Here is a 228387-nt window from a genome sequence, read left to right as displayed (position 1 = left end):
CGGGTGCGACCTCGAACAGAACGCGGGGATCGAGTGGTTTCGGGATGATGTACTCGGGGCCGAACTGGAGCGGCTGGTCGCCGTACGCTTTGAGGACCGCGTCGGGAACGTCTCGTCTCGCCAGATCGGCGAGCGCCTCGGCGGCGGCGACTTTCATCGCTTCGTTCACCTGCTTTGCACGCACGTCGAGCGCGCCGCGGAAAATGAATGGAAACCCGAGAACGTTGTTGACCTGGTTTGGGTAATCCGAGCGGCCGGTCGCCATGATGACCGTATCGTCGCGTGCGGATTTGGCTTCCTCGTAGCCGATCTCCGGATTGGGGTTCGCCATGGCGAAGAGAATCGGGTTCTCAGCCATCGACCGGACCATCTCCGGGGAGACAATTCCGCCCGCGGAGAGTCCGACGAAGACGTCCGCATCGGCCATCGCATCGGCCAGTTCAGTTCCCGGAACGTCGGATGCAAACTCTCGGTTATACGCATTCAGATCGCCAGCCTCGGCGCGTTCGGTCGTGAGGATACCGTCGATATCGCACATCGTGATGTTTGCTCTTTTGATGCCGAGCGAAACGAAGAACCGCGCAGTCGCGACCGCCGCCGCGCCCGCACCTGCGAAGGTTACCTTGAGTGACTCGAGGTCCTTTTCGATCAGTTCGACGGCGTTCAACAGCGCGGCGCCGCTGATGATCGCGGTGCCGTGCTGGTCGTCGTGAAACACCGGAATATCCATTCGCTCGCGGAGGCGCTCCTCGATGCGAAAGCAATCGGGTGCGGCGATATCCTCGATATTGACGCCGCCGAAGGTCGGCTCCATCGCGGCGACCGACTCGACGAACGCGTCTGGCTCCTCGAGGTCGAGTTCGACGTCGAAGACGTCGATGTCCGCGAACCGCTTGAAGAGAACGCCTTTCCCCTCCATGACGGGCTTGGACGCCTGCGCGCCGATGTCGCCCAATCCGAGGACCGCGGAGCCGTTCGACACCACGCCGACGAGATTCTCTTTTGCAGTGTACTGGTAGGCGTCATCAGCGTCCGACGCGATTTCACGACACGGTCCCGCAACGCCGGGCGAGTACGCAAGCGAGAGATCGCGCTGGGTGTTCGTCGATTTGGTCGTCCGAATCTCGATTTTGCCGGGCGGTTCCTCGCGATGATAGTCGAGTGCGTCCTCTTCGAGTCCCATAGAAACCTGTTCGAACTCACGAATTAAAAGTGCCTACCTACAATGTATGTGGAATGTGTATATCTGACATAGCATCCAGTACGGCACTCTCAATAATTATGTATCGGATGGGCGTTCGTCAGATTTTGCCGACACTCAGCCGGCGATTCCATTCGGAACGTTTAGCAACCGCAAACTCGGATGTGGGTACATGGGGCTGTTCGACGCGTTGTTCCGCTCGAGTGAGATACTCGGTATCGCCGAGGAAACGCTCGAGTTCGTACTCGAGTCCTCCGAGGAGACACACCCGAACGAGTACATGGGGTTTCTCCGCGGAACCGAGGCGAACACGCTCGGGCTCGAACGAGACGGTCTCGTTATCACCGATATTCTCGTCGTTCCGGGAACGGAGAGCAACAGCGTCAGCGCGACCGTTCGGACGAGTATGATTCCGAACGATGTCAAGGCGCTTGGGAGCATCCACTCTCACCCTAACGGCGTCGTTCGACCGAGTAGTGCGGATCTGGAAACGTTCGGCCGCGGCAGCGTCCACGTTATTATCGGTGCGCCGTATCGGCGCTCGGACTGGCAAGCGTTCGATTCGCAGGGAGAACCGACGCAGTTGAACGTCCTCGACGTTGAACTGCCCGAATCCGAGGAGTTCTTTGATTTCACGCAGGCGGACATCGACGAGGATATGCAATGGGAGTGATTCGAACTGACGAGTCGACGACGGCTGTATCGAGCCCGAAGGTTCCCGCAGAACGACCGCTCTGTTTCTCCGTTTCGGAGGTGAATCAGCCGTGAATCGGGACGATGACACCGACGAATTGTCGACGGAATTACGAACCGTCGTCGCCCAGGGGACCTTCGACATTCTGCACCCGGGTCACGTCCACTACCTGGAGCAAGCGGCGTCGATGGGCGACGAACTCGTCGTTATTGTCGCCAGAAAGACCAACGTCGACCACAAGGAATCACCGGTCTGTAGCGGTCGCCAGCGCCGAGATGTCATCGATTCGCTCGAGGTCGTCGACGAGGCAGTTCTCGGTCACGAGGAGGATATCTTCGTTCCGATCGAGGAAATCGATCCCGACGTGATCGCGCTTGGCCACGACCAACACCACGATGACGAGGCGATCGAAGCCGAACTCGAACGGCGGGGAATCGACTGTACGGTCGAGCGAGCGGATCCGCGGGAGCCGAAATACGACGACGAACTGTTATCGACGCGACTGATCATCGATCGAATTCTCGAGCGACGGGAGTGAGCGGGATACCGGTTCATCGCTGGGAATCTCGATAGAAATCGGTAGTAATCGTTGAGAATCCTGATAGAAGTCCGTACTATAGCGTGCGCTGTTTCGACAGCGGGTGTCGTTTCGATTGTCGACACAGATATGGGCAATAATTGCCAACCTTTTCGACCAGTCTGGACGGAATTATCGTAACCGTGGTTCAGTGCCACCCTCAGAAGACAGGGTAAATACGGTAGCACCAATATTTGCCCCTTCCTATCCCGAACGCCAGAATTTGCCACGGAGAAGGGCTGAAACAAGCAAACTTTTGGGGGTGGAGTTCGGACTTTGGGTGATGACGGTTGATCCAATGAAAAGTCGACGAGCATTTCTCGCAGGAAGCGCGACCGCAGGTGCAATCGCGCTGGCAGGATGTTCGGACGAAACGGATGAGGAAAACGGTGGGAACGGTGACGACAACGGAGACGGTTCATACGAGATTTGGGGACTCGATCAGGGCCGAGACGACATTTACGTCTACCAGCCAGATGCTGACGAAGACGACGAGTTCGAACTCGTCGAAGAGATAGACGTCAACGATCTCGAGGACGTGCCCGACGAAGGCGTCGTTCCGCACATGATCGACTTCAGTTCGGATTACGAGTACGCGGCAGTCGCTTGTACTGCTGGTGCACGCACGCTCGTCTTCCGAACCGAAGACTACGAACTCGTCGGTAACATCGAGACCGGTCCCGGCTCGCACATGGCCGTCTTCTCGCCCGACGACGAGTACATCCACGTGGACGTAATCAACGAGGAGACGATCTCACGAATCGACGCGAATCTCGAGGACGAGGAGTTCGAAATCGAAGCCGAACTCGAACTGCTCGAGGACGAGACGGTCCAGGACGCTGGAATCGAGTCGGCGAGCCCGATCTGCCACCAGTTCGACAGCAACGGGCGGTCGATCCACACGCTCGGACCGAGTTACCACGATTCCGGCCTCGTGATCGTCGACCACGACGAGTTCGAAGTCGAGATCGCCTACTCGCAGGACGAACTGCCGACAAACTGTGGGACGATGCCACATCCGGAGGAGGACAAGTTCTACCTCACCGCCGGACTCCCGTCCGATCCGGACGAGGGCGAAGACGGCGTCGGCGAGTTCTACGTCTACGACACCGCCGAAGACGAGATTATCGAGGAGGAACGAAGCACCGAAGGCGTCGACGCGCACGGTTTCTGGTTTACGCCCGACGGCGAGGAACTGTGGGTCCTCAACCGCGAGACCAACGACGGTATCGTCCTCGATCCCGAGGATGACTCGGTCATCGAAGAAATCGACGCGTACGGTCCGGCCCAGAGTGAGAACCCCGACGAACGGGACTCGCCCGACATCATGTGGTCCTCCCCGGACGGCGAGTACATGTTCGTGACCCTTCGCGGTCCCGCACCACTGTCCGGCGATCCCCACGCCGCAACCGGCGTGACGCCTGGCTTCTCCGTGATCGACGTCGAAGACCGGGACATCGTCGATGTCGTCGAACCAGAACCCATCGGCGAGTTCGACGACGACGAGATCGAGGCCGCACAGGAAGACGAGGACGACGCGGAACCGCTTCCGGACTTCCACGGTCTCGGTGTCCGACCGATCGACGAGTTCGACAGCGAAATTCCGAACTCGCCGCCGTTCAATTAGAGAGACGGATCGCTTTCGGTATTTTCAATTTTTTAGGACGACTGGTGGTGGAATCTGGATCGAGTCGATCGCATGACCGGTTTCGACAAAATGCTCTATCGCGAGCTTCGAGGCCTCGGATTCGGAATGCTCGCTGGAGTTTCCCACCCGCCAATCACACTGTAGACAGTATTTACACATGAGACTCAAGTGTGTCTCTCTCCTACGCGGTCGAAAGTGCAGTGCAGGAATTCGAAAGTCTCGTTGAAGCGATGACGAACGACGACGATTTTGTCGACTCGCGAGGGTCCTAATCGGGCTACTCTTCTTTAACGCTCGGATTCGTCACGGCACCGTTCGACGCCGAGCCGAAATCACGCGTATACTTCGCGAGGACGCCGTTATCGTAGGGTTGATCCGGCTGTTCCCACTGCTCGCGTCGAGTCTCGAGTTCCTCCTCGGCGACATCGATCTCGAGATTTCGTTCGGGAATGTCGACCGTCACCGTGTCGCCATCCGCTAACAGTGCGATGGGTCCGCCGACGTACGCTTCGGGGGCGACGTGGCCGATCATCGGACCGCGAGTACCACCCGAGAACCGCCCGTCCGTGATGAGTGCGACATCGTCTTCGTGGCCGGCACCGACGACCGCGGCCGTCACGCCGAGCATTTCGCGCATCCCCGGACCGGCTTTCGGTCCCTCGTTGCGGATGACGATCACGTCGCCGCTCTCGATGTGGCCCTCCTGTACGTAAGCCATCGCGTCCTCTTCGTTTTCGAAGATGCGAGCCGGGCCCTCGTGGTAAAACTCGTCGTCGCCAGTCACTTTCAGAACCGCTCCCTCCGGCGCGAGATTGCCCGAGAGGATCTTGATCGCACCCTCGTTTTCCTTCGGTTCCTCGATGGAATAGAGGAAGTCGGCGTCGATATCGTCGTCGGCCGGCAGATCGAGCGTTTCGAGTTCTTCTTCGATCGTCCGACCGGTGACCGTCTTCGCGTCGCCGTGGATCAGGCCAGCCTCGAGCAGTCGTCGGATGATGACCGGGACGCCGCCGATTTCGTGAAGGTCGCTCATCATGCGGTCGCCGCCGGGCTGAAGATCGGCGATCTTCGGCGTCTTCCGTGAAATCTCGTCGAAGTCCTCGATCTCGAGGTCGACGCCGGCCTCGCGTGCGAGCGCGAGCAGGTGCAACACGCCGTTAGTCGAGCCCCCGATGGCCGTCTGGACGGCGATGGCGTTCTCGAAGGACTTCCGGGAGATTATGTCGGACGGACGGCGATCTTCTTCGACGACTTCGACGCCGAGTTCGCCGGCCCGTCGGGCGACTTCGTACCGCTGTTCGTCCTCGGCCGGTGCCGACGCGCTTCCCAGCGGTGCGAGCCCGATCGCTTCCGAAATCGACGCCATCGTGTTCGCGGTGTACATCCCGCCACAGGAACCCGCGCCGGGACAGGCCTGACGCTCGAGTTCGTCGAGTTCGTCCGCGTCCATATCGCCGGTGCCGTACGCACCGACGCCCTCGAAGACCTGAACGATGCTGACGTCTCGGCCCTCGTGTTCGCCGGGCATAATCGAGCCACCGTAGAGGAAGACGGTCGGAAGATCGGTCCGAATCGCGGCCATCATCATTCCGGGGAGGTTCTTGTCACAGCCCGCGACCGTGACGAGCCCGTCGATGCGCTCGCCGAAGGCGACGAGTTCGACACTATCGGCGATGACCTCTCGAGAGATGAGCGACGCCTTCATTCCCTCGGTCCCCATCGAGATCGCGTCGGAGATGGTGATCGTGCCGAACTCGATCGGCATTCCGCCACTCTCGTCGACGCTCTCGATCGCCGAGGCCGCGACGTCGTCGAGGTGGACGTTACACGGCGTCACGTCCGCGGCGGGATTCGGAACGCCGATCATCGGCGAGCCGAGATCTTCGTCGTCGAAACCCATCGCTCGAAACATCGCTCGGTGGGGTGCCTTCTCGGCACCCTCGGTGACTTCACGGCTCTGTAACCGTTCATCTTTCCCGTGGTCGAACTTATCGCTGCTCATACTCGAATCTGCACTCGAGGGGTCATAAGTTACCCTTTCTCGTTCGCGCGACCGACGAGACTCGAGGGGAGCCGTCTACAAATTCAGCGTCGTTCTTCCGCTTCTCTGAGTGCCTCCTGTGTATCGATGCTCTCGAACGTCTCGGATGAGATGTCCTCGAGTTCCGCCTCTGGAACGGTAGCCCAGTCGATCTTCTCGAGTGCCGCCACGACGCGGTTGTCTTCGGAATCGATCGTCTCTGCGCAGGCTCGAGCCATCGCATCCGTTCGATATACTGCCTGCGTCGTCTGAAGCCAACCCGCCTCGAGCTCGACGACCGCCCCGTCTCGTCCTCGAGCCCGCTCGAAGAGCGCCTCGAAAAGCGCCGGGTCAACCAAGGGCATGTCGCAGGCGACAACGGCGGTGTACTCGAAGTCGGAGTGCTCGAGCCCGGTGTGGATTCCCCCGACTGGTCCGCGGTCCGGAACCGGATCGATCGCGAACTGAATCGACGCCTCGGCTCCTGACAACGCCTCGCGGATCGCCGCCTCTTGCTCCGATCGACAGTTGATGACCACGTCGTCGGTTATCCGAGCAAGTCGATCGACGACGCGGCGAATCATGGGCGTTCCGTCGAGTTCTGCGACCGCTTTGTCCGTCTCACCGAAACGGGTGGAGTAGCCGCCTGCGAGGACGACGCCACCGAGGGAACTGTCGACTGACACGGCTATCGCTTGGGAAACGAGATACATAACCTCTCGGTTCAGCGAGTTCGTTCGACGAATCTACGCTTATGAGCAAGCTCGAAACGACCTGAGTGAGCGAGAGCGGACGACTCAAATGAACAAAAGAGGGGTCGATATGTGGGACGCGCTTCCAACGGTGTTCGAACCGGTCAAAACTTAAAGTATCGAGTCAAGCCACTATCCCCATCACGATTCTGAAGCCGACGACAGACCGGCTGGGCCTTCGACCCGATGGGGTCCGGGAACTGGGCGAGGACCTGAAAGATTTCCTTGAGGTCGAGAGCCCCGAACAGGACGGCGACAACCAGAAACAACATTAGTCCAACGGGCGGGACTACGAACGTCGAGATCGGGACGAGCCCAATGAGCGGAACTGTAATCGGCGTCGCAAGCATGGACGCCAGCCCGAAGATCGGCACTGCCGCGACGACACCGGTCGCGATCACGCGAACGTATCGAGCGTCGGACACCGGATCGAAGCCGACCTGCCACGCGCTCCAGACGTGGAAGATAGCCATCGACCCGTAGCCGATGGAGGTTGCGACCGCCGCACCGTACATCCCGTACAGTGGAATAAGTGCGGTGTTCAGGATCACGTTGATACCGGCGGCCGATCCCGTCGCGAGGATCGGATACTTGAGTTCTCCTTTCCCCTGGCCGATAGCCAGAATCGGACGCGCTAACGCGAACCCGAGCGCACCGGGGAGCAACAGCAACAGCGGTTCGACTGCGGGTTCGGATTCGGGCCCCCAGTATACCGGAACAACATCGTGTGCGAGTGCGGCCATCCCGATCGCCATGATCGCCGTGAGCAAGAACGTGTATCGGGTCGTTTTTGCTGCCAACGTAGAGACTCGTTCGTTTTTCCCCTGCGACCACAGTTCGGATGTCGAGTGGACGAAGACCGTCTGTAACGTGATCGGAGCGAACCAGAGGAACTCGGCGAAGACGAGCGCCGCTTTGTAGTGGCCGACCTCGTCCTGGGTTGCCAGGGCTTGGAGCATCATCACGTCGACGTGGTACAACGACATCAGCAGAAAGACGAGAACGATCGAAAGCGTGTTAAACGACATCATCTCCCGCTTGGGGAGCGTTCCGCCGTCAAACTCGAAGACGCTTCTGAGCGATTTATAAAAGTGTAAGACGATGAGTCCGATCACGGCGGCCAGCCCAGCCGCGAGCGCTTGGCCGATGAGGGCACCGACGACGCCGTACCCGTAGTAGACCATCGGCAAGGCAACGACGACGAACGCAACGTTGTACAGAACCTTCAACGGCTCGGAATATTTCTCGAGGCCGAACCCCATCAACGACTTTCGCGCGAACATCATGTACTGGGACGCGATTACCATCGCGATCATCGCGTAGGAGTAAAGCGTGAACTCGGGCCCCCAAACGAATTCGAAGACGCCCGCGTAGGTGACCAGACCGAGTATCGTCGACCCGATAACGACGAGTAGTGTCGCCAATCGGAGGTAAAATCCGATGACAGATCGTTCCCAATTAGCGATCGAACGCTCCTCGGCGACGTACTTTCGGACGCCGTCGGCGACAGCGGTACTCACGAAGATCATGATAATCGAGTGAGCGGATAGCACCGTCGCGTAGGCACCGTAATCGGCCGGCCCCATCCAGCGGTAGAGCAACGGCGACGAGATAATCCCCAAGAATAGCGTGATGAATTTTCCGCTGGCAACGGTGAGGATACCACTCGTAATCGTTCGATTCACGGCACCACCACGTGATGTGCTAGATCCATATCATGTATTTGCGGGCAACGCACCGGATGGTCGAGACTGTCGTCGCGGACAGAGGAATCAATCCAATCCTTTGCTGTGTCAGCCTCCCTTCATAGATATCCCGCCCGCCAATTCGCCCGATGCTATTGTCCGTTCGTATTCGATCCGAGTGAGATTGAAACGATGAGCGGCGCGATACACAGCATCCTACCGCGAGAGCCTAGTTTATTATGTCTCGGTTAGTTCGGAACCATTGCGTTAACTCACTGTTAAACGCCGCAGTGGCGGCACGGAACGAGATAAATTCCCAGCATGAACGAACTTCAGCGATCGTATTGGACACATCTCAACTAGCAACTGGCACCCGACGATGAAACACACCAAACCCTTTCTCGAGAAAGATACCCCGTTCGTTTTATTAGTCAACCGATTTCGGCGACATCGCTTCGAGTCGACGGCGTAGGTTCCGATCGACGACACCCTTTGCCAACGTCGTAACCCCCTTCCCCGACGGGTTCGTAGCCGCCGCTATGGCGACCGTTAGCGCTGGCGCACGGCTCCACGTCGGCTTTCAAAACCTCTCGCTCGCACGCGACCGACTCTACGGCGGGATCGGGATCGGCCTTGAGGAGCCACGAGTCACGGTCACTGCCGAACAAGGAGAGACCGTCACGGCGAACGAGTCGCTTCTGTACGAGTACGCGACTCGAGCGGTCGAAATCCTGAACGTCCCCGGCGTTTCGATCTCGCTCGAGCGACGCCTGCCCCGACACGTCGGGTTGGGGAGCGGAACCCAACTCGCGCTTTCGGTGCTCGCGGCGACGGCGACCGCGTACGGACTCGAGCCGAAGATCCGACCACGAGCGCCGGCGATGGGCCGGGGCGGCAGAAGCGGGATCGGAGTTGCGACGTTCGAAGACGGCGGCTTCGTCGTGGATGCGGGCCACCCCACCGGTCGGTTCACCACGGAACCGCCCTCGGAGGGCGACTGGACGGTTCCACCGGTCGTGGCCAGACACGAACTGCCGAGCGACTGGCGATTTCTCGTCGTCGTTCCCGACGCGTCGCCGGGCCGGAGCGGAAACGGTGAGGACGAAAGCATGCGTGCGGTCGTCGAACGCGCGGATCCCGCCGTCGCCGACGAACTCGCAAGCGTGGTTACCGGGAAGCTCCTCCCCGCCGCCGCCGAGGGGAGACTCGAGGCCTTCGGGGAAGCGATCGCCGAGATCGGGCGGAAGAACGGTGCCTGGTATGCCGACGCCCAGGGCGGCGTGTTTCGCCCCCCGGCGGGCGAACTCGTAGAGTCACTCGACGGCTGTCCCGTCGTCTCCGGAGTCGGCCAATCCTCGTGGGGCCCGGTCGTGTACGGCGTTACCGACGAGAGCCACGGCGAGGAAGCCGCGGCCGCGGCGCGTCGAGCGCTCGAAGAGCGCACGCTCGAGGGTGAAGTGATACTCGCCTCGCCGTCTCGAACGGGAGCGTCACTCGAGAGATAACGCGGGTCAGAAGAAGGCGATTCAGCTGCGTTGGGCGTGTGGATTCAGCGCTTTGCTGTCTCCTTTTCCTGATCTCCTCGCGCACTCTCTCGAGCAGTACATGCTCTCGTTCTCTATCCCTGGACCGCTGAGGCGAACGATTTCGTCGTACGAAACGTCACCCCCACACTCCTCGCAACTCCCCCGTACACCGTCTCCCCACCAGTTCGCTACGTACCCCACTATCACCATCATTAGAATCCCGACAATGACGGCCACCACGAGCGCTTGTATCATGTGAATTCATCTAGTGATACTCTCCCGGATATTTCAACGTTCGTGTATATGGGTGAGTTTGTCGTACGTAGTTTCCACCGGTTGCGAGTCCCAGACTTGGTTGAACGAATCGGTGCGCCTCTCGATCATCCACAGGAGGCTATCGAAGGCGAGAACGCTCGAGAGGGAGAGTTGTACAACGTTGAGACGTGTTCAAGAATTTGTTCGCGGAAGAACGCCGAGAGGGAGATTTGAACCACGCGAAGACATGCTCACTTCGTTGCGCGTGCCTTCTCTCGTTCAAATTCCCGTAGTCGTTCACGGCGACCGGTTGACTCGCGCCGCTACGCGCCGCTCGTCGGAGTTGGTCGCCGTAGAACGCCGAGAGGGAGATTTGAACTCCCGTGTCCGTGGGGACAGCAGATTTCGAATCTGCCGCCTTGGCCGGGCTAGGCTATCTCGGCTCATCACTTACTACCCGGGTAACGTTTTTACGGGTTTCGATTTTTCTCTCGAGCTGTATCCGGACAAACGTGACAATCAAACAGAAAGGTTTTGAGCGACGGATCACTGGATACCGCCATGGACCTCACACAGGCGAGCACTGAGTGCGAGTCGGTTCTCGAGGAGATCAGCGGCGCGGTGATCTGCGAGCGCGAATTCCTCGAGACGATCCTCGTCGGCGTCGTCGGCCGCGGCCACGTTTTGCTCGAGGATGTCCCTGGAACGGGAAAGACGCTCACCGCACGCAGCGTTGCGACCGCGCTCGGACTCTCGTTTTCTCGCATCCAGTTTACGCCGGACCTCCTCCCCGCGGACGTCACCGGTACGCACGTGTTCAACGAGCGCGAGCGCGAATTCGAGTTTAACGAAGGACCGATCTTCGCGAACATCGTGCTGGCCGACGAGATCAACCGCGCGCCGCCGAAAACCCAGGCCGCGCTTCTCGAGGCGATGGAAGAGGGCCAGGTCACCACCGACGGCGAAACGCGTCAGTTACCACAGCCGTTTTTCGTCATCGCGACTCAGAACCCCGTCGAACAGGAGGGGACCTTTCAGCTTCCGGAGGCCCAGATCGATCGGTTCCTCGTCAAAACGTCGATGGGGTATCCGGACGAATCGGGCGAAACCGAACTCCTTCGACGGCGGGCGGGTCGAGACGACATGAGCCCGAGCGTCGATCCCGTTCTGGAGCCGGAGACCGTCTCCGAACTCCGTTCCGTCCCGGAATCCGTTCGCGTCGACGAGGATCTCCTCGAGTACATCACCCAACTCGTCCGAGAAACGCGAGCGGACGGCCGGGTCGAAGTCGGCGTCTCCCCGCGGGGAACCCAGCGGTTGTTCGAAGCGTCGCGGGCTCACGCTACGCTGGCCGGACGCGAGTACGTTACCCCCGACGACATCAAACGTGTCGCCGAGCCGGTGCTGGCCCACCGACTTGTTTTGACTCCCGACGCGACCATCAACGGCGTCAACAAATCGGCCATCGTCGAGAACGTTCTCGGGTCCGTTCCCGTTCCCACGCTCGAGTAAGCGCCTGACATATCGCTCCGACTAGTGCCTGCGGTCGAGGACACGAACCCGCCGATGCGTTCTCACCGAAACGCTAGTGAACAGTTTGTAACGATTTTCTATCGGCTGATTTCGCTCACTGAAACCGAATTATTTCGGGTATAGAAATGAGCGTTAGATTCGTAGTATGCGTATGGCTGGATGGAAGAGACGATCGGTGCTGGCCACTGGGGGAGCAATCGCTACCAGTGGATTGCTCGCTCCGGTCGGACTGAGTCGTGCAGAGGAACACTCCTCCGAACTATCGCTGGACGACTCGACTGGCTGGTCCTCGTATCACGGTAACCCCGGAAACACCGCCGCTGTTCCGACGGACGAACCGATTTCTGCGCCGGATACGGTCGCCTGGCGGTACGACGAGGAAGGAGATATTGCGGTACTCGATGGTGCAGTTTTCCTCCGAACGGGCGGCGAAGTCCACGCACTCGAGGACGAAACCGGTGAGCGACGGTGGATTGCTGAGGGAATAGACGCGGCTGGAACGCCGGCGGCGCTCGAAGAAGCCGTCTTCGTCGGTGGCGACCAACTAACGGCGCTCGAGGCCTCAAGCGGCGACGTTCGCTGGGAGGAATCGTTCGACGACGACGAGGGAGTTCCAAGTCCGACGGTCGCGTTCGGCACGGTTTACGTCGTCGTTGGCGAGACGCTGTACGCGTTCGACGCGGAAACCGGCTCGCTCAGTTGGGAGCGATCCTCGGTCGAAGTGGAAACGACTGACGGCGACGAAACCGTCTCGTTTCGGTCGACGACTGTGGCCGTCGCGAACGACCTCATCTACGCCGAGATTGGTAGTTCGGGGTTCGTCGCGCTCGATGCGGCGAATGGAACGACGGAGTGGACCTACTGGTGGGGCTACTCCAACGATCCGCACGGGTATCTCGTGGCGACCTCAGAGCGGCTCTATACCGGGCAGAGATCCGACGGGGAGGAGTACCCCGTGCTCGACGCACAAACCGGAGAACGAATCGCCTACTCCTCCTATCGGTTCCCCCTCGCAGCGACCGACGACGTTCGGGTACGAACGAATAGACACAGTGTTCGGTTATCGGAGTACGAATCAGGCGACAGCTGGTCCGTCGGCGGCACGACTGACGAATGGGGGCGGCCAGTGATCGTAGGCGAAACCGTCATCGTGCCCTCCCACTCGATGGCCGACGAGCCGGCGATTTTCGGCTTCGATATCGCGGACGGGAGCCAACAGTGGGCGCTCCGACTGACCGGCATCGATATTAATACGCTCGAGGGCAACACCTGGCCGAGCGACTCGTTAGTCGCCACCGGAGACACGATATACATCACGAGTCCCAGCCAGCTCGCCGCTATCCGTTCCTCATCCGAGGGCGAGGAAGAAGGCGATGAAGAACCCAGCGAAGAGTCCGAAGACGTAGAGTCCGAATTCGAGAGCAATGAAAGCGCCGACGACGGCGATGGTGTCTCCGAAATCGCCGAGTCGACGAACGAATCCGAAACCGGCTCTTCTATGGAGTCGACCAACGAGTCCACGGATGATTCGGAGAACATCTCCGTCGACGACGGGGAAAACGGGGCCGACAACGAATCGGGGAGTGGGTCCGCCAACGAAAGTCAGAACGAGTCCACCGACGGAACCGAAAACGAGACCGACGGCGATGCCACACCTGGATTCACCACCGGAGCCGGGATCGTCAGCGGGGCGCTCGGACTCGAGTGGCTCCGCCGACGGAGTAAGAAGGGCGAGCCGACGGCTCTCGATACCGAATCCGACGAATTATACGAATAAGTATCAGCGTCTTTCGACCGGTCGATGGTGCCACGTTGGCTGACGGCGGATAGACGTTTGACGTGATAACTGTTCAACGCCAGAGACGTTCGACACCGAAACCGCTAGAACCGCTATCCGGTGTTTTTCATCCCGGCCGCGATTCCCTTGACGGTCAATCGGAGCGTTCGCTCCTCGACGTCGGTTCTGTGGGACCGATCCAGTAGATACGTCTGGAGAACGTTCAACGGATCGACGTAGGGGTTTCGTCGCTCTAAGTTCTCGCCCAACCAGTCGCGGGTGTGTAACTGGTCGCGCTGACCGATCGTCGTCACGTACTCGGCGGCCTGTTCGTACTCCTCGGAGACGCGCGGGAAGAACTCGTTCCGGAGATCTTCGTCCGCCAGATCGGCGTACTCCGCGGCGATCTCGAGTTCGGTTCTCGAGAGCGACAGGGCGGCGTTGTCGAGCGTCGATCGGAAGAACGGCCACTCGTCGTACATCTCCTGGAGCGTCTCCATCGAGCCACCGTCTTCGAGATAGGCACCGATCCCGTCGGCGAGAGCGTACCAGCCCGGCAGGATACAGCGCGATTGGGTCCACGAAAAGACCCACGGAATCGCGCGCAGGTCCTCGACGGTGCGCTCACCGCTTCGGGAAGCGGGTCGCGAGCCGAGATCCAGATTTTCGATGACCGTGATCGGCGTCGCCTGTTCGAAGTACTGGACGAACCCGTCGCTCTCGAGGAGGTCTCGATACTCCTTGCGGGCGGACTCGGCCATCGTCTCCATGGCTTCGATCCACTCTTCGCGGATCTCCTCCTCGGGCTGGTTGATCGCGTTTCGTCGCGCACGCAGTTGCGCGTTGAGCATCTGTTCGATGTTTCGCTCGGCGATGCGAGGATTGCCGTACTTCTCGGCGATCGCTTCGCCCTGTTCGGTGAACTTGACCTGGCCCGTCACCGTGCTGTTAGGCAGTGCGAGCAGGGCTTCGTTCATCGGCCCGCCGCCGCGGGAGATCGAGCCGCCCCGGCCGTGGAACAGCCGCATCGTCACGTCGTGGTCCTCACATATCTCGCCCAGTCGACGCTGGTTCTTGTACAGCGACCAGTTTGCGGCGAGAAAGCCGTTCTCCTTGTTCGAGTCCGAGTAGCCCAGCATGATCTCCTGGGTGCGTCCGCGGGCCTCGAGCGCCTGCGCGTAGGCTTCGTTTTCGAACAGCGTCCCCATAATCCGGCGTGCACCCGAGAGCGCGTACTCGGTCTCGAGCAGTGGGACAATATCCAGTCCGCAGTGTTCGGGCAGGGAAACGATCCCCGACTGGTCGGCAAGGAACAGGACTTCGAGGACGTGACTCGGTTCGTCGGTCATCGAAATGCAGTAGGTGTCGATCGCCTCGACGCCGTACTCGGTCTGCCAGTCGGCGAGTTCGTCGAAGAGGGTGAGGACGCGCGTGGAGTCCTCGGAGAGATCGTCGACACCTTCGAGGTTGATGACCGTCTCCTCTTGTAGTATCGCGTCGGTCAGGAACTCGACGCGGTCGTCTTCCGAGAGTCCGTGGTAGTCGACCCCTTCGCGCTCGAGGGCCTCGGCGATCGCGTCGGTGTGTTTGGCCTGGTGTTCTCGAAGGTCGAGGCTGGCGAGCGAGAAGCCGAACGTCGCGACCTGTCGGCGAATCGGATCAACGTGTGCGTCGACGACCGTCCCCGCGCCGTTTTCGCGGAGGCTCGACGCGATGATCTCGAGGTCGGTCAACAGTTCCTCAACGTCGGCGTACCCGCCGGGACGAACGTCTCCGACTCGGTCGAGTCGTTCGCGCATGAGCTTGAGCTTCTGTCGGTACGGTTCGCCGGGATACCGGGTCTGGGCCGTCTGCGCGCTTCCGGGCAGTCGCTCGCGGTCCTCCTCGAGGGTCGCCTGGAATCGTCCGTCGACGTCGAGCCGGCTGCCGTCCTGGCTCAACACGCCGGACAGTCGTTTGAGCTGTTCCCGGTAGCGCTCGAGGACGACCTCTCGCTGACGTTCGAGCGTGTTCGCCGTGACCTCCGGCGTGACGTAGGGGTTTCCGTCGCGGTCGCTCCCCGCCCACGAGCGGAACTCGAACAGCTTCGGAACGTCGACCCGACCGTCGAGTTCCTCCTCGAGTGCGACGCCGAACTCGTCGTACACTTCCCCGACGACGTCGAAGAGGGTGTTTTCGAGGTACCACTGTACGTTTCGGGCCTCGTCTTCGGGTTCGGGCTGGCGCTTTCGAACCTGGGGCGTCTGCCAGAGGCTCGTCACCTCGGCGTCGATGTCCCGCCAGACCTGACCGCGTTCCTTGTCAGTCAATAGCCGTTCGTCGAGCGTCTCGAGGTGGTTCGAGACCTCCCGAAGCTTCGATTTGACCGTTTTCCGTCGCGCTTCGGTCGGGTGTGCGGTGAACGTCGGCTCGATGAGCACGTCGTCGAGGATCTCCTGTGCGGTCTCGAGGTCTTCCTCGGCGAGGTCCTCGGCGACCGTCTCGAGGCTATCTTCGAGCGTTCCTTCCTGCGATCCTTCGCGAATCGATCGCACTCGCTCGCGTTCTTCGGCGAGATTGATGAGTTCGAAGTAGCTCGTAAATGCGCGAGCGACGATCCGCTGTTGGTGTGGCGAGAGTCCCTCGAGTTCGGTGACCAACGGGTCGCGACTATCGAGGTCGCCGGAGCGATAGTCGATCGCGGTTCGACGACACGACTCGACCGTGTTGAACGCCCGCCGAGATGTCTGTTCCTCGAGGACATCACCGAGCAACGCACCCAGTTCTCGAACGTCCTGACGTACGTCCCTGTTGTGCAGGTCCATAACATGGTTGTGACCGTCCCGCTTGAAAAACCCGGTGGAATTGAAATCTTTACTACGATTATTGTTTGTATAGGGGTTCGACGATAGTCGAATATATAGGGGTGTCAGTTTTGAGCTGTTAGAGGTTTGTATAGTGGATATAAACAGTTCTTACGACCTTGTTGAAGATATCTGTAAGAAAACATTGGTTGGGTATATTACTGATTGTATTACTAAATAGGAGACAAACGAAAATTGGGTTCATTCTCACACCCGAAACGCTCACTCTGCCCGAACCCGCGGGTGACCTCGGGAGAAGATTGCCAACGTATCTCAGGCTTCTTCGGAACCACTCCCGTCAGTCCATCTCGTCCGATTGGTAGGCTCGTTCTCATTATCGTGCGTATAAGGAAACTGGCGCTGTGTCCACCGACCGACCATGCAAACTATTGTTCTTGCTGCGGGGCAGGGGACCCGAATGCGACCGCTCTCTGAATCACTGCCGAAACCGATGCTTCCGGTCGGCGCCGGTTCGCTGGTATCGCACAACATGTCTGCGGCGGTGGAGGCCGGAACCGACGAACTCGTTCTCGTCGTCGGTTACGAAGGGGATGCGGTCCGCGATACGTTCGGTGACACGTTCGAGGGAGTCCCCGTTAAGTACGCGACACAGACCACCCAGGAGGGGACGGCTGACGCGTTACGGGCGGCGAGTACGCACGTCGACGGTCCGTTTGCGGTCCTGAACGGGGATATCGTCTACGAGAAAGACGCGCTCGCGGATCTGTTCGAGAAGGGGCCGAGTGTCGGTTCGACTCGAGTCGACAATCCGTCGAACTACGGCATCCTCGACGTGGTCGACGACACCGTAACGGGAATCATCGAAAAACCCGAGGATCCGCCGGGAAACGTCGCGAACGCCGGTGCGTACGTGTTCCCCGAATGGGCGCTCGAGTGCCTGGACGTTCCCAAAAGCGACCGCGGCGAGTTCGAAATCACCGATATCCTTTCGCGAGTTATCGAGGACGCCGACGTGGGACACGTCGAACTGGACGACTGGCTGGACGTGGGACGACCGTGGGAACTGCTCGAGGCGAACGAATGGCGGCTGGGTGACCTCGAAACGGAACTGAACGGAACCGTCAATGCGGACGCCGAGCTTTCGGGTCCGGTCGTCGTCGAGGAGGGGGCGACCGTTCGTTCCGGCGTCGTCATCGAGGGACCGGCGCTGATCCGATCGGGGGCGACGATCGGACCTAACGCCTATGTTCGCGGCGCAACCCTCGTCGGTGAAGACGCGTCGGTCGGACACGGCGTCGAGATCAAAAACAGCGTGGTGATGGCCGGAGCGAGCGTCAGCCACCTCTCGTACGTGGGCGATAGCGTTATTGGCCGAAACGCGAACCTCGGCGCGGGAACGACCGTCGCGAACCTCCGCCACGACGACGAACCGGTGACGCTGTCGATCCGCGGCGAGCGAGTCTCTACCGGCCGTCGAAAGTTCGGCGTCGTTCTCGGAGACGACGTCAAAACGGGGATCAACACGAGCCTGAACGCCGGCGTGAAGCTCTCGACAGGAGCGACGACGAAACCCGGCGAACGCGTGACTCGAAATCGATAACAACGAGACGAGTCCGAATACAAACCTCGAATCGGTGACTACGGGCCGGCACCGATAACGACGAACCGAGCCAATACCGCCGAGTTACTCCTCGAGTCGTTTCGTTTGATTGCTTAGAAATACGCGACACACGCCTCATAGACTCGGTTGTCAGTCATTTCCGGCCATTCGCCACCCCGCTCTGGTAACAAACCGGTACACAGGTACAACCGACCTATCAGCCCTTGTCTCCTGATTAGCAACTCCATAGTAAACCTCCGGACGACGAAGGAAGCTTCCATGTTCGGAACGAGTGGCATACGAGGAGCCGTCGGAGACGATGTTACTGCGGATCTCGCACTAGCTATCGGCCGTGCCGTCGCGACGGAAGGATACGAACGGGTCGTCGTCGGCCGCGACGTTCGAGAGAGCGGAAACGTGCTCGTCGACGCGCTTACGGCCGGGCTCAGAGAGTGCGGCTCGGACGTTCTCGAGGCAGGGGTCGCGCCGACGCCGACGATCGCCAGGGCGGTCGACTGGTTCGATGCCGATGCGGGCGTCATCGTTACCGCCTCGCACAATCCGAAAACGGACAACGGAATCAAACTCTGGTCCGCGGGCGGGACGGCATTCGATCCGGATCAGTGTGACGAGATTTCGACGAGGATCGAACTCGAGGAGTACGACGTACAAGCGTGGGATGGCCACGGATCCATCGAGCGTGCCCAGGGGGTTCTCGAGCGCCACGCCTCGGAGCTGATCCGGAGCGTATCGATCGACGAGCCGCCGAGCGTGGTCGTCGACGTTGGAAACGGAACCGGCTCGATCACCGCTCGAGTGCTTTCAGAGCTGGGCTGTGCCGTCGAGACGCTCAACGGCCAGCAGGACGGACGATTTCCCGGTCGGCCGAGCGAGCCTACCCGGGAAACACTGTCAACCCTTTCGACCGTCGTCGCCGAAACCGATGCACAGCTCGGAATTGCCCACGACGGGGACGCGGACCGAACGGTTGCGGTCGACGAAACGGGATCGTTCGTTCCGAAGGATGTTTTGTTGGCGCTGTTCGCTCGCGACGCAGCCACGGCAACGAAGGGCGATCTCGTCGCCGCTCCCGTCGATACGAGTTTGGCCGTCGACGACGCGCTCGAATCGGTCGGCGCGTCGGTAACCAGAACACGAGTCGGCGACGTTTTCGTCGCCAACCGGACGACTCGGCCGGACGTCGTCTTCGGCGGCGAACCGAGCGGTGCGTGGATCTGGCCGGACGAGGCGTTGTGTCCGGACGGTCCCCTCGCGGCTTGCAAGCTCGTCGAACTCGTCGCTGACCGTTCCGGGGAAGGGCTCTCCGCTCTCGTCGGCGAAATCGACACCTATCCGATCCGTCGAACGTCGATCGATGTCGAACAAAAGAACGCCGTGATGGAGCGTGTGCGCGATCGAGTCGTCGATCAGTACGACGACGTAGATACGCTCGACGGCGTATACGTTGACAACGACGACGGATGGATCCTCATCCGCGCGAGCGGGACGGAACCGGTGATACGGGTTACAGCCGAAGCTCGAAGCGGGTCCCGAACAGACCAGTTGTTCGACGACGCAGTCGACCTTGTCGATAAATCCGTCTCCTCGCCCGACGCGATCGAACAGTCTCTACGTTGATACGCTCGCTTTCATCGGCACCGCAGAAGGCTATTTTCCGTTTAACAGTGAGATAATGAAGTAATCTGCCTGTTTCCCTCAAGGTGAGACGATACTCCGAATCGAGTCCCTGCGTCCCGCACCGACAATGGGAGAATTGACAACACAAACGACATTATAAATACATGACTAATGAGTTACACGAAGGCGATGACCCATCGGGCGAGAACCCCGCGTCGAGGGGCATGGACACGCTCCTCATCGGTATCGACGCCGGATGCATACCGGTCTTCGAACGACTGTCGGAAAAGGATCTCATCCCGACCATCGACCGGCTTTGTTCGGACGGAATCCGTGCGCCGCTCGAGTCCCAGATCCCGCCGTGGACGCCGAGCGCCTGGCCGTCGATCTACACCGGTGTCAACCCGGGCCAACACGGCGTCGTCGGGTTCGTCGGATACGACGGCTACGATTATCACGTCTCGAGCAACGAAGACGTTCACGAACATTCAATCTGGGATCTCCTCGACCGGCACGGGCGCTCGAGCGTCGTCGTCAACGCGCCGGTAACCCATCCGCCGGACGAGTTCGACGGCGCTGTTATTCCGGGGTTTTTGGGTCCGGAAGATCCGCCGTGTCATCCCGACGGGCTCCTCGACGAGGTTCGGGACGAGATCGGCGACTATCGAGTCTATCCGAGCTATACTCGCGACGACGAGACGATTTCGGAGGACGAAAAGATCAGCGAGTACCTGAACCTCGTCGAAATGCGCGGGAAGGCGTTTCGATACCTCGCGGACGAGTTCGATCCGGACTTCGGCTTCTTACAGTTTCAGAAAACGGACACAGTCTTTCACGAATTCGCAGGAGACGAACCGAAAGTCGACGCCGTTTACGAGGCAACCGACGACCAGATCGCGAAGACGCTCGAAGCCTGCGACCCGGATCGGGTCTTCCTCGTAAGCGATCACGGCATGGGGCCGTACGACGGCTACGAGTTCAGGATCAACGAGTTCCTCCGCGACGAGGGGTACATCGAGACGACGACGGGCGGAAAGGGGATGCCATCGTGGACGCCGATGCGGCGGCGCCTCCGCGAGGGTGAGGAGGTCGAGACCTGGGAACCGGGAGCGACCGCACGCGCGGCGTCGGTCGCCGCCCAATTTGGTGTCACCGCGAGCCGGGTCAGAGAAGCGCTCGAACGCGTCGGCCTCGCAGAGATCGCGATCAAGTACGCGCCCGGCGGCGTCTCTCGAACCGCCAACGAGCAGGTCGACTTCGCTGAGTCGAAAGCGTACGTTCGAGCTCGCACCGAACTCGGCATTCGGATCAATCTCGAGGGAAGAGAGCCCGAGGGTGTCGTTTCGCCCGAAGCGTACGAAGACGTCCGTGAGGATCTCATTCGAACGCTCGAGGGGATCGAGACGCCGGACGGCGATCCGGTTTTCGAGACGGTCGAGCCTCGGGAGGAGTACTTCCACGGTGATTTCGTCGAACACACGGTCGACATCGTGACGATCCCGGCGGATTTCGAGCACGCGCTATCGGAGCAACTGGGTGGCGAGGGCTACTTCGGGCCAGCCGAGCCCTGGAACCACAAGATCGACGGCATCTTCGCTGCAGCCGGAAAGGGAATCGACGAGGAGGCGTCCGTCGATCGAGCACACCTTTATGACGTTGCACCGACAGTGCTGGCCGCGATGAGCGTGCCCTACAGCGACCGAATGGACGGTGACATCGTTCCCGTCGTTGATTCGATCGACCCCGTTTCCTATCCGGCCTACGCGAAAACGGGTACTGAGAGCCAACCGAGCGCAGACGACGACGTGACCGAACGACTTGCCGATCTCGGGTACATGAACTAGTTCAGCCCCTTAGACCACCCATTTCATTCAGTGAAACAGTGTTACTCTGTCTATAGATATGCCCAATCGATGGAGTGGCCGAATCAGGCAGGGATCTCAATGGGATTCATTTCAGAAGTCCATGTCGTTCACGACGACCTTCTGTTAGTGCCGACGATAAAACGTCATCCCGAGGTCACGATTAAATACAAGTATAATACTGTAGTCGATGGAGCGGAGATGTACTTCGTTTCCATCTTTGCTGAGGACTATTCGACGGTGGAGGAAACGATGGAAGGAGACGGAACGATTTCGGACCCAACCCGTGTTGCAACCTTCGAAAACCGCGCAATCTATCGTGTCACGTCCAGTTTAGAGCGGAAAATCGTTCCTGATCAATGCATCAAACGCGGCATATACGTCTTTTCGATCATCAGTGGAGACCCGGGTTGGACCGTCCGAGTGCACCTGCCGGATCGCGATGCCTTGGCAGATTTCCAACAATATTGTCGAGACAATAACGTTTCGTTTCGGATAACGCAGTTGTATGAGTCGACGGCGTCGGCCGACGAATCGTATCTGCTAACCGAACAACAACGAGAGATCCTTTCGATGGCGTACTACGCGGGATACTACAACATTCCGCGATCGGTTTCACAGGACTACCTTGCCGACCGATTAGGGATCTCGAACTCGGCAGTTTCACAACGTCTTCGGCGAGCCGTTGCCGAACTCCTCAGCGCGATACTTGAGGACGGCCAGACGCCGCTCCAGTCCGATTGAGCGTTTCCGTGCTCGGTGGCCAAGGAATCGCTTTAGAGTAGCCATGCCGGCATGGAGCGACAGTAATACCATCTTCCTTGGTCCGTCCGCACGATTGATACTACGGGGCTCGCCCCTCGCAAATTGACTGCGATCAGCTCCCAAACGAATCAACTGCAATCTTCGCTACTGAAGGAACTTGTAGCGCTCTCCGATATGGTTGTACTGCTTATCGATGAACCGTCCCGTTCGCCGAGGAAACGAAGCTGGTGTGAGCGTCGCAAGCAGAAATGGCGAGACGAGTTAGCAGGCAGGTAATGCCCCATTCGTCGATAGCGTCGAGGAAGAAACCCGCTATTAATTATTGGTTTTCAACGAGACAAACTGTTTCATCCAGCGTGACTGTTGAGCCGATTTGTTCAGCGAATGAGGATTTCTCACTTAAAGGCTGGATATCCGAATCCATAGATACTGGACCCCTTCATCACTCTTGTAAAAGTGAATATCAATGTCGAAACGAAGCGGTACGCAAAATACGAATCACGAGACACCCATTGATCCCACCTCATTACCACACACTGACACACAGGAGTCTGCTGGGCGGGGAACCGAATCCAATCAATCAGCCAAACAGAACTCGAGCAAATCCAGACGGTCGTTTCTTCGCGGGAGTGCCATCGCCGGCGTCTCCGCGCTCGGACTACTTACGGCGACGAGCGGATCCGCGACCGCGTTCCACGAGGGCTATAACAACGTTATAAATGTCGTCGACGCAGGGGCGGATCCCACCGGGGAGGAGTCGATTACGCCGGTCCTCAATAACGTCCGAGCGGACAACACCGCGTTCAAGTTCCCAGAAGGCGAGTACTACATAGACGAGCAGTTCCGGCACACGAGATACGAAAACATCGGCTTTTTCGGACATAACGCGACCCTCGTTCCGGCGAATTATCACGATTTCAACGGACCGCAGTTTCGCATGTTTCGACTCGGGACCTGGCTCAACCCTGGGGAGCGGCTTCGGTTCGAAGGATTTGATATCGATCAGACCGCCCCCGAAACCGGCATTCGAGTTATCGGAGCAAACGTTACCGATCGCCTCGAGGTTCGCGATATCACCGTCAACGGCACGCACGACAGCGGAACGTGGGGGCCGGCGCTGTTCGGAATCGTCGATTCGGACGGCGAGGGCATCGTCGAACGCTTCCGTGCACCGGACGGGGGAGTCCACTCCGATCGCACGCCCCATGCAGAAAACGCGTGGCGCGGCCCGATCGGGATCGAAGCGAACCGAAACGATGGTTACCTCGAGTTCAAAGACTGCGAACTCGACGGGTTCCCGAGCAACGGATTGTACGCCTCCGGGGGGTCCGGAACAACTGTCGTCAACGGCGGAACCTATCGAAATAGCTGTACTGCGAGCATCCGACTCGGCGGAACCAACAGCGAGATCAACGATGTGACGGTCGTCATCGACGAGACGCCGTCCTACAGCGCTAGTCAACGCGCTATTCGTCTCGAGAATGCCAACGGCATGACCGTCGACGGTGCGGACATAACGATCACGTCACCGAGTCCAACCAGTCACGCGCTATCGGTGATGGACTCGTGTGACGGCCTGCGATTCGAGAACTCGTCGATCGAGATGCGAGGGGATCGAGTCAATCACGGTATCGTCGTCTCCGGACAGGCCGGATACACCCACATCTTCGACGTCGATATCGTTCACGAAACGTCCGGCGGATATCCGATCTGGATCCGAGAAACTAACAATGACGATCGAGTGCTCACCGAACTGGTCCACATCTCGGGTCGGGCGGGAGCCGAAGGCGGGTTCCGCGACGGTATCCGATGCGGTCGGGACAACTGCCGGTTCAGTACCTTCACCGTCGAACAACCCGGTCGCGACGGCGTCGATCGAAACGCGTTCGTCGTGACGGGAGACGATACGGAGGTCTACCGCGGAGAGTTTTACGCGAGTCAGTATCCCTACATCGACCAGGCGGACAACAACAACGTTCGAAACTCCATCATGGACTCGGAGGATGGGTCACTCGAGGGAGTTCGCCTCTATTCGAGCGCCTCGAACCCGACGGTTCAGTACAACGAGATTGGGAACGGAATCGACGATCTCGGCGCTTACAACGTTCGGCAGTGGCACAACACGGATATCGGTTCGTCGCCATACCTTACCGGAGCATAGTAACTCACACTAACGCAGTCCGCGCGGAAAACACGGTTCGGAACCGGTACCAGAACTCACCGGCAACCGGCTCGTTACTCGTCAGCGTTCGCAGCGGCTCGAATGGCGTCACGGAGCGTGACAACCGTGAGATCGCGCTCCTCGACCCACTCGAGCGTTTCGCGGATCCCCTCTTCCGTGACTTCCTCCTTGAACGTGTGCGCGCCGATAATCCCGATCCCTTCTTGTCCGGCGACCTGGTCGAGTTGGTTCTGGACGGTCGTGGGTGTGGTGAACTCGATGAAGTAATCTCGATTCGTGTCGAACGGGTCGAAATCGTCTACGTCATTGATCATCGATCCGGGGTTTACGTTCGCGATTCCATCGTAGTACTCCTCGGCGAACTCTACGGCTCGGTCGTCGACGATATCGTACGGCGCAAGGAGCGTATCGACTTCGAACCCCATCGACTCGAGGTTCTGTTTGCAGTCGCCGAGGAACTCGTGCATGAGATCCTCGGGATACCGTTCGACCGTCTCGCCGGCCGCGAACGATTCGCCGATCGGTTCGTCGAACTCGATGTACGCTCCCGTCTCGTCCTCGGCGGACCCGGTAATGGTTCGTCGAACCTGATTATCGCCATCTGTGATCTCGAGATCGAAGACCTGGTGGAACCCGTGATTTCGCGCTTCGGGATATATTCGCGTGTCATCGGGTTCGACGTCTTCGACGAGTTCGAACTCCCCGAGGGCGGTATGGGCGGTCGTGTGGGCCATGATCTCCCACCCGGCGTCGGCGAGCTCCTTGAGTTGTTCCTCGGTCATCCAGTCGTTGTCGTTGTAATCCTCTCGACCGACCCATTCGGTGACGATGCCTGCGCTGGCAGGTGCGTCGAACTCCTGGTGGACCGGAAACGCCTGCTCGTAATCCTCTACCGGTCCGTCGTCATAGACGAAGACCACGGCTCCGCCGTCTATGTCCGGTACGTCGTGGTCGTCCTCGGACCCGTTTTCGCCGGTGCCCTCCTCGGATCCGTCGTCTTCCGTCTCTCCGTCCGAGCCGTCTCCGCTCGAATCGTCTCCATCTAATATATCAGTACAGCCGGCGGTCATCGCGACTGTCCCCAACCCAACTGCACCGAGAAAGCGACGGCGATTCGATTCTGAATCCATTTGCTTGTCCGAACCGTCGGTACTCGTACACCTACTTATATAGCTGTTAACGAATGAGCACGCGCTCGAGATGTCGTGTTGTTTCCCGGCGATACCGATTCCCTCGGTCACATTCTGAAACAAGACGATCGAACGGATAACAGATTCAGACGAGACTTGGCGATCATCGATTCCGAACGGACGGACCGTTATACCGATCGTTTTGGAATTAGGATGTACTGATCATCGAGACACGAGTTAGCACGTTTTCCAGGTATTTTACGCCAATTCAGGCCGTTATGACGGGTATAATAAGGGACGGCGGATTCCTGCGTCGACGTATATTGTGTCTGCACCGGAAAACGACCATGGGTGGGTGATGGAGACGACCAATCGGAACCGTCTCCGGTGGGATGACCTGTGAACAGAAGTCTCGCAAGCGGAGTGTTCTCGGTTATTAGCGCGAAGGTCGTCGTCCTCGTTATTACAGCGGTTTCGACACCACTTCTGTACAGGCTCCTCGGGGTCTCGGGATTCGGTGAGTACTCGTTCCTCATGTCGATCTTTGCGATCTATATGATCTTCGTGAGTGCAGGGGTTACCGACGGCGTTCGAAAATTCTTGGCCGAGGACCGCACTGAGCGAAACTGGAGCGAACACGTCGTCGGCTTTTACTTCCGGTTAGCCGTTTTTCTCGCCGCTCTGGGAGCGATACTGCTATTTCTGGCGGCTCGAGTGGGGTTCGTTAGCGTTGCGTTCGGCGACGAGCTATCGATTTACTTCTACGCGCTTGCCTTGCTCGTGATCACCGCCCAGTTTCGAGACTTCGCCAGAAAGACGCTCATGGGATTCGGTCTCGAGCGATACTCCGAGCCGTTGAAAATACTCGATACGGTCGGGTTCGTCGTCATCGCGATCCCGTTCGTCTATTTCGGCTTTGGTGTCTTCGGAGCGCTTGCGGGCCACCTGTTCGCGAGTATGCTGGTCGCCACTACCGGACTATTCCTCGTTCACCGTCGCGTATCGCTTTCCTGCTTTTTCTCTCGCCCGGATTCGGGGTTTCCGGTAAAGAAGATGCTGACGTTCAACTCGATGACGATCGCGCTCATCTTCCTCCTGATGTCGCTCTATCACATCGATATCGTGATGCTCCAGCGGTACACCGACAGCGCGATCGTCGGAAACTATCGGGCGGCGCTCACGCTCGCTGAGTTCCTCTGGTTCGTTCCGCTGGCACTCCAGACGGTGTTCGTCCACTCGACCTCCGAGCTCTGGTCCCAGAATAGGCGCCGGGAGATATCGAACCTCGCCTCCAAGACGACGCGATTTACCTTCCTGTTGACCGCCGTGATGGCGGTCGGACTCGGAGCGCTGGCGGACACCGTCGTCCCGATTTACTTCGGGTCCGATGCGATTCCGGCGATCACACCACTTCTGTTGTTACTCCCCGGTGCGCTCGGATTCGCACTGGCGCGTCCGGTGCTCGCGGTCTCGCAGGGGAACGGACAACTTCGATATCCCGTCGGCGCAACCGCCGTTGCCGCCCTGATCAACATCGTCTTGAACTTCCTCTTGATCCCACGCTACGGGATGCACGGTGCGGCCATCGCGACGAGCGTGGGATACGGATCGATGTTCGCGTTCCATTGTGCGAGCGCTCGAGTCATCGGCTTCGATCCGCTCGCCGATGCGCGACTCGGCCGATCGGCGTTGACGACAGTTCTCGCCGCGTTTCCCATCGTCGGACTCTCTTCGGTGATCACGAACCCATGGCTCGCACTCGTGATCGTGCCACCGGTCGGACTCGCGATATTTCTCACCTTCGGCCTTCTCGTGGGCGCGATGGACCCCGAAGAGCCCTTCGAAGTGTTACGTGCGTTCCCCGATCCCGTCGGTTCGATGGCTGAAACGGCCCACAACCGACTCGAGGGGCTGGGAATTACTGGTTTGCCGACGAACTGGTTACAGAGCCTGCTCTTTCTGGTCGGGTTATCCCTACTCGTTACCGGCCTGTTCCTCGGATTGTTTGGATCCGGCGTCGGAAGTCTGAGTTTCTGGTGAGGCGAGACCGGTCGTCAACAAGAGTGTTTCAAAGACGCTCACTGTCGGCCGGTCGCGTTTCCAGCCGGTTTTCCTTCGCGATTCTCCCGCGGAAAATCGACGGGCGATTGATACTGTCGGCTCTACGTCGTTCGAGATTCTCGTCACCCGGGGGATACGAAAATCTTCACAGCGGCACAGCCGACAGTAAGAATCGTTGCCGGCGTTAAATCCAGTCGGTGGAACTGTTCGCCGGTTGAACGGTTACGGGGCGAGACGACTCGAGCGGAGCCCGATTAGCTCGGCGGTTTCCGTTCGCGGACGTGGCCGGTCGCCTCGATGAGCATGAAGGCGACAAACAGCGTCGGAATGCCGACGAAGATCAGTTCGGGAACGCCGACCGCGACTGACTCTTCGGCCGTGATCGAGAGTCCGGCGGGAATCGGGACGGTAATCGTCTGCTCACTTCCAATCCACGCCCCTGGAAGCAAAAACCCGATCGCAAGAACAGAACCGAGGGCGGCCCGATTCATCGCTGGTTCACCTCCGAAAGGACCTCTTCCTTATCCTCGCCGGGCGTCGCCTCATTGCCGGGAGCCGTGGCACCGTCCGGACGAGAAGCGTGTTCGACGGGATCCTCGTCATCGGAACCGTCAGAGATCGCATTTGCATCTCGCTTCCAGACAGGGGAATCCCACTGTTTCGACAGTTCAATACCACTTTCATCCCAGTCGGATCTATCCCACCGCCTGGCAAGATCGATCTTCTCTTCGGGCGGCTTGAGGTCGAACCAGTCCGGCAACGTTTCGATGAACGACGTCCGTTCTAAGAGTCCGTCGAACGTCGAGTTCTGGATCCCGAGACCGGGTCGCGCGTTGATCTCGAGGACCATCGGACCGTGCTCCTCGTCGATGACGATATCGACGCCCGTATAGCCGAGACGGGATACTTCGGCGGCTTTGACCGCGGTCGAGAGCACGTCACCCCAGTTCGGGATGGTAAACCCGTCGAGTTCGACCTTCGTATCCGGGTGTTCGTCGAACCACTTGTTCGTGCTCTGGTAGCCGCCCTGTGCGTCGCCGTTCGAAACGCCGAGACCGACCCCGACCGCGCCCATATGGAGGTTTGCCGCGCCGTCTGATTCTTCGGTCGGAAGGCGAGTCATCGCCATAATCGGGAATCCTTTGAAGATGATAACTCGAATATCGGGGACGCCTTGACCGGCAATCGAGAGCAAGTGATCGTCGGGATGGATCAGCCCCTCGATTACCGCGACACCTTCGAGGCCCATCGGATCGTACTGCCCTTCGATGATAGAACGGGTGTGAGAGCGCAACTGCTCCGGCGTTTTGATGCCCTTCGACGTTTCGAAGTAGCCGTTTTTGGTTCGTCCGGTGACGACGATAATCCCCTCGCCACCGTAACCGCTATCGGGTTTGATAACGAACTCGTCTTTCGACTCGAAGATTTCTTCTGCCCGTTCGAGTTCGTCGGGCGTTTCGACGAGAGCGTAGGTATCGGGCGTCGGAACCCCAGTGCCGTGGAACGCCCGTTTCATCGATGCCTTGTCGAGTTCCGGATTGAGATGTGACGGGTTGTACTCTTTGATCAACCGGTTTCGGCGATTCATCGCCATTACCGTCGACGTCTCGATCCGGGACGTGTCAGCGCCGAAGAATCCACGAATACGCGCTTTGGCGTTGTGCAACCGCGCCCACATCGAACCGCGTGCCACGCTAAACCGCGAACCGCTGTAGACGTTCGAGAATCGGAGATACTCTTTGATTCGCATATTCGACTGTGCGCCGAGGTACACGTTCGCCGCGAGGACAGCGGCCCACGTTTCGGGCGTATGCATCAGCCAGGTGATAACGCCCTCCTGGGCGATTATAAGGTACGCGATCACGATGACGACGAGCGTCCAGGTAAACCGGACGGCCGGCGCTCGCCACCCTCGTTCGGAAAGTTCTCGAGCGAACCGGTCCGCGTACCACGCCGTGACAATTGCAGGGAAGAATACCTGTAGCGCGTCCACCTGGTCCGGGAGAACGCCGGTATCACCCATGACGTGAAACGTCGTGATGGCGATCGTTACCACCATGACGAGGCCACCGATTCGGTGGGCAGTTCCGAGACGGAACGGCTCGAGAATCAGGTACGTACAGAGGGCAACGAGAAAGATATTGACGAACAGTACCGTCCCCCAAAAAAGGCCACTCTCGACGAGGATGAACGCGAGAATAATTGGACCAAACATTCCGTACGTAACGAGTCCGACCTTGCTCCGCAGGACTGCAACGACGAGCCCGGCGACGAGTAATTCGAAGAAGATTCGGTACGGCTCGAGCGGCTGTTGTCCGAGATCGAGTCGGTAATTGAATTCGACACCGAGAATGCCGAGAATTAGTAACAGACCAGCTAATGGTGCATACTTGGCGATAGACGACCTCAACGAGTGGGAAAGACCCATTCGGTTAGTCGTGAGTTTGTCGCCAGTTTGATTTTGTGTAGCCATCACTCTGAAAATTATAGACTGGGGTGAGGAATTATTATAGTGCGCGTATAGAATATACGCTCACAAAAACTAATATAACAGAACGTTTCCGCTGGCTATCACCGTTTCAAATATCTAACTGACAGATATTAATTTATATGAAACAATATAATGATTATGGGTGGAGAAGAGGCCACACTATCATTGAGGGAATACCGTCGAAGACGACCCGCGATCTCTAGCAAAATCGAATTTTCGACCGGGACGGTTCCCCTTCACGGACGCTGAATCCGTCGGGACAGCCCCGTTTTTGCATCGTCCCTACTGATACTGACTTTCGAGGTGCTCGCTTTCGGCCATATCGAACACCATCGCGAACAACAATAGCGTGACTCCGAGTCCAAAGATCAGGAAACTCACGGTCCCGGTCAGGAGAATCGACCCGCTTTGCAGTATTGTATCGAACAGCGCCCACCCGATCCCGAGGGCTCCGACGGCGGCCGTTCCCGCCCCGAACAGGTAAAACAACGCGAGCGGGTGAAAGTCCGTCCCAAGATGCTTCGTTTTCAACCGCCAGAGAAAGTTCCCTAACAACATCAACGAAACCTTCGGAATGTACGTCGAGTATTCGATGCTCGACTCCTCGTCGCCGTAAACCGCCGGCATCGAAACGTCGGCGACGCGCATGTCGCTCGCGTTGAGTTTGACCAGCAAGTCGTTACAGTAGCCGTAGTACTCGTACAGGTTCTCGAGATCGATCGCCTCGAGCGCGTCGTGGGAGATCGCGGTATACCCGTTCTGTGGGTCCATCGTCTTCCAGTACCCCGAGGCGACCTTTGTCAGAAACGTCAACATCGCGTTGCCGACGAACCGAAACCGTGGCATCGCCGATCGATACTCGCGGTTGAGCAATCGATTCCCTTTCGTGTAATCGGCGGTCCCCTCTACGATGGGGTCGAGTAGCCGTTGCATCTGCGAGAGGTCCATCTGGCCGTCCGCGTCGACGGTGACCGTCGCGGTTACACCGTCCTCGAGCGCGGCGAGGTAGCCCGTCTTGATCGCCCCGCCGGCACCCATGTTTTCTCGGTGTTGGATCGGGACGACACGACCGATCGGCTCGTGAACGGTTGCTCGCTCCGTCAACGCTCCAGCACCGCCATCAGCCCGGAGGTGATCACTCCCAGGCGGTTCGCGAGCACCGTCGACACTGCGATTCGCACGCTTCGCCCGATCGGCACGAGCGGCCTCGAGAATCTCGTCCCAGGTTCCGTCGGTCGAACGGTCGTCGATAACGTACATTCGGTCGACGTACGCTGGCATCTCGCGAATAACGTCGCCGACGAACCCCTCCTCGTTGTACGCGGGCATCACGATACCAACGGACGTTTCTCGGTACATCAGTGTCCACCGAGGGGGTCGACGTCGGTTTTCGCTCTGTGCTCACCGGGCCCAACGCGGCTGCCGGAACTCGCGGCGACCTCGATATCTGGGGCATTATCCTCGCGTCCAGCGCCGTGATAGTTCACGTGCGAATCGATACTTCCCCCATCGAGTTCGTCGGGGTAACGGCTGTCGTGTCGTTTGCCGGCATGGCCGCCGAGCGGCCCAGGGGAAGATCGGTTCATCGGTCTTCTCGCAGTTCGGTCGCCGTGACGACATCGATGTCCTGGTCGTCGATGTGCTCGAGGAGATCCTCGAACGCCTCGAGTTCCATTCCGTCGTCGCCTAACTCTTCGAAGCGAAGCACCGCGAGCTGGCTGTGTTCGGCGGCGTAATCGACGTACTGTTTCGTCACGTCGCCTTCGGTGCCGGGGAATACGCTGATATTGTGCGGATCCGTAAGCGGCAGTGCGTTCGGGCTCCCGCCGTAGCGAAACGCCTGTTCATGGTGCTCTCGAATAGCATCGATCGTATTCGTTCCGAGTATGTTGCCAGGAACGACGAAGTGCTCCGCTCCGTCGTCGAATCCGCGGCTCTCGAGGTAGGATTTCGTCTGTTCGATCGCTCGTTCCTGTTCGTCCGCTTCGAAGTCGGGTAGTCGCTGTGACCCCGTTTGCGGCCGGGCGATCATCTCCCATCCGGCGTCGTTTAAATCCTGTAACAATCCGTACGTGAGTCGGTCCGTTTCCCCGACGGCGTCAGGAATAACGGCTTCAACCCCCACGAAGTCGTGTTCCTGCATCGGCTCGAGGGCCTCCGTATGGTGGCTCTCGAGCGTGCCATCGAACAGCAACAACACCTTTCCTCGATCGGGACGCGAAACGGATCGAAGATCGTCGATTTCGCACTCGATGGATCCGTCTTCCCCGCCGCGACGGCGGGCCGCGATGCGGATCTCCTGGACCGAACTGAGGTCCGTGTGCGAATCAAGTCCGGTGGTGCCGAGGTCGACCCGTACCCATCGGTCAGCCGGCCCGACCAACGTCCGAGTGAACGAGTGAACGCTGTTCGAATCCGGGGCGAACAACTCGACTGTGAGGTGGAGTTGTTGACGGTCGGTGAACTTCACCGCGAGCGAGAGGTTTTGCTCGTCTAAATCAAGTCCCCCGGAAACCGTGGAGTATATACCCGCATAATCGCCTTCTTCGCCTGCGGTGAGACGGGCGGATTGTGACCCCGCGTACGGGTCGTCCGTTGCCGCCTCGAGCTCCCCGCCGTCGAGCAGTGATACCCAATCATCGAGATCGTCGAAATCCTCGACGGTCTCGCCGGGCAAGTGGTCGAGTTCGTCCGCTTCAGTCTCCCCCTCTTCGGTATCGCTGTCGTCATCGTCGTTTCCACCGTCGCTAGAGTCGTCCGATTGGAACGGAAGCGACTCACGCACCTCCGTAGCACACCCTGCAAGCCCCGCCGTCGCGGCGACGGCAGCCGTCGTTATGAACGATCGTCGGTTTCTGTTCGTCATCGACAGGAAAAACGCGTCAGCTCCCCTTTCTTATCCGTATGCTAAGCGCTTCAACAGAGAGAGCAGTTCGGCGCACGGAACGGGCTTCAGACGCGATTAGCACCGTCATAAGTGGCAAAATACTCCGAAAGAGCTCTCGTAATGAAAGATTGTTTGTTCTCGATGAAACAGTTGTTCTCTATCCATTCACGTCGTCAATAATTTCATTTTCAGTTACCGTTTATATATGTAAATCCCCCCTCTGGTAACGCCTCCATGCGATGCAAGGAGATTCACAATCACGTTCGCTTGGTAGAAGATCATACCTGAAAGGTTGTCTCGTCGGCGTTGGCTCGACGTTGGGAATCGCAGGTATTGGTTCGGCACAGCAAACTGAAGATCAGTACGAAACCATTGTCGATGTCGTCGACGCTGGTGCGGATCCGACCGGAGAAACGTCGATCACTCCCGTCCTCCGCGAGCACGTAGGCGATGATACTCTGCTCCGGTTCCCCGAAGGGCGGTACGCTATGGATTCACAGCTTCGTCTCACCGGGTTCGATAACGTCGGGTTCGTCGGTGACGATGCGACCATCGTCCCCGCGAATTATCACGAGTTCGACGGTCCACAATACCGTCTGTTCCGAATGGGAACGAGCTCGAACCCCGGACGAAACCTTCGATTCGAAGGGTTCGAGGTCGACCAGACTGCGGAAGAAACGGGCATTCGCGTCCTCAACGCCGAAGTCGAGGACGGACTCTACGTTCGAAACGTTATCGTCCGCGGCTCTCACGACGCCGGAACATGGGGTCCTGGATTGTTCAATATTACCGATCCGGACGGGGAGGGATACGTCGACTGTTTCAAAGCACCTGACGGCGGCGTCCACGTCGAAGATACGCCGAACGCAGGGAACATGTGGAAAGGACCGACCGGCATTCACATCAACAACAACCATCAGGGAACACTGATTTTCGCAAATTGCGTCCTCGGCGGCTTCCCGGGTAACGGCCTGTACGCCTCCAGCGAGAACGGACAGGTCGGCGTCGACGGTGGTTGGTTCGCAAACAGCAGCACCGCCTCGATCCGCCTCAGTGGCTCACACGGAGCGATTAGGAACGCGACGGTCATCGTCGACGAAAACCCGAACCACGCGCCCGGCCAGCATGCGATCCGACTCGACCGAGGGGATACGTTCGACATCGATAACGTCACCATCCACGCAGCTGAGCCGAACGGTGAGGCGATTCGGGTGATGGACGACGTCGATGATGTGTCGATCGAAAACACGGACGTCTATGTCGGACAAGGAGATAGTTCGGGTATTCGGATCGACCGGGGAATGGGAACGGCTAGCTTTACGGACGTCAACGTCGAAATCGACGGCAGCGCCTACGCGTTTCGACTTCTCGGCGAAGACGCAGGGGAAGTCTCCTTCCAAGACGTCTCCGTCACCGGTGACGCGAGCGGAACCCCGATCCAACACGCCGTCTACTGTGAACGAAACGACTGCGAGTTCGATTCGTTCTCCCTCGAGCAAACCGGTAGCAGCGAACGGGGTGGACTGTACCTCAGCGGCTCGAAATATCTCGTCACAAACAGCGAGTTCGAGACGTCGAACACGTCGATCGCTATCAGCGGTGCGGACGACGTCACGATAGAAAACACGGAAGCGCAGTCCGAAAACGGCAACTCCGTCTTCATCAGCAGTGATTCTGGCTCCGTGGAACTCGAGAACAACGAGTTCCCCGACGACGTTCGGGACGACCGGTGATTTAACGGGGGAGAGCGGTTCGAATTCGAACGAGGCTTAGCGGTGGCATAATAATCCGTTGGGGGACGGAATAACCGACGAAATGACTCGCGTTAGCGTAATTATTCCGACGTACAACAGAGCGGAAACCCTCCCTCGTGCGATCGACAGCGCGCTCGAGCAGACGGTCGACGACCTCGAAGTGGTGGTGGTCGACGACGGATCGACAGACGAAACGAGTTCGGTGCTCGCGGCGTACGACGATCCGCGGGTTCGGCCGGTCGTTCACGCGACGAACCGAGGCGCGAACGCGGCTCGAAACACCGGTATCGATCACGCACAAGGTACGTACACCGCTTTTCTCGACTCGGACGACACGTGGATTCCCGAGAAACTCGAGCGACAGTTCGAGGCGCTCGAGGGGCGCTCGAGCGACTGGGTCGGCACCTACTGCGATTCGGCGTTCGAGTTATCCGGCGCTGATGGTCTGGTTCGGAGTACGGCTGCGAGCGCGCTGGCCGCTGGCGACGAAACGCCGACGACGGAAGGAAACGACGAGTTGATCGGCGAGATTTTCGCGGACAACGTCCAGCCGGGTGCGGGTTCGACGCTGCTCGTTCGAACGGACGTCGCGGACGATATCGGCGGGTTCACCGAGGATTTGGATCGATTTCAAGATCCGGAGTTCTGTATCCGGGTTCTCAAGGAAGGAAAACTCGCGTACGTCGACGAACCGCTGGTCGTTCGCGAAGAGACCGGTCACCCACCAGCAGCCGTCGTCAAAGAGGCGAGCCGTCAGTACCTCTCGATGCACGAAGAAACCGTCGAACATTTCGAAGAGCGAGGGTTCGATATCCGATCGAGTCACGAACTCGTCATCGCAAAACGGTACTTTGCCGATGGAAAGCCTCTCCGCGGACTCTGGCACCTTCGAGCGGCCGCCGCCTCACCCCGGAAATACCCCGGTCTCTGCTGGGCGGCCGGCTCCGGTATCCGGCGTCGTCCGATTCCGATCGCAACGGCGGTTGGGTTCGTCTTGCTCGCGGCCGTGATCGTTCGAACGCTGATTGCTCGTCGAGTGCTCCGGTAGTCGACACCATGTGACCAACTCTTGTCCGGGTTGGTCTGAACGAGTTGACGCCGCGTTCTCGTAGACCATCCGTTGGGAATCAACCGAACCAACGTCCGTTCGACGCAAGCTCTGGCTGTAACGTTACGGAATTTTGACTTGAGTCGGCTGTTCCCCGACCTCGAGAAGCCGGTAGACAACTACGGGAACGATTTCCAGCGCATCGTTCGAATCAAATAGATCAGCGGGAAGCGGGCCGTTGGGCCGTCCGATCCCCGCCTCTTTCACCGGCTACAAAAGCAGTTCGAATCCAACCGGGTGACGGTCCGCGGTTCGACGGTTCGACGAACGGTACGGCGTCTGTTATATACTTGTCATCCCTCCGGAGGACAACAGTTACATAATCAAAATCAGAGGATAAAATCCACTACAACACTATTTACATTTCATATTTAAACGAATTAAAATATTGTCCCTCACAGACTATACTCACGATAACAAACAGGAACCTGTCGAAAGCATCGGATGGAATGCTCCGAGATACGCTTTCGCGAAGATCTACGCTAGCGCTTGTGGCCGGGAGTGCGATTACAGGTGCTGGTATTGCGACGACATCTGCAGACGACGAAGTGGATGGCGACGAATCCGTCTCTCGTGATTCACACGTCATTCTCGAAGGAACTGACCACGAAACTACGGTCTATACGACGGAAGCGCAGGCGGATGGACCGACCGTTCTCGTCGTCGGCGGCGTTCACGGGAACGAGGTCGCCGGATACGCAACTGCAAACGAGATCGCCAAGTGGGCGATCGACGCCGGAACGCTCGTCACGATTCCCGAAGCGAACGCGACAGCGGTCGATCAGCAAGGTCGTGCCGGCGCTGACGGTGTCGACCTCAATCGGCAGTTCCCCGAGAGTAGCGAGCCACAGACTGAACTCGCACGGGGACTCTGGGACGTCGTCCTCGAGAACGAGCCGGATATCGTTATTGATCTCCACGAGTCGACGGGTATCTACGCGGGCGATCCCGTCGATGGTGTTGGCCAGGCGATTTTCCGGTCGAACTCGCCCGATGCCACGACAACTGCACAGGACGCAGTCGACCACGTCAACGGCGAATACGTCGACGAGTCAGATCCATTATTCGAGATCGGCAACTTCACCCGTTCGGGGGTCGAGCCGAGCGGACTGCTCGTTCACAAAGCGACTCGCGATCTCGACGCCGACGCGTTCCTGGTCGAAACGCTCTCGACCGATCACGACCTCGAGACGCGCGTCGAGTGGCAATCAGTGATCGTCGAACGCCTGGTCGAAGACGCCCTCTTCCCGGAGGAGGAGCCGGACAATGGACACGGATCCGGTGATGATATCGACGAAGACGAAGAATCTGCCGACGAAGACGATGAGTTCACCGAGGACGAGCAAACCGACGATGACGCCTCGGACTCGCCGACCGCTGAAATCGAGACCGATCCGGCGGGAGCCAAAGACCACTCGCTCGAGCCCGGACAGACCGTCACGCTCGATGGGACCTGCGCCGAAACGCCGAACGAGGCAATCGAGGCATACGAGTGGAGCGTTTACAGCGCCGATCAGTACAATAAAACTGGCGAAACGATAGACGTGACGATCGCCAAAGACGGCGAGTACTCGGTCGGCCTTCGCGTCGTCGACGAGACCGGCGCAACCGGAAAAACGAAGATAACCCTCTCGACGGAGTGAACCGCACCCCGGCGTAATTTTTTTGCCGAGTTCTGTGAGGAACAGGGACACAGCCTCGCCTTTCAGGGCAGGGTGGATGTCACAACGGATTAGTTGTCGAAGTGGACTGACGTTCGCATCTCCCAGAGTTCGTCGAACGTGATGACCTCAACGTCGGAATCGTCAATGTACTCGAGTAGCTCCTCGTAGTCGTCTTCATCCATCGTATTATCCGCCTCGAACGTGTGGAAGTTCAGGATCGAACACTGGTTGTGCTTCTCGACGAGGTCGATACAGCGCGTCGCGATATCGAGGTCGTGACCGATCGTTCGGGGCAACGCAAGCGGATCGAAGCCGTAGACCCCCGTCGTGTTGACGTTCCCGGCCTGGTTGAAGCCGCCACAGTAGTGGTAGTCGGTAATGTACTCGAGGCTCGTTTGATCGTAGCTGTTGTGCGGGTAGACGATGTAATTTGCACCCTCGAAGCCGTGCTCGATGAACCAGTTCTTGTCTCCGCCGAGTCGGGCCTCGAGGTCGTCTTCGTCTTCGATCTCGTGAAGCGGGCTGTGTGTCCCGTGGACGACGATTTGATCGCCCTCATCCTGTCGTTCCTGGAGCTGTGATACCGACATGATTCCGTCTCGCCCTTCCTCGGTCCAACGGGGGACCGGTGCCTGGACGGTCGAAAATTCGTACTCGTCGTGGAGTGGCGATGCGGTCTCGTAGTAGTCGGTGGACCCATCGTCCCAGCACAGGATGACATATCCCTGATCAGGGGTATCGTGCGTGCGCATATCGTCGATCCACACTTCGGCTTCGTCCATCGAGTGCAAGACGTGAAGTTCGATTCGATCTAACTGCCCGAGATCCGGTTCGATCTCTGTTTCCTCGAACACGCCGGGGCTCGATCGGAACCAGCCGACGTCCGGTTCGCGGTAGGTAATCTCACGAAGCGAGTAGATCTTTTCGTCGCCGAGCCGATCGACGAGATGGACGTTGATGGTTATATTATCGGGTGTAGTCGTCCGAACGGCGAACGAAATATCTTGGTCCGTAAAGTCCTCGTCGTCGACGTCACGTTCGACGAGGATGTTGTCCTCACCGTCCGAGTTCAGCTTCAGACTCTGGTCGCCGGCGAAGACGTGATCCTCGTCGGCCTCGCCTTCCCCTTCGATAACCTCCCACGGCTCGACGTCTTCGAAATCGTCGAAGGACTCTCCCGGGTCCGCGTACTCTTCTCGACTGTTGTATTCCGTTTCGAGTGATGGAACGCCTTCCGAGAGGGCGGAGGCAGTCTGTTCGTCCGAGGACTCTCCATTCGAGTCGTCAGATCCGTTCGTAACGTCGTCTATCCGCTCGCTACAACCCGCAAGACCCGCGGCAGCTGCTGTTCCTGAGAGGGCAAGGATTCGTCGTCGCGTTGCTCGTCTACGTGTCATTGCTGAGTCGATTGTACCGCCACAGGCCCCATTATTATAGATCCAATAGTCGAACGCTGGGCAGAGCGCGTCGACAGTTCGAGGGCGTCGCTGTTGGGAATCTGCGGAATAATGAGGCTCACATTCGAGAACGAATCGATTTCCGGCCGTTTGAGCCCTTAACTAAGTCATAATTAATGGTCGCTTCACCGAAGTTTAGACAACGAGGTGCACGCTCTCGGGTGCTCACTGGACGGGGGTACCAGCCACAGTGACTGTCGAACGCCGCTCGCTCGTCCACTGAGGTGGTTATAGACGATGAACAAGGAACTCTTCGGCGTATTTGGCGGTATCGAGACGTTCAAGCGATTCAGATCGGACGACGAATTCGACGAAATCCTCGAAGGAAAAACGATAACTGCGGGGATCAGAGACTCCGGTCTCGGAGCACCCGGCTGGAGCGCGACGTACAGCGATGAAAACGGTATCTGTCTCATCTGGGGAGAAGCGTACGTCCCGGGCGAGGAGTCAAACGCCGCGCGCTGGCTACTTGAGCAGTATTCGACCGAGGGGGAAGACGCACTTCGAAACCTCAACGGGTCGTATCTCGCGGTTCTCGATGCTGATTCCACTGATCAGGCGTTCGTCGCCACCGATATGGTTCGGTCGCGGTCCTGTTTTTATACGGATGGACCCAGTGTGCGAGTCTTCGGAACCGATGCCAGCGAAGTCGGCCGAACGCTCGCCTCGCCCAAACTTCACCGGGACGGCGTACTTGATTTTCTTCACCTCGGCGTGACACTCGGGGAGAAAACGTGGGTCGAAGAGCTCTTCCGACTGCCGCTGGATAGCCAGCTCACCTCGGATTCGGTCACCCAGTTAGACCGATTCGTCTACAAACCTCGGAACTTCGACTACGTTCAGGAACTTGCGGATCGGCTCGAGCGGGCGATCGACAGGCGGTCGAAACTGCCGGGAACGAGCGGACTCCTTCTTTCAGCCGGATACGATTCGCGTATCCTTCTGTCGCAACTCCCGGACATCGAACAGTGTTATACCGTGGGGTATCCCGAGGGACAGGAAGTCACCGGTGCAAAACGCCTCGCGGAGCAGTACGACGTAACTCATACCTCGTTTCCACCCGACGAGCGGTACTTGCGCGCACACGAATCGAAAGTTCGCTACTCGCAGGGGATCAAAGAATCACTGCATATCCACCACGCCGGATACACCGACCAGATAAGCGTCGATACGATACATCACGGGCTCCTCTGCGATACGTTTTTTCGTGGCCACTTTACCGAACAGGCCGGAATCGACGTACTCGGAAAACGGATCTGCTTCGATCGGCTGAATTCGAACCCCGACCCGGTCGAAGTCCTGCTCGAGCGGTTCGGGTATATCCCCGAAGCGAGTCTCGACCTCGCCGATCGGATGTCCTTCGATCACGATGTCGAAACCTACGTCAGAGAAACGGTCGGTGAGGCGGTCGACTCGATTGCAGACCGAGCCGATCAACCGCAGAACGAGCTTACCGGTTGTGGAATAGCGAACCAGCCGTCGATACCGTTTCACAACCACCTTTCGGATCATTTCTTTACGGGATTTCTGGCTACAGACGCCGAGCTAGTCGAGTGGCATCTACAGACTCCACCGGAGTATCGGACGACGGAAACGTTCCTTCGCGCGTTCAAACGAATCGACGAAAACGTGCTCCGACACCGTCCACCAGACAGGCCCCACGATACGGAACTCCTCAACGAAGCGGAGAGCTTCGTCCGGCGAAAGACCCCGTTTCTCTCCTCGTTCGATCCCCCTTGGCCGAACCGTGACGTTCTGTTTGACCAGTACGAGTTCGATCAACGCCTCCTCCCCGAACTCGAGTGCACTCATCCGCTTCCGGCGAGGCATAAACTCCGAATCAACGATATCCAACGCTGGCTGGGCATCTGGTCGAACAGAAAAGAAATGCTCTCGCCCTGGTTGGCCCCGTCGAATACACCTTCTCTGTAGCATTTTGAAGCGAAGTATCCGTTCTGGCGGAATGAACGAAGCGTCGGATGAGTAAGATGGAGTAGGTTACCGGGTTTGATCGCTTCGGCAACGGTTGAGGATTCGCAAGTCGACGATGTTGTATAATCCACTTGGACTAAAATGATTAACCATGATAGATGGTGTGAAACGGTCTATCTTGCTACCATTTCTCAAGAAACACCGGTGAAGCGTGGGAATACTTATACACCACGAAGATTTAACGTGAAACATGCGTCTGACGAGTGAAAAGGAACTGAAATATTCCGAACAAGGGGACCAGGATTCCGCAACGACAGCAACTGATTTCATCCCCGCGTCAGATCTTATTCTACTTTCGACACTTGAGGAACTGACGACCCCAGTTACTGTCGACGAAGTTGTCGATTATCTCGTACATCCAGCAGACCCCTCAGTCGACACCTGGGCAGATGTCCACGAACGGCTCCACCAGGAACGACTCCCCGCGCTCGACGACGCTGGAGACATCGACTTCGATCCGGAACGTGGGACCATCACAGTTCTCGGGCCTGACCGACCGAACGATCAACTCGTTTCTCGAGCGTTCGTCGGGGCCGTTTCGATTACGCTGTTGGTTGTTCTGTTCGTTATTATCTAATCGTCGCTCTCAGTAGCGAGACCGCTACGTGGTTAGTTGAAAAAGCGGCGAGCAGTCATCAGGGTGAAAAGCAACAGCATAAGTGCGCTGAGGCCGATTCCCGAGAAGACCGAGATGATCGGCATTTCGAACACCGCCCCCAGAAGTATTACATAACAGAGGACAGTTGCGCCGATGTACCCGTCATCCCAGCCTCGCTGCTCGGCTTCGTTGTCAGCTGTCGGTTCGGTAACTGGGTCCACCTGAAGGTACCGGTCGACCTCGTCTGCGAGCGGTTTCCGTTCGACGATTCCGCGGTTCTGTTGGTAGTCGATTATTCCCGCCTTATCGAGTTTCGAGAGGTGGGATTGGTACAGCGGGATGTACACGCGTTGGCGCTGGGTGGAAGTCAGTTCTTCAACGGTTGTTTCGTGTTCCCATGCCGCAACCTGTTCTGCAACGTCTCGCATACGGACTGGGCCTTCAGTTTGACGTAGATACTCCAGTACCAGCCGTCTGCGTTCATTTTGCAGTAGGTGGAATATTTCGTCTTTAGGGAAGGTATCGTTCTCCGAACTGCTTTCACCCTCGTTATCCATATCCGGTTCCCCCTGTTCTTCCGAACTGATATATGTCGATTCCATCGTGGTGATTCTCACTAATCAGAAGGAGATAATAAAGGATTGGAACCGTACATCTTTTGAGAATCTATTTTCATTCAGTTCATCAATGCGAATTTGTTTTTTGCCCATTTTATACTCTCGATTACGGACCTGTAACGTCCAAATAACCGGACCATACGACACTCGAGCTAAAAATTATTCCATGGTATCTCCATATGATCCGTACCGACATTACTACTGAATTTATGGACGTTCTTAATTTTGAAACGGTACAGAACCGGCGAAACACTTATAGCTCATATTATTGCCAGATGCGTTATATAATTCCGAAAAGAGACCTCCAAGCACCCCCTGATTTACCGGGCTTACAGGGGTGATAATAAACCGTGAGCCGACCGTAGATAGCCATATGAGTGACACCGACTGGTGGTTTCTCGACCTCGCACTTCTCGTTGCAGCTACTGGAGCCGTCGCCCTCGGCCTGTTTAGCGGTATTTCGGGCGCTATTCGGGTCCTGTTAGCGATACCACTCGTTCTCTTATTCCCCGGATACGCCCTCGTAGCGGCTCTCTTTCCCGGTGATGCGAGTGGAGAACAACACTCGTTCGACGAAGAACAAACGGGGTTCGATAAATCTGCACTGCTCAGCGGCGGTATTAAGCCCACAGAACGCTTCATTTTGTCGATTGCTTTCAGTGTCGCTCTCGTTCCCGGAATTGCCCTCATTACGACCGTAACCCCATGGGGTGTGACCGCCGAACCAGTACTTTTCGGGATTTCATTGTTGACGATCTGTCTCGCGCTTATCGGAGTCCTTTCCCGGTATCAGCTTTCGCCAGCCCACCGGTTCGAACCAACTCGCGTAATCGTCCCACCCATTATTAGACAGGATCAATCGACCCCGTACAACCGAACAAATACGCGACCGTACAATATCGCGATTGCGTTTGGTCTCATCCTATTGATTGCCAGTGCCGGATTCGCCGTTGCTAATCCGGTACAACCGGACGGGTTTACCGAATTTTCAGTCGAAACATCAGACCTCGACGGTGAGACGGAAACGATGTACGAGTCGACGTTCACTGCAGGCGAGCCACAGGAAGTGCCGATTTCGATTACGAACCAGGAGAACGGCGATCGGACGTATACCGTCGTTGCACTCATTCAACAGGTCGAGTACGGCGACGGTGACGAGGTGACGGTCGAATCGGAAGCAGAACTCACCAACGAAACAGTGAGCGTTTCCGAGGGTGAAACGCACGAACAACCACTGGAGATCACGCCATCGGCGGACGGTGAACAACACCGACTGGTATTATTGCTTTACGAAGGTGATTCCCCGTCCGACCCAGCAGTTGATACCGCCGATCAATCGCTCCCACTTCCGATTGAACTCGAGTAAGTAGCAGACGTCTTATTCTCGCGTCTCGTCCCGTATTTGGTTGCACCGGAGGTTCTAACGACGTTCATACCTCTGTCTCATTATCACCGTGTTATCGAAGCTGGCGAGATCTAATACATGGATAAGTGGGACATAAAGCGGTTCTACGGCTCCGTTCTCTCACGGATGTCAAACGATAGATCAGCGCTTCCGGTACGATCAGTTCATCCGTGAGATGTGTTGTAATACTGTCGGCTGTACGTTGTCACGATTCTCATCGCCTCGGGGGAGAGAATCTTTCCATAGGTACAGCCGACAGTCTACACTACCAGCTGTCAGACGTGCTCGGTACCCGCGATAGTGATAACCCAGATCATTTTCACCAGTATTTGACAGTGATTGAAACCACTATAACGCCGGAAGCAGATACGAGCGGCGCAATTCCCAGCGGGATGGAATTCGCGAATACAATCCGTACCCAGTTTCCGTGTGATGGACTTTCACTCCGAAGTGACCAACTCCTCACTCGAGGCAACGAATCCGATCTGTCACGGACTGACCGGCTCACTGCGGAAGTGGAGTTCCTAAACGCGCTCGAGACGAAAGAAAACCGATCTGCAGAAATGCCAGTATCCATTTTGGATTCTCTCACAGCTCGTCGACAGCCGCTCGTGGGACCGCTCACTCTCGCTCGCGGATCGGTACGAGAGTTGGAGTCGTCCGTTGGAAAACCCGACGAATGCGTTATAATGAGAAAGATTCCGACGGCGAGGCGAAGACGGGACCGCCACTCAAACCTGGTTGCGATGTCCCGCTCGAGGACATCACGCCGAGTTCAGTTAGTCGCCGGCGAAGCCGTACAGAACGTTACTTCACCGTTCGTGTATACGGCCCCCTGATCCGGTCGACAGAGTTGCTCTTGTGAGATGGATTTGGTCCGCTGTTCGCCATCGAGGTCTTCGAAGTAGGTGGCATCGGTCGACTGCGCCGATCGATAGACGGTATAGTCGTGATCCGCCGCCCCATCGTCGGGGATCGTCGCATCCCTCGAAGATGGATAGGCGCCGGTTCGACTGATCACTGTGTGATACGGATGATCGGTGTGGAGCTGTTGTTCCGGAAGAATCTCGTTTCCGGACGGCGATCCGGTGTGCTCACCGATCGCCTCAACTGCGGCCAGTTCCGCCTCGTCGTACGCGAGACGTTCGTGTTGATCGGAGAAGACCGGATTTTCGGCGTTACTCTGGACGGCGACTATCATCGCGCCCGGATAGACGAGCGTAAACACCAGTAAGACACAAACCACGATCTCGGGCGAGAGGTTTTGTCTGAACGAACGAAGGCCGATAGCACCGAGAATCGCCATGGGGGCAAACAGGAACGCGAACCACCGAGTTGGAATGAAGTTTCGGATGCCGAACATCGGCAGGACGAGGACGAACACCAGCATGATCGCCGCAGCGAGCAGTAGCGTAAAGACGGATTGCTCGGCGCGACGCCTGTGCACGACGTACAGACAGCCTGCAAACGTTACGCCGAGCAAGAGTAAAAATCCGAGCGCGTCCAGGTACGGAACGGCCTGCTCGAGCAACGTCGAGGTCTGCTCGGCACCGTCAGCACCGCCGTCGGAGGACCCACTCGCGATGTTGAGCAGGCCGGCACTTTCCTCGAGCGTCTCGGTGAAGAAAAGCAACACCGTCGCGAGGAACGAGTTCTCTCCGTACGGAGTAAGCGACCAGATGAAGATGGTCAACCCGAAATTGAAGACGACGAGTCCGAACAGGTTGACCGGTTTCTTCGCGCGAAAGACACTCGTGTCGAGCCGAGTCAGTCCCAGCGGTCCGATTACGAAGATAACCTGCGCGACGAACGCGGCCAACAACAGGACGAGCATGATGAACGTCGAAACTTGATGGGTGAGAATTATCGCGATCCCAAAGAGGATCAGGAGCGAGAAGTCGCGAATCGTATACTCGACTCGCATCACCCTGATCAGTGCGTACAACATCCCAAGGAAGAACACCAGACCGAGACTCGTCGGGATGAGGTGTAGCCCCCACATTGTGACGTGACTGGCGAACGCGAACAACGCGGCCGCCAACGTCGCCCATCGGTCCGACACGAGGAGATTCGCCGTCGCGTAGATGAGGAGTACCGAGAACGGCATGAGGATCCCCATCGAGAGATATAACGCGGTTCGAAGGGAGACGTCGTAGACGAGCGAACTCGCTACGACCAGCAGGTGATAGAGCGGCGATCCGTAGTGCTTGTCGTGGGAAATCGCACCTAACATCTCGGCGTCGTAAATCGCTTCAACGAACTCCATGTGGGTCCAGATATCGATGCCGATGTATCCCGGCGTCGCGTACAATGCGGTAAAGCGAAAGACTAGCGCGAACAGAACGATCTGGGTTAACACGATCCCGCGATGGAAATCCCGACTATCGGTAAAGACGATCTGACAGAGAATCAGCGTCCCGATCAGACTCGAGAGCGCGAAGAACAGGACTGTCCGTTCCCCCTGAAAAACGGTCAGAAAGACCAGAGACGAGAGTCCGACGAGAACGATCGACGGCAGTGCCATTGCGACGCTCGACGGGAGCGCCAGCAATTCGTTTACGTCGTCCTGTTGGTATAACGAGACGAGATACAGGACGCAGGCGAGACCGAGGATGATCGGCACCGTTTCGAGATAGATCTGGGAAACGAACAACTGGAGCGGCAACAACGCTAACGCGATCAACAGCCCGATGATCGCGGCGACCGTATCGAGTCGAAGAGGCCTGAGTTCCGAGAGGGATTTATATTCCATGGACAACACCCCTTCGAGACGGTGCAGATTCGTTCGTTTCGAGTAACTGTCCGTAAAGGGAGACGAGCGTCTCACCCATCGACTCGAGGCTGAGCCCGTCAATCACCTCACGCCCATCGGAGCGACCTCGGTTTCGGGCGATGGTTCTGAGACCGTTAACCAGGTCGTCGTCGTCATCACTGACGAAACAGTTCGAAACGCCGTCGACGGTCTCGCGAACGAATCCGACATCGGTCGAAACGACCGGAAGGTTACACGCGGATGCCTCTTTGACGACCATCGGGCCGCTTTCGCGCTTTGATGTGACCAGAAGGGCGTCGCTCGCGTTCATGTAGTAGGGCATCTCGTCGTGGTCGACGCCGTTTATTGCCCGCAGTTGAAGGTCGGTTTCCGTTTGCCTGGCGAGCGTTCGAGCGCGCTCGAAGTCTTTGACTGACCGCTCCGTGTCGTAGGGAAACAGCGCAATCGGTTTGTCGGTATCCCAGCCAACGTGCTTTCTCGCTTTTATCTGCGAAATCGGTCGAAAGATATCCGTATCCACGCCGAACGGGATCAGTTCGTGCGGCGTCTCGAGTCGTTTTGCCATCGCTTGACTCGGAGCGACCACGGCGTCCGATCGCCTGGCTCCGTGTTGACTGATCGATCGAAGCCACTCCTGGTCGCTCATCAGATCGGTTCCCCACAGCGTCAGCACGACGGGGCGGGTCGGCTGTGCGAGCGCGAACGGAACGGTAAGTCCGTAGTTCGCGTGGACCAGGTCGAAGTCAGTCGATCGAACGGCTGAAAGAATCTTTGGGTAGTATCGAACGTAGTCGAGCGGTGTTCGACCCGAATCCCCGTCGTATTCGCCCGGGACGCCGAGGACCGTACACTCGATACCGCGGTCCTCGAGAACCGATACCTGTTGTTCGAAAAACGGTCGCGGAGACGTGACCAACTGTAGTACCTTCATTGTGCTAGCTCGGGTTAGTCGCGAGTGCGGACCGATCCGGGTCGACCGCGCCTGCTTTCGTTTCGATGATATCGACGATCAGTTCCGTCACGTCGATGCGTTCCCCCAGGAGACGCTCCCGTCGCCGCTCCCACGTTTCGACGTCGTCGTCCGCCGATTCGACGATCGAAACGGCCTTTTCGAGCGATTTCGCGTGCCGATCCGCATCGTTGAACCCGAACAACAGCTCGTACTCCTCCTCGAGTTCGGTCGTGTATCCGAGCGGTTGGGAATTGACGTAGACGGACGGCGTTCCGAGCACCGCTGCCTCCGCTGCCGTCGTCGCCCCCTCACCGACGACGACGTCGGCGAACGCGAGGAGATCATGCATCCGTTCGGGAGCCGCCGTGAATTCGTAGGATTTCAGATCGGCCGGCGGATCGCCTTCCGCGGTGAGCAATACCTTTGCACCGGCCTCCTCGAGTCGGTCGACGACCTCGTGCGGGTCGTCGAACCCCCCCTGTCCGACGTCGTGTGAGGCCTCCCAACTACTCAGTCTGACGACGGCGAAGGTGTCGTCTCGATCCACTCCAACGGTCTCGAGGACGGTCGGATCGGGATCGAACCGGTTGGGATGGAGGTACGCCAGCTCGTGATATCCGGGGTAGGTTACCTGTTTCGGACCGATTTCGCCGTCGTAACACGCCGGAGTACAGATCACGTCGGCGAAGGGATACCCGAGCTTCTGAATGAGCGCCGCGTGCTCGGTGTCGTAGAAAACGATGCTCTTCGACCGGAGGATCGTCCCAATGTGAGCCGCGGCGACCCCGCCGATCGCGGTGATGACATCGGGCTGGATTCGTTGGGCTCGGCACAACAATCGTGCCTCGTAGGTCGCCTGGACGGTCGCGAGCGATAGCATCGAGTCGGAGTCCGTGGCCAGAAGCTCGTACTCGATCCCGTAGGCCTCGAGCAGGGCGACTGCAACCCCGCTCTCTCGAGCGAAGACGTGAACGTCGTGTCCCCCGGAATCCAGTTCCGCAATGGCGTTGCGAAAGAAGTGGACGTGGCCCGGATGCTGTATCGTAACGATGATGTCCATTAGTGTTCCCCCTCGTTGTCGAATCGTCTCGCTTGTTTCGTGCTCCCCATCCCGCATCCGTCAGCCGAGTCGATCAACGGCGTTGCGTTGTTCATCATAACTTCCGATAGACGAATCCTGCATCCGCCGCGTCGGCCTCCTCGAGCGCACCCATTACGTCCACTAGCGCAGGGTTCTCCGCGACATCAGTCGCGACCGCAGAGAGGTCGATGTGTTCGAACTCGGCGTGTGGCGTCGCGAGCAAAATCGCGTCGAATCCGTCGAAGGATAGGGTTTCCTGGACGTCGATGCCGAACGATTCTCGGACGACATCGTTGTCGGCGAACGGATCGTAGCCCTCGATATCGATGTCGTACTCTTGGAGGACTTCAATGACATCGGCGACTTTCGAACTTCGGATGTCACCGACGCCCGGCTTGTATGCCAGGCCGAGCACCAGAACCCGGCTCGTACTGAGCGCCTTTTTGCAGTCGTTGAGCGCTTTGATCGTCAGGTCGGCAACGTGGTTCGGAACAGATTCGTTGACTTTTCGGCTCGTTTCCATTAGCTCCGGAACGAACCCTTCCTGAGTCGATCGATACGTGAAGAAGTACGGGTCGACTGGAATACAGTGCCCCCCCACTAACCCCGGTCGGTATCCGTGGAAGTTCCACTTCGTACTCGCGGCATCGAGGACCTCCTGCGTATCGACGTTCATGTGATCGAACGCGATCGAGAGTTCGTTGACGAAGGCGATATTGAGATCCCGCTGGGTGTTTTCGACGACCTTGGAGGCCTCGGCGACTTCGATCGAGGGGGCGCGGTGAACGCCCGCGTCCACGATGGACTCATATAGCGTCGCGACGTCCTCGAGGACTTTCTCGGTTTGACCGCTGACAACCTTGACGACATCCGCGAGGCCGTGTTCCGCGTCGCCGGGAGTTGCACGTTCCGGTGAGTACCCGACGAAAAAGTCTTCACCAGCGGTCATTCCGGATGCGTTTTCCAGTGCCGGGATGAGCACCTCTCGAGTCGAGCCGGGGTAGACTGTCGATTCCAGAATAACCGTCGTCCCGGCGTCCATCTTCGATCCAACCGTCGTCCCCGCGCTCTCGACGTAGCTCAGATCCGGGCGGTCGTCGTCTCGAACCGGCGTCGGCACGGCGATGATAACGTATTCTGCCTGGGTTAGCGCCGCCGAATCGGTCGTGTACGTGAGTTCGTCCTGCTGGACCGCTTCGTCCGTCAGATCTCCGGTCGTATCCGTCCCCCCCTGCAGCGTCTCGACGGTCGAGTCGTTGACGTCGTACCCGATAACGGGATACGAAGACGATGCGAAACCGACCGCGAGCGGAAGCCCCACGTAGCCGAGGCCGACCACGCAGACAGTCGGTTTGCCGGCGGCCTGTCCGTGTTCGAGTGAAACACCGTTCTGTTCGGAATTGAACGTCTGATGGCCGCTTTCTTGCTCGTCATTTCGATCCTCGGTATCGCTAATTGTTGGGGTCATAGGTAATATATCGTTTTGGTCCATCGCACGCGGCTGTGCGACGGAACCGCGTAGACGGCGGTTCCGTATTCGTGGAACCGGCTTCACACTCGACAAGCAGGTTTGATCGGTTTACTATACCGCAGATAAACAGTTGTGGCACCCTCACGTGTGCTCGAACCTATCGATAGCGGCTACAATAGCGGAAATACCGCACAAACAGCGATTTGTATCGGCTCGAGAGTTAGCAGCCTGTTAAACGCGACTGTGTAAACCCATAATGAAGGTGCTATAGAGCGGCTACATAATACGATCAGCGTGCTGTCGAGGCGAGTTCGGCCACGCCCCGATCACCCAAATGGCGAAACTATGGTGCCCAGTTCACAGTCCGATAACGGCGTTTTCCAAGCCGCGGTGACTAGTATTGACTCCGCCGAAACCGTTCCGGGTTCGATTTCGCAATTCGGCGACGTTCCGGACGTCTCGACGGTTCACGTCCCAGAAATAATCGAAATTTCGGCAGGGCCTCCCCTCTTGATTCAGATGATTCGGACGGTTTCAGATCTGGAGGCTGCCCTGATCGTGATCCTCTTTCTCATGATCACGGCGCTCGTTGGTATACGGGTTACGGAAGCGATGTCGGATCGCGAACTTTCGGTGCCGACACAGGCGTTGGCCTCCGACGAGCAACGCGAATCCGTCCCACAGAACGAGACGACTCCGCGGGAGCAACCACCCGCCTACGAAAGCGTCGTCTCAGCCGAGACCCCGCCCGAACTGTTAAGCGATGAAGGGCAAGTCGTGCGATTGCTCGTCGAAAACCACGGTCGAATCCGCCAACACCAGATCGCGGAAGAAACCGGATGGTCGAAGTCGAAAGTCAGCCGAACACTCTCGAAGATGCACGATAGCGGAACGATCGAGAAGACATCGCTCGGGCGCGAGAACGTTATCACGCTCGCGAGAGACGAAATCAACGAAAACAATCAGTCGGACTCGGACAACGTCGGTAACCCGGTCGCCTGACCCCACCGAATCGGTCTTCGTGGGTGGTCGATAGTCTCCCCTCGTGTCGAATCGCGTTTCCTCATTTCGCTTCGATCGAAAAGTAACGCTGTCAGTATCGGCCGTCATCTACTCATCTCGTATCGTTCTTTATCTCCCCGTATTCCGTCCCGACAAACAGCGTCAAGAGGGAACTCCTGTCCGAGATTTCCTCCCGTTTAAAACACCTTCTCCGCTCTCGGAGCTCCCGGTATCGCCACGTTCACCGAAGGTACTAATCGTTTTTTCGCGTCCGTATATCCACTCTCAGGAGTCAGCTGATCGTGTCTATCTAACAACAATCCTCGGCACTCGTCTAGAGACCTCGATTAGCAGTTTGATAACGCCAACGAGAAGGGCTGTACACCCCATATCGACGTAGTGCAACTATTTTCCGAGCGCGGGTCGATTGTCTGACGACCGATCCAACTAGAATCGAACATGCACACATATATACCTAAATAATTCACTCCCATTTGCTTTTTCCCGGAATATATCGACACAAACCACTCATTATACACTCGATAGGTGGCGGCTTACCTGTACTATAGTAATGGCCCCAAAAGGATATGCGCTAGTAGATACCTGAGTCGTCCCTCAACGGACGCCATATACGGGTATGAGATAACGATGATACGAGACACCACCATATCTGAGGCTACTCTTTCGAGTCGGACTTTCAGTACCGTCGTAGCCAACGGGCCCGTTTCCAACGACTGTACAGTGACGAACAGAACACTGAAATTTGGCCTACGAGCACGGATGCGACAAGTATCGGCGACTGAGGTGTGTCACTAATGTGTGGTATTATTGCACGGATCGGTCACGGAGATGCCGCAGAAACGCTACTGTCTGGCCTCGAGAACCTCGAGTATCGTGGCTACGATTCCGCAGGTATCGCGGTCCAGAACGGATCGGGCGTCAAAGTCCACAAATGTTCGGGTGAAGTGTCCGAGCTCAAGTCACAGCTCGAAGTCCGTCCGAACGGAAACATGGGAATTGGCCACACGCGATGGAGTACCCACGGACCGCCAACCGACGAGAACGCCCACCCACACACCGATACTGTCGGCGACGTGGCCGTCGTCCATAATGGCGTTATCGACAATTACGACGAACTCAAAGCAGACCTTCGATCGAAGGGGCACGAATTCGAGAGTGATACGGACACGGAAGTGATCCCGCACCTGATCGACGAGTACCGGGACGAGACGGGTGACACCGAAGCGGCCGTCCGAAAGGCCGTCTCGACCCTCGAAGGAAGCTACGCAATCGCCGCTATCGTCGACGGAGAGGAAGCGGTGTACGCCGCTCGAAAGGGATCGCCGCTCGTCCTCGGTTTGGACGACGACGAGTGGTTCCTCGCGAGCGACGTTCCAGCCTTCCTCGATTTCACCGACGAAGTCATCTACCTCGAAGAGGGGGATATCGTCGTGCTCGAACCCGACTCGTATCAGATTACGGATCTCGAGGGAGAGCCGGTTAGCCGCTCGACCGATATCGTCGACTGGGATCCCGAGGACGCGGGCAAGGGCGAGTTCGACCACTACATGCTCAAGGAGATCTACAATCAACCGACCTCGCTCTCGAACACGATCGAGGGTCGTGCCGAGGACGGCGAGGTCGTTTTCGAGGACCTGCCCGCGGGCTCGTTCGGCGATATCGACGCCGTCCAGTTCGTCGCCTGTGGCACGTCCTATCACGCCGCGATGTACGGCGGCCAGTTGCTCCGCTCGGCGGGAGTCCGTACCGAAGTCCTGCGAGCGAGCGAGTACGAATCGACGACCGGCCCGGTCGACGAGAACACGCTCGTCGTCGCAGTCACGCAGAGCGGCGAAACGGCCGACACCTTGGAAGCTGTCCGCGAAGCGACTAGTCGCGGTGCTCGATCGCTCGCGGTCACCAACGTCGTCGGCTCGACCGCCGCCCGGACCGCCGACGATGCCGTCTACATTCGGGCCGGACCGGAAGTCGGCGTCGCCGCAACGAAAACGTACTCGTCTCAGGCGGTCACGCTCGCGTTACTCACTCAACGTATCGCCACTGACCTGCCCGATGCGGAGCCGGCGGAAGACAAAGAGGGGATGCTCGAGACGCTCCAGGACTTGCCCGGTCACGTCGAGCAGGTGCTCGAATCGAGCCGGGCGGAGACCGTCGCGAAAGAACGCCTGGACAGCAAGTCGTACTTCTTTATCGGCCACGGACTGAGCCACTCGGTTGCGCTTGAGGGGGCGTTGAAGTTCAAAGAGATCACCTACGAGCATGCCGAAGGGTTCGCTTCTGGACAGCTCAAACACGGTCCCCTTGCGCTCGTAACCGATGAGACGCCGATCTTTGCCGTCTATTCAGGTGGTGGAGACGAGAAGACGAAGACGAACGCGATCGAAGCTCAATCTCGGGGTGCGCCGATCGTCGCGGTCGGTCCCGACGACCATTCGCTCGTCGATGTGGCCGACACGCATCTTTCGGTTCCCGACACCCACCCCGTCTGGGCCGGCTTGCTCGCGAACGTTCAGCTCCAGCTCGTTTCCTACCACGCGGCGAAACTGCTCGATCGACCGATCGACAAACCCCGAAACCTCGCAAAGAGCGTCACGGTCGAATGACACGTTTTCGTTCCTGCTAACCGATCAACTTCGTAGTGGCCTGTTCTCGAACTGAATCAGCACTTCTTAGCGACGTCCACTCGGGTACGACGTACGGTGCGTTCACGAAGAGGGGGGATCGGCGGACAAACGTCACAACCACTGAGGATGGGGTTCTTCCGTCTCGAAGAGATCGGTTCGAATCAACGAGTTGGACGAAGTGTCACGACGACCTAATCGCGTTACTGTCGCCGAGCACACCCGCTGGATTCCCGGCGTGATCGGCCTGCTCTAATTACCGAATTCACAAAACCTAACCGCAGGTTCGGTTGGTACGTCTGTCCGGGTCGGGGCGCGTAAGCCGCCCAACTGTATCCCGCTTGCTTACCGAGCAGAGAGTGCTATCGCACGGCTGAGGAACTACAAAAACCTCGGGCCACCACGCTCGAGGCTGTTTACTCTGGTATCCGTCCGAACCAACGCCACTCGAAGGAACTGTTTCGGGCACCAGAGATACCGACGAACTCGCTTTCAGAAGGGCAACAACGGACAGACCGGTTCGCATACCGGATCCGGATGAGGTGTGGGATAGATCGACACGCCGTTACTCGAGCGTGACCCGGCGTGATCTGTGCTTTTCGAGGGCCGACGACTGATTCTACCACTTCATCCAAAATCGAGTTGGCCTAACGCGTGGATAGGACCGACAGCGACTGGCCTTTCTCCGATCAAATAGCAATTACGACGGCTTCGGAGGAAACTGTGGCCGTGCAAGCGAACAGCGGCGGGCGAACGGAATACCGGTTAGACGAACGCAGACGCGCCGCCAAACCGGCTACTCCGCTTCGAGTTCGAGCGTGATCTCTTCGTCGTCACCGTCGATATCGACCGAATCTTCCGCTTCTTCGTAACCGTCCGCGTCGGCTGTAACTATGTATTCCCCGTTCTCGCGTTCGAATTCGGCCTCGCCGTCGTCGTCAACTTCCTGGTCTTCGCCACTGAAGGCACCGAAGAAGTCGTCATCGGCGACTTCGACCGTCGCATTGTCGAGCGAATTCCCATCGTCATCCTCGACCACGGTCGTCAGTGTGTGTAGCCCCGCATCGTCGGATTCGTCATCATCGTCTTCCGCCTCGAGTTCGAGCGTGATCTCTTCGTCGTCACCGTCGATATCGACCGAATCTTCCGCCGCTTCGTAACCGCTGGCGGAGGCAGTGACGGTGTACTCCCCATCCTCGATGCTAAACGCCGCCTCACCATCGTCGTCGGTTGTCGTCTCCGCGTTGACACCGGGCCCGCCCTCGACCTCGACGGTGGCGTCTTCGACTTCATCGCCGTCATCGTTCTCGACCGTGGTCGTTAGCGTGTGTTCTTCGTCTTGCTCGTCATCCGCTTCGTCTTCATCGTCGGCTTCATCGTCGGCTTCGTCCTCGTCATCCGCTTCGTCTTCATCGTCGGATTCGTCAGCATCAGTATCGTCCGCCGCTGATTCCTCATCACTGTCGTCCTCATCACCCCCGTCGTCCGCTTCTTCGACTTCTCCATCGTCGCTATCCCCGTCGTCGCCATCACCCTCGTCTTCATCGTCATCGCCGGCCGAAGAGTCACCGAACCGGTCACTTACCGAATCGATTGCACTGTTGATCGACACGCCGCTTGCCGCAAAGACGAGCCCTGTCAGTAACAGGAGGACACCGACGACGGTCAACAGAATTTGAATACTGCTTTGAATCGAACGGGTATCTGAACCCTGTTGTCGAGCGTTAGGAGACATAACTGTCGTGTCGATTACCGACTCGGACGGGTTCCCGTCCGCGCAATCCCGACTCGACTCATCTCGAGCGCAAGAGAATCCGATAGCGCCGATGGTATCGCCCATCGCCGTCCGTATTCCAGCCACTGGCCTGAAAGTGAGCATCGGGACTTCGATCGAACCCCCGGTCCGATCGGCGATGGCATAGATGGATGCATTACGAGTATGGTTTCTCCTCTGGGCGGTTCACTATAGTGATTATAAGACCGTTTCAAACGGACAACGCTATTCAGCACCAGTGGAAATTGCTAATAGAAATAACAACAATCCGGATTTCCGAGGCTCTATTTCCGTTATTTCCTGTCTTTGTAAGACACAGTTGTGAAGAGAATTAACGGCTGGCCAAACGAGCATGTTGGTTCTATTAGTTGCATCTGTCCAGTAGGGAAGCATCGTCTTCCTCGTTCTGAAACCTCGTTTGGCGTTTAACAGGTTCATATTATCGGTGATAGATAGACTCCGTTCAGCTATGAGTGACTATACGCTTGCTTTCAAACCCGCAATTGGTCTGTACGGGCAACACGACCCCAGTGCTGTCCTCTTCGAAGACGGGACACCCGTGTTCGGTGTCGAAGAGGAACGGCTCACTCGCCAAAAACACGCCCCCGACACCTTCCCAACGAACGCTATCAATGCCTGTCTGGAGTACCGACAACTCGCTCTCAGCGATCTCGACACGATCTTCCTCCCCTACGATCCAAGTCTTCGGTCTAACATTCGATCTCACTACTTCGGCGATGCGATCCGCGCGCCAGGAATAACGAGAAAAATCTCCGCGATCGAAGAAGCCATCGTCACCGAGTTTCAGAGCCAACTGCTTCCGACGCGAAAGATCGAATCCCGTCTCGAAGAAATCGACACGCCCGTTCCACCGATCGAGCGACTCTCACACCACCGATGTCACGCAGCAAGCGCGTTCCACCCGTCCGGGTTCGACGAGTCACTCGTCGTGACGATCGATGCGAAAGGTGAGTACGACTCGACCGTCGTATGGCGGGGTGACCAGGGAGGGCTAGAGCGGGTCAAGACCTACGAACATCCGAACAGCCTCGGGCTATTCTTTGCGATCGTTACCGAGTATCTCGGTTACCGGATGTTCAACGGGGAAGGGAAGGTGATGGGATTGGCTCCCTACGGGAACGAGAATCCACAGATCGAGCGTGCGTTACGGTCGCTGATCGACGTCGAAGAATCGTACGACGTAACCGAACTCACGAAGCGATGGGGAACCGGCCACGGCGTGGAACTCTTGGAGGAAGTCTTCGACCGGCCTCGAAAGGACGAGCCCGAATCGTTTGATCAGTGGGAGAAAGACCTCGCGTACACCGCTCAGAAACTGCTCGAGGAGATCGTTCTCGAAATCGTGCAGACGCACACCAGAACCGTCGGTTCGAATAATATCGCTCTCGCCGGCGGCGTCGCTCTCAACTGCAAACTCAACAAGCGTATTCGGGAATCAGAACACGTCGACAACGTGTTCGTCCAACCCGTTGCAAACGACGCGGGACTCGCACTCGGGGCTGGGTGGGTCGGTCAATCACCGGCCACTGTCGACCGACTATCGACGGTATACCTCGGTCCAGAGTACGACTCGAACGAGATCGAATCACAGCTCCGGACCACCAAGATCGACTACAACAAACCGGATAATCTCGAGCGGTACGTCGCCGAACGGATCGCCGACGGCGCGCTGGTCGGATGGTTCCAGGGTCGAATGGAGATGGGGCCTCGAGCACTCGGCTCGCGGAGCATCCTCGCCGATCCCCGGACGATCGACTCGCGTGACCAGGTTAACCGGTTCGTCAAGCACCGTGAAGAATGGCGTCCGTTCGCCCCCTCTTTGCTCGAAGAAGCGGCTGAAGAGTATCTCATCGACGGTCAGACATCTCCGTTCATGATCGAGGCGTTCGATATCGAACCCGAGAAAGAAGACGAATTGAGCGCCGTCGTTCATCCCGCGGATAGTTCGACGCGCCCCCAGACCGTTCGAGAGGACCAACACGGGCGATACTACAGATTGATCGAAGCGTTCGGTGATATCACGGGCGTCCCGGTCCTCCTGAACACCTCGTTCAATGACAACGGCGAACCGATAGTGAACACGCCGATCGAAGCAGTCAAAGATTTCTACGGAATGGGGCTCGATCTCCTCGTACTCGAGGATTACGTCCTCGAAAAGAATGCGGTGGGTTCGTTCCCGGATCAAGCCACCAACGAACCGGTTACCACTCGGCCTGCACGGCACGAGGACAGGTACGAACAAAAACGACCGATTCGAAACGGATAGCGGACAGCTCTGCACCTGTTTTGACACATCTGCGTTCTTTCTGTGGACGCTCGTTGGCCCGCTCGAGGCCGTCGGTAGTTACACAGCACAGCCATTGGATCAGCCCACGGCGGATGCGCTCGATTTCGGAGCGGGTCTCGTCTCCGATCTTGAGAACGATGGTTGCCGTGTGAGCGTTCTCATCCGAATTCAACGTCGCACTTGCGACTCACGACGTTGTTTGCAAAGAAGTGCTCCGACAGGGATTCGAACCCTGGTCATTGCCGTGAGAGGGCAATATGATTGGCCGGACTACACCATCGGAGCGCGTACATATTCCTACTGCCGACTGTTGTTTAAGGATTCCGTTTCGATACAGGAGTGGCGTCAAGTAGCATGCACGGAGTTCGCTCACTCGTCGAACGGCGACTTCGTCGCCTCCGGCTCGTGGCCCTCGAGACTGATGATGTTCTCTCGGCCGACGCGGAGTTTGCTGATGGTTCCACTGTCTTCCATCTCCGAAAGGAGCATGCTGACTTTCGATTTCGACCAGCCAGTTTCGTCGACGATCTGAACCTGTTTCATACGGCCACCATTTTCCTCGATAAGGTTCACGACACGGTCCTCGTCGGTGAGCAGTTCCGTTTCCTGGAGTTCCTCTGTTGGCTCAGTGGTGGTCGCACCCGCTTCCGTCGGCCGTGGTTCTTCCCCGGCGGTCGATTTTACCGCTTCGTCGTCCGTATCACGGAATCGGACGAACGTCCCGATGCCGACCAGCACAGCGATAATCATAATGATCGCCAAGAGCGGGCTGAAAGTACCGTCTTCGAACGTGTCGAACGAACTCAAGAATCCGCCTTCGTTGGACTCCTCCGGATTGTCGAGAACGATGCGTGGCTCGCCAGGGATGAACTCCATTTCACCGGACCAGGTGACCTTGTTCGCATCTGCGAGTAGCTCCCGGTTGTACCGGCCGTCTTCGTGCACCGATTGGAACTCGAGGGAATCGTCGGTACTGACGGTAAGTCGCTGATCCTCGAGGAGGACCCACTCATCGAACACGTCGCCGGCTCGGACGGTTCCGTCGTCGTCGACTGCCGCAAACCCTTCCCAGACGAACGACATTTCGACGACGCCCGTGTTGTTTCCGGTCTGGCTAATTCCTTCCTGATCGACGTAGGCTTCGCGCTCGAAGTTCGTCGCCATCCCCTCCCGGTCGGAGCTTTCGACACCGGATTCGGTCAGGTTTTCTGCCTGATACTGAAATCCTCTGTAGAGACTGGTGTTTTCAGACTCGAACTCGTCTGCCCAGTCTTCGAACGCCTGAACCTCGTCTCCTTCGTCGTCGTCCTCGTCCAATGCGCGTTCGTACTTGAACGTCCAGGTCGCACTGCCGTTCTCGTGAATCGTCACCTCGAAAGCCGTGTCATCGAACTCTTGGCTGGTCCCCATCGAACCAGTGTTCGGTTCGACGCTTTGTTCGGTCGCCGTATGTTCGCTCTCTCCGGCCGTTGCTGCCGTCGTACCGCTCAGCAGCAGCGTCCCACCACCACTTAGCGTTCCTACCACGACGAAGAGGACGAGAAGTCCAATCAAAGGCGACCGAGTCATTCGTCTATTACTACGTGCCAGTGCTAAAAATCCTTGTGAATAGCAGTCTGTGTACACTCATCGTATCCTATTCATGCTCGTCGTATCCGACTCGACCCATTCGGAACCGGCTCAGAAACATCACTGACCGCCGAGACAGTGATTAAGTCGAGAACGGCCGCCCGTCTGCCCGGGACCGTAATCGGTGACCCAATCGAACAGCCGATGTCGACATACACAACATGGATCAACCCATATTCCCGGTATGGTCGATAATCTCGCCGAAGGCGTACACGCATTTACGAGCAACGTGTTTCTGGTGACGGGCGAACGAACGGTCGTGGTCGATACAGGTGCAAACTTCGACGCCGTCTCCGAGATCGAATCTCGCGTCGACGATCTCGACGCCGTCATCCTCACCCACACCCACAAAGATCACGTCGGAAATCTCGAGGCGATCAAAGACGCGTTCGAGGTCGATGCGTGGGGATTCGATTCGTCGGTCGACGGTGTCGATCACGAAATCGAGGACGAAGGGATCGTTACGCTCGGTGACCACGAGTACGTCGCGATGCACACACCGGGCCACAAAAACGACCACCTCTGTTTCTACGCAGAAGAGCCGGGGATTCTCTTCGCGGGGGACCTCATCTTTCAGAAAGGGAGCTACGGACGGACCGACCTGCCGGAAGGAGATCACGGAAAGCTCGTGTTGAGCATCCACGACGTCTTCGACCGCATTGACGAGGATCTTCAGGCGATGCACGCGGGCCACGGACCGAGCGTCACCGACCGGCCGTACAAACACGTCGAACTCACGGCGGGGATCGTCCTCGACGAAGCCGAGTGAGTCCGGCCCGCTTACGAACGATCTTCGGCCGCCTCGAGAAGCGCGTTGTAAGCCGGCTCGTACGCCATCGCAATCGCCGTTGGGTCCTGGCGCTGTTTCTTCGGTAGTGGAGACAAGGGCACACGAGCGACGGGATCGATCGATCCGATGACGTCGGGGACGCGTTTCTCGAGCGTTCCTTCGCCCGGACTCGAACTGGCCACCGTACAGGCCCGACAGAACCGAGAGCCGCGATAGATCCGTGCCTGACCGGGTTCGACGACGGCTACCGCCGAAACGAGGTCCTCGCCGAGCGCCTCGAGCGGCCGGGCGATGTCTCCGTAGGATTCGACCACGGCCAGTTCGGCGGACGCGATTTCGCTCGCCAGCGTTTCGAACGCCGAAGTATAGGTTCCCTGCATCAGTTCGTTGAGTTCCTCGACCGACTCGACGGTCGGCGAATCGGACAACGGGAGCGCCTCCGCAACGGTATCGGGGATGTCGGCAGTCCCATTGCGAACGAACAGCGGTTCGTCGTCATCGGGCCGGTTGACTCGATCGACGACGAACTCTCTATCGGTTCGTCCGAGTATCCCTGTCGAGCCGTCAGGATCTGGTTGCCACAGTCTGTGAACGGGGTTAAGGGCTTCAGGAGGTCTGTCGGCGTCTTCCGCTCTGGACAGTTTCGCCGCATCCTTCCCGTACAGTCGGCCGTCGACGAGCGCGTCGAGACAATCGTCGTGGTCGAACCAGTAGTCATTGCCTGCTCGAGGTTTGAAGGCAATGCCACCGGTTCGTTGGACGAGGCCGGTCGAGAACGTGGTTTTTCCTGCGTCCACGTGATCCGCGCCAACGACGAGAAAAATCATCGATGCTGACTACACCCCGTTGCCATCTCCTGATCGCCTATTCGACACGAGAAGGTACAGCGAGAGGATGACTCGAGTTGTCGTAACTGGGTCATACTGTAGCGTACGTACCTCGGATTCTGTCGGCCGACGTGATCAGTCTTTCAGTCCGTAATAGCCCGGTTCGTCTTCGTCGCGCGGCTCCGCGACGACGAGTTCGGCGGCGTTCGTCATAACCCACGGAATCGCCCAATCGAGCAGGATATCTTCGGTGTCTCGGTCGATATCCGCGTCCGCGTCGAGCCCCTGCAGGAGACGCGCGATTTCGTAAATCGTATACATCTGATCCTCCTCGAGGAGCTCCGTTGGCGTGTAAAAGTCACAAGGTGGTAAGCTGTCGAACTCCGATTTTGGGACAGGCATACGTCGGCGTAGGTCAGTCTCGCGGGTAAACTGTATGGTTTGTTGCCGAGAAGTACGGGTTGGTTCCGAGAACGAAACGTGCGGTTTCGACACGACGAACCACTTGCTACGGGTAAACGGACTACGTCACAAAAATGGACGGTGTTACTGGAGACTTATTCGAAGTGGTCGAGACAGGTTTCGTACTCTTGGGCTGCTTTGTCCCAGTTGACGACATCGAAGAACGCGTCGATGAAGCTCCCGCGGTCCGGTCCGTAATCGTAGTAGTAGGAGTGTTCCCAGACGTCCAGCGCGAGAATCGGGTGCGAGCCCCAGAGTGCGCCCTGGTCGTGCTTGTCGACAGCGACGTTGCGAAGCTGTTTTGCGACGGGATCGTATACCAGTAGCGCCCAGCCGCCTGCTGCGCCGGCAGCAGCTTCGAACTCGCCTTTCCAGCCCTCGTAGGAGCCGAAGTCTTCTTCGATGCGGTCGGCGAGGTCGCCGGTTGGCTCACCGCCACCGTCGGGGGACATGTTCTCCCAGAACAGCGTGTGGAGATAGTGGCCACAGCCGTTGTGAGTCACGTTGCCGAGTGCACCCGGAGTCGAGTCGAAGTCACCGCTCTCGCGGTTCTCCGAGAGTGTTTCTTCTGCGCTATTGAGGCCGTTGACATACCCCTGATGGTGGGTATCGTGATGCCAGGTCACGACCTGTTCGGAGATCGATGGTTCGAGTGCGTCGTAATCGTATGGAAGTGGTGGAAGTTCGTGATCAGTCATAATTGTACACCTCTAACTGGTCTGTCGGCCGCTCACCTGTTAAGTTTTAAGGAGTGAAATGATACCACATCACACGATAAACTCGGTAGCGGTATCACAGATGGTCACTCCTGACGAAATCAACGACGGTCGCTCTGTTAAAGCTTTCAGGGAACGTGTCGGCCACAGTGTACGATAGGCTCGTGGATAACAGAGCTGGCAACGTCAACGTGCTGGCAACGTTATAGGCTGGACATCAACGTCTGCCGCAGAGTCGGCGTCACGCACACACGCCCTAGTCGAGGAACTCCTTGTGACGGGCATGCTCGAGCCACTCCTCGAGCGTCGGCTGTTCCCAGTAGCGAATGGTATCGCTTCGAGTATCGTACTCCAAAATTCCCGCATCCTCGAGGCGCGGCAAATGAACGTGTTGTAACGATGTTTGTATCTGTAACCGATGATCTTCTCCGTGATCGTCTTCTCGTGTGTAAATATTGTCAACCAACTCGTCGAACGTCGCAATTCCATCGTCCTGATCGGCGAGATGATACAGTCCATATCGCCGTCGCTGGACCGAAAGTAGGTCGAATACCAGATCTAGCGATGGCGCTGCTGTCGTTTCAACGGCCGTTGATTCACGTTCTGTCTTACCCATCCAGTAACCACCTACCGTACGTTACCATTCGAAACCACCACTAGCCCCTAGTGCAGCCGACACATTAGATGTTACGCTATTCGACAATATTATATATTTAAATTTGGATAGTTCCTGTTGAGAGCGGTTTTGGAAGAATCGACCACGTGAGTTGTCGAATAGCGCGTCCGTCAACTGCTTTCGGTTTCGACGACAGGTACTGTATCCAATGTGACTTGTCAATACATCCCTCTATTTGGATGTGGTCCGAAAAATAAAACTCGGAAAACGAACGACCGGCGCTACCGAGCGGCTCGGTTATTCGTACAACCAACTTGCGTCGTGTTGCTCGTAGTCGATCAGTTCGTCGTCGTCGAAGTGAATCGCAATCTCTCTCTCGTTTGCGCCCTCGTCCTCGTGGTCAGCCGCGTGAACGACGTTGCGACCGAGATCGAGTGCGAAGTCTCCGCGAATCGTTCCCGGGGCAGCCTCGAGCGGATCGGTCTCGCCAATCATTTGGCGGACCTGTCGAGTTGCATCTTGGCCTTCCCAGACCATCGGAACGACCGGACCGGCCGTGATGAACTCGATGAGATCATCAAAGAACGGCTTGTCCGTATGTTCGGAGTAATGCTCTTTTGCGCGTTCCTCGGGCATGTTGATGACCTTGATCCCAACGAGCTTGAGGCCGCGGTCCTCGAGACGGGAAACGACGTTTCCGACGAGACCGCGAGCGAACGCATCCGGTTTGATCATCACGAACGTGCGTTCGTGGTCGCTCATTGGTCGTCCTCGTCTTCCGCGCCGTCGTCTTCGGCGGACGATTCGTCCGAGTCGGCTTCTTCGGCCTCACCTTCGCCAGCCTCGGCTTCATCGTCTTTGCCCTCTTCCGGCTCGGAGTCATCCTCGTCTGCCTCGAGTTCGGACTCCTCGCTCGTCTCATCCTCGTCGGTTTCGGTCGTTTCGTCGGCAGCTGTCTCGGCCTGTGCCGGACTCTTGCCGCGACGACCTTCCTCGGTCCACTCGAGGTCACGCGGTTCGCGACCGAGCTTGTAGTTCTTTTCCGCTTTCGAGTCGACGAAGTGGAGCACGCTGCCGTCCTTGCGGACGTACATGATGCCCGTTCCGGGCTCGATCTCTTCGCCGGTGTAATCGCAGGTTCGTTTCTCGACCATTGTTACTGTCCTCCAATCGAGTCGGCCTCGCGGGCGGTCTCGCGGAGCTGGAGTACGTCCCCTTCGCGGACCGGTCCGAGGCAATTTCGGGTAATTATGCGACCTTGGTTCTCGCCCTCCTTGATTCGGCACTTGACCTGCATGGCCTCACCATGCATTCCGGTCTTGCCGACGACTTCGATAACTTCGGCGGGCGTCGAGCCGCTTTCTCCCTCTTCAGCACTCATCTTGAGTCACCTCAGTCGAGATCCTCGATCTTCCCAGCGATGTCCTCGACGTCGTCTCCGGCCTCGCCGGCGTCGACGATTGCCGCGGCGGCTGAGCCGACCTCAAGCCCGGCGGCGTGTCCGACGTCGTCCTGCGTTTCGACGAAGACGACGGGGATGCCCTTCTCGTCTGCAAGTTCGGGGAGGTGCATCACGATTTCCTCGGGGGTGACATCCTCCGCGACGAAGACGAGATCGGCGTTGCCGCGTTCGATCGCTTTGGTGGTTTCGTTCGTTCCTTTCTTTACACGTCCTGTGTCTCGTGCGACCTCGAGCGCCTCAAGGGCGTCGTCGGCGAGGTCGGCTGGGATTTCTGTAGTTACGTAAACTGCCATTGGTTGTTCACCTCTCCTACGCGCGGGCTCTCGCTCCCCTGCCATCCGGGCGCTGGGTCGCTGTCGGTGTGTCGGTTCGTATCCGATCCCCTGACATCCCGGGCCGGTCGATCCGGCAAAAGTCCTGTGGGGCTAGGAGCATCATCAACCCCGCGTAGGGTGTACACTCGAGTAGCGTAGCCCCCCTTAAAAGCGTGTTCAAACGAACGGGACTGTGCCAGCTACTCGCAAGCACTGTGCCGGTCGAGACAGCGACCCGGGGTCGGGAGGTTTTACCCCCGCGAGCGTCACACTCGATACATGAACGGCGTCTCCCTCGCGAGTGCGCTTCACCGCGAGGCCAGCGCGACCGACGAACGACGGGCGATCGTTCTCTCCGGTGAGCGCGAACGCGGCTACGAGGTGCTCGAGTCGATCCTCGCCGCTCTCGAAGTCGGGATCAGCGAGACCACCCTCGTCGGTCCCGACGACCGGCTTCGATGCGAACACCGTCCACAGGTCGGCGCGGACGAACTGCTCGGGACGACCCACGAAGTGATCGTTCTCGACGCCCACGCTGATCTTCAGCCGAACGCCCTCGGGAGGATCGTCGGGGCCGTCAACGGCGGTGGGTTGTTGATACTGCTCACCCCCACGCTCGAGGAGTGGCCGAACCGCCGCGGTCGCTTCGCCCGTTCGCTCGCAGTTCCGCCGTACTCACTCGAGGACGTGACGGGCCACTTTATCAAACGACTCGCGGAGACGATACGTGCGCATCCAGGAATCGCCGTTCTCAACCTCGACAGCGAGACGGTCGAAGACGACGGCCTGCTCGAGCCTGCTCCGAAACGGTCTACGAAATCGGGACCGATCGAGCACCCACCAGATCAACGGTTTCCGACGGCCGCTTACGAGGCCTGTCTCACCGGTGATCAGGTCGATGCGGTCGCCGCGCTCGAGTCGCTCTTCGAGACCGAGCGGGCCGTCGTCCTCGAGGCGAATCGAGGCCGCGGCAAATCCAGCGCGGCGGGGATCGCGGCGGGCTGTTTTGCGCTCGATGGAACGGACGTGCTCGTCACCGCACCCGACGCCCGAAACACGACCGAACTGTTCGACCGGGCGCGGGAACTCGTCGCATTAGTCGACGGACCACAGGACGATTGGCAAGGGAGGAGCAACGATGGTTGCGTCGATGGTTCCCGCAAAGAACGCCACCATCCCGAGATCCGAACGAACGCCGGCGGTTGCATTCGTTTTCTCGAGCCGGACGCCGCCATCGAAACGATTTCGGGACGGAACAAAGGGGTCGACCGCCGGACGGACTTCCACCCCGAAATCACGATTGTCGACGAAGCCGCCGCCCTCCCCGTCTCGGTGCTCGAGCGATTTCTCGAAGCCGACCGCGTCGCGTTTACGACCACGATACACGGCTACGAAGGCGCGGGCCGCGGGTTCTCCGTTCGGTTTCGCGATCGACTCGAGGAAAGCAGACACGAGGTAACCGACCGCTCGATGGCCGACCCGATCCGTTACGCCGCTGGCGATCCGATCGAAGTCTGGTCGTTTCGCGCCCTCGGACTCGACGCCCGTCCGCCCGTCGATCAGCTCGTAACGAACGCCGCTCCGGAGACGGTCGAGTACCGGCGACTCGAGCCAGCAGACCTGCTGGCGGACGAATCCTTGCTCCGCGAAGCGTTCGGCCTGCTCGTCCTCGCACACTATCGGACGGAGCCCAACGATCTTGCCCGCCTGCTCGACGCGCCGAACCTCGAGGCGCGTGCGCTGGTCTACGAGGGCCACATCGTCAGCATCGCACTGCTCGCGCGAGAGGGGAACCTCTCGAGTGAGACTCGTTCGAAAATGTACGAAGGGAGCCGCGTTCGCGGGAACATGCTCCCCGATATCCTCACCAGCCAGCTTCGTGACGAGAGCGCCGGCGAGCCAGCTGGAGTTCGCGTCGTCCGAATCGCAACCCACCACGCCGTGCGTTCCCGGGGATTGGGATCGAAACTTCTCGAATGCATCCGCGACGAATTCGAGCCCGATATCGATTGGATCGGTACCGCGTTCGGTGCGACGCCGGGGCTTCTCGAGTTCTGGGCGAAAAACGGGTTCAACGCGGTTCACGTCTCGACGACGAGAAACGACGCGAGCGGCGAGCATTCGGTCCTCATGACTTCGCCCGCGAGTGATAGTGGACAGGCGCTCGCCGAACGTCATGCCGGCTGGTTCGCCCGACGATTCCCGGCGCTGTGCTCGGACTCGCTCACCGCCGTCGATTCCGACGTCATCCGCGGCGTCCTCAGAACGGTCGACGCGTCGCCCGAACTCCAACTGTCCGACCACGAGTGGCGGGTGGTCGCGGGGGCCGCGTACGGTCCAGGGCGATTCGACGTCGATCCCGGACCGTTTCGAGAACTCGTCCTTCGTTCTCTCCTCTCAGATTCGCGGACAGACGACCTGTCTGCGAGCGACGAACGGCTGCTCGTCGCTCGAGTCCTGCAGGGACTGGCGTGGGAGTCGGTCGCCGATCGACTCGGGTACCACTCGGCGAGCCAGTGCCGACGTGCCCTCGGGAACGCCCTTGTTTCGCTCGTCGAGGCGTACGGAACCGACGCGGCGTTCGACGTTCGCGACCGGTTCGCCTAACAGAGGCGGCCGCTCACGCAAACAATCGACGAAGCACGAACTCCGGTAGTAGCTTGACGACCCACGCGACGAGTCGCCAGCGCCGGGTGATGTAGGCGTGGCGCTCGCGCCGTCGGATCGCTCGAGCGATCTGCGTCGCCGCCTTCTCGGGAGAGGCTTTCCAGAACTCGCCCATCGTGAGCTTCGTATCGACGTACCCCGGTTCGATCGTCGTGATCGTGACGGCCGCGTCCCGTCCCGCCTGTCGGTACCGGAGCCCTTCGAGGTACCTCGAGACGAACGCCTTCGACGCGTTGTAGGCCGGAATTGCTCCGTTTCCGAGGTGTGCCGCAACCGACGAGACTCCGACCAGGTGACCGTCCGGTTCGCCCTCCGGCGTTGGATTCGCCTCAAAGTACTCGAGCGCTTCGGTCACGACGGCGACGAACCCGCTAACGTTTGTCTCGATAGTATCGTGTTCGGGTCCCCACTCGAGGTCTCGGTTGACGACTCCGATCCCCGCGTTGGCTACGACCAGGTCAACCGACTCCATCGCCTCCGCCAGTTCGAAAAAGCCCGCTCGAGCATCCTCGGTATCCGTAACGTCCATCGTCGCGACGTACGATTTCGTCGGAAGCTCCGCACCGATCGCTTTCAGTTTCTCCGTCCGCCGCGCGGTCAAACCGAGTTCGTACCCCTCTTCGGACAGCTCTCGAGCGAGCGCCTCACCGATACCCGACGACGCGCCGACGACGATCGCACCCCGTGTCATACCGATGACTTCTCAGTCGATCCGGTAGTACTTTGCTAACTCTCCCCTCGAGACGAGTATGGTCGATGCGCTCGCGCTCCTCGCCGTCGCGTTGCTGATCGGCGGCGTCGTCGGAACGGTCGTGCCGCTCGTCCCCGGCGGCGTGCTCTCGCTCGTCGGCGTCTCTCTCTACTGGTGGCAATCCGGGTTCACAGAGCCCGGAACGCTCGCCCTCGTCGTTCTTACCGTTCTGGGTCTTCTGGCCGTCCTCGCGGAGTTCTTCGGCGGGGCGATTGCCGCTCGAGCGGGCGGTGCGTCCTGGCGGACGACCGCGCTCGCGGCGCTCGTCGGCATCCTGCTGATGATCGTTACCGGCCCGCTCGGGCTGCTGGTCGGACTGTTCGGAACCGTCTTCGCGCTCGAGTTCGCCCGGAACGGCGCGCTCGATCGGAGCGCTCGCTCCGCAACGTACGCGACCGTGGGGATTCTTGCCTCGACGGCGGTACAGGTGTTACTCACGACATCGATTCTGTTCGGGTTCGTTGTCGCGGTCGTGCTATTCTGATTTTGTCGTTTCACTCGAGCGAACCGCCGACCCGTGTCCAAGAACGCTCCACACGACTCGATTCGGGGGAAACACTGAAAGTGTGTCCGTTAGTCTCTCACATATGATCTGTTCCGAAGACGACTGCGACCAAATCGCCGCGGTCGTGTTGCACATTCCCTGGGACGAAAACCGGGTCGTCTGCGCCCCTCACGCTCGGGTTCTCGGCCGAAAAGACGGTATCGTTACGGATCCGTTGCCGGACAGCGCCGAGGATCTGCTCGAGTGAGCGAGAGAACACGAGATAGAAAGCAGGAACGAAGCGACAGTCGACGCGAACCGACAGCTACGGATGCGCGTAGTAGGTCACGGTCTCGTCGTCGTCATGGTGATCGATCCGCGCGAAGCCGACGCGTTCGAACTGCACTATCTCATCGGGCTCGAGCTCCGCGACGGCCGGCTCCGCCCGACCGGTGACGTCGCCGTCTATCGTCCGCATGCGGACTGGAACGCTCTCTGTGGCGGGTACCCAGTGGATGACGTCGACATCGCCTTCTCTTACCACGTCGATATCCTCGCCTGTGTACTGGAGCGTGTCTCGAGTGTACTGGAAACAACCCAATCCTTTCAGCCAGATGCGTTCCTCCCGGGCCGGGAGGTCGTCGGGCTCTAGGAGAACGGAGCCGCCGACCGGAATTTCGCGGACGCCCCGATCCTCGTGGTTCGGGTGAAGCGGCGGGTTCGCTTCGTCGGGCGGACTGCCGCCGAGGGGGATCTGATTACCGTCACGAACCAGAAAGCGCCGATCGGTCTCCTCGTCGATCCGATCCCGGTTGGCCGCGTATACCGAACTCATCGCAAGGTCGACATCGCTCGTGGACGTTCCTAACTGCACCATCGCGTCGGTGATCGCCTCGCCGCGAATTCCGCGCCGGCGAAGGCTCTTGAGCGTGGGCGCTCGGGGGTCGTCCCAGCCGTTGAGTTCGCCGTCTTCGATCAATCGTTTGATCGTCGACGTGCTCATCTGCAGATCGTACTCGTCGACGTTGACGTGGCCCCAGTGGAGGACTTCGGGATACTCCCAGCCGAAGTATTCGTAGACGAACCGCTGGCGTTTGGCCGAATCCTGCAGGTCGATCCCGCGAATGATGTGAGTGATGTCGACGATGTGGTCGTCGATCCCGGACTGGAAGTCAAGCATCGGCCAGCACCGGAACTCTGCGGCCTTCTCGCGCGGGTGCGGGGTGTCGATCATCCGGAACGCGACCCAGTCCCGAAGTGCCGGGTTCTTGTGTTCGATGTCCGTCTTGATCCGGAGAACCATCTCGCCGCTATCGTAGACCCCCGCGATCATGTCTTCGAACTCGTCGAGCACCGTTTCGGTATCCTTGTCCCGGTGTGGACACGCCTCGCCGTTGTTCTTCAGTTCGCTGAACGCCTCGGCGGAGCACGAGCAAGTGTAGGCACCACCCATCTCGATCAACTTCCGGGCGTGGTCGTAGTAAATCTCGAGGCGGTCACTCGCTTTGAACGTCGCGTCCGGTTCGAATCCGAGATACTCGGTGTCCTCGAGGATCGCGTCGTAGGCGTCGAGATCCGGTCGTTTCGTCTCGGGGTCGGTGTCATCGAAACGAACGCAGAACCAGCCGTCGTATCGCTCCTTGTAGGTCCCGATGACCGCAGGCATGCGCGCGTGGCCCATGTGCCACGGGCCGTTCGGGTTTGGCGCACACCGCATCCGGATCTCGTCGTACTCCTCGACGTTCGGAAGGTCGGGAAGCGGATGGTCTTCGCCCTCATCCTCCGCTTCGATCTCCGCCAGTTCCTCGGGTGCGAGCGTCTCGAGTCGGTCCCGGCGCTCGTCGTGCTCGAGTCCGTTCACCTCGTTTACGACGCCGCCGATGACGCCGGGGATCGAATCGGCGTGTTCTCTGAAAGCCGGGTTCTCGCCCATCAGCGGCCCCATTACCGCTCCGACGTTCGCGTCGCTTTCGTGTTTGACCGCGTTCAATAGCGCGTGTTTCTCGGCTTCGCGCTCGACCCGTCCGCGTAGATCGTCGTCCATTGAGTGGACGTATTCGCGGCCGACCCAAAACTGTCGCGGTGTCGGTTCGTTGGCGGTTGCTCTCCTGCACTCGGCGAACTGCGCCGCTCGTCGACGACTGTCAGGAAAGATGAATAGCTCGCAAAAAGGGCGACGCGTTAGTAGCCGCGCTCGATCAGGTAATCAGCGAGGTCACACAACTGCTCGCGCGCCTCGTTGTCCGGCAGTAGTTCCAACCGGTTCTTTCCCTGTTCGACGAGGTCTCTGGCCGTCTCGTTCGCGTAGGAGATCGAGCCGACGTCTTCGAGCTCGGCGACTGCATCGTCGATCTCTGTTTCGGTCACGTTCTCGACTGTCACCGTATCGACCAGCCCTTCGATGTTGACACCCTGTTCGCGGGCGTGGACGGTGATGAGCGTCTGTTTGTTCTCGACGAGGTCGCTGCCTCGCTGCTTGCCGAGTTTGTCGCTCGGAACGGTAAGATCAAGCACGTCGTCTTGAATCTGAAACGCGCGACCGATGTCGAGTCCGTAGCCATAAAGCGCATCGACGGTTTCCTCGTCAGCACCCATCAACACGGCGGGCAGACAGGCCGAAGCAGCATAGAGCACCGCAGTCTTGTGCTCGACCATCTCGAGATACTCTTCGGGCGTGACGTCTTCGCGTTGCTCGAAGGTCACGTCGAGTGACTGACCCTCGCAGATCTTCGTACAGGTCGTTGCGAGAATATCGAGTGCTTCGACGGTTCGGTCCGGCTCGGCACCAGCCTCGAGCATGATCTCGAACGCTTTCGAGTACAGCGTATCGCCGGCAAGGATCGCCGTCTCGACGTCGTACTCCTTATGGACCGCCGGGACCCCGCGTCGGAGGTCGTCGTCATCCATGATATCGTCGTGGATCAGTGTGAACGACTGGATCACTTCGACGCTCACGGCGGCTGCCATCATATCGACGATTCCGTTCGTCAGCGTCGGGAACTCCCGGTACGGTGTCGAGAGGGGATCGACATCTGCGAGCGCCTCCGCAGTGATCAGCAAGACCGCGGGACGGAGTCGCTTGCCACCTGCGTCGATCAGATATCGAGATGCTTCGTAGAGTCGTTCGGGGCGTTGAACCGGTAGCTCATCGGGAACTGCCTCGTTAACCTGTTCGCGTCGCTTGCGAATCCCCTCGAGCACGGCTTGTTCTCTCGCCTCTGAAGTGGTCATATCAATCGACTAGCTGGATGAGGTTTCCGTTACTCGAGACGTGGAGATCTCGACCGAGTTTGTAGCCCTCGCTCTGGCAAAGGTCGACGTATCCCGAAAGCCCTTTGAGATTCTGGTGGGCGGGGATGATGTTCTGTGGCTGGAGCGCGTCGAGCATCGTGTAGTGGCCCTCCTGGTTCAGGTGACCGGAAACGTGGATGTCGTCGTAGATCCGAGCGCCCTGCATGCCGAGCAGGCGTTCGGCCTGGTAGCGCTGTCCTTCGTTGGTCGGCTCCGGAATAACGCGAGCGGAGAACACGACCTTGTCGCCGCCGTCTAGTTCGTACGGCGTCTCGCCGCGGGCCATTCGGGTGAGCATCGCGCGTGGCTCGCCCTGGTGGCCGGTCACGACGGGCAGGAAGTTCTCCTTGCCCTCGTTCATTATCCGTTTGAAGGTACGATCGACAGACTTGCGGTGTCCGAACATTCCGAGGTCGTCCGGGAAGTCGACGAAGTCGAGGCGTTCTGCGGTCCCCGAGTACTTCTCCATCGAGCGGCCGAGCAGGACCGGCTGACGGCCGATATCCTTGGCGAACTCGACGAGGCTCGTGACACGTGAGATGTGACTCGAGAACGTCGTTGCGACGATACCGCCGTCGTAGTCCTCCATACTGTAGAGGACGTCACGAAGGTGTTCGCGTGCGACGTTTTCCGACGGCGTCCGTCCCTTCTTGTTCGCGTTCGTACAGTCCTCGATATAACAGAGAACACCTTCGTCCTCGCGACCGATCTCTCGGAACCGCTTCATGTCGATTGGGTCGCCGACGACCGGCGTGTGGTCCATGCGTTTGTCCAGCCCGTAGACGATTGCGCCTTCGGGCGTGTGGAGGACCGGGTTGATCGCGTCGATGATCGAGTGGGTGACGTTGACGAACTCGAGTTCGACGCCTTCGTCGCCGATGGTCATCGACTCGCCGGCACTCATCTTGACAAGATCGTTCTCGACGCCGAACTTCTGCTCGCCTTCGATCTGCTGTTTGACGAGTTCGATCGTATACGGCGACGCGACGACCGGTGCGTTGTATCGGTGAGCTAGCTTCGAGATCGCACCGATGTGGTCGAGGTGCCCGTGTGTCGGGACGATCGCCTGAACGTCGCCCTCGAGTTCGGACATGATCCGGTCGTCGGGAATCGCACCCATGTCGATCAGGTCGAGGCTGTGCATCCGTTCGGTCTCGACGTTGTCGTGGATGAGAACCTTCGAGAGGTTTAGCCCCATGTCGAAGATGACGACGTCGTTACCCGCGCGAACGGCAGTCATCTGCCGTCCGACTTCTTCGTAACCGCCAATAGTTGCAATTTCGATTTCCATGATTGTAGCACTGAAAGCCGTATGGACTCTCATCGAAACGGTCCGCGGACTCCTGTTTTCTCGGCCCCGGCGTCTTACAGCTCGTCGGCCATCCCGCTATGCGCTCGCGGAGGTTATTTCCTCCGTCCGACCCACAGCACCGCTGTGAGACGCGAACGCACTTGCCCGCGGGTTTCGCTGTTTGAGTGTACACGCTGGGGTGTTAAAAACGCAGTGGGTTGGAAACATCCGCGCTCGAGCCGTCGCGACTCGATCGGGTTAGCTCTCGAAACAATCTCGCTGTGAGAAAATTAAACGAATGTTGTCCAATTGCCGAGATTGTTTTCTGGATCATCATTCCGTTTGAGTTCTCCCAACACACGGTTCTGAAATCCGAAGTTTTCTAACCCACCGTCCGAAACATCCCCCTATCTAATGACGAAAGACCTCGAGCGCGACCTCGGACTTTTCGCCGTCATCGCGATCAGCATGGGCGCGATGATCGGCAGTGGTATCTTTATTCTTCCCGGCATCGCGATGGCCGAGGCGGGGCCCGCCGTCATCCTGGCGTTCATCATCGCGGCGATACTCGTCATCCCGGCGGCGCTCAGCATCGCCGAACTCGGAACGGCCATGCCGGAAGCGGGTGGCGATTACGTCTTCATCGAACGGGGCATGGGGCCAGCCGTCGGGACCATCGCGGGCCTGGGGACCTGGCTCATGCTCATGTTGAAAGGATCATTGGCGCTCTACGGCGGCATGTTCTACATTAACTTCGCCTACCAGTTGCCCACGTGGGACTTGGTAATCCCAGGACTCGAGATGGCCCTAACGATTCCGGGCGTTCGAGCGCTCGGAATCACCTTCGCAATACTGCTCATCGCCGTCAATCTCGTCGGTGTCAAACAGACCGGCGGACTCCAGTTGATCATGGTGATCGTCATGCTCGTGATCCTCTCAGGATTCGTCATCAGCGCGATCACGAGCGTCGAAGCCGCGAACTACGATCCGTTCTGGCCCGGTGATGACCAGGCAGGCGTCCTCAGCGCGACCGCGCTCGTGTTGGTCTCATACGCCGGTGTGACGAAGGTCGCCGCCGTAGCTGAAGAGATCGAAAACCCTGGTCGGAACCTTCCGTTGGGTCTGCTGATCTCGCTCATTGCAACGAGTTTCCTATACGCACTACTCGTATTCGTCCTGGTCGGTGTCGTTGAGGGCGAAGCGTTACAGGGGACCGAAGAGCCCATGGCCGAAGCGACGGAGATCCTCTTCGGCGGTCTCACAGCCACTATTCCGGCGATCGGTGGGTCGTTCCCCATCGGCTGGGCCGCGGTCATCGCCATCATTTTCGCCGCCCTCCTGGCGCTCGTCAGTACCGCCAACGCCGGCATTCTAACCGCCTCGAGATATCCGCTCGCGCTCAGTCGTGACAACCTCTTCCTCAAGAAATTCGAGTACATCCACCCCCGATTCAACACGCCCTTTATCGCCATCCTCTCGACGGGTGCGTTCATCATCTTCATCGTCGCGACTCAGGAAGTCGACGAGATCGCCAAGATGGCCGGTGCGTTCCAGATACTCGTCTACATACTCGTCTGCGGAGCGCTGATCGCGTTCCGTGAACGCGATCTCGAGTGGTACGATCCGGACTTCTTCACGCCCGGCTATCCCTGGGTGCAGTTGTTCGGAATCGTCTCGGGCGTCTTCATCATCACGCAGATGGATCCCCAGGAGATCCTCGGAACGATCGGGATCGTCATCTTCGGCTTCGTCTGGTTCAAGGTGTACGCCGAGAACCGCGTCGAACGCGAGGGTGTCGCGAAGGGACTCGCTCGGCGCGAAGCCGGGAAACAGTTCGTCCGGGACACCGAGGAACAACTCGAGGCCGACGACCGATACGAGGTACTCATCCCGATCCGACAGGACGTCACGCGCGAGCAGGAGGACGCGCTGATCAACGCCGCCGCACCGATCGTCAATCGCCGCGGCGGACGCATTCGCGTGGTTCGATTCGACGAGGTTCCGGATCAGGTCCCGCTCGATACGGCCGCCTCGGAGCTCACCGAAGGGGATGTCGAGTTCGAAGAACGAACCGACGAACTCGTCCGGTACCTCGAGGCACCGGTCGAGGTCGGCGAAGTCGTGAGCCACGACACGCGCCACGCGGTCGTAAACTTCGCAGAGCGGACCGACGCCGATCTGGTTCTCGCTCGAGAAGAACCCACCAGCCGGCTCGGAACCCTGTTCGGCCGCGACACCGACTGGATCATGGAACACGCGCCGTGTGACGTGGTGTTCGCCCAGCACGAGGAGCCCGTCGACATCTCCGAAATCGCGATCGTCACCGATCGGAGTCCGTTCAACGACCCGCTCAAAGTCGAACTCGCCGATGCGATGGCTACCTCCGTCGGGGCGAGCATTCGATTCGTCTACCCCGTCGGGGAGGATGCCCCCGAAGAGCTACTCGAGACGGTCGAGGAGTATCACGATCAACTCGACGAACTCTGTACCGTTCCCGTCGAATCGACGATCGTTCGAGCCGATGACGCAGTCGAAGGCCTCAAATCGGAGCTCGAGACCGCTGATGTCGTCATGTTGAGTACGGTTACGCACAGGCGGCTCCCGGACCTGCTCGTCGAACAGCGATCCGATCGCATCGCCGCATCGCTGGATGCACCCGTCCTGCGAGTCCACTCGAAAGAGACGCGACGAGGATCGTTCCTCCGCCCGATCCTCGATCGGGTTCTGTTCGACTGAGCTGTCGTCGGTTCTCGTTGACCGCATCTGAGAAACAAGTCGACGAAACGCGAGTGCACGACGAACGAGTCATAGAGTCGGTTGTCCCTGTGTACCGGTTTGTCGCCAGAGCGGGGTGGCGAAGGCCGGAAATGACTGACAACCGACCCTATCAGACGTGTTATTCGATATTCGTCCCGACTGCTTCGCCGGCAAGGAACGCGTCGATCGACTCCAGCCCGAAAATCGAGGCCGGGGCATCGAGCTCGAGTAACGTCCGTACTTTTCCCGCCATGCCGCCGGTAACGTCCGTCGACTCGCTTTCACCGAGAATTGAGTCGACATCCTCGAACGACGTGATTCGGTCGACGACCTCCTCATCGTCGTCGAGGACGCCGGGGACGGTCGAACAGAGCCCGATACGATTCGCCTCGAGCGCTCGAGCCAATTCCGTAACCAGTTCGTCGCCGCTGACGATCGTCGCCCCCGCGCCAGTATTTGCGACGAGGTCGCCGTAGAGGACGGGAACGAACCCCTCCTCGAGCATCGTTTCGATCTGGCCGGTCGGGAGGTAAAGCGTTCCGGATCCGTCGCGGTGAGCCGCAGAAAAGGGGTGCACCGGGATCGCCGGGACATCCTGTTCGTGGAGCCGAGAGAGGACGAACCGATTCAGCGTCTCCATCGCGCCGTGAATATCCATCGCCGGTCCGATCTCGTCCGTCCCCTCGGTCGTCGTAACGCCGTGCTCGCTCGCGTGATGGTGACCGAAGCTCCCGCCGCCGTGGACGATAACGAGGCCGTCCTCGAGCGCCCCGTCGCCTATGGCCGAAGCGATCGCGGCTGCCGATCGCTCGAGGCCTGGTCCATCGAGCGTTTCGGCGCGATCCTTGTCGGTGATGACGCTTCCGCCGAGTTTCAAAATAGTCGCGCTCATTCCAATCTTCGCACCCCGTCCTCGGCGAGTTCCGCGCGAAACGCGTCTTCGCACCCGGGGGTGAACTTCAGCGCCGTTTCGGTCGCTTCGGTGGGATCGAGGGCGACGATACAGCCGCCGCCTCCCGAGCCGGTCAGCTTCGCGCCGTAGGCGTCAGCGTCTCGTGCCGCCCAGACCATCGCATCGAGCGAACGCGCCGAGACGCCGAGCGCAGAGAGCAGTCCGTGGTTGAAATCCATCAATCGACCGATCTCCTCGATATCCCCGTTCTGGAGCGCCTTTTCACCGTTTCGAACGATGTTCCCGATCGACTCGACGGTATCGGACGCGAACTCGTACTCCTCGCGCAAGTCTCGGACGCCCGCGACGAGTTTTCCCGTGTCACCCGCGCCGCCGTCGAACCCGATCACGATCGGGAGATCCGGCGCGTCGATCGAGCGACAGTCGTCGCCTTCGACCCGGACTGCACCGCCGGTTGCAGAGCAAAACGTGTCCGCTCGCGAGGCCTGCCCCTCTTGGACCTCGTACTCGGTCTGGAACGCCCGTTCCGCAACTTCGTCGATCTCGAGGGTAGTGCCGAGTTCTCGAGTCCCCGCGTCGATCGCAGCAACGGCGACAGCGGCCGAAGAGCCGAGCCCCGCCCCGAGTGGGATGTCGCTCTCGATCGTGACGTCGAAGCCGACATCCTCCCGACCGGTTACGGACCGAACCTGCGAAATCGCTTCGTCGACGTATCCCGTCGCCGCCGCAAGTAGCGACTCGGAAACGTCGATATCGGGCTCTTCTTCGGTCCGTCCACTGTACTCGACGGTAAACCCGTCAAGACTGAGATCCTCGGCTTCGACCCGAATCTTCTCGTCGTCGCGTCGTTCGACGTCGACTCGCGCCCGTTGCTCGATCGCACACGGTACCGCGGGTTCACCGTAGACGACTGCATGCTCCCCGAATAAATACACCTTGCCGGGAGCGCTCGAGAGTGCCATTACCGACAGATTCGCGTGTCTCGGCTTAATACCTGTCCTCTGGAAGTCCCCTGCAACAGATCCGCACGCCGAACGGTCTCGACTGTTGCTAGTTCGGCGCTATCGTCTGGTACCAGCGTTAAAGAATCAGTGCAGTCAGTAGCTGATACGCGATTCCGATCGCGAAGATTGCGAACAGAACGCCCGTCGCCAGTATGACGGCCGGCGGCATCCGTCCTTTCTCGAAGGTGAAGAGGTACTCTCTCATACGCGTACTGTCTCATCTCGGTAGGTATGTCTTTCGCTGCCCCGGCGCTGCTGGCCGCTTTAGGGAGTCGTCAGCGCAGGCGGACTTATGATCTAATATAAATATGTGAATTCTTAGCAATACCAATGCCAGATACGTTTGGACTCCTTCTTGGTAGCGGATTACTTGGTGCGTCGATCTGGTATGCACACCGGGCCGGAAACGTCAGAAACGCATATCACTCGATTACCGAAGATGATGCAGGGGCCGCCAGTATTGTTGACGGTACCGAAGTAACGATCAGCGGGGATGTGGTTGTTGACGAACCAGTACCGACACCTGGGAGCGAGCCACTCCTCGAGTCGGTCCCTCGGCCCGCGCTCGTAGTTTGGCGTCTTCGTCGTGGAAAACGGAGTAAACACGATGAAAAACTAGGGGTTAGTGGAGACTGGACAACAGTTGCGTCGGGGATCGACTCCGGCACGTTCAGCGTCGATACAGCAGGAAAAGCGGTACAGGTGGATCCTACCTGGCTTGTTCAACGCCACGGCGACGGGAAACTCCAATCGCTTTCAGCAGCCGATCTGGATTGATCAGGGCTCCGTTCGAAAGAAGCATGGAAAACACCGTACGTCCACGTAACCACCACCGAAGAGTCGTTCGAACTCAGCAAAAAGACCGTACTCTCGTCGGATGTTCACACACAGGCCGAAAACAGTGCAAAAACGTATTTGCTCGAACTACGGGCACTGCCCCAAGGGTCTCAGCTTTCCATCCATGGCCAAATCGATGTGGATCAGGGAACGGCGCTTATTCGAGGTTCTGACGATGTACCAATGAGTCTCTCGGATCAGGGGACTGCAGTTCTTAGATCGGTCCTCCACAATCAGATGCTGAAATCCGGGGGATACGCAGTCATTCTGCTCGTGTTTGCGACGATCGTATTCTACGCGTCGCTCGAGTCGATCTTACTGTAATCGCTCTCGGAAATCAGCTGTGCGGCCATTTGCACAACAGCGATCAGTATCGTATACACCCACAACTCGACTACTACCGAACGAGAATTGAACGGGTGATACGCTAACGAATCTATCACTCTCTCGGTTGACCTTCAGTGAATCCGACAATCGCAGTCATCGTGCATTCGATCTATGAGATTGTCCTTCGGTGTTGTATACGAGTAGTTACTGTCTATTCAGTCACCCACTCGTGAGCAGTCGTGAGTATAATAATGTCTGACACCGAATAGGATCTGTCTTCGAGACCGCTGTAGTCGGACTTATGGCACTGTCAACACAACCCTCGAGCAAATGTCGCTGGTCCTGCCGAGCGAACTCGTCGTCGACCGATTCCTCCCGACCGTCCGAGCGATGCTCGCGACGAGGCTGTCCGAACGCGGGATGACTCAAAAAGAGATCGCGGCCAACCTCAGCGTTACGCAGGCTGCAATCAGCAAGTACGTCGCCGGAGAAGCGAACGGAGACGAGCGCTTTCGAAACGATCCGGATACCGTGGCGACGGTCGACCGACTCGCGGAAGGGCTCCACAACGGGGAGATGGACGGTTACGACGCCCTCGCCGAACTGCTCGCGCTCGTCCAACGCCTCGAGGATCGGGGCCCCATCTGCGAACTCCACGAAGAGGAGATGCCCGAACTGCAGGGACTTGGCTGTGATCTCTGCGTTCGCGGACTCGATACGGACGTTCGAATCGAACGCGATGTCCTCGCGAACGTCCGGTCTGCCGCACGCACCCTCGCGACGATTCCTGGGATGGCCGAGTACGTCCCGAACGTCGGAACCAACGTCGGGATGGCGCTACCGGATGCGGGCGACGAAACCGACGTCGCCGCGATCCCCGGCCGAATTTACTCGATGAGCGGTCGCGTCGAAGTACCAGCGAACCCCGAGTTCGGTGCCTCGAGCCACGTTTCAACGGCGCTTCTGGCTGCGAGCACGGCCGACCCGGAAACTCGAGGCGCGATCAATATCGCGACCGACGACAGCGTGCTCGAGGCCGCGACCGCGCTCGGGTACGAGCCCCTCGAGTTCGATGCCGACTACGAGGATCGCGGCGAGCACCTCAGCAATCGATTCGAAGAGCGAGGCGGCGTTCCACGGGTGGCTTACCACCGCGGCGCATTCGGCATCGAACCCATCACGTTCGTGTTCGGAGCGACGGCTTCGGATGCAGCCGCGCGCGTTCAGGAACTGGTCGACGCGACCGCAAACTGAACCCTATCAATCGTTCGTTGGCATAGTATCCGAGTCCAGCAGCTATCGTATTTCCAGCGGACGCTCGGCTATCGGTGGATTACAGAATAGTGAAAATTCGCGCTTCCTTAGACCATACTCTCGAAGTCCTCGAGGGAGTAGGACGGTTCGGCACCGCGCTTGTCGAGGACTTCGTTCGCGAGCAGCCAGTAGACGACCGAGAGCGCCTTTCGGCCCTTGTTGTTCGTCGGAACGACGAGGTCGACGTTACTGGTCTGGTTGTTCGAGTCACACATTGCGATGACGGGAATCCCGACGGTGATGGCCTCCTTGACGGCCTGGGCGTCACCGATCGGGTCCGTGACGACGACGACATCGGGTTCGATGTAGCCGTCGTACTTTGGATTGGTGAGCGTCCCCGGGATGAATCGACCCGTTCGCGCTCGAGCGCCGACGGCCTCGGCGAACTTCTCCGCCGGGAAGCGGCCGTACTGGCGACTCGAGGTGACGAGGACTTGCTCGGCGTTGTAGTTCGAGAGGAAGTCCGCGGCCGTTCGGATACGGCCGTCGGTCTTTGAGACGTCGAGGACGTAGAGACCGTCGGTTCGGACGCGGTGGATGAACCGCTCCATGTCGGCGGTCTTTTGCTGGGTACCGATGTGGACACCGGCACCGAGGTAATCCTCGACGGGGATGAGCAGGTCCGCTTCCTCGTCCGACATTACGTCGTCGTCGAGAGTTGGACCTGCGTCTTCCTCGGTTGATTCGGCCTCGGCCGGTTCGTCGGCGTCGGCGGACTGTTCGTCTACTGGCTCGACGTCGTCGGCGGGATCGGCGGCGGGACCAGCCCCTTCGGCTGGCTCCTCGTCGATCTCCTCCTCGGCGGCGTCGAGCCCTTCCTGTTGTGCGTCGTTTTCAGTCATGTCGCGTCGTCTGCGATTCTGATGAGCTCGTTGAGCTTTGCGGTTCGCTCGCCGCCGACAGCACCCGTCTTGATGAACGGGGCATCGGTCGCGACGGCGAGGTGTGCGATCGTCGTGTCTTCGGTCTCGCCCGAACGGTGGGAGACGACCGAATCGTAGCCGTGCTCGGTCGCGAGTTCGATCGCGTCGAAGGCGTCAGTGAGAGTCCCGATCTGGTTCGGTTTGATCAGGATGCTGTTTGCCGCGCCGCGATCGATCCCGGTCGCGAGTCGCTCGGTGTTGGTGACGAACAGATCGTCACCGCAGATGAGCGTTTGATCTCCGACTCTGTCAGTTAACTCCGCGAACGCGTCGTAGTCGTTCTCGTCGAGGGGATCTTCGACGTAGACGAGGTCGTATTCGTCGACGAGTGTTGCGATATATTCGATCTGTTCGTCCGTGTTACAGGTCGTCTCGCTGTACTCGTAGACGCCCTCGTCCTCGTCGTACATCTCCGCGGCGGCGACGTCGAGCCCGAAGCCGATTTCGAAGCCGACCTCATCGGAGACGGTCGAGACGGCCTCGTCGACGAGTTCGAACGCTTCGTCGTCGTCGATCGACGGTGCCCACGCGCCCTCGTCGCCTTTCCCGCAGGCGACATCGCGTTCTGCGAGCAATTGTGCAACCGTCTCGTGAACGGCCGCGTTCGCGAAGACGGCATCGGCGACGCTCGGCGCGCCGACGGGTGCCGACAGGAACTCCTGGATGTCCGTCGCGTCGGCGGCGTGTTCGCCGCCGCCGACGACGTTGCCCAGCGGAATCGGGAAGTTCTGCCCGCGGAAGGTTCCACCGAGATGCTGGAACAGCGGGGCACCAAGCACGTCGGCACCTGCTTTCGCCGCGGCCATCGAGATGGCGACGGCGCTGTTGGCACCGATCTTCGAGAAGTCGTCGGTGCCGTCCGCGGCGCGGAGTGCACCGTCGACCTCCCGCTGATTGCCCGCGTAGGTTTCACCGACGAGTCGTGGAACAGCATGTTCCCGTGCTGCTGCGATCGCCTCACTGGCTGGGCGTTCGATCGCTTCGTACTCGCCCGTGCTGGCTCCCGACGGAGCCGCAGCACGACCGAATCCGCCGCTTTCGGTCAGCACATCAGCCTCGACGGTTGGGTTCCCCCGCGAGTCGAGTATTCGGCGGAGCCGAACGTCGGTGATTAGCGTCATTGGTTCCCTCGTTTGACCGTAAACGGCAGTGCATCGGCGTCGTACTCTTCGGCGGCGACGAGAATCGGCTCGGTCTGGTCGGTGTCGATTAGAACGGGCGCACCGTAGGACACCTGCAGGGCTCGAGCGCCGAGGATTCGTGCCTTCTCATAACGGTTGTAGTGTTGCTGTTGCATTACTGGTATGGTGAGACGACGTCGACGAGGTCACGGTGAGAGACGAGCATGCGCCGACAGCAGTAGCGCTCGACCCCGAGTTCGTCCAGCACCGCTTCGGGATCTTCGTCTCCGTCGTTTGCTCGCTCGTCAAATTCTTCCCAGTGTTCGGCGACGACGTTACCACACGTGAAACACCGGACCGGTACCATCATATCTGAATCACCTTAGCGGTACGATTTCTGGTAGCGGGCCCGAGCGCCCGGGCCGCCCCACTTTTTGGGTTCGGACTGTCGAACGTCGTTGACGAGCAACGAGCGATCGAACTCCAGGTACGCGTCGCGGAGTTCAGCGTCGTTCGAATGCTGAACGATGCCGCGTGCGATGGCGGTTCGGACGGCGTCTGCCTGTCCGCTGATTCCGCCACCCTCGACGCGAACGTCGATGTCGACCCCGCTTCGGAGGTCGTCACCAGCGATACGGAACGGTTCGAGCATCTTGAGCCGGGACATTTCCGGCTCGACCAGCTCGACCGGCTGGGAGTTGATTCTGACACGACCCTCGCCGTCCTGTACGGTTGCGCGAGCGACGGCAGTCTTCTTTTTACCACTTGTGTTCGTTACCATGTGACGTTAGCACCTAACTGTTCTGCGACTTCGTGAAGGTGAACGAAGCGGATGTTCGAGAGGCGATCGAGCGACGTATCCTCGAGAATCTCCGCCTCGTGGTCGTCGTTGTGTTCGTAGGGGTTGCCGACGTAGACGCGAACGCTTTCGAACGCCTCGCGACCGCGTGGCTTCTTGTGTGGCAACATCCCTCGGATGGATCGCTTGAAGATCATGTCTGGACGACGTGGGTACGAAGGATCCTTATCCGAACTGAGCTGGGTCCGCGTCCGGTAGTTGTCGAAGACGTCCTCTCTGTCGCCGGTGATGACCGCATCTTCGGCGTTGACCACGGCAACGGTCTCGCCGTCAAGCGCACGCTGTGCGACCTGACTGGCGACGCGACCGAGGATACAGTCTCGGGCATCGACGACGACGTCTGCATCGAACTCTGCGTAGCTCATGCGATCACCCGGACGTTGCTTCCTTCTGGGTTTTCTTCGAGCACTTGCTCGAGCGGTACTGGCTCGCCGACCTGGTCGATCTTCGTCTCTGCCGACGACGAGAAGTCGACGGCGGCGACGGTGACGTTTTTCTGCAGTGCGCCCGAACCCAGCACTTTGCCGGGAACGACGACTGTCTCTTCTTCTCGTGCGTATCGTTCGATGCGACCCAGGTTCACTTCCGCGTGACTCCGTCGGGGTTTCTCGAGACGATCCGCGATATCACGCCAGACATCTGCGTCCGCGCTACGCGAGGCGGACTTCAGCTCGGCGATAAGATCGTTGAGCCTCGGATTGGTTTTACTACTCATTGGTGTCCTCCAAATACTGCAAAGCTGGGATTCTCGACGTGAGAATCCCGAAGAAGTGATGCAGGGAGCAGGATTTGAACCTGCGGACTCCTACGAGACAGCGCCCTGAACGCTGCGCCGTTGGCCTGACTTGGCTATCCCTGCCCGCACTTCCATCTACCCCTCGCCCCTTCAAACCCCTTTCGATTCGAGTGACTGCAGGCGCGCCGCTCTCGTAGCGTACGGCGGCGGCGGCCATCGTCTGGGTGTGAGAGAGTTGGGGTAGTGTCATCCGTTGATTATAGCTGTACTGCTTCTTCGAGTTCCGTCGCGCGAGCCTCGAGCGATTCGACGGCTCGGGTGACGAGTTCGTCGACGGTAAACGAGCCGTCGGTTTCGACGTGGAAGACGAAGGCGTTCGGCACGTCTTCGACGCTGACTTCCTTGCCGGGATACCGGTTTGACAGATCGTCGTCGAATTCGCTCGTCGGGACCAACTCGCCGTCGTCCTCGATCACGCCGCGAACGATCTGGGACCGTTCGTCCTCGAACTCGGGAAGGTCGCCTTCGACTTCCACGCGCTGGAGATGTCGGTAACCGACCGCCACGCCGCCTTGATGTTTGGCGTGGTCTTTCCCGCGTTCGATGAGGGCGTCGGCCTCGGCTTCGAGACGCTGATCGTCTTTGAGATCGATGATCGGAACGTTGTCCTCGGCCGGCTGGACGAGGCTGTCACTCGAGACGAGATCGCCCGAGTATGCGGTTCCTGGCCCTTCGACGTCGATCGAGAGCGTGACGGTATCGCCGTCAACGAACTCGCCTTCTGGTGGGGTCGTCAGCGGGACGAGCCCGAGTCGAAGTGCGAGCTGTTCGTCGAACATCACCGATGAGTTCTCGATGAATCGCACTTCGTCGATAGCCATCGTCGGCACGTCGGCGACCATCGCTCGACGGAGGCCGTTTGCGAACGCGGGTGTGACTCCGCGGACGAGGAATCTGGCTTTTCGATCCCCGGTTTCGACGAACTCGACGTCGTACTCTTCTGTCATGGGTTTAGTAACCGCCTTTGCCTTTCGGTGCACGCGATCCGTCGTGCGGGATCGGCGTGACGTCTTCGATGCGACCGATCTCGATGCCGGAGCGGGCGAGCGCGCGAATCGTCGCCTGTGCGCCGGGACCGGGTGACTTCTGTAGGTTGCCACCTGGGCCGCGAACGCGGACGTGAAGGCCCGTGATACCGGCGGCTTTGACTTCTTCAGCGACCCCTTCGGCCATCTGCATGGCGGCGTACGGCGACGCTTCGTCGCGGTTTTGCTTGACCGCGGTCCCACCAGAGGACTTCGCGATCGTCTCCGCGCCCGTGAGGTCGGTCACGGTCATGATGGTGTTGTTGAACGATGCGTGTACGTGGGCAACGCCCCATTTTTCGTCGTCTGCCATGTTATTGTCCCTCCGCTCGTTCCGGGTGCAGTTCGTCCGCGAGTGGACTGTTCTCGTCGAACTCGATGTCGTCTTCCTCGTCGATGTCGACGACGTAGGACGGCACCGTGTGTCGACGGTCGTCGACCTTCACGTGGCCGTGACCGATGAACTGGCGCGCCTGCTGTGGCGTGTTTGCCAGTCCGTTTCGGTAGACGAGCGTCTGCAGACGACGCTCGAGGACATCCTCGATTTCCAGTGAGAGGATATCGCCGAGTTCGTCCGCTTCGTCGAGGTAGCCGACACGTGCGAGCCGACCGAGGAACTCCTCGGTACGGCGGGCGACGACTTCGTCGTCGGCAGACTGTGCGAGCAGGTCACGAGCCTCGCGTCGGTAGGAGCGAAGCTGGGACTGTGCACGCCAGAGTTCTTCTTTGTTCGCCAGTCCGTAGCGGTCGAGCAGCGAGTGTTCGCTCGCGATACGCTCGCCCTGATACGGATGGTTCGGCGTTTCGTAATTTTTGGTGTTGGTTCCGAGTGGCATTATTCGTCATCCTCCTCGGCGGCAGCTTCCTCTGCCTGCTCTTCTCGGATTTCTTCGACGTTGACTCCGATGGTCCCCTCGGTACGGCCCGTGGACTTGGTTCGCTGACCGCGAACCTTCTGGCCCCGCTTGTGGCGGGCGCCTTTGTAGGAGTCGATCATCTTCATCCGGTTGATATCTTGCTGTCGAGTCAACTGGAGGTCATTGCCGATCTCGTGGGTGGTTTCGCCGGTGTAGAAGTCTCGCTGGCGGTTCGTGAGCCACTCAGGGACTTCATCGGCGTAGTTTTCGACGAGTTCGACGACCTCTTCGATGACATCTTCGTCGAGGCGACCGAAGGTTGCGGTCCGGTCGACCTTGGCTTCCTCCGCGATGATACGGGCGGTCCGTCGACCGACTCCGTTCAGTTCGGACAGGGACCGTTCGACGGATTTCGTCCCGTCGAGGTCGGCCTGGCCGATGCGGACGAAGTACTGAAGATCTTCATCGTCCTCTTGTTCTTGTGGTTCTTCCTCGCTCATATGTCGTGTATCTCTGTCTTTCGTTCGCGTACTGCGGACTGACGCAAGCGCGTCAGTGATGTGTATCCGACGTCGTGGCGGGGATTTGAACCCCGGAGGCTTGACGCCACATGGTTAGCAACCATGCGCCTTGGGCCGCTTGGCTACCACGACACCGTGTCTCGTATTATCGCCCTTCCGGACTCGGGGACTCGTCCCCTACACGTATCGCATTGGTTGCTACCCTCGTCGGGTACTTAAGGGCAACGAAAGGAACTGCACGAAGGGCCCGCCCGCTCGAGCCGACGCCGTCTTCGTCCGGTAACTCATACTGCCGGCTGTACCTCTGTGAAGATTCTCGCACCCCTGGGGCGACGAGAATGGTGAACGACGTACAGTCGTCAGTATCAATCGTTCTGGCATTGGTGTGAACCAATTGAACTTATTGTGGTCGAACCGAAAGGCGCAGTAACTGGTGTCCCGAAACGATCTCGCCCTCCGAGTCGGTGCCGCGCTGGTCGCCATCGTCGCTATCGGACTGGCCGCAGCCACTGTCCGTTCTCCCATCGAAACCGGCGGATCCGGTGGATCAGGCGGGGGAAGTGGGACCGGAACTGGCTCCGGGAACGGACCAGCGCAACCGGGAGTCGGCGGTGAAGGCGTCCCACAATTTTTCGAGTACCTCGTCTACGCGTTACTCGTTATCGTCGCGATAGCGCTCGCCTGGTACCTGCTCTTCCATCGGCGAGAGCTCCTCCGATTGGCTGCTGTCGTCGTCGCGGCGTGTATCGTTCTCGTTGTACTGGTGTGGCTGTTCACCGAGTTCGGTCCCGAACCGAGCTTCGAACTCTCGAACGAGACAGTCGACGAACCGGCTGCGGAAGGCGGCGGTGATCCCGGCGAAGGAGAAGGGGACACCACCCCAATTTCGCTCGCTCCATTGCTGGGTGTGCTGGGAGTCATCACCGCTATCTTTGTCGGCGCACTCGTGCTCACGAGCCGGCGATCCGACGAGGACGAGCTCGCCGCTGAGGCAAAGTCAGCTCTCGAGGGCGAAGACGACGCCGAGCAGGCCGCCGTCGGCAAAGCGGCCGGGCGAGCTGCGACGCGGATCGAAGCGACTGACGAGGACGGAATAGATAACGAAGTGTACCGCGCGTGGGAGGAGATGACCGGACTTCTCGAGGTCGATCGGCCGGAGACGAGTACGCCACGGGAGTTCGCGGATGCGGCGATAGACGCTGGGCTAGCCCGCCACCACGTCGAAGACCTCACACGGTTGTTCGAGGACGTCCGTTACGGTGGCACGGAGACGACCGACGAGATGGAAGACCGCGCCGTTTCGGTTCTCCGACAGATCGAAACGGAGTACGCGGTGGATGGGGCCCCGGACGAGCACCCGAATGGGGGCGCTGGAGCGACGGCGACGGAATTCGGGGGTGACCAGCGATGAGCGTCCGAACCGGGTGGCTCGCGCTCGGCGTCGTCACGTTCCTCGGCGCATTAATCGTCCTCACTGGAGTCTATAGCGTCGGTATCGGCCAGGGCTCACTTATCGTGGTCGGCTGTGGACTCTTGCTTGGCGGCGTCTCCGCGCTCTCTCGTCGACGCGGTGTCAGAGAACAAACTGGAACGCCGGATCCCGAACGAACCTATCATGTCCCAACGCCGGGGACCTCGCTCAGAGAAACGATCGGTCAGTTCCGTCAGGCGACTGGAGACTACACCGTCATGAGTCGGCGGTTCGTCGACGGACTCCGCGGCGGTGTCGTTGCAGTCCTCACGAGGTTCGAAGGCCATTCCGTCGAGGAGGCGACGACACAACTCGAGACCGGCGAGTGGACGGCTGACAAGGAGGCGGCCGCCTTTCTCTCCGAATCAGTCGACCGACCGTCGCGCCCGCTCCGGAAGCGACTCGCAGCCGCGCTCGACCGAGAAACGATGTTCCGTGTCGGTATCCGCCGTGCCGGGGCGAGCATCGCTGTTGTCGGGTACGGGAGAGAATCAGCTCGTTCGGTTCCGGATTCGCTCCCGAAATACGAGGAAGCCGACGAGGACGAACGAAACTCACGAACGACGACCAAACAGATAACGGGCACCGAACAGTCCCGTCGACGATCGACCGAGTACTGGACCGGCGTCGGTGCCGTTGCCCTGTTCGCGGTCGGTCTCGGCGTTCTGGCGGAGTCGTCTGCCGTCGTCCTCGCCGGCGTTGTCGGCGTCGGCTACGCCGGCTTCGCCCGGGCCTTCGAGCCGCCGGTCCCCGAAATCGACCTCGAGCGGACGCTCGGAACGGAGGAGCCGGAGCCGGGCGATGAGGTCGACGTCGAACTGACAGTGACCAACGAGAGTGGCCGATTACTTCCGGACGTCAGACTCATCGACGGCGTTCCGGCGGGTCTCAACGTCACCGACGGGGCGGCACGGGTCGGAACCGCGTTGCGTCCAGGCGAATCGGTCACGCTGGAGTACACCGTCACCGCCCGTCGCGGTACGCACGACTTCGATCCCGCGCTCGTGCTCACGCGTGATCTCTCCCGCTCGACCGAGCAAGAGTTCTATATCGAGTGCGAGACGACGGTCGCCTCGAATCCCGTACTGCGCCCCATCGCATCAGCGGTGCCGCTTCGAGCGACCGCGGCGTCGTTTTCCGGTCGCCTCCAGACGGCCGACGGGGGATCGGGGACCACCTTCCACTCAGTCAGAGAGTACCGCCGAAACGACCCGCTCAACCGAATCGACTGGAATCGCCACGCGCGGACCGGCGAACTCGCGACGCTCGAGTTTCACGAGGAACGTGCCGCACGGGTCGTTGTTTTGCTCGACACCCGGAAGGCGTCCTATCTCGCGCCGACGCCCGACGAACGACACGCCGTCGATCGGTCAGTGGCGGCGGCAGGACGAACGGCCGCGACGCTCCTCGAAAACGGCGATACCGTCGGTCTCGCCGCAATAGGTCCGAGTCGATCGACGAAACCCGCCACCTCTTCAACCCACGATCCTTGCTGGCTGGCACCGGGAGCGGGACGGCACCACCGAGTCCAGTTCGAGCAGTTGCTCGCATCGCATCCGCAGTTCTCGCCCGTTCCGCCGGAACGAGAGACCCACTGGTACGGACAGCTTCGAACGCTCCGTCGGCGGTTCACCTCGGAAACACAGGTTCTTCTGTTTTCACCGCTGTGTGATCCGGAGAGCCTCGAAATCGCCCAGCGGTTGGAGGCACACGGACATCCGGTGACCGTCGTCTCCCCCGATCCGACGGCCGAGCGGACGACTGCCCAGCAGCTGGCTCGAGTCGGCAGGCGGATCAGGCGGTTTGACCTCCAGCGGGCGGGGATTCCCGTCGTCGATTGGGGCCCCGAAGAGACAATCGATGAAGTGTTCGCGCGCATGCACGCAGGTGATCAGCGATGAACGAACTCACGCGCCAGCCCACCACGCTCTCCGGATCGGTCGCAGTCGCCGGTGCGGTTGTCGCAGTGCTCGCCGCCGGCATCGGATCGGGATACGGGCTCGGCATCGGGTTCCTCGGACTGGCCACCCTCGCGTTCGGACTCATTCGAGGACATCGCGGTGCCATCGACATCGGCTCGCTGACGATCTTTGTCGGCGTCGTCGTCAGCGGATTACAGGGAGAATCCGTCGAGCTGACCGTCCTCGCAACTATCGGTGTCGTTCTCGCGTGGGATCTCGGTCAGGACGCGACGGATCTGGGCGAGCAACTCGGGCGGGAAGCCGAAACGAGACGGCTCGAGGCGGTCCACATAATCTCGAGTATCCTGATCGGCCTCGTCGCGGCGACGGTCGGTTACGGAGTCTATATCTTCGCATCTGACGGCCAACCCGTTGCGGGCGTCGTCTTGTTGGTCCTGGCGGCGGCGTTTCTCGTCGTGGCCCTCGGATCGAGTCACCGGCGAAACAACTGGAAGGGGAGAAATCGGTAGCTTCGCAGGAAGTTGGTTCGGCGGCTATTTAGTTAGTTGCTCGCCGTCGACACGTCGGGACCGTCGTCCAGGTACTTCTCGTTGACGACCCAGTGTCCGTCCTCGTTCTTGACCATGTACTCGCCGTAGTAGGGTACCCGACTGTCGACGACGTCGTGAAAGGCGTCGCGAATTTCGGGCTTGGACATTTCGCCCATCGGCTTGAGGTCGTCGTTGCGATTGAGACAGCCCTTGAGATACCCCTCGTGAGTGACCCGTACCCGGTGACAGTTCGCACAAAACGTCGGGTTCTCGACGGGGTCGACGATTTCGACCATTCCCCGGCCGCGTTCGGACGAACTTGCGCTCCCGTCGCCCGAGTCTCCGTTGCTAATCCAGTAGCGTTTCCGGTCGTGCATCTCTCGGTGTTCGACCTCGTCGGCCTGTTCTTCGAGCCAGCCGTGGACGCGCTCGATGTCGATCGCCCACTCCGGCTTGCCGGTCAGCTCGGGCATGTACTCGATAAGCTGGAGCTGGAGACCCTCGTTTTCGGCGACGTGGTCGACCATTTCGGGGACGTACCCCGCCGTGTGTTCGAAGACGACCATGTTGAGTTTAACCGGATCCAGTCCGGCCTCGAGCGCCGCGTCGACGCCTTCGAGGACCTTGTCGTAGGCCCCGCTCTTGGTGACCGCGGCGAAGTCGTCCGGATCGAGCGCGTCCTGGGAAACGTTGACCCGCTCGAGTCCCGCGTCGACGAGGTCAGGCGCACGCCCGGGGAGAAACGTGCCGTTGGTCGTCAGCGAGACTTCCATCGAATCGGGCGTGCGGGAGATGATTTCCTCTAGATCCTGGCGAAGCATCGGTTCGCCGCCGGTGAACTTCACTGCGTCTACGTCGAACTCTTCGGCGACTTCGAGAAATCGAACCACGTCGTCGGTCCCCATCTCGTCGTCCTGTGGATCCATCGGTCCACGGGTATCGCCCAGCCCTTCGTTGTGACAGTAGACACAATCGAAATTACACCGATCGGTGAGTGAAACGCGAACCCCAGTGACGTCGCGTCCGAACTCGTCGGTGAGCATACTCGTCCCTTGCAGACGGATCCGCTTAAAGACGCCGGGAAATACCGAAACACGTAACCAAAATAGGTTTCTCCCTTCAAAAGTCCGACGACCGTTCGCCAGGGGAGTCCTTCTTGAGTGTAGTCGTCGTAGTTCGGTGCATGAGTACGATTGCGGAACTAACGATCCCTGCTGATGAATTCGCGCTCCGCGAGACGCTCGAGTCGGTCGACGATGTCTCGGTCGAAATCGAACGCGTCGTCGCTCACGGTCCCGATCACGTCATGCCCTACGTCTGGATTTCAGGGACCGAATCGTCGATGGCGGGGATCGACGAGCTGCTCGAGGAAGATCCGAGCGTCGACGAAAGCGACCTTCTTACCGATCTCGGCGACGAACGACTGTATCGACTGAGCTGGATCGACGACGTAACGGTGATCGTTCACATCCTCACCGAGGAGAAGGCCACAATCTTGCAGGCCGCGAGCGAAGGACGGTGGTGGCAGTTCCGAGTCCTCTTTCCCGAACGCGAGTCGCTGGCTAACACCTACGACTTCGCGACCGAGCAGGGATTCTCGCTGGATATTCAGAAGATCCACCAGTTAGACGAGGGGCGGCAAGGCCGCTACGGATTGACGGACGCCCAGTACGAAACGCTGGTCGCGGCGCTCGAGGGTGGCTACTACGAAATCCCTCGAAACGTCGATATGGAGTCGCTCTCGAACGATCTCGATATTTCACACCAGGCCTTATCCGAACGACTTCGACGCGCGCATCGGTCACTGGTCGAAGAGGCGGTCACGATCGGTCACGGCGAGGAGGACTCGGAAGCGGCTAAGGGAATCGAACCCGACGCGACCAATTAACGGGACCGGGAGATCGACACAAGACATACCACCGAACGGACTGTACGAGCGAGTATGAACGAGGATATGCTCGAGGACCAGCGCCAACTCGTTGCTCTACTGAGCGAGGAAGGCTGGGACGTCACCGATCTCGAACTCTCAGCCTACGACAGTCCGTGGGAGGATTCGAACGATCCCGAGGCGACCATCACGATCACTGCCCGAAAACCGTACGGAGACGACGAATCCGGGAGCGAAGGTGACGGGGCGGGAGACGAGGACGACAACCCATTCAGGGTGAAATAATCGTCTCGGACGCCTCTTCTAGAGGGCGTCTCGAGCGTCCGAAAGACTCCCCGGACAAACGCACCGAGAGATGCGTTCTCCCGAACGACAACGAGACCAACGCGACTCGCCATGGCGCTTTAGCGCGGGGAGATATCAAAAGAACTCGAAGCGACGGATTAGATCATTCGGCCATCGAGTCGAACGTCGCGTCGGCGTCGGCCGGAACGTCGAAGTCGTGGAAGTTCTCGCCCTTCTCTTTCGAGAGGATGTTCAACGCGGCCGCAGCGCCGTCGCCCGCGGAGATCACCGCCTGCCACTCCTCGGGTCGGCCCATGGCTCCCGTCGCGTAGGCGTCGTCGATGCTGGTCTCCATCGTGATATCGACGTCGACGACATCGCCGTCGAACTCGACGCCGAGCGAGGAGGCGAGGTCGCGGTTCGCACCCGTCGCGAGCACCACGTAGTCGGATTCGAACTCCTCGTCTTCGGTCTCGACGACGAATCCGTCGTCGGCCTCGGAAACGTCGGTCACTTCCTCGCCCTGTCGAAGCTCGACGCCGAAACTATCGACCTGCCGACGAGCGGTCTTCATGAACGCCGTTCCGTCCTCCGAACCGATTCCGAGGTAGTTGAACAGGTGGGCCTTGTGCATCCACGTTGCGTCGGTATCGAAGACAGTCGTCTCGAGGCCGTTTTTCTGTGTGAACAATGCCGCACTCAAGCCGGCGGGGCCGCCGCCGACGACGATTACGTCTGTCATAGCAGTTGCTACTACAGGCCTCACCGTGGTTAGCTGTTGGCGTCACCACCACAGCCTGCCGCATGGGAACGGGTCGGGAGAAAGGGAGTGTTCCGACGACTCGGCGGTCGGAGCGGACGACCGGCGAATCGTCTTACGGACCGCCGTAATCCGGTTTCCAGCCGCGTCGGGCCGGCTCGCCGTCGCTCGAGGCGAATACGCGGTAGAGAACGTACCCGACGACGATCATCGGGAGCAACGGTAACAACAGGATGGCGATCAGAATCGCGACGATATACCCGAGTGCCGACATCTCGAAGTTCGATGTGTACCCCGTCGATTCGGATACGTCGGTGGACATACGTGACAGTTGGGGCCCCACAGTAATCCCCTTTTCGAAGCCAGCGAGCACTTGTGGCCGTCGATATGGGGGAATGGGTTTGAATTGGGTGCCGTTGCAACCGCTTACTATCCCGTCTCGAGCCCCTTTCGTCCCGATTCGTCCTCGTCGAGCACGTCGCTCGAATCGTCCTGCGGGCGATACTCGAGACTCATCAGCGTCTCGGACAGCGACAGGAACCGACCCGAGTTTTGCGAGATTCCGTGAGCCACGACCGGCGAGCGCTCGAGTGCGCTGGTCGCGGCCCGGTGGATCACCCGCTGGCAGTCCTCTGGACTGAGCCACATCGCTCGGGCGTACCGTTCGCCGGCACCGTCGCGTCCGTCGCATTCTTTGCGAAGCTCCTCGCGGGTGAGGAGCCAGCCGATCCGGAGGTGGACGACGTCTATTCCCTCACGGGCGGCGTAGTAATCCCCTATCGCTTCGCCGAAGACCTTCGTGACCCCGTAATAGGTGTCCGGATCCGGCGGATCGTCGGGACGGACGATGGTCGGATTGCCGACGGTCGATTCGGGGCGGATCGACGAGACGGTGTTTCGCATGTTGACCGCGTGGTTCGAACTCGCGAAAACGACGCGCTCTACGTCGTTCTCGACCGCGGCCTCGTAGGCGTTGTAGAGCCCGTCGATGTTGGGTCCCGAGACCTCGTCCCACTCGGCTCGCGGATCCGGATTCGCCGCGAGGTGAATTAGCACGTCCTCGTCGGAAAGTGCGTCGACGAACGCCGATCGATCCTCGATTTCGAGTGGCGTCGTCTCGAGGTCCTCGGTCTCGCTGTGGGAGAACAACGTCAGCGAGTCGTCGGGAAACGTCTGGATCGCTTCTCGGCCGACTCGTCCCGATGCACCCGTGATCGCGATGTTGGCCATGAGGCAGGGACACGCGCTACGGAGAAAGAAGACGGGTTGGCGTGTGCTGGGAACGGATCGGGCGAAGGCAGCGGCTCGTGGCAAGCGAACGTCCTCGAGTTGCCGATTCCGGCAACAGGCATTTTGCTCTCGTCCCAATCATAGCAAGTAGCCGTGACCGAACCCGCGACCTGGACCGTCGAACTCCGTGTTCCGGACGAAGCCGATCTGGACGCCGCGGGCGAGTCCCGCACGCTCGAGGTTCGCGAGGACCAATCGATCCTCGCGGCCGCCCGGTCGGCTGGCATCTGGCTGTCCGCCGACTGCCAGCAGGGGTGGTGTATCACCTGCGCGGCGAAACTCCTCGAAGGAGAGGTCGATCACAGTAACGCAAAACGATACTATCCCAGCGACGATGAGGCAGGATTCGTCCTCACCTGCGTCGGACAACCTCGATCGGACCTCGTGCTCGAGGTCGAACAGTACGACGAACTCCTGAGACACCGCGCCGAACACGACAAGCCCCCGGGTCGATCCAAGCTCGGGTGAGACGACACCCGTCCGAACTACCAGCAGAAACATACGCGCCATGTCAGAACCCACGTTCACCGGAATCCTCCTCTACGACGGCGACTGTCCGTTCTGCTCGGCGGCCTCGACGGCGATGCGCCAACTCGAGTCCGTCGGCGTCGTTCCGTGGGACGATCCGACCGCACAGGCGTTTCTCGAAGCGCAGTTCGACGATACGCCGTTCGCCCTGTTTTTCGTCGACGGAAACACCGAGGTGGTCTGGGCGGGTCGAGCCGCGGCCGGCGAACTCTGCGACCGCGCCGGGATGCCGGTTCTCGTCCAAGATATCGTCGACGAGAACTACGAACGGTTCGCCGACGCGATTCGAACCGTCTCGGGGCTCGACCGCGACGTTGACCCGTATCACGGCGAGTATCAGCTATCGGAAGGGGCGACGGCGTCGTTCGACGAACTGGCGGCGAACGGAAATCGAACGCACATTCCGGGTGGATAGGGACATCGCTTCCGGGTAACGACGCCGTTTGCGGCTATCGCCAACTCGAGAATGACGCTGACCGATGTTCGCCGCGTTCGATCAAGAACGCTGACTTACCAAACTACCAACCAACAAACATGTATAAGTAGCGGCTAGTGGCAGTAGCCCGTGACATGTCCGACGACAAACCACACGCCGCGGGAAACATCGATGCAGGGGACACGAGTGAACGAGTGGGGATGGCCGTGCTTCGCGAGCGGGGGCTCGATCCCGAGGAGCTTCGAGAGAAACTCCTCGACGCGATCGGTGCCGAGTTCACCACGTACTACTACTACACGAACCTCCGGATGCACCTCGCGGGCCACGAGGACTACAAGGAGATAACCGAGGACGCCCGCCTCGAGGACCGCGCACACTTCGAATTGGTCGCCCCTCGAGTGTACGAACTCGGCGGTTCGCTCCCGAACGATATCCGGGACTTCGCCGATCGGGCCTCCTGTCCCGATGCCGAGATGCCGGTCCCCTACGAAACTGAGGGGTTCGAACTCGACGAACTGACCGCCGAATCGATCCTCGAGGTGTTGCTCGAAGCCGAACGCTGTGCCATCCGCACCTGGTCGGAAATCTGTGACATGACCCAGGGCGTCGATCCGCGGACCTACGATATGGCCCAGCGTATCCTTCAGGAAGAAGTCGAACACGAGGCCTGGTTCGTCGAACTGCTCTCGATGGAGCGCGACGGCGAGATCAACCCGGCGGGCCACTTCGTCCGAGGAGAGCCGGGTGACGCCCCGCTCTCGACGAACCGTCGATTTAACGACAGCGCCTAGGCACACCTCACCCTGCCACCGCCTTCGCCAGTGACTGATCGACTGCTCCGCCGACTCTAACGGCCATTGATAGGCGATAGGCGCATGTTCCGTCGGATGCTACCCTCTCTCATGTTCAATATCGAGGCCTTCGAGGAAATCGACGCCCCGCCTGACGCCGTCTGGGAGGTCCTCCTCGAGTTCGACACGTATCCGGAGTGGAACCCGTTCGTCCGTTCGATAACAGGCCTCCCCGTCGAGGGTGAACGGCTCGAAGTCACGATCCAGCCGCCGGCGTCTCGATCAATGACGTTCACTCCGGACGTCATCGCCGTCGAACCGAATAGACGACTCGCGTGGCGCGGACGGCTCTTCGTTCCGTTCGTGTTCGACGGCTACCACGAATTCCACCTCGAGCCCGTCGGTGACGACAATCGACGAACTCGTTTTCTCCAGCGAGAGACGTTTCGCGGGGCACTCGTCCCGATCCTTCTGGACGAGGACAAGATCATGCGCGGATTCGAAGCAATGAACCGAGCGATCAAAGAACGTGCCGAGCGGCGACTTTCCGTCGAACGGTGATACTGTCGGCTGTACGTCGTTCACGATTCTCGTCCCCCTGGGGCGGCGAGAATCTTCACAGAGGTATAGCCGGCAGTACGAGAAAACCCAACGGCCGGACGACGAAGTCCAATTACCGGGCCGTTATCTGGCGGAAACGATCTGACGCTGAGTGTGACCCGATCCCGACGTTCAAATAGGGGGGCGAGCCCAAACCGGGTGATGAGCCCCCACTTATCGTTGCCCGGCCGCATCGGAGCCGACCACCCGCGTCCTCGCTCGGAGACGAATGGGACATAGAGCGCTCGTCGCCTACCGGCGTCCCGATCACCTCTACGACCTCCGATACAGCCACTGGGGCGCGGCCGATCTCGAGTTGGCCGACCGAATCGACGCCGATACTCCTCTCGGGTCCGGGACGGTCGATTCGTCGCTACTGGCCGATTCGGTCGCGCTCGAGCGAGTTCTCACCAACTATCTCGATCCCTGTACACACGAGGCGCTCTACCTCGTTTCGACCGAGTTCGACGTCAAATCCTACCGCGTCTGCTGGCTCGAGTGGGGCGACGGCCGACAGAACGGACGAGGAGCGATCGTCGAACTCGCACCCGACGCGTCGGATCGCGAGGCACTAATCTGGTTTCGGGCCACGAAGACCGTCCTGGCGGACATCATCGAGATGGGAGCGCTCTCGAGACGGGCCGCCCAGTCGTACCTCGAGGCGCGAATTGCCGAAGACAAAGACGGCCACGTCTACACCTATCACGGAACCGACGGGGAAGCCGACGACGAGGGGTATACCCCGACGCCGGACCAGTGGCTCGACGAAGACGAATGGTGAAACCAAATAGCGAGTCTTCCCTACTCACTCGGTCCATCGCGCATCCGCGAGCGTCCGCTGGACGACCTCGTCGCCGACAGCCTCTGCCAGCGTCTCGAAGCCGGTCCGTTCGGTTCGGTCGGTCGCATTTGCGACCAGCCTCGAGACGATGAACTCCGGCGTCGAGCGCCCCACGGTGTTAAACCGCGGCTGGTAGTCGACGAGCAACTCGAGGTCGGGATTGAGTCCTTCCGCGAAGATGCCGTCGACGCGAGCCGCCTCGGGTAACGGTTCGAGGTCGTCGGCGAGGTGCGTGACGAACACGCCCATCGCGTCCCTGTCGACCGAGAGCGTCACCAGCCCGTGCAACAGATCCGCCGCGCTCCCGGGCTCGGTGATCGCCTCGAACTCGTCGACAAGCATCAGCGTTCGCCCACCAGAGGACAGCGGCGGCACGATAGATTTCAACGTCGACTCGAGCACGCCGGCGTTGAAACTCGCGTGTCGCCTGTGGAAGACGAGCGAATCGACGGGCGTCACTTCGGCTCGATCCGCGGGAACCGGAAGCCCCATCGAGGCCAACAACACGACCTGACACAGCGTCTCGAGAAGCGTCGTCTTCCCGCCGCTGTTGGCTCCCGTGAGGACGGCGACGTCCTCCTGACCGGGAACGGACCCGACGTCGTCGGGCACCGTCGTCACGTCGTGGTCCCCGAGCCCGTAGGTGACCGGCTGGACCGGTTCGTCCTCTCGAGCCGCCAGCGAGAGGTTTCGCGCGTTGATCACCGAAATCGCGTCGCTATCGCTCTGTTCGTTCTCGTCTCCGACGAATGCCGGTCGCGTACAATCGTAGGCGAGCGCGAATCGCGCAAGTGAAAGGTGCAAGGCGATCTCGTCCACTGCAGAGACCGCCTGCTCGACGGCTTCGCTCGCGTCCTCGAGCGTCTCTTCGAACTCGCCCGCGACGGTTTCCTCACGTTCGTCGACCGCTTCCGTGAGGTTCGACCGGAGCCCGCGAAGCGTGCCGGCGACGAAATCGTTCGCGTCCGTCGCGTCCGCCGGCATGGCCTCGCGAACCTGTTCGATCGTCGCGTCCGTCTCGCCCAGGAGGCGATCCTCGAACGCGTCCCGGAACCCCTCCACGTCGCGGACGCCGTCGTCTCGAAGCTCCTCGATGAGTTCGAGCGCGTTCGCGTCCATATCTTCGACCGCGCCCAGCGCGGCCCGAAGCCGATCGAGTTCGTCGTCGGCCCCGTCGCGGACCCGCCCGCCGGCCAACGCCCCGAGCGCGTCGGCCGCGTCTTCGAGCGTCTCCCGCTCGAGGTTCGCGATCATCTCGAACGGCCCCGAATCGACTTCGGCCCCGAGCAACGCGAGGGCGGTCTCGACGGCCGCGTGTTCGCTCTCGTCTCGATCATCGTATCGGTCGTACGCCTCGAGAACCCGTTCTTTCTCATCATCCTCGAGGCTGGCCCAGGCGTCGCGCGCGGCCAACACCGAGTCGAGGCGCTCGTTCATCTCCGTTCGGTTCGTCCGTGGCGTGAGGACTCGAATCCGATCTGCGGCACGCTCGGTGACGGCGTGCTCGACGGCGAGATCGAGCAGTTCCTTGTACGCCTTGCGGGCGTCGCTGGTCGCCAGAATGTCCATTCCGGCACCGCCGGTTGCCCGGCGGAGAATCCTGGTCGCCCGGCCGCGGGGTAACCCGGCCTCCGAGAGCGTCCGAACGTCGCCGCTCTCGATCGCCCTGATCGCTCGTTCCCTGCCGAGTTCCGCGACCAACGTCTCGCGAGTCTTCGGCCCGACTCCCCAGTACTCCTCGAGTCGCATACTCGAACGTTCGAGGGAACTACCTTGAACACTGTGGCACGGGGCGGTCGTTCGCCGGTCGACTCGATCGCTTTGGCTGATAGGGTCGGTTGTCAGTCATTTCCGGTCATTCGCTACCCCGCTCTGGCGACAAACCGGTACACAGGGACAACCGACCCTATGACGACTCCGGACTATCGGCGTTTCGAGAGCGAAAAGCGGTGACCTACCGACTACAGCAACTCGAGGACGGTCAACGTCTCGAACGGGAACGACTCGTCGGCGACCGCGACGGCGCTGAATCCGTTCTCACCGGCGCGGCCGACGACCTCGTCGACGCCCGTGAGACTGCTCACGAGCAAGAGGACGAGGCCGTCGGGTGCGAGAACGCGACCGACAGCGTCGAGGAACGGATCGATGACTTCGCGGCCGTCCTCGCCGCCCGAAAGCGCGCGTTCCATCCAGTCGTCCCACTCGTTCTCCGACTCGGTCGGGAGGTACGGCGGATTGAACACGACCGCGTCGAAGACGTCGTTTGCGAACGGGCTCACGAGATCCGCCTGAACTGGCTCGACGGCGTCGCCGCGGGCCTGTTCGAGCGCGTGGGGGTTCACGTCCGACGCGATCACGCGGCTTCCGGTCTCTTCGGCGATTCGCGTCGCAACGTACCCCGAACCGGTACCGACCTCGAGAACCAGGTCCCGCTCGTCCAATCGGTCGCAGGCCGCTTCGGCGAGTAACTGTGAGTCCTCAGCCGGCTGGTAGACGTCCGTTTCCACTCCGCGTTGGTTGGCGAGGTCCATCTAGTCGTCCTCCCGGGTTGCGACCTGTTCATCATCCGAATCGGAAGTGGATTCGGCACTCGAGTCGGTGCGACCGCCGCCTCGCTCGTCGTACTCCGTCGACGTCCTCGCTCTCGAGTCGCCGTCCGGTGCGGACTCGCCGTTGCCCTCGGCCGGAGCCGAACCGCGCACCTGGTCGGCGATTTCGAACCCGCCGCGTTCGGCTCGTCCCGAGAGTTCGCGCTGTGGATAGGGGATTTTGATGCCCTCTTCCTCGAACGCGTCCTTGATCGCACCGATTGCGGCCGTTCGAGCTTGCCACTGCCGACGCGCGCTCGGCTTATCGATCCAGAATCGGGCGCTCAGCATGATAGCAGAGTCTCCAAAGCCCTTGGAGACTACCTGCGGAGCTGGAGCCGCCTCTGCGAGGTCGAGATCCGCCATCGTCGTTTCGATTAGCTCCGACGCCCGCCCGACATCGGACGTGTAGTCGATTCCGATCTCGATTTCGACGCGGAGTCGGCCGCGCTTCGAGCGGTTGGTTACCATGCTCGAGGCGATGAGGTCGTTCGGGATCATGATGTACTCGCCGTCGAACGACTGGACCCGCGTATTGAAGATCGAAATGTCGGTGACGGTCCCCTCGCTGTCTTCAACTTCGATCCAGTCGCCGATCTCGAACGGACGGGCGAACATCAACACGAACCCGGCGAGAATCGAACTTATCGTCTGTCTCGCGGCCATGCCGAGTCCGGCACCGAACAGTCCTGCACCGACGAGGAGGCCGCTCAGGTCGTCGATCCAGACGCCGAGAATGACCAGCAGGGTGATTGACCAGACAGCCACCTGTGAAAGACGGTGTGTTACCTCGCGCTGGTGGTCGGTGACCGCCGTCGACGAAGCGAACACTTCTCGAATCACTCGGCGAGTGAATCGGTTGACGATAAGCCCGCTCAGGAGGATAATTGCCGAAATGACGACGCGGGCAACCGCCGGCGCACCGAGACCGAGCTCGACATAGATGTCTCGAACCTCCTGGGTTTGCTGCCAGACCCCCAGGATAACCGCAAGCGATAGGAGGCAAGTTCCGACGAGGACCCCCATCGTAATCACATCGACGTACAACGGGCGGACGCGATCACCGAGCCACTCCTGAAGCCTCTGGTACGACAGCAGAACAGCGACCAAAACCCCGACCGCCACGACCGTCACCGCGAGGCGCTGATTCGAGGTTGCGAACTGTTCTCCTAACCAGTCGAACCCAAAGAGAGTCTCGAGCATCTATTCTCCGTTGGACCGAATCGTGGCTGCACTCACCTGTATCCGTCGGTCGAGGATCGGTCGACTGACGGCCAGGTTTCCCACAGACCGTTCGTCTACGGGCCGTTGTAGCTTGTTACCCGTCATCAGTTATTCGCGTCACATCCGTCGCGAGTTCGGCGAGTGCGGCGAACTCCGTCGGCGTCACGGCACCGGCGCGCTTTCGAAGGAGTTCCTCGTCAGCCGCCTCGACGACCGCATCGGGGTTCTCGAGCTTCGAGATGTGTCCCGTGTTTCGAATCGCGTTACGCATAGTTTTCCGTCGCTGGGTGAACAGCGCCTTGACGAACCGAAGGAAAAATTGTTCGTCGTCGACCTCGTAGTCCGGGTCTCGGGGTGTTGCCCGAATGACCGCGCTCTGGACGGCAGGCGGCGGGGAAAACGCCTCCTTTGGAATCGATTCGACGAGTTCGACGTCGGCGTAATGCTGGGTCGAGACGGACAGTCGACCGTACTCGGAGGTCCCGGGTTCCGCGACCATCCGCTCGGCGAACTCCTGTTGAAACATCAACACCAGCGGCCGAGATTTCGGAAGCAGTCGAAACGTGATCTCGCTCGAGACGCCATAGGGAAGGTTCGACACGGATGCGGTGAAATCGGGCAATTCGACCTCGAGGGCATCTCCCTCGACGACCGTCAGTCGATCCGCCGCGATCTCATCCGCGAACTCCTCGCGAAGAAACGACGCCAGCTTTCGATCGCGTTCGACGACGGTCACCCGCTCGCCAGCCTCGAGCAATCTGTCGGTGAGCGCGCCGGTCCCGCCACCGATCTCGAGCAAGTGAGATGTGTCGGCGTCGGTTTCCGTAAGATACGTCGGCAACCGGTCCAGCACGCGGTCGTCGATCAGAAAGTGCTGGTCACGGTCCGGATCGCCGCGAACGCCGGCTCGAGCGATCAGGCCGTCTGGATCTCTCATTGGTCGCCGCTTTGGGACCGGCGAGTGTAAACGCACCGTCTCGGCTCGAGAAGAGTGAACCGTTGTCAGTCGTGTTGGCCGACAATCAGTCGTGTTGGCCGACGAACGTCTTGTATTTCAGGTCGTCGTCACGCAACTCCTGGATGATCCGTTCGACGAGGATTTCGTCTGGATCGTGTAGTCCCGAGACGCGATCCTCGAGGTCTTCGAAGCTATCGAAGGGCTTTCGTTTGCGTTCGTCGAGGATGCCGTTTCGGAGTTTCTTCCCGATACCCGGCAGGAGGTTCAGCTGGTGGAGACGCAACGTGATTGGTTGGGCTTCGTTATAGAAATCGACGAACCGCTCCTCGTGGTCCTCGACTAAATCCTGGACGACGTACTCCAGTTCCGACTGGGCGCCCGAGGAGAGCGCGTCGTACTCGACCGAATGGGCATCGACGACGATATCGCGTTCCTCGTCGGGCTCGACGACGACTTCGCTGCCGATCGTCAACCGCTCGTCTTCGTCGAACGCAACCTCGTAGAGCCCGAAATCTTCGACATCCATCGCGTACCCCGCGGGAGACTTCGCGTACTGTGGGCGGCCGTCGTCGGAGAGGCCGTGTGCGAGGTAATCCAGCACAACCGTACGGCGAACATTCGTCTCGTCACGCTCGGCTTCGCTCATTAGGTTCCGATACGGTGACGGCGTACTTAAAGAGTCGGCTCGCTATCACTCAGCTCCGAACTCAGGCGTACTGGGCGACGGTGTTGAGAATTTCGTCGAGTTCGTCCCCTGACAGCGAGTACCGCTGCTGTGCGTAGACCGACCGCAGTTCGTCCCGGTCCTGTGGCAGGAGGTTGGTAATCTTGTACGCCGTTTCCTCGTCGACCTTTTCGAGATCCTGCAGGTCGTCGACGAGCGCTCGAGCGTCTTCGGGCTCGAGGACGGTGAACCGGTTGACGTGCTCGATGGTGCGGGCGAGCTCGTAGCGAAGCTCGCGATCCTCATCGAGCGAGCGTTCCGTTTCGATGTCGGCGAGGTGTTCTTTTACTTCCGAGACCGTTAGGAACTCCTCGTCGACGATCGTTTTGAAGATCGTCATTCCTGCGCGCTCATGTGAGCGGCCGAGACGAGTACCGTCTTCTCCTTGCCGCCGTCGTTGATCTGAACTTTGAACGCACTTCCCTGCTTGCCGATGACGCTACCGGTCTGGCCGTCGAATCGAGGGTGGAATCGACCGTCCGGAATGCTTGGGTCGATCTTCAGGTGGACTTTCTGGCCCTCGTCGTAGTCCTGAATCGCACGCTGTGGCGGCGACGTTCCGCGGTCTCGAGGGTTGTTCGCGAGCTTTCTCCGAGTTCCTTGGCGTGGCCCATTAGATTTCGGCATAGTCGTACGACCCTTTTGAGCGGTGACGGTTATAAAACGCACGTCTTATCGCTCCGGCTTCGATAGCGCGGCGGTCACCGAACGGCGCGGTCACCACCGCCGAATCGCAAACCTTGAGTCGCCGAGTCGTGACCGGATCCCCTCGAAATCGGGAATTTCTCGACGAGAAATTAAACAAGTACGTTAATTATCCCCAGTTGAAACGAGTGAGTATGGACCGCCCTCCTCGAGACGACCCGCCGTCTGAAGCGTCAGAACGGAGCAGTGTCGACTTGTCTCCTCCGTCTGCAAATAACGAACCGATTGCGGACGATACTTCCCTCTCGGGGCCGTCATGGCCCCGCTATCTCGCGATAGCACTTTTGTGTCTCGTCGGGCTCGTGCTCGCCGTCTCGTTTACCGTGGTGATGGCCGCCGGAGACGACCTGACGTTTACGGCCGACCCCTTCGATCCCGAAACGGAGCCGTCCGAGGCGGCGACCGCACAGCAGGTGATCGACCTCGAGCAACGCGCCGAAAACAATCCGGCCGGCGTCGCCGACGCCTTCGACACCGCCGCCGAGGAAGGCGTCTACGACGAGCCGGCAAGCGCCCACCCGGACGAACTGGTCCGCATTGCCGACGACGACGATCGGTACGAGTACGCCGTCTACGGCGGCGAGTACTACGAGTGGGAAAGCGCCGTCGGCGAGAATTCCGATCACGTCCTGATCGAACTCGAGCCGACAACTGCTCAAGAGGTAGTAGATAGCGTTGCGGTTCCGTACGAGGAGGCCTCGAGCGAGGCCCAGTCCGCCGTCGACGGCGAGGAGGCGACCGGATTCGAGATATCCGAAAAGATCGTCGACGACGACGGAACGTACTACGCGGTGTCGATGGCAAACCCCGGCGTGGTCATCGTACAGTTGTTCGTCGCGCCAATCACCGCCGTCCTCCAGTCGGTCGGTATCGCGTTCCTCGTCGTTGGCGGCTGGCTCCTTCGGAAAGCCGTTGGCGGCGTCTCGAGGCCATTGTCCGTTAAATCGATCGCAGGTCTCGCCGGAGTTGCGGGCGCGGCGACGGTCGGAGTCGGCGTGCTCTCCTCGTCTTTCAGCGCGTTTTCGCTCGCCTCCTTGCCGGCGATCGCCGCCGCGGTCGTAACGCTCTCGTTCGTTGGGTTGTTCGCCCGAACGCGACAGTACGGTCCGCTCGCAGGCGTGTTGTTCGCAGTTCCGATCGCGACGATCACCCTGGCCGGCGTTTCACACGCGCTCTTTGGAGGCGTGGGGACGGGGCTGTTCGGTGGGGTACTGACGCTATTCGCGCTCGTCGGTGCCGGGCTGTTCGGCTGGCCGCTGATCGCGTACGGCTACTGGTTTAGCTCGACCCCAGACCCGACGTAGTTCGTGGGGACCGATAGTTCGTCGTCGGCACGAGACGCTCGTTTCAGCGGACTCCTGGCACAACAGTAATCCGCCCGGGCGACGCGCACACGCATATGGATAACTCGAGCGAAGAGGACGGCACCGAGGACGACTACAGCATCGAAACCAGATCGATCCACGCCGGCCAACACCCTGACAAGGAAACGGGCGCGCTGATGACGCCGATTCACGCGAATTCGACCTACGAACAGGATGCTCCCGGCGACCATCGAGGATACGAATACTCCCGAACTGGAAACCCGACCCGGACGGATCTCGAGGAAAACCTCGCGAGCCTCGAGAGTGCCGAATTCGGCCGCGCGTTCTCGAGCGGGATGGCGTCGATCAACACCGTCTTGAACCTCCTCGAGTCGGGCGACCACGTCGTTACCGGCACCGACGTCTACGGCGGAACACACCGGATCTTCACGCAGGTCTACGAGCAGTACGATATCGAATTCTCGTTCGTCGATATGACCGACCTGTCGGCGCTCGAGGGTGCCTTCCAAGAGAACACCGAACTACTCTGGCTCGAGACGCCGACGAACCCGCTCATGTCCATCGTCGATATCGAAGGGGCGGCCGAGATCGCCCACGCAGAAGGCGCGATCTGCGCCATCGACAACACCTTCGCGACGCCGTACCTCCAGCGACCGCTCGAGCTGGGCGCGGATGTCGTCTCCCACTCGCTCACCAAGTACCTCGGGGGCCACTCCGACGTCGTGGGCGGGGCCCTGTTGACCAACGACGAATCCCTGGACGAGCGGTTCGGCTTCTATCAGAACGCCGTCGGCGCGACGCCCGGTCCCTTCGAGTCCTTTCTCGTCCTTCGGGGGACGAAGACACTCCCCGTTCGGATGGATCGCCACTGCGAAAACGCCCGGGCCATCGCGACGTGGCTCGAGGACCACTCCGACGTCGAACGAGTGTACTACCCCGGGCTCGACTCGCATCCGGGACACGAAATCGCCGCCGACCAGATGGACGACTTCGGGGGCATGCTGAGTTTCGAACTCGACGCCACTCTCGAGGAGGCAAGCGCGGTCGTCTCGAACACCGATGTGTTCGCCCTCGCAGAGAGCCTCGGGGGCGTCGAGAGTCTGATCGAACAGCCCGCTCCAATGACCCACGCCGCGATTCCCCGGGAGGAACGCCTCGAGGCCGGGCTGACGGACGGACTCATCCGCGCGAGCGTCGGGATCGAGCACGTCGACGACCTGATTGCCGATCTCGAGGGGGCGATCGAGGACGCACTGTACTGAACACGACGATTCGCGGTTCGTCGAGTGCCCCTTCTTGACTCTCTTTCCTGTTGCCTGACCTGTACACATTTGATCCCGCGGTCCGAAAAGCGGGCCATGTCATCACCAGAAACGGATGCAGGGGTTCACGCACTTCCACTCACGCTCGAGTTTCACGGCCGGGAGCTGACGATCACGCCGACGGTCGTCGAAACTGATCGAGGTCTGATCCTCATCGATGTCGGTCCCGAAGGTGCGGTCGGCCCCCTCGAGACCGCGCTGTCGGATCTCGGCTTTTCGCTCTCGGATCTCTGGATGGTCGTACTGACCCATCATGACGGTGATCACGCGGGCGGGCTCGCGGAACTCCGCTCGCGCGTCGACGTCCCGGTGGCGGCCCATCCCGAAGAAGCGCCGTACATCACGGGAGAGAAACGGCCGATCAAGGGCGACGGGGATCGCTACCCGCCGGGGACGGTCGACATCGAACTCGTCGGCGGAAGTCGACTGTCGACGGCCGTCGGTCCGATAGAACTCCTCGAGACGCCCGGACACTCCCCGGGTCATCTTTCGCTGTACGTTCCCGACGAACGGCTCCTGATCGCTGGCGACGCGCTCGTCTCGGACGGAGACCAAGCGCTCTCCGGTCCGAAACCCGAGTTCACGCCCGAAATGGATCGCGCCCTCGAGTCGGTCGAAACGCTCGCCGCCCTCGAGATTGACCACGTGCTCTGTTTCCACGGCGGGTACAGCCGATCGGGCAGCGGCCGAATCGCCGAAATCGCTCGAGCGCGCTCGAGCTAGGTCGGCATTTCACACCGCCCAGCGAAGCGGAAATCTCATCGGGCCGGGGCCAGTACGATAACCCATGCAAATCGAACTCCGCGTCTGTCAGCACTGTCTCGACGGCGACCACGGCAACGAGAAGCGAACGGAGGTCATGCACGACATGGTCAACTGCGCCGAGAAGATCAAAGAGCACAAAGACGTTATCGACCTCGATGCGGTTCACATCCGGAAAGTACGGGAGGACGAACACGGGAAACCCGAAGCGCTCCCCGTCGTTGCCGCCTCGATTCAGAACAATCAGGTCGCCTTGAACGACCTCCAACTTGTGACGGAGGGCCAAGACGGGAACATGCTGATCTACATCGACCCGCAGGACGTGTTGACGGTTCTGGCCGGAAACCTCGACGAGATCAGCAAGGCCGTCACCGAAGACGTGACTATCGACCTCTCTTCGACCGGCGCACAGATGGTCTCGGAAGCCGACCTCGGCGCTCGAGGTCCGGATAACTGAAGGCAGTTATTCAGATTCGCTTTGACGAGTCTGCCCCTTCGGGGAGAAATCAATTCTCGAGAGACAATTTTTGGAAGACGAACGGCTTTGAAATCACCCCTCCGAGCGCCAGCAAGAGACGACCTACTCGAGCGAGACGGAGCGGTCGCTTCGGGGAGTAGAAAAACGATCGAAAAACGGAGTCGTGTTATATCCGGCCGACGTTCTCGACGCCGACGCTTTCGACGCCTTCGACGTCGCTAAAGTTTTCTTCGACGGTTTCGGTTCCGCCCGCTCCGTCGGGAACGATAACCGTCGCGTACAGGGCGACGAGACCGAAGGCGACTTCCTCGCGTTCGGTTCCGTTGATCTTGGCACCCTCCGGAAGGGCGGTCTCGAGTCGCTCCTGAAGCGCGTCGAGGTCGATCTCCGGGCTGTTCGGCATGACCTTGATTTTGGCTGCTACTTTTCCCATTGTATCCTTATGGACCGGTGAATCCGCAGTCGTCGCACTCATAGAGGTTGCTCTGTTTCCGGCACTTTGCACAGCGGTAAATCTGTTTACCGCACTCGGGACATTTGAACGCTGCAGCGTTCGTTCCCGCGATGTTGATCCCACAAGAGACACACGAACGCGTCTCTCGTCTATCCGTGGAGCTCATACAGCCACCTTCCCTCCCGCCGTTTTTAACGGTTGTCTTTTGCTACTCGAGCGGCGAGACCACGCTGAACGGACGCGAAACGCCGGGGCGGTTCAATCGTGAGGGTGAAATCGGCGGACGGCCGACCGAACGGCATCGTCGCGACCGATAAACGTCACCCGGTCTCCCTCCTCGAGAACGGTGTCCGCACCGGGGACGTACGTCTCGCCGTCTCGAGCCAGAACGGCGACGATACAGCCGTTGGGTATCTCGGCGTCGAGTTCGGCGATGGTCGAGTTCGGGAGATCCGTCGCCGTTACCGTGATCTCCTGTGCGTCGTGTCCCTCGCCGAGTTCGTTCATCCAGTGTGCGAGCGCGGGTCGTTCGATCTCGTTGTCGATAGACCACGCGGTCGCACTCGAGACGTCGATAGCGCGGACCCCGAGCGTTTCGAAGGCGTCGACGTTCTCGGGGGAATTTACGCGAGCGACGACGGTTTCGATGTCGAATTTCGTTCGTGCGAGCTGCGAGACCAACAGGTTCGTATCGTCGGTCGCGGTCGTCGCGACGACGATCTTCGCGTCCTCGATACCCGCTTTCTGCAGAACATCGTCGTCGGTTCCGTTACCCGTGAGCGCGCTGAATCCGTTCTCTTGCAAACGGGTTACGACCGCGGGATCCTCGTCGATAAGCACGATGTTTTCCCCTCGTTTCTCCAGTCGCGTGGCGAGCGTCCGGCCGACCCGACCGCCGCCGACGATGAGTGTGCGCATTGGAATAACCTGAAAGTACTCCGCGATTTGCCGAGAGAAGCCCGCCTGAATGACGACGGTGATGAAGATGACGAGAAATACCGTTCCGGCCAGCGTCTGTGAGGCTTCGAACTGCCCGGCCGCCTCGAGTTCGAGCGCGAACAGCGTCGCAACGGACGCCGGGATGATCCCCCGGGGACCGACGAACGAGAGGAAGAGCCGTTCCTCGCGACTGAACCGCCGATCGGTCGTCGCGAGGGCGACCAGAAGGGGTCGAACGAACAGTGTTACCGCGACGACGACAGCGATTCCACCCGTTCCGAGCCCCAACAGGGAGTCGAAGTCGATCAGCGCGGCTAGGGAGATGAAGACGAACGAGAGAACCACGAGCGTGAGATCCCGATTGAATTCGAGGATCTCCTCGCGGTAGGGGAGCTCAACGTTTCCGAGGACGAGTCCAGCGGTCGCTGCTGCGGCTACGCCGGTCTCGGAGAACACCGATTCGGCGAGCCCGAACGAAACCAGCGCGCCCGTCAGGGTTACCAGCCTCGCAACCTGCGGAGCGTTCCCGGCCGGTTGCTCGACGGAAACGAGTAAGTAACGGACGCCGACGGCGACGACGATACCGATGCCGATCCCCGCGGCGAGTCGCTGAAGAAACGCCAGCGGGATCGTTTCGGGAGAGTTCCCGACGACGACGGCCTCGAAGATCACGATCGCGAGGACGGCGGCGGTCACGTCGTTGATGATTCCCTCCCCCTCGAGCGCGGCGGTAACGTGTTCCCGGACGGTTATCACCTCGAGAATCGGCGTGATAACCGTCGGTCCCGTCGCGACTAACAGCGCGCCGATCAGGAACGCGAGGCTCCAGGTGGTGTCGAGAAAGTATCTGACGGCGATGCCCGTGCCGACGAACGTGACCAGCGCTCCGATCGTGGTCAATCGGAAGATGGCCTGTGGTGCCATCGCGAACTTCTCCCGTCGGAGGTGGAACGCGCCGTCGAAGATGATGATCGCGACACTCAATCCGACGATCGTCGAGAGCCCGTCCCCGAACGTCTCAGCCGTTACGAACGAGAGTCCCTCGGGACCGACGGCTACGCCGATGAGTATCAAAAACAGCACGCTCGGAATTTGTAACCGCTTTGCGAGTATCTGCGCGCCGATACCGAGCGCCAGAACACCCACGACAACGAAGAGGATCTCGTCCGCCACTGGCGGTACGTCTACGCGACGTGTGTTAAATGGTACCACCCATGTACGGCCACCCATGTATGGGTGCTCCCCGTGTACGGGAACGTCGGCCTCGAAATAGTTCGTAAGCACCTCCCGAGATCGGTCGAGCCCCCTCCGAAAACTGGTCGTGAGACCCTTCGGGTCCGTTGGATCGATAGTGAACTCAACATTCAAACCCGTCCCGTTCGTAGGGCCGCTAATGCGCCTCGACGACTACATCGAGGAGTTAGAGCCCGACGAGGAAGCCGAGCGACGGCGTCTCGCAAAGGAGAAATCCTACGCGATCACGGACCACCTCGAGGACTTCGAACGGAACTTCGAACAATCCCTTTCGGGTGACACCCTCGTCGGATCGACGGCCCCCTCCATTTTCGTCGGCCGATCGAACTATCCCGATATCCCGATCGGCTTGCTCTCGCCCGTTGGGGACGAAGAGCAGGCCGAGGAGTACGTCACCGACGGCAAGTGGTACCAGCAGGGATACGCCATCGACGATGTCCTCCAGCGACGGACCGGCCTGTTGAACTCGAGCAAACCCGCGAACGTCGACTCGCCGAGTATCGCCAGTCGCCTGGCACCATCCGTCGACGACGTCTGGGACGGTTTCGTCGGCGTCCAGCGCGAGGTGGCGATTTCGGATCGGCCGGTCGACCTCGAGATCGGCCTCGACGACACGCCCGATCTCGGTCTCGACGCCGGAACCGACGTGGCGACGCCGCGCGGACCGCGGGCCAACGCGAAAAACGCCGATTTGCGGGAGAACCCTCACGTTCCGAAAGCGGTGAAAAAGACCTTAGAGGACGACGATTGGCAGGCACAGGGTGCGATGACCTACCTCTATCGCCGCGGGTTCGACGTCTACGAAATCAACTCGATTCTCTCTGCCGGTGCGCTCGGCGAGACGAAACAGCGCCGACTCGTTCCGACGCGGTGGTCGATCACCGCCGTCGACGACACCGTCGGCCAGTTCGTCCGCGGCCAGATTCGGACGAACCCGAGCATCAACGAAGTCCAGGTCTGGGCCAACGAGTACATGGGCAATCGCTACTGGATCATCCTCTCGCCCGGTAGGTGGGAGTTCGAACTCGTCGAGATGAAAGCGCCCGGGAGCATCTGGAACCCGAATCCCCACGACGCGGTCTGGATGGCCAGCGCAAGCGAGGGCTATGAGGGCCGAACCGGCTACGTCGAGGAAACGGCGGGAGCCTACTACGCCGCCCGGTTGGGCGTCCTCGAGCACTTAGAATCCATCGGCAGGCAGGCGAAGTGTCTGGTCCTGCGCGAGGTGAGCGACGACTACTGGGCCCCCGTCGGCGTCTGGCAGGTCCGCGAGAGCGTCAGGAACGCCTTCGACGGGGCACCCGGTGATGCGGGAGATCAGGGGCTCGACGGGCGAGAATCGATCGCCGGCGAGTACGGCGAGGCCGAAACCTTCCACGACGCGGTCGCAAAGGTCTCGAGACGGCTCCCCGTTTCCCACCAGCGACTCCGCCGGAAATCGGAACTCGCCGCAGGATTGCAATCCAGTCTCGATGCGTTCTCGAGCGGGAGCTTGACCCGTTAAGCGCAAGACGGAGCCGTACGCCCGTTTTCCCCTTTGACCTACTTCGCCCTCAAGCGTCCGCGACCGCTAATCGTCGACCGCAACCGCGACAAACCGGAGTCGGCGATAGTCAGCGGTCCAGGAGCCATCGCGAAACAGCGCTGGCCTGAGTTCGTCCTCGACAGCGCCGATGATCTCATCTCGCTCGTCGTCCGGAACCGACTCGAAAAACTCCTCGCCGAACATGCCGATCCAGTTTGCGAGACCGCCCGCTCCGTCTTCGAGCGTCGTCGGTCGGTCGAACAAGCGAGCCATCCGGACCTCGAAGCCGTGGGACTCGAGTCGCGGTGCGTATTCGCCGATCGACGGAAAGCACCACGGGTGTTCGTTGTCGTACCCGCGACTGCGCAACTCGGTTTCGAGGGCGTCGACGATCAGTTGGACGTTGTTCGCCCCGCCGAGTTCGGCGACGAATCGACCGCCCGGACGGAGCGCGTCTCGAGCGGACTCGAGGACGCCGTCCTGATCGGTAATCCAGTGCAACGCCGCATTCGAGAAAACGGCGTCGAAGGGCTCGTCCGCGCTGAAATCGGTCGCATCCGCGCGGACGAACGAACAACGTGAACTCGACGAGTCCGAGGTCGGATTTGACGACCGCGCCTGTTCGATCATCGCTTCGGATTGATCGATGCCGACGACCGTCGCCCCGCTCGCCGCGATTTCGTTCGTCAAGTGTCCCGTCCCGCAGCCGATATCGAGTATTCGATCGTCCGGTCTGGGGTCGAGGCGATCCAGAAGCGATTCGCCGTACTCGTAAACGAACGCGTGCGAGCCGTCGTAGGCGTCGGGATCCCACGGCTGATCGTCTTGGTGCGGTCCCATCGTAGTCCATCAACGAACGGAATCCCTTTAGCTGATCCGGGACAGAACGAGCGTATGACAGTTCCAGGAGCGATTCCGCCCGACCTCTTTACCGCGCTGGCAGCCCTCTTTTTACTGCTGGGTGTTCCGCTGATCCTGTTCGCACTCATCATGCTCTATACGGGGTACGTCAGATACGACGCCGAAAAGTACCTCGAGGAACTCGAGGAGGAAGCGGACGAACGGGGCGGTAGGGGCGAACGGGCCGATAACGGCGAACGTCCAGGTCACGACGAACGAACGAAAAGCGAATCCGCGGGAGGGGACCGTTCAGAATCCGCGACAGCCACGGACGAGGAACCGTTCGGCCGTCACTCGCCAGCGACGTCCGAAGGGGGCGTTGCGGACGACTCAGACGACGGTTCGACCGACTCCGTTGTGGAAGACGATCCGAAATCGCCGTAAGCGTCACCGAAGACGTTCAGCCCCGCTTTGAAGACCGCGAGCAGGACGGGGCCGAGGAAGAGTCCCATAATGCCGAGCAGATAGATCCCGCCGATCACGCCGACGAGGACGACTGCTGGGTGGAGCCCCGATTCTCGGTCGACAAAGATCGCACGCAGATAGTTGTCGACGACGGAGAGGACGGCGATACCGTACACTAACAGAATAGCCGCGCTCACCGGTTCGCCAGCGACGAAGAGATAGCCGACGGCGGGCCCCCAGACGAGCCAGATTCCGACCGCCGGGAGGAACGAGACGATGATCATCACGACCGTCCAGAAGGTGACGTTTGGAACGCCGAGGAGCCAGAGACCGATGCCGCCGAGAATCCCCTCGACCAGCGCGACGAGAACGTGACTGTAGATAACCGCCCAGGTGACTGTTTCGACTTCATCGAACAGTTCTTCGCGAATGTCGACCTCGAGCGGCGCGATCGAACTCACCCAGGCGACGAACTCGGGGCCGTCGACGAGCAGGTAGTACAGCAAGAACAACAGCACCATCAGCCCGAGCGCCATTTCGATCGTCGTGTTCACGAGCGTGATCAACTCGGCGAGAACGAACTCCACCGATTCGGAGAGGAACATCTCGAGTTCCGTCACGAGGTGGGTTTCGACGGAGTCTATCGTCTCCTGTTCGACGCCGAGTTCCAGTGCAAGCTCTCGAACGGTCTCGATAGCGGCGAGTTCGTCGAAATCGTTCAGGAACGAAAACACTGTATCGAAGATGACGATCGAGAAAGCCAGCAACGGCACGACTGCGGCGACGACGGCGAACGCGGTGAGCAGTAACGCCGATACTCTGGGACCGACTCTCTCCTCGAGTCTCCGGTGGGCCGGATAACACACGAACGCGAGGAGACAGGCGGCGATGATATACTGAAACAGGGGCGCGATCATCATCGCGGTGACCGCCCCGAGGAGGACCAACAGGAAGGCGAAGAAGCCGGTTCGAACGTCCATATTCGGATATCTCACCTCGGGTACGTAAACGTTGACACTCCAAACAGTACCGTTTTCTTATGTGACGAACTGCGGGCGGGCCACAATGGAATGCAGTTCGGCTACGACGAGGGACAGTCCGGCTACGACGAGGGACAGTCCGGCATGACGAAGTACAGTCCCGACGGACTAGAGGTTCGCGTACGCGCTATCGACCATTTCGCTCGTTTCGGCGACGATTTCCGCCCAGTTCTCGTCGTCAGGAGCAATGCCCAGCAGCCGGGCGATTTTCATTATCGAAATGTGGTAGACAACCTGTTTTCCCGGTTCCTCCTGCCAGACGATCACGTTACAGGGGAAGAGTCCGCCCATCTTCTTCGTCACGTCGAGTACCCGATCAGCTATCTGCGGATTACAGGCTCCGAGGACGTAGTAGGGGTCTCTGTCGGCGTCGACTTTCTCGTTTAACAGTTCCGAGGGCGAAAACTCGGCGGGAACGCCGAATCCTTCCGCCTCAAACACCTCGCGCGTGTGTTCGATCGCCTCCTCGTGGTCCATCTCGAGGACGGCTCGGTGTTCGCCGTAGTGTTCGGGATCGATTTCGGACGGGTCAATTGGGAGACTCATAGCTCTTGGTTCGTGTTCAGGACGGAAAAACTGTCCCCAGCGAACGGTTCGTTTTCGGGACTGTTCGGAAGCGGGCTCGAGGTGGATGCCATCCCCCATCTTGGGTACCGTATTAAGCCGAACGAGGGTGTTGAATAGCTACCATGTCCGAACACGTCCTCGTTCCGATCGACGAGACATCGCTCCTCGAAGACGTCGTGGCCTACGCGCTCGAGCGGTATCCCGAGGCCGAGGTCACGGTATTACACGTCCTCACCGTCGCCGAAGACGCCCCGCTCGGACTCGAGAGCGCCCCGGCCGCGGAGGAGTGGCGCGACACACCGCTCGACCTGTTCGAGCGCGCCGAGGAAGTCGCAAGCGACTACGGTCGGGAGATCGAGACGATTACGCTGTTCGGACAGACTGCGCGGACCATCCTCGAGTACGAGCAAGAAGCGGGTGTCGACGCGATCGTCCTCGGGAGTCACGGCCGACACGGGTTAGAACGACTACTTATCGGGAGCGTCGCCGAAACGATCGCACAGCGCGCTTCCGTCCCCGTCACCATCGTCAGATGACGTCGGTGGGCGAAACAGCGATCCAATTCCAGACCCCGATCAAAGCGGAATCGGAAGCCACTCGAGGTACTCGAGGATTCCCGTCGGATCGAACAGCGGATCGTGAAGCACCAGCCAGTCGAGGAAGACGAGGCCGACGCCGTGGGCGATCACCGACGGGAGGATCGAGTTCGACTTGTAGTCGACCGCGCCGAAGAGGACGTCCGTGGGTCCCGAAAGCAGGAACTCGATCGGCGGTTTCGAGGAGTGGTGGATCATGTAGACGATCGGGCTGATGAGAACCGCCTTGAATCCGATCTCTTTGACGCCGACACAGAGTAATCCGCGGTAGTAGGTTTCCGCCGCGAGCGCGAGGATGAACAACTTGATCGCGTGCGGGATGAACTCGCCGGGAGCCGCCGACGTTTCCCACATCGGATAAAACTGTCTGATCGTGGGAAACGTCGAGCCGACCAGATAGAACGGGAGCACGAAAAGCGAGAGCAAAATCGCGTTTCGAATCGCGACCCGATTGATGGTCCAACCGATCCGACGACCGTGGGAGAGGCCGAGTGCGAGTGGGCCGACGATCAGTAACAATCCGTCGACAACGACCCGTTCGTCAAGTCCCGACGGAACGGTCCGTGTCCACAGAATCGTCAGTATCGCGCCGGTAAGGAGCGACTTTTGAAACCAGGATAGGCGATTGAACTGGTCGCGTATCCAGCGAACGCTGCTGCTTTCGTCCTCGATTGCCACGGCTGATTACTCGCTCGTGGTCTGGACGGGCCCAGTCCCGATAACGTCCCTGACGTGGCCGTCGAACTCTTGATGGCGCTCGAAGTACGTCTCGTCGACATCGACGAGGACGTCCGACAGTTCCCGCGGTCCGTCAGGTGTTCGGATGACGCTGTCGCCCTCGAGCCGATCAATCTCGCTCTTTTCTTTCGGCCACGTGAGCCGGGAGCTTACTCGAGCCAGCGGTGCACCCTCGACCGGCGTCCCTTCCCCGAGGGATACGGCGGGTTCCGTCTCTTCTTCGTCGTCGCTCATACTCGCCACTTTGCAAGCGTCTCGATTCAAACTTTCGTTTCGAGTGGTGTTCCGATGATCACCGAACGGACAATCGCTCCGAGCGAAACCGCGTTCCGCTTACTTTCCACGATACCTCTGTACTTTCCGCGATTTATCTGCCAACCCTTGTTCCCTCACAATATACCTCTGTCTTCCGATATGTGTCTGACGTATCGTTTTTTGTGGTGTGAGTACGAACCCCCCCACTATGACCAGCCTGGCGGAGGTATATCAGGGGAACGAACGGGAGGTGTCGAGCCTCCGACGGCTGTACGCGGGAACGATACTGGTCGTTATCGGGGCGATTCTGGCAGTCATCGCCGTGCTCGTCGCCACGACAGAACTCTTTTCGGGATACTTCGCCGATCAGTACGCCGCGCTCGAGGCCGCAGGAATTCTGGCGGGGATCGGCGTTCCGGCTGCGCTCGTCGGCGTCTTCATCGTGTTACCGGCGTCTCGTCGAGTCAAAGCCGCGGCCGCGATCGGTGCCAGTCTCTGCCTGCTCGGCGTGGCATTATTTTGGCACGCGTATCCCCACCACTGGCGTGGCTACGGTGACAACCTCACACTCCACGTCTCCGCCGTCTACCTTCTGGGACTGTTCATCTCGGTGTGGTGTCTGTTCACCGCCGTCGTCAACTTCAAGACCAGAAACGACCCTGGCGGGATGCTCGAGATGAACGTCACCCGGAAAGGGGAGACGAAAATCGTCGAGGTCGACAACTCGAGCGGCGGCCCGCTCGGCGGCGTCGGCCTACTGGGGAGCGATCCGGACGGCAACGTCGAGACCCAGACCAACGTCGAATCGGAGTCGCCGTCGTCCTCGAGCGGCGGATCGAGCGGAACGGGCGGCATTCCCGGTGCTGGCACCGTTACGACCAGCGACGGCGGCTCGAAGACGGCGGGTATCGATTCGCCGCTCGGAGGCGGGGACGGTCACGATGCCGAGTTCGTCGACGCCCCGGTCGAACCCGACGAGCCGGTTGAGACGGCGGATCAGTACTGCGGCAACTGTCGACACTTCGAGTACGTTCGGACGTCTTCGGGCATGGTTCCGTACTGTGGGTATCACGACGGCGCGATGGAGGATATGGACGCTTGCGACGAATGGACGCCGAACCGTCGTGACGCCAGTCTCGACTTCGACTAGCGAACTCACCCGCGGGTCGGTTCGGCTGGTTACGAGGTTCAAACGGCTGAGTACGAGGTTCAAAACGGGAGACTACGACATTCAGAACGACTGAGTACGGGATTCAAACGGCGACAGGTCTTCGGTTGTGTCTCGAGGATACCCTCACTGCTGTTCGATGCTGAGACGAATCGCCACGCTCGAGCACTCGTTCGGGGTCGACGTCGTCTCGACAGCCCCTCCTATAGCCACATCCCGATCGCCTGTTCACCCAACTCGAGTCCCAACTGGGGCACTTGATAGATGATAAGCGCGGCCACGACGAGTTCCAGCCCGGTGACGATGACCGTAACCAGATCCGCCATTCTGCTCTTGACTGTGACGCCGATCGGCAGACCGAACTCCTCCTTCCAGAGCGGGTAAAACAGCGCGATACCGCGCTTGCTTCCCGCAACGTCTAACACGTAGTGGGTGAGGATTCCGATCCAGACGTACTCGAGGTTTGCGAAGAAATACGGAAAGGCGATAAAGGCGACGAGAATCGGTAGGTTGTGCAACGTTTTGCGGTGCTTGCCGAAGGCGGTGTCGACATCCGGAAACAACGCGCCCAGAGTGACGGGAACGCCGATCATCAGAATCGTCACGAACGTCTCTTCGGTCCCGGCAGGCTCGAGTAGATACCCCAACCCGATACTCAACAGGACGGCGTTGAGAACGTGTCCCTTCTTGTTCATCTACTGAACGCTGGGAATCGGAGGACGGAATAGCTTTCTGTCGAGATCCGTCGTCGATCGGACTCGTTCCGACGGGAGCATCCCCGACAGGTGTCTCGTTCTCAGTGAACTCGATCAACCGCCGATAACAGGTCTTCGAACGCTCGTTCGACCGTATTCGCCCGAACCGTCGCCCGGTCACCGTCGAACTCGTATCGGGAAACGGTCGCCTCCGAGGCGTTTGTCCCCCACGGCCCGGCATAGGAGATACCGATGTAAACGGTTCCGACGGGATCGGCTTCAGTCCCGCCCGTCGGACCGGCGACGCCCGTCGCGGAAATCCCCCATGTCACGTCGGTCACGTCGCGGACCCCCTGTGCCATCTCGCGCGCGACGGGTTCGGAGACGGCCCCGTACTCGTCGAGCGCCTCGCGGCTAACGCCGAGATGTCGGCGCTTGGCGTCGTAGGCGTACGTCGTCAGTCCGGCGTCGAAGTAATCGCTCGCGCCCGGAATCGTCGTGATCGCCGCGCCGATCAGCCCGCCGGTACAGGATTCGGCCACGGCGAGCGTTTCCTCGGCATCCCGCAGGGTGTCGCCGATCCGCATCGGAAGCTCGCGGTCGATATCGTCGTTCATGCTCAAGGAAAGGGGAGCCGGCAGTTTCAATGGAACGGTGAGTCGGTCGAAACCGCTTTTCGGTCGCGCTCTGCCTTCCGTTCGTGTCGAAAGATCCAACGCCCGTCGGCTCCCAACGGAACGCATGGACTACGAGACGCCGCTTTTCTTTCGCGTGATGCAGTACGCCTCGAGGGCGGAGGGGGACGTGATCGACATGGTGAGTGGCAATCCGGACTGGGAGCCGCCGGCGGCGCTCCGAGAAGGGCTCCACGAGTACGCCGACGCGGATCCGGACCGATTCCAGTATCCGCCGAGCGACGGACTCCTCGAGTTGCGCGAGGAGATCGCCGCTCGCCGAAACGTGGACGTTTCCCAGGTCGTGGTCACCAACGGCGCCGGCGAGGCGAACTACCTCGCGATGGCTCGAGCGCTCGAGCGCGACAGCGGCTCCGAAGTCGTTCTGACCGACCCTGTCTACCCCTATTATCCGGGGAAGACGACCATGCTCGGCGGGACCCAGACGTACGTCGAGACGGACGAAACGGGTCAGCTCGATCCGGACGACGTTCGCACGGCGGCGAGCGCGGATACCGCGGCGATCGTCGTCAACTCGCCGAACAATCCGACGGGGGCGGTCTATCCGGAGGAGACGGTCCGCGAACTCGTCTCGATCGCCGAATCGAACGATGCGATCCTTGTCAGCGACGAGGTCTACGACCACTACGACCTCTCGGGTACCTTCGCGAGCGCGCTATCGGTCGACTCCGAGCATCGGATCGTTACCAACGCGTTTTCGAAGTCGATGGCGATCACGGGTTTTCGGGTCGGTTACTCGATCTTCCCGGAGGAACTGGTTGAAAGCGCGAGGAGCCGCCACATGCTGGTCAACGTCGCTGGGAGTCGACCCGCCCAACACGCCGTATTGCACGCGCTCCGGGAAACGGGGCCGGAGTACTACCGGGCCAATCGGGACCGCCTCCGTGATCGCGTCGACACGTTCACCGACGCGCTCGAGCGGGCGGGTGCGGAGTACACCCGACCCGACGGGTCGTTCTACGTGATGGTTCGGTTCGACGGATTCCCGGGAACGCTCGAGAACGTCGAACGGCTGATCGACGAGGCCGGCGTCGCCGGAATGCCAGGGACTGCCTTCGGAAGTTCTCGAGAGGAGTGGCTTCGATTCGCGCTCGTGACGCCGCGGGTCGAAGAGTCAGCGGAGCGGCTGATCGAGTACTTCGAGTAAAATTCGTTCGATTCGGCAGGGACTTCGCTCGGTCCGAATCGGATGGCGGTGCGGGCGTTACCGAAGCGATCCCGACCACTCGCAGTTCGAACACGCAAAGAGGCCAGCGCCGTTTATCGTCTCGCACCCGCAGTCGGGACAGGTCGCCGACCCCTCCAGTATAGCAGTGCCGTCGCTCGAGTCTACCACACCCCGAGCGAGAGTGCGAGCGAGGCGACTTCCGGGATCGGTTCCGTCGTACGGGAACGGGGCATCGTTCGGGGTCTCGAGTTTCGGATCGGGAGAACGCGTTTCGTGTTCTGAATGAGTTAGAACGGTGTCGGTATCCGAATTCTTCGGCTCGGTGGGAGGCTCCGGATCGGTTGCGGCGGACTCCGTCGCGGCAGGGTCGGATGCAGTAGGTTCAGATGCTGTTGTCATTGTTCGGGGACGCTTGGCTCGTCAGTCCACGATCTCGTATATAATGGTATCCACTAGAATAACAAGTCCGTATACCGATGTTAATATCCCTAATACAGCCGGTTGGCGCGCAGTGAGACTGCAGTTCGGTTAGTCTCCCGCTTGGAATTGGACCGACGATTACTCGTGTCTGGGTTGGGTATTGGCTTGCATGAGTGGACTCGACGTCGATCCGGTCGAAGAGACGAACGAGGACGGCGACGACCACACGATCGAAGTGACGCCGACGGATTCCGTCGAAGACGAGGAAGAACGACGGACGATCGACGTCGAACCGAGCGACGAGCCGGTCGACGGACCCGAGTACGTCCTGTACGGCGGCAAAGGGGGCGTCGGAAAGACGACGATGGCGGCCTCAACCGCCCTGGATAGCGCTCAGCGAGGTGTCCGAACGCTCGTCGTCTCGACGGACCCGGCGCACTCGCTCTCGGATACCTACGAAACGGATATCCCGGCGAAGCCAACGCGCATCCGCGACGACGTGCCGCTTTTCGCGGCCGAGATCGACCCCGAAGCGGCGCTCGAGGACGCCGAAACGATCTTTTCACAAGGAGCCGGAGAGGGTGGCGATACCGCAGGTGATGCCAGCCCGAACGCAGGAGCTGGTGGCGGCGCTGGAGACGGATTCGGAAGCGATCCGTCGGCCGGAACTGACGGGCCGCTTGGCGACCCGGACGGCCCGCTGGGCGGAATGGGCGAGATGCTCGGCGGCGATTCCCCGATGGACGCCATGCTCGGCGGCGGGATGCCCGGCTCCGACGAGGCGGCGGCAGTTCAACTCCTACTCGAGTACATGGACGACGAGCGGTTCGATCGCGTCGTCGTGGATACGGCACCGACGGGACACACCCTCAAGCTCCTGCAGTTGCCGGAACTGATGGATTCGATGATGGGAAAGATGATGCAGTTCCGCCAGCGAATCGGCGGGATGATCGAGGGTGTCAAGGGGATGTTCGGCGGCCAGGGCGGCCCCGAACAGGAGCCCGGAATGGACGACCTCGAGGAACTTCGCGAGCGAATCGAACGCCTGCGGGCCGCGCTTCGAGACCCCCAGCGAACCGACTTCCGTATCGTGATGGTCCCCGAGGAGATGAGCGTGCTCGAGTCCAAGCGGCTCCGCCAACAGTTACGCGAGTTCGAAATCCCGGTCGGTACGCTCGTGGTAAACCGCGTAATGGAACCGTTGACGGACGTCACCGACGACGTCGAGGGCGAGTTTCTCGAACCGAATCTCGAGGAGTGTGAGTTCTGTCAACGGCGCTGGGATGTTCAACAGAACGCGCTGATGGAAGCCCAGGAACTCTTCCGCGGCACCGACGTTCGGCGCGTTCCGCTGTTCGCCGACGAAGTTCGCGGCGAGGAGATGCTCGAAGTCGTCGCGGCCTGTCTTCGGTAGGAATTGGCCAGTTTCTCGAACGAGTCGATAGAGAGCTTCCCGATTAGAGAGGAACCCGATAGAGCGGAGTCCGCACGCGGCCAAAAGAGGCGGAGTCGACTGCTCAAACGAACTTCCGCAGGAGACCGTAGGCCGCGTCGCGGAGCCGGTCCGGGAGGAATCGAACGTAAGAGCCGTACTCCGCAATCGGGCCGACGGGGTACCGCGCCGGGGGCTCCGGACAGGTACCTGCGTGGAGGATCGCCGCCGCGACCTCCTCCGGTTCGATCGCGAGCGGACCACCGCCGCCAATCAGTTGCGCGTCGTCGTAGATCTCGTACAGTGTCTCGTAGGCCGGCGTTCGATTCTCCGGCAGTTCGTCGTCCGTACGGTCGATAAACTCCGTTTCGACGGTGCCTGGCTCGATCAGGACGACCTCGATGCCGAACTCCTCGACCTCCGCTCGGAGCGAGTCGCTCATCGCCTCGAGGGCGTGCTTCGAGCCCGAGTACGGTCCGGTTCCAGCGAAGGAGAGACGACCGAGGATGCTCGAGACGTTGATGATTCTGGCCTCGTCCTGGGCTCGCATGTGGGGAAGTGCGGCTCGAGCGAGACGGTGCGGGCCGTAGACGTTGACGTCGAACTGGCGGTGGAGATCGAGCGTGGAGACGTCCTCGATCGGCCCCATCTGCGCGTAGCCGGCGTTGTTTACCAGACAGTCGATCGCGCCGCCGATTTCGACGGTCTCCTCGACGACCCTCGAGACCTGATCTGGGTCGGTAACATCCAGCTCGAGCGTCTTACAGCCTGCCTCGGCGAGATCCGCGATGTCGGCGGTGTTGCGCGCCGTTGCCACGACCTGCCAGTCCTTCTCGAGGAAAGCCTCGGCCGTTGCTTTCCCGATACCCGACGAACACCCAGTGATGAGGATGCACTTCTTTCGGGTGTACCGATCGTCGGCGTCCTGGGTCGTCGTTCGGTCCCGTTCGTCGCTTGAGGCCGTCCGTTCGCCGGCCGTGGTGTCAGTTCCGTACTCGTCGCTGGCTCCGGGAGAGTCCTGATCCCCGTCATCGTCCGTTCCCTCGGCTTCCTCAGCAATGGCCATACAGGTTGGGTTCGTGAGACGTCACCTAAGTACCGACGGTTTTTCTCGCCTGTCGTTCGGCGGTGGTCCGCGTCTCAGAGACTGGCGTCGCGAGGGGAGCCATGTGGATCGAGCGATCGACACTACTCGAGCAAATCCTCCCTAACCCGACACCCGTAGGGGTACGCGTTGTGGTGGGTCGGGACGAGTTGGACGACAGCGGTAACCGGGAGTCCACACCGGGGACACTCGGGATGCGTCGTCGGCTTCTCGTCAGGTACCCGAACGCCCAGATTCGTTACGACAAGCGAGACGCCCTGAACCTCGAGGCGGACCTCGACCGACCTGCCGCCGGAGTCGACCAGTCGGGCGAGCGCTTCGGGGTCAAACTCGCTTGCGAGTTGGTAGGAATCTCGAGGCACTCCCTGTTTCTCGAGGGTTCGGACGATGTCGACGACCAGATCGTCCGTCGGGACGGTCATCGCTCGCACCTTCCACCGAGCGCATGCGTGATGGCTGGCGGTGCGTGAGCAGCGGTTCGTGGTCCGTGAGCGGCAGCTGGCGGTATTCGACTTCGATTCGTCTGTCGGACGGGATGTTTAAGCCCGCGGAGAAGTAATCCAATCATGGCAACCGTTCCTTCAAGGGTTCGGAAGCCACGTCTCGGGTGTCCTAAGCACCCGGGGCATTTCAATACGAACGCCCCCTTCCGTGGAGTTTCTGGCTTCCGTTTGGCATCACGCTCTGTAGTGTCATATAACTACTGTTTTCGGCGAGGAATAATGTCGTCTCGAGAGAGTGTGTTTTAAAATTATTTCGGAGAAGAACTGCTTACTACAGATGCGTACTGTTCGATATTCTCCAGTACATAACACTCAGATTACACTGTCACCATACCTGCTTATGGAGCGAGGAGATGTCTCTCCCCTATGACCGATTCGAGTAGGGACGAGTTCGACCCAACAGCACCAGACCAACGGGAGATCGGCCGCGAAATGGTTGACGACAGTACGGGACTGGGTTCGGTGATGGCCCACGCCTATCGCGGAGAGATAGACCGAGTGGGGACGTGGCGCCAGCGCCTCGACGAGACGACAACGTGGGCGGTGACGCTGATGGCAGCAATCTTAACGTGGGCGTTTTCGAGTACCGATAACCCACACTATATCTTGCTGATCGGGATCGTTGTCGTCACCATCTTTCTGGGCATCGAAGCACGGCGGTACCGGGACTACGATGTCTTTCGCTCTCGTGCCCGAGTCCTCCAAGAGAACCTGTTCGCAAACGCCCTCGATCCGTCCCAGGGCACCGAAAGTCACGACTGGCGAGCGGAACTGAGCAGGGACTATCGCAGGCCGACGCTGAAAGTCTCGTTCTACGAGGCACTCGCAAACCGGGCCCGACGTGTGTACCTTGCTCTGCTCGGTGTCTTATTGGTCGGGTGGATCTTTAGGATTACAGCGTTCGTGCCGCGTCAAGACTGGCTGACAACCGCTGGAATCGCCCGTATCCCCGGGATTGCTGTGGTTGCCGTTGTGGGTGTGTTCTACGTCGTACTGCTGGGCGTCACCTTCTGGCCCCGCGAGCGCCATGCCAAGGGTGAATTCCGTGAAGGGGACCCGAACGACTGGAAAGAGACTGACCGATAAATCCGTTCTCTGTACTTGTCGCGAGGTTCACACCTAGAACCGAGTAAAGAAATCGCGCTACGATCCGCTAGTCAATCGTCGCTCGGCTGCCCACTGCTACCGGAATCGCCTTGCAGTCGAGGGACGATCACCGATTCGATCCGGTTGGAGTACTGCATGAGCGTCGTTCCGAGGATGCTCATGAACAGGACGTAACCGACCGCGAAGGCGTAGATCGTCTCGGCGGTTCCCTCGCCGATCGCACCCTGCACGCCCGGATCGGTCACCGCGACGGCAATGCTCGCGATGATCAGCGAGAACTCCCCGCGGGTGACCATCCCGAGACCGACGCGAACCGAGCGTCGTTCGTCGAGATCGTAAACCCGGCCGCCGAAGTATCCGCTCACGAGTTTGCTCGGCGTCGTGAGAAGGACGGCGACCGCGATCATACCCGCCACGCCGACGAAGACGGCGGGATTGGTCAACAGGCCGATCCAGAAAAAGAACACGGCCGCAAAGGTGTCCCGGAGCGGCTCCAGCAGCCGCTCGAGTTCGTGGACATGGTCCGTCGAGGAAAAGGCCATGCCGACGAAGAAGGCAGCAACCGCCTCGCTCACGCCGAGTGCGAGCGCGGCCCCGGAGAGCAAAACAAGCACGCCGAGCGTCCGGAGCACGACGAATTCGTGGGAATCCGTCTCGAGCGTTCGCTGGAACCATGCGGTTCCGAAGTAGACGAGGACCAGCAAGCCGAGGATGAACGCTATCGCGATGCCGATCTGGCCCGCCGCCTCGCCGATATCACCACCACCGACCACGAGCGCGGAGACGACCGCGAGATAAACCGCGATGAACAGGTCTTCGTAGACGAGCGTCCCGAGCATCGGATCGGCTTCGTCGTTCGCGATCCAGCCGAGGTCGATCAGGGACTTCGTGATGATCGCCGACGAGGAGATGTAGACGATCCCGGCGATAATAAACGCCGGCAGGAACTCGCCGAAGAAGTACCAACCGATGACCATGCCGATCCCGAAGTTCAAGACGAGATCGACGGTTCCGGCCTTTCCGATACGATCCCTGGCCGCGAGCAATCGCTCTAAGTTGAACTCGAGGCCGAGGAAGAAAAGCAGGAAGACGATCCCGAGTTCCGCACCAAGGTGGATGAAGTCGGTTTCGACCAGGTGCGGGAACGTCTCCCCGATGAGCGGCGTAAGAAACTCGGGAACGGGTGCGACGCCCAGAACGTACTCGCTGAGCACCATTCCGATAAGGATGTAAAACGGGATCACCGACTGGCCAATCCGATTTGCGAGCACTCCGGCGCCAGCGACCGCTGCGAACAGGACTCCGATTTCGATCAGCGTGGTTTCAGTCGCCACTCCGTCTCACCTCCAACAGATTCTGCATCGGTGTATCACTCGGGGCCGCCGTTACCGAGTAACTGTTCGAACTCGATACAGTCCTCTCGTTCGCCGACGACGACGAGGGTATCACCGTCTTCGATGACTGTCTCCGGCGTCGGGGGAGTGATGATTTCCGAACCCCGCTGAATCGCGATGATCGAAACGCCGGTTCGTTCGCGGATGCCGGCATCAGCGATGGTCTGTCCGGCGATCTCCGAATCCTGGGCAACCCCATACCACTCGATGAACGTCTCGTCCGAAAGCATCGTCTCGACGCGGTTCGTTTGTACGGGTTGGAAGTACGCGCCCTCGAGGATCGTCCCCACTTTTCGGGCGAGTCGATCCGGTAGTTCGAACAGCTTATCGCTGTCGGCGTCCGCGTCGGCTTTCAGGTATACTTCTCGCTTTCCCGTGTTGTGGGTCACGATGACAAGGCGCTTGCCACCGTCGATTTCGACCTCGTACTTCTTCCCCACGCCGGGAAGGTCGCTCTCGTAGATGGTCATACCGCCTAGTCGAGACGGACGGCTAATAAATATCGTGACACCGTGGCCGTGGACGGCTCCGTTTCTCGGAAACCGAGGAGAAAGATCCCTGCTTTGGCGTGCGGATAACGTCAATCGTCCCCAACCCGTGAACCGAACCCGTATCGTTCGAGGGTCTCGAATTGGTCGAGGTGTTCCTCGCGGATCTGGTCCAGCGATCGATCACCGTCGAGCGTGGATTGGACGACGGTTGCAAGTTGATCGGAAGCCAGAATGTTCGGCACGCTCACGTATCCAGCACCGCCGCTGAGAAGGTCTCGAGCCACTTCCGATGTACTCGCTCGAAGGATGACTTCGGCGGGAGTATCGACCTCGAGTACCGACTTGGAGACCGGTCGGTGGTCGACCGTCGACATGACGAGCGTCGCGTCTTCGACGTGTGCTTTCTCCCACGGGTACGAAGACATCGCGTCGCCGAGGACGTAGTTTCGACACTCTGCCCGCATGTCGTCCCAGAGTACCGGGTCGTTCTCGATGACGACGTACTCCCGACCGAGCCGTTCGCACGTTTCGACGACTCGACGCCCCTGTCGCCCGTAACCGATGATGACGACGTGATCCTCGAGTCCCTCGTCGACATCGCTTCGCTCGTCGATCTTGCGGGTGAGCCGACCGGCGAACAATCCTTCGACGAAGGTGCTGTAGACGGTTTCTTCGTGGCGGCGAGCAACCGAGGTAAGGATCATCGTAATCGCCGCCGCGAGTATGATCGCCTCGAAGAGGGTTTCCGAAATCGCCCCTGCCAGGGCGGCCTGGATCGCGATCACGAGCGAGAGTTCGCTCACCTGGTTGAGCGTCGAACTCGCGAGGAACGCGGTTCTTGCGTCGTAGCCCTCGTAGACGAACGAGAGCATGATAACGAAAGGGTTGACGAAGAGCACCAGCGCCGTGAGCGTGGCCGCGACGATGAACACCTCCAGATCGGGAACCGAAACGAGCGCCCCGACCGTGACGAAGAAAATCGCCACGAAGAAGTCCTTGATCGATTCGATTCCGTTGAGCACGCCGATCGTCGACGCGTCGTCGCTCCGGATCGAGATGCCCGCGGCGAACGCGCCAACGACCATGGAGAGTCCCGCGAGTTCGGCTCCGGCGAGAAAGCCGATGAGTATCGAGATGCTCCCCATCATGACGAGCTCGTCAGAGTCTCCCGCCAGACGAACCAGTAGCGGGAAGATGTGGCGATAAACCAACAGCGCCGCGATCAAAAAGAGCACGCCGAACCCGATCTTGGACGTGACCTGGGTCGTCGTGTACGCTTCGGCCGAAAGGACGAGAATGAGTCCGATCGCCAGCAGATCGTCGAAAAAGTGCACCGACGACGCCAGCCGCCCGTGGACGAGGTTGTCTCGAATTTCGTGCTCGAGCAGTCCGGCACCGACGATGGTCGAACTCAACGTGGCTGCGACGCTGAAGTAGACGGCGTTCAGGGTGTCGAAGCCGTAGATCGTCGCGACCGCGAAGGCAACCGGTGCGACGATTATCAGCTGCGTCACCGCCGCGGCCTCGCTGTCCCTAATAACCGCCTGTAACGATTTGAAGTCGACCGTAAACCCGAAGACGAACACCAAGAACGCGATACCCCACTGTGCGAGTTCGATCAGCTCCGGTTGATCGAGAAACGTTCCCGCAACCAGTCCAGCGAGGATGTAAAACGGGACCGGCGAGAGCGAGAAGTGGTTGGCGACCAACAAGAACGCACCCGCCGTGACGAACAGGACGGCAAGCGCCGTTATGAGTTCAGTCATCGTCGTCACCTCCCGTCCGCTTTTGACGTTCTGCCTCGATATCGACCGGTTCCTCCCGTTCGATCCGTGCGATATCGCGTTCGAACGACTTCTCGAGTGATGTTCGATCGTCGAAGTACTGCTCTACGTACTCGCTCAACTTGGCCGCAGTCAGGTACGTGCTCATGATGACGTAATCCGCACCGCGGTCGTAGAGTTCACGCGCGTCGTCGATCCGCTCGGCTTCGACGAAGACCGTCGCGTCGTCGTTGACTTCCTCGAGAAGTGCTTTGTTAACCTCCGATTGCACCGTCGAACTGAGGACGAACGACGCGTTCTTGAGGTTCGCTTCTTTGCGGATCTCTCCGTGCCGGAAGTCCCCGTAGATGTACTCGTATCGGCCCTCTTCTTCGAGCGTTTCGATGTGGTCCGTCTGGCGATCGATGATGACGACCTCGCCGTACTTCTCCTCGAGCATCGGCAACGCGCCTTCGGTGATCTCGTCGTAGCCGATCGCGATCGCGTGATTCTCGTAGACGCTGAGGTCGACGTCCTCCTTGTCGTCGGATTCGAACCGTTCGAACCACGGTTGGACTCGAGCGTAGATCGCGTGGTTGTAGCTGATGATGTACGTCGAGACACTCATCGTCAGCAGCGCCATCAGGCTGAGATAGCCGAGCACGTCGTTGTCGATGAAGTCTTGGGCCACGGCGAGCGAGCCGACGACCAACGAGAACTCGCTGACCTGAATCATGTTGATCGAACCGAGGAACGAGGTTTCGACGCTGAAATCTTCTCGGTTGATTAGAGAGAACATGATCCAGAAGTTACCGACCATCAACACGATCGAAGCGATCACCGCCTCCCGCCAGTACGCGAGCAGTTCGCCGGCCTCGAGCTGGAGGCCGATACTGGCGAAGAAGACGAGGATAAAGAAGTCCGTAATCGGCGTGATCCGATCCTCGAGTTCCTTGCTGTAGGGCAACTGGGCGATGCTGATGCCGGCGAGGAAGGCTCCAACCTCGAGTGAGAGATCGAACTGTTCGGAGATGGCGATGAAGAGGAATGCCCACGCGATGGCGACGATGAGGAAGACGTCCTTGTTGTCGGCGACGCGTCGGAACAGTTGCGGAAGCAGATATCGAGAGGAAGCGATCGAGAACAGACCGATGAACGTCATCATGACGGCGATGACGCCGAGCGTTTGGGCTATCTCGGTCGGATTCCCGAGCGAGTCGGCACCTAGCAACGCCAGGACGACGACGAGGTAGATGTCTTGGACGATCAGGACGCCGACGTCGATCTTTCCCGGCAACGACGTGATCTCGTCCTTATCGGTGAGGATCTTGACGATGATCGGCGTCGCGCCGAAGACGGTCGCGAGCGCGATAATGATGATCTCGGTGGGATCGAATCCGAGCGCCCAGGCGACTGCGAGAGCGAGTGCCGTCTGAAGGATAGTCTGCCAGACAGCGATATTGACGATGGGGCGCAGAATCTCACGAATGTCGTCGAATCGCATCTTCATCCCGAGCAAAAAGAGGAGGAAGCCGAGCCCGAGTTCGGCCATGTTCTCGACGAGGGCGTCCTCGGTGACGATGTCGAACATCACCGGACCGAGGATCAGGCCGGTGAGGATATACGCGATGATAGTTGGCTGACCCGTCTGGCGGGCGATCAGTCCGACGACCGTCGCGACGACGACAATGATCGCAAAGTCAGCGGCTAAGGCAATTTCATTCATCGCACAAACAACTCTTGGATGGGCCTTTGTGTATGAGAGCTTTATATATTGGCTTTCAGGAGCGTGTGGCTACGGATGGCAACCGAAGCGAGTTCACAGAGACAGAGATTGCACTCCAATCAGGAGTTGTCTGATAGGGTCGTTCGTAATCCTTTCCCGGCGTAGATACTCCGTCGCCGGTTTCGTCCCCCCGAACCTCGTTCTCTGCTCAGGCTGGCTGAAAATAGTTACGAACGACCCTCTGACCGCTTGCGCTCGACGATACCGAGACCAATCCACGTGATGACCGGCTCGTCGTCCTGATTGTACGCCGTGAGTTTCGTATCGACGTGGCCGATACTTGGATCGTCCTCGAGTGGCCGTTTATCGACGACCTCGACGGTGACCGAGAGCGTATCGCCGGGCTTGACTGGCTTGATCCAGCGGAGTTCATCTATCCCTCGAGCACCGAGCCAGGCGTCGTCAGCGACGTGTTCGACGAATTCTCGCATACACAGCGAGGCCGTGTGCCAGCCGCTTGCGATCAGTTCGCCGAATATCGAGTCCTCTGCGGCGTCCTCGTCGACGTGGTACGTCTGTGGGTCGTACTGCTCTGCGAATTCGACGATCTCGTCTTTCGAAATCGTTCGGTCGCCGAAGGATTGCGTGTCCCCGATTTCGAGGTCTTCGTAGTACGTCGGCATGCCTCGAGAACGTCGGTGGAACGGGAAATAGCTTGCTGGTGAGGATACCCTCAGGTGTCGGCCGAACCCCGTCGACCGCTACTCTCGAGCGTCGACACCCTCGAGCAGGTACTCGGCCGTCTCGAGGTTCGTCGCCAGCGCGGTATCGTGAACGTCACAGATACGCAACAGGGCCGAGATATCCGGCTCGTGGGGCTGGGCTGTCAGAGGATCCCGGAGGAAGACGATCCCGTCGAGTCTCCCTTCCGCCACCTGCCCGCCGATCATCAGGTCGCCGCCGAGCGGGCCCGACTCCATGCGTTCGATATCGAGTTCGGTGGCCTCCAGTAGCCGTTTCCCCGTCGTTCCGGTCGCGATCAGATCGTACTCGAGCAGTTGTGATTCGTGAGCCTGAACGAACTCGATGAGCTCCGGTTTCTTCTCGTCGTGTGCGATAAGGGCCAGTCGCGTCATCTGCTGGTCGTACGACGAGTGCCGTGATAGTTTCTGGCGTCGCCTCCGGGACCGTTCGACTGTCTCGCGTCACTTCCACAGGCTCGGGGAGGATCTCGCATCACCGCCATGGGCGTGATCGATAGCAACACTTTCGGCCGTCGGGTTTGCACTCGAGTGCATGAACTTCTTCGACCGGCTGCACGACCGGATCGTTTCGGTCGACAGCGTCGTCAGCGTCGGGTTAGACCCCGACCCGAAACGCATCCCGAACCACTTAGAGGAGTACGACCTTCCGCGGTGGGCGTTCAACCGCCGGATCATCGACGCGACCCACGAACACGCCGCGGTCTACAAGCCCAACGCCGCGTTCTACGAGGATCCCGACGGGTGGCGCGCCCTCGAGGAAACCGTCGCCTACGCCCACGGTAAAGGCGTCCCGGTTCTGCTCGACGCCAAGCGCGCGGACATCGGAAACACGACGCGCCAGTATGCGAAGGTCCTCGAGACGGTCGACGCGATAACCGTCAACCCCTACATGGGAAGAGACTCCCTTCAGCCGTTCCTCGACGACGAGGAATCCGGCGTTTTCATCCTCTGTCGGACCTCGAATCCGGGCGGCTCGGATCTGCAGGATCTCGAACTCGAGACGGGCGAACCCCTCTATGAACGCGTCGCCGCGCTGGCGGATCTCTGGAACGAAAACGACAACGTCGGGCTCGTCGTCGGCGCGACGAAGCCGGAGGAACTCGAGGAGCTCCGCGAACAGGTCCCGGAGCTTCCGTTCCTCGTTCCCGGAATCGGCACGCAGGGCGGCGACGCCGAAGCCGCCGTCGAGCATGGACTCGCAAACGGCGTCGGACTCGTCAACTCCTCTCGAGGAATCATCTTCGCGGGAGAGGACGCAGGTGAAGAGTTCGCGCCAGCGGCCGGCCAAGCCGCAAAGCGGTTAAAAGCGCAACTGAATCAGTACCGGGAGTAACGAATCGGCTGGCCGTCGCCGATTCTCGTCCTCACTCCGCGTCCACGACGCGACCGGCGACCATTCCGTCAACGATCTTGCCGACGATTTCGATCGTAATCGGTTCCCCCGGCAGCTGTTTTTCGGGAGGGGTCGCGAGACGGTCGCAACCTTCGACGACGGCGATATCCATCGGGCTCGCGTCGTAGGGATGGGACGCGACCAGGTACCCCTCGGATCTGTCGATATCCAGCTCTCGAGGCTCGATGTGAAACCGCTCGCCGATACCCAGCGATTCACCGAGCATGTCGCGAATTGATGTCATGGAAGGGAGGCCAGGATCATTGGGTTCAGAGTGAGGAGGTCGATATCATTGGTTCAGAGTAGGGAGGTCGGTATCACCCGGTCGCGGTCAGAACCGGTGAATATCGGTTTCGTCCGACTGCTCGCCGGGTTGCGCCTGCGCGGCGCAGTCGGCACAGAGCCCTAATTCACGCTCGTAGTGTTGTTCGCAGGTCAGCGTCCCGCAGTTGTCACATCGGGCCTGGGCCGGCCGCGATTCACAGATCTGGCAGAGACCACTCACGCTCATACGTACCAGTAGGGTCTCCAGACGCTTGAAGCCGCCCCCGGAATAGATTGTTCGTCACGAACCATCCTCGAGAGAAGCGCGCTGAAATCTCCCTTGTCTGGTGTCAACAGGTGACATTCAACGAGAAGGCTTTTGCTCTGTGACTCTCTAGCGAGGCACATGAGCCGTGACCGGGTCTTACTCGAGCGGGCCCTGGAACGTGGTGAACAGGACGGCGGCAGCGTCGAATTCAAAGAACGCCTCATCCGCGACGTTCACCTCGAGGGTGGGCGTCGTGAGAGTTTAGCCGCCCAGCTGCGACACCGCGTCCTTTCCGGCGATGGCGAAGCGACCTACGTAGTCGGCGTAACCGACGACGGCGGGCTCGCGGGCATCGACGCCGAGACGTTCTCTGAATCGATGGACATCCTCTCGTTGCTCGCCGAGGAAGCCGACTGCCACATCGACGACGTGCAAACGTGGGGTGTCGGTACGGAGGTCTCGATACCTTCGGACCGCGATGACGACTCCACGAAAAATACCACGGCGGATTCCTCCCAGGAGAACGGCCTCGTCGGCGTCGCCCGCATCTGTGAAGGTGCCGTCCTCGAGACCGACGACGAGCACGTCGTCGTCGGGACGGCGGGCCACGTCGACCACGGAAAGAGTACGCTCGTCGGCTCGCTCGTAACCGGGAAGGCCGACGACGGCGACGGGGCGACGCGGGCGTTTCTTGACGTCCAGCCCCACGAAGTCGACCGCGGGCTTTCCGCGGACCTCTCTTATGCCGTCTACGGCTTCGACGACGACGGACCGATCCGCGTGAGGAACCCGAATCGCAAGAGCGACCGCGCGCAGGTCGTCGAGGAGGCCGATCGCCTCGTCTCGTTCGTCGACACCGTCGGTCACGAGCCGTGGCTTCGGACGACGATCCGCGGATTGGTCGGCCAGAAGCTCGATTACGGCCTGCTGGTGGTCGAAGCCGACGACGGTCCGACTCGGGTGACCCGCGAACACCTCGGCATCCTGCTCGCGACGGAACTGCCGACCATCGTCGCGATCACCAAAGTCGACGCCGTCGACGAAGAGCGCGTCGGCGAAGTCGAGCGGGAGGTCGAGCGCCTGCTCCGAGAGGTCGGCAAATCGCCCCTCAGCGTCGAACGCCACGGCATCGACGCCGCGATCGACGAGATCGACGACACCGTCGTCCCCATCGTCGGCACCAGCGCGATCACGATGGAGGGCCTCGAGACGCTCGACGAACTGTTCGACAGGCTTCCGAAGACGGCGGGTAACGACGGGGAGTTCCGAATGTACGTCGACCGGAGCTACTCCGTGACCGGCGTCGGTGCGGTCGCCTCGGGAACAGTTATGTCGGGATCCGTCGAGGCGGGCGACGAATTATTGCTCGGCCCGATGCCCGACGGCCGATTCGAGGAGGTCGAAGTGCGTTCCATCGAGATGCACTATCACCGGGTCGACCAGGCTCAGGCCGGTCGGATCGTCGGCATCGCGCTCAAAGGAATCGAGGAGAACGCCATCAGCCGCGGGATGGTTCTCTTGCCCGCCGACGCCGATCCCCAACCCGTCCGAGAGTTCGAAGCGGAGGTCATGGTCCTGAACCATCCCACCCGCATCGGCGAGGGATACGAACCCGTCGTCCACCTCGAGACGATCGGCGAAGCCGCTGCGTTCTATCCGGAGAACGGGCGGCTCCTCCCGGGGGATAAGGGGAAGACGACGGTCGAGTTCAAGTTCCGCCCGTACCTTGTCGAGGAGGGACAGCGATTCGTCTTCCGCGAGGGCCGAAGCAAGGGCGTCGGTACCGTGACGGACGTCCGTCCTGCGGATTGATCAGTTCACCTCCATCGCTCCTCGCATATCGACCGGATGCGGCTGACAGACGTATTCGGCCATCTCGTCGGTCGCGGTGAACTCGACGGTCTGGGTTTCGCCCTCGTCGCTCAGCAGGTCGGACGCGAGTATCTCGTCGCCGTCGGCGTTCTCGATCGCGAAGTTATGGGCCCGTCCGTCGGTGTTCGTCCACTCGACGGTGTACGCCTCGCCCGCTTCAAGCGAGAGCGTCGGGTTCGTCTCGCCGTCGATTGCTGACGGCGACGTCCCCATCCATCCGCTTATTTCTCCGTCGAGTTCGATCGTCCCGTCGTCACCGTTTTCACCGTCGCCGTCGTCGATCTCGTCGCGGATTTCGAACCCGCTGAATTTCGTGTTGTCCGCTTCCGTATTCGAAGCGATGGACAGTATTCCGTCGTTCACCTCAACGTCTTCGACCGTGATCGACGTCGCCGTGAGGGCACCGACCTCGGCGTAGATATCGTAGTCCTCGCGGATGGGTTCGCCCTGAACATCCAGATCGAACACGCGGACGCCCTCTTCGAAGGCGCCGTCCCAGTGCTCCGCGAAGTGGAGTCTCACGTCGTAAGTGCCGTTAGGAAGTGCGATATCGTATCCGAGGTTCTGGCCGTAGTGTTCGCTTCGATAGAGCGCTTGATGGTCGGTATCCTCGATCGATTCTCCCGTAGAGTTCGGATTCAGGTCGTCGGTGGGCGTCACGGACGAGTTCGGCAACGTCTCGAACTCGAGGCCGTCGATCTCGACGGACGGATCGTCGATGTCTTCGCCACCCGAGTTGAGTCCATACGGAACCGTCAGGGGTTCGGAAACCGCGATCGAATCGCTTCGGATAAACTCCCGTTGCTCGCCGTCTTGGACGAACGTAACCGTAGCAGTCAACTCGTATTCGTCGCTGGGAGCCTCCGCAGTCGCCGTCACCTCCCACTCGACCGACTGGGATTCTCCGGCTGGGAGCGTTCCGACGTTCGTCTCGTCCACGGCGGTTACCTCGAGATCGTCGCTTTCTGCGGTCACCGCGAACTCGAGGTCCGCCACGTCGATCTCGAGCGTGTTAGTGAGCGTGGTGTCCGCCGACGCCGACTCCTCCCGCGCGATCGTCTGGTCGTCGAGAGAGAACGAGAACGCGGCCGTTCCGGTTCCGTCCGCCGTGTGTTCGATTCGGTAAATACCGGGGCCGTCACCATCGAATCCGGCTCCCCACTCGATATAGTGGAACCGACCGTCCGGTCCGATCTCCATGTCGTGCGGGCTCTCTAGGTCCAACTCCGGGAGGAACGGCGAGATCTCGAGTAACTCGCCATCGTCGTCGAACGAGACGACGTGGAAGTTGCCGTTGTTCCACTCGCCGATGAACCACTTGCCGTCGAAGTAATCGGGAAGTGCGGTATCCGCACGGTCGTCATCGAGTCGAACCAGCGGACCGCCGTTCGGCGCCCCGTCGGATACCTCGGGATGGGGTGCCTGCTCTGGTACGTCCCAGATGCCGTCCTCTGGTGCGTCGAGGTAGTCGTCCCAGCTGCCCTGCGGAACGTAAAACGTCGATTCTTCAACCGGCGGCAGTTGCTCGAGCCCGTCGTTGTTCACCGAATCGTTGATCGGGCCATCTGGGTCGAACGGCTCGCCGGACTCGCCGGCGGCGAAGTCGTACTCGTAGTAGGGGTATCCCGGTCCGCGAACGAACGGCCAGCCCCAGTTGCCGGCCTCGCGGATCTGGTTGTACTCGCGGATGCCGATCGGACCGCGGTCGTCGCCCCACTCGTTGGAGTCGGGGCCGTAATCCGCCATGTACGTCCACCCCGTCTCCTCGTCGACGCTGAACCGGAATGGGTTCCGAAAGCCCATCGCGTATATCTCCGGCCGGACCAGCCCCTCCTCGAGTTCGTCCTCGTATCCCTGCGCTTCGGTAAACAGGTTGTCGTCGGGAATCGAGTACGAACCGTCGTCTTTGGGGGTGATCCGCAGGATGTTCCCTCGGAGATCCGACGAATCGCCGGACGTTCCCTGTGCGTCGGCGATATTGGGGTCGGTGCTCGTCTCGTCGATCGGCGTGAACCCGTCCGACTCAAAGGGCGTGACGTTGTCGCCCGTCGACAGATAAAGGTGACCGTCCGGTCCAAACTGGATTTCGCCGGCGGAGTGACAGCACTCCTCTCGTTGCTGGTGGACCCGAAGTAATTCGACCTCCGAATCCGGGTCGATCTGGTCGCCGTCGACCTCGAACCGAGACAGCAAGTTGTACGGCATCTCGTCGTCTGGGTCGAGCTCGTCGTCAACCGGCGAGTAGTAGAGGTATAGCCAGCCGGTGTCTTCGAAATTCGGATCGAACGCCGCGCCGAGGCCGCCGTCCTCGTGACCGCTGTAGAACTCCCGCTCGAGCGCGGTGGTGACCTCGTGAGTGTCCGGATCGATGGCCACGACGTCCTCGTGGCGTTGGATGACGAACGCGCGCCCGTCGGGTGCGATCGTCATTGACATCGGGGCGTCCACCTCGTTGGTGAGTTCGACCCGATCGTACGAATCCCACACCGTCGGGGAGCTATCACCCTCGACGAAGTCGCCCGACCACAGTATTCCGTACAGCACGTGCTCGAGGAAGTCCTCGTCCTCGAACACCTCTTCGGTGTGACCGAGGCCGGTGTACCACGACCGCCCGCCCTGATACCGGTGACACCAGGCGATCGGGTGATCGGCGCGACTCATTTCAGCGCCGTCGTAGCTGTCCTCGTCCAGCGTCGCGAGGACGTGTACGTCGCCGCGGGGGTTCCGATCGAAGTCGTAGTACTCGTCGTAAACCTCCCACCGCGCCGGCAGGTGTTGTGTGGACGGATGGACCCGGTCCTCGACGGCGACTTCGCCCTCCTGATTCTCTGGGTGGCCGTCGAAATACGCGCCCACCAGATCGCCGTACCACTCCCAATCGTAGTGCGTGTCGGACGCGGCGTGGATCCCGGCGTACCCGCCGCCGGACTGGATGTACTGCTCGAATGCGTCACGCTGATCGGCGTCCAGAACGCTTCCGGTGGTACTGTTCCAGACGATCGTATCGTACTGCTCGAGCTCATCGACAGCCGAAGGGAACGCGGAGGCGTCACCGTCTGGGTCGTCGATCACGTCGACCGTAACCTCCTCGGCGCCGGTTTCGGCGGCGATCTGGTCGTCCATCGCCTGAATTTGCTCGTTCCCGAACTCGATGATATCGTGCCTGAATTCGTCCGTGACCGAGAAAACCAGCACGTTGACCTCGTCCTCCTCCGACGGTTCGACCGTGAGCGTTCCTGACGCCTCGTCGTCGTCGCTCGCGATGGAGTGGGTATACTCTTCTGCAGGTAGGTCGGTCGTATCCACGTCCTCAAACGAAATCGTCGCGTCTTCGTCTGCCTCGAGCGTGAGGGGATCACCTGTGATCGTATCGCCATTGATGCGGTACTCGATCGTCTGTGCCCCGTAATTGCTACCGGTGTTAGTGATCGTCGCGCTGACGTCGATTGGGTCGCCTCGAGTAACGGTGATATCGGTCGGATCGAGGTCGCTCACTTCGAAGACGGCCGGTTCACCGACTTCGATCGCCCCCCGCATCTCGTCGGGGTGTGGGTCGCAGAAATACGCGGCCATCTCGTCGGTTGCGGTGAATTCGACAGTCTCCATCTGACCTTCCTCAGAAACACCATCGGACGCGAGAAGTTCGTTGCCGTCGTCGTCCTCGATGACGAAGTTGTGGTACTCGCCGTCGGTGTTCGTCCACTCGAGGGTGTACGCTTCACCCGCAACCAACGAGAGCGTCGGGTTCCGTTCATCTTCTATCTCCGTCGGCGAAACGCCGATCCACGCGTACTCACAGTCGCCGTGACCCGGCGGCCCTGCGTGGTCCGGTGGGCCCGCGTGGTCGGGTGGTCCCTGTCCGTTCGCATGGTCCGGCGGTCCTGCGTGGTCCGGCGGTCCTCCGCCGTGACCGCCACCAATTTCTATCGACTCGAGCTCGATCACGTTCTCGGCCTGCGCTCCGGCCTGTCCGCTTATCCCGATGAGTCCAGCGACGCCAGCCCCGCCCGTCGCTTGCATGAACAGCCGCCTATTCAGGCGAATTTTCCGTTCGCGGTCTCTTGTATCACTCATGCCAACACACACCATAACCAATAATAACATCCTATAAATATATTATGGACAAACATTCATCAAACAATATAATCGGTTTCAATAGCTTATATTGCTTCTGCAGAGGAATTATACCGGATTCACCGTTTGTCACGATACGCAACGACAGACGCGTCAATCAGGCTGTAGAACGTATCAATTTATCGAGGCAATTCCGATGGCATCCGCCTCGAGCACCGTTCCACCGAGCGTAACCGCATCGGGATCCGCAAACAAAATCACGTCGTCGGGCATCGATACGTCCGTTCGGATCTGCCGCTCGAGAAACGGCTCGGTAACGGCCGACGGCTCTCGATTCGCGAGCGTGCGCTCGAGGTCTCGCCGGGCGTTGTGACTCATCACGAACTCGCAGCGAGCCGTCTCTACCTGGCCGCCGACTCGCTGGAATAACGAGCGACAGACGGCGAACGGATCGGCTCCCGTCACGGTCACCAGGCCGTTCGACTCGCCGTCTTCATCGAACGCCCGTACCTCCGCGAGGAGTGCGCTGAAATTGATCGCGCGGTCGGTCATCGTCTCGACATCGAGCGCCGCGGACAAAAACGGGCCGACTCGGTCCCGAGAAGGTAGCCGCTACCGGAGGGTCGTTCGCAGTTCCTCGAGCGATTCGAGGACGTAGTCGGGCGTCGGCTCCGGCTCCGATGTTGTTCGACTCGCGCCGTCCGTCGGTACCCACACCGCCCGCATTCCCGCAGCGCGTGCGCCGCCGACGTCCGACTCGAGAGAGTTCCCGACGTAGGCGCTCCGTTCCGGGTCGGCCTCGAGTGCCTCGAGAGCGACTTCAAACGGCTCGGGATCGGGTTTGGCTCGCGTCTCGTGACCCGCGTAGACGACCGTTTCGAAGGCGTCTTCGAGACCGATGGCCTCGAGTTTCGCCCGTTGCATCCCGGGTGCGCCGTTGGTTATCAGCCCGAGCCTGTACTCGGCCTCAAGCGCCTCTACCGCGGCGCTGGCACCCGGGAGGAGATCGACGCTCGTCTGATCACGGATGCTTGCGAACGCGTCCGCAACCGCACGACCCGTCTCCGGATCCCGTCCCGAATCGGCGGCGAGATCGGCGAAACACGCTCGCCGGAGCGCTCCGATCCCGTCGCTCTCCTCGAGGTAGTTCCTGTATCGGTCGTGATACGCCCCGATCGGAAACAGCGGCTCGACTCCCGCTCGAGCGAACGCCGCCTCGAGAACGTCCTCGCTCCGCTGGGTGTACGTACAGAGCGTATCGTCGAGGTCGAAACAGACCGTTTCGATCGCGTCACTCATCGATATCGGCGTTTTCGGCGAGCCCGTAAAAAAGTAGTTACCGCGGCCGGTATCCGCCTTCCTCATCGTCGACGATCCCGAGGAGGGCCGCCCAGTCGAGGAGTCGTTCCGCGCGCTCGAGTGGTTCTTCGACGGTGGTTCGCCCTCGAAGTTGGGTGCTCACCTCCCGAACCTCGAGCGGTCGATCCGTCGTTTCGAGATACTCGAGGACGGCGTCCGCACCGGCAACCCGCTCCCGAAACGCCGCTTGAAGATGCCCGGCGTCGATATCTCGCGGCGTTCGAGCGAATCCCACGGAGCCGTTGGTCGCTAGCTCGAGCGCCCGGAGAAACGTCAACCAGTCCGCCGCCTCGTCGCGGTCGGAGACGTGACTGTGCCCGATCAATCGAGCGCAGCAATCGACGTTCTCGTCGGGAGTCGCCGGGACCGCCGCTCGAATCGACTCGAGTTCCTCGAGCGTGTCGGGCGGTTCGGGGACGGGTTTGAATCGCACGGCTACAGATCGAACGATTCGGCGAGCAGCGACTCGTTCGTCTCGCCGACGACGTAGGTGGGGCCGCCGAGCACGTCGATCGTCACCTTGCCGGGCGCGAACAGATCGGCGGGAACCTCGGAGAACTCCCAGTCGAGGTCGTCGAAGATTTCGGCGAACGGACGACCGTGATCGTCGGCGGCTGTCGAGGGAACGTGCTCGAAGACCTCCGAATCCTCTCGAACAACGAGGTGGGCCGTTCCGCCATAGGCAATCGCGTCGTTCGTCCGGGCGATCGCCTCGCGTTCGTCCTCAGCGACCGGCGCGACCGGCGCTCGTCCCGTCGCGGAGACGATATCTCGAGGATCGTACCCCAGTTCGGTGAGCCGGAACGTCGCCAGTTCGGCCGCTCTGGCCGCGCTCGTCACGCTACCCACGATGCTTCCGGTCGAGTACGCGAGCAGGAAGACGCCGCTGGTTTCGACCTCCGCGAAGTCGGCGACCTGCGCCGCCGCGGCCTCGGTCGGTGGTTCGTCGGTTTCGACGGCGAGCGCCGTGAGATCGAACGCGTCGGTGTAGCCCATCTGCCGGAACTCGGTTTCTTCGGCGACCAGCGCTCGAGCGGGGCCGCTCCCGAGGCCTTCGAAATCCTCGGTCGTGAGCTCCCAGCTCGCCTTCTGTGAACACAGGAGTGCGAGTGCTGGCTGATCGGTCGATAGATCGATGTAGGGAATCGGTGCGCCGTCGACCTCGCCCAGTTCGTTGCTCGGGGTCGCCAGTCCGGCGGTCTGAATTTCGGTCAGCAACAGTCCCGCTTCGATCCCGCCGTCGAACTCGACGCCGAAATCGAGCACGGTCGACTCGTTCTCGAGGTCGTAGCCGCCGATATTCAGCTCCTCGGCGTACTCGAGAGCTTCGTCGACGAGCTCGATCGCCATTCGGTTAAGACTCTCCATGGGAGTCGCTTCGCCAGCCTCCCTAAAACAGTTTGTCAGTCCGAACTGCGTTCCGGCTGACGCGCGTCTTGCGTTCGGCTAGAATAGATCGTTCTCGGGAATGGCCGGCGTCGAATCAGGCGACCTCTTCGCGCTCCGCTCGGTCGCGGATCACGTCACGTAGGTCGTCGGCTTCGCGCAGTTCCTCGAGTTCGTCGCGTTCGACGAGTGCGGTGCCGTTGACGGAGTCGCGCTTGGCTCTGTCGACGACGTAGACGGACTGGGTTCGCGTCACCCGTCCGATCGAACTCATGATTCGGGCGCGCTTTTCGGCGGCTTTCGTGAACTCGGAGTGGCCGGTGAGGACGACCTCGTTGTCGTTTTCGTCCTCGTCTTCGCTCACCGCCTTGAACGGTGATCGAAGCGTCGGGTGGACGCTGTACCCGGCTCTCGAGAGCACGGCGACGACCTCTTCGTCGTCCGGATCAGCTGCCGGGTCTTCCGGCGTCGAATCGCTCTCGTGGACGTCTTCTCCTCCCTCGAGGACGTCGACGGGGCTGGTAAGCTCCGACGTGAAGATGTCCTCGAGGGCCATCGCGACTTCGATGGAGGCGTTCATCCCGTCCTCGTACTTCGAGACGGTGCGCCGAGAGACGCCGAGTTCGTTCGCGAGGCGGCCGAGGCTCCACTCGCGGTCTTCGCGCTCGTCCGCGAGCAGGTCGCCGTCGATGTTGACGTACAGACCTCCCGGTGCGGCGTAAATCAGCGGCGGAACGCCCTCGATAAAGAGGTTGTAGGCGGTGTCCGGACTGAAGACCGGAACGCCGTGACGGAAGTAGACGACGTCGGGTTTGAGGTCCTCGTCGCGACTCCGGAGGCCGATGACCAGCGGCGTCGCGTGCAGGTAGTTTCCGAGTCGTTGCATCTCGTGGCCGGTCGCTCGATTGAACGCGTCGATGTTGCCGAGGATCTTGACGAGAAGCAGGTCTTCGCCGCGGCGTGCTGCGATATCGAAACTCTTCGGTCGAATCGCACACCGGTCGCTGACCACAAAGTCCGCGTCCTCGAGCATCGCGGTAACGTTACCGACCAGTGCGGATCGGGACATGGGGTAAAGTAAGCGACTCATTGTACATAAGCGTTGTCCCGTTAACGGATCCGTTCCGTATTGCGGTTTTCCGAAATATCGGCAGTATCTTTATATAGTATAATTCTCCCCTTTCGGCGGCCAATGGGACCGCAGTCGTCTAGAATTCAGCGAGTGTTCGGTGCAACGATTTCCGGTTGGACCCCGAACGGACGACTCACTGCTCGAGGCCGAGAAAGGGACGCCGTTTCGGCTTCCAGCGCACGCGCATCGAGAAATCCGTTCGACAGTTCGTGACCGTTCGACAGTTCGTGATCAGTCGGATGGCTTTTCGTTCGCATTCACGCGACGACGCAGCCACTCGAGTGCCACCGCGCCGCCGGCGATTCCCGCGCCAGCGGTGAATCCCGGTGCTTCGTCGGAACCGCCATCTTCGCCCGTATTCGATTCGTTATCGCCGCCTGTCTCGGATCCGTTCCCGTCGCTGTCGGTGTCAGCGGGACCTTCGGATTCGGACGACTCGTTCGTCGTTTCGGCATTCTCGCCGCCTTCGACGTCTGCGTTCTCGTCTCCAGTCTCTGTGTCGCCGTCCCCCTCGCTCTCGCTTTCATCACCTTCGTCCCTAATTTCTGCCTCATCGTCCGTCTCCAGTTCGCTACTCTCCGCCCGAATCGCGACCAGTGTTTCCTCCGTGCAGGCATAGAGCGTCTCGTCGGCGAGCGCGACCGTCGGAACGTCGTCGGTTTCGATTTTCCACGAGGTCTCTCCGCTATCGTCGAACGCGTAGACGCCGATTCCGGGCTCGGGAGCCTCGCCAGGACCGTACACCTCGCCGTCGACCTGCAGGCCGGCGAAAACGGCGTCTCCGTTACTGACGAGCGAGGAAACGACATACGTCGAGACATCCGTCTCCCACGTTTGCGACCCCGACTCCCTGTCGTACCCTCGAACGCTGTGGGTCCCTATCCCGTAGAACCGATCCTCAGTGATCGGGGCGGGCTTGAGCGGCTGGCTTTCGCTCTTTACTCGCTCTTTTCCGGTTTCGGTATCGAATAGGACGATTTGCCCGTTTTGCCAGATGCTCGCTCCGGCGGGATTGACCGTCCCGACAGCGACGACGTCGTCGGTTGCGACCGGATACCGGACGTGTCTCGGGTTCGGCTCCGCAAAGTAGCTGTCCGCCTGTCGTGGCGGGTCGTCAATCGTCCACCGTTCGGTTCCGTCCTCGAGTTCGAGCGCGAAGACTCGAGATTTGCTCACGGCGAAGACCGCCCCGTCGGCGACCGCGACCGGTTGTTCGTACAGTGAATCGCCCTCTGGGTCGAACTCCCATTCGACCTCCATCTCGTGGCTGTCTACGGCGTAGAGAACGCCATCGGCGACGACGAATGCCAGATCGTTCGCGACGACGGGAGCGGGAATCGTCCTGTCGTACTCGAGTTCTGCGTAACAACAGATGTCCCCGTTTCGCGGGGAAATCTTGGTCAGGCGTTCCCCGCCGACGTAGACGCCGTCGGCAGTAACCGCAGGCGTTCCACTGGCACCGAGATCGTGTGTTTTCCACTCGAGCGATCCGTCAGCGGCCGCGAGCGCGTGAACGGCTCCGCCGGTGGACAAGAAGACGATGCCGTCAACGATCGCGACGGAGCCGCCGTGGTCGTACTCCCAGTCAACGACGGGCTCGTCCGGCCCGTCCGTTTCTGGGACGTACCCGTTGTTTCCCGGACCACCACCAAGAGACGACCATCCATCGACGCTCGTCACTGACCCGGATTCGTCTTCGCTCGTTCCAGCCGCGTCACTGCGAGCTGCGCCGGTCGTGGCGAACAACCCACCAGTTGTTGCCGCGATCCCGGCGTACTTGAGGATACGTCGCCTGCCGTGGTTGGTCATACGAACGAGAGATATCGATCGTTCTCCCTTTCCTATGGACTCTGTAGGGACTGTTGCTGATAGTCAAATGATAGCTTTGACGCTCTCTCGCTCGAAAAATGACGTGAAAATAGGTGAAACGTACGGTCGTTTGCCAGCGCCGTCGAAGTCGGTGATGTGGCTCGTTCTTCGTCGAACGAATCACCAGCGACGCTGCTACGTGGCAGTCTCCCAGAACGAGAAACGGGCCATCATCGGCGGTTTTAAGTTCTCCCTGTTCATTTGTTCGTGTACAATGGCACGAGATACCATCTCAACGCCGAACTCCGAGGATAGAGGAAGTCGGGGCGACCCGGCTGGATGCGAAATTCCGCGATTCTGACAATCGCAGTTCATCACTCTTGCCTGTAACTCACACCCCCGAACAGACGATTCCGTCCGATCGTACCGTCCGCCTTCTCGATACCACCTTGCGCGATGGCGAACAAGCACCCGGCGTCTCGCTATCACCCGACGAGAAAGTCGAAATCGCTCGCGCACTCGAGCGAGCGGGCGTTTCGGTAATCGAGGCCGGAAGCGCCTGTACCGGCGCGGGCGAACGACAGGCCATTTCTCGAGTGACCGACCTCGATCTCGACGCACGCATCACGAGTTTCTGTCGCGGGATCCAGACCGACATCGACCTCGCGCTCGAGTGCGAGGTCGACGGCATCCATCTCGTCGTTCCCGCCAGTGATCGCCACGTCGAGGGCAAAGTCGGAACCTCTCGAGAAGACAATCTCGAGAAAACCGCAGAGCTCGTCTCCTATGCCAAAGAGCACGATCTCTGGGTCGAAGTCATCGGCGAGGACGGCTCGCGGGCGGATCTGGATTATCTCGAGACGCTGATGGAGACCGCACTCGAGGCCGGTGCCGATCGAACCTGTTTCGCCGACACCGTCGGCCACACGGGTCCGGAGCGCACCGCCGAGGCGGTCTCTCGACTCGCCGAACTCGGCCCCGTAAGCGCCCACACCCACGACGACCTCGGCCTGGGCGTCGCAAACGCCCTCTCGGCCGTCTCCGCGGGTGCTGACCTCGTCCACTGTACGGTCAACGGGCTGGGCGAACGGGCGGGCAACGTCGCCTTAGAAGAGGTCGCGATCGCGCTCGAGCACGTCTACAATGTCGAAACCCTCGATCTCGAGCAGGTGTATGACCTTGCGCAAGTTTGCTCGCGGGCAACGGGGATCTCACTTCCGCCGAACAAGGCCGTAATCGGGGAGAACGCCTTCACCCACGAAAGCGGGATCCACACCGATGGCACGCTCAAGGACGACAAGATGTACGAGCCTTACGAGCCCGAAACCGTCGGCCGCGAACGGCGGCTCGCGCTCGGTAAACACGCTGGTCGAGCCGGCGTGCAGGCGGCACTCGAGGAGCACGACGTCGACGCGAGCGACGACGAAGTCGCCGAGATCGCCCAGAAAGTGACCGAGCTCGGCGATCGTGGTCGACACGTGACGGATGCGGATCTCTTGGCCATCGCCGAGGACGTCACCGGCACGCAGCGCGAGCGCGTAGTCGAACTGATCGATATCGCCGCCTCGAGCGGCGGTCCCGTTCCGACCGCGAGCGTTCGACTCGACGTCGGCGGCGAGGAACGGGTCGCCAGCGGAACCGGATCCGGTCCGGTCGACGCTTCGGTTTCGGCCGTCCGTGAGGCGCTTGGTTCGGCGGCCGATGCGGAACTCGAGTCCTATCACGTTGACGCGGTTACCGGCGGCACCGACGCCGTTGTCACCGTCGAGGTGACGATGAGCCGCGACGACCGCACCGTCACCGTCGCCCGAAGCGAGGCCGACATCACCCGCGCCAGCGTTGAGGCGATGGTCGACGCCCTCGATCGACTCCTCGAGTCCGATCAGCAGGCCCTCGCAATGGCAGACGACTGAGTTCGCGTCCCGGCGCTCTTCTCGATGCGAGCGGTCCGGATATCGGGTAAAGAACCCGGGCTACGGCAGGCTAAGTCGAGTGATCTCTTCTATCGTATTATCCGTTACCGCTCAGTCGAATCCCTTCCCGCTGATTATTCCCCGGGGGTCGAACAGATAAACAGCCGCCAGAAACAGCGCCATTAGCACGACGAACACCCGGAGGATTTCGCTTCCGGAGGTCGGGACGGTCGGCTCGAGCGTGATCGCCATCACACCCGCAACTGCGATCCAGATCGTTCCGATGACGAGGCGTGAGCGTTTGTCCATAGGTGGTCGTTTTGCTTCAAGGATTAGAATAGATTAGGTTTCGGTCGGTCACTCGAGCCGGTACCGCAACAGCGCCGCGATACCGCCGAGATTCGAGAGTTGTTGGCCCGGCGGGAACTCGCTCGAGAAGACGGTCACATCGCCGCCTTTCTGTTCGGCGGTGCGGACGATGTTGTCCACGTTGAGTGCCCACTCGCCGTCGGGACCGCGCTCCTTTCGCAGTTTGTCGTCGAGGATCAGCAGTTCCTCGATCGCCCCATACTCGGCGGCTTTGTTTACTTCCTGGGGGCCGTACGCCGCTTTGGCACCCTCGGCAATCCGGCGAGTGAGTTCGTCGATGGCCTCAGCTTCGCTCTCGATTCGCGTTTCCTGCTGGACGTCCGCGACGGCACCCCGTTTGAGGACCTCGTGAACGCCGCGGTCGCCGACGGCCGATGTGTCCACCATCGTGATCAGGTCCGTTAGGTCGGCATTGTTCTTCTCGAAGTGTTTGAGCGCGTCCTGCTTGGTGAATCCAGGGCCCGCGAGGATGATCGCGTCGACGTCCATCCGCGAGAGTACGGCGGCGAGTTCGTCGAACAGCTCGGAGCGGTCGCGGGCGAAATCGCCTTTGCCGGTGGGTCCGGAGATCGTCGCGCGCTCTTCGGTCCCGTACTGGGCGACCGTGTGGACGTGAGCGGCTCCCTCCTCGACGGTGGCAATCGCGACGTCCGGGTTTTCGGTCGCCTCTTCGGCTTCCTCGAGACGGGCCTCCTGATCGGGCTTGAACCGCTTCTCGATCGAGAGTTCGTCGCGCTCCTCGACGTTTAAGGTGTGGTGAAAGCCGAGTTGGTCTTCCCGCGAACAGGCGACGATTTCGCCGCCGACGCGCAGGCGATTCGCGAACTTGTGGAACTCGATGTCGTCGACGGCGATGGCGACCCACATCGGCTCGCGCTCGCCGCCCGTATCCCGCATCTGCTCGTCGTTTCGCTGAATCCGGCGCGTCGTATCGCCCGCGACGCGGTCGCCGGGCTCAAGGACGTACTGCAAGTGCCAGAGGTCGTCGATGCTCTCAGGGACGACCTCGACGCGCTCGCGGCCGCCTTCGACCTGCTCCCGGCTCTTGATCTGCATGGGAGCATGTTCCGCGGGGGTGGGTAAGTGCTCTGCGATCCCTCGAGACGGCCCGGTTTGGGTTTCACCAGAAAGAGACGGAGAACCGATTCGTCGCTCGTCAGTCGTCGGCGTGGAGGGCCGTCCCCTCGAGTTGTGGGCGAACCACGTCGCGATCCGTCTCCTCGCCCTCGATATCGTAGGGGTACTCGCCGGTTACACAGCCCATACAGAGGTCGTCGCGGTCGTTCTCGAGGACGTTGGCGACGCCGTCGGTCGAGAGGTACGCGAGGCTGTCGGCGTCGATCTCGTCACAGACTTCTTCGGTGCGCTTGTCGGCGGCGATGAGTTCGTCGCGGGTCGCCATGTCGATACCCATGTAACACGGCGCGACGATCGGCGGGGCACCAATGCGCATGTGAACTTCCTCTGCACCGCAGTCTTTGAGCAACTGCACGAGCTGCGTGGAGGTCGTGCCGCGAACGATCGAGTCGTCGATGAGCGTGACGGTCTTGCCCTCGACGGTCGACTTGATCGGATTCAGCTTCAGGCGAACTGCGCGCTCGCGTTCGTCCTGGGTCGGCATGATGAACGTCCGGCCAACGTACCGGTTTTTCATCAGTCCCTCGGCGAACTCGACGCCGTCGTCGTCCTCGGCTCGAGGGTCGCCGTCGGCGGTCGTCTCGCCGGCCGCGTCCGCGTAGCCCGACGCGAACGCTCGTCCGGAGTCCGGAACCGGCATCACGACGTCGGTTTCGACGCCGCTTTCCTCCCAGAGCCGGCGACCGAGTTCGCGTCTGGCCTCGTAGACCAGCGTCTCGTCGATCACGCTGTCCGGGCGTGCGAAGTAGACGTGTTCGAAAAAGCAGTGGGCCGTGTTCTCCTGTTCGATCAACTGGTAAGAATCGAATCCTTGCCCGTCGTCCTGCAAGACGACGAGTTCGCCCGGGCGAACGTCGCGGACGAGTTCGCCGTCTAACGTATCGATCGCCGCGGATTCGGAGGCGATGATGTACCCGTCCTCGAGCTTCCCGATACAGAGCGGGCGATTCCCCTGCGGGTCGCGCACGCCCATAATCGTCTCGTCGTGGCTGATCGTCAGCGAGTACGAGCCGTGGATTCGTTGCATCGTGCGCTTGACGGCGCGGACGAGGTCTTCCTCGAGAAGATTTCGCGCGAGGTCGTGGGCGATCACCTCCGTGTCGCCGTCGCTCGTAAAGGCGTGGCCGACGCTCGCGAGTTCGTCGCGGATCTCCTCGGCGTTGACGAGGTTACCGTTGTGAGAGAGGCCGAGCGAGCCGCTCTTGAACGAGACGGAGAAGGGCTGTGCACAACTCGAGTCCACCGATCCCGCAGTGGGATAGCGGACGTGGCCGATGCCCGCAGCGCCGTTGAGTACGTCGAGATCGTCTTCGTCGAACACGTCTCCGACGAGCCCCATGTCTACATGGCTGTGTTGTTGAAACCCATCGTGAGTAACGATCCCTGCGGACTCCTGGCCGCGGTGCTGGAGTGCGTAGAGTGCATAGTACAACGGTCGTGCCGCGTCTCGACCGTTCAGTGCGACGCCGACGACACCGCACTTCTCGGTCATTCCTGTTCGCCGGGGAGTTTCGCCCCGCGCTTCAGTCATGAATCACTCTACGGAGCCCAACCGATAAAAACCTCCTTGTTTGTGCTCGAATCGTGCTTGAAAACGTGAAAGATATGCACTCCTGTGCATACAATCATCTCCTCGGACTGTTTTCGAGAGCGGGAACTACGCATCGAAGTACTTGCTCGATCACACGTCTCGCTCGACTCGAGAGACGCCGTAGGCCGCTCCCATTTCAGCCGGATGCTGGACGATTCTCGAGTGCTGGGACCGACTCGGATAACCTAAATGCGGGCGATTCTAAGCGGCGAACGAACGCCTGTGTCGTCTACTACACACACATCCGATTCGACAATGCGCTCGCTCCGCAATCGGTTCGGCTTTCGACATCTGTTAGCAACGACGCTCGTGCTGGTCGGTGCAACGATCCTTCTCGGCGTCGCGGCGAAAGCGACGGGGGCCGGACTCGGTTGCGAAGCGAACTGGCCTCAGTGTGATGCCGGCCCGTTCAACCTGTTTCCGGCACACATAGTGAGTTTCTACGAGTGGTTCCATCGCTTCGTCTCGATGTTCGCCGGGTTCGCGATCATCGGAACCGCAGTCGCCTCGCTTCGCCTCTCCTCGGTCGACCGCCGCGTCACCGCGCTGGTCGTTCTGGGAACGGTGTTGACGCCGATCCAGGTCGTTCTGGGTTGGCAAACCGTCGAACAGTACACGATGGACATCCTCTCGCTTCACTTCTGGACGGCAGTCCTCATCTTCACGCTGTTCGTCGTCGCGACGATTCTGGTCTGGGCACCCCGGCTCACGGCCGGCCACGTCACCGCCGTCCTCACGCTCGGTGCCGTAACGGTGCCGTTTCACGTTGCGCTCAGTCCGCTGAATCTCACCGATATCACCAGCTATTCGCCGAGCGTCCAGATTGCCCAGTACGGCGTCTCGCTCGCACTGCTGTCGGCGGGTATCTTCGCAGCGATGGTCGGCCGTCGTCGCTTTGAGCGCGCTCAAATTCGCAGAGTACTCCTCGCAACCCCGATACTCGCGTTCCTGATGATATTTTTCGGTCGCCAATCGGGTTCGGGATTCGACCAGTTGATCGATCTGACGTACATCGGAATCACCGCAGTACTATTCGTGACCATCATCGCCGGAATCTGGCTCACGAAGACCAAAAGGAGTCAGTAAGCCGGTAGCGACGCCACTTCGATATTCTCCGGGTCGGCAGTATCCGAGACGGCGTTTGCAATACGGACGATGCGAAGCGCGGCTATCCGAGAACTGAAACGAGCCACACAGCGCCGGCCGTCGCACAGACGCCGAGTCCGAACAGCGCGTAGTTCGCGACCGGGTTCGCCGCCGGCGTCAGTTTCGCCGTGTAATGGTAGCTCGAGAACGGGCGAAACGGGCGGATTCCCATCGGCGTGATTGCATCTGCGAGCAGGTGCGAGACGATCGAAAGCGTTCCGACAACGAACGCGAACGGGACGATCGACTCCGTCACGAAGGATGTTCCGGACGTGAGGAGCATCGACGCCGCCGCGGCGAGCGCACCGCCGACGAGGACCGCGAAAGCCAGAGTGTGCGTGATACCGCGGTGCTCGAGAAACGCCACGTTATGGTCACAGTCCGGAAGCGTCGACAGCGAGACGCAGACGAGCGCGCCAGCGACGGCGAGCACCTCAGAACCCGAGAGCGCGACGGCAACGCCGAGTGGTGCGTACGCGAGGAGGGCGACGCCGTAGTGACCCAACTGGTACATTCGACCGAGGATTCGATCGCGGTGACTATACCTTTCGTGATTTTCGGGGCCGAGTTATACTGTCGGCTGTACGTCGTTCGACATTCTCGTCGCTTCAGGAGTGTGAGAATCGTTCCATGGGTACAGCTGACAGTATTAGTCCCGGCCTGTCCGTGCCACCCGTCGACTCGGACCCAAAACGAGACCGCGAACTCTTTTTTACGGCCGTCCAACGGAAACCCATGCGGACGAGTCTCAACATTCCGGACGACATGCTCGCCGAGTTCGACCAGACGTGGCAGTCGGAAGGACTCGAGTCGCGGTCTCGAGCCCTCCGCGAGGCTATCCAGGAGTACATCGAGTCACACCATCAACTCGAACAGATCCGAGGAACCGTCGCCGCGACGGTCGTCTTCGATTACGTCCACGACGAGATCATCGAGTCACTTCACGAACTGCAACACGAGTTCCAGACCGAGATCGATACGACGAGTCACGTCCACCACGGCGAGTGGTGTCTCGAGACGGTATTCTGTCACGGCGAGGCGTCGCGTATTCGAGAACTCGTCTACCGACTGAAAGACTTCGATGCGGTCGGGCGCGTTTCGGTCCTGTCGCTCCGGACGGCCGGAGAGACAACGGCCGAATCCGACCAGTGATGGTCGTATTCCTCACGATAGATGATCCACCGCTCCCGAAACCGCTCGAATTATTTGTTCTGCACTCGTTTCGTCTCCCGTGAAAAACGTCACCGATAGAACGAGCAATCCCTTCGGTATGCGGCCGCCGTTCGAGCGACAGGATGCGGGAAACCACCCCGCCGTCTTCGGCTACGGTGACGCCAACGCCGACTTTCAGGTGATCGGTGATCATCCAGGCCTCCACGGCGGCGAAACGACCGGGGTTCCGTTCACCGCGACGGACGCCGGAATCGGCGTTCAGAACCTCTTTCGAGACGCCGGTTTCGTCACGGGCCCACAGGATAGCCCTCGCCTCGAGGATCTCTTTGCCGACTACATCCACATGTGCTCGCTTCCCGACGGGCGCGAACCGACGCCGGCGGAGTACGCCGAACTCGAGCGGTACTTCGACGCCGAACTGCGGGCGATCAACGCACACATCCTGCTCCCGGTGGGCGAACGCGCGACCGATCACGTGCTCGGTCAGTATACGACCCAGCGCGGAAAACTCGACCTCGAGATGGAAACGCTCCACGCCAGCGAAATCCGCGGCCGAGGATTCATGGTCGTGCCGATTCGGAACCCGACCGAGTGGGAGGAGGCCGATCGGGAAACGATCCTCGAGACGCTCGAGTCGATTCTGGCGAGCGATTATCGTCAGACGAAGGGTGTCGCGACGACCGTCGGCTAACACTGCCGGCTGTACGTCGTTCGGGATTCTCGTCGCACCCCCGGTGTGAGAACCTTCACATAGTTATAGCCGGCAGTAGAAGGCTCGAGACTTGATCGTCGCCGTATTTCAGTTCGACGCCTCTCCCCGTTCGAACGACATTGAGTGCTTCTCGAGACAATCTTTGATGCCGGATAGACGAACGCGACTGAGAGTCTCTCTAACAGATGTCGTCGGATAACGGAAAAAAGGTATTACAGATGACTCTCGAGTAGGTGATGAGATCGATGGGCTCGGCGATTTCGAGCGGAACAGTGGCGTTCCTCTCCCTGCTGGTAATCTGCTCGATGGTCGCAGGAGCGACAGGAATTGTAGTGATAACCTCGGCGGCCAACGGATCGCTCGAGGGTGTTAGCGGGATCGACGGTGATACGTCCAATACGGTAGACGAATCCACGGACGACGTGACGAGCGATGGCAACGAGACGAACGTTGAGACGTCTGATACCATCAACGAAACGGCCGACGATTCAACCGACGAGGCGGCCAATAATTTAACCGATGAGACAGACAACGACTCGACCGAGCTACTAGACGATACGACCGACGTCGTAACCGACACTGGTGATTCCGTCGATAATACGTCCGATGAGAGTATCAACGAGACGACCGGTGCGATCGAGAACGCGACGGCCGAACCCACGGAAACGGTAGAAGACGCAGTCGATGAAACCGCGGACGGACTCGAGGAGACCGTCGACGAGACCACCGACGGAGTCGACGACGTGACCAACGGCACGGCTGACGAAGCGGATTCGTTCCTCGAGGAGCCGGTGGACTCGACGACGGATGCGCTCGAGTCTGCGGTAGGCGGAGTCGAAGACGCCATCTCGTCGCCAGTCTCTACGGCCGCGTCGGTTCAGATTCCGGGAACCGACGTCTCGGTTTCGTCGATCGTCGACGGCGAATCGGCGCTCGGAGCGGTAGCCGGCGGAGCGCCGACGGATCCCGGAACCGGCCAGATCGCGGCCGATGCGGTGCTGGTCGGATTGATGGGGGCGATGACGGCATCGGCAGGAGCGGCGGGCGGGATCGGTGGCGCAGGCGGGGCAGTCACTGGCGCAGGTGCGGCGGGTGGTGCAGGTGCGGCGGGGAGTGCAGGAGCGGCGGGTGGTGCAGGGGCGACGGGTGGTGCAGGTGCGGCGGCAGGTGCTGGTCTCGGTGGCGCTACAGCAGGTGCCGGCGCGGCTGGCGGAGCAGGCGGAGCGAGCGGCGGCGGTCTGGCAGGCGGTGCCAGCAACGCGGTCGCGAACTGGTCAGCATCCGGCCGCCGGTCACTTCGTCGCGCCCTCGCGGCGATTCCATGGGAGCTCATCCCGATTTTCAAGTACAGCAGGTACGACGATTCGGACCCGCTCGAGAACGAGACGCGCCAGGCGATCTACGAGACGCTCGAGGCGGATCCGGGACGGTACCTCTCCCAGATCAGCGATGAAATCGATGTCCCGCTGTCGACGGTACGTCACCACGTCCGGATTCTCGAGGAGGAAGCGCTTCTGACGACGGCGAAAATCAACGGCAAGCGACGATACTACCTCGAGGAGACCGATTCGGAACTGCAGGCCGCCCTCGAGGAGCCCGCTAAACGCGACGTGCTCGAGGCACTCGCGACGCTCGAGCGAGCGAACAACAGCGAACTCGCGGCGGAACTCGAGCGCGATCCGAGTACGATCACCCACCACCTCTCGACGCTCGAGGACGACGGATTGGTCGTTCGCGAACGCGAAGGACGATCCATCGTCAACGAACTCGCGGCGGAGACGAGCGCGGCACTTCGCGAGGACAGGGATCGCGAGCGCCTAAAAGATCCCTCGCCGCAGGCACCCGCCGATTGATCGATCGGGAACGCTCTCTGGAGTTATCCACCGACTTCGGTGTCCTACGCCGTCCTCCTTGATTAACGTGGTTCGCACGCCTCGAACGCATCGTATCGCTCTTTCTCGGAGAGTCACGACGAGAACACTTCCGGGACGCGACTGCATCGTTTCGGCTCCGTCACTACCTCGTTTTTCATCTCTCCGTCGGTTTGCTTTTGAGCGGGTCGAGACGTGTGACACTCCGAAGACGAGCGAGGTGTCCGGTCAAATCTCGAGGCGTTTGAACCGGACGTATCCCGCGGCGGCCGGGACCACAATCCAGAAGCCGAGGATCCCGACGGCGAACCACGGCTCGAGGTAAAACGGCGTTTCGCCGGCCGTTCCCGATACCTCAGCGAGCCCTGACAGAAATAGATCGTCTTCCGGGAGCGTCGCCGTCGCCACGATCTGATATGCGACCGCGGGCGAGAGGCGGAAGAACAGAACGAACCACTCGGGGAGCGGCGGCTCAATTGACGTCGTTCCGGTGTGGAGAAAATGCAACAAAAAGGCGAGTAACTCCCAGAGGAAGTTGAGCACCACGAACGTTCCGAACGCGCCCCAGGCGGCTCGAGTCGTTGAACCGGTTGTTGAAGAGATCGCGACGGCGAGGCTGACGTACGCGACGCCAAGAAGTAGCGTCGCTCCCACGAAAACGAGAAATTGAACCGGTCTGATCGTCCCTGTGGCGGCGACGAGTGCAACTGCTCCGGCCGAAAACCCGAGGACGATCGAGACGGCAACCACGCACGATCGGCCGATAATCTTCCCGAAAACGATGGTGCCTCGAGAGTGGGACATACCCAACAGACTGTAAATACTCCCGCTTTCTCGCTCAGCCGCGATCGCTTTGTATCCAATCAACGTCCCGATAATCGGAACGAACATCGCAGCCGGTGACAGCAGTCCGAAGAGGATGCTAACGGTGTTACTGTCCGCGTTCACGAGGTTCCCGAACTGCGCGGCGAGAACGATCCCGCCGACGGTAAAGAGGACGAACAACGCGATCAATCCGAGGAGCACTCGCGACCGAATCGCAACCAGAAACTCCTTTTTTCCGACCAGCATCGCCCGCATCGTCCACCGTCCAACACTCATCGTTCACCGTCCGAAGACGACGTGTGCGCGACGAACAGTTCCTCCAGAGACGGTTCGTCGGTATCGAAGGTGTTTACTGACGCACCGGCGGCCTCGAGTTCGGCCAGTACGTCCGGTTTCGCTTCGTCCTCGCACGAGACCGTGACGTTCGTGTGGTTCCCGCTCGCATCGGCGACCCCGGGTATCGCTTCGATCGACGAAATCGTGCCATCGGGGAGACGATCGACATCAACAGTAAGTGTCGTCTTCGATTTCGCCGTATTCCGAAGCCCGTCTATCGAATCGACGGCGATCAGATTCCCGTTCGCGAGGATGCCAACGCGGTCACAGACCGCTTCGACCTGGTCGAGGCTGTGACTCGAAAAGAAAACCGTCGCGCCGCGAGCGGCCTCCGCTCGGACGATTTCTCGTAGGTCGCGAGCGCCCTGCGGATCGAGCCCGGTCGATGGCTCGTCGAGGACCAACAGGTCGGGCGAGCCGACGAGGGCCATCCCGAGTAGGAGTCGTTGTTTCATGCCTTTCGAGTACTCGCTGGCGTTTCGGTCGGCTGCGTCGGCGATTCCGACACGCTCGAGGATCGACTGTGGCTCGTCATCTGCCCCGTTCGACTTGATCGCGAAAGAAACGTGTTCTCGTCCGGTCAGGCGATCGTAGACCGCGGCACGCTCGGGGAGGATACCGGTCCGTTCGCGAATTTGTTGTGGGGCCTCCTGTACGTCGTCGCCAAGCACGCGCAGTTCTCCACCGGTCGGTCGGGCGAACCCGAGCAAGAGGTGAATGAGCGTCGTTTTTCCCGCGCCGTTCGGCCCGAGAAATCCGAAGATCTCTCCGCGCGGTATCGTCAGCGAAACGGTCTCGAGGGCGACGATATCACCGTACCGTTTCGTTGCACCCTCGAGGTCGATAGCGGCTGTTTCCGCCGAGCCTGTCCGTTGTGGATCTGTCAGTGACATGCACTTATCGAATCCCCGCGTAAGTTCGTCGCTGGTACAGATAGTAGATCGACACGAGCGGACTCAACCCGGGGACGAAGCATCCGAAGGCCGCCGTGAGCACGAATTTGGTCCGGTCGGGCTCCCACTCAGCCGTGACACCGGCCGCCTCGAGGATCGAGATGTCGCGATACAGCGCGTACGGCAGTGCGATCGTGACCAGAGAACCGCCGGTGATAACGACCATTCCGATGATCGTTACGGCCGTCTCGTCGACGGGTATGCTTTCGAAGCCGGAAGTGAGCGCGGCACCGAACGTCACGAGAAAGGATAGCATGAGAACGTACACGACTGGAACGATCATGATCACGTGTTTCCACCGTGAAATCGTTGAGTCGGATCTCATAGGAAACCGTATTTCAATTTATATCTTTAGTTTGATTATATTTAAATCCCTCTATATTATTTTGAACAGTGAGCGAATTCTTGCGACTGCAAGCACGAGGATAACAGGCGGTGGTACTGTAGTATCCGTTCGAAACGGATTGTGAGAACGGTGTTCAGGGACGACTCCTCCCCATCGAGCGCTCTCGATGCGCTTGCGTCTCTGCACTCGGAGAGACCACAGCGCGATACTCGAGACCGTCACGAACCTACCATGAATACGAATTCGGTACTAACACAACGGACGAACGGTGTAACCACTCGCTTCGAGAGAGGGGCGCGACCGCCTCGAGCGAAACGCACTGAGGATTCGTTGGGGGGACGGTTCCGTGACTAACCGATACGTCTACGGGATCGTCGAATCCGGTGCCGACCTCGAGTTCGAAACCGACGCTGTCGGCGGTGCGAACGAGGTCTACACCGTCTCCCATCGTCGGTACCAGGCCGTCGTCTCGGACATCGACACGACCGATCCCGAGGAGACGGACGAGGATGCAAAGCGCCACGATGAAGTTCTCCGCGAGATCATGGAGCGGACCAACGGGCACTCGATCATCCCGATGCAGTTCGGAATGGCCTTCGAGAGCAACCGCGCGCTGAAGAACGTTATTCGAGGCGCTCGACCGGCGTTCCGACGTGCCATTCGCGATATCGAGGGCCGAATCGAACTCGGTCTCAAACTCGTCACGGAAGAAGACGCCGACGTCGACCGGGAGGCGATCGAGGAAACCGTCGCCGACGCGCTCGAGTCGCTCGCCGCTCAATCGGTCGAGAACGATCACTTCAGCGATCGGCTCGTTCTCAATCGTTCGTACCTCGTCGAGGAAGACGAGCGCGAAACGTTCGACGACGCCGTCGCGGAACTCGAGGACCACCCCGACCTCGAGGATGTCATGGTGCAGTATACGGGCCCGTTCGCACCCTACAGCTTCGTCGACGTGAAAATCGGAGCACAACGATAACCCATGTTTGTACTCGACGACTTGCTCTTCCGGCCGTTCGTCAACATCCTCGACGCGATCCACACGATCGCGCTCGACGAGCTCTACGACCTCGAGGGGCTCGAGGACGAACGCAAGGAAAACCAGCTTCTGTACGAACTCGGCGAGCGCTCGGAGTCGGAGTATCTCGAGCGAAAGGAGGCCCTCGAAGAGGAGATCGAGATCGCCCGTGAGGTTCATCAGGAGCTACGAAGCGGACGCGTAGAGGTGAAACGATAATGTCCGACGAGCGATCACCAGACGACGAACAACCACGAGACGACGAGCGATCACCAGACGACGAACAACCACGAGACGACGAGCGATCACCAGACGACGAACAACCACGAGACGACGAGCGATCACCAGGCGATGAACAACCACGAGACGATGACAGACCGGACGAGTCGAACGGCGACGATCACGAAGCGTCGAACCGAGACTCGAGTCGATCCGACGCCGGTTCCGATGAGCCCGCCGACGATGAGCCGTCGGAACCCGGCGATCGACAGCCGCCGATCGGTCCGGGGTCGACCGACCACTGGTTGTCCGACGAGCCGCCGGGATCGAGTGACTCCAGTGGGGGCCACTGGCTCTCGAGCCTCCTGAACCTCCTCGACTCCCTCGATCGGTCCTCAAAGGCGTCGCGATCGGGTCGAGCCGGCGGTGGCGGTCGTTTCGGGCTCGATTACGACCTCTCGATCGGGTCCGGACTCGAATCGATCGACTCGGATTCCGTCCGAGACTCGCCGAATCGACCGTCGCAGAACCCGCGAGGACCCGACCGGAGACGAAGCTCCTCCGGAGGCCGTCCCTCGCGAACGCGCCGCCGTCGGTCGTCGCTGTCCACCCAGCATGTGACGACCAGAACTTACGACGACCAAGTGCTGGTCATCGCGGATGTCTCGAGCGTCGATCCCGAATCGATCACCGTCGGATTTGACGACGGGACTATCGGCAACACCACGCTCGTTGTCGGCGTTAGCGATCGGGAACTCGAGCGCATCGACGTTCCGTGGGATCGGTCGTCGGTCGAGGCCGACGCCCGGATCAAAAACGGCGTTCTCACGGTTACCGTTTCGATGGATGACGGTGAGCCGAAAAGCGGGACAGCCGACGACAACAACGATTTTCACGGTGATCCCGATGAGTGAGGACGAAGATGCGAGCGCCGCCGACTCGATCTTTCGGGAGGCGACGGAACACCTCGAGTCGCTCAAAGCACAACTCGAGCCCGTCGAGTCGCTCGAGGAACTCGACGATGAGGCCCTCGAGTCCGTCCTCGGAGATGTCGATGCGCTCGTCAATGTCGCGACGGAGCTCGAGGACCTCCTCGAAACGGTCGACCTCGAGAACCTGCCGGAAGCGGTCGACGGCGACGAACTGCTCGAGGCGATCGATGTCGGCGAGATACCCGAGGCGCTGGACGGCGACGACGAAGGGGGCGTAGGCGACGTCGTCGATTTCAGCCAAGTCTTCGATGCGGTCGATCTGCTAAGCGCTTGGAACGCGACCGACCTCACCGACATCTGGAAAGAGACCCAGGAACTCGAGGAGGCGGTCGATGACCTTGCCAGTAGCGAAGACGGTGGACTGGCCTCCGAGGCCGCATCTGCGGTGACCGGGGACGACGAACTCGTCGGCGGCGAAGACGGGCTACTCGGCGGAGACGAAGACGATGGGCTCCTCGACGACGTCGACCCCAAAGATGCACTGGGATCGATCGACGTGGAGCAAAATCCTGAAGCGTACCAGGTATTCATCCAGCAACAGGCCACCGAGGGGATCGACGAGTTTCGGGACGCCCTGTTGAAGACCCACGGCAAGTTCGAGAAACTCTACGAACTGAACCGCGAGAAGATGCGTCGGCAGGATACGAGCACTAACTCGAGAAATCCGACGGCGGCGTCGACCATCCAGACCGACCGACGCGACCTCGGCGGCGGCGCTCGGTACTCGACGGTTCCGCGGAAGGTGAAGTACTCCACCGCACCGACGCGAAAGCGGATCTACGGCCGACGGTTCGAACTCGAACGCAAGCGGCGGGGATACGACGATGACTAACGGTGATATCATGCTAGTTACCTCACGATATCCGGCGGTCGGTGGACCGGCCCGAATCGACTATAAACACCAGCGGTTCGTTCGGACGGCCGAGCACGGAGGTGAGCGGCGTGGTCGATGACTTCCAACCCAGTCGACAGAAGACCGACCTCGCCGAAGTCGTGGAAATGCTCCTCGACAAGGGCATCGTCATCAACGCCGATATCGCCGTTTCAATCGGTGATACACAGCTACTGGGCATTCAGGTTCGGGCAGCGATCGCATCCTTCGAAACCGCGGCGAAGTACGGCCTCGAGTTTCCAGAGGGGACCGACATGCGGCGTGTCGCCGAGGCCGTCGGCGACCCCGAGCTAGCCGAGATGGACCGTCCTAACCCTGCGATCGACCCAACTCGAGGCGTCAACGTCACGCCGGATCCCGAGGATGACGACGATGGAGAGAAGTCGGACGAGGAGGCCGCACAAGCAGACGAAAGCGAGGCGGAAGCCGAATCCGGCGAAACGGACGGCGGCAGACCAGAAGGGGAAACCGACGACTCGAGCGGCGGCGAGTCCTACGAAGCACCCAGCGGCGTGAGCGAGCGCGTCGGCACTCGACCCGATCCGAATCGGCCGACCAGCGGCGGATTCAATATGTTGAGTGACGATGACGGAGGCGATTCGGAAGGTGAGAACAGCGCCGGTGGAGGCGAGCGGACTCCGGACGACGGCGACGATGAGACGAGTAACGATACGGAGCGCGACGACGAGGCGGGCGACGAAGAAACCGAAGCGACGACGGAGGCGGGTACCCAATGACGACGATCGACGTCGGCGACGGCGAGGACGCTCGAGACGGCCTCATGACGCTCGTCGTGACCGTCGTCGAACTGCTCATCGAGGCCCTCGAACGCGAGGCCGTCCGCCGGATGGAGTCCGGCGACCTCGCCGACGAAGAGATCGAACGGCTCGGAGAACAGCTCGCCACCATCGAAGCCGAACTCGAGGAGCTGAAATCGGACGAGGGTATCGACGACGGCGTCGACAATCTTCGAGGCGACCTCGACGGACTGGTAAGCGACGCGATCGAGCAGTTAGAGGGAGATTACTCCGAACAGAGACAGCCTGGCTACTCCGTTTTCGGCGGTGAGCAAGAGTGAGTCGCGACCGAGCGGGGTCCGGCGTCGACGCTCGAGAGGAACCCTCCTCCCAAGAACAACAGCGCTCCGGCGGCGAGTCGGATTCGCTTCCCGATATCGAAGAGGGACGATACCTCTACTGTGCCGTTCGAGTCGACGGCGAAGACGGTTTTCAGGACCGAGATCGAATTGAACTCGAGAAGGCGGGGATCGACGACGAACCGGTTTCCGTGGTCGCCGTCGACGACATTGGCGTCGTCTGTCACGACTGTGACGGGATCTACGATTCGGGGGATCTCGAGCAGGTCAAACGCTGGCTCGTCCGTCACCAGACGGTCGTCGATGCCGCAGGCGATCGGTTTGGAACGCCGGTGCCGTTCCAGTTCGATACGATCATCCGAACCGACGACGCGGGGGTCCGCGAGTGGCTCCGGAACGAGTACGACACGCTCGAGCCGACGCTTTCGGAACTTGCGGGCCACTGGGAGTATCGAATCGAAGTCGTCGAAACGGATCCGATCGAGGAAGAGCGATTGATAGAACGCGACGAACAACTCGCCGATCTTCGGGAACGAATCGACGACTCGGGATCGGGGACAGCACACCTCCTCGAGAAACAGTACGACCAGCGCGTCAAACAGCTTCGAGCGGATCGCCGGGAATCCGTCGAAGCCGACCTGAGAGTCCGGATTGACGAACACGTCCGAGAAGTACACGCACTCGAGCGATCGCCGGCGGCCACGCTCGAGGACGGATCGGAAGATTCGGCGGAACCCTCGCTCGACTCCGGGGAAACGCTGTGTCGGTTCACGGTGCTCGCTCACGAGGACGACGAATCCGCGGTCGGTTCGGTCCTCGACGACGTCGCATCGAATCCCGGGTTCGCGGTCAAGTTCACCGGCCCGTGGCCGCCGTACACGTTCGCCCCCGAACTCGGTGGTGAGGACGGATGATGCCCAGAAAGGACGACGAGGCGCTGGTCGATCTCCTCGACGTGATCCTTCGAGACGGCGTCATCCTTCGAGCCGACGTTATCATTTCGGTCGCCGAAATTCCCCTCGTCGGCCTCAAGCTCACGGCCGCGCTCGCGGGGATGGACACGATGACGGAGTACGGTCTCTTCGAGGAGTGGGATGTCGAACGGCGACGATCGCCGATCACCCGAAGACAGTACGGCAATTCGACGAAACGACGCGGGGAACGTGACTCCATTTCGGTGGGCACTCGAGGTGAATCGACGGCGCTCGGCCAGCGCAGTCGGGACGCCAACGGTATCCAATCGGAGGAGAACGACGAAAGGCCGTGAGAAAAACGCCGGGTGAAGAATAGCCGGTGAGGAAAACGTCGGGTGAAGAAAACGAAGGAGTGTCGAAAGAACGGATGACCAAGCCGAGTTCCCCGAACTCGACACCGAGAGCCGGTTTCAATCCTGAAACTGTAAACCTGTCACGCGAACTTCGGTCGTTCTCTCGTGAGTTCGACATCGCCGGTGACGTTCGCCTCGTCGCGGTCTTCGTCGTAGATGTACTGGCCGGTCGACTCACAGAGGGTACACTCGTAGTGTTCGGTAATTTCGTTGATCATTTCACCGTCCTCGAAATACACCCGACTCTGGGTAATCTGGAGGAACTGGGCGGTCTCGCAGTTCGTGCAGGTGATCATACCGACCTCTCGGCCGGGACTGGTTGTAGTTATCCGGCTTGTAACCGAAAGTAGGTGATTTCTATGACTGAATTAACCGACTCGCTATTCCATCGAGCACTCATCGTGTAGTGGAAAATCACGACACGTAAACGAGTGCTGATTAGTAACCAGGTAAGTAGCGTATACCGCTAGACGACGCCGGGATCTCCCCTTCTTTCATCGGCTCCGAATCGGCCGGTAAAACGAATTCTACCGACGCTCGCCGACACCCTTCGGCGACGATTTTATTGTTGGGCTATAGCACGACAGTTCGAAATCGTTTCGTCACCGGTTTGATCAATTCCTGTTACTTGTCCGAATTGAAACGGTTACGCGACGCTGATTCAAAACTGGTTCAGTCGGTAGAATACGCATATGTCGTCCCTTCTCGAGTATCCATGGAAACCGAAAAGAGCGAGCGAACTTCCGTGAAGGCGCTTTCAGTGGCCGGAATCTCACCCTTCAACGGTTTGCAACGGTTGTTTCCCGACGTCTCCGCCCGATCTGACTCGCCGAGTGAGCCGAGTCGTTTCGTTCGGGGGCTCGAGTGGTTAGAGGGCTCGAGAAGTCTGGTGAGCCACCCAATCCGCCTCAGACGGTCCCGTAGGGAGTTCCCACCGAAAGAAAGCATCAGCTATCGAGATGCGTAACGCGGTTAGGGTGACCGCGTAGTCGGCCGATACGTCTTGATCCCGATATCGCGGCGATTAGTTTTCTCGGACTACTGTCAGACAGGTTGTTCATAACAAAACAACAGCCTCTCGTCGACTCAATTGCGGGGAACAGACCCCGTCGGGTGCGTGCCCAGTGCTCATCACGTACTGACTGTACGATTGCGTGTCCGTGCCCGGTTCCCTCGAAGCGGTTCGCCCCCGCGTCGGGGAAGCTCATGTCTCTCACACCAGGACGGGTTCCCGCCCCCGTTCGGGTTTACGCTAAAACTCCGTAATGACAGGGATGCCGACAGTATCGTAGGTATCCATCGAGGCCAGCGTCTCCGGGACCTCCTCGAGCGAAAGCGTCTCGCCGACTATCTTTCCTGGATCGAGGGTCCCCTGTGCGATGAGAGTGAACAACTCGCCGTAGCGAACGAGGGGCATCCCGAACGAGCCGTGGAACTCGATCTCTTGCATTGTCATGGCGTCGACGGGAACCGACACTTCGCCGCCTTCTTCGCCCGTCGTGAGCCCGACCTGCACGTGGGTTCCGGTCTTGCCGAGGCTCCCGATGGAGTTCGTACAGGTTTCTGCGATGCCAAGCGCATCGATCGAGACGTCCGCGCCGCGGTCGGCGATCGACTTTACCTCGCCCGCCACATTGTCCGTCTCGGCCGCGTTGACCGTCGCGACCGCGCCCAACTCTTTGGCCCGCTCGAGTTTGTCCTCGCGAACGTCGACCGCGATGGGGTGTGCACCCAGCGCGTCGGCGATGTGAACGGCCGAGAGACCGACGCCCCCGCAGCCGTGGACCGCCACCCAATCGCCGGGGCGCAGATCCGCGCGATCCGAGAGCGCGTGGTAGGCGGTCATGAACCGACAGCCGAGTCCCGCCATTTCGGTAAAATCGACATCATCGGGGAGTTGTACGCAGTTAAAATCGGCCTCCCGAACGGGAAACGCCTCGGCGAACGCGCCGGGTGCGATGCCGGTGAACCCCAGTGGGATCACCGTATCGCAGACGTTCGCTCGGCCCGCTCGGCAGTGCGGACAGCTTCCGTCCGCGAGGTGGAACGGGACCGTCACTCGATCGCCTTCCGAGACCGTTTCGACGTCCTCACCTACCTCGGAAACGATACCCGCCGGTTCGTGGCCGAGAATCTGGCCTTCGGGAGCTTCAGCGCCGACCCAGCCCCAGTCACCCTGCCACGCGTGCCAGTCGCTCCGACAGATGCCACACGCTTCTGGCTCGACGATTACCTGATCCGGCCCCGGTTCGGGGTAGTCGACCTCTTTGACCGCGAGTGGTTCGCCGTGTTCCTCGAGTACTGCGGCTCGCATGATTACACCATTGACAGGTCAACATAAAAATCTAGCAGGAATATTTATGCCAGTTGTCGACGCTCGAGTGCTCCTCTCTCGAATTCGAGTCGGCAGGTGGTCCCACTCGAGTGTCGGCACGCGTTTCTCATTCGAGTGTCGGCAGTCGGTTCTCACCCGAGTGACGGCACACGTTTCTTCCAAGTGTCGGTCTCGCTCATCACTCGGGCGTGGATATGTGCTTCTTACTCGAGTCTCGCGAGGAGATTGAGCGCGTAGACGGTCCGCAACACGTCGACGCTTTTCCCCTGATCGAAGACGAGGTCATCCGTCCCGAGGACGTGATCGAGGGTATCCTGCGAGGAGTGTTCGGGTGCCGCCGCGATGCCGGCGTCGTTCTCATCGACCCATTCCATCACCCGCAGGTCGCTCTTGGAATCGCCCATCACGAGCGTGAACGGGTCCTCGAGACCCAGCACGTCGAGCGCCCGCTCGACGCCGACGACCTTGTTCAACTCGAGACTGCCGATCTCGGCGGCGTCGGCCTCGTAGTAGGCCACGTCGATGCGCTCGAGCGGGTCGGTTAGTTCGGACGGGACCTCCTTAGCATCGAGATCCGGATAGGCGCTTTCGCTCTCGAGGACGGCACGGATCTCGGGGTCCTGATCGGCGTAGAACGCTCGCGTCCACTCGCTGACGGTGTTGTTGTCGATCGTTCGAGCGCCGTTGGTGCCGTCATCGTCGTCTTTGGCTCTCCCGGCGGCGGTCCCGAGATTGAGCGTCGATCCGACGGCGTCGGCGAGCAGATCGATCAGATACACCAGCGCCTCGTCGATGACGGCTCGAGCCTGCGAGGTCCCGGTTTCGTAGTTCGGCTTCATCGTCACGTTGAACTCGTTGCCCTGCAGGTGACAGCCCCGTCGGAGATCCGTCGGTGCCTCGGGAAGCACACGGCTTCGAATGTCGTCGAAAACCGCCCGAATTGCCTCGTCGAGATCTTCGTAGAGTAACTGCTTGGTGTTCGCGCCGTGACCCGGCGTGAAGACGCCCGTTCCCGCTTCGTAGACGATCGAGAGGTCGCCCGAGTGAACGATTTCACTGCCCAGTCCCTGGATGGCAAATCCCTTGACGTTCTCTAAGGTCTGTCCCGTACAGATGACGATCGGAACTCCTGCCTCGTGAAATTCCGTGAGCATGTGGAGGGTGTCTCGCGGAATCTCGTTGTCCGTCCCGCCGGCAGAGCGGAGCGTCTCGTCGACGTCGAGGACGAGCACGTTCACGGCGCGGTCGTACTTCGCGCCCAAATCGAGGGCGGTAAACGCCTGTTCTCGCGTGGCCCGCGCGGCGATGTCGGCGAACGTCTCGCCTGCGGCGAAGTCCCCTCGAATCTCGTCCTTTCGCTCCTCGAGAACCGTGTTGGCTTCCTGCCAGTGCTCGAGGGCGGCTCGGGAATCGATCGCCGGAAAGACGTCTACGAACTCCTGATACTCCCGTAGTGTCTTCGTGTCGTACTCGTCGTAGAGGCGATAGACGAGATCGTATCGTTCCATGTTCCCTACAGGTGGGGGCAGTGGGATAATCGTTTCCCGGATGGAGCGGTTGGGTCTCGACCAACGTGTTTCGCAGTACTGCCCGCACGATCACCAACCCAACCTCCATCCGTCGCTGCCCGGTAACACTGATGTACGCTGGCTCGTTTTGTGTCTGGATCTCCTCCACTCAAGTATGAACAAACTCGTCGATGGGGAGTGGCGGACGGATGCGCACGAAATGACCGGCGAGGACGGAGCGTTCGAACGACAGGAGACCCCCTTCCGAAACGAGATTCGGGACAACCCGGACGCACGATTCCAACCGGAAGCCGGCCGCTACCACCTCTACGTCTCTTACGCCTGTCCGTGGGCACACCGAACCCTGCTCGTGCGGGCGATGAAGGGTCTCGAGGACGCGATTTCGGTGTCGATCGTCGACCCGTACCGCGACGAGGATGGGTGGCAGTTCACCCCGGAGAAGGAGGGCTGTACGCCGGACCACCTCTACGGTTCGGACTACCTGCGGGAACTCTACGTCGAAGCCGATTCGGACGCAACCTGTCGCGTGACGGTCCCGGTCCTCTGGGATAAACAGGAGGAAACGATTGTCAACAACGAGTCGAGCGAGGTCCTCAGGATGCTCGACACCGAGTTCGACGAGATCTCGAATCGGGACGTCGACCTCTATCCGGAGGGGTATCAGGACGAAGTCGATCGAATCATCGACGAGATCTACGAGCCGATCAACAACGGCGTCTACCGCGCCGGATTCGCGACGAATCAGGAGCCCTACGACGAGGCGATCGACGACCTCTTCGGCGCGCTCGCACACTGGGATGAGGTATTAGCGGACCAGCGCTATCTCGCCGGTGATCGGCTCACGGAAGCTGACATCTGCATGTTCACGACGCTCGTCCGGTTCGACCAGGTCTATCACACCCACTTCATGTGTAACGTCCAGTTCGTCCGCGAGTACGAGAACCTCTGGCCCTACCTGCGAGACCTGTACCAGACAGGCGTCGCCGACCATCGGGAGGAGACCGCTGGCGTCTCTCAGACAGTCAACATGGATCACATCAAAGAACACTACTACACGACCCATCCGGACGTGACTCCCTCCGGAATCATCGCGCGCGGTCCGGACCTCGAGTTCGAGGCCCCACACGACCGCGACGAGCTTCCGGGCGGACCGCCCTCGGCGCTTGCGGCCTCGAGCGCCGACGACTAAGCGGATCGAAGAAGACCGTCATTCGACGAGAAGCGATTGTCGAACCGGAATCTGCAACGCACCGGCGAGAATCTTTTTGACCGCGTGGCATCGACTCGAGGGCGTGCGACTCGTCCACGACGCCAACGGAGAACGGGAACCGCTCGCGAGCGACATCGAGATTGCGGATGGTCTCGTGAGTCAAACCCGAGGGCTGATGTTCAAACGCTCGATAGCTGATGGGTACGGACTGGCGTTTTCCTTCGAAACCGCGAAAGCTCGAGATATCCACATGCTGTTCGTCTTCATGTCGCTCGACGTTATCTGGATTCACGAGGATGTCGTCCAGCGCGTCGAAACCCTTCGGCCCTGGCGCGGGTTCGCGAAAGAAACGGCCGACCTGATCATCGAACTTCCCGCCGGTACCGCAAGCGATGTCGAAGTTGGCGACGAAGTGCTTCTCGAGGATAGCGATGACGTTCTCGAGAACGAGTAAATTACTCCTCGAGCGTTTCGAGTTCCGACAGATGCGTCTCGAGCCACGGCGGTCGGTCAGTGTACTGCCACTCGGCCCACTCTGCTTTCTCGCCCGCGTAGTAGGCTCGATAGGCTTCGACGGGATCGTCGCACCGGTATTCGTCGGGCATGGCCTGGGGCCGCGGAGTCGGCGCTGACTGCGGAAACTCGATCTCGTCCGGGTCGACCTGCTCGATTACCTGCCAGCTCGCGTGGTCCTCGTCCTTCTCGTAGCGCTCGACGAACTCCGCGTTGAGCGCCTCAGCGTGCTCGCGAAGCCGGAGCCAGTTCGCTCGAGATTCGGTCGCCCACTCGGTCACGGGATGGCTCGCGTGGGTTGGACTGTAGAGAAACTCCGCGTCGAGCCCGTTCTCTCGGGCCGCGGTACAGAGGACCTGAGCCGCCTCGAGGAGAAGCTTGTTCACGTGCTGGTCGCAGTGATAGCGTGCGGCCAGCCGCGGCTCCTCGTCGAGCCAGAAGACGTTCATGCAACGGTTGGGTTCCGAGGCCGGTTGAGAATATCGCCTTGCGATTTTGGCTAGTCACGGAAATCGAAAGCTCAGTCGTTCGTATTGGTTCGTTTCTCCAGACGGCGACGCTCAAAACTCCGTTACGACCTCGATGCCGCGAGTCTCGTACGCCGTCATCGCGGCGAGTCGATCCGAGACGTCCTCAAGTGCGACAGTTTTCGTGACGAGTTGGCCGGGATTCAGCCGGCCCGAGGCGATCATCCGCAGGATCTCGTCGTACCTCGAGGGCGGCATCCCGCGGGAGCCGAGGAAGTCGATGTCCCAGCGGGTGAGCTCGTCGATCGGCAGGGAGACTTCGCCGCGCTCGGCATCCGTGGTTAGGCCGAGTTGGATGTGAGTGCCCCGGATTCGAAGCGAGTCCAGACTGTTTCGGCAGGTTTCCGCTCGGCCGAGTGCGTCGACGGACACGTCAACGCCCGCGTTCGTCCCACGACCGTCGCGGCGGCCTTCGGACGATCGGTCGCGATCGGTTCCGACGGCGACCGCCTCGGCGATTGCGGCCGGAACGTCGCTTACCGCGCTCGCGTCGACGAGTTCGTCGGCACCCGCGTCAGCGGCTAGCTCGAGTGGCTCATCCCGAACGTCGACGGCGACCACGCTCGCGCCGAAGGCCACGGCGATCTGGACGGCGGCGAGGCCCAACCCGCCGCAGCCGTGGACGGCTATCCAGTCGCCCGCCCGGACGTCGGCGCGATGGGCCAGTGCATGAAAAGCGGTCACGTATCGACACCCGAGCGCGGCGGCGTCGGTCGAGCTGACCGATTCGGGGAGTTTCGTGGCGTTGAAGTCGGCGTAGGGAACGTGCACCCGCTCTGCGAACGCGCCCGGAACGCTCGATTCGAACCCGAGTGCGAGGCCGTCCGCGCAGACGTTTCCGTGACCGCTTCGACACTGCTCACAGGAGCCGTCACCGAGGTTGAACGGGATCGCGACCCGATCGCCTACCTCAAGTCGGTCGACGCCCCCGCCGACGGCGGCCACTCTCCCCGCGGGTTCGTGGCCGAGAATCTGTCCCCGTGACACCCGATCGTCGGCCCACTCGCCGTGGCCCTGCCAGGCGTGCCAGTCGCTTCGGCAGACGCCACACGCTTCGACCTCGACGACGATACCGTGGGAAGCGAGATCCGGCTCCGAAACCGACTCGATCGAGAGTGGCTCGCGATAAGCCTCGAGAACTGCAGCGCGCATACTATCGCCATCCGCGGCGACCGGGATAGGTGTTCTCACTGGAACCCGGCACCTACCTGGTCGGAATCGCGTGACTCGAGCGGGCCCGGGGAGAATTCGGTAGGCAGAAGGTGACGTTTCCCGACGGACGAGCGCGGTGACAGCCGTCTCGTCCGGAACGGGTCTGGAACGCGCCTCGAGAACGGAATGTCAGCCGATCAACTGGGTTCGATATCGGGGGCAGAGCGGATATCCGTGCGGATAATAGGGTATTTGATGACAGCTACTACCGTTTGACTCGTTGAAAGTGTCCGTTTGGTGTTTGCTACCGTAAGGGCCTGTATGGGCGTCTCAGACCTCCTGTCCCGGTTGTGTCAGGTGAAACGATTGCCGAACGGGTAACCGCTACAATACAATTATCGAAGCTATGGAATTATCCGAGTGCATGGTAGAGCAATCGAATCGCGAAACGGTAGAATCAGACGACGAACGGGCATCGACGAGACGGACGGACGAGTCGGGAGTAACGCGACGACGAACGCTACAGTTGGGCGGACTCGTGGGCGTCGGCAGTATTTTCGGCGCAGTCGGGTTCGGAGCGGACGGCGTCGCGGCGGCGGAGGGAAGCCGACCCGACGACATCATCCACCTCGATTACGACGACTACGATAGCTGGTCGGACATCTACCGATTGTCGAACGGAGACAGCGCCGACCTGAACTTCGTCTCCAGTCCGACCTACACCGGCGAGAACGCCATCCAGTTGCAGGTGAACGAAAACGACCATTGGGGGGCAAACGCCCACTACGATTTCGAGGACGGACTCTTCGAACTCAACAACCGCATGCGTTTTGCGCTCAACACGAACTGGTCGATGGAGGGCCGAAGCCTCTCGAACTGCCGGATCTGGAACTGCGCGCTGTCGATCGGCGAGGCCAGCGCTGGCGGTACCGTTCCCGACGGAACGAACGGCTGGAGCAACCGGATGTACGTCTCGAGTCGAGGCACCGATCCGGACGGGCCGTTCCACCTCCTCTCTGACACCTACCACATCGATGCAGCACAGGACCACAACTACATCATGGACGACGACGAGTACGCGCTCGCCCAGCCCGAAATCGAACCCGGCGTCTGGTACGACTTCGAGAGTTACGTGTGCGTGAACACGATTTCGAACGGCGAGCCAAATGACGACGGCATCGTCCGCTACTGGCTCGACGACGAACTCATCTTCGAACGCGAGAACTTCAGCTTCACGTCGGACCTCGGCGACAACATCATCGACACCACCGGCCCCGTCGGCCACTACGGCGGCCGATACGAGGCTCCGAAGGACCTGTTCACCTACTACGACACACACTCGATGGCGCTCAATGGCGTCTTCGAGTTCGACTCCTGTGGCGACGGCGACCGGACGTTCGACGAGTCAGACGAACAGTCCGAAACGGACGGCGACTCCAACGACGAAGAGTCGACTTCAGGCGACGCCGAAGAGATCGAGGACGAACTCGAGGAGATCGAAGACACGCTCGAGGAATCGGGCGTGGAGTTCCCGCAGGGGTTGGGTGAGCTGTTCTCGATGTAGGCTTCTCGCGGGGATCGAGGGTGCTCCGGTAGCGTATTTGGTGGAAAGCGTTTTTTGCCTCGAATGAGGTGGAGGCTTGGTTTCTTGAGTGGTGGCAGGTGAGTTCGCGCTCGAGGAGTGTCTCGAATTCAGTCAACTCGGTTGGTATGAACGACAGTCCCGGGTCTGTCCGGATCCGAACCGACGACAGCAACGGAATAGCGATTCGACGAAATCGAGAAAGCCGCCGGCTATTACGACTGTAATCGATCCAACGCCGCCGCGTTCGACTGTCACGACGTTACCCGCATCGTCGCCAGCGCTCGTCGAGCCCTCGAGCGCCCGGATCTCACGCTCGCCCTGTGCCAGGAAATTGCTGAAATCCTCTCCGGTAGGAAAGTTCCCTTCGAAATCGCGACTACCGTCGATGTCGAAACGCCAAATAGCTAGTATCTTTCTCCTGATTTTCCCGGTATACTTTTCACATATTATCATAACCTATAATATGTAATGGGTGCCGACAGTTCCGGTCGACTTGCCTTCGACATTGAAACAATCAATGCTGAGCGACCAGATGATGAGGAAATGGATGCGCAGAATTCTGAGCACGTCGAATTTTTTTGCGTATGCGTTGCCCACCAGACCGAACCTGGTACAGATCCTCACTACGAGATCATCTTCCGCGAGGGAAACAGTGCTGAAGATGAACTCAAAGTGATTGAACAAACACTTGATTATCTCGAGACCAAACCACCGGAGTCAGTACTCACGTATAATGGAAACGAGTTCGATTTGCCGCACTTAGAAGGGCGAGCGCAGATTGCCGCCGAAACGATTGAGGGACGATTCGATGTGGCACAGCGAGCCGAGGAGTTCGTCGACAATATAGAGAGTATCGATCTTATGCCCGAGGCGTGTGATTTCTGTGGTGATGAGTATACTTCGTTTGAGAACATTTGCGAAACTGTTGGTGTTGATGTGACTCGAACACCGTTCCAAGAGTACGACTTTGATATCGATGTTGTTCCTCATCGGCCTACTTGGAAAGGAATCGAACCCTACATGATGGGGTGTGACATTCCATTGCTCGGTGAGCGATATTTAAATTTTAAGAGAATTGGTGCAACCGATCTCCCACAATTTCAGGAACTCCGTGAGGCAATCAAACACTATGCAACAACCGATGTTATTCCGCTATTCGAACTCAACAATAAGCGCCCCTTCAGTGAGTCTATGTCGGTATCGAATTGACTTCTGTGCAATCCTCTAGTGATCGTCGGATCACACCTATCGCCTGCACGGTGCGTACGCGACACCTGCGCCTAACGACCGCTTGACGTGTACGCGTCGCCAATCCCTCGCCGGAGAACTGCACGGAATCGATTTCCGCGTCGCCCTCTGCAATATCGAGATCGTCAGACCAGCGATCGGTGTCGATCGCCGGCACCAGCACGTTGTCGCCATCTTCTCCTTCAACACCACGCGCGGCATCGTGCGGTAGTCCGATGCCTTGAGTCCGCGGTCGGCGTGGTCGGGATTGGTCACGCTTACTATAGCCATTATAATATAGACTATTATACATTTATATATTTGGATGTATTATATTCTGTTGCAATTCGAGATAAAAACTCAGGTGAAGGTGTCTCAAAAAGTGAATCAAAGAGTAAACCCGCCGGTATAACTCGGCGGTCTGCAGTCAAAATGGGGGCAGCGGGAATTGTTGGCTCAGCTTTCACCGGACAGGTATCCGCGGCAAGTGCTGAGTATTGTGGCACTTGTGACCCGGGCTACGATCCGGAATTTACTCGATCGTTCGATGTCCGTGTAGTCAGCTACGATCAGGCCCTAGAAAGTTACGAAGCAACGAACGTAGTGGTCATTGCCCACCGTGTTGATTCTCGGGAAATTGGTAGTCAGGTGATGCATCAATTTCTCGCCGGCGGGGTTGCATTTGCCGAAGAGGAGCGCCCTTTGACGGACTGGGAGGAAATGGAGAATATTGCAGAGACAGCGCTGGTCGTTTCGTTGAGTATCCCAGCGCTGCATTATCGCCACCTCCGAAGGAAAGAGAGTTCTCTACGCGAATTTAATATCTTAGATTTTAGAGTAAGTTTAACGGAGGAATGGGGTCGGAGGGATTTGAACCCCCGATCTACTGATATCTCCGGTGCGCCTCGGAACTCCAGAGGGTCATCACACGGACACTGATCAGGTGTCCGATCAGTATATCAGTCTGGAGTGTCGTCCCGGGCGCCGTAGCCTCTGGAGTCAGCCGCCATGCCTGGCTTGGCCACGACCCCTCGAGCAATCATAGAGCGATCCTCCCTAAAGCCGTTACGATTCGATTACAGCCACGGGGCTCGGCCCGCGGTGTCGGTCGAGTCGTCGCCGGGGTAGGTATCGTCGTCGGACTCGGACGATTCGGGGACCTTGGGTTCGCTCGAGTCGTCTCGTTCTTCTTCGCTGCCGCCGTCCGGTCGCGCATCGGAGTTGAGCGTTTCTCGAGCGGCCTCGCCGTCGAACTGCGGGTCGATCGAGAGTACGGCGGCGACGATCAGGGCCGCAAGCGGCGCTTCGCCGAAGGCCATCCCGAGGAGCGAAAGCGGGAGCAGCCCCAGCGCGACGGCGCTTCCGAATCGGAATCGGTCGATGTCCATGTAGGTTCGGAGGTACGGTCCCCCGAGCGCGATCGAGAGCGCGAACAGGACGCCGACGGTGGCCGCGAGGGTTGCATTGGCGATCAGCGAGGGATCGGCGTCGAACACCAGCGCGGCGCCGCTCGGGTCCAAACTCGCGAGGAGTCCGAGCGCGATGATGATGCCGGGGTTCGGGATGTACTCGCCGACGGTCGCACTCGCGGTGTGGGCCGCGATGGCCGCGATGACCAGCGCCGCGAAACGCTCGAAGATGACGATATTCAGCACGCTCTCGATCGTGGGCGCGAGCGCGGCCTGTATCGCGGCGAGGATAATCAGCGGGATGCCGACGACTAACACGATCGCCGCCTGTTCTCGAGGCGAGCCGTTCATCTCCGCGAGGATCACGGCGACGGTCGCGCTGCCACCGAAAATCAACAGTCCGACCTGAATCGCTCCGAGCGGGTCATCGACTGCCCCGGCGAGGATCATCGCCGGAAAGACGCCGTCGATGAGCGGAAGTGCCATAACCAACGCCAGAAGCTTTGCATCGTCGTTTGCGAACCGCTCGAGGCTCAGCGCAACCGGGTGTTGTGACGTGCTCATCGATTACGAACGATGGCCGTGACCCGGGGCCAGATGGGAGTGTAACCGGCGGTCCCGCCCAGACTGACTCGCGGCGAGCCAGTCATTCGAGCGTTTCTGGCCTGCTGTGAGTTTCGAAAAGCCGAATGTAAACGGTGCGATGGAGAGGGCACTCATCTGATCACCGGTTCGGGCCGTGGTGGAACTCACAGCGAACATACTCTATCGGAGTCCTGCATTATTAATAAACGTTGTGTGAGAAGTGGTTACAGCACTCGGCAGATCGTTCGACAACAGTGTGCATTTCGTGACGGTAATGAACGACTGTCCGCATCGAGTTTACATTCTTTAAATTCTGCCGACGGTGACAACGGCTGGTTCGCTACATCCACGAACCCCGGACGCGTCTCGAGTCGGTTTCGAGACCGTATCCGTGGTTGTCGTTGTCGTTATACAGGGCTGAAAGTGCAACACGCAACGTTTTTTGCCCCCGATTCCGGACAGTTTACATGGCGAACGACGTTCCTGACAACGAGTCCTATTCCTCGAAGCTCCAAGTACCGGAAGCGCTGACATTCGACGACGTGCTCCTTCGGCCCAAAGAGAGCCGCGTCGAACCCGACGATGCGGATCTGACGAGTCGCGTCTCGAAGTCCGTTGAAGTCTCTGTCCCGATCCTCTCTGCGGCGATGGATACCGTCACCGAAAGCGAGATGGCGGTCGCGATGGCCCGCCACGGCGGGCTTGGCGTGCTCCACCGAAACATGAACGTCGACCAGATGGTTGAAGCCATCAACCGCGTCAAAAGCGCCGACGAACTCATCATTCCGACCGACTCGGTCGTGACGGCCGATCCAAAAATGAGCGTCCGCGAGATCGACGAGATGATGGTCCACGAAGGCGTCGGCGGCGCGCCGGTCGTCAACACGCGCGGCGAAGTGCTGGGTATCATCTCCAGTACGGACATTCGACCGCACCTCGAGGTCAACGAGGACGACCCCGTTACCGCGGCGATGACCGACGAAGTAATCACGGCACCGGAGGACATCGACGCGCGCGAAGCCTTCGATCTGATGTATGAACACAAGATCGAACGTGTTCCCGTCGTCGACGACGAGAACCTCCTCGTCGGATTAGTAACAATGCAGGGAATCCTCCAGCGCCGCGAGTACAACGAGGCCGTCCGCGACGACGACGGCCGACTCCGCTGTGGCGTCGCCGTCGGTCCGTTCGAAACCGAACGCGCCGCCGCGGCTGACGAAGCGGACGCGGACATCCTCTTCATCGACTGTGCGCACGCTCACAACCTGAACGTCATCGAAGGCGCTCGAGAAATCAAAGAATCCGTTGACGCCGATGTCGTCGTCGGCAACGTCGGCACACGGGAGGCCGCCGAGGACCTCGTCGAGTTCGCCGACGGCATCAAGGTCGGCATCGGCCCAGGATCGATCTGTACGACTCGAGTCGTTTCCGGCTCGGGAATGCCACAGATCACCGCCGTCTCGCAGGTTGCAGACGTCGCGAGCCAACACGACGTTCCAGTGATCGCCGACGGCGGGATTCGGTACTCCGGCGACGCGATCAAGTCGATCGCGGCCGGCGCCGACGCGGTGATGCTCGGTTCGTACTTCGCGGGAACCGAGGAGGCCCCCGGTCGAGTCGTGACGATGAACGGCAAGAAGTACAAGCAGTACCGCGGCATGGGATCGGTCGGTGCGATGAAATCGGGTGACGGCGATCGGTATTTGAAAGACGAGCCCCAAGACGAAGAGGAGTACGTTCCGGAGGGCGTCGAAGCGGCGACCCCGTACAAAGGGACGCTCAAATCGGAACTCCACCAGCTCGCGGGCGGCATGCAGTCAGGGATGGGATACGTCGGTGCCGGAACGATCCCCGACTTCAAAGAACGCAGCGAGTTCGTTCGCGTCTCGGCGGCCGGTCAGGCCGAAAGCCACGCACACGACGTCGTGATCACCGACGAAGCGCCGAACTACTCGCCAGCTGACGAGTAGTCAACTCACCGGGTAGTACTGTCGAGCCCCATCGGGAGCAACGTGCTACGATTTCTGCAGTATCGGGAGCCCGTTCCGGCTTTCTGTTGTCGTTCATCTACTCGTTCGCTCGAGGCCTGCTCAAGCGACCGTAATCGAGTTCCCGCATTCCGTGCAGGTGAGGCGGAATCCGCCTTCGTCCGTGATCTCGAGCCCGTGTTTGGTTTCGGATTCACAGTCCTGACAGTAAATCACCGACTCGATATCCTCCCAGTTGTGGCTCGAATCGGGCGCGCCGAAGGCCCAGCCGACGACGGGTTCGTCGCCCTCGTTCGTTCCCTGCTGGAACTCTCCCGGGGCGAATCGAACGAGCTCGCCGGCCTCGACAGAAAATTGGCCGTTTTCGGTTTCGAACGTTGCCGTGCCCTCGAGGACATAGAATACCTCTTCTTGATCGTGGTGGGTATGGTAGCCGCCGGAAAATGACTCACCCGTCTCAAGTTCGAAGTAGTTCATCGCGAAGTCGGTCGTCCCGAGCGCGTCTGACACCGGCCGTCGAACGGTTTGTGCCGCCATCGGGTTCGGCTGGTTGTCGACCGCCTCGATTGAGACTTTCTCCATCGTTCGAATAACGAACGGCTCCGCCTTGAAAATACTCGTCGCTCTCGAATCACGAATCGGCTCGAACGTGCCGTGTCCACGAGTGAGATCGGGAGCTCGTTTAGAGAGGGGCGCTCGTGATGGCCGTTCAGTACTCTCGAGGTTCGTGCTGGACGGAGATCCAGCGCGTGGTGGTGAACTCGTCTGCAATCCACTGGTCGTTGTACCGGCCCATTCCGGAGGACTTGACGCCGCCGAAGGGGGCCTGCGGATCGTCGTTGATCGGCTGGTCGTTGATGTGGACCATGCCGGTTTCCATCTGGGCGGCGATATCTCGCGCTCGCGTGATATCCTTACTGTGAACCGAGCCTGACAGCCCCATCTCCGTGTCGTTTGCCAGTTCGATGGCTTCCTCGTCGCTCGAGAACGGAATCACGGGCGCGATAGGTCCGAAGTGCTCGTTGCAGGCCGCGGCCATCTCGTTGGTCACGTTCGAGAGGACCGTCGGCTCGACGTAGGGGAAGTCGTAGTCGCCGCCGGCTTCGACGACCGCACCCGAGTCGACGGTTTCCTCGAGGTAAGCGGTCATCTCCTCGAACTGGGACTCGTTGATGATCGGTCCGACGATCGAGCCCTCCTCGAGGGGGTCGCCGACCGGGACGTGATCGGCGGCTTCGGCCAATCCCGCGACGTAGTCGTCGTAGACATCTTCGTGGACGAGGTGTCGATTGATCGAGATACAGACCTGTCCCTGATGAGTGAACGAGCCGAAGGCCCCCGCCTCGATAGCCAGCTCGAGATCGGCGTCATCGGTGACGATGTGGGCGTTGTTCCCGCCCAGTTCCAGCGCCGGGAAGTGGAAGTTCTCGACCGCGTTGGTCGCGACGCGTCGGCCGATTTCGGTCGAACCGGTAAACGAGATCACGTCCGGGACCTCATGACCCGAGAAGTGATCACCGATATCGTCGCCGTAGCCCGTGACGACGTTGAGGACGCCGTCCGGCAGTCCCGCCATCTCGAACACTCGACCGAGCAGTAATCCGCCGGTGACGGGCGTGTGTTCGTCCGGCTTCAGGACTACGCTGTTGCCGAGTGCCAGCGCGGGCGCGACGGCCCGAATCGAGAGGACCGTCGGGAAATTCCACGGCGTGATCACTCCGACGACGCCGACCGGCTCCTCGACGACGATGTTTTCCTTCCCGGGTACCGTCGACTCCGAGCGCTCGCCTCGATTGCGAAGCGCCATGCCGGCCGCGTGGGAGGCCACGCCGACGGCGGCTCCGCCTTCGAATTCCCCCTTCGCTCGTACCCCGCCGCCCTCGATCGCAACCAGGTGGACGAACTCCTCCATGTGTTCCTCGAGTAATTGTGCGGCCGTCGAAACGATCTGTGCGCGCTCTTGGGGCGGCGTGTCGGCCCACTCCCCTTGTGAGTCCTCGGCGACTTTGAAGGCCTCGTCGAGGTCGTCGATCGTTCCACGCGGAACCTCGCCGACCGCGCTCTGGGTCGCCGGCGCGTTCACTCGGATGGTTTCGCGATCACCCGGTGGTCGCCACTCGCCGCCGATGTACTGTGCGTTCCATCCTGTTTCCGGAACGATGTTCACGTCGTCTATGCTTCCGTACTGGTCGTTCGGTTGGGTGGTAATATCCTCCATGTCACCATACAACACTTTAAATTATATTACATTTTTGGTCCGGCGATGCAGACTCAATTTTCGAGGCTGGGAATATCCGCACCGAGTGGACGATGTTATCTTCGGATCCGGCTCCGTCTCTTACGGTCAATTCGAGAACGTCTCTGCGTCCCTTGAGGAGGGGAGGAGCCGGAGTATGGTTGCTAGTGCGGCGTAGAAGTGAGTCGACGATACCGAGGTGAACGAGCAGTTGACTCGAAAAGTAATACATACAACGATCCAGCACCGAGGCTCGGATGTGAATCGCCGTACTGTACTTCGATCCGGTGCCGTGCTCGCGACCGTCGGGATAGCGGGCTGTATCGACGGCGTTCAAGAGCACTTTCAGGGAGAGATTCAAAGTCCGGTTCCGATCGAAATATTCAACGAAAGCGACCAAACCCACAACATTCGACTCGAGGCGATCGAGCGCGGAACCGACCGCGGGACGTACGATCAGGGGTACTCCGTCACGCCCGGGGAACGCGTGAGCGCGCCGTCGCTCGACGGGTTCGACCAGAGTTTCCGCGTGATGCGAATCGATCAGTCGGGGGACGAAGATTGGGTCGAAGTCGGGACCGTTACGGACGAGACGCAGCTCATCCAGATAACGATCTACGACGACGATCTCGAACTCGAGGTATCCACCGACGAGGAAGACGAGCCGGAGCTCGACGGCAACGAATCCGAAGGAGACGAGCTTGAGGACAACGAAACCGAGGAGTTCGACGAAGAGGAGTGGCCGTCCGAAGAAGAGTGAGTTGCGGACTGGCTCTATCGAAAACCGACTGACGCACGACTCGTCTCGGATCCGGCGTTGCTTTTTCGACGATTTCTCAGGGGTAGGGATGGTACTCCCGCTCGAGATCCGGCTCGAAGCCGAGTTCATCCGGAACTGCAGTCGCACGGTCGCCGAAGTAGGGATCACCGGTGAAAAGCGGCTGTGCACCGGGAACGACGACTCTCACCGCTTCGAAGCCGAGATCCTCGACGTCGCGTGTCGTCAACCGAGCCGCGTACGGCGTCAGTCCGGCCTCATTCGTCCGGGAAACGAGTTCCTCGAGGCCGTCGGCTCCGGTGGGAACCGGGTCCGGACCCACGCTCTCGGCGGGAATCGTCCGCTCGACGTCGACGAACTCCTGTACCGGTTCGGGGAACGAGGCGTAGTGGCCGATCTGGCCCGTTGCAGTATCCGCGTCCTCCGGGCCGATTCCCCGAAGTTCCATCCAGTTCTGTAACGCCTCGGACAGCGCCGACCGAGCGGCGGCCGTTCCGTCGAGGGCCGCCGCAGAGCCTGCGGCAAAGTGCGGCCAGTCGTTCTTGTTGCGAGCGCCCGCGCCGTCGCGGTGGACGGCGACGGTGACGACGGGGACATCGACGTCCTGAGTTACTAGCAACGCAGTCACTGAAAGTCCCTCGCTCTGTGCTCTCCGGGAGAGGGCGTCGTACGTTTCGTCCTCGACGGCGAGCCCGAGGGGTTCGTACGTCGAGTACCACGAGAGCATCGTCGCGTCCCGCTCGAGGACTTCTGTCAGCCCCGAACGAAGGGCGTCGACGGTCGAGGAACCGAGCCCGAGGCCGGTCGTGATCGCCGGAACGAGGCGGTCGCCGGGCTGGGGGAACTGGACCGCGGCGGCGGGAAGCTGTGCGGACTCGCCGGTCTCGAGGTTCGCGCCCTTGACCCAACGACATTCGGTCGACGAATCGAACGACGGCGCGTCGTCGGGCCGAACGAGTTCGAGCGGCGAGACCGGATTCTCGAGTTCGTCCTCGCTCGCGTGGCGAAACTCCTCGTCGCGGTAGACGCCAGCGCAGTACCGCTCGAGCCCCTCGCCGACGGCTTTCATGAGCGCCGCGTTCCAGTCCTCGTCGACGCCCGCCGCCTGCTTCGACGCGGATGCGTCGCTGAACGACTCGGTCTCCGCGAGCGTCGTGAGGTAGTACGGAGCCGGGAACGACTCGACCTCGCCGATCGAAAGCACCGGCCCCAGCCGGGAGTCGATCGCGATCTCGGCGCGGTCGGCCGCCTGCTCGAGGTCGAGCGAGTCGTCGTCCTCGAGGTCGAGCGTTCGGTTCCGGTCGGAGCTGTGACAGCCACAGGTCGGAACCGGGAGGTAGTGTCGTCTGGCGTAGGGGAGCTCTCGAACGTGGCCGATGATCGATCGCTCTCCCTCGGAGAACACTCGAACGCACTCTCGACCGGCGATCGCACCGGCGAGCCGTGCTTCGCTTCGATCCGCGCTCGGTTGCTCCGGCGGTTGGTCGGTATCTCGCGTCGAGGCAACTCGCGTGCTAAGGCAGTTGAAACACCCCGCTCCCGGGGCGTAGCCGGACACCGCGGCGTCGACTTCCTCGATGGGATGGCCGCCGACGCCGCCGATTTCGACGGCGACCCACGGCGTATCTCCCGCTCGAGTCGCGTTGGTCGCCTGCTCGAAGGTGTTCGAACCGGCGACATCGCTGACGATCGCGAACCGGGCCTCGTCCAGTGCTGTCGGGTCGGCGTCTCGTGTGGTAACGTCGATGTCGGATAGCGCGGCGTCGATAGCCGCTCGAACCGGGTCATCGGCGACGACGTGGACCTGCATACCCGAACGGTCGGAGGCCGGGGGCAAAAGAATCCCGCTCGCGGGTCCGAACTGTTCGCTGGTTCGCGCTGTGCGGGAGATATTCGCCGTCGAAATCGGTGGCTGCCCGCGAATTCCGTGCGACTTTCCGGCACTATACCGAGCGAAATCCAGTTTCGCGGGATGAACTTACTCCTCGGATTCTTCCTTCTCGAGTCCCTCCTCGTTCTCCGATCGCGGCGCGTTCTGGGTCCCGAGGTTGTCATCGCCGTCGTCGACCTCGTCCGGGCTACCGTCTTCGTCTCCAAGTATGATCTGATTCATTGCCCGAGGTTGTCATCGCCGTCGTCGACCTCGTCCGGGTTCCGATCGACTCGCTCGAGTTCGTCTTCGATCTCAGCTTCTCGTTCGGCCTCGTACTCGTCCTTTCGATCTGTGTCGTCTTCTGCCATACCGACGGTTGGGATGCCAGCCGGATGATCGACGTGCCGTCATCTGCAACGTCGAGTGAATCGATTCTCATACTGTCGGCAGTATCGGACGGTGCGTCTCGCTATCGAACTCGCCTTCGCCTGACCTCCTCCCCAGAGAGGATCAGTGGTCCTCCCGAGCAAAACGGTTCGATATCGTGACGGTAACTGCTTCGTGAGTACACTCGAGTGAACCAAACTGGACACGAAAGACAGATAAAAGGGCGCGCACTGTGAATACACATATATGGACGTTCCGTACGATCTCACCTCGTACGTCAGGGTGTTGAAAATGGCAACGACACCGACGACGAACGAGTTCCTGCAGGTCTCGAAGATCGCCGGAGCCGGAATCCTCTTTGTCGGATTCATCGGCTTCATCATCGGCGCAATCATGCTGCTCCTGACCGGATCAGGTGGCGTCTAATGGCGATCTACGCAGTCAAAACTACCGCGAGTCAAGAACGCACCGTCGCGGACATGATTATCAACCGCGAGGAGCCGGATATCCACGCCGCGCTCGCGCCCGACTCGTTGACCTCCTACGTTATGGTCGAGGCGGACGACAACGCGGTGCTCAATCGTGTCCTCGAGGATATTCCACACGCCCGGAGCATCGTGCCGGGCAAATCCGATATCTCGGAAGTCGAGCACTTCCTCTCGCCGAAACCGGATGTCGAAGGGATCGCGGAGGGGGACATCGTCGAACTCATCGCAGGACCGTTCAAGGGCGAGAAGGCACAGGTTCAGCGTATCGACGAAGGCAAGGATCAGGTGACCGTCGAACTGTACGAGGCGACAGTTCCGATTCCGGTGACGGTTCGGGGCGACCAGATTCGTGTGCTCGATTCCGACGAGCGGTAGCGAGTCGGTTCGCTCGGCGTGAACACAGTGAACGGCGAGGTCGTTTTGTACTAAATTTTGCGAGGAGTGGTGATCGAACGGCGTGAGGGAACCCGACGACGTAAAATTTAGCCGTGTGACGGTTCGGGGCGACCAGATTCGTGTGCTCGATTCCGACGAGCGGTAGCGAGTCGGTTCGCTCGGTGCGAGGCCCGAACGGAGAGAGGGCCTCGAGTAGCGAGCGGGGAGGAACGACCCGCGAGCCGGGGCGGGCGATGATCGAACGTAGTGAGGTCGGAGCGAGCACCGAGGATGTTTTGTACTAACTTTTTCGAGGGGTGGTTACAGATGCGAAGCGAGGCCATCCGACGACGTGAAATGTAGGGTAGTTTCTCTCGAAAGTAGGGATGCAGCACAAATTGGACGACTGTCAGCAGTCTGGAACTTGGTTTCGATTGGAGGCTATCGCGTTCGGTACTCGCCTGGGTTACCGGTGTTTTTCATCGTTTCAGTTCGTTCGCGATGAGTTCCATATCCGCGACGGACTCGATTTCCTCGAGCAGGTCCTCGCGTTCTCGAACGTCCTCTGAACTGGCGCTGTAGGCTCTGACGTACTCGGCGCGGCTGTGGTCGGTAAAGACGTGGCGGATCGAGAGGTATCCGTCCGGAACGATCGTTCCGCATACTTTACACTCACGACGTTCGTGTTCGGTCGCCTGATGAATAATTGCTTGTTCGACCTCCTCGAAGACGTCTCCACAGTCATCGATTCCACAATCCCAGACCATTGGTACCTGTGAGACAACGACACCTAAAGGTCTTTTCGACCGTTCGGGTCATCGACACATTGGTGGGATTGACGAATCAGAATTCATAACTTCCCTGTCTCGAAACTGGCGGACGTGACTGCCGGAGCCGAGTTTCGAGTTGACTGCCACGCCAAAGTGCTCGACAGAGAAGTCGTTGCGAACGCCCGAAAAGCGGGGCTCGATGCCATCGTCTACGCGCCGCACTTTACCCGGCTCCCCGAGATCCAGCGCCGGGCCGAGACCTACTCGAGCGACGACCTGCTGGTCATCCCCGCTCGGGAAGTGTTCACCGGCTCGTGGCGAAATCGCAAACACCTACTCGCGATGGGGCTGTCCGAACCCGTTCCGGACTTCATCTCGCTTGAGGCGGCGATAGCCGAGTTCGAGCGCCAGGATGCGACGGTGCTTGCACCCCATCCTGAGTTCGCGAACGTGGGTCTCACGGAGGAGGATATCCAGACGTACGACGGTGTCATCGACGCCGTCGAAATATACAATCCGAAGCATCTTCCCTCGACGAATCGGCGAGCGCTCGAGATTGCGGATCTCACTTCCATACCGCCGTTTGCGTCCTCCTATGCCCACGTACCGAGCACGGTCGGTGTCGCGTACACGGCCTTCGAGGACGACCTCGAGTCGGAAGCCGACGTTCTCGACGCGTTCGAGAACGGCGCCAGTAGACGAATCGTTCACGCGGACGGACTCGAGAAGTGGAAGACGACGGCGACGGAACTTGCCCACCTCGGCTACGAAAACACCTGGAAGAAAGTCGAGCGACTATTTCTCTCCGGCCAGGAGCCGACGCACGCGAATCACATCGCCTATGACGGTCGGTTTGAAGACGACTCCGTATACTGAGTGCTCGAGCCGCCGTTCCTCCCAGCGTCGTTCCCCCTTTCGCCGTCGTTGTTCGCCCTAGATCGTTCAATCGATTTCCGAGAGTGTTGACCGCACGTCGTCCCAGTGGCTTCCTTTCCAGAAGTACTGTCCACACGCTCGACACCGCCATATCGGTTGCGTTCCGTCCGGAACGTATTCGGGTACCTCGCTCGCCAACTCTTCCGAAGGCGGTTGTACACGCACGAGACTCCCGTTGCATCGTCCACACCGTACCGGTTCTTTTGCGAGCGTTAGATCGACGCCCGCCGCAGCAAGTTCCTCTAGCTGGCCCTCGACTGTTCGAGAGGTGAGCAGGATCGAACCCCCAGCCCGCTCGGAGAGGGCCACGTCTCGAGTGACCAGCGCCCTGCCCTCCGAATCTACAACTCGCCGAAGTTCGTCGTCCTCCTCGAGATCCCTCTCGCCGGCGTAGGCCGTATCGTAGCCGCACATTCGAAGGTACGAGACGATTCCGCCGCACATCAGGTCGACGAGAAATCGCATGTGTTGCCGTATCAGGGTGCGGTGATATCGATTTTTGCCCAGCTACTCAGTGCAGGAACTCCCGGAGCTCCTCAAGCTCCCACGTGTTAATTACGTCCGCTGGTTCCGCCCATCCGCGTCGGGCCGTGTGAACACCCCAGCGAACGTACTCGAGGGTCGCCGGCTGGTGGGCGTCGGTGTTGATCGCGATCGTCGCGCCCTCCTCGAGTGCGGCCTGGACGGCGCTTCCCCAGAGGTCGAGGCGGCGCAGATCGCTGTTGACCTCGAGTGCGGTGTCGTGTTCGGCGGCCGCGGCCCCGAGCGCCGTCGCGTCGATCGCGAGCCCTTCGCGCTGGTTGAGCAGGCGGCCGCTGGGATGCCCGATCACGTCGATCGCGGGGTTTTCGATGGCTCGGAGGAGTCGTTCCGCGGCGTCTTCGGAGTCCTGATCGAGCGCGCTGTGGGGTGAGGCGACGATCACGTCGAGTGCGTCGATAACCTCGCCACCGAGGCCGATATCGCCGTCGGCGTCGATATTGGCCTCGATCCCGGCGAGTACCTCGATATCGACCGCGGCATCAACCTCCCGAATCGCCTCGATCTGTTCGAGGATCTCCGTATCGGAGAGGCCCATCCCGCCGACAACGCCCGGTCCGTCAGCGTGATCCGCGACGGCGTAGTAGTCGTAGCCCCGTTTCTCGGCGGCGTCGACCATCTCCTCGATCGTGTTGTTGCCGTCTGACCACTCGGTATGGGTGTGTAAGTCGCCTCGAATGTCGTCTCGAGTGATCAGCTCTGGAAGTTCGCCGGCCGCCGCGGCGTCAATTTCGCCCCGGTCCTCGCGGAGTTCCGGCGGGATCCAGGGTAAGCCGAGCGCTTCGTACATACTCTCTTCAGTCTCGCCCGCGACGCGGTCGCCGACGCGCTGACCGCCATCTGGATCGTCGATCTCGTCGTCGGACTTCGTCCGACTGTCCGAGGCGCTACGTGCCTCGCTGCTCACGTCGAACGCGCCGTACTCGTTCAGCTTCATGTCGCGTTCTATCGCGTAGTTCCGGAGCCGTACGTTGTGATCCTTGCTCCCGGTGAAGTACTGTAGCGCCGAGCCGAATTCCTCGGGGACGACGACGCGGAGATCGACGCGAACGTCGCCGACCCGCGCGCTCGCCTTCGCGGGGCCGGACTCAATTTCATCGTCGATCGAGTCCCACTCGAGGAAGGACTCGACCGCCTCTTGTCCCGACTCTGTGGCCGCGAGCGCGTCGACATCGCCGATCGTCTCCCGCCACCGGCGGATCGAGCCGGCGACTTCGACCTCGGAGATCACGTCGACGGACTCGAGATACTCGAGCACATCGTCGGCGAGCGGTCTGGCTTCACCAAGCAGTTGGCGTTCGCCGATCGTCCGCGCGAACTCGACGTTTTCGAGGATATTTTGCTCCGTCTTCGGGCCGAATCCTTTGACCTCCTGAATCTCACCCGCCTCGGCGGCGGCCTCGAGGTCATCTAAATCCCGAATCTCGAGTTCGCGATAGAGCGATCCGACCGTCTTGGGTCCGACGCCTTCGACGCGGGTCAGCGCGGCCATGTCGACGGGGAGTTCGTCGCGCAGTTCCTCGAGCTCCTCGATCTCGCCCGACTCGACGTACTCGACGATCTTCGAGGAGATGGCGTCTCCGACGCCGTCGATGTTCTCGACGGCCTCCTCGTTGCCGGCCTCGAGCTGGTCGGCAATGGGCGAGGGGTGGGCCAGGATGTTCTCCGCGGCGCGGCGATACGCTCTCGGTTTGTATTCGACGTCGTCGGCCTCGAGCAGGTCCGCGAACTCCTCGAAACGGGCGGCGAGTTCGGCGTTGGTCGTCATCTCGTCCGCCTCCGATTGTCGGCGCTCAGCATACTATCTGCCACCTCGCGAAGTCGCAGTATCTTCTCGGCCGAGGGCCTTCTGCAGGAACGACATCCAGCGTTTGGTGTCCGCGGCTTGCTTGGTCTGTTGCTCGCGCTCGATGTCTGTCGACCCCAGGTTCTCGAGGGCGTTCAACGCGCGGTCGATGCCGACGACGCTCCGGGCGAGTTCCTCGCCAGTTTCGCGGCTGATGTCGTCCTCCTCGATCCGTTCGATTCGCTCGAGGCGTTCGCGTCGCAGGTTTTTCTTCGCTCGCTCGACGCGCTCGCGCTCGCCGGCGGGCACCGTCTCCCGGCGCTTGATCTCGAAGACAAACGTCTGGAGGTCGATCTCCTCGCCCTGGACGGCGATCGTCTCCGGGATGTCCGCGCCGACGGTCGCCCCCTCGCGGCCGACGCGCTCGAGGAGCTGTTTTCGCTCGTACTCTTGCACGAGTTCGTGTTCGGCCGTAACCAGCAAAAAGGAATCGGGGCGTGGTGAGAGCCCGACGAAACCCCAAATCCCTTAGCCGTGCCACGCATACCCCCGGTCAATGGCCAAGTGCGACGTGTGTGGGAAACAAGAGAGCATGCCCTACGAGTGTCGCCACTGCGGGGGGACCCACTGCGGCGAGCACCGCTTACCGGAAAACCACAACTGCTCGGGCTTACACGACTGGAACGATCCGAAGGGCGTCTTCAACAGCGGGTTCGACAACAGCGTGAACTCGAACTCGAGCGCTGAGGCCTCGACGAAGGCGAAAATCGCCTCGAAGCTTCCGTTCGATACGGGACCTGGAGGGCCGATGGCGTACTTCCGGGGGAACGTAACATATACCATCCTGTTGTTGATGTGGATCACGTTCCTCTTCCAGCAACTGACGAGTCTATTGCTCTCGCCGGTCGGGTCGATCGGGATGTCGTTGAATTCCCAACTCACCTACCGTTCGATTTTCGTGCTCACGCCAGAGAATCCTGAGTACGTCTGGACGTGGGTAACGTCTATCTTCGCTCACGGTGGCCTCATGCACATCGCGTTCAACAGCATCGTGATTTTCTTCTTCGGGCCGCTCCTGAGTCGGTACGTTAGTGACCGGAACTTCTGGTTGCTGTTCCTCGGAAGCGGGATATTGGCCGGGCTCTCCCAGGTATTCATACAGATGACCGGAGGCGCGCTCGCACCCTGGGAGGGCGGCGTTCTCGGCGCATCTGGGGGTGCACTTGCCATCCTCGGCGTTATCACGATTCTGAACCCCAACCTCAAGGTATACTTCATGTTTTTCATCCCGATGCCGCTCTGGGTGCTGACAGGCGGGTTCGCCGTGATCAGTCTGCTACTGGTCGGCGGCGGCATGGGAGGTGCCGGGGGGATCGCTCACGCGGCCCACCTCATCGGTTTACTGGTCGGTTTCGCCTACGGGGAGTATATCAAACGAACGAAGAACATCCGGACGCCGAACCAGTTACAACTCGGCGGTGGCGGCGGGCCGGGTGGTCCGGGCGGACCCGGCGGCCCAGGACGCGGACGCGGTCCGTTCTGAGCAGTAGCCGTTGTTCCCGCGATCAGTTCTCAAATCCCGACACTCATTTTCGTTCGCCGAGTACGAAACGCTGATGACCCAGCTCTCGAGACCCGACCTCCTCCCCGACGCCTCGCTTTCGACCGAGGACATGGAGTCCCTCCAGCGGGAGATCGCCAGCAGTGCGGTGTTCAAGGACGATATCGATATCGGATCGGCACCCAAAGGCGAAACCGAAACCGGCGGTGGCTCGGAATTCGATCCGGCAACGCTTTCGAACCCGCTTCAAGCCGCCTCGAGAGACACCGAGCCGCCGATCGTCGCGGGTGTCGATCAATCCTTTCTCCTCGAGGACGAGCCCGAACGAGCCCTGAGTGCCGTCGTCGCGATGCAAGGCGGCGAAGTGATCGAACGGGTTCACGCGGTGACGCCGCTCGAGATTCCCTACATCCCCGGATTGTTGGCCTTCCGCGAAGGCGCGCCGATTCTGGACGCCATCGAGGAGCTATCGGTCGAACCCGACCTCTTCCTGTTCGACGGAAGCGGGCGCATTCACTTCCGGCAGGCGGGCATCGCGACCCACATCGGCGTGATCCTCGACATTCCGGCCATCGGCGTCGCAAAGAGCCTCCTCTGTGGCGAGCCCGCGGATGATCTCGAAAACCTCCCGGCCGGAACGCGGGTCCCGATCGAAGCGAACTCGCGGGTCGACACAGCCGACGGCACCGTACTCGGGTACGCGGTACAGACCAAGCAGTACGAGTCCTCGAGTCGGTACGTGAATCCGCTGTACGTCAGCCCCGGCCACCGCGTGGGTCCGAAAACTGCCGCCGAAGTCGTCCTAGAACTCAGTTCGGGGTACAAACTTCCGGAGCCGGTTCGGCTGGCGGATAGCTACGCGGATGAGGCGAAAACGATCGATGGGTGAGTTCCTCATCCGCTAATTTTGCGGGCGTTTCGTTCTGTTCAGAGATTCGAGAAGATCATCCGGATCTCGCCGCTTGGAATCCGCTATTTCGTCGAGTTTCGGTGATACTTGAAACCTGCCAATTCAACTCCGGTGGGACGTTCCACCGCTCGTCGAGTCACGTATTGTAAAAAAGGTACCTTCAAACCCGTTGGGTTCGTTCCATCGATCATGGTAGAGGCGATCGTCTTCGATCTCGACGAAACACTCGCCGTTCCGGACCGGGATCGGGAGACGATTCTCGAGGACGTCACGGCCGCGGCTGGGACGCCATCGATCAGCCGCGAGGCGTATCTCGACGCGCACAGCCAGAACCTCACGAAGCACACTCGAGAGCCGATCTTCGCCGATCTGCTGGCTGACCGAGAGACGGACGCCGACGCCGAAGCGCTAGCCGTCGCGTACCGGGAGACGATCGCGGATTCGCTCTCGCCGATCCCCGGCGTCGAACTCCTCCTCGAGGACCTCAAAGCGGCCTACAGCGTCGGCTTGCTCACAAACGGTCCCGTTCGCGCTCAGCGAGATAAACTCGAAACCCTGGGCTGGGAGAACACGTTCGACGCCGCGCTGGTCACGGGTGAACTCGAGGCAGGAAAACCCGATCCGCGAGCATTCGAGGCTATTCTGTCGGAACTCGCCGTCGAGGCCGGAAACGCGGTCTACGTCGGCGACAACATCGAGGCCGATATCGCCGGCGCGACAAACGCGGGAATGAACGCGATTCAGGTCTTAAAATCCGACGGACCCGCACCGGACGACCGAGCGCTCGCTCACCTCGAGCAGGATTCGATCGCGACTGAGTTACCGACCGTCCTCGAGATGCTCGAGTGAGTGCGTACGGCTCTCGTTACAGAGCTTCGTCCTCGAGCGCTTGGCTCGCGGCGTCGAAGACGTCCGAGGCTCGTTTGACTTCGCCGCCGTCCTCGACGAACACGAGCGTCTTCGGGGGTGTCGTCGCTTTCGGTCGAACCCTGAGTCCCGATGATTCGGCGACCGCTGCGGCGCGGTCCTGTCCCCGTTCGAATTCGACGTGTGCTCGGTCGTCGTGGATGAAAACGCGAGCGAAGCGCGTCGTTTCCCCGGATTCTCCCTCTCGTTCGACGTCGTACGCTCGAGCACCGTCGGCCGTCGGCTCGACGTCCGCGTCGGCGTTGACGACCGCGAGGTGCTTGAGGTGGCCGTCCTCGCGCCCGTCGAGTTCGCTCGAGAGGAGTTCGGCGATCCGCCGACCGTCCGTGATCCGTTTCTCGACCATGCCTGAGGTTGCCGACGGACGGGTTAACCGTCTTCGATCGGAGAAACGGCAGTTGCTAACGGCGTCTTCCGATCTCAGTCGCCGTCGAAGCTTGTCAGCGCGTTCCTGGCGACGGGAACGAGTTCGGAAACGTCGATCCCCTCCCGACGGGCGTAGACGACCGCCGCGGCCTCGATCGTAATGCCGAGTTCTTGCTGGAGGGTATTGATCGCGCCGACCGCTTCGTGTTTCTCGGTTCCTTCCGCGACGAGCGCGTCGAGCACTCGCTCGAAGGCGGATCGCTCCGTGAGGATATCCTCGTCTGGCACGAACTCGTCGGGAATCGATACCGTTGCGGGATCGTACGTCAGCTCGAGGTCGTTTCCGTCGCGCACGAGGAGGTCCTCCTGGGTCGCGACGTCGATCAGTCGCTTAGCCTGGTCGGGGGAGAACCAGTCCCGATCCAGTGAGAGCGAAACGACGAACTCGTTCTCCCGAAGTTGGGCGCTACCGTCCTGGACGAACGGCGCGGCAATGGCGACACGAAGACTCATCGAACTGGACTCTTCGAAGCGAGGAAATAACGATGGCGGTTCGCATCGAGCCAGTCGGTACTGGACTCGGCTGGGCGAACAGGATGGCTTCTTCAGATTTTACCCGTTTTGACCGACAGCTCGCTCAATCCGAGGCTCGACCACTGCCGTTTCGGTTGGCTCGAGACGGTGGGGGAACCTTCGAAACGGCCGTTTCCGGCGGATCGGGAAGGACACACCGATCGAGTTCCCGGTTGACGTGTTCGTACTGTGTCGGTTCGTTCGCGAGCGGATGTGCGGGATTCTGGTTGCTATCGATTCGTGCCGCGCGAATCTCCGCGAACCCGTTTACTCGAGCCTGGATGCCGCGCCAGTGATACTCGGTTTCGGGCGGGACCGAAAACGGTCGCGGCGGTTTTCGGTCGGGATGGTTCGTCGCCAGGATCGCGTTATTGACGTTGCTGGCAAGTGAATCGTGATCGATGAGAACGCCGACGCTCGCATTGGGGGGAGCCCGTTCGGCGAGTACGTCGAGTCCGAGATGTAACGCTCGATACTCGGCGACGTTGTTGTCGGGTGGGGCATCCGTCGTCGCGATGCGTGCGACGCGAGTGCCGTCTCTGGTTTCGATCACTGCACCGAGCCCACCACCTGTTTTCCGGAACGAACCGTCAGTCGCGACGTAGAAGTCGCGATGATGGGTCCGCGGTGGATGTGCGATGTGCGGGGTCGGTGACTCGTCGAACAAGTCCCGCAGTGCGGGGCGGCCGTGGGCGGCCATACCATCAGTTGGTCCTGTAGGTAACTTAAACTTTTGCCAGGAATCTGGCTGTGAAAGTTCAACAAAACAACGTCAGTTGCTGTTCTTTAGTAACCAAATACGTACAACACGGCTCTGTCTCCGTAATTCTACGGATTGACTACCAATATTTATAAATATCTGCCCTCTCTCTACAGAGAATATGACGGGTGCTAACGAACAGACTGTCAATCGGCGGCAGGTCTTAGAGCTTACGGGAATAGCGGCAGCAACGACCGGTCTTGGTGCAATTGCAGGGTGTTTAGACGACCCAACGGGGGACGGCGACATCGACGAACTGGTCATCACACAAGGGGAGTTCATCGAGAACACGGATCCGAACGACCACAACGCGACGCCGTACTACAACGTCTTCGACCAGGTCTACGAACCCTGTTTCAACGTCACGCGAGACGGCGAGATCGAAGGTCGGGTCGTCACCGACTGGGAACACCCCGAAGACGGAGTCGTCGAACTCACGATCAGAGACGATGTCGTCTTCCACAACGGCGACGATCTGACCGCTAGCGACGTCGCGTACACGATCAATCGGCAGGTAGACGCAGAGGTCGGGTTCGGGAGCGATCAGGTCGCCGGCATGACCGCGATCAACGGGGCTGAAGCCGAAGACGACGAGACGGTTCTCGTCGAACACTCGGCCGCGGAATCGCTCGCCGAGTACCAGCTCGCGAACTTCACTCGAGCCGTCAACGAGGACTGGGTAGAATCGTTCGACGAGCAGCCGATAACGGAACCCGAGATGAACGGGACGGGTCCGTACGAACTCGAGGAGTACGAAGCCGAAGTCGAGGCGGTCTTTACGCGCTTTGACGATTACTGGGGAGACGAGCCCGCGTTCGAAAGGGTCCGAATGAACGCAGAAAGCACCTCGAGCGGACGCGTCGGCGGCCTGCAGGCTGGTGAAAGCGACCTCGTCGTCAACGTTCCGCCGACGGACGTCCAGACGATCGACGACGAGGACGGGGTGTACATCGACGAGGAGGTTAGTTTCCGCAACATCTTCCTCGTGATGAAAAACGAAGTCGAACCGTTCGACAGCCAGGAGTTCCGACAGGCGATGAACTACGCCGTCGACAACGAGGGAATCATCAGCAACAACCTCGGCGGCTTCGGCGAACCGATGACCCAGCCGATCCCGGAGGGCCTGTTCGGCTACAACGAGGACCTCGAACCCTACTCACAGGATCAGGACGAAGCCGAGTCCCTGATCGAGGATAGCGGCTACGCGGGCGAGGAGATCACGCTCTATTCGATGGACGGCCGGTATCTCAACGATTCGGACGTCGCAGAGACCGCGGCGGACCAGATCGATCAACTGGATAACGTCGACTGTAACTTCGAGAACGTCCCCTTCGATACGATTGCGGACGCCGCGGCGGAAGGACCCGATTACGAGGAGTACCCGTTCTTCCTGATCGGGTGGGGGAACCCGACGGGAGACGCTGACTACGGTCTCGCGCCGTGGTTCACGAGCGAGGGCGGCCAGTTCAACTTCAGCGACGAGGAAATCGAAGACCGAATCCTCGAGAGCCAGGAAGAAAACGACGAGGAAGAACGCGAACAGATGCTCCAAGACATCAACGCAGACCTCCGCGAGGAAGCGCCGTGGGTGTTCCTCCACCTCGAGGAGAGTATTTACGGCATCAACGAGGACCTCGAGTGGGATCCACGTTCAGACGAGAGCATTTACGTGGACGAGATGGATCAGTAACGGCCCACCGATCTACGGACTGAGACGCGGTGTCTTCGATGGAGCGGTCACGAATCGATCCCGTCCGCGGATAATCGGGTCAAGAACGAAACCCTATTACCACTCGCCAAACATTTCAATCATAAATTTCGATGTCCTTTGGAAAGTTCCTGATAAAACGTATCTTGCAGGGGATCGTCGTCGTGTGGGGGGTCGTGACGATCACCTTCGCCCTTCGAGCGGTTTCTCCCGGCGACCCGGTGAACCTGATCGTCGACGACGCGGCATCCCAGGAATTCCGCGAGCGGGTCAGGGAGGATCTCGGGCTGAACGAACCGATATACGTCCAGTACCTCGAGTATCTACAGGGGATTCTGGTCGGTGATCTCGGCTACTCGTACCAATCGAGCCGCGAAGTGACCACGCTGGTCATCGAACGGGTTCCGGCGACCCTCGAGCTAGCCATCGCGGCGACGGTCGTCGCCATGATCATTGCGATTCCGCTGGGCGTTATCAGCGGGACGAGGCGAAACGAACCCGCGGACTACGGCGCGACGCTCTTCTCGCTCGTCGGGATCAGCACGCCGAACTTCTGGCTCGGAATCATGTTGATCCTGGTGCTTGGGGTGCAGTTCGGGCTGTTCCCGACCAGTCACCGGCCGGTCGGGTTCGTCGAAGCGATGCGGATGCTCGTGACCTACGGCTACGTCGGCGATCTCCTCACGTGGCTCCACCACATCACGTTACCCGCGATCGCGCTCGGAACGTACTTTACGGCGTTGATCACTCGACTCACGCGGAGCGGGATGATCGACGAACTCGGGAAGCCGTACGTTACGGCGACCGAGGCGAAGGGACTTCCCGGCGTGTTGATTCGGTACAAACACGTGCTCCGAAACACGATGATCCCGATCATCACCGTACTCGGCCTACAACTCGGCACGCTAATCGGCGGTGCGGTCGTTACCGAGGAGGTGTTCTCGTGGCCCGGGCTCGGGTTGCGCCTCATCGGCGGGATCCGCTCGCTCGACTGGCCGCTGATCCAGGGTATCCTGATCTTTATCGGGGTTAGTTTCGTGCTCATCAACATCGTCGTCGACTCGCTGTACGCGTATCTCAACCCACAGGTGACGGACGAATGATTTCAGATCGCCTCAAATCCAGTCTCAAAACGGAGTTCCGTCAGAGTTTCTTGGCGAAGGTCGGACTCGCGATTGCCATCCTCATCATTTTGATGGCGCTGTTCGCGCCGGTTCTCGCGACGCACAACCCCCACACGACGGGCCACTTCGACGAGGAGGGGAACTCATACCCACCGTGGGGAACGACCGACACCTCGCACACGTGGGACGACAGCGACGGAGAACGCGACCGCATCTCCTACACGGTCGAACCAAGCGGTGATCACTACCTCGGCACGAACCAGATCGGGCAGGATACGTTCTCGAGGGCGCTGTTCGGCGCTCGAATCTCCCTGCTCGTCGGGTTGATTGGGACGGGGTTAGCCGCGGCGTTCGGCGTCCCGTTCGGACTCGTTTCCGGGTACTACGGCGGGCGGATCGACGACTCGATGATGCGCATCGCGGATATGATGCTCGCGTTTCCGTCGCTCGTCTTCGCCGTCGCCCTCATCGGCGTCTTCGGCCAGAGCGTTCAGCGAATTCCCGATCCAATCGTCAGAGCGGGGTTCGCCGATGGCATGCCGACATCGATCGCTTTACCCGGGACGGTGACTATCGTCGTCGCGCTCGTCACCTGGGTCTGGTTCGCCCGCGTTGCACGCGGTGAGGCACTCTCTTTGCGCAACGAGGAGTACGTCAAAGCCGCCAAGAGTATGGGTGCGAGTAACAGGACGATCCTGCTCAGACACATCCTTCCGAACAGCCTCACGCCCGTAATCGTGCTCGCGACGATCCAGGTCGCTGCGATCATCCTGCTCGAGAGCTCGCTTTCCTATCTCGGGTTCTCGGGAACGACGCTCTCGTGGGGGTACGAGATTCAGCAGGGTCAGGACCACCTCGCGACGAGTTGGTGGATCGCGACGATTCCAGGTATCGGAATTTTGCTCGCGGTGGTTAGCATTAATCTGCTCGGCGACTGGCTTCGAGATGCGCTCGATCCGAACATCAGCGGCGAAGGGGGTGCCTAATAGCTCATGGCTGAGGATATCTTACGCGTAAACGGACTATCGACACGATTTTTCACGGAACAGGGGCAGGTAAACGCCGTCTCCGATCTCGACCTGCGGATCGAACGCGGCGAGGTGTTCGGCATCGTCGGCGAGAGCGGAAGCGGCAAGAGTGTCACCGCTCGGTCGATGATGCACCTGATCGAACCGCCCGGCGAGATCACCGAAGGCGAGATCAAGTATCGGAACGCAGACCTCGCCGAGAGCGTTCGAGACGATCATCCGGAGGCCGTCGACGGCGAGTTCGTCGACCTGCTGTCGGTGCCCGAATCGGTGCGCCACTCGCTTCGGGGCGCGTCGTTCAGCATGATATTCCAGGACCCGATGAGCAGTTTCAATCCGAGCATCACGGTCGGAGAGCAACTCGCCGAAGCCGTCGAAGTCCAGCGCCGAGCGAGCGCGAACCCGCGTTCGACGCGCGCGAAAACCCAATCTTCGGAGTACTCGATGGGGTCGTTCATCCTCTCGACGGTGCTCCCCTCGCGGCGGTACGTCTCGAGTGAAAGCCGCGACCGCGCCGTCGAACTGCTCGAGATGGTCGGCATTCCGGACCCGGCCAAGCGAGCCGATGAGTATCCACACGAGTACTCCGGCGGGATGCTCCAGCGGGCGATGATCGCCCAGGCGCTCGCGGGCGAACCAGACGTGTTGATCGCCGACGAACCGACGACCGCTCTGGACGTCACCATCCAGGCGCAGGTTCTCGACCTGCTCGCAGACTTGCAGGAAGAAACCGACATGACGATCCTGCTGATCACGCACAACCTCGGCGTCATCGCCCGAATGTGTGACCGAGTCGGCGTGATGTACGCCGGAGAAATCGTCGAACGCGGCACGCTCGAGGATGTCTTCGACGATCACGTCCATCCCTACACCGAGGGGTTACTCGGGAGCGTTCCGGACCTCGAACAAGCCGGGAAGCGACTCGAACCGATTCCGGGGAACGTCCCCAGCCTGATCGACGAGGAGATGCCCGATCGGTGTTACTTCGCAGATCGGTGCCCGAAAGCGATGGAGGAGTGTCTCGAGAAGCCACCGGAGTTCGACGCCGATGGGAGCGACGAGCACGCGACGAAGTGTTACCTCGCCGAGACGGAGTACAGCGAGCTGAAGGCATTGCCCGACGGCTATTTCGGTGAAGACGAACCCGAAAGGCAGTCGACGGCGACCGAGCAGGCACAGGAGGTCGAGAGCCAATGAGCGACGCCAATCCAAATCCGGTGAGCAACGACGACCCGAATCCGATGAGCGATACCGAATCCGGCCCACTCGTCAGCGTCGATGAGTTAGAAAAGTACTTCTGGGAGAACGACTCGATACTCGACCAGCTCCTCGGTGCGGAGCCGGTCCCAGTTCGGGCAGTCGACGGCGTGAGCTTCGATATCTATCCCGGCGAGACGCTGGGACTCGTCGGCGAGTCGGGCTGTGGAAAATCGACGACGGGGGAAACCCTCCTCCAGTTGCAAGAGCCGACCGGCGGCACCGTCGAGTTCGACGGCAAGGACCTCCTCGAGCTAACCGGCGAGGAGGAAACGGCGTTCCGTCGCGAAGCCCAGGTCGTCTTCCAGGACCCGTTCTCGAGTCTTGACCCGCGGATGACGATCGGGCAGATCGTCACCCAGCCCCTTGGGATCCACGATTGGCCCGAGACGGATCCGGACGTGGAAACGACGGCCGAACTCCGAACTGATGGAATATCGCGGGACATCGTCTCGGTGACCGTCGACGATGATATCGACAAACTCGTCTCGCCCGTCGACGGCGTCTCGACGGTTCACATAACCGTTCGTGCGAGCGGTGAGGGCGACGGGACCGATACCAATGCTGCCAACGGTGACGACGATGGCGAGAGCACGTCCCGCCGCGTCGATACCGCTCGAGGCGTCGTCGCCGAGGTCGAGGAAAATCTCACACTCGAGGTGAGTCGCGGTGACGGTATCGAGGTCCACGTTTCCATCGAACGCTCGACTGATCAGCTCCGAACCGACCACGCCCACCGGCTACTCGAGCGAGTCGGGCTCTCGGTAGACCAGCTCGATCGATACCCCCACGAGTTCTCCGGCGGGCAACGCCAGCGGATCGGCATCGCCCGGGCGCTCGCGCTCGGGCCGGAGTTTCTCGTTCTGGACGAACCCACGAGCGCGCTCGACGTCTCGGTCCAGGCGCAAGTGTTGAATCTGCTCGACGATCTTCAGGACGAGTTCGATCTGACCTACCTCTTGATCAGTCACGACCTCTCGGTTATCCGCCACGTCTGCGACCGCGTCGCGGTGATGTACCTCGGCGAAATCGTCGAAATCGGCCCCGTCGAGGAGATTTTCAGCGATCCGAAACATCCCTACACGCAGGCGTTGCTCGAGAGCGTCCCTCGAGCCTCTACCGAGGAACGCGACCGGGATCGAGAGACGATCTCGGGGGACGTGCCGTCGCCGCGGGACCCGCCCAGCGGCTGTCGGTTCCGAACCCGCTGTCCGGAAGTGATTCCGCCCGCGGATTTCGAGCATGAGCAGGAACTGTTCCGCGAGTTGATGACGCTTCGACAGCGAGTCGAAGAGCGGGATATCACGCTCGAGTCGGTCGGCGACGAGCCCGAATTCGAGGTCGGCGAGAGCGACGGCTCGGACGAGGACACGCGAACGTTCGTCCGGACGGTCAAGGATCGACTGTTCGACCACGAACTGCCGATGCGACACGACGAGATCGTCGAGCAAGCGCTTCTCGAGGTCGCCGAGACGAACTGGGACGAGGCCGCAGAGCGACTTCGAGAGGAGTACGAGAGCGTCTGCGAGCGGGAAAATCCCGACCTCGGTGACGACGCCCATCCCGTCGCCTGTCACCTCTACGGTGAGTCGTCCGAGCGAGACGCGGACGTACTCGAGTCGAGTCAATCCTGATCGAGTCGTTTCTGGCCGTCTGTCTCTCCTCTCGAGTTCGCCCCGAGACGACCGTCGGTATCGGCGGCGTGGTGTTACTTATCCAGTCGCGTGGTTCGAAACGCAACGTATAGGATTCGTGGACGGAAAGCCAACTCGTGAGTCGGTATCGTAACCTGCTGTTGTTCTTGCTCCTCGCGATTTTCTGGGGGTCGGCGTTCGTCGCGATCAGCGCCGGGCTCGAGTACTTTCCGCCGGTGTTGTACGCCGCGTTGCGCTATGATATTGCGGGGCTCCTGATGCTCGGCTACGCGGCCTACGCGGCCGAGGAATGGGTGCCTCGAGGACGAGACGAATGGCGGGTCGTCGCCGTCGGCGCGGTGTTCCTGATCGCGATTTACCACGCGTTCCTGTTCGTCGGCCAGCAACACACGACGGCGGCCGCGGCGGCCATCCTTGTCAGTCTCTCGCCGGTGTTGACCACCGGATTCGCACGGGCGCTGTTCCCGAAAGACGCGCTCTCACCGGCCGGTATCGGCGGCGTCCTCCTCGGATTGGTCGGCGTCGCCATTATCGCCCAACCCGATCCATCCGACCTGCTCGCAACCGATGTCGTCGCGACGGTACTCGTTTTCCTCGCCGCGACGGCGTTTGCCTTCGGTAGCGTCCTCACCCGCCGGATCGACGCCGAAATCGAGATCGAGACAATGGAAGCCTGGTCGATGCTCGGCGGCGCGCTCTTGATGCACGGGATGAGCCTCGCGCTCCGAGAGCCCGTCGAGCCGTCCGCGTGGATACACCCCGAGGCGATCGGCGCGCTGGCCTACCTCGCGGTCGTCTCGAGCGCGCTCGGATTCCTACTGTACTTCGAGTTGCTCGAGCGCCTCGGAGCCGTCGAGATCAACATGGTTTCCTACGTCGCTCCGATCGTCACCGCGGTGGTGGGGTGGCTCTACCTGGGTGAAGCGATCGGCCTCACGACTGCCGTCGGATTCGGATGCATCGTCGCCGGGTTTTTCATCGTCAAGCGAGAGGCGATTCGAGACGCGCTCGGCGCTCTCGGATGAAAGAACTCGAGTACGGAGACGGATCGAGTACGGTGAACGGCGAGTGGATCCGCGACCCAAAAACGCCCGTGTGGGCGGAACTCAACCGATGCGCTACTGCTGATAGGAGTGTCCCACGTAAAGGACGACGATATTGAGGACGAGCAACCCGAGGAACAATCCCGTTTCGACACTGCTCGAGAGGCCGGTGACGAGCAGTGGGACGTACAAGAACGGCAAGACGATCGCCAACCAGAAACTCCCGACTCGGATTGGTTTCGCGAGAGAGGGAAGATACTGCTCGAGCGCTCGCGGATCCGCGTCCTGACCGTCGGCGGATACACCCGTCGTCGCTGGTTGCTGGTCGCGTGATGATTGATTCGACATTGCGGTACCTGACGGGAGTTTCTATGCCCACATCGTGGAAATAGGGGACCGATCGTCTCGTCAACTTGTGGAGAATTTAGCCGAATACAGGCCGATGAACCATTCGTTGGCACCGGCTACCGCCGGGAAACACGACCAATGAACGACGGAGTTGCCAACTACTCGTGACTTAGCAGGCGGGTGACGCCTTCCGATTGACTGGAAAAATCAGACGGATTCGATACTGGAACGTCGAGTAATCAGTTATTACGGCCGTACTCGAACTCGAGGTCGAACGCGTCGAACGCGCTCGCAGACGAATAGATCTGAAATATGACAAATTGGCTAAACTCGTGAACGTCTCGTCTCGAGGACTGAGTCGAAGCGAGTTACTGGAAGCCGATCCGACTGCCGCGCCGGCCCGTACCGGGTTCGGTCACGCTCGAGCCGCCCGCGAAGTCCTCCTTGATCTGCTCGTAGTAGTCGAGGATGTCGTCGGTGATCGTCGGGCGAACGTTCTCCATCGCCTGTCGGAAGTGACGCATTTCGACGATGTCGGCCTCCGTATCCTCGCGAAGCGCTTCGATGGCCGCCTCGCGCCCGATCGATTCGAGGTCGCTGCCGACGTAGCCGTCCGTGATTTCGGCGATCTCCGCGAGACTGACATCCGCCGCCAGCGGCGTGTCCTCGGTGTGGATCTCGAGGATCCGCTCTCGACCTTCGATATCGGGCTCGCCGATCATGACGAGGCGGTCGAACCGACCCGAACGGAGCAACGCGGGGTCGATCATATCGGGGCGATTGGTCGCGCCGATGACCATCACGTTACCCATGTCCTCGAGGCCGTCGAGTTCGGTCAGGAGCTGGTTGACGACTCGCTCGGAGACGTTCGAGCCGACTTCGCCGCCGCGACCCGGGGCCAGCGCGTCGAGCTCGTCGAAGAAGATCACCGTCGGGGAGACCTGCCGCGCTTTGCGGAAGGTCTGACGGATGGCCTTCTCGGATTCGCCGACCCACTTCGAGAGCAGTTGCGGACCGCGAACGGAGATGAAATTGGCGTTGGTCTCGTTGGCCACCGCTTTCGCCATCAGCGTCTTGCCGGTTCCGGGCGGGCCGTACAGTAGGACGCCCGCAGGCGGATCGATGCCCATCCGTTCGAACCGATCGGCGTTGTTCAGCGGCCACTCGACGGATTCCTGAACTTGATCTTTGGCATCGTGCAGACCGCCGACATCGTCCCAGGAAATTTTAGGGAGCTCGACGAGGACTTCCCGCATCGCCGACGGCTCGACCTCGTTGAGCGCGCCGCCGAAGTCGTCGCGCTTGACGATCATCCGATCGATCAGGCTCGGCGGGATGTCCTCCTCGTCGAGGTCGATCTCCGGAAGGTATCGTCGGAGCGCTTTCATCGCGGCCTCTTTGGTCAGGCTCTCGATGTCGGCACCGACGAAGCCGTGGGTTTCGTCCGCCAGATGCGAGAGGCTGACGTCGTCCGAGAGGGGCATGCCGCGCGTGTGGATCTGGAGTATTTCCTCGCGGCCGACCTCGTCCGGCACGCCGATCTCGATCTCCCGGTCGAACCGACCGGGTCGACGGAGCGCTGGGTCGACCGAATCGACGCGGTTCGTCGCGGCGATGACGATGACCTGTCCGCGGGCCTCGAGGCCGTCCATCATCGTCAACAGCTGTGCGACGACGCGGCGTTCGACCTCGCCTGTCACGTCCTCGCGTTTGGGTGCGATGGAGTCGAGTTCGTCGATGAAGATGATCGCGGGCGACTCCTCGCTCGCGTCCTCGAAGATCTCCCGGAGTTGCTGTTCGGATTCGCCGTAGTACTTCGAGATGATCTCCGGGCCCGCGATAGAGAAGAAACTCGCCGAAGTCTCGTTGGCGACCGCTTTCGCGAGGAGGGTCTTTCCGGTGCCGGGTGGCCCGTGGAGTAACACACCCTGTGGCGGTTCGATCCCCAATTTCTTGAAGATCTGCGGGTGTTTCATCGGCAACTCGACCATCTCGCGCACCCGCTGGATCTCGCTCTGGAGACCGCCGATATCTTCGTAGGTGATTCCGCCGCCGGTTTTCTCGAAGCCCGAAATGGGCTCTTCTCGAAGTTCCACGTCAGTATCCTCGGTGATAAGGACTACCCCCTCCGGTTCGGTCTCGACCGCGATTAGGGGGATCGCCTGTCCCGGCGATCGCATGAAGGGGTGATTCGTCGAGGACATAACCGGGACGATGTCCTTCCCGACGACCGGGCGTTTCAGAATCTGACGTTTGACCATGCCCGCGGCGTCCGAACCGAACTGCACCGACGCCTCTTCGGGCGGCGCGAGGACGAGTTTGTTCGCCTTCGTCGCCTCCGCCTTCCGGATTGTCACCCGTTCGCCGATCCCCACGTCGGCGTTCTGGCGAGTGAATCCGTCGATGCGAACGGTGTCCGTGTTCCAGTCCTGCCGGTCCGCGCGCCACACCTTCGCGGCGGTCGTGTCTGCACCTTCTATTTCGATGATGTCGCCCGGACTGAGCTTGAGATGTAACAGCGTGTCCGGATCGAGTCGGGCGATACCGCGACCCGAGTCGTTCGGGTACGCTTTCGCAACCTCGAGTTGAACTTCGTTCATAATTCGGAATGGACGGCGTTGTAGCTATCTCCGGTTCGTGATCGGATAGGTTTTGTGCTCGTGAGAGGAGCCGCTGTGAGGGGGAGTCCCACCATGCTATACACTAACACATAGTGGTCAGATAGGGAGGTACATAGATGTACCGGCGTCGTCCGATTTCGCCGTCACGGCGTGTTTCTCATGGCTTCGTTGATCGAAAGAACGAGGACTTTTGGTGTCGCCTACCGCCCACGTAGACATGACACTCCTGGCGTTCGACGGCCGAATGGGTGCGAGCGGCGATATGCTCCTCGCGGCCCTTCTCGATGCCGGTGGGGACCGGTCCGTCCTCAAGCCAGTCGAAGACGCGCTGGCTCTCGAGTACCGGATCGACGAGACGACCAAGTGCGGAATCGCCTCGACGACGGTGGACGTGGTATTGACCGACTACCAAGGTGAAACTGACGCTAAATCTGGTCGTGCCGATGGCAACGATCGTTCCGATCACGGCCACGACGACCAGACCAATTCACCCGACAACGGAGACCAGGACCTCCCACACGATCACGAGGATCAAGATCACTCACACGACCACGGAGACCACGACCAACACGGTCACAGCCACGACGACGATCACCACCACGGAACCGCTCACGACGGGAACGGTGGTGTCCACGCCGAGGGACACGGTCCCCATCGGAGTTACCTCGAGGTCTGCGAAATCGTCGAGGAGATGGACCTCGAGCCGGCAATCGAACGCGACGCGCTCGCCGTCTTCGAACTATTGGGCGAGGCGGAGGCCAGCGTCCACGGGGAGGACCTCGAGGACATCCACTTTCACGAGGTCGGAGCGGACGACGCCATCGCGGATATCGTCGGCGCGGTCTTGTTGCTCGAGGACCTCGAGCCGGACCGCGTCGTCACCACGCCGCTTTCGACCGGCGGCGGAACGGTTTCGATGAGCCACGGCGAGTACCCAGTTCCGACGCCGGCGGTGGTCGAAATCGCTCAACGAGCGGACTGGTCGCTTCGAGGCGGGCCGGTCGACGCCGAGTTGCTCACGCCGACGGGGGCGGCGATTCTGGGACACGTCGCGGACGGCGTCGAGTCGCTTCCGTCGATGTCCTTCGAAGCATCCGGTTACGGCGCGGGTGGCTACGATCTCGATCCGCACCCGAACGTCCTCCGCGTGCTGGTCGGCGAGGGTGACGCTGCGGGCGAACTCGTTCGCGACGATATCGCCGTTCTCGAGACGAACCTCGACGACGCGACCCCGGAGGTACTGGGCGGCCTACAGGAGACGCTTTCGGAAGCTGGCGCTCGAGACGTTTCGATCCTCCCTGTCACGATGAAAAAGTCCCGCCCCGGCCACCTCGTGAAGGTCATCTGCAAGCCCACGGACCGCCAACGCGTGGCTCGAGCGTTAGCCGAGGAGACGGGAACGCTCGGCATCCGGGACGCGGGTGCGACACACCGGTGGATTGCGAACAGGGAGTTCGAGAGCGTGACGCTCGAGCGCGGCGGAGAACAGTACGAGGTAACGGTGAAAATCGCGAGCGACGCCGATGGGGACGTCTACGACGTGAGCGCGGAGTACGACGATGCGGCCGAGGTTGCACTCGAGACGCAGTGGTCGGTTCAGGAGGTTCTTCGACGGGCGGAGGAGAAGGGGCGGGAATCGCTCGAGTAAGGGCTTCTAAGTCCTAAACTGCTAGTTAGTACTGATATTTACGTCGCCGTCTTCACCGTCTTCTCCGTCTTCGGCGACAACGTCGCCTTCCTCGACTTCCACGTCATCCGTTCCGCTCACTACCTCACTATCCTGACTGACCGAGATATTCGAGTTCATGTCGTGCTCATCGCCGTCGTTCCCGTTACTCTGCGAGACGGAGGTACTACTCTCCGAAACGACCGTTCCGTTCTCCGTGTCCCACGTCACCGTTTCCGACTCCGAGGTGACGTTGGTTCCATCCGCACCCGACGCGCCCGAGTCCACGGTTATGTTCACCGTCGAACCGTTCTCCGACAGTTCACACTCGAAATCGTCGCTCGAGTCGTCGACCGAAATGTTCGTGACGATGGCGTCCGCCGAACTCTCGACGATGTCGCGACACTCGTCGCTCGAGACGCTCTCGTTCTCGGCGTCGTCGCTATCCGTCGGGCCGCCGATGCCGGCGACGGCGACAGCGCCAGCGGTTATCACGAGGAGTAGGCAAATAACCAGTACGACGCTCGTTGTTGATCGTATCATAATTTTCTTAGCTGATTCGTCTATCAACGTTGTTCGTTGAAAACATTTTTATTAGATTCGTATATTATCTGAATATCTTATAGAAACGTTATCTCACCTATACGCTCTTGGTGGTTGGTAAGTCCATAAAAAATAACGTTAGTCAGTTCACGAACCGATTCCCTTAGAACTGGTTATAGGAAACCGAGAACGTCACCGAGGAGGTCGGAGAGGCTGGCGATGATGCCTTCGGTAATACCCTCAGTAGTGTCACCTTCATCTACGCTGTTGTCACTGCTCTGGTCAACGTTAGCGTCGCCGCCGTCGCCACCGTCGCCGGCGTTGGCGTCACCGCTAATGTCACCGACTTCAGCGGAGGAGTCAGCGTAGCCGAACTGCTCCTGATCAACCTGCTGGTTCACGTTCTGAGCTTGGTCGACGCCGCCGTCTGCAGCGCCGCCGTGCTTGTTGTGAGCTGGGTTGTCACCAGGACTGGAACTGCTCGCTGCCTGGGTGTTAGTGTTTGTTGCCTCCTGGTTCTGGTCAACGATTGCTGGACCTGTGCTCACGTCGACATCGTGTCCTTCGTGCGTGGCGTCTCCACCGTCGCCGCCGTCACCGCCGACGCCGACGCCGATATTGTCGCTGTCAATCTCGTCGTCAACGTCGTTAATATCGTTCTGTGCCGCTGCTGTTCCGGCCATCCCCATGAACAAGAGGCTGCCGATCATTGCGAATACCATCAGCGCTGTGAATGTACGTTTCATTGTTTTCGTGATATCGTCCGGGCCTACACGCGCGGACCGCCGAAACCGGTTCGTCACCAGCGTACCGAATGTCTGGTCCGTTACCAGCACATTGAGCGCGCGGTTCCTTGCGGGTTCTCGACCGATCCGAGCGATGCCACGGCGCGTTGCCCGGTTGAACCCGACAATCAGGGACCGTATTAACCCGAATTACAGTTTCAATGATATATTTCCGATTGTGTTTTCGTTCGATCAACGTTACACCTATCCAGCGAGTTGTTAGTCATCGTATGGCCCATTTATCGCCGGAACGGCCATCCTATCGACATATTGGGGACCGTACGAGGCTCCTACTCCGTTCTTGTGTCGCTTCGCTATCGGTGTAATATCCGTTATACATCGGTTACAACCGATGTTGGTCCTCTACCCCTGATTGTCCCTCTACGGTGTGATTCATCAACCCGTGGATGTCGGCGCCTACGTTCTCGAGTCCCTGAATGAAAGCGGGTCATTTCGGTGATCAATCGTTCGACGAATCGCATCGATAGCCTCCTGTCTGGGAGTTTCGGCGGGTAGTAACTTCCTTCGAAAACTCCCACGGGCCGTTCGGAGCGGTAACGACCTTGTTCTTGCTTACAACCTACAGATAACAAAGACACTATTCGGAAAATGATGGTTCGCACCGCGAAGATGCAGTAAGAAAAGACCCTCACAGGGCATTTGAAACGATAAACGACTTACACGATGATATCACGATCACAACTTACGACAGTTCTCGTCGCCGCGATGCTAGCGCTCTCGATGACGGGTGCCGCACTCCCGGCGACCGCAGTCGAGGACCCCGGCGAAGACGATAGAACAATACACACGCTCGAGGACGGAGAAGATCTCTACTTCGTCTTCGGTGCGGATATCGGTGACCAGTCGCTCGAAGAGTACGTAGACGCACACCTCTCGGACGACGATAACGCCGAATCCGAAGGTGTGAATCCGACTAGCGAAATCGTCCAGTATCAGGACGTGAACCAGGCGAATGTTGACGTCCAGCAAGGCGCGGCTTCGATTTCGATCGACGGTGGCGAGGCGACCGCCATCCAAGAGTCGAGCCAGGTTAACGAAAACACGCAGGACGGTGAAGCGATCTCCGAGAACCAGTACCTAGAAGAGCAAAACGTCGAGTTCGAAGACGTCGGTGACGTCTACTTCCTCTTCGGCGAGGAAGATCACCAGCGCTTCGACGGCTGGGCGGTTGCAGGCGAGAAAAACGACCACGATGAGAAGCACGACAAAGAGATCCAGTACTCGCAGGCATCGGTCACGCAGGCGCAGAACGTTGACCAGGCGAACGTCAACGAACAAAGCGTCGCCTTCTCGATCGCCGAGAACGGCAGTGATGCGCTCGCGATACAGGACAGCTCCCAGCAGAACTCGAACTACCAGGGAGCGGTCGCCAACGCTGTGAACGTTAACCCGAGTCATGCTGACGGTGGGAGCCAAGTAGCCGGTTCGGAACTCGAACAATCCCAGCAGAGCATGCAGGCTAACGTCAACGAGCAAGGATTCGCGGTCGCGATCGCGATCGGCAACGAATCCACCGCGACGTCGATCCAGACGACCGATCAGTCGAACATCAACGAACAGGTCGGAAGCGCCTACTCGGCCTCCGTTCTCGACTCGACTGACGGTATGAACATCGCATCGGCCAACACGAACGGCGGATCGGACATCGTCGAAACCGCCAGTGACAAACAGAAGACCCACGACGACAAGAAAGACAAAGACGACACCGAGGCTAGCGTCACCCAGTACCAGGACGTGAGCCAGCTCAACCTCAACCAGCAAAGTGCGGCGGTCGCAGTTGCACTCAACGGAAGCGAAGCGACTGCGATCCAGCTCTCCTACCAGGAGAACCACAACGCGCAGGTTGGCATCTCACAGGCACTGCCAGCAGGTGATGCTGGATCGAGTCCGGGCGTTATCTACACCGAAGAAACGACCGTCTCCCTCGACGGTGACAACGAATCGGACAACCCGATTCTGACGATCGACGAGGACGCTGGTGGCGAGCAAAAGCAAGATGCAGCCTACCAGCCTGACGCAGAAATCGATCAGTACCAGTCACTCTTCCAGGAGAACCTGAACAACCAACAGGCTGCGTTCGCGGTTGCCGATGATGGGGGCGAAGCGACCTCCTCGCAAGTGAGCATGCAGTCGAACGAAAACGTTCAGTTCGGCTCCGCAGTCGCTCCGTCAGCGATCCCAGCCTAACGAATCTCGAGGCGGTCTCGAGAACGGTACAACAATACCTTTCCGATTTTTCGCGTCCCAATACGAACAACCAACCGCGTAGCGACAGCTTTGCTGACCGATTCGCCGATCACGCTTCGTCAGTTTCGTTTTGGGACGTCGTCCCCGAGTCGCCGTCGCTCCGATGTTCGGCGAGCGCTTCATCGATACTCAACTCGCCCGCCGCGACGCGTTCCGCGAGCGAGTCGTCGATGGCACGATTGGTTTTGCTTTGCTCGCGGGACCGATCTTTGATCACCTGCAACTCTCCAGCCGTGGGTTCGATCTCCCGACTTTCGACGGGCTCGCCCTCGAGTCTCGCGATATTTGCGGCAGCGAGAACGTCGCCCGCTCCTCGAGCGCCGACGCCGAGGTACGGTGTCGTCCCTGTTTCGTCGACGAGTTCGACGCGAACCCCCTCGAGTTGGTTGACGAGTTTCGCACTCTGGAGACGGGAGCCGTCGCCGATCCGGACCAGCGGATCGACGGCTTCGGCCGCCTCGCGACGGATCACCTCGACGGCGTCGGCGATCGGAACCTGAAATGTCGCGACGATCATCTCCCCGGCGAGGACGGCGATACCCGGTTTTCTGCCGGGGTCGACGCCGATGATCGTTCGCCCGCCGTCGCCGCGAAGCGCGGTGAGGGCCTGCTCGACCGCACGACGCGATTCTTCGGGAGCCGCGACGATCGTTGTCACGTCTGCGAAGGAATTTGCGTTGTCTTCGTCCGTAATGACGACGGCGGTCTGTTCGGGGAGGTCCTCGTCGGCTTCGATCGTCGTAAACGTCGCTCCGCGGTCGCGGAGCTCGTTGACGGCACCGTGGTAGACTTCGAAGTCGGTGGTTGCGACGACAATCACACCGAACCGTTCGCCGCGATCCGGAATAAACTATCCTGTTCTCGTGATTTTCGGATCGGCGTCCACGGCCGGGGACGATTCGTTCGGATCGTTCGAATCGATGGTCTGTTCTGCGCGTCGAATAATCATCGTCCGGAGACGTTCCAGATCTACGAATTCAGTCACGACATCGCGCGAGCGCGCGCCTGATCCGCTCGAGAGCGGTTCCGGGGGGTTTTTGCTGGCAGCCGTCTACGTTCGACCGTGAACGACGAGGCGATTCTAACCGGCTGTCCGCCGGTCGACGAGTTGCTCGGCGGTGGCTTCGAGCGCGGCACCGTGACACAACTGTACGGCCCGCCCGCCGCGGGCAAGACGAACCTCGCGCTCTCGAGCGCTGTCGAAACGGGCGCGAACGGCGGGACGGCGGTCTATATCGACACCGAAGGCGTCTCCGTCGATCGGTTTCAACAACTACTGTCCGCCCGCGTGGGGTCCAGCGAATCCGATCAGACGGTCGAGGACGTCGCCTCCCGCATCGTCATAGAGGACGCGCTCGACTTCGAGGAGCAAGAAGAAGCCGTTCGCGATGCCGAGGAGTTCGCAGAGCGCGCGGATCTGATCGTTCTCGACAGTGCAACCGGCTTCTACCGACTCGAGCGAACCGGCGACAGCGACAGCGGCGAGGCACTACGAAGCGTCACTCGACAGGTGACTCATCTCCTCTCGCTCGCGCGCAAGTACGACCTCGCGGTCGTGCTCACGAACCAGGTGTTCGCGGACCCGGACTCGGACCGAACGCGGGCGCTCGGCGGGAACACCCTCGAACACTGGACGGGTGTCGTCGTCCGAATCGAGCGATTCCGCGGCGGCAATCGGCGGGCGACGCTAGAAAAGCATCGGTCCAAGGCGGCCGGCGAATCCGCGCAGTTTACGATCACGGATTCCGGTCTCGAGGGGAGTGCAGACGGGTCTGGATTCTGATCGGGAGAGACCGTGATCGGTCTCCATAGCCGGTTTACCGTATTTGTCGACCACCAAGCGCAAAAAGTCGGACTGCCCGTCTCGGGCAGTTAGATCTCGTTGAGTTTTCGAAGCAACTGTCCGCGGTACTCTTCATCGCTGGCGATCCCTTTCATCTCGAGGACGTTGCGCTCGAGTTTATCGAGCGCAACGCGGAAGGCGTTCTCCGCGCCGTAGCCTTCGCCAGTGCCTGCGGCCTGTCCTTTGTTCGTTCGGAGCCGAATCTGGACCTGCACCAGGGGCGTCCCTCGGAGCTTTTCGTTGTGTTCGTGCAGGCGCACGTGGGCGTGCATCACCTGCATCTCCTGGTACTTATCGGCGACTTCTTGGATGCTCTGGGTGATCGATTCTCGAGTAATCGTATCGAGCAGCGAAACGTTCGTAATCTGAACGTCCATGTGCTCTTCTTCCGTGTAGGTAAGCGCCCGGAGGACGTCCGTTTTCGTCACGATGCCGTTGACGATTCGGTCGTCGTCTTCGGGCGTGACCATCAGTCCGGCGTAATCGTCGTCGAGCATCTCCTCGACGGCTTCCTGGGCCGTCGCGTCGAGGGTCGTCGTTTCGACGGGGCTGTTCATGATGTCGTAGACCGGAACGTCGAGCATTCGGTTGTTGTCGCCGGTTCGATCCCCGGTCGTCATCCGTTCGTTTTGGCGGATGACGAAGTCCGCGATGTCGTGGGTCGTGACGACGCCCGTCAGGTAGCCGTTTTCGTTCAGCACTGGCAACCGAGAGATCCCGTTCTCCCGGAGGTAGTTGATCGCCTTTCCGACCCCGTCGTCCTCGTTGACCGTAATCGGATCGTCGGAGTAAATGTCTCCGACGGTGAGCGTGTCGAGATTCTCGAGGACGGCCTCGAGAATCGCATCGCCGCTTACGACGCCCCAGAGGCTGTCATTTTCAAATACGGGTGCGACCTTCGAGTTGCTCTCGATGAGCAGTCGGGCGGTCTCGCGAACGTTCTCGTACCGGTCGAGTTTCGGCGCCGGTGAGTTCCGACTCGGTTTGATCAGGGCCGAGACTTTCGCGTCGTCCTCGACGTGGGATTGAAGGACTTCCCGCTCGCTGATGACGCCCTCATACTCCCCGTCGTCGGTGACGATAATTCCTTTGGGGTTCCCGTTCTCGAAGGTCGAACGGACTTTCCCCATGCGCGTTCCGACGTCTACTTCGATGTAGTCTTTGGTGGCGATATCAGCGATATCCATCGTTACGGGAGGGACTACTCGCGCTGGGGTATTTAAGATAACGCCTACCACGCACGCTTCCGGGGGACACGCTTTTTTGCCGCTGGAAGTGCATCAGGGGGCATGGTCCCCGATATCAGCGTCTTCGGTCGATACACCTACCTCGCGACGGAACTGTTCTGGGGAGCGATCGCAGTATTGATGCTTCGACGAGCGGGTGCCCTCCGAAAAGCCGGCGTGACGATTCTCGCGCTGTATCCGATCGCTTACCTCTGGGATCGGTACACGCTCGCGGTCGGCGTCTTCGATATCAAGCTCCGAACGGGGATCGATGTCGCCGGTATCCCCCTGGAGGAACACCTCTTCATGGCCGTCGTTCCCGGACTGGTCATCGCCTTTCACGAGACGATTTTCGGATCGTGCGACGCCGAGGGATCGAGCGCGTGACCGTAGCTGTTCGGGCGCGTAACTGTACTCTCGAGAAGGCATGTGTGGCACGTGTCACGTACTGCGACTAACCATGAACGTCTTATTACTCGGTCGCTTGAATGCGAACGAATGGGCCGTGGTCCCCCGATCGAAACCGACGCCTCCGAAATCGCCTCACTCGACGACCAGTCTGCTTCCGGCGGGTCGAAGGTGGGAGCGGCACTTCGACTATTGTTAACGCTTGGACTACTCTGCGGACTCGTTATCGGAGCAATGGCGATCGCTCCGTCGGTTGTCGACGAAATCGACGATCTGCCTGCACCGAGCGAGGACCCACCACCAGCCGGCGAACGCGATCCGGAGGTCGCCGACCCCGATGACCCGGACGGAACGACGTACGAAACCGACGTCGAGACAGTAACCTCCGAGGACGTCGAGGACTTCGTCCACGCGGAGGTTAACGACCGTCGTGCAGAACACGACCTTGAGGCCCTCGAGTGGGACGGAACGGTCGCCTCCGTCTCTCGAGCTCACAGTGCTGACATGCACGAACGAGAGTATTTCGCGCACACGAACCCCGATGGAGAGGATCCCTACGATCGGTTCGACGACGTCGCGGGGTACTGTCGAAGTTACGGCGAGAATCTGGCGATGAACTGGCTTGAGCGATCCGTCGAGGCGCCGAACGAGAGCACGACGGTGGAGTACCAGACCGCGGAGGGGATCGCCGAGGGGCTGGTCGAACAGTGGATGAACTCACCGGACCACCGCGATGCGATCCTCGAGGACGGCGAGACTCAAGAGTGGGATCGCGGCGGTGTCGGCGTCTACCTCTCCGAAGGCGGTGAGGTCTACGCCACCCACAATTTCTGTACGGAGTGGTAACGAGTGCGTGGACACGCTCCGATGACCGTCTATCGTCTCGGTTCCACGATCTTGGCCGCTGGTTCTTACAGTCTCAGCTGGCGAGATCGAACGACAAGTCTGAACGAGTACCTGCTATGAACCCGAAAGAAACCGTTCTCGAGATCTACAACACGGCCAGCGAACGAGACGTCACGTATCTCGCCGCGGGATTCGCCTACTACGCGTTCGTCTCGGTGATTCCGCTGATACTGCTCGCGATCGTCGTCGGCTCGCTCCTCGGCGGTGAGGAGGCGGCCGAACAGTTGATTTTGGTCGCCGGTGACTTCCTCCCCGAAGCCGGCGAGGAACTCGTCACGGACGCGCTAACGACTGAATCCGGTCGTGCGGAAGCGACCGTCGTCGCACTGCTGGTCGCCGCTTGGGGTGGCTTGAAGGTGTTCAGGGGCCTCAGCCTCGCGTTCGATCGAGTGTACGATACCGCCGCCGAGGACTCGATGATCGAACAGATTACCGACGGGTTGGTCGTCATCCTCGCGGGTGCAGGCGGAATCGGATTGATGGTCGCGATGGCCGCGGTGCTGGGACTGCTCGCCGGCACGGTGCCGTTCGTGGGACTGCTAAGTTGGCCGCTGTTGATACTCGGGCTCCTCCTCGTCTTCCTGCCGATGTACTACGTCCTTCCGCCCATCGACGTCGAGATACGGGAAGTACTCCCCGGTGCTGTGTTCGCCGCTATCGGGTGGGCAGTTCTTCAGGCGGGATTCCAGCTCTACGCGGCCAACGCGGCGCAGTATGAGGCCTACGGGGCCGTCGGTGCGGTCTTGTTGTTCGTCACCTGGCTCTACTTCGCGGGCGTGTTGATCCTGTTCGGTGCCGTCCTCAACGTCGTTCTCTCGAGACCCGAACTCGCGGAGTGACTGTCGTCAGTTCGATCCGAGCTCCGGAGGAACCGACTCGAGTTCGTGGAGAAAGGTTATGCCGTCAGCGCCGGGAGACCGAACCGATGACTGACGATTCGGAGACGGATTCTGTGGACGGGCCGACGCCCGGTGGCGGTCCGAACCGCGTCGTATCGGAGACGAGCGTCGACGACATTCTCGACTCGATCAGCTCGTCTCCTGAACCTGATCGCGACGACCGGTCCGAAAAAAGCGAGCAAACCGAAGAGACAAACCGAAACGGGAAGACGAACCGGGAGGGGGACTCGAGCGAGCGCGACGGCGATACCGAAGCCGACCCCGAACCCGACGCTGTCGGCGACCCGAAGCCCAACACGACGACCATCGAAACCGGCCCACCAGCTGATCCATCCGCCGTGCTCGCCGCCGACTCGATCGACGACGGCGCAAGTGCGAATCGAGTTCCTGGTAACGGTCCCGATGACGACATCGTTTCCGGCGAAGCGCCACCCGCAGAGCCGGAACCCGAAACGGAGTCCAAATCCACTACAGAGCCAGCTCTCACACCGGGATCGGAACCCACGACGGAATCCGGACCCACAATGGAGACCGGACCAACAACGGAAACCGAAAATTCGCTCGAGGACGCCGAACCTGACCTTTCTTCGCGTATCGAACGCGGGGAAGTCACCGGCTCCGATGTCCGCGCGGCCGAGGCCGGCGAAGGCCGCGAGGAGACGACCGATATCGGCGATATCGAGCTTTCGATGGACGACCTCGAGTCGACGACCGGTTCCGGTTCCTCCTCAAGGGCCACTCGCGGCAGGTCGTCGACTGACGGGCCGCTCTCTGGATCGATCGGACCGTCTGCGGCTGATCCCGAAACTGGCGAATCCGATGAGACGAAAGATTCCGAAACTGACGAGGGCCCCAGCGGGCTGTTCGATCGTCTCAAAGGACTGTTCTCGAGGTAGCCGGGATTCTGTCGGGTAGCGGTTTTCAGAATTGCTGTTTTCTCGAGATTGGGTCTTCCGGCGGTTGGGCCGTTTCGAGGGGAGACCGATTCTTGAGGAGAAATTGAGTCTTCAAAAGCGGGATGGGGCAGATTTGAACCACGGTCGTTCCGCTTCGCTTTACTCCTGATTCAAATTGCTCACCATCACGATACCGTCGCTCACGGATTTGCTCGCGACAGAACTAGTGGGTTGGGGCAGATTTGAACTACGCCGAGACGTGCTCGCTACGCTGCGCGCGACTCGTCTAGTTCAAATCTACCCGTGACAAATTCTCAGCGACGAGCGCCTCACTCCGCTCGTCGCATAATGTCGCTGAGAAATGGGTTGGGGCAGATTTGAACTGCCGGCCTCCTCCATGTCAAGGAGGTGTCATAACCAGACTAGACCACCAACCCGTCCGGTTTTCTCGGCGCCCGTCGCGCCTCGTGCAACTAATCGTTGCCGACCACCGTAATTGAAGGTTTCGAATCGGTCGGCGTACGCGAGCCATCCCCACGGGTGGTCCGATACGTTTAAGCCGATGTACTCATTTGAACATTATAAGACAACTACGTACATTGGTGTTCACTATGCAGGAGTACGTCGAACGAGTGACTGACGGCAAAGATCTCACACAGAAAGACGCTCGAGCGGCCTCGGTGGCCGTCTTCGAGGACGCGACGGAGGCACAGATCGGTGCACTGCTCGCGGCATTGCGCGCGAAAGGAGAAACGGAAACCGAAATCGCCGGCTTCGCCGAAGGAATGCGCGCCGCGGCCCGAACGATTTCGCCCGACCGGGAGCCACTGGTCGACATCGTCGGCACGGGCGGAGACGACTACGACACGATCAACGTCTCGACGACGAGTTCCATCGTCGCCGCCGGTAGCGGCGTGCCGATCGCCAAACACGGCAACTACTCGGTGTCCTCGTCCTCGGGCAGCGCGGATGTCCTCGAGGAGGTCGGCGTCAACGTGGAGGCCGAACCGCCCGCCGTCGAGGAAGCGATCGAAGAGGACGGGATCGGATTCATGCTCGCGCCGGTCTTTCACCCCGCGATGAAAGCCGTCATCGGCCCGCGAAAGGAACTCGGGATGCGGACGATATTCAACGTGCTCGGTCCGCTGACCAACCCCGCCGGCGCGGACGGCCAGATCGTCGGCGTCTACGATCCGGAACTCGTCCCCGTTCTTGCAGAGGCGCTCTCGCGCATGGACGTCGAACGCGCACTCGTCGTCCACGGGGCCGGAACCGACGAAATCGCGGTCCACGGCGAAACCGTCGCCGCGGAGGTCGACGGCACCGACGTCGAGACGACGACGCTCGAGCCGGCCGACATCGGTCTGGACTCCCACGACATCTCCGATATCGCGGGTGGCTCACCAGAAGCGAACGCATCCGATCTCCGCGGGATCGTCGAGGGGGACGTTACGGGCGCGAAACGAGACGTAATCCTCGCGAACGCGGGGGCCGCGATCTACATCGCCGACGAAGCGGATTCGCTCAAGGAGGGCGCATCGATCGCCGCCGAGGCGATAGACAGCGGCGACGCGGCGGCGAAACTCGATCGGCTTCGGTCGGTCTCCCCGGAGGTACGATGACGCGAGTCAAAATTTGTGGCGTCACTCGGGTCGAAGACCTAGAGACGGCAGTCGATGCGGGCGCGGACGCCGTTGGGATCATTTCCGATGTTTCCGTCGATACTCCGCGAAAAGTATCCCCGGAACGCGCGGCGAAACTCGTTGCGGCGGCCCCGCCGTTCGTTACGACTGTCCTCGTAACGATGCCGTCGAACTACGCGCGGGCGATCGAGTTGGTGACCGAAATCGAACCGGACGCGATCCAGCTGCACGGCGATATCCGACCCGGAGACCTCGCCTATCTGCGCGCAAAACTCGAAACCCAGATCTTGCTGGCGGTCGACGCCGGAGACGTCTCGTCCGCAAAAGCGTACGACGATATGGTCGACGGCTTCGTCGTCGACTCGACGGGCGAAGACGGCGGCGGCGGAACCGGCAGGACCCACGACTGGGAACGAACGAGAGCCGAAACGACCGACCTCGACTCGCCCGTTATTCTCGCCGGCGGACTGACTCCCGATAACGTCAGCGAAGCCGTCCGCACGGCAGATCCGTTCGCCGTCGACGTCGCGAGCGGCGTCGAAGCCAGCGGTGGTGTCAAAGATCCGGACGCAGTTGCTTCGTTCGTCGAACGCGCGACCGACGACGCACAGACGGTCGAACCGGGCCCCTGACCCCTCATATCCAACGTATTCGATTCATGACTGAACACACCACAGATTCCGAACACGCGGACCAAACGAGCGAGACGCCCGCGTTCGACCTCGACCGTGCCGAGTTCTGCGAACACGCCGGCGCTTCGGAGGACCGACCGGCTGTGGTTCGTCTCGTCGCGACGTACGACCTTGAGACGACGCCGCTTGCCGCATACGCGGCACTCACCGGACGATCCTCGAAGTCGAAACCAGCACAGACGACGGACGCCGATGAAAACCCGTACGCCTTCCTCCTCGAGAGCGCACAGAAGACACCCTCGAGCGATCCCGACGGCGCGTTTCGACCGAGTTCTGCGGAGGCCGAGCGCCACGCCCGATTTTCGTACGTCGGCTACGATCCCGAGGCGGTCGTAACGGTCGGTCCCGACGGGACGACCGTCGAGGCGCTTTCCGACAGCGCACCGATTGATCTAATCGAACCGAACGAGGGCGGCGACACCGTCGATTCCCTCCGCGGCGCGTTACCGGACGTCCGACTCGCGAACGTCCCGGACCACGATCGACAGCATCTCGAGGGAGGGCTCGTCGGCTTCCTGGCCTACGACGCCGTCTACGATCTCTGGCTCGAGGAAGTCGGACTCGAGCGCCCGGACTCGCGGTTCCCGGACGCCCAGTTTGTCCTCACGACGAAGACGCTCGCGTTTGACGAGCGCGACGGAACGCTCTCGCTCGTGTTTACGCCGGTTCTCGAACCCGACGACGATCCAGCCGCCGTGTACGAGAATATCCGCGAGGAAGCTGAACGGGTGGGTTCGATCCTCGAAGCCGCCGAAGAGCCCGACACGGGCGGATTCGTTCGCGAAGACGAGGTCGCGGGCTCGAAAGACGAGTACGAGGAGAGCGTCCGACGGGCGAAAGAACACGTCCTCGACGGTGACATCTACCAGGGCGTGATTTCGCGGACCCGAGAGCTTTACGGCGACGTCGACCCGCTCGGCTTCTACGAGGCGATGCGCGACGTGAACCCGTCGCCGTACATGTACCTCCTCGATCACGGTGACCTCACCGTCGTCGGCGCGAGTCCCGAAACGCTGCTTTCGGTTCGCGGACGAGAGGTTATGTCGAATCCGATCGCCGGAACCTGCGACCGGGGCTCGAGCCCCGTCGAGGATCGGCGATTGGCGGGCGAGATGCTCGCCGACGACAAGGAACGAGCCGAGCACACGATGCTAGTCGACCTCGCGCGAAACGACGTCCGGCGCGTCGGGGAACCCGGCTCGGTCCGCGTCGAGGAGTTCATGAACGTCCTCAAGTACAGCCACGTCCAGCACATCGAATCGACCGTTACCGGCCAGTTAGCCGCGGACGCCGACGCGTTCGACGCGACTCGAGCGTCGTTCCCCGCCGGAACGCTCTCGGGCGCGCCGAAAGTTCGGGCAATGGAGATCATCGACGATCTGGAGACCGAACCGCGCGGACTGTACGGCGGGGGCGTCGGCTACTACTCGTGGACGGGCGACGCGGACTTCGCAATCGTGATCCGGACGGCGACGGTGGAAGACGAGACGCCGGATGGAACCTCGAGTCCCCAACGAATAACCGTTCGCGCGGGTGCGGGACTCGTCGCCGACAGCGATCCGGCCGCGGAGTACGAGGAGACCGAGAAGAAGATGGGCGGCGTCCTCGCCGCACTCGAGCGTATCGAGGAGAAGCCACCCGCCGAAACACCACCCGCGGAGGTGCCCCGATGAGCGCGACCGCGTCCTCGAACGATGCCGGCCGCCCGACCGTACTGTTCATCGATAACTTCGACTCGTTCACGTACAACCTCGTCGAGTACGTGAGCCAGCACGCCGATACGGCAGTCCTGAAAAACACCACCTCGCTCGCCGAGGTGCGGGCCGTCGATCCGGACGCGATCATCATCAGCCCCGGTCCTGGCCACCCGAAACACGACCGCGACGTCGGCGTCTCCATGGACGTGCTTCGCGAGGTGAGTACCGACGTTCCGACGCTCGGCGTCTGTCTCGGGCTCGAGGCCGCCGTCTACGAGTACGGAGGATCGGTCGGTCGGGCCCCGGACCCAATTCACGGAAAGGCGTCTTCGATCGATCACGACGGAACGACCGTCTTCGACGGACTCGAGGACGGGTTCCGCGCAGGCCGGTACCACTCGCTGGTCGCGACGGAGATTCCCGACTGTTTCGACGTGTCGGCGACGGCCGAACACGGTTCGGAAACGCTCGTGATGGGCGTGCGTCACCGCGAGTACCCGATCGAATGCGTGCAGTTCCACCCCGAGAGCGTGCTGACCGCAGTCGGACACGACCTGATCGAGAACTTCCTCGAGACCGTTTAAAAGGGGTCACGACTTGTCGCCAAATCTACTCGACAGGTCTGATTACTTCGAACCGAACGCAAAGAGAGCCGTCGCGTGATCGGAGTTGGAAGCGATACTGCGGTTAACTGGTATCGATTACCCGACGTATCCCAGGTAGCCGGCGGTATAGTAGGCACCGAGGACGACCGCGGCCAGTACGCCAACTCGGATAGCGAGTTTGATTGCGATACGGATAGCGATGACAGCGACCAGGAGGGCGGCGAGTGCTGCCATGACGAGAAACATCGTTGATCCTGTGAGTACGCCGATCATATTGGATATGTTGAACGGAAGGACGTAACCTTTCTGGTACTATGAAAAATGAGTTGGGGTGAACGTAACCGACGCGAGACTGTTCTGTAGGCCCTCAATAGGTCGATCTGGACGAATGGTTCAACTAACGATTCTACTTTCAGATCGGTCTGAAAATCATTAAGACCGTCCACTCCGTACTAGCTGTTACCCACGCAGACGGCCGTCTCGGCTGTCGCAATACAGACCACCGCACAACACTTGACAGAGGCTTCTGTACAAGTGAAATTGTGCTAATACAAGAAACGTAGGACTACATCACCACGTTTTATGAGGAATGGATGAATACCAGACTTTCGTCACGAATGATTCGAACAAGGACCAATTTCAGTACGGAAATGGCAGGCGGCGACGCGTTTGCCTCGAGGTGTCTCGCGCATGAGTAAGACAGACCTCTCTGCGGACGATCTAACATTGCCGATCAAGCGCACCGACGGGGACACCCTCGAAGCGCGCATGACCGACAACGCCTATCAGAATATTCTGCCGGCTCGCTACCTTCGCAAGGACGCAAACGGCGACCTGATTGAGAGTCAGGAGGATCTCTTCGAGCGCGTCGGACGGAATATTGCGCTCGCGGAAGCACCGTATGAAGCCGAACAACGCGATCTCGAGATTACCGTTACGCCCGACCAGCTCAAGCCGGACCACCCGCGGCGGGACGAACTCGCCGAGGAGGTGTTCGGTGAGGGAGTCACGGCAACCGACGACGTTGAAACGACGCTCACGGAATCGAACGTCAACAAGTTCGCCTACGAGACCGTCGTTCCGGAACTCCCCGCGGAGGTCCGCGAACACGTCGAAGACGTCACCGAGACGTTCACCGAGGGAATGGAATCGCTTTCGTTCATGCCGAACTCGCCGACGCTGATGAACGCCGGCGATGAGCTCCAGCAGCTCTCGGCCTGTTTCGTCATGTCTCCGGACGACGACCTCTCGGATATTCACGAAACCGCAAAGAAGGCGGCCGAGGTCTTCCAGTCCGGCGGCGGCGTCGGCTACGGCTTCTGGAAGCTCCGTCCATTCGGCGACTCCGTCGGTTCGACCGGCGGCATCGCCTCCGGACCGATCACTTTCATGCGGACCTACGACCAGCTCTGCGAGACGATCGCTCAGGGCGGGACCCGACGCGGTGCCCAGATGGGAATTATGCGCGTCTCCCACCCCGACGTTATCGAGTTCATCCACGCGAAGAACAAGGACGTCTCACTGGCGCATACGCTCCGTCTCAACGACCCCGACGACTACACCTACACCTCCTTCAGCGAGGCACTCGAAGAGTCTCGAGACCTCATCGACGAGGACGGGCGCGTTCCCAAACACCTTCGTAACGCCGTCGAAGGCCACCTGTCGAACTTCAACATCTCCGTCGGCGTCACGGACGACTTCATGGAAGCCGTCCAGAACGACGAGGAGTACACCTTCACCAATCCGCGCACGGAGGAACCCCACATCGCCACCGAGGAGACCAAGGAGATGTACGGTCGCTACGACCTCGCCGAGCACGTCGAGGTCGGCGAACCGCTCTCGATTCCCGCCGAACTCATCTTCGAGCGCATTGTCGAAGGTGCTCACGAAAACGGCGAACCCGGCGTCATCTACCTCGAGCGAGTGAACAAGCAACACTCCTTCGACGTCGAGGAAGAGCCGGATCACCAGATTCTCGCGACGAACCCGTGTGGCGAACAGCCCCTCGAGGAGAACGAGGCCTGCAACCTCGGCCACATCAACCTCTCGACGTTGGCCGACCTCGACGCACCCGACTGGCGCGTCTGGTCCGAGGAACACACTGATGAGTACGACTCCCACGAAGCCGCCATCGAAGCCTTCCTCGAGGAGGCAATCGACTTCGAGGAGTTTGACGAACGCATCGAGTACGGTACCCGATTCCTCGAGAACGTCGTCACGATGTCGGACTTCCCCGTCGAGGAGATCGAGCAGACCGTCAGCGACATGCGCAAGATCGGTCTCGGCGTTATGGGTCTCGCGCAATTGTACGTCCAGCTCGGCGTGAAGTACGGTAGCGATGAAGGAAACGAAATCGCCAGCCAGTTGTTGACCCACATCAACCACGGCGCGAAGGCCAAAAGCCACGAACTCGCACTCGAGCGCGGTTCCTTTGCCGACTGGGACGAATCCAAGTACGCGAACCCCACCGAGTACCGCGAGTGGTTCGAACACCAGACCAACGAGGACGCCGACGATTGGGCAGACGGCTTCCCGATCCGCAACCACAACGTCACCACCATCGCACCGACGGGCACGACCTCGATGGTCGGCAACACGACCGGCGGCTGCGAGCCGATCTACAACGTCGCCTACTACAAGAACGTCACCGACGACGTGCAGGGCGACGAGATGTTGGTCGAGTTCGACGACTACTTCCTACGCACCTTAGAGGACAACGACATCGACGTCGACGCCGTGAAAGCGGAAGCTCAAGAGCAGATGGCGACCAACCAGTTCGACGGCGTCGAGGGCCTCGAGACGGTTCCGGACGCCATCGGCGAACTGTTCGTCATCACCAGCGACCTCTCGGCGAAACAACACGCCGCGGTCCAGTGTGCCTGCCAGAACGGCGTCGACTCGGCGATTTCGAAGACGGTCAACGCGCCGAACGACTCCACGCTCGAGGACGCCAAAGAGGTCTTCGAGTGGGTCTACGACAACGGCGGAAAGGGCGTTACCTACTACCGCGACGGCACCCGCTCGAAGCAGGTGCTGACGACCCGCGCGGATAACGCCGACTTCGCCGACGAGACCGAGGCGGCCGAGGCGCTCGTCGACCAGATTGAGGAAATCTTCGGCGGACTCGAGGCGTTCCTCGAGAGCGAGAACGTACAGGACATCCTCGAAGAGGACGTTGAATCGCTGCTGACCGATGTCGAGAGCGAACCGGTACACGTCGACTTCACCGAGAAACGTGAGCGACCGGACGCCCTGCAGGGCGTCAGCCAGCGCATCGACACCGGCTACGGGAAAATCTACGTGACGATCAACGAAGATCCCGAGACCGGCCAGCCGTTCGAACTGTTCGCGAACATCGGCCACTCCGGTGGCTTCACGAACTCCTTTACCGAAGCCCTGGCGAAAGTCATCTCGACCTCGCTTCGCTCGGGCGTCGATCCGGAGGAGATCGTCGACGAACTCTGTGGCACGCGCAGCCCGAAAGTCGCCTGGGACAAAGGCGAGCAGATTCAGTCGATTCCGGACGCCATCGGCACCGCGATGCGTCGATACCTCGACAACGAGATCGACAAACCGTACCCGAAACAGGCGACTCTCGAGGAGTCGGCCGACGCCGACGTGGCCGTCGAACCGACCGATGCCCACGAGACAGACGGTGGAGCCAAGGCCCAGTCGCCGGTCGAGGAGGACCACGACGCGACCCAGGACCTCATCGACGCCGGCGAATCGCCGGAGTGTCCCTCCTGTGGATCGCTCTCGCTTTACTTCTCCGAAGGCTGCAAGACCTGCGAGTCCTGTGGCTGGAGCGAGTGTTAACGTAGTCGTACCGACCAGTAACTGATTCCGACGGTTCGAACTCCGTTCGCCGATTCGATTTTCGGATTCTTCTGCCTCGAGCGGTCGTCACGTTGATAGTGTCGCCGGTCTTCGGACGTGATACGAGAAGTCGTCCAAAGCGCGAACGAAGGATTACCGATGAGCTACCGTAACGAGACAGATTCCAGGAAAGAAAGCGACTCCGGAGACGAACGCGACCTCGAGGCCGGAACCGGACCACCGTGTCCGTTCTGTGAGACGCCAATGTACAAACGCCACTGCAAGTACGTCTGTCCGCAACACGGGGTCATCATCGACTGTAGTGATCCGTTTCTCTGAGTACTACAGCGAGACGCCCTCGAGGTCGAGACGTCGAGGTTCGGGAACCGATTCACGCTCGCGTGTCGTAACCGCGTATGCGCCACGATTGTCCGCGTACGCGCCTCGTTTGTCGGGATCCCGTTCCTCGAACCCGCTCATCTCTTCCGTGAGAACGAAGACGCCGTCGGCGAGCAGCGGCGCGATCACGCCAGCGGCGACCGTGCGCGGATCAGCTAGCGGAGCCCGGAGGACGACTCGGTCTCCCGCCTCGATCTCCTCAGTTTCGATGATCTCCCGCGCGCACTCGAGTGCTTCGCCGTGCGTGACCATTCGCTCGCCGTCGGTCAGCAGAGGGGTTCCCGAACCGAGATCAATCGGTGGAAACGAGGGGTTCTCACTCCAGAGCCCTTTATCGAAGTGGTGAACGGCCGGCTCGTCCGAACTCGCTCCGTAGCCGATCCGCTGGGCACCGTCTGGTAACTCGAAATCGCCGACCCTCGAGGTCGGGGCGACGACTGCTCGGTACGGTCCGTCATCTGCGGTCGGCTCTCTCGCGGCCTCGGACGTGAGATTCTTCGGCGGATCGAACCTGGTCGTTCCCTCGAGCAACGCGGTGCCGAAAAACGAGAGGAGCGCCATCGGTCCCGATCCGACGACGCCGACGCGGACGCCCTCCCGCACTCCGCTGTGGCGGAGGAAATTCCCGGCCTTCCAGGTGCTCGTACAGAGCCAGTGGGTGTCGTAGGTTCGGCCGGTCGCGTCCTCGAGCGAGGGCCGGTCCGATCGTCGGTCTCGAGTGAACAGCTCACCGACCGTTGCTGCGGTCATACGTGAAGATTCGTTCGGAGCGGAAAAAAGACGCCGACTCGAGTCGGCACAATGGGGACGAATCGTCAATCGTCCGCCGTCAGTCGTCCGCCGGAGCCGGTTCGGCGTGCTCGATCTCGGTTCCGATAACCTCGAGGAACTCGGCGAGCCACTCGGGATGGTCCGGCCAGGCCTGTCCCGTGACGAGGTTGTCGTCTCGAACGACGCCGTCTTCCCACGTGCCACCCGCGCCTTTCACGTCCGCCTCGAGCGCGGGATAGGCCGTACAGGTTCGTCCCTCGAGGACATCCGCGGCGGCGAGAATCTGTGCCCCGTGACACAGCGACGCGACGGGTTTCTCGGCCTCGAAGAAGTGACGGACGATCTCGAGGACCTCCTCGTGCGTTCGGAGATACTCCGGCGCGCGGCCACCCGGGACGACGAGCGCGTCGTATTCGCTCGGATCCACGGCGTCGAAGTCGTGATTCAGCTCGAAGTTGTGCCCCGGCTTTTCGGTGTAGGTCTGGTCGCCTTCGAAGTCGTGAATCGCGGTGGGACAGACGTCTCCGGCCTCTTTTTCCGGACAGACCGCGTGGACCTCGTGTCCGACCATCTCGAGGGCCTGAAACGGAACCATCACCTCGTAGTCTTCGACGAAATCGCCGGCGAGTAGCAGGATCTGTTGTGCTGGCATGGGTCGTGTTCACCCACTGGCCGCTCCCACGGCAATCGAAATAAGCCTCGTTTCGCAGTATCGAGACTAACAGGAAATCCGGCTGTTCGCGAACTGGATCGGCTACAACGAAAATTGGAGACGGGTTAGCCGCCTAGAACGCCCGCTTGATCTTCTCGAAGAAGCCTTCGTTGACCTCGATCTCGTCGCCGCCGGCTTCCGCGAACGCCTCGAGCGCTTCCCGCTGTTCGGCGTTCAAGCTGTCGGGCGTGACGATCTGGACCTGCACGAAGAGGTCGCCGCTGCCGCGTCGCTGGAGTCGCGGCATGCCCTTACCCTCGAGGCGGAACGTTTCGCCGCTCTGGGTGCCGTCCGGAATCTCGAACTCGGCCGCACCGTCGAGCGTCGGCACTTCGACCGTGTCGCCGAAAGTCGCCTGCGGGAACGAAATCGGGAGTCTGTACCGGAGGTCGTTTCCGTCGCGTTCGAACTCCTCGTGCTCGCGGATCGAGACGTCGATCAGCAGGTCGCCGCTCGGGCCGCCCTCCGGACTCGGACTTCCTTCGCCTTCCATCCTGAGCGTCTGGCCGTCCTGGATACCCGCCGGAACGTCGACAGTGAGGGTGACTTCCTCGCGAACGTATCCTTCGCCGCGACAGTCGCTACAGGTCTCCGAATAGAGCGTTCCCTCCCCCTCACAGCGCGGACACGCTGTCGTCTGTTGGACTCTCCCGAGTGGCGTCTGCTGGACCTGTGTGACCTGTCCGCGGCCCTGACACTCCGGACAGGTTTCCGCGTCCGCTTCCGGCGGGTGGCCCTCTCCGTGGCAGGTGTCACACTCCTCGGGGCGGGCAATCGTGAACTGCTTTTGGGCCCCGTCGTAGGCCTCCTCGAGATCGATCTCGAGGTTGGTCCGCATGTTTCTACCCTTCCGCGGGCCGCGCCGTCCGCGGCCGCCGCCTCCGCCAAAGACTTGCTCGAAGATATCGCCGAGGCCGCCACCGCCGCCCATACCGCCACCGCCGCCCATACCGCCGAAGGGGCCGCCACCCATGCCGCCAGCACCGCCCCCACCCGCGTCGTAGCCGTGTTTTTCGGCCTGTTCGTACTGATCGTGGCCCATCCGGTCGTAGGCGCTTCGTTTCTCTTCGTCCGTCAGGACCTGCTTTGCCTTCTGAATCTTCTTGAACTTCTCTTCGGCGTTGGGGTCGTCGCTGACGTCTGGATGATACTCCGTCGCCTTCGACCGGTAAGCCTGCTTGATCTCCTCGGGAGAGGCGTCCGGGCCCACGCCGAGAACATCGTAGAAATCCTCACTCATTCGTTACTCCCCGGTAATCGATTGAGCCACTTGAAACGAACGTTTGTGCTACCTCGTAGACGAACTACGAGGACGAGCGCTCGGGGTCGCTAGGAGTCGTCGCTGTCGGCGTCTTCGTCGCTCTCGTCCTCGACGTCTTCGAAGTCGGCGTCGACGTACTCGTCGTCACCCGCGTCCGGGCCGCCGGCTCCCGGGTTGGGGCCGCCACCCATGCCTGCACCGGCCGCGGCGCCTGGTCCTGCACCTGCGCCCGGTCCGGCACCGGCTCCGGCGGCTCCGCCCGCCCCAGCGCCGGGGCCTGCACCGCCCGCTGCCCCTGCGTCGGCGTTCTGATAGACCTGTTTGCCGATTTCCTGGAGCTCCTTGCTCAGGGTCTCGGTTGCCTCCTCGATGTCGTCGGCTTCGGCGTCCTCGTCGTCGATCGTCTCCTCGAGATCCTCGACGGCGTCTTCGACGTTTTCGCGAAGTTCGTCGTCGACATCTTCGTTCTCCTCGAGGAGCGTCTCGGCGCGCTGGATCGCGGCTTCGGCGGAGTTCCGAGCTTCGATCCGCTCGCGGCGTTGTTGATCCTCTTCGGCGTGTTCCTCGGCTTCTTCCTGCAGTCGGTCGATCTCGTCGTCAGAGAGACCGGCGCCGCCTTCGATCGTAATCTCCTCGGTGGTGCCGGTTCCCTTGTCCTCCGCGGAGACGTTGACGATCCCGTTCTCGTCGATCGAGAAGCCGACCTCGATTTGGGGCGTTCCGGCCGGTGCCGGCGGGATGCCAGTCAGGTGGAACTCCCCGAGCAGTTCGTTCTTTTCGGCGAGTTCGCGCTCGCCCTGGAAGACCCGAACCTGGACCGACGTCTGGTTGTCCGCGGCGGTCGTAAAGACCTTCGACTCCTCGGTCGGAATCGTCGTGTTCTTCTCGATGAGTCGCTCGAAGAGGCCGCCCTTGACCTCGATACCGAGCGAGAGCGGCGTCACGTCGAGCAGAACGACGTCGTCGACCTCGCCGCCGAGGACGCCGCCCTGAATCGCCGCGCCGAGCGCGACGGCTTCGTCGGGATTGACGTTCTTCTGTGGCTCCTCGCCGATGAGTTCCTCGACCTTGTCCGATACCTGTGGCATCCGGGTCGAGCCGCCGACGAGCAACACTTCGTCGATCTCGCCTTTCCCGTAGCCCGCGTCCTCGAGCGCCTGCTCGGTCGGTTCGACCGTGCGCTCGATGAGATCCGACGTGAGCGACTCGAACTTGGCTCGAGTCATGCTCTCTTCTAAGTGGATCGGGCCGTCGTCGGTCGCCGTGATAAAGGGCAGGTTGATCTCGGTCTCTTTTCGGCTACTGAGTTCGATCTTGGCCTCCTCCGCGGCGTCTTTGAGACGCTGAAGGGCCTGCCGATCGTCGCGGAGATCGACGCCGTGGTCGTTCTCGAACTGTTCGGCCAGCCAGTCGATGATGGCGTGGTCCCAGTCGTCGCCACCGAGGTCGTTGTCACCGTTTGTCGCGACGACCTCGTAGACGCCGCCGCCCAGATCGAGGATGGAAACGTCGAACGTCCCGCCGCCGAGGTCGTAGACGAGAACAGTCTGATTGGAGTCATCCTCTAAGCCGTAAGCCATCGACGCCGCTGTCGGCTCGTTGATGATCCGCTCGACGTCGAAGCCGGCGATTTCGCCGGCGTTCTTGGTCGCCTGGCGCTGTCGATCCGAGAAGTACGCCGGCACCGTAATAACGGCCTTCTCGAGGTCGTCACCGAGGTACTCCTCGGCGTCGTGTTTGATCTTCTGGAGGATCATCGCCGATATCTCTTCGGGCGTGTACTCCTCGTCCTCGACCGCTACGGTGTAGTCCTCCTCGCCCATGTGGCGTTTGATCGAGGAGATGGTTTTCTCCGGGTTCTGAATCGCCTGATTCTTCGCCGGTTTGCCGACGAGCCGTTCGTCGTCGTCGGTAAACGCGACCATCGACGGCGTCGTTCGGTCTCCCTCCGAGTTGACGATGATCTCCGGGTCACCGCCTTCCATCACTGCGAAGGCACTGTTCGTCGTCCCGAGGTCGATCCCGAGAATCTTGTTGCTCGTCATCTGGCCGGGTATAACGCGCACTTTGTTTTAAAGCTTACTAGCTGGGGTCGTCGTTCGAATAAAATGCAACGTGAGCGCGTTTACCGTCGTTTCTCGTTAGTTTGGTCGCGAGTAAAATTCCGGTGCGCTCGAGTCTTCCGGTCCGCGAACCGACGGGTTCGATCGTATCAACACACGGATAGTCATCGACCGAAACCGTCTCAGCATGGGACTGGTCGCCGAGTTCGAAATACACTGCGAAGCGCTCCCGTTAGTCGAAGTGGCCGACGCCGTCCCGGCGGCGACCATCGAGGTTCAGATCCAGTTCAACCACGGTGATCGCCCCCCGTTTATTGTCCACGTAATCCACGGTTCACACGACGCGGTCGAGCGCGCGCTCGAGTCGTCGTCCTTTGTCGCGGCGTATACGGTGATCGGAGAGGCGGGCGAGACCCGTCGCTATCAGGTGGTCCCAGCCGTCGGGTTAGCGGGTCAGCTCGGCGGTCAGGTCGACCTCTCGGGGCTCCGTGCCCTGGCGACCACCGAGTCGGCCATCGAGCGGATCAGAGCCACGCCGAACGGATGGATCCAGACCGGCTGGTTCGCCAACCGCGGCGCGTTCCACGAGTTCCGCCGATTCTGGCAGGAGAACGCGGGATTTTCGCTTCGACGACTCGGCCGCGTCGGCGAACCCGAGGAGCCGGGCAACGGACTGACCGATCCCCAGCGCGAGGCGCTCCGGATCGCCTACGAGATGGGATACTACGAGATCCCCCGTGGTGCCTCGCTCGAGGCGGTCGCAGACGAACTCGAAATCTCGCCGTCGTCGCTCTCCGAACGGCTCCGTCGCGCGCAGACGCACCTGATCGAAACCACCGTCGCTTCGACCTGGCCGCCGTTGCCGGAATAACTCGCCGCGTCCGGTACGGTCGCTTGTCGTACGACCGCATATAAATTGTCGAACGATTTCGA

Annotated in this window: 218 protein-coding genes and 6 tRNA genes (1 of these 224 running past the window's edge); 97 read left to right on the top strand and 127 right to left on the bottom strand. The window is 60.3% G+C overall.

Going from position 1 to position 228387, the window contains the following annotated elements; translation table 11 throughout:
- On the bottom strand, positions 1-1183 hold the 5' portion of the coding sequence (locus QNM96_RS07390) for an NADP-dependent malic enzyme (RefSeq protein WP_283835420.1). The gene continues 1070 nt to the left of window position 1, outside the view; the window shows 1183 of its 2253 coding nt (coding positions 1-1183); its start codon is at positions 1181-1183; its stop codon lies off the left edge, out of view.
- A 190-nt stretch (positions 1184-1373) separates the two neighbouring features.
- Between QNM96_RS07390 and QNM96_RS07385 the strand changes: the two genes are divergently transcribed.
- The 3 genes from QNM96_RS07385 to QNM96_RS07375 all read left to right on the top strand — a co-directional run bounded on the left by QNM96_RS07385 (position 1374) and on the right by QNM96_RS07375 (position 4099).
- Positions 1374-1874 carry a Mov34/MPN/PAD-1 family protein gene (locus QNM96_RS07385; protein WP_283835419.1) on the top strand — a complete coding sequence of 167 codons (501 nt, stop codon included), beginning with the start codon at positions 1374-1376 and terminating at the stop codon, positions 1872-1874.
- Between the two features lie 118 nt (positions 1875-1992).
- Complete coding sequence (locus QNM96_RS07380) at positions 1993-2433, top strand: FAD synthase (protein ID WP_283835652.1); 441 nt, start codon at positions 1993-1995, stop codon at positions 2431-2433.
- Positions 2434-2755: 322 nt separating this feature from the next.
- Complete coding sequence (locus tag QNM96_RS07375; RefSeq protein WP_283835418.1) at positions 2756-4099, top strand: cell surface protein; 1344 nt, start codon at positions 2756-2758, stop codon at positions 4097-4099.
- A 298-nt stretch (positions 4100-4397) separates the two neighbouring features.
- On the opposite strand, the gene ilvD is transcribed toward QNM96_RS07375, so the two are convergent.
- The 3 genes from ilvD to QNM96_RS07360 form a co-directional block, all read right to left on the bottom strand.
- Entirely contained in the window at positions 4398-6122 is a 1725-nt protein-coding gene (gene ilvD, locus QNM96_RS07370; protein ID WP_283835416.1) for a dihydroxy-acid dehydratase, read from the bottom strand.
- A gap of 83 nt (positions 6123-6205) precedes the next feature.
- Complete coding sequence (locus QNM96_RS07365; protein ID WP_283835414.1) at positions 6206-6826, bottom strand: molybdenum cofactor guanylyltransferase; 621 nt, start codon at positions 6824-6826, stop codon at positions 6206-6208.
- 170 nt (positions 6827-6996) lie between these two features.
- Complete coding sequence (locus tag QNM96_RS07360) at positions 6997-8577, bottom strand: oligosaccharide flippase family protein (protein WP_283835413.1); 1581 nt, start codon at positions 8575-8577, stop codon at positions 6997-6999.
- 539 nt (positions 8578-9116) lie between these two features.
- On the opposite strand from QNM96_RS07360, the gene QNM96_RS07355 reads away from it, so the two are divergent.
- The gene (locus QNM96_RS07355; protein WP_283835412.1) at positions 9117-10082 is read left to right on the top strand and encodes a beta-ribofuranosylaminobenzene 5'-phosphate synthase family protein; all 966 of its coding nucleotides are present in this window, start codon (positions 9117-9119) and stop codon (positions 10080-10082) included.
- Between the two features lie 21 nt (positions 10083-10103).
- Here QNM96_RS07355 and QNM96_RS07350 read toward each other — a convergent pair whose 3' ends face one another.
- Both QNM96_RS07350 and QNM96_RS07345 read right to left on the bottom strand, forming a co-directional pair.
- A complete protein-coding gene (locus tag QNM96_RS07350; RefSeq protein WP_283835411.1) occupies positions 10104-10358 on the bottom strand; it encodes a hypothetical protein in 255 nt (84 codons plus the stop codon).
- 358 nt (positions 10359-10716) lie between these two features.
- A tRNA-Ser gene (locus QNM96_RS07345) sits at positions 10717-10801 on the bottom strand.
- Positions 10802-10919: 118 nt separating this feature from the next.
- Here QNM96_RS07345 and QNM96_RS07340 point away from each other — a divergent pair.
- Both QNM96_RS07340 and QNM96_RS07335 read left to right on the top strand, forming a co-directional pair.
- The gene (locus tag QNM96_RS07340) at positions 10920-11870 is read left to right on the top strand and encodes a MoxR family ATPase (RefSeq protein WP_283835410.1); all 951 of its coding nucleotides are present in this window, start codon (positions 10920-10922) and stop codon (positions 11868-11870) included.
- A 172-nt stretch (positions 11871-12042) separates the two neighbouring features.
- Positions 12043-13668 carry a PQQ-binding-like beta-propeller repeat protein gene (locus tag QNM96_RS07335; RefSeq protein WP_283835409.1) on the top strand — a complete coding sequence of 542 codons (1626 nt, stop codon included), beginning with the start codon at positions 12043-12045 and terminating at the stop codon, positions 13666-13668.
- A 113-nt stretch (positions 13669-13781) separates the two neighbouring features.
- On the opposite strand, the gene ppc is transcribed toward QNM96_RS07335, so the two are convergent.
- Positions 13782-16472 carry a phosphoenolpyruvate carboxylase gene (gene ppc, locus QNM96_RS07330; protein ID WP_283835408.1) on the bottom strand — a complete coding sequence of 897 codons (2691 nt, stop codon included), beginning with the start codon at positions 16470-16472 and terminating at the stop codon, positions 13782-13784.
- A 418-nt stretch (positions 16473-16890) separates the two neighbouring features.
- Here ppc and glmU point away from each other — a divergent pair, with 418 nt between their 5' ends.
- From glmU to QNM96_RS07305, 5 genes are all read left to right on the top strand, one after another.
- Positions 16891-18072: a bifunctional sugar-1-phosphate nucleotidylyltransferase/acetyltransferase gene (glmU, locus tag QNM96_RS07325; RefSeq protein WP_283835407.1), complete on the top strand. Its 1182-nt coding sequence runs from the start codon at positions 16891-16893 to the stop codon at positions 18070-18072.
- A 279-nt stretch (positions 18073-18351) separates the two neighbouring features.
- On the top strand, positions 18352-19710 hold the full coding sequence (gene glmM / locus QNM96_RS07320; protein ID WP_283835406.1) for a phosphoglucosamine mutase: 1359 nt from the start codon (positions 18352-18354) through the stop codon (positions 19708-19710).
- Positions 19711-19874: 164 nt separating this feature from the next.
- Positions 19875-21554 carry an alkaline phosphatase family protein gene (locus QNM96_RS07315; RefSeq protein WP_283835404.1) on the top strand — a complete coding sequence of 560 codons (1680 nt, stop codon included), beginning with the start codon at positions 19875-19877 and terminating at the stop codon, positions 21552-21554.
- Between the two features lie 99 nt (positions 21555-21653).
- Positions 21654-22316: a helix-turn-helix domain-containing protein gene (locus QNM96_RS07310; RefSeq protein ID WP_283835651.1), complete on the top strand. Its 663-nt coding sequence runs from the start codon at positions 21654-21656 to the stop codon at positions 22314-22316.
- A gap of 487 nt (positions 22317-22803) precedes the next feature.
- On the top strand, positions 22804-24498 hold the full coding sequence (locus QNM96_RS07305) for a right-handed parallel beta-helix repeat-containing protein (protein ID WP_283835402.1): 1695 nt from the start codon (positions 22804-22806) through the stop codon (positions 24496-24498).
- A gap of 74 nt (positions 24499-24572) precedes the next feature.
- Here QNM96_RS07305 and QNM96_RS07300 read toward each other — a convergent pair whose 3' ends face one another.
- On the bottom strand, positions 24573-25649 hold the full coding sequence (locus tag QNM96_RS07300) for a polysaccharide deacetylase family protein (RefSeq protein WP_283835401.1): 1077 nt from the start codon (positions 25647-25649) through the stop codon (positions 24573-24575).
- A 399-nt stretch (positions 25650-26048) separates the two neighbouring features.
- On the opposite strand from QNM96_RS07300, the gene QNM96_RS07295 reads away from it, so the two are divergent.
- Complete coding sequence (locus QNM96_RS07295) at positions 26049-27689, top strand: polysaccharide biosynthesis C-terminal domain-containing protein (RefSeq protein ID WP_283835400.1); 1641 nt, start codon at positions 26049-26051, stop codon at positions 27687-27689.
- 275 nt (positions 27690-27964) lie between these two features.
- On the opposite strand, the gene QNM96_RS07290 is transcribed toward QNM96_RS07295, so the two are convergent.
- The 5 genes from QNM96_RS07290 to QNM96_RS07270 all read right to left on the bottom strand — a co-directional run bounded on the left by QNM96_RS07290 (position 27965) and on the right by QNM96_RS07270 (position 33067).
- Positions 27965-28201 (bottom strand): hypothetical protein, encoded by a 237-nt coding sequence (locus QNM96_RS07290; RefSeq protein WP_283835399.1) that lies wholly within the window; start codon positions 28199-28201, stop codon positions 27965-27967.
- Positions 28198-30120 (bottom strand): sugar-transfer associated ATP-grasp domain-containing protein, encoded by a 1923-nt coding sequence (locus QNM96_RS07285; protein WP_283835397.1) that lies wholly within the window; start codon positions 30118-30120, stop codon positions 28198-28200. The genes QNM96_RS07290 and QNM96_RS07285 overlap by 4 nt, the downstream gene beginning before the upstream one ends.
- Before the next feature lie 363 nt (positions 30121-30483).
- Complete coding sequence (locus QNM96_RS07280; protein WP_283835395.1) at positions 30484-31560, bottom strand: glycosyltransferase family 2 protein; 1077 nt, start codon at positions 31558-31560, stop codon at positions 30484-30486.
- Complete coding sequence (locus tag QNM96_RS07275) at positions 31560-31787, bottom strand: hypothetical protein (RefSeq protein WP_283835393.1); 228 nt, start codon at positions 31785-31787, stop codon at positions 31560-31562. The genes QNM96_RS07280 and QNM96_RS07275 overlap by 1 nt, the downstream gene beginning before the upstream one ends.
- The gene (locus QNM96_RS07270; RefSeq protein ID WP_283835391.1) at positions 31784-33067 is read right to left on the bottom strand and encodes a hypothetical protein; all 1284 of its coding nucleotides are present in this window, start codon (positions 33065-33067) and stop codon (positions 31784-31786) included. The genes QNM96_RS07275 and QNM96_RS07270 overlap by 4 nt, the downstream gene beginning before the upstream one ends.
- Before the next feature lie 260 nt (positions 33068-33327).
- Here QNM96_RS07270 and QNM96_RS07265 point away from each other — a divergent pair, with 260 nt between their 5' ends.
- The 3 genes from QNM96_RS07265 (at position 33328) to QNM96_RS07255 (ending at position 37593) form a co-directional block, all read left to right on the top strand.
- Positions 33328-34821: a hypothetical protein gene (locus tag QNM96_RS07265; protein WP_283835390.1), complete on the top strand. Its 1494-nt coding sequence runs from the start codon at positions 33328-33330 to the stop codon at positions 34819-34821.
- Positions 34822-34903: 82 nt separating this feature from the next.
- Positions 34904-35890: a glycosyltransferase family 2 protein gene (locus QNM96_RS07260; protein ID WP_283835389.1), complete on the top strand. Its 987-nt coding sequence runs from the start codon at positions 34904-34906 to the stop codon at positions 35888-35890.
- A 509-nt stretch (positions 35891-36399) separates the two neighbouring features.
- Entirely contained in the window at positions 36400-37593 is a 1194-nt protein-coding gene (locus QNM96_RS07255) for a succinylglutamate desuccinylase/aspartoacylase family protein (RefSeq protein WP_283835388.1), read from the top strand.
- An 89-nt stretch (positions 37594-37682) separates the two neighbouring features.
- Here the strand turns inward: QNM96_RS07255 and QNM96_RS07250 are convergent, their stop codons facing one another.
- Positions 37683-39011: a polysaccharide deacetylase family protein gene (locus tag QNM96_RS07250; RefSeq protein ID WP_283835387.1), complete on the bottom strand. Its 1329-nt coding sequence runs from the start codon at positions 39009-39011 to the stop codon at positions 37683-37685.
- Between the two features lie 297 nt (positions 39012-39308).
- Here QNM96_RS07250 and QNM96_RS07245 point away from each other — a divergent pair, with 297 nt between their 5' ends.
- Together QNM96_RS07245 and QNM96_RS07240 are read left to right on the top strand one after the other, a co-directional pair.
- Entirely contained in the window at positions 39309-41003 is a 1695-nt protein-coding gene (locus QNM96_RS07245) for a hypothetical protein (protein ID WP_283835386.1), read from the top strand.
- 250 nt (positions 41004-41253) lie between these two features.
- Positions 41254-41640 carry a hypothetical protein gene (locus QNM96_RS07240; protein ID WP_283835385.1) on the top strand — a complete coding sequence of 129 codons (387 nt, stop codon included), beginning with the start codon at positions 41254-41256 and terminating at the stop codon, positions 41638-41640.
- Between the two features lie 32 nt (positions 41641-41672).
- Here QNM96_RS07240 and QNM96_RS07235 read toward each other — a convergent pair whose 3' ends face one another.
- Positions 41673-42263 (bottom strand): hypothetical protein, encoded by a 591-nt coding sequence (locus QNM96_RS07235; RefSeq protein WP_283835384.1) that lies wholly within the window; start codon positions 42261-42263, stop codon positions 41673-41675.
- A 388-nt stretch (positions 42264-42651) separates the two neighbouring features.
- On the opposite strand from QNM96_RS07235, the gene QNM96_RS07230 reads away from it, so the two are divergent.
- The gene (locus QNM96_RS07230; RefSeq protein WP_283835383.1) at positions 42652-43644 is read left to right on the top strand and encodes a DUF1616 domain-containing protein; all 993 of its coding nucleotides are present in this window, start codon (positions 42652-42654) and stop codon (positions 43642-43644) included.
- Between the two features lie 814 nt (positions 43645-44458).
- Here QNM96_RS07230 and QNM96_RS07225 read toward each other — a convergent pair.
- The 4 genes from QNM96_RS07225 to QNM96_RS07210 form a co-directional block, all read right to left on the bottom strand.
- Positions 44459-46435, bottom strand: a complete 1977-nt coding sequence (locus tag QNM96_RS07225) for a hypothetical protein (RefSeq protein ID WP_283835382.1) — start codon at positions 46433-46435, stop codon at positions 44459-44461.
- The gene (locus QNM96_RS07220) at positions 46425-47387 is read right to left on the bottom strand and encodes a glycosyltransferase family 4 protein (RefSeq protein ID WP_283835380.1); all 963 of its coding nucleotides are present in this window, start codon (positions 47385-47387) and stop codon (positions 46425-46427) included. Before QNM96_RS07220 ends, QNM96_RS07225 begins: the two co-directional genes overlap by 11 nt.
- A gap of 4 nt (positions 47388-47391) precedes the next feature.
- On the bottom strand, positions 47392-48468 hold the full coding sequence (locus tag QNM96_RS07215; protein WP_283835379.1) for a DUF354 domain-containing protein: 1077 nt from the start codon (positions 48466-48468) through the stop codon (positions 47392-47394).
- 94 nt (positions 48469-48562) lie between these two features.
- Positions 48563-49957 (bottom strand): nucleotide sugar dehydrogenase, encoded by a 1395-nt coding sequence (locus tag QNM96_RS07210; protein WP_283835378.1) that lies wholly within the window; start codon positions 49955-49957, stop codon positions 48563-48565.
- Positions 49958-50350: 393 nt separating this feature from the next.
- Between QNM96_RS07210 and QNM96_RS07205 the strand changes: the two genes are divergently transcribed.
- Positions 50351-50962, top strand: coding sequence for a helix-turn-helix domain-containing protein (locus QNM96_RS07205; protein WP_283835377.1), 612 nt, complete (start codon positions 50351-50353; stop codon positions 50960-50962).
- 815 nt (positions 50963-51777) lie between these two features.
- Complete coding sequence (gene glmS, locus QNM96_RS07200; protein WP_283835376.1) at positions 51778-53586, top strand: glutamine--fructose-6-phosphate transaminase (isomerizing); 1809 nt, start codon at positions 51778-51780, stop codon at positions 53584-53586.
- 814 nt (positions 53587-54400) lie between these two features.
- Here glmS and QNM96_RS07195 read toward each other — a convergent pair.
- Positions 54401-55273: a carboxypeptidase-like regulatory domain-containing protein gene (locus QNM96_RS07195; RefSeq protein WP_345782526.1), complete on the bottom strand. Its 873-nt coding sequence runs from the start codon at positions 55271-55273 to the stop codon at positions 54401-54403.
- A gap of 574 nt (positions 55274-55847) precedes the next feature.
- On the opposite strand from QNM96_RS07195, the gene QNM96_RS07190 reads away from it, so the two are divergent.
- Complete coding sequence (locus tag QNM96_RS07190) at positions 55848-57665, top strand: carbamoyltransferase C-terminal domain-containing protein (RefSeq protein WP_283835374.1); 1818 nt, start codon at positions 55848-55850, stop codon at positions 57663-57665.
- A 231-nt stretch (positions 57666-57896) separates the two neighbouring features.
- On the opposite strand, the gene QNM96_RS07185 is transcribed toward QNM96_RS07190, so the two are convergent.
- Both QNM96_RS07185 and QNM96_RS07180 read right to left on the bottom strand, forming a co-directional pair.
- Positions 57897-57971 (bottom strand) — tRNA-Glu (locus QNM96_RS07185).
- A gap of 84 nt (positions 57972-58055) precedes the next feature.
- Positions 58056-59255: a hypothetical protein gene (locus QNM96_RS07180; protein WP_283835372.1), complete on the bottom strand. Its 1200-nt coding sequence runs from the start codon at positions 59253-59255 to the stop codon at positions 58056-58058.
- A gap of 244 nt (positions 59256-59499) precedes the next feature.
- On the opposite strand from QNM96_RS07180, the gene QNM96_RS07175 reads away from it, so the two are divergent.
- Positions 59500-60084 carry an MBL fold metallo-hydrolase gene (locus QNM96_RS07175; RefSeq protein WP_283835371.1) on the top strand — a complete coding sequence of 195 codons (585 nt, stop codon included), beginning with the start codon at positions 59500-59502 and terminating at the stop codon, positions 60082-60084.
- Positions 60085-60095: 11 nt separating this feature from the next.
- Here QNM96_RS07175 and QNM96_RS07170 read toward each other — a convergent pair whose 3' ends face one another.
- The 8 genes from QNM96_RS07170 to rpl7ae form a co-directional block, all read right to left on the bottom strand.
- Entirely contained in the window at positions 60096-60932 is an 837-nt protein-coding gene (locus QNM96_RS07170) for an ATPase (protein ID WP_283835369.1), read from the bottom strand.
- 135 nt (positions 60933-61067) lie between these two features.
- On the bottom strand, positions 61068-61334 hold the full coding sequence (locus QNM96_RS07165) for a DUF5827 family protein (protein ID WP_283835367.1): 267 nt from the start codon (positions 61332-61334) through the stop codon (positions 61068-61070).
- Positions 61335-61489: 155 nt separating this feature from the next.
- Positions 61490-62092 carry a superoxide dismutase gene (gene sod, locus QNM96_RS07160; RefSeq protein WP_283835365.1) on the bottom strand — a complete coding sequence of 201 codons (603 nt, stop codon included), beginning with the start codon at positions 62090-62092 and terminating at the stop codon, positions 61490-61492.
- A 274-nt stretch (positions 62093-62366) separates the two neighbouring features.
- Entirely contained in the window at positions 62367-62726 is a 360-nt protein-coding gene (locus QNM96_RS07155; RefSeq protein WP_283835364.1) for a hypothetical protein, read from the bottom strand.
- Positions 62727-63023: 297 nt separating this feature from the next.
- Complete coding sequence (gene ndk, locus QNM96_RS07150; protein WP_283835362.1) at positions 63024-63488, bottom strand: nucleoside-diphosphate kinase; 465 nt, start codon at positions 63486-63488, stop codon at positions 63024-63026.
- Positions 63485-63880, bottom strand: coding sequence for a 50S ribosomal protein L24e (locus QNM96_RS07145; RefSeq protein ID WP_283835360.1), 396 nt, complete (start codon positions 63878-63880; stop codon positions 63485-63487). Before QNM96_RS07145 ends, ndk begins: the two co-directional genes overlap by 4 nt.
- Before the next feature lie 2 nt (positions 63881-63882).
- Positions 63883-64107: a 30S ribosomal protein S28e gene (locus QNM96_RS07140; RefSeq protein WP_050050710.1), complete on the bottom strand. Its 225-nt coding sequence runs from the start codon at positions 64105-64107 to the stop codon at positions 63883-63885.
- A gap of 11 nt (positions 64108-64118) precedes the next feature.
- Entirely contained in the window at positions 64119-64481 is a 363-nt protein-coding gene (rpl7ae, locus tag QNM96_RS07135; RefSeq protein WP_049952968.1) for a 50S ribosomal protein L7Ae, read from the bottom strand.
- A gap of 300 nt (positions 64482-64781) precedes the next feature.
- On the opposite strand from rpl7ae, the gene tmcA reads away from it, so the two are divergent.
- On the top strand, positions 64782-67109 hold the full coding sequence (gene tmcA / locus QNM96_RS07130; protein ID WP_283835356.1) for a tRNA(Met) cytidine acetyltransferase TmcA: 2328 nt from the start codon (positions 64782-64784) through the stop codon (positions 67107-67109).
- A 13-nt stretch (positions 67110-67122) separates the two neighbouring features.
- Here the strand turns inward: tmcA and QNM96_RS07125 are convergent, their stop codons facing one another.
- Complete coding sequence (locus tag QNM96_RS07125; protein ID WP_283835354.1) at positions 67123-67860, bottom strand: SDR family NAD(P)-dependent oxidoreductase; 738 nt, start codon at positions 67858-67860, stop codon at positions 67123-67125.
- A gap of 58 nt (positions 67861-67918) precedes the next feature.
- On the opposite strand from QNM96_RS07125, the gene QNM96_RS07120 reads away from it, so the two are divergent.
- Positions 67919-68404: a DUF456 domain-containing protein gene (locus QNM96_RS07120; RefSeq protein WP_283835353.1), complete on the top strand. Its 486-nt coding sequence runs from the start codon at positions 67919-67921 to the stop codon at positions 68402-68404.
- A gap of 103 nt (positions 68405-68507) precedes the next feature.
- Positions 68508-68672 carry a hypothetical protein gene (locus tag QNM96_RS07115; protein WP_283835352.1) on the top strand — a complete coding sequence of 55 codons (165 nt, stop codon included), beginning with the start codon at positions 68508-68510 and terminating at the stop codon, positions 68670-68672.
- A gap of 57 nt (positions 68673-68729) precedes the next feature.
- Here the strand turns inward: QNM96_RS07115 and QNM96_RS07110 are convergent, their stop codons facing one another.
- The 3 genes from QNM96_RS07110 to QNM96_RS07100 form a co-directional block, all read right to left on the bottom strand.
- Positions 68730-70448 carry a glutamate--tRNA ligase gene (locus QNM96_RS07110; RefSeq protein ID WP_283835351.1) on the bottom strand — a complete coding sequence of 573 codons (1719 nt, stop codon included), beginning with the start codon at positions 70446-70448 and terminating at the stop codon, positions 68730-68732.
- A 137-nt stretch (positions 70449-70585) separates the two neighbouring features.
- A complete protein-coding gene (locus QNM96_RS07105; protein WP_283835350.1) occupies positions 70586-71635 on the bottom strand; it encodes a polyprenyl synthetase family protein in 1050 nt (349 codons plus the stop codon).
- 1 nt (position 71636) lies between these two features.
- On the bottom strand, positions 71637-72986 hold the full coding sequence (locus QNM96_RS07100; RefSeq protein ID WP_283835349.1) for a ribonuclease J: 1350 nt from the start codon (positions 72984-72986) through the stop codon (positions 71637-71639).
- Positions 72987-73400: 414 nt separating this feature from the next.
- On the opposite strand from QNM96_RS07100, the gene QNM96_RS07095 reads away from it, so the two are divergent.
- A complete protein-coding gene (locus QNM96_RS07095; RefSeq protein ID WP_283835347.1) occupies positions 73401-75722 on the top strand; it encodes an amino acid permease in 2322 nt (773 codons plus the stop codon).
- 160 nt (positions 75723-75882) lie between these two features.
- Here QNM96_RS07095 and QNM96_RS07090 read toward each other — a convergent pair whose 3' ends face one another.
- The 3 genes from QNM96_RS07090 to QNM96_RS07080 all read right to left on the bottom strand — a co-directional run bounded on the left by QNM96_RS07090 (position 75883) and on the right by QNM96_RS07080 (position 77865).
- On the bottom strand, positions 75883-76635 hold the full coding sequence (locus QNM96_RS07090) for an isopentenyl phosphate kinase (RefSeq protein ID WP_283835346.1): 753 nt from the start codon (positions 76633-76635) through the stop codon (positions 75883-75885).
- Positions 76632-77618: a mevalonate kinase gene (gene mvk / locus QNM96_RS07085; protein ID WP_283835345.1), complete on the bottom strand. Its 987-nt coding sequence runs from the start codon at positions 77616-77618 to the stop codon at positions 76632-76634. The genes QNM96_RS07090 and mvk overlap by 4 nt, the downstream gene beginning before the upstream one ends.
- 118 nt (positions 77619-77736) lie before the next feature.
- On the bottom strand, positions 77737-77865 hold the full coding sequence (locus QNM96_RS07080; protein ID WP_283835344.1) for a hypothetical protein: 129 nt from the start codon (positions 77863-77865) through the stop codon (positions 77737-77739).
- Positions 77866-77990: 125 nt separating this feature from the next.
- On the opposite strand from QNM96_RS07080, the gene QNM96_RS07075 reads away from it, so the two are divergent.
- From QNM96_RS07075 to QNM96_RS07065, 3 genes are all read left to right on the top strand, one after another.
- The gene (locus tag QNM96_RS07075) at positions 77991-78437 is read left to right on the top strand and encodes a hypothetical protein (RefSeq protein WP_283835343.1); all 447 of its coding nucleotides are present in this window, start codon (positions 77991-77993) and stop codon (positions 78435-78437) included.
- A 243-nt stretch (positions 78438-78680) separates the two neighbouring features.
- Positions 78681-78821: a hypothetical protein gene (locus QNM96_RS07070; RefSeq protein ID WP_283835342.1), complete on the top strand. Its 141-nt coding sequence runs from the start codon at positions 78681-78683 to the stop codon at positions 78819-78821.
- 333 nt (positions 78822-79154) lie between these two features.
- Positions 79155-80078 carry a thiamine-phosphate synthase family protein gene (locus tag QNM96_RS07065; protein ID WP_283835341.1) on the top strand — a complete coding sequence of 308 codons (924 nt, stop codon included), beginning with the start codon at positions 79155-79157 and terminating at the stop codon, positions 80076-80078.
- 107 nt (positions 80079-80185) lie between these two features.
- On the opposite strand, the gene rpsB is transcribed toward QNM96_RS07065, so the two are convergent.
- From rpsB to QNM96_RS07000, 13 genes are all read right to left on the bottom strand, one after another.
- On the bottom strand, positions 80186-80980 hold the full coding sequence (rpsB, locus tag QNM96_RS07060; protein WP_283835340.1) for a 30S ribosomal protein S2: 795 nt from the start codon (positions 80978-80980) through the stop codon (positions 80186-80188).
- The gene (gene eno / locus QNM96_RS07055; protein WP_283835339.1) at positions 80977-82182 is read right to left on the bottom strand and encodes a phosphopyruvate hydratase; all 1206 of its coding nucleotides are present in this window, start codon (positions 82180-82182) and stop codon (positions 80977-80979) included. The genes rpsB and eno overlap by 4 nt, the downstream gene beginning before the upstream one ends.
- Positions 82179-82358 (bottom strand): DNA-directed RNA polymerase subunit K, encoded by a 180-nt coding sequence (locus tag QNM96_RS07050; RefSeq protein ID WP_283835338.1) that lies wholly within the window; start codon positions 82356-82358, stop codon positions 82179-82181. The genes eno and QNM96_RS07050 overlap by 4 nt, the downstream gene beginning before the upstream one ends.
- Positions 82358-82552, bottom strand: coding sequence for a DNA-directed RNA polymerase subunit N (locus tag QNM96_RS07045; RefSeq protein ID WP_283835337.1), 195 nt, complete (start codon positions 82550-82552; stop codon positions 82358-82360). The genes QNM96_RS07050 and QNM96_RS07045 overlap by 1 nt, the downstream gene beginning before the upstream one ends.
- 12 nt (positions 82553-82564) lie before the next feature.
- A complete protein-coding gene (locus tag QNM96_RS07040; protein ID WP_283835336.1) occupies positions 82565-82963 on the bottom strand; it encodes a 30S ribosomal protein S9 in 399 nt (132 codons plus the stop codon).
- On the bottom strand, positions 82957-83406 hold the full coding sequence (locus QNM96_RS07035; RefSeq protein WP_283835334.1) for a 50S ribosomal protein L13: 450 nt from the start codon (positions 83404-83406) through the stop codon (positions 82957-82959). Before QNM96_RS07035 ends, QNM96_RS07040 begins: the two co-directional genes overlap by 7 nt.
- Positions 83403-83756: a 50S ribosomal protein L18e gene (locus QNM96_RS07030; protein ID WP_049952953.1), complete on the bottom strand. Its 354-nt coding sequence runs from the start codon at positions 83754-83756 to the stop codon at positions 83403-83405. Before QNM96_RS07030 ends, QNM96_RS07035 begins: the two co-directional genes overlap by 4 nt.
- Positions 83757-83815: 59 nt before the next feature.
- A tRNA-Leu gene (locus QNM96_RS07025) sits at positions 83816-83900 on the bottom strand.
- A 134-nt stretch (positions 83901-84034) separates the two neighbouring features.
- Positions 84035-84784: a DNA-directed RNA polymerase subunit D gene (locus QNM96_RS07020; protein WP_283835332.1), complete on the bottom strand. Its 750-nt coding sequence runs from the start codon at positions 84782-84784 to the stop codon at positions 84035-84037.
- Between the two features lie 4 nt (positions 84785-84788).
- Positions 84789-85175, bottom strand: a complete 387-nt coding sequence (locus tag QNM96_RS07015; RefSeq protein ID WP_283835330.1) for a 30S ribosomal protein S11 — start codon at positions 85173-85175, stop codon at positions 84789-84791.
- A gap of 1 nt (position 85176) precedes the next feature.
- Positions 85177-85698 (bottom strand): 30S ribosomal protein S4, encoded by a 522-nt coding sequence (locus QNM96_RS07010; RefSeq protein WP_283835328.1) that lies wholly within the window; start codon positions 85696-85698, stop codon positions 85177-85179.
- Positions 85698-86219 (bottom strand): 30S ribosomal protein S13, encoded by a 522-nt coding sequence (locus QNM96_RS07005; RefSeq protein ID WP_283835326.1) that lies wholly within the window; start codon positions 86217-86219, stop codon positions 85698-85700. The genes QNM96_RS07010 and QNM96_RS07005 overlap by 1 nt, the downstream gene beginning before the upstream one ends.
- A gap of 70 nt (positions 86220-86289) precedes the next feature.
- A tRNA-Ser gene (locus tag QNM96_RS07000) sits at positions 86290-86372 on the bottom strand.
- A gap of 301 nt (positions 86373-86673) precedes the next feature.
- On the opposite strand from QNM96_RS07000, the gene QNM96_RS06995 reads away from it, so the two are divergent.
- Genes QNM96_RS06995 through QNM96_RS06985 form a run of 3 tightly spaced genes read left to right on the top strand, consistent with a single transcriptional unit; the run spans position 86674 to position 90142 of the window.
- Positions 86674-87651: a DUF4129 domain-containing protein gene (locus QNM96_RS06995; protein WP_283835324.1), complete on the top strand. Its 978-nt coding sequence runs from the start codon at positions 86674-86676 to the stop codon at positions 87649-87651.
- Positions 87648-89612 (top strand): DUF58 domain-containing protein, encoded by a 1965-nt coding sequence (locus QNM96_RS06990; protein ID WP_283835323.1) that lies wholly within the window; start codon positions 87648-87650, stop codon positions 89610-89612. The genes QNM96_RS06995 and QNM96_RS06990 overlap by 4 nt, the downstream gene beginning before the upstream one ends.
- Positions 89609-90142, top strand: coding sequence for a hypothetical protein (locus QNM96_RS06985; protein ID WP_283835322.1), 534 nt, complete (start codon positions 89609-89611; stop codon positions 90140-90142). The genes QNM96_RS06990 and QNM96_RS06985 overlap by 4 nt, the downstream gene beginning before the upstream one ends.
- 32 nt (positions 90143-90174) lie before the next feature.
- Here QNM96_RS06985 and moaA read toward each other — a convergent pair whose 3' ends face one another.
- Entirely contained in the window at positions 90175-91206 is a 1032-nt protein-coding gene (gene moaA, locus QNM96_RS06980) for a GTP 3',8-cyclase MoaA (RefSeq protein WP_283835321.1), read from the bottom strand.
- A 140-nt stretch (positions 91207-91346) separates the two neighbouring features.
- Between moaA and QNM96_RS06975 the strand changes: the two genes are divergently transcribed.
- Together QNM96_RS06975 and QNM96_RS06970 are read left to right on the top strand one after the other, a co-directional pair.
- Positions 91347-92051 (top strand): helix-turn-helix domain-containing protein, encoded by a 705-nt coding sequence (locus tag QNM96_RS06975; RefSeq protein ID WP_283835320.1) that lies wholly within the window; start codon positions 91347-91349, stop codon positions 92049-92051.
- 54 nt (positions 92052-92105) lie between these two features.
- Positions 92106-92336, top strand: a complete 231-nt coding sequence (locus tag QNM96_RS06970) for a hypothetical protein (RefSeq protein ID WP_283835318.1) — start codon at positions 92106-92108, stop codon at positions 92334-92336.
- A gap of 163 nt (positions 92337-92499) precedes the next feature.
- Here the strand turns inward: QNM96_RS06970 and QNM96_RS06965 are convergent, their stop codons facing one another.
- From QNM96_RS06965 to QNM96_RS06955, 3 genes are all read right to left on the bottom strand, one after another.
- Positions 92500-93078, bottom strand: coding sequence for an NAD(P)/FAD-dependent oxidoreductase (locus QNM96_RS06965; RefSeq protein ID WP_283835317.1), 579 nt, complete (start codon positions 93076-93078; stop codon positions 92500-92502).
- Between the two features lie 133 nt (positions 93079-93211).
- Positions 93212-93418, bottom strand: a complete 207-nt coding sequence (locus QNM96_RS06960; protein ID WP_283835316.1) for a hypothetical protein — start codon at positions 93416-93418, stop codon at positions 93212-93214.
- A gap of 107 nt (positions 93419-93525) precedes the next feature.
- Positions 93526-94326, bottom strand: coding sequence for an NAD(P)-dependent oxidoreductase (locus QNM96_RS06955; protein ID WP_283835315.1), 801 nt, complete (start codon positions 94324-94326; stop codon positions 93526-93528).
- Between the two features lie 153 nt (positions 94327-94479).
- On the opposite strand from QNM96_RS06955, the gene QNM96_RS06950 reads away from it, so the two are divergent.
- From QNM96_RS06950 to QNM96_RS06930, 5 genes are all read left to right on the top strand, one after another.
- A complete protein-coding gene (locus QNM96_RS06950; RefSeq protein ID WP_283835313.1) occupies positions 94480-94854 on the top strand; it encodes a 2Fe-2S iron-sulfur cluster-binding protein in 375 nt (124 codons plus the stop codon).
- Positions 94855-94894: 40 nt separating this feature from the next.
- The gene (locus QNM96_RS06945) at positions 94895-95329 is read left to right on the top strand and encodes a DUF393 domain-containing protein (RefSeq protein ID WP_283835311.1); all 435 of its coding nucleotides are present in this window, start codon (positions 94895-94897) and stop codon (positions 95327-95329) included.
- Positions 95330-95484: 155 nt separating this feature from the next.
- On the top strand, positions 95485-96141 hold the full coding sequence (gene dps / locus QNM96_RS06940) for a DNA protection during starvation protein (RefSeq protein ID WP_283835310.1): 657 nt from the start codon (positions 95485-95487) through the stop codon (positions 96139-96141).
- A 111-nt stretch (positions 96142-96252) separates the two neighbouring features.
- Positions 96253-96702: an SRPBCC domain-containing protein gene (locus QNM96_RS06935; RefSeq protein WP_283835309.1), complete on the top strand. Its 450-nt coding sequence runs from the start codon at positions 96253-96255 to the stop codon at positions 96700-96702.
- Between the two features lie 268 nt (positions 96703-96970).
- Positions 96971-97522 (top strand): DUF6735 family protein, encoded by a 552-nt coding sequence (locus QNM96_RS06930; protein WP_283835308.1) that lies wholly within the window; start codon positions 96971-96973, stop codon positions 97520-97522.
- A gap of 24 nt (positions 97523-97546) precedes the next feature.
- Here the strand turns inward: QNM96_RS06930 and QNM96_RS06925 are convergent, their stop codons facing one another.
- From QNM96_RS06925 to QNM96_RS06895, 7 genes are all read right to left on the bottom strand, one after another.
- On the bottom strand, positions 97547-99331 hold the full coding sequence (locus QNM96_RS06925; RefSeq protein WP_283835307.1) for a DNA mismatch repair protein: 1785 nt from the start codon (positions 99329-99331) through the stop codon (positions 97547-97549).
- Between the two features lie 212 nt (positions 99332-99543).
- On the bottom strand, positions 99544-100113 hold the full coding sequence (locus QNM96_RS06920; protein WP_283835306.1) for a HemK2/MTQ2 family protein methyltransferase: 570 nt from the start codon (positions 100111-100113) through the stop codon (positions 99544-99546).
- A complete protein-coding gene (locus QNM96_RS06915) occupies positions 100114-101373 on the bottom strand; it encodes a mechanosensitive ion channel family protein (protein WP_283835305.1) in 1260 nt (419 codons plus the stop codon).
- A gap of 115 nt (positions 101374-101488) precedes the next feature.
- Entirely contained in the window at positions 101489-102331 is an 843-nt protein-coding gene (locus tag QNM96_RS06910; RefSeq protein ID WP_283835304.1) for a 16S ribosomal RNA methyltransferase A, read from the bottom strand.
- Between the two features lie 85 nt (positions 102332-102416).
- Positions 102417-102998, bottom strand: coding sequence for a DUF655 domain-containing protein (locus QNM96_RS06905; protein WP_283835303.1), 582 nt, complete (start codon positions 102996-102998; stop codon positions 102417-102419).
- Between the two features lie 61 nt (positions 102999-103059).
- Positions 103060-103416 (bottom strand): RNA polymerase Rpb4 family protein, encoded by a 357-nt coding sequence (locus QNM96_RS06900; protein WP_283835302.1) that lies wholly within the window; start codon positions 103414-103416, stop codon positions 103060-103062.
- Positions 103413-103703: a 50S ribosomal protein L21e gene (locus QNM96_RS06895; protein ID WP_283835301.1), complete on the bottom strand. Its 291-nt coding sequence runs from the start codon at positions 103701-103703 to the stop codon at positions 103413-103415. Before QNM96_RS06895 ends, QNM96_RS06900 begins: the two co-directional genes overlap by 4 nt.
- A gap of 212 nt (positions 103704-103915) precedes the next feature.
- On the opposite strand from QNM96_RS06895, the gene QNM96_RS06890 reads away from it, so the two are divergent.
- The 4 genes from QNM96_RS06890 (at position 103916) to QNM96_RS06875 (ending at position 107647) form a co-directional block, all read left to right on the top strand.
- Positions 103916-105085: a hypothetical protein gene (locus tag QNM96_RS06890; protein WP_283835300.1), complete on the top strand. Its 1170-nt coding sequence runs from the start codon at positions 103916-103918 to the stop codon at positions 105083-105085.
- Positions 105086-105180: 95 nt separating this feature from the next.
- On the top strand, positions 105181-106368 hold the full coding sequence (locus QNM96_RS06885; protein ID WP_283835299.1) for a cystathionine gamma-synthase: 1188 nt from the start codon (positions 105181-105183) through the stop codon (positions 106366-106368).
- A 96-nt stretch (positions 106369-106464) separates the two neighbouring features.
- Positions 106465-107151, top strand: a complete 687-nt coding sequence (locus tag QNM96_RS06880) for an MBL fold metallo-hydrolase (protein ID WP_283835298.1) — start codon at positions 106465-106467, stop codon at positions 107149-107151.
- Positions 107152-107215: 64 nt separating this feature from the next.
- Positions 107216-107647, top strand: coding sequence for a hypothetical protein (locus tag QNM96_RS06875; protein WP_283835297.1), 432 nt, complete (start codon positions 107216-107218; stop codon positions 107645-107647).
- A 187-nt stretch (positions 107648-107834) separates the two neighbouring features.
- Here the strand turns inward: QNM96_RS06875 and QNM96_RS06870 are convergent, their stop codons facing one another.
- From QNM96_RS06870 to QNM96_RS06860, 3 genes are all read right to left on the bottom strand, one after another.
- A complete protein-coding gene (locus QNM96_RS06870; protein ID WP_283835295.1) occupies positions 107835-108101 on the bottom strand; it encodes an elongation factor 1-beta in 267 nt (88 codons plus the stop codon).
- A gap of 7 nt (positions 108102-108108) precedes the next feature.
- On the bottom strand, positions 108109-108288 hold the full coding sequence (locus QNM96_RS06865) for an HVO_2753 family zinc finger protein (protein ID WP_283835293.1): 180 nt from the start codon (positions 108286-108288) through the stop codon (positions 108109-108111).
- A 92-nt stretch (positions 108289-108380) separates the two neighbouring features.
- On the bottom strand, positions 108381-110291 hold the full coding sequence (locus QNM96_RS06860) for a cation:proton antiporter (RefSeq protein ID WP_283835292.1): 1911 nt from the start codon (positions 110289-110291) through the stop codon (positions 108381-108383).
- A 163-nt stretch (positions 110292-110454) separates the two neighbouring features.
- Between QNM96_RS06860 and QNM96_RS06855 the strand changes: the two genes are divergently transcribed.
- Positions 110455-111819 carry an Nre family DNA repair protein gene (locus QNM96_RS06855; protein ID WP_283835291.1) on the top strand — a complete coding sequence of 455 codons (1365 nt, stop codon included), beginning with the start codon at positions 110455-110457 and terminating at the stop codon, positions 111817-111819.
- A gap of 66 nt (positions 111820-111885) precedes the next feature.
- Here the strand turns inward: QNM96_RS06855 and QNM96_RS06850 are convergent, their stop codons facing one another.
- Positions 111886-112680, bottom strand: coding sequence for a class I SAM-dependent methyltransferase (locus QNM96_RS06850; protein WP_283835289.1), 795 nt, complete (start codon positions 112678-112680; stop codon positions 111886-111888).
- Positions 112681-112734: 54 nt separating this feature from the next.
- On the opposite strand from QNM96_RS06850, the gene QNM96_RS06845 reads away from it, so the two are divergent.
- Positions 112735-113124, top strand: coding sequence for a hypothetical protein (locus QNM96_RS06845; RefSeq protein WP_283835287.1), 390 nt, complete (start codon positions 112735-112737; stop codon positions 113122-113124).
- Here QNM96_RS06845 and QNM96_RS06840 read toward each other — a convergent pair.
- Positions 113031-114125, bottom strand: a complete 1095-nt coding sequence (locus QNM96_RS06840) for an AI-2E family transporter (RefSeq protein ID WP_283835286.1) — start codon at positions 114123-114125, stop codon at positions 113031-113033. The genes QNM96_RS06845 and QNM96_RS06840 overlap by 94 nt on opposite strands.
- Positions 114126-114293: 168 nt before the next feature.
- Entirely contained in the window at positions 114294-114731 is a 438-nt protein-coding gene (locus QNM96_RS06835; protein ID WP_283835284.1) for a DUF302 domain-containing protein, read from the bottom strand.
- A 143-nt stretch (positions 114732-114874) separates the two neighbouring features.
- On the opposite strand from QNM96_RS06835, the gene QNM96_RS06830 reads away from it, so the two are divergent.
- Complete coding sequence (locus tag QNM96_RS06830) at positions 114875-115288, top strand: universal stress protein (RefSeq protein ID WP_283835282.1); 414 nt, start codon at positions 114875-114877, stop codon at positions 115286-115288.
- 39 nt (positions 115289-115327) lie between these two features.
- On the opposite strand, the gene QNM96_RS06825 is transcribed toward QNM96_RS06830, so the two are convergent.
- Both QNM96_RS06825 and QNM96_RS06820 read right to left on the bottom strand, forming a co-directional pair.
- Positions 115328-116026 (bottom strand): CPBP family glutamic-type intramembrane protease, encoded by a 699-nt coding sequence (locus QNM96_RS06825; protein WP_283835280.1) that lies wholly within the window; start codon positions 116024-116026, stop codon positions 115328-115330.
- 6 nt (positions 116027-116032) lie between these two features.
- Positions 116033-116320, bottom strand: a complete 288-nt coding sequence (locus QNM96_RS06820; protein WP_283835279.1) for a DUF5789 family protein — start codon at positions 116318-116320, stop codon at positions 116033-116035.
- A gap of 229 nt (positions 116321-116549) precedes the next feature.
- Here QNM96_RS06820 and QNM96_RS06815 point away from each other — a divergent pair, with 229 nt between their 5' ends.
- Positions 116550-117491 (top strand): hypothetical protein, encoded by a 942-nt coding sequence (locus QNM96_RS06815; protein WP_283835278.1) that lies wholly within the window; start codon positions 116550-116552, stop codon positions 117489-117491.
- A gap of 221 nt (positions 117492-117712) precedes the next feature.
- Here the strand turns inward: QNM96_RS06815 and QNM96_RS06810 are convergent, their stop codons facing one another.
- Together QNM96_RS06810 and QNM96_RS06805 are read right to left on the bottom strand one after the other, a co-directional pair.
- Positions 117713-118204 carry a metal-dependent hydrolase gene (locus QNM96_RS06810; protein ID WP_283835277.1) on the bottom strand — a complete coding sequence of 164 codons (492 nt, stop codon included), beginning with the start codon at positions 118202-118204 and terminating at the stop codon, positions 117713-117715.
- Positions 118205-118305: 101 nt separating this feature from the next.
- Positions 118306-118821 carry a CinA family protein gene (locus QNM96_RS06805; protein WP_283835275.1) on the bottom strand — a complete coding sequence of 172 codons (516 nt, stop codon included), beginning with the start codon at positions 118819-118821 and terminating at the stop codon, positions 118306-118308.
- Positions 118822-118945: 124 nt separating this feature from the next.
- On the opposite strand from QNM96_RS06805, the gene QNM96_RS06800 reads away from it, so the two are divergent.
- Positions 118946-120046 carry a pyridoxal phosphate-dependent aminotransferase gene (locus QNM96_RS06800; RefSeq protein ID WP_283835274.1) on the top strand — a complete coding sequence of 367 codons (1101 nt, stop codon included), beginning with the start codon at positions 118946-118948 and terminating at the stop codon, positions 120044-120046.
- A gap of 57 nt (positions 120047-120103) precedes the next feature.
- Here the strand turns inward: QNM96_RS06800 and QNM96_RS06795 are convergent, their stop codons facing one another.
- Positions 120104-120466, bottom strand: a complete 363-nt coding sequence (locus QNM96_RS06795; protein WP_283835273.1) for a hypothetical protein — start codon at positions 120464-120466, stop codon at positions 120104-120106.
- A gap of 190 nt (positions 120467-120656) precedes the next feature.
- Here QNM96_RS06795 and QNM96_RS06790 point away from each other — a divergent pair, with 190 nt between their 5' ends.
- Positions 120657-121901 (top strand): TRC40/GET3/ArsA family transport-energizing ATPase, encoded by a 1245-nt coding sequence (locus tag QNM96_RS06790; protein WP_283835272.1) that lies wholly within the window; start codon positions 120657-120659, stop codon positions 121899-121901.
- A 103-nt stretch (positions 121902-122004) separates the two neighbouring features.
- On the opposite strand, the gene QNM96_RS06785 is transcribed toward QNM96_RS06790, so the two are convergent.
- Both QNM96_RS06785 and QNM96_RS06780 read right to left on the bottom strand, forming a co-directional pair.
- Positions 122005-122985 (bottom strand): SDR family oxidoreductase, encoded by a 981-nt coding sequence (locus QNM96_RS06785; protein WP_283835271.1) that lies wholly within the window; start codon positions 122983-122985, stop codon positions 122005-122007.
- Between the two features lie 122 nt (positions 122986-123107).
- Positions 123108-123446, bottom strand: a complete 339-nt coding sequence (locus tag QNM96_RS06780; RefSeq protein ID WP_283835270.1) for a hypothetical protein — start codon at positions 123444-123446, stop codon at positions 123108-123110.
- Positions 123447-123893: 447 nt separating this feature from the next.
- On the opposite strand from QNM96_RS06780, the gene QNM96_RS06775 reads away from it, so the two are divergent.
- On the top strand, positions 123894-124613 hold the full coding sequence (locus QNM96_RS06775; RefSeq protein WP_283835269.1) for a DUF2270 domain-containing protein: 720 nt from the start codon (positions 123894-123896) through the stop codon (positions 124611-124613).
- Positions 124614-124684: 71 nt separating this feature from the next.
- On the opposite strand, the gene QNM96_RS06770 is transcribed toward QNM96_RS06775, so the two are convergent.
- The 6 genes from QNM96_RS06770 to QNM96_RS06745 form a co-directional block, all read right to left on the bottom strand.
- Entirely contained in the window at positions 124685-125968 is a 1284-nt protein-coding gene (locus QNM96_RS06770; protein WP_283835266.1) for a cation:proton antiporter, read from the bottom strand.
- Between the two features lie 35 nt (positions 125969-126003).
- Positions 126004-126498 carry a TrkA C-terminal domain-containing protein gene (locus QNM96_RS06765; protein ID WP_283835265.1) on the bottom strand — a complete coding sequence of 165 codons (495 nt, stop codon included), beginning with the start codon at positions 126496-126498 and terminating at the stop codon, positions 126004-126006.
- Positions 126499-126608: 110 nt separating this feature from the next.
- Positions 126609-128285 (bottom strand): cation:proton antiporter, encoded by a 1677-nt coding sequence (locus QNM96_RS06760; protein ID WP_283835264.1) that lies wholly within the window; start codon positions 128283-128285, stop codon positions 126609-126611.
- Positions 128278-130008 (bottom strand): cation:proton antiporter, encoded by a 1731-nt coding sequence (locus QNM96_RS06755; RefSeq protein WP_283835263.1) that lies wholly within the window; start codon positions 130006-130008, stop codon positions 128278-128280. The genes QNM96_RS06760 and QNM96_RS06755 overlap by 8 nt, the downstream gene beginning before the upstream one ends.
- Before the next feature lie 227 nt (positions 130009-130235).
- Positions 130236-130691: a MaoC family dehydratase gene (locus tag QNM96_RS06750; RefSeq protein ID WP_283835262.1), complete on the bottom strand. Its 456-nt coding sequence runs from the start codon at positions 130689-130691 to the stop codon at positions 130236-130238.
- Between the two features lie 78 nt (positions 130692-130769).
- A complete protein-coding gene (locus tag QNM96_RS06745) occupies positions 130770-131144 on the bottom strand; it encodes a methylglyoxal synthase (RefSeq protein WP_283835261.1) in 375 nt (124 codons plus the stop codon).
- 160 nt (positions 131145-131304) lie between these two features.
- Between QNM96_RS06745 and pyrF the strand changes: the two genes are divergently transcribed.
- Positions 131305-132105 carry an orotidine-5'-phosphate decarboxylase gene (gene pyrF, locus QNM96_RS06740; protein ID WP_283835259.1) on the top strand — a complete coding sequence of 267 codons (801 nt, stop codon included), beginning with the start codon at positions 131305-131307 and terminating at the stop codon, positions 132103-132105.
- 31 nt (positions 132106-132136) lie between these two features.
- Here pyrF and QNM96_RS06735 read toward each other — a convergent pair whose 3' ends face one another.
- Both QNM96_RS06735 and QNM96_RS06730 read right to left on the bottom strand, forming a co-directional pair.
- Positions 132137-132409: a hypothetical protein gene (locus QNM96_RS06735; protein WP_283835258.1), complete on the bottom strand. Its 273-nt coding sequence runs from the start codon at positions 132407-132409 to the stop codon at positions 132137-132139.
- An 87-nt stretch (positions 132410-132496) separates the two neighbouring features.
- Entirely contained in the window at positions 132497-132676 is a 180-nt protein-coding gene (locus QNM96_RS06730) for a hypothetical protein (protein ID WP_283835257.1), read from the bottom strand.
- Positions 132677-132835: 159 nt separating this feature from the next.
- Between QNM96_RS06730 and QNM96_RS06725 the strand changes: the two genes are divergently transcribed.
- A complete protein-coding gene (locus tag QNM96_RS06725; protein WP_283835256.1) occupies positions 132836-134509 on the top strand; it encodes a GTP-binding protein in 1674 nt (557 codons plus the stop codon).
- Here QNM96_RS06725 and QNM96_RS06720 read toward each other — a convergent pair whose 3' ends face one another.
- From QNM96_RS06720 to QNM96_RS06690, 7 genes are all read right to left on the bottom strand, one after another.
- Positions 134510-138643, bottom strand: coding sequence for a ThuA domain-containing protein (locus QNM96_RS06720; protein ID WP_283835254.1), 4134 nt, complete (start codon positions 138641-138643; stop codon positions 134510-134512). It abuts the gene before it with no gap.
- A 174-nt stretch (positions 138644-138817) separates the two neighbouring features.
- Positions 138818-139195: a hypothetical protein gene (locus tag QNM96_RS06715; RefSeq protein WP_283835252.1), complete on the bottom strand. Its 378-nt coding sequence runs from the start codon at positions 139193-139195 to the stop codon at positions 138818-138820.
- A gap of 60 nt (positions 139196-139255) precedes the next feature.
- Positions 139256-139942: an HAD family hydrolase gene (locus QNM96_RS06710; RefSeq protein WP_283835250.1), complete on the bottom strand. Its 687-nt coding sequence runs from the start codon at positions 139940-139942 to the stop codon at positions 139256-139258.
- Between the two features lie 37 nt (positions 139943-139979).
- Complete coding sequence (locus QNM96_RS06705) at positions 139980-140435, bottom strand: hypothetical protein (RefSeq protein ID WP_283835248.1); 456 nt, start codon at positions 140433-140435, stop codon at positions 139980-139982.
- Positions 140436-140437: 2 nt separating this feature from the next.
- On the bottom strand, positions 140438-141370 hold the full coding sequence (mch, locus tag QNM96_RS06700) for a methenyltetrahydromethanopterin cyclohydrolase (RefSeq protein ID WP_283835246.1): 933 nt from the start codon (positions 141368-141370) through the stop codon (positions 140438-140440).
- A gap of 115 nt (positions 141371-141485) precedes the next feature.
- Complete coding sequence (locus QNM96_RS06695; RefSeq protein WP_283835244.1) at positions 141486-142457, bottom strand: transcriptional regulator; 972 nt, start codon at positions 142455-142457, stop codon at positions 141486-141488.
- A 294-nt stretch (positions 142458-142751) separates the two neighbouring features.
- Positions 142752-144329 carry a PQQ-binding-like beta-propeller repeat protein gene (locus QNM96_RS06690; protein WP_283835243.1) on the bottom strand — a complete coding sequence of 526 codons (1578 nt, stop codon included), beginning with the start codon at positions 144327-144329 and terminating at the stop codon, positions 142752-142754.
- Positions 144330-144709: 380 nt separating this feature from the next.
- Between QNM96_RS06690 and QNM96_RS06685 the strand changes: the two genes are divergently transcribed.
- The gene (locus QNM96_RS06685; protein WP_283835242.1) at positions 144710-146242 is read left to right on the top strand and encodes a 2-isopropylmalate synthase; all 1533 of its coding nucleotides are present in this window, start codon (positions 144710-144712) and stop codon (positions 146240-146242) included.
- A 111-nt stretch (positions 146243-146353) separates the two neighbouring features.
- Here the strand turns inward: QNM96_RS06685 and QNM96_RS06680 are convergent, their stop codons facing one another.
- The 3 genes from QNM96_RS06680 to purF form a co-directional block, all read right to left on the bottom strand.
- Entirely contained in the window at positions 146354-146551 is a 198-nt protein-coding gene (locus tag QNM96_RS06680; protein ID WP_283835240.1) for a hypothetical protein, read from the bottom strand.
- A 48-nt stretch (positions 146552-146599) separates the two neighbouring features.
- On the bottom strand, positions 146600-147667 hold the full coding sequence (locus tag QNM96_RS06675) for an mRNA surveillance protein pelota (RefSeq protein WP_283835239.1): 1068 nt from the start codon (positions 147665-147667) through the stop codon (positions 146600-146602).
- A 100-nt stretch (positions 147668-147767) separates the two neighbouring features.
- Positions 147768-149240: an amidophosphoribosyltransferase gene (gene purF, locus QNM96_RS06670; protein WP_283835649.1), complete on the bottom strand. Its 1473-nt coding sequence runs from the start codon at positions 149238-149240 to the stop codon at positions 147768-147770.
- A 354-nt stretch (positions 149241-149594) separates the two neighbouring features.
- On the opposite strand from purF, the gene QNM96_RS06665 reads away from it, so the two are divergent.
- The gene (locus QNM96_RS06665; protein ID WP_283835237.1) at positions 149595-150425 is read left to right on the top strand and encodes a COX15/CtaA family protein; all 831 of its coding nucleotides are present in this window, start codon (positions 149595-149597) and stop codon (positions 150423-150425) included.
- Between the two features lie 82 nt (positions 150426-150507).
- Here QNM96_RS06665 and QNM96_RS06660 read toward each other — a convergent pair whose 3' ends face one another.
- Positions 150508-150999, bottom strand: coding sequence for a metal-dependent hydrolase (locus QNM96_RS06660; protein ID WP_283835235.1), 492 nt, complete (start codon positions 150997-150999; stop codon positions 150508-150510).
- Between the two features lie 221 nt (positions 151000-151220).
- On the opposite strand from QNM96_RS06660, the gene QNM96_RS06655 reads away from it, so the two are divergent.
- From QNM96_RS06655 to QNM96_RS06645, 3 genes are all read left to right on the top strand, one after another.
- Positions 151221-151637, top strand: coding sequence for a ribbon-helix-helix protein, CopG family (locus QNM96_RS06655; RefSeq protein ID WP_283835648.1), 417 nt, complete (start codon positions 151221-151223; stop codon positions 151635-151637).
- Positions 151638-151716: 79 nt separating this feature from the next.
- Entirely contained in the window at positions 151717-152349 is a 633-nt protein-coding gene (locus tag QNM96_RS06650; protein WP_283835234.1) for a uracil-DNA glycosylase family protein, read from the top strand.
- 266 nt (positions 152350-152615) lie between these two features.
- Positions 152616-154223 carry a helix-turn-helix domain-containing protein gene (locus tag QNM96_RS06645; RefSeq protein ID WP_283835233.1) on the top strand — a complete coding sequence of 536 codons (1608 nt, stop codon included), beginning with the start codon at positions 152616-152618 and terminating at the stop codon, positions 154221-154223.
- 246 nt (positions 154224-154469) lie between these two features.
- Here the strand turns inward: QNM96_RS06645 and QNM96_RS06640 are convergent, their stop codons facing one another.
- The 3 genes from QNM96_RS06640 to QNM96_RS06630 are packed head-to-tail and all read right to left on the bottom strand — an operon-like array spanning position 154470 to position 156638.
- A complete protein-coding gene (locus QNM96_RS06640; RefSeq protein ID WP_283835232.1) occupies positions 154470-155342 on the bottom strand; it encodes an ABC transporter permease subunit in 873 nt (290 codons plus the stop codon).
- Positions 155339-156295 (bottom strand): ABC transporter ATP-binding protein, encoded by a 957-nt coding sequence (locus QNM96_RS06635; RefSeq protein ID WP_283835231.1) that lies wholly within the window; start codon positions 156293-156295, stop codon positions 155339-155341. The genes QNM96_RS06640 and QNM96_RS06635 overlap by 4 nt, the downstream gene beginning before the upstream one ends.
- A 4-nt stretch (positions 156296-156299) precedes the next feature.
- Positions 156300-156638 (bottom strand): hypothetical protein, encoded by a 339-nt coding sequence (locus QNM96_RS06630; RefSeq protein WP_283835230.1) that lies wholly within the window; start codon positions 156636-156638, stop codon positions 156300-156302.
- Between the two features lie 409 nt (positions 156639-157047).
- On the opposite strand from QNM96_RS06630, the gene QNM96_RS06625 reads away from it, so the two are divergent.
- The 8 genes from QNM96_RS06625 to QNM96_RS06590 all read left to right on the top strand — a co-directional run bounded on the left by QNM96_RS06625 (position 157048) and on the right by QNM96_RS06590 (position 162185).
- A complete protein-coding gene (locus QNM96_RS06625) occupies positions 157048-157680 on the top strand; it encodes a GvpL/GvpF family gas vesicle protein (protein WP_283835229.1) in 633 nt (210 codons plus the stop codon).
- 3 nt (positions 157681-157683) lie between these two features.
- Positions 157684-157938 (top strand): gas vesicle protein GvpF, encoded by a 255-nt coding sequence (gene gvpF, locus QNM96_RS06620; RefSeq protein WP_283835228.1) that lies wholly within the window; start codon positions 157684-157686, stop codon positions 157936-157938.
- Positions 157938-158852, top strand: a complete 915-nt coding sequence (locus QNM96_RS06615; protein WP_283835227.1) for a hypothetical protein — start codon at positions 157938-157940, stop codon at positions 158850-158852. Before gvpF ends, QNM96_RS06615 begins: the two co-directional genes overlap by 1 nt.
- Complete coding sequence (locus QNM96_RS06610; protein ID WP_283835226.1) at positions 158845-159762, top strand: hypothetical protein; 918 nt, start codon at positions 158845-158847, stop codon at positions 159760-159762. Before QNM96_RS06615 ends, QNM96_RS06610 begins: the two co-directional genes overlap by 8 nt.
- 101 nt (positions 159763-159863) lie before the next feature.
- Positions 159864-160559, top strand: a complete 696-nt coding sequence (locus tag QNM96_RS06605; RefSeq protein WP_283835225.1) for a gas vesicle protein — start codon at positions 159864-159866, stop codon at positions 160557-160559.
- Positions 160556-160900, top strand: a complete 345-nt coding sequence (locus QNM96_RS06600) for a gas vesicle protein K (protein ID WP_283835224.1) — start codon at positions 160556-160558, stop codon at positions 160898-160900. The genes QNM96_RS06605 and QNM96_RS06600 overlap by 4 nt, the downstream gene beginning before the upstream one ends.
- Positions 160897-161832: a gas vesicle protein GvpL gene (gene gvpL / locus QNM96_RS06595; RefSeq protein WP_283835223.1), complete on the top strand. Its 936-nt coding sequence runs from the start codon at positions 160897-160899 to the stop codon at positions 161830-161832. The genes QNM96_RS06600 and gvpL overlap by 4 nt, the downstream gene beginning before the upstream one ends.
- Positions 161829-162185 (top strand): gas vesicle protein, encoded by a 357-nt coding sequence (locus QNM96_RS06590; protein ID WP_283835222.1) that lies wholly within the window; start codon positions 161829-161831, stop codon positions 162183-162185. The genes gvpL and QNM96_RS06590 overlap by 4 nt, the downstream gene beginning before the upstream one ends.
- A 140-nt stretch (positions 162186-162325) precedes the next feature.
- Here the strand turns inward: QNM96_RS06590 and QNM96_RS06585 are convergent, their stop codons facing one another.
- From QNM96_RS06585 to QNM96_RS06575, 3 genes are all read right to left on the bottom strand, one after another.
- Positions 162326-162541, bottom strand: a complete 216-nt coding sequence (locus QNM96_RS06585) for a hypothetical protein (protein ID WP_283835221.1) — start codon at positions 162539-162541, stop codon at positions 162326-162328.
- Between the two features lie 956 nt (positions 162542-163497).
- On the bottom strand, positions 163498-164559 hold the full coding sequence (locus QNM96_RS06580) for a zinc-dependent alcohol dehydrogenase family protein (protein WP_283835220.1): 1062 nt from the start codon (positions 164557-164559) through the stop codon (positions 163498-163500).
- A 224-nt stretch (positions 164560-164783) separates the two neighbouring features.
- Positions 164784-166088, bottom strand: coding sequence for an HAD family hydrolase (locus QNM96_RS06575; RefSeq protein WP_283835219.1), 1305 nt, complete (start codon positions 166086-166088; stop codon positions 164784-164786).
- Between the two features lie 175 nt (positions 166089-166263).
- Here QNM96_RS06575 and QNM96_RS06570 point away from each other — a divergent pair, with 175 nt between their 5' ends.
- Positions 166264-167298: a glutathione S-transferase family protein gene (locus QNM96_RS06570; RefSeq protein ID WP_283835218.1), complete on the top strand. Its 1035-nt coding sequence runs from the start codon at positions 166264-166266 to the stop codon at positions 167296-167298.
- Between the two features lie 103 nt (positions 167299-167401).
- Entirely contained in the window at positions 167402-167773 is a 372-nt protein-coding gene (locus tag QNM96_RS06565) for a DUF192 domain-containing protein (RefSeq protein WP_283835217.1), read from the top strand.
- Position 167774: 1 nt separating this feature from the next.
- Here the strand turns inward: QNM96_RS06565 and QNM96_RS06560 are convergent, their stop codons facing one another.
- Together QNM96_RS06560 and QNM96_RS06555 are read right to left on the bottom strand one after the other, a co-directional pair.
- Positions 167775-168281, bottom strand: coding sequence for a hypothetical protein (locus tag QNM96_RS06560; protein WP_283835216.1), 507 nt, complete (start codon positions 168279-168281; stop codon positions 167775-167777).
- Positions 168282-168392: 111 nt separating this feature from the next.
- Positions 168393-169511 carry a zinc-dependent alcohol dehydrogenase family protein gene (locus tag QNM96_RS06555; protein WP_283835215.1) on the bottom strand — a complete coding sequence of 373 codons (1119 nt, stop codon included), beginning with the start codon at positions 169509-169511 and terminating at the stop codon, positions 168393-168395.
- Between the two features lie 424 nt (positions 169512-169935).
- On the opposite strand from QNM96_RS06555, the gene QNM96_RS06550 reads away from it, so the two are divergent.
- Both QNM96_RS06550 and QNM96_RS06540 read left to right on the top strand, forming a co-directional pair.
- Positions 169936-171075 carry a hypothetical protein gene (locus tag QNM96_RS06550; protein WP_345782525.1) on the top strand — a complete coding sequence of 380 codons (1140 nt, stop codon included), beginning with the start codon at positions 169936-169938 and terminating at the stop codon, positions 171073-171075.
- A gap of 489 nt (positions 171076-171564) precedes the next feature.
- Positions 171565-172305, top strand: a complete 741-nt coding sequence (locus tag QNM96_RS06540; protein ID WP_283835214.1) for a 3'-5' exonuclease — start codon at positions 171565-171567, stop codon at positions 172303-172305.
- An 873-nt stretch (positions 172306-173178) separates the two neighbouring features.
- Here QNM96_RS06540 and QNM96_RS06535 read toward each other — a convergent pair.
- Together QNM96_RS06535 and QNM96_RS06530 are read right to left on the bottom strand one after the other, a co-directional pair.
- Positions 173179-173354, bottom strand: a tRNA-Trp gene (locus QNM96_RS06535).
- A gap of 45 nt (positions 173355-173399) precedes the next feature.
- Positions 173400-174296: a DUF5794 domain-containing protein gene (locus QNM96_RS06530; RefSeq protein WP_283835213.1), complete on the bottom strand. Its 897-nt coding sequence runs from the start codon at positions 174294-174296 to the stop codon at positions 173400-173402.
- Positions 174297-174784: 488 nt separating this feature from the next.
- Here QNM96_RS06530 and guaB point away from each other — a divergent pair, with 488 nt between their 5' ends.
- The gene (guaB, locus tag QNM96_RS06525; RefSeq protein WP_283835212.1) at positions 174785-176287 is read left to right on the top strand and encodes an IMP dehydrogenase; all 1503 of its coding nucleotides are present in this window, start codon (positions 174785-174787) and stop codon (positions 176285-176287) included.
- A gap of 120 nt (positions 176288-176407) precedes the next feature.
- Here guaB and QNM96_RS06520 read toward each other — a convergent pair whose 3' ends face one another.
- Together QNM96_RS06520 and QNM96_RS06515 are read right to left on the bottom strand one after the other, a co-directional pair.
- A complete protein-coding gene (locus tag QNM96_RS06520; protein ID WP_283835211.1) occupies positions 176408-176887 on the bottom strand; it encodes a cupin domain-containing protein in 480 nt (159 codons plus the stop codon).
- Positions 176888-177014: 127 nt separating this feature from the next.
- Positions 177015-178523, bottom strand: coding sequence for an aldehyde dehydrogenase family protein (locus QNM96_RS06515; protein WP_283835210.1), 1509 nt, complete (start codon positions 178521-178523; stop codon positions 177015-177017).
- 277 nt (positions 178524-178800) lie between these two features.
- Here QNM96_RS06515 and QNM96_RS06510 point away from each other — a divergent pair, with 277 nt between their 5' ends.
- Entirely contained in the window at positions 178801-179301 is a 501-nt protein-coding gene (locus QNM96_RS06510; RefSeq protein WP_283835209.1) for a hypothetical protein, read from the top strand.
- A gap of 76 nt (positions 179302-179377) precedes the next feature.
- Here the strand turns inward: QNM96_RS06510 and QNM96_RS06505 are convergent, their stop codons facing one another.
- The 3 genes from QNM96_RS06505 to QNM96_RS06495 all read right to left on the bottom strand — a co-directional run bounded on the left by QNM96_RS06505 (position 179378) and on the right by QNM96_RS06495 (position 181560).
- Positions 179378-181129: a YcaO-like family protein gene (locus tag QNM96_RS06505; RefSeq protein ID WP_283835208.1), complete on the bottom strand. Its 1752-nt coding sequence runs from the start codon at positions 181127-181129 to the stop codon at positions 179378-179380.
- 168 nt (positions 181130-181297) lie between these two features.
- Complete coding sequence (locus tag QNM96_RS06500; protein WP_283835207.1) at positions 181298-181432, bottom strand: hypothetical protein; 135 nt, start codon at positions 181430-181432, stop codon at positions 181298-181300.
- Positions 181429-181560 (bottom strand): hypothetical protein, encoded by a 132-nt coding sequence (locus QNM96_RS06495; RefSeq protein WP_283835664.1) that lies wholly within the window; start codon positions 181558-181560, stop codon positions 181429-181431. The genes QNM96_RS06500 and QNM96_RS06495 overlap by 4 nt, the downstream gene beginning before the upstream one ends.
- 265 nt (positions 181561-181825) lie before the next feature.
- On the opposite strand from QNM96_RS06495, the gene QNM96_RS06490 reads away from it, so the two are divergent.
- Entirely contained in the window at positions 181826-182005 is a 180-nt protein-coding gene (locus QNM96_RS06490; RefSeq protein WP_283835206.1) for a protein translocase SEC61 complex subunit gamma, read from the top strand.
- Entirely contained in the window at positions 182005-182442 is a 438-nt protein-coding gene (locus QNM96_RS06485; protein WP_283835205.1) for a transcription elongation factor Spt5, read from the top strand. The genes QNM96_RS06490 and QNM96_RS06485 overlap by 1 nt, the downstream gene beginning before the upstream one ends.
- Positions 182443-182921: 479 nt before the next feature.
- Here the strand turns inward: QNM96_RS06485 and QNM96_RS06480 are convergent, their stop codons facing one another.
- Positions 182922-183209 carry a hypothetical protein gene (locus tag QNM96_RS06480; protein ID WP_283835204.1) on the bottom strand — a complete coding sequence of 96 codons (288 nt, stop codon included), beginning with the start codon at positions 183207-183209 and terminating at the stop codon, positions 182922-182924.
- Positions 183210-183314: 105 nt separating this feature from the next.
- Here QNM96_RS06480 and QNM96_RS06475 point away from each other — a divergent pair, with 105 nt between their 5' ends.
- Positions 183315-184088, top strand: coding sequence for a PHP-associated domain-containing protein (locus QNM96_RS06475; RefSeq protein ID WP_283835647.1), 774 nt, complete (start codon positions 183315-183317; stop codon positions 184086-184088).
- A 66-nt stretch (positions 184089-184154) separates the two neighbouring features.
- Here the strand turns inward: QNM96_RS06475 and QNM96_RS06470 are convergent, their stop codons facing one another.
- The 3 genes from QNM96_RS06470 to QNM96_RS06460 are packed head-to-tail and all read right to left on the bottom strand — an operon-like array spanning position 184155 to position 186930.
- A complete protein-coding gene (locus tag QNM96_RS06470; protein ID WP_283835203.1) occupies positions 184155-184613 on the bottom strand; it encodes a Mut7-C RNAse domain-containing protein in 459 nt (152 codons plus the stop codon).
- Between the two features lie 46 nt (positions 184614-184659).
- Entirely contained in the window at positions 184660-186456 is a 1797-nt protein-coding gene (locus QNM96_RS06465; RefSeq protein ID WP_283835202.1) for a PHP domain-containing protein, read from the bottom strand.
- A gap of 33 nt (positions 186457-186489) precedes the next feature.
- Positions 186490-186930 carry a DUF5788 family protein gene (locus tag QNM96_RS06460; protein WP_283835201.1) on the bottom strand — a complete coding sequence of 147 codons (441 nt, stop codon included), beginning with the start codon at positions 186928-186930 and terminating at the stop codon, positions 186490-186492.
- A 100-nt stretch (positions 186931-187030) separates the two neighbouring features.
- On the opposite strand from QNM96_RS06460, the gene QNM96_RS06455 reads away from it, so the two are divergent.
- The 3 genes from QNM96_RS06455 to QNM96_RS06445 all read left to right on the top strand — a co-directional run bounded on the left by QNM96_RS06455 (position 187031) and on the right by QNM96_RS06445 (position 189794).
- Entirely contained in the window at positions 187031-188017 is a 987-nt protein-coding gene (locus tag QNM96_RS06455) for a rhomboid family intramembrane serine protease (RefSeq protein WP_283835200.1), read from the top strand.
- Positions 188018-188090: 73 nt separating this feature from the next.
- Positions 188091-188924: an endonuclease V gene (locus QNM96_RS06450; RefSeq protein ID WP_283835199.1), complete on the top strand. Its 834-nt coding sequence runs from the start codon at positions 188091-188093 to the stop codon at positions 188922-188924.
- A gap of 210 nt (positions 188925-189134) precedes the next feature.
- Complete coding sequence (locus QNM96_RS06445; protein WP_283835198.1) at positions 189135-189794, top strand: HAD family hydrolase; 660 nt, start codon at positions 189135-189137, stop codon at positions 189792-189794.
- A gap of 16 nt (positions 189795-189810) precedes the next feature.
- Here QNM96_RS06445 and QNM96_RS06440 read toward each other — a convergent pair whose 3' ends face one another.
- The 3 genes from QNM96_RS06440 to QNM96_RS06430 all read right to left on the bottom strand — a co-directional run bounded on the left by QNM96_RS06440 (position 189811) and on the right by QNM96_RS06430 (position 191511).
- Positions 189811-190218 (bottom strand): hypothetical protein, encoded by a 408-nt coding sequence (locus QNM96_RS06440; RefSeq protein ID WP_283835197.1) that lies wholly within the window; start codon positions 190216-190218, stop codon positions 189811-189813.
- 74 nt (positions 190219-190292) lie between these two features.
- Entirely contained in the window at positions 190293-190751 is a 459-nt protein-coding gene (locus QNM96_RS06435) for a DUF2240 family protein (RefSeq protein WP_283835196.1), read from the bottom strand.
- Positions 190752-190875: 124 nt separating this feature from the next.
- Complete coding sequence (locus tag QNM96_RS06430) at positions 190876-191511, bottom strand: ribonuclease H (protein WP_283835195.1); 636 nt, start codon at positions 191509-191511, stop codon at positions 190876-190878.
- A 181-nt stretch (positions 191512-191692) separates the two neighbouring features.
- On the opposite strand from QNM96_RS06430, the gene QNM96_RS06425 reads away from it, so the two are divergent.
- From QNM96_RS06425 to QNM96_RS06400, 6 genes are all read left to right on the top strand, one after another.
- Positions 191693-193261: an ABC transporter substrate-binding protein gene (locus QNM96_RS06425; protein ID WP_283835194.1), complete on the top strand. Its 1569-nt coding sequence runs from the start codon at positions 191693-191695 to the stop codon at positions 193259-193261.
- Between the two features lie 131 nt (positions 193262-193392).
- Positions 193393-194382, top strand: a complete 990-nt coding sequence (locus QNM96_RS06420; RefSeq protein ID WP_283835193.1) for an ABC transporter permease — start codon at positions 193393-193395, stop codon at positions 194380-194382.
- Positions 194379-195389 (top strand): ABC transporter permease, encoded by a 1011-nt coding sequence (locus QNM96_RS06415; RefSeq protein WP_283835192.1) that lies wholly within the window; start codon positions 194379-194381, stop codon positions 195387-195389. Before QNM96_RS06420 ends, QNM96_RS06415 begins: the two co-directional genes overlap by 4 nt.
- Positions 195390-195395: 6 nt before the next feature.
- Entirely contained in the window at positions 195396-196628 is a 1233-nt protein-coding gene (locus tag QNM96_RS06410) for an ABC transporter ATP-binding protein (protein WP_283835191.1), read from the top strand.
- A gap of 44 nt (positions 196629-196672) precedes the next feature.
- The gene (locus QNM96_RS06405; RefSeq protein ID WP_283835646.1) at positions 196673-198322 is read left to right on the top strand and encodes an ABC transporter ATP-binding protein; all 1650 of its coding nucleotides are present in this window, start codon (positions 196673-196675) and stop codon (positions 198320-198322) included.
- 137 nt (positions 198323-198459) lie between these two features.
- Positions 198460-199368 (top strand): DMT family transporter, encoded by a 909-nt coding sequence (locus QNM96_RS06400; protein WP_283835190.1) that lies wholly within the window; start codon positions 198460-198462, stop codon positions 199366-199368.
- A 93-nt stretch (positions 199369-199461) separates the two neighbouring features.
- Here QNM96_RS06400 and QNM96_RS06395 read toward each other — a convergent pair whose 3' ends face one another.
- Positions 199462-199734: a hypothetical protein gene (locus tag QNM96_RS06395; RefSeq protein ID WP_283835189.1), complete on the bottom strand. Its 273-nt coding sequence runs from the start codon at positions 199732-199734 to the stop codon at positions 199462-199464.
- A gap of 368 nt (positions 199735-200102) precedes the next feature.
- Positions 200103-202334, bottom strand: coding sequence for a CDC48 family AAA ATPase (locus tag QNM96_RS06390; RefSeq protein WP_283835188.1), 2232 nt, complete (start codon positions 202332-202334; stop codon positions 200103-200105).
- A gap of 238 nt (positions 202335-202572) precedes the next feature.
- Here QNM96_RS06390 and larC point away from each other — a divergent pair, with 238 nt between their 5' ends.
- Positions 202573-204003, top strand: a complete 1431-nt coding sequence (gene larC, locus QNM96_RS06385) for a nickel pincer cofactor biosynthesis protein LarC (RefSeq protein ID WP_283835187.1) — start codon at positions 202573-202575, stop codon at positions 204001-204003.
- 21 nt (positions 204004-204024) lie between these two features.
- On the opposite strand, the gene QNM96_RS06380 is transcribed toward larC, so the two are convergent.
- Both QNM96_RS06380 and QNM96_RS06375 read right to left on the bottom strand, forming a co-directional pair.
- Positions 204025-204564, bottom strand: coding sequence for a hypothetical protein (locus tag QNM96_RS06380; RefSeq protein WP_283835186.1), 540 nt, complete (start codon positions 204562-204564; stop codon positions 204025-204027).
- Between the two features lie 173 nt (positions 204565-204737).
- The gene (locus QNM96_RS06375) at positions 204738-205274 is read right to left on the bottom strand and encodes a hypothetical protein (protein ID WP_283835185.1); all 537 of its coding nucleotides are present in this window, start codon (positions 205272-205274) and stop codon (positions 204738-204740) included.
- Positions 205275-206033: 759 nt separating this feature from the next.
- Here QNM96_RS06375 and QNM96_RS06370 point away from each other — a divergent pair.
- Complete coding sequence (locus QNM96_RS06370; RefSeq protein WP_283835184.1) at positions 206034-207557, top strand: hypothetical protein; 1524 nt, start codon at positions 206034-206036, stop codon at positions 207555-207557.
- A 109-nt stretch (positions 207558-207666) separates the two neighbouring features.
- On the opposite strand, the gene QNM96_RS06365 is transcribed toward QNM96_RS06370, so the two are convergent.
- Complete coding sequence (locus QNM96_RS06365) at positions 207667-208437, bottom strand: hypothetical protein (RefSeq protein ID WP_283835183.1); 771 nt, start codon at positions 208435-208437, stop codon at positions 207667-207669.
- Positions 208438-208680: 243 nt separating this feature from the next.
- Here QNM96_RS06365 and radB point away from each other — a divergent pair, with 243 nt between their 5' ends.
- Positions 208681-209400: a DNA repair and recombination protein RadB gene (radB, locus tag QNM96_RS06360; RefSeq protein WP_283835182.1), complete on the top strand. Its 720-nt coding sequence runs from the start codon at positions 208681-208683 to the stop codon at positions 209398-209400.
- An 89-nt stretch (positions 209401-209489) separates the two neighbouring features.
- Here radB and QNM96_RS06355 read toward each other — a convergent pair whose 3' ends face one another.
- Positions 209490-210647: a CBS domain-containing protein gene (locus QNM96_RS06355; RefSeq protein ID WP_283835181.1), complete on the bottom strand. Its 1158-nt coding sequence runs from the start codon at positions 210645-210647 to the stop codon at positions 209490-209492.
- Between the two features lie 102 nt (positions 210648-210749).
- Between QNM96_RS06355 and QNM96_RS06350 the strand changes: the two genes are divergently transcribed.
- The 4 genes from QNM96_RS06350 (at position 210750) to QNM96_RS06335 (ending at position 213795) form a co-directional block, all read left to right on the top strand.
- Positions 210750-211073 carry a lycopene cyclase domain-containing protein gene (locus tag QNM96_RS06350; protein WP_283835180.1) on the top strand — a complete coding sequence of 108 codons (324 nt, stop codon included), beginning with the start codon at positions 210750-210752 and terminating at the stop codon, positions 211071-211073.
- 111 nt (positions 211074-211184) lie between these two features.
- Entirely contained in the window at positions 211185-211940 is a 756-nt protein-coding gene (locus QNM96_RS06345; protein ID WP_283835179.1) for a CAP domain-containing protein, read from the top strand.
- 116 nt (positions 211941-212056) lie between these two features.
- The gene (locus tag QNM96_RS06340; RefSeq protein WP_283835178.1) at positions 212057-212839 is read left to right on the top strand and encodes a YihY/virulence factor BrkB family protein; all 783 of its coding nucleotides are present in this window, start codon (positions 212057-212059) and stop codon (positions 212837-212839) included.
- 86 nt (positions 212840-212925) lie between these two features.
- The gene (locus tag QNM96_RS06335; RefSeq protein WP_283835177.1) at positions 212926-213795 is read left to right on the top strand and encodes a hypothetical protein; all 870 of its coding nucleotides are present in this window, start codon (positions 212926-212928) and stop codon (positions 213793-213795) included.
- 362 nt (positions 213796-214157) lie between these two features.
- Here the strand turns inward: QNM96_RS06335 and QNM96_RS06330 are convergent.
- Positions 214158-214232: transfer RNA gene (locus QNM96_RS06330), tRNA-Val, on the bottom strand.
- Between the two features lie 174 nt (positions 214233-214406).
- On the opposite strand from QNM96_RS06330, the gene trpD reads away from it, so the two are divergent.
- The 4 genes from trpD to trpG are packed head-to-tail and all read left to right on the top strand — an operon-like array spanning position 214407 to position 218411.
- Positions 214407-215417 carry an anthranilate phosphoribosyltransferase gene (gene trpD, locus QNM96_RS06325; protein WP_283835176.1) on the top strand — a complete coding sequence of 337 codons (1011 nt, stop codon included), beginning with the start codon at positions 214407-214409 and terminating at the stop codon, positions 215415-215417.
- Positions 215414-216070 carry a phosphoribosylanthranilate isomerase gene (locus tag QNM96_RS06320; RefSeq protein ID WP_283835175.1) on the top strand — a complete coding sequence of 219 codons (657 nt, stop codon included), beginning with the start codon at positions 215414-215416 and terminating at the stop codon, positions 216068-216070. The genes trpD and QNM96_RS06320 overlap by 4 nt, the downstream gene beginning before the upstream one ends.
- 26 nt (positions 216071-216096) lie before the next feature.
- Positions 216097-217803: an anthranilate synthase component I gene (gene trpE, locus QNM96_RS06315; RefSeq protein WP_283835174.1), complete on the top strand. Its 1707-nt coding sequence runs from the start codon at positions 216097-216099 to the stop codon at positions 217801-217803.
- Positions 217800-218411: an anthranilate synthase component II gene (gene trpG / locus QNM96_RS06310; RefSeq protein WP_283835173.1), complete on the top strand. Its 612-nt coding sequence runs from the start codon at positions 217800-217802 to the stop codon at positions 218409-218411. The genes trpE and trpG overlap by 4 nt, the downstream gene beginning before the upstream one ends.
- A gap of 117 nt (positions 218412-218528) precedes the next feature.
- Here the strand turns inward: trpG and QNM96_RS06305 are convergent, their stop codons facing one another.
- Complete coding sequence (locus QNM96_RS06305; RefSeq protein WP_283835172.1) at positions 218529-218705, bottom strand: hypothetical protein; 177 nt, start codon at positions 218703-218705, stop codon at positions 218529-218531.
- 417 nt (positions 218706-219122) lie between these two features.
- On the opposite strand from QNM96_RS06305, the gene QNM96_RS06300 reads away from it, so the two are divergent.
- Positions 219123-222248 (top strand): adenosylcobalamin-dependent ribonucleoside-diphosphate reductase, encoded by a 3126-nt coding sequence (locus QNM96_RS06300; RefSeq protein ID WP_283835171.1) that lies wholly within the window; start codon positions 219123-219125, stop codon positions 222246-222248.
- Between the two features lie 159 nt (positions 222249-222407).
- A complete protein-coding gene (locus QNM96_RS06295) occupies positions 222408-222587 on the top strand; it encodes an HVO_2523 family zinc finger protein (RefSeq protein ID WP_283835170.1) in 180 nt (59 codons plus the stop codon).
- A gap of 3 nt (positions 222588-222590) precedes the next feature.
- Here the strand turns inward: QNM96_RS06295 and QNM96_RS06290 are convergent, their stop codons facing one another.
- The 4 genes from QNM96_RS06290 to dnaK all read right to left on the bottom strand — a co-directional run bounded on the left by QNM96_RS06290 (position 222591) and on the right by dnaK (position 227436).
- The gene (locus QNM96_RS06290; protein ID WP_283835169.1) at positions 222591-223397 is read right to left on the bottom strand and encodes a hypothetical protein; all 807 of its coding nucleotides are present in this window, start codon (positions 223395-223397) and stop codon (positions 222591-222593) included.
- A 79-nt stretch (positions 223398-223476) separates the two neighbouring features.
- Positions 223477-224070, bottom strand: coding sequence for a DJ-1/PfpI family protein (locus tag QNM96_RS06285; RefSeq protein WP_283835168.1), 594 nt, complete (start codon positions 224068-224070; stop codon positions 223477-223479).
- A gap of 133 nt (positions 224071-224203) precedes the next feature.
- Positions 224204-225370: a molecular chaperone DnaJ gene (gene dnaJ, locus QNM96_RS06280; RefSeq protein ID WP_283835167.1), complete on the bottom strand. Its 1167-nt coding sequence runs from the start codon at positions 225368-225370 to the stop codon at positions 224204-224206.
- Between the two features lie 89 nt (positions 225371-225459).
- Positions 225460-227436 carry a molecular chaperone DnaK gene (gene dnaK / locus QNM96_RS06275; RefSeq protein WP_283835166.1) on the bottom strand — a complete coding sequence of 659 codons (1977 nt, stop codon included), beginning with the start codon at positions 227434-227436 and terminating at the stop codon, positions 225460-225462.
- A 205-nt stretch (positions 227437-227641) separates the two neighbouring features.
- Here dnaK and QNM96_RS06270 point away from each other — a divergent pair, with 205 nt between their 5' ends.
- Positions 227642-228325: a helix-turn-helix domain-containing protein gene (locus QNM96_RS06270; protein ID WP_283835165.1), complete on the top strand. Its 684-nt coding sequence runs from the start codon at positions 227642-227644 to the stop codon at positions 228323-228325.
- Positions 228326-228387: the final 62 nt, after the last annotated feature.

Origin of the sequence: Halostagnicola sp. A-GB9-2, assembly GCF_030068615.1 — an archaeon.
Taxonomy (GTDB): Archaea; Halobacteriota; Halobacteria; order Halobacteriales; family Natrialbaceae; genus Halostagnicola.
This window is presented reverse-complemented; position numbering and strand designations above follow the sequence as displayed.

Excerpts from the sequence above, each read along its gene's own strand:
- QNM96_RS06955 (WP_283835315.1), bottom strand. The coding sequence starts at position 94,326 with ATGGCCAACATCGCGATCACGGGTGCATCGGGACGAGTCGGCCGAGAA.
- QNM96_RS06560 (WP_283835216.1), bottom strand. The coding sequence starts at position 168,281 with ATGAACGTCTTCTGGCTCGACGAGGAGCCGCGGCTGGCCGCACGCTAT.
- QNM96_RS07065 (WP_283835341.1), top strand. The coding sequence starts at position 79,155 with ATGTCGCTGGTCCTGCCGAGCGAACTCGTCGTCGACCGATTCCTCCCG.
- QNM96_RS06985 (WP_283835322.1), top strand. The coding sequence starts at position 89,609 with ATGAACGAACTCACGCGCCAGCCCACCACGCTCTCCGGATCGGTCGCA.
- ndk (WP_283835362.1), bottom strand. The coding sequence starts at position 63,488 with ATGAGCGACCACGAACGCACGTTCGTGATGATCAAACCGGATGCGTTC.
- QNM96_RS07010 (WP_283835328.1), bottom strand. The coding sequence starts at position 85,698 with ATGCCACTCGGAACCAACACCAAAAATTACGAAACGCCGAACCATCCG.
- eno (WP_283835339.1), bottom strand. The coding sequence starts at position 82,182 with ATGACGCTAATCACCGACGTTCGGCTCCGCCGAATACTCGACTCGCGG.
- QNM96_RS07005 (WP_283835326.1), bottom strand. The coding sequence starts at position 86,219 with ATGAGCGAGGAAGAACCACAAGAACAAGAGGACGATGAAGATCTTCAG.
- QNM96_RS06810 (WP_283835277.1), bottom strand. The coding sequence starts at position 118,204 with ATGAACAAGAAGGGACACGTTCTCAACGCCGTCCTGTTGAGTATCGGG.
- QNM96_RS06300 (WP_283835171.1), top strand. The coding sequence starts at position 219,123 with ATGAGTAAGACAGACCTCTCTGCGGACGATCTAACATTGCCGATCAAG.
- QNM96_RS07335 (WP_283835409.1), top strand. The coding sequence starts at position 12,043 with ATGGCTGGATGGAAGAGACGATCGGTGCTGGCCACTGGGGGAGCAATC.
- QNM96_RS07230 (WP_283835383.1), top strand. The coding sequence starts at position 42,652 with ATGAGTGACACCGACTGGTGGTTTCTCGACCTCGCACTTCTCGTTGCA.
- QNM96_RS06630 (WP_283835230.1), bottom strand. The coding sequence starts at position 156,638 with ATGATCGTTCCAGTCGTGTACGTTCTCATGCTATCCTTTCTCGTGACG.
- QNM96_RS06785 (WP_283835271.1), bottom strand. The coding sequence starts at position 122,985 with ATGGCCATTGCTGAGGAAGCCGAGGGAACGGACGATGACGGGGATCAG.
- QNM96_RS06450 (WP_283835199.1), top strand. The coding sequence starts at position 188,091 with ATGACCCAGCTCTCGAGACCCGACCTCCTCCCCGACGCCTCGCTTTCG.
- QNM96_RS06465 (WP_283835202.1), bottom strand. The coding sequence starts at position 186,456 with ATGACGACCAACGCCGAACTCGCCGCCCGTTTCGAGGAGTTCGCGGAC.
- QNM96_RS06500 (WP_283835207.1), bottom strand. The coding sequence starts at position 181,432 with ATGAATCAGATCATACTTGGAGACGAAGACGGTAGCCCGGACGAGGTC.
- QNM96_RS07095 (WP_283835347.1), top strand. The coding sequence starts at position 73,401 with ATGACGAAAGACCTCGAGCGCGACCTCGGACTTTTCGCCGTCATCGCG.
- QNM96_RS06355 (WP_283835181.1), bottom strand. The coding sequence starts at position 210,647 with ATGGATATCGCTGATATCGCCACCAAAGACTACATCGAAGTAGACGTC.
- QNM96_RS06375 (WP_283835185.1), bottom strand. The coding sequence starts at position 205,274 with ATGATCGGCAGCCTCTTGTTCATGGGGATGGCCGGAACAGCAGCGGCA.
- QNM96_RS06710 (WP_283835250.1), bottom strand. The coding sequence starts at position 139,942 with ATGAGTGACGCGATCGAAACGGTCTGTTTCGACCTCGACGATACGCTC.
- QNM96_RS06880 (WP_283835298.1), top strand. The coding sequence starts at position 106,465 with ATGTCATCACCAGAAACGGATGCAGGGGTTCACGCACTTCCACTCACG.
- tmcA (WP_283835356.1), top strand. The coding sequence starts at position 64,782 with ATGAACGGCGTCTCCCTCGCGAGTGCGCTTCACCGCGAGGCCAGCGCG.
- QNM96_RS06550 (WP_345782525.1), top strand. The coding sequence starts at position 169,936 with ATGGTAGAGCAATCGAATCGCGAAACGGTAGAATCAGACGACGAACGG.
- QNM96_RS06270 (WP_283835165.1), top strand. The coding sequence starts at position 227,642 with ATGGGACTGGTCGCCGAGTTCGAAATACACTGCGAAGCGCTCCCGTTA.
- QNM96_RS06295 (WP_283835170.1), top strand. The coding sequence starts at position 222,408 with ATGAGCTACCGTAACGAGACAGATTCCAGGAAAGAAAGCGACTCCGGA.
- QNM96_RS06640 (WP_283835232.1), bottom strand. The coding sequence starts at position 155,342 with ATGAGTGTTGGACGGTGGACGATGCGGGCGATGCTGGTCGGAAAAAAG.
- QNM96_RS07225 (WP_283835382.1), bottom strand. The coding sequence starts at position 46,435 with ATGGAATATAAATCCCTCTCGGAACTCAGGCCTCTTCGACTCGATACG.
- QNM96_RS07375 (WP_283835418.1), top strand. The coding sequence starts at position 2,756 with ATGACGGTTGATCCAATGAAAAGTCGACGAGCATTTCTCGCAGGAAGC.
- QNM96_RS07090 (WP_283835346.1), bottom strand. The coding sequence starts at position 76,635 with ATGAGCGCGACTATTTTGAAACTCGGCGGAAGCGTCATCACCGACAAG.
- QNM96_RS06680 (WP_283835240.1), bottom strand. The coding sequence starts at position 146,551 with ATGGACAAACGCTCACGCCTCGTCATCGGAACGATCTGGATCGCAGTT.
- QNM96_RS07020 (WP_283835332.1), bottom strand. The coding sequence starts at position 84,784 with ATGACAGAAGAGTACGACGTCGAGTTCGTCGAAACCGGGGATCGAAAA.
- QNM96_RS07165 (WP_283835367.1), bottom strand. The coding sequence starts at position 61,334 with ATGCCTGTCCCAAAATCGGAGTTCGACAGCTTACCACCTTGTGACTTT.
- QNM96_RS06935 (WP_283835309.1), top strand. The coding sequence starts at position 96,253 with ATGTTCAATATCGAGGCCTTCGAGGAAATCGACGCCCCGCCTGACGCC.
- QNM96_RS06715 (WP_283835252.1), bottom strand. The coding sequence starts at position 139,195 with ATGACCGACCGCGCGATCAATTTCAGCGCACTCCTCGCGGAGGTACGG.
- rpl7ae (WP_049952968.1), bottom strand. The coding sequence starts at position 64,481 with ATGGCAGTTTACGTAACTACAGAAATCCCAGCCGACCTCGCCGACGAC.
- QNM96_RS06615 (WP_283835227.1), top strand. The coding sequence starts at position 157,938 with ATGTCCGACGAGCGATCACCAGACGACGAACAACCACGAGACGACGAG.
- ilvD (WP_283835416.1), bottom strand. The coding sequence starts at position 6,122 with ATGAGCAGCGATAAGTTCGACCACGGGAAAGATGAACGGTTACAGAGC.
- QNM96_RS06435 (WP_283835196.1), bottom strand. The coding sequence starts at position 190,751 with ATGAGTCTTCGTGTCGCCATTGCCGCGCCGTTCGTCCAGGACGGTAGC.
- QNM96_RS07385 (WP_283835419.1), top strand. The coding sequence starts at position 1,374 with ATGGGGCTGTTCGACGCGTTGTTCCGCTCGAGTGAGATACTCGGTATC.
- QNM96_RS06520 (WP_283835211.1), bottom strand. The coding sequence starts at position 176,887 with ATGGAGAAAGTCTCAATCGAGGCGGTCGACAACCAGCCGAACCCGATG.
- QNM96_RS06345 (WP_283835179.1), top strand. The coding sequence starts at position 211,185 with ATGGGCCGTGGTCCCCCGATCGAAACCGACGCCTCCGAAATCGCCTCA.
- QNM96_RS07105 (WP_283835350.1), bottom strand. The coding sequence starts at position 71,635 with ATGACCACTTCAGAGGCGAGAGAACAAGCCGTGCTCGAGGGGATTCGC.
- QNM96_RS06610 (WP_283835226.1), top strand. The coding sequence starts at position 158,845 with ATGAGTGAGGACGAAGATGCGAGCGCCGCCGACTCGATCTTTCGGGAG.
- QNM96_RS06875 (WP_283835297.1), top strand. The coding sequence starts at position 107,216 with ATGCAAATCGAACTCCGCGTCTGTCAGCACTGTCTCGACGGCGACCAC.
- QNM96_RS06305 (WP_283835172.1), bottom strand. The coding sequence starts at position 218,705 with ATGATCGGCGTACTCACAGGATCAACGATGTTTCTCGTCATGGCAGCA.
- QNM96_RS06665 (WP_283835237.1), top strand. The coding sequence starts at position 149,595 with ATGCGCTCGCTCCGCAATCGGTTCGGCTTTCGACATCTGTTAGCAACG.
- QNM96_RS06895 (WP_283835301.1), bottom strand. The coding sequence starts at position 103,703 with ATGCCGAAATCTAATGGGCCACGCCAAGGAACTCGGAGAAAGCTCGCG.
- QNM96_RS06340 (WP_283835178.1), top strand. The coding sequence starts at position 212,057 with ATGAACCCGAAAGAAACCGTTCTCGAGATCTACAACACGGCCAGCGAA.
- QNM96_RS06660 (WP_283835235.1), bottom strand. The coding sequence starts at position 150,999 with ATGTACCAGTTGGGTCACTACGGCGTCGCCCTCCTCGCGTACGCACCA.
- trpD (WP_283835176.1), top strand. The coding sequence starts at position 214,407 with ATGCAGGAGTACGTCGAACGAGTGACTGACGGCAAAGATCTCACACAG.
- QNM96_RS06910 (WP_283835304.1), bottom strand. The coding sequence starts at position 102,331 with ATGAGAGATCCAGACGGCCTGATCGCTCGAGCCGGCGTTCGCGGCGAT.
- QNM96_RS06415 (WP_283835192.1), top strand. The coding sequence starts at position 194,379 with ATGATTTCAGATCGCCTCAAATCCAGTCTCAAAACGGAGTTCCGTCAG.
- mch (WP_283835246.1), bottom strand. The coding sequence starts at position 141,370 with ATGGAGAGTCTTAACCGAATGGCGATCGAGCTCGTCGACGAAGCTCTC.
- QNM96_RS06865 (WP_283835293.1), bottom strand. The coding sequence starts at position 108,288 with ATGAGCTCCACGGATAGACGAGAGACGCGTTCGTGTGTCTCTTGTGGG.
- QNM96_RS06885 (WP_283835299.1), top strand. The coding sequence starts at position 105,181 with ATGGATAACTCGAGCGAAGAGGACGGCACCGAGGACGACTACAGCATC.
- QNM96_RS06290 (WP_283835169.1), bottom strand. The coding sequence starts at position 223,397 with ATGACCGCAGCAACGGTCGGTGAGCTGTTCACTCGAGACCGACGATCG.
- QNM96_RS06505 (WP_283835208.1), bottom strand. The coding sequence starts at position 181,129 with ATGCAGGTCCACGTCGTCGCCGATGACCCGGTTCGAGCGGCTATCGAC.
- sod (WP_283835365.1), bottom strand. The coding sequence starts at position 62,092 with ATGACTGATCACGAACTTCCACCACTTCCATACGATTACGACGCACTC.
- QNM96_RS07210 (WP_283835378.1), bottom strand. The coding sequence starts at position 49,957 with ATGACCCCAACAATTAGCGATACCGAGGATCGAAATGACGAGCAAGAA.
- QNM96_RS06575 (WP_283835219.1), bottom strand. The coding sequence starts at position 166,088 with ATGGAACGATACGATCTCGTCTATCGCCTCTACGACGAGTACGACACG.
- QNM96_RS06540 (WP_283835214.1), top strand. The coding sequence starts at position 171,565 with ATGGGTGCCGACAGTTCCGGTCGACTTGCCTTCGACATTGAAACAATC.
- QNM96_RS07045 (WP_283835337.1), bottom strand. The coding sequence starts at position 82,552 with ATGATGGTACCGGTCCGGTGTTTCACGTGTGGTAACGTCGTCGCCGAA.
- QNM96_RS07115 (WP_283835352.1), top strand. The coding sequence starts at position 68,508 with ATGATCTGTTCCGAAGACGACTGCGACCAAATCGCCGCGGTCGTGTTG.
- QNM96_RS06830 (WP_283835282.1), top strand. The coding sequence starts at position 114,875 with ATGTCCGAACACGTCCTCGTTCCGATCGACGAGACATCGCTCCTCGAA.
- QNM96_RS06430 (WP_283835195.1), bottom strand. The coding sequence starts at position 191,511 with ATGGCCGCCCACGGCCGCCCCGCACTGCGGGACTTGTTCGACGAGTCA.
- QNM96_RS06915 (WP_283835305.1), bottom strand. The coding sequence starts at position 101,373 with ATGCTCGAGACTCTCTTTGGGTTCGACTGGTTAGGAGAACAGTTCGCA.
- QNM96_RS06735 (WP_283835258.1), bottom strand. The coding sequence starts at position 132,409 with ATGACATCAATTCGCGACATGCTCGGTGAATCGCTGGGTATCGGCGAG.
- QNM96_RS07145 (WP_283835360.1), bottom strand. The coding sequence starts at position 63,880 with ATGGTCGAGAAACGAACCTGCGATTACACCGGCGAAGAGATCGAGCCC.
- QNM96_RS06480 (WP_283835204.1), bottom strand. The coding sequence starts at position 183,209 with ATGGTCTGGGATTGTGGAATCGATGACTGTGGAGACGTCTTCGAGGAG.
- QNM96_RS07315 (WP_283835404.1), top strand. The coding sequence starts at position 19,875 with ATGACTAATGAGTTACACGAAGGCGATGACCCATCGGGCGAGAACCCC.
- QNM96_RS06725 (WP_283835256.1), top strand. The coding sequence starts at position 132,836 with ATGAGCCGTGACCGGGTCTTACTCGAGCGGGCCCTGGAACGTGGTGAA.
- QNM96_RS07265 (WP_283835390.1), top strand. The coding sequence starts at position 33,328 with ATGCAAGGAGATTCACAATCACGTTCGCTTGGTAGAAGATCATACCTG.
- QNM96_RS06855 (WP_283835291.1), top strand. The coding sequence starts at position 110,455 with ATGCGCCTCGACGACTACATCGAGGAGTTAGAGCCCGACGAGGAAGCC.
- QNM96_RS06405 (WP_283835646.1), top strand. The coding sequence starts at position 196,673 with ATGAGCGATACCGAATCCGGCCCACTCGTCAGCGTCGATGAGTTAGAA.
- QNM96_RS07220 (WP_283835380.1), bottom strand. The coding sequence starts at position 47,387 with ATGAAGGTACTACAGTTGGTCACGTCTCCGCGACCGTTTTTCGAACAA.
- QNM96_RS06970 (WP_283835318.1), top strand. The coding sequence starts at position 92,106 with ATGAACGAGGATATGCTCGAGGACCAGCGCCAACTCGTTGCTCTACTG.
- QNM96_RS06730 (WP_283835257.1), bottom strand. The coding sequence starts at position 132,676 with ATGAGCGTGAGTGGTCTCTGCCAGATCTGTGAATCGCGGCCGGCCCAG.
- QNM96_RS06975 (WP_283835320.1), top strand. The coding sequence starts at position 91,347 with ATGAGTACGATTGCGGAACTAACGATCCCTGCTGATGAATTCGCGCTC.
- QNM96_RS07125 (WP_283835354.1), bottom strand. The coding sequence starts at position 67,860 with ATGACACGGGGTGCGATCGTCGTCGGCGCGTCGTCGGGTATCGGTGAG.
- QNM96_RS06420 (WP_283835193.1), top strand. The coding sequence starts at position 193,393 with ATGTCCTTTGGAAAGTTCCTGATAAAACGTATCTTGCAGGGGATCGTC.
- QNM96_RS07080 (WP_283835344.1), bottom strand. The coding sequence starts at position 77,865 with ATGAGAGAGTACCTCTTCACCTTCGAGAAAGGACGGATGCCGCCGGCC.
- QNM96_RS06585 (WP_283835221.1), bottom strand. The coding sequence starts at position 162,541 with ATGATCACCTGCACGAACTGCGAGACCGCCCAGTTCCTCCAGATTACC.
- QNM96_RS06350 (WP_283835180.1), top strand. The coding sequence starts at position 210,750 with ATGGTCCCCGATATCAGCGTCTTCGGTCGATACACCTACCTCGCGACG.
- QNM96_RS06410 (WP_283835191.1), top strand. The coding sequence starts at position 195,396 with ATGGCTGAGGATATCTTACGCGTAAACGGACTATCGACACGATTTTTC.
- glmS (WP_283835376.1), top strand. The coding sequence starts at position 51,778 with ATGTGTGGTATTATTGCACGGATCGGTCACGGAGATGCCGCAGAAACG.
- trpG (WP_283835173.1), top strand. The coding sequence starts at position 217,800 with ATGAGCGCGACCGCGTCCTCGAACGATGCCGGCCGCCCGACCGTACTG.
- QNM96_RS07305 (WP_283835402.1), top strand. The coding sequence starts at position 22,804 with ATGTCGAAACGAAGCGGTACGCAAAATACGAATCACGAGACACCCATT.
- QNM96_RS06515 (WP_283835210.1), bottom strand. The coding sequence starts at position 178,523 with ATGGAGGATATTACCACCCAACCGAACGACCAGTACGGAAGCATAGAC.
- QNM96_RS06795 (WP_283835273.1), bottom strand. The coding sequence starts at position 120,466 with ATGACAACAGCATCTGAACCTACTGCATCCGACCCTGCCGCGACGGAG.
- QNM96_RS06380 (WP_283835186.1), bottom strand. The coding sequence starts at position 204,564 with ATGATACGATCAACAACGAGCGTCGTACTGGTTATTTGCCTACTCCTC.
- QNM96_RS06675 (WP_283835239.1), bottom strand. The coding sequence starts at position 147,667 with ATGCAGATCAAGAGCCGGGAGCAGGTCGAAGGCGGCCGCGAGCGCGTC.
- QNM96_RS06320 (WP_283835175.1), top strand. The coding sequence starts at position 215,414 with ATGACGCGAGTCAAAATTTGTGGCGTCACTCGGGTCGAAGACCTAGAG.
- QNM96_RS07240 (WP_283835385.1), top strand. The coding sequence starts at position 41,254 with ATGCGTCTGACGAGTGAAAAGGAACTGAAATATTCCGAACAAGGGGAC.
- QNM96_RS06870 (WP_283835295.1), bottom strand. The coding sequence starts at position 108,101 with ATGGGAAAAGTAGCAGCCAAAATCAAGGTCATGCCGAACAGCCCGGAG.
- QNM96_RS07110 (WP_283835351.1), bottom strand. The coding sequence starts at position 70,448 with ATGGACGACGATCTACGCGGACGGGTCGAGCGCGAAGCCGAGAAACAC.
- QNM96_RS07280 (WP_283835395.1), bottom strand. The coding sequence starts at position 31,560 with ATGTACCGAGAAACGTCCGTTGGTATCGTGATGCCCGCGTACAACGAG.
- glmU (WP_283835407.1), top strand. The coding sequence starts at position 16,891 with ATGCAAACTATTGTTCTTGCTGCGGGGCAGGGGACCCGAATGCGACCG.
- QNM96_RS07235 (WP_283835384.1), bottom strand. The coding sequence starts at position 42,263 with ATGGAATCGACATATATCAGTTCGGAAGAACAGGGGGAACCGGATATG.
- QNM96_RS07040 (WP_283835336.1), bottom strand. The coding sequence starts at position 82,963 with ATGGTAACGAACACAAGTGGTAAAAAGAAGACTGCCGTCGCTCGCGCA.
- QNM96_RS06850 (WP_283835289.1), bottom strand. The coding sequence starts at position 112,680 with ATGGGACCGCACCAAGACGATCAGCCGTGGGATCCCGACGCCTACGAC.
- QNM96_RS07120 (WP_283835353.1), top strand. The coding sequence starts at position 67,919 with ATGGTCGATGCGCTCGCGCTCCTCGCCGTCGCGTTGCTGATCGGCGGC.
- QNM96_RS06765 (WP_283835265.1), bottom strand. The coding sequence starts at position 126,498 with ATGACCATCTACGAGAGCGACCTTCCCGGCGTGGGGAAGAAGTACGAG.
- larC (WP_283835187.1), top strand. The coding sequence starts at position 202,573 with ATGACACTCCTGGCGTTCGACGGCCGAATGGGTGCGAGCGGCGATATG.
- purF (WP_283835649.1), bottom strand. The coding sequence starts at position 149,240 with ATGACCGAGAAGTGCGGTGTCGTCGGCGTCGCACTGAACGGTCGAGAC.
- QNM96_RS06485 (WP_283835205.1), top strand. The coding sequence starts at position 182,005 with ATGGCGATCTACGCAGTCAAAACTACCGCGAGTCAAGAACGCACCGTC.
- guaB (WP_283835212.1), top strand. The coding sequence starts at position 174,785 with ATGGCGAACGACGTTCCTGACAACGAGTCCTATTCCTCGAAGCTCCAA.
- QNM96_RS06920 (WP_283835306.1), bottom strand. The coding sequence starts at position 100,113 with ATGGACCTCGCCAACCAACGCGGAGTGGAAACGGACGTCTACCAGCCG.
- QNM96_RS07255 (WP_283835388.1), top strand. The coding sequence starts at position 36,400 with ATGCTCCGAGATACGCTTTCGCGAAGATCTACGCTAGCGCTTGTGGCC.
- QNM96_RS07140 (WP_050050710.1), bottom strand. The coding sequence starts at position 64,107 with ATGAGTGCTGAAGAGGGAGAAAGCGGCTCGACGCCCGCCGAAGTTATC.
- QNM96_RS07170 (WP_283835369.1), bottom strand. The coding sequence starts at position 60,932 with ATGATTTTTCTCGTCGTTGGCGCGGATCACGTGGACGCAGGAAAAACC.
- QNM96_RS07100 (WP_283835349.1), bottom strand. The coding sequence starts at position 72,986 with ATGGAAATCGAAATTGCAACTATTGGCGGTTACGAAGAAGTCGGACGG.
- QNM96_RS06720 (WP_283835254.1), bottom strand. The coding sequence starts at position 138,643 with ATGAGTGATACAAGAGACCGCGAACGGAAAATTCGCCTGAATAGGCGG.
- ppc (WP_283835408.1), bottom strand. The coding sequence starts at position 16,472 with ATGGACCTGCACAACAGGGACGTACGTCAGGACGTTCGAGAACTGGGT.
- QNM96_RS06490 (WP_283835206.1), top strand. The coding sequence starts at position 181,826 with ATGGACGTTCCGTACGATCTCACCTCGTACGTCAGGGTGTTGAAAATG.
- moaA (WP_283835321.1), bottom strand. The coding sequence starts at position 91,206 with ATGCTCACCGACGAGTTCGGACGCGACGTCACTGGGGTTCGCGTTTCA.
- QNM96_RS06775 (WP_283835269.1), top strand. The coding sequence starts at position 123,894 with ATGACCGATTCGAGTAGGGACGAGTTCGACCCAACAGCACCAGACCAA.
- QNM96_RS07245 (WP_283835386.1), top strand. The coding sequence starts at position 39,309 with ATGAACAAGGAACTCTTCGGCGTATTTGGCGGTATCGAGACGTTCAAG.
- QNM96_RS07175 (WP_283835371.1), top strand. The coding sequence starts at position 59,500 with ATGGTCGATAATCTCGCCGAAGGCGTACACGCATTTACGAGCAACGTG.
- QNM96_RS06425 (WP_283835194.1), top strand. The coding sequence starts at position 191,693 with ATGACGGGTGCTAACGAACAGACTGTCAATCGGCGGCAGGTCTTAGAG.
- QNM96_RS06930 (WP_283835308.1), top strand. The coding sequence starts at position 96,971 with ATGGGACATAGAGCGCTCGTCGCCTACCGGCGTCCCGATCACCTCTAC.
- QNM96_RS06965 (WP_283835317.1), bottom strand. The coding sequence starts at position 93,078 with ATGACAGACGTAATCGTCGTCGGCGGCGGCCCCGCCGGCTTGAGTGCG.
- QNM96_RS07035 (WP_283835334.1), bottom strand. The coding sequence starts at position 83,406 with ATGAGCTACGCAGAGTTCGATGCAGACGTCGTCGTCGATGCCCGAGAC.
- QNM96_RS07350 (WP_283835411.1), bottom strand. The coding sequence starts at position 10,358 with ATGATACAAGCGCTCGTGGTGGCCGTCATTGTCGGGATTCTAATGATG.
- QNM96_RS06530 (WP_283835213.1), bottom strand. The coding sequence starts at position 174,296 with ATGAGCACGTCACAACACCCGGTTGCGCTGAGCCTCGAGCGGTTCGCA.
- QNM96_RS07275 (WP_283835393.1), bottom strand. The coding sequence starts at position 31,787 with ATGAACCGATCTTCCCCTGGGCCGCTCGGCGGCCATGCCGGCAAACGA.
- QNM96_RS06580 (WP_283835220.1), bottom strand. The coding sequence starts at position 164,559 with ATGCGAGCCGCAGTACTCGAGGAACACGGCGAACCACTCGCGGTCAAA.
- QNM96_RS07050 (WP_283835338.1), bottom strand. The coding sequence starts at position 82,358 with ATGCAACAGCAACACTACAACCGTTATGAGAAGGCACGAATCCTCGGC.
- QNM96_RS06750 (WP_283835262.1), bottom strand. The coding sequence starts at position 130,691 with ATGCCGACGTACTACGAAGACCTCGAAATCGGGGACACGCAATCCTTC.
- QNM96_RS06590 (WP_283835222.1), top strand. The coding sequence starts at position 161,829 with ATGATGCCCAGAAAGGACGACGAGGCGCTGGTCGATCTCCTCGACGTG.
- QNM96_RS06840 (WP_283835286.1), bottom strand. The coding sequence starts at position 114,125 with ATGGACGTTCGAACCGGCTTCTTCGCCTTCCTGTTGGTCCTCCTCGGG.
- QNM96_RS06655 (WP_283835648.1), top strand. The coding sequence starts at position 151,221 with ATGCGGACGAGTCTCAACATTCCGGACGACATGCTCGCCGAGTTCGAC.
- QNM96_RS06635 (WP_283835231.1), bottom strand. The coding sequence starts at position 156,295 with ATGTCACTGACAGATCCACAACGGACAGGCTCGGCGGAAACAGCCGCT.
- QNM96_RS07075 (WP_283835343.1), top strand. The coding sequence starts at position 77,991 with ATGCCAGATACGTTTGGACTCCTTCTTGGTAGCGGATTACTTGGTGCG.
- QNM96_RS07310 (WP_283835651.1), top strand. The coding sequence starts at position 21,654 with ATGGGATTCATTTCAGAAGTCCATGTCGTTCACGACGACCTTCTGTTA.
- QNM96_RS06335 (WP_283835177.1), top strand. The coding sequence starts at position 212,926 with ATGACTGACGATTCGGAGACGGATTCTGTGGACGGGCCGACGCCCGGT.
- QNM96_RS06960 (WP_283835316.1), bottom strand. The coding sequence starts at position 93,418 with ATGTCCACCGACGTATCCGAATCGACGGGGTACACATCGAACTTCGAG.
- QNM96_RS06820 (WP_283835279.1), bottom strand. The coding sequence starts at position 116,320 with ATGAGCGACGACGAAGAAGAGACGGAACCCGCCGTATCCCTCGGGGAA.
- QNM96_RS07190 (WP_283835374.1), top strand. The coding sequence starts at position 55,848 with ATGAGTGACTATACGCTTGCTTTCAAACCCGCAATTGGTCTGTACGGG.
- mvk (WP_283835345.1), bottom strand. The coding sequence starts at position 77,618 with ATGGCACTCTCGAGCGCTCCCGGCAAGGTGTATTTATTCGGGGAGCAT.
- QNM96_RS06555 (WP_283835215.1), bottom strand. The coding sequence starts at position 169,511 with ATGCGCGCTGCAGTTCTCGAGGCTTATCGCGAGCCACTCTCGATCGAG.
- QNM96_RS06690 (WP_283835243.1), bottom strand. The coding sequence starts at position 144,329 with ATGACCAACCACGGCAGGCGACGTATCCTCAAGTACGCCGGGATCGCG.
- QNM96_RS07215 (WP_283835379.1), bottom strand. The coding sequence starts at position 48,468 with ATGGACATCATCGTTACGATACAGCATCCGGGCCACGTCCACTTCTTT.
- QNM96_RS07290 (WP_283835399.1), bottom strand. The coding sequence starts at position 28,201 with ATGAATCGGGCCGCCCTCGGTTCTGTTCTTGCGATCGGGTTTTTGCTT.
- QNM96_RS06370 (WP_283835184.1), top strand. The coding sequence starts at position 206,034 with ATGATATCACGATCACAACTTACGACAGTTCTCGTCGCCGCGATGCTA.
- glmM (WP_283835406.1), top strand. The coding sequence starts at position 18,352 with ATGTTCGGAACGAGTGGCATACGAGGAGCCGTCGGAGACGATGTTACT.
- QNM96_RS06470 (WP_283835203.1), bottom strand. The coding sequence starts at position 184,613 with ATGCGATTTCTCGTCGACCTGATGTGCGGCGGAATCGTCTCGTACCTT.
- QNM96_RS06805 (WP_283835275.1), bottom strand. The coding sequence starts at position 118,821 with ATGAACGACGATATCGACCGCGAGCTTCCGATGCGGATCGGCGACACC.
- QNM96_RS06395 (WP_283835189.1), bottom strand. The coding sequence starts at position 199,734 with ATGTCGAATCAATCATCACGCGACCAGCAACCAGCGACGACGGGTGTA.
- QNM96_RS06600 (WP_283835224.1), top strand. The coding sequence starts at position 160,556 with ATGACGACGATCGACGTCGGCGACGGCGAGGACGCTCGAGACGGCCTC.
- QNM96_RS06570 (WP_283835218.1), top strand. The coding sequence starts at position 166,264 with ATGAACAAACTCGTCGATGGGGAGTGGCGGACGGATGCGCACGAAATG.
- QNM96_RS06900 (WP_283835302.1), bottom strand. The coding sequence starts at position 103,416 with ATGACGATCTTCAAAACGATCGTCGACGAGGAGTTCCTAACGGTCTCG.
- QNM96_RS07355 (WP_283835412.1), top strand. The coding sequence starts at position 9,117 with ATGGCGACCGTTAGCGCTGGCGCACGGCTCCACGTCGGCTTTCAAAAC.
- QNM96_RS07260 (WP_283835389.1), top strand. The coding sequence starts at position 34,904 with ATGACTCGCGTTAGCGTAATTATTCCGACGTACAACAGAGCGGAAACC.
- QNM96_RS07340 (WP_283835410.1), top strand. The coding sequence starts at position 10,920 with ATGGACCTCACACAGGCGAGCACTGAGTGCGAGTCGGTTCTCGAGGAG.
- QNM96_RS07070 (WP_283835342.1), top strand. The coding sequence starts at position 78,681 with ATGAGTCTCTCGGATCAGGGGACTGCAGTTCTTAGATCGGTCCTCCAC.
- trpE (WP_283835174.1), top strand. The coding sequence starts at position 216,097 with ATGACTGAACACACCACAGATTCCGAACACGCGGACCAAACGAGCGAG.
- QNM96_RS07250 (WP_283835387.1), bottom strand. The coding sequence starts at position 39,011 with ATGACACGTAGACGAGCAACGCGACGACGAATCCTTGCCCTCTCAGGA.
- QNM96_RS06760 (WP_283835264.1), bottom strand. The coding sequence starts at position 128,285 with ATGACTGAACTCATAACGGCGCTTGCCGTCCTGTTCGTCACGGCGGGT.
- dnaK (WP_283835166.1), bottom strand. The coding sequence starts at position 227,436 with ATGACGAGCAACAAGATTCTCGGGATCGACCTCGGGACGACGAACAGT.
- QNM96_RS06905 (WP_283835303.1), bottom strand. The coding sequence starts at position 102,998 with ATGAGCGAAGCCGAGCGTGACGAGACGAATGTTCGCCGTACGGTTGTG.
- QNM96_RS06790 (WP_283835272.1), top strand. The coding sequence starts at position 120,657 with ATGAGTGGACTCGACGTCGATCCGGTCGAAGAGACGAACGAGGACGGC.
- QNM96_RS06645 (WP_283835233.1), top strand. The coding sequence starts at position 152,616 with ATGGGCTCGGCGATTTCGAGCGGAACAGTGGCGTTCCTCTCCCTGCTG.
- dps (WP_283835310.1), top strand. The coding sequence starts at position 95,485 with ATGTCCGACGACAAACCACACGCCGCGGGAAACATCGATGCAGGGGAC.
- QNM96_RS07030 (WP_049952953.1), bottom strand. The coding sequence starts at position 83,756 with ATGAGTAGTAAAACCAATCCGAGGCTCAACGATCTTATCGCCGAGCTG.
- QNM96_RS06445 (WP_283835198.1), top strand. The coding sequence starts at position 189,135 with ATGGTAGAGGCGATCGTCTTCGATCTCGACGAAACACTCGCCGTTCCG.
- pyrF (WP_283835259.1), top strand. The coding sequence starts at position 131,305 with ATGAACTTCTTCGACCGGCTGCACGACCGGATCGTTTCGGTCGACAGC.
- QNM96_RS07270 (WP_283835391.1), bottom strand. The coding sequence starts at position 33,067 with ATGACGAACAGAAACCGACGATCGTTCATAACGACGGCTGCCGTCGCC.
- QNM96_RS06285 (WP_283835168.1), bottom strand. The coding sequence starts at position 224,070 with ATGCCAGCACAACAGATCCTGCTACTCGCCGGCGATTTCGTCGAAGAC.
- QNM96_RS06945 (WP_283835311.1), top strand. The coding sequence starts at position 94,895 with ATGTCAGAACCCACGTTCACCGGAATCCTCCTCTACGACGGCGACTGT.
- QNM96_RS06495 (WP_283835664.1), bottom strand. The coding sequence starts at position 181,560 with ATGGCAGAAGACGACACAGATCGAAAGGACGAGTACGAGGCCGAACGA.
- dnaJ (WP_283835167.1), bottom strand. The coding sequence starts at position 225,370 with ATGAGTGAGGATTTCTACGATGTTCTCGGCGTGGGCCCGGACGCCTCT.
- QNM96_RS06745 (WP_283835261.1), bottom strand. The coding sequence starts at position 131,144 with ATGACGCGACTGGCCCTTATCGCACACGACGAGAAGAAACCGGAGCTC.
- QNM96_RS06835 (WP_283835284.1), bottom strand. The coding sequence starts at position 114,731 with ATGAGTCTCCCAATTGACCCGTCCGAAATCGATCCCGAACACTACGGC.
- QNM96_RS07180 (WP_283835372.1), bottom strand. The coding sequence starts at position 59,255 with ATGACTCGGTCGCCTTTGATTGGACTTCTCGTCCTCTTCGTCGTGGTA.
- rpsB (WP_283835340.1), bottom strand. The coding sequence starts at position 80,980 with ATGACTGAAAACGACGCACAACAGGAAGGGCTCGACGCCGCCGAGGAG.
- QNM96_RS07155 (WP_283835364.1), bottom strand. The coding sequence starts at position 62,726 with ATGGGTAAGACAGAACGTGAATCAACGGCCGTTGAAACGACAGCAGCG.
- QNM96_RS06695 (WP_283835244.1), bottom strand. The coding sequence starts at position 142,457 with ATGTCCCGATCCGCACTGGTCGGTAACGTTACCGCGATGCTCGAGGAC.
- QNM96_RS06890 (WP_283835300.1), top strand. The coding sequence starts at position 103,916 with ATGGACCGCCCTCCTCGAGACGACCCGCCGTCTGAAGCGTCAGAACGG.
- QNM96_RS06800 (WP_283835274.1), top strand. The coding sequence starts at position 118,946 with ATGGACTACGAGACGCCGCTTTTCTTTCGCGTGATGCAGTACGCCTCG.
- QNM96_RS06925 (WP_283835307.1), bottom strand. The coding sequence starts at position 99,331 with ATGCGACTCGAGGAGTACTGGGGAGTCGGGCCGAAGACTCGCGAGACG.
- QNM96_RS06390 (WP_283835188.1), bottom strand. The coding sequence starts at position 202,334 with ATGAACGAAGTTCAACTCGAGGTTGCGAAAGCGTACCCGAACGACTCG.
- QNM96_RS06860 (WP_283835292.1), bottom strand. The coding sequence starts at position 110,291 with ATGGGTGGCCGTACATGGGTGGTACCATTTAACACACGTCGCGTAGAC.
- QNM96_RS06755 (WP_283835263.1), bottom strand. The coding sequence starts at position 130,008 with ATGAATGAAATTGCCTTAGCCGCTGACTTTGCGATCATTGTCGTCGTC.
- QNM96_RS06990 (WP_283835323.1), top strand. The coding sequence starts at position 87,648 with ATGAGCGTCCGAACCGGGTGGCTCGCGCTCGGCGTCGTCACGTTCCTC.
- QNM96_RS06845 (WP_283835287.1), top strand. The coding sequence starts at position 112,735 with ATGACAGTTCCAGGAGCGATTCCGCCCGACCTCTTTACCGCGCTGGCA.
- QNM96_RS07015 (WP_283835330.1), bottom strand. The coding sequence starts at position 85,175 with ATGGCAGACGACGAAAAATGGGGCGTTGCCCACGTACACGCATCGTTC.
- QNM96_RS07300 (WP_283835401.1), bottom strand. The coding sequence starts at position 25,649 with ATGGATTCAGAATCGAATCGCCGTCGCTTTCTCGGTGCAGTTGGGTTG.
- QNM96_RS06455 (WP_283835200.1), top strand. The coding sequence starts at position 187,031 with ATGGCCAAGTGCGACGTGTGTGGGAAACAAGAGAGCATGCCCTACGAG.
- QNM96_RS06440 (WP_283835197.1), bottom strand. The coding sequence starts at position 190,218 with ATGGTCGAGAAACGGATCACGGACGGTCGGCGGATCGCCGAACTCCTC.
- QNM96_RS06780 (WP_283835270.1), bottom strand. The coding sequence starts at position 123,446 with ATGACCGTCCCGACGGACGATCTGGTCGTCGACATCGTCCGAACCCTC.
- gvpF (WP_283835228.1), top strand. The coding sequence starts at position 157,684 with ATGTTTGTACTCGACGACTTGCTCTTCCGGCCGTTCGTCAACATCCTC.
- QNM96_RS06815 (WP_283835278.1), top strand. The coding sequence starts at position 116,550 with ATGACCAGCCTGGCGGAGGTATATCAGGGGAACGAACGGGAGGTGTCG.